Here is a 223660-nt window from a genome sequence, read left to right on the forward strand (position 1 = left end):
TGGCCGTGGAGATCAAAGTCGATCCACCGGTCCGAACTGCGTCCCTCCGGACAGCCGAGCAGCTCCCCGTAGAAGCGGCGCGCGGCGGCGAGGTCGTCGACGGGGAAGGCGAGGTGGAAGGGTGGCGGGGTCATGGCAGGAGTATAGGCGGTCGGGGGACGGACGGAAGGGTTCTTGCGGGCCGGGGGAGCGGGAAGAAGCTGGATCCCCGCTTTCGCGGGGATGACGGCTGCTGGGTTGGAGCGGGCGTATCAGCCGTCATCCCCGCGCACGCGGGGATCCCGCTTCTTGGTTACACCTGCATGAGGTCCCACAGGTCGCGCCAGTCCGGGTTGTTGCGCTCGATCGCCTCGATCTTCCACGCGCGCCGCCACTTCTTCATCGCCTTCTCCGCCCCGATCGCCTCGTCGATGGTGGGGAACTCCTCGGCATGGACGAGGCGGCTGCAGCGGTAGCGGCGGCAGAAGGCCGAGCCTCGGCCGCTGCGATGGGCGTGGATCCTGGCTTCGAGGTCGGCGGTGACGCCGATGTAGAGGGTGCCGCGGTAGCGATTGGCCATGATGTAGACCCAGCCCGACAGGTGAACCTCCCGCGTTCTCCCCCGAGCAACGGCGAATGCAGCCCGTTTCACCCCGTCTCGTCAAGGGAGCTGGACCCCCGCTTTCGCGGGGGTGACGGTTGTCCGGACGATCGGGCAGCTTTCTGCCGTCATCCCCGCGCAAGCGGGGATCCCGCTTCTTCCCTTTGCCCGACGAAGGCAGCTGGACCCTCGCTTTCGCGGGGGTGACGCGACTGGGGTGGGGCGGGCATACCGGCCGTCATTCCCGCGCAAGCGGGGATCCCGCTTCTTCCTTTGCCCGACGCAGGCAGCTGGACCCGCGCTTCCGCAGGAGGTGACGCGACTGGGGTGGGGCGGGCATACCGGCCGTCATTCCCGCGCAAGCGGGGATCCCGCTTCTTCCTTTGCCCGACGAAGGCAGCTGGACCCCCGCTTTCGCGGGGGTGACGGGTGAGAGTGCTGCGTTCGAGCGCTCCCCCGTGCCAAAGCGCGCTGCTGCTGCCATAGGCGCGGCCCATGATCGATTCTTCGTGGCGCCGGGGATGGCGCGGGGCTTTGGTGGCGGTTGGGGCGGGCGCGGGGTCGGCGTTCGCCTTCCAGCCGTTCGGGATCGAGCCGCTGATGCCGCTCGCCTTCGCGCTGCTGTTCTGGCTGATCGCCGACACCGCCAGCCTGTGGCGCGCGCTGCTGGTCGGCTGGCTGTTCGGGCTCGGCCAGTTCTGCATCGGGCTGAACTGGATCGCCACCGCCTTCACCTTCCAGGCGGCGATGCCGGCGTGGCTCGGATGGCTCGCGGTGTTCCTGCTGTCGCTCTATCTCGCGGTCTATCCGATGCTGGCGGTCGCGCTCGGCTGGACCTTCGGGCGGCGGTCGGAGATCGCCCGTATGCTGGCGCTCGCGGGCGCCTGGGCGCTGTGCGAATATCTGCGCGCGACGATGTTCACCGGCTTTGCCTGGAACCCGGTCGCCGCGGCGAGCGTGCCGGTCGCGGCGCATGTCGTCCCGCTGGTCGGCACTTATGGTGCATCGGCGCTGATGGTGCTGCTCGGCGGCGCGCTGTTCCTGCTCGGGCGGTGGGAGGTCCGGCCGCTGCTGGCGGTGGCGGCGAGCGGTCTCCTGCTCGCGGTGGTCGCGCCGCTCACCACCCGGCTCCTGCCGCCGCGCCCCGAGACGCTGCGCATCGTTCAGTCGAACATCGGCCAGGAACAACGCTGGAGCCCCGCCGCCGCCGGCCAGTCCGAGCGGCGATTGACCGCGCTGTCGATGGCGCCCGACCTACCCTCCCCCTTCCTCCTCTTCTGGCCCGAGTCCGCGATCACCGAGCCGCTCGAAGACCAGCGCCGCGGCGCCGAGCCGTTCGTGCTGGCCCAGCGGCAGACCGCGGCCGCGCTGCTCGGACCGCGCGACCTGCTGATGGCGGGCGGGATCGGGCTGCTGTCGACCGACGGGCGGCAGGTCAGCGGCGGGGTCAACAGCATCTTCGTCCTCGGCCAGGGCGGGCGCGAGATCGGGCGCTACGACAAGGCGCACCTCGTTCCCTATGGCGAGTATCTGCCGATGCGCCCGCTGCTGTCGGCGATCGGCCTGTCGCGCCTTGCGCCCGGCGACCTCGACTATGCCTCGGGGCCCGGCCCGGCGACCATCGCCATGCCCGACGGCCTGCGGGTCGGCTTCCAGCTCTGCTACGAGATGATCTTCTCGGGCGAGGTGGTCGACCGACGGCACCGGCCCGAGGTGATCTTCAACCCTTCCAACGATGCCTGGTTCGGGCGCTGGGGGCCGCCGCAGCACCTCGCCCAGGCCCGGCTCCGCGCCGCCGAGGAAGGCTTGCCGGTGATCCGCTCGACGCCCACCGGGATCAGCGCGCTGGTCGACGCAGACGGGCGCCTGCTCCGCCAGATCGGCTGGAAGCAGGCCGGCGTCATCACCGCCCCGCTGCCTCCCGCCCGCACGCCCACCCTGTTCGCCATGACCGGCAACCTGCTGCCGATCCTGCTCGGCTTTGCGCTCCTCATCGGGGCCATTGTGATCGACCGCGGCCGCCGCTACAGGGCATGACATAAAGATTTCCTTATATCCTTATATCGAGGGTTTCGCAGCGCAATGCGTCACAACTATCTCTTCACCTCCGAGAGCGTTTCCGAAGGCCATCCCGACAAGGTCGCCGACCAGATCAGCGACGCGATCGTCGACCTCTTCCTGTCCAAGGACCCCGAGGCGCGGGTCGCGTGCGAAACCCTGACGACCACCCAGAAGGTGGTGCTGGCGGGCGAGATCCGCGGCCAGGGGATCATGGACACGCAAGGCAACTGGGCGCCCGGCGTGCCGGAGGAGATCGAGCAGGCGGTGCGCGAGACCGTGAAGCGGATCGGCTACGAGCAGGACGGTTTCCACTGGGAGAGCCTCGACTTCTCCAACAACCTCCACCCCCAGTCGGCGCACATCGCGCAGGGCGTCGATGCCAGCGGCAACAAGGACGAAGGCGCGGGCGACCAGGGCATCATGTTCGGCTTCGCCTGCGACGAGACCCCGGACCTGATGCCGGCGACGCTCTACTACAGCCACAAGATCCTCGAGCGGATGGCCGCGGACCGCCATTCGGGCGCCGCCGCCTTCCTCGAGCCCGACGCCAAGAGCCAGGTCACGCTGCGCTTCGAGGACGGCAAGCCGGTGCGCGCCACCGCGATCGTCGTCTCGACCCAGCACGCCAAGGGCTATGACGAGGGCGACCGCGAGGCCGAGCTCCACAGCTATGTGAAGAAGGTCGTCGCCGACGTCATCCCGCACGAGCTGCTCAACGGCGAGACGGTCTACCACATCAACCCGACCGGCAGCTTCGAGATCGGCGGCCCGGACGGCGACGCCGGGCTGACCGGGCGCAAGATCATCGTCGACACCTATGGCGGCGCGGCCCCGCACGGCGGCGGCGCGTTCAGCGGCAAGGACCCGACCAAGGTCGACCGCTCGGCCGCCTATGCGGCGCGCTACCTCGCCAAGAACATCGTCGCGGCCGGGCTCGCCCGCCGCTGCACCATCCAGCTCGCCTACGCGATCGGCGTGTCGGAGCCGCTCTCGCTCTACGTCGACACCCACGGCACCGGGACGGTCGACGACAGCGCGATCGAGCTGGCGATCGGGCGGGTCGAGAAGCTGGGTGGGCTGACCCCGCGCGGGATCCGCATCGCGCTCGACCTCAACAAGCCGATCTATTCGAAGACGGCGGCCTACGGCCACTTCGGGCGCAAGGCCGAGGGCGACCTGTTCCCGTGGGAACGGACCGACCTGGTCGAGGAGCTCAAGGCCGCGCTGGCCTGATGCGAAAAGGGCGGGGCCTCGCAGCCCCGCCCTTCCGCTTGAAGGTCGTCCGGCCGGTTACCAGCGGCGATCCTTCATGTTGTGCTTCTTGTTGTACACCCGCGCCGACAGCTGGTCGTAGCGGCGCTGGAGGTCGGCCACCTCGTAGCGGCTGTAGCCGCCGCGCGCGTAGCGATCGTCCATCCGCTCGAGATTGACGAACTGGCGACGCAGGCTGTTCGCCTCGCCCCGGGTCAGCGAGCCGTTGGCGACGCCCTGCTCGATCCGGTTGTAGAGATTGGCCTGACGCTGGCCGATCGGCTGCCAGTTCTGGGCGGCAGCGGGGACGGCGACGGCGACGGCCGAGGCGGCGGTCAGGGCAAGAACGAGCTTGTTCACGATCGTGACTCCTTCGACTGGGCTCCCTCGAAAAGGGGAGTTACCGCCGACCAACGCTCGTTTTCCGAGGTGTATCCCTCGTTCATCCGCCGTTGTTTTCGGGTCACACGAGGTTCAGCTTCCGGGTACTCCGGTGCCATCCGGTGCCGCGGGGATGAGCGAGCAAGCGAGCGCTGCCGAGGCGGCGCCGATCGCCGCGCCGGCCACCACGTCGGACAGGAAATGGTTCTTGCTGGGGAGTTGCGCCGCGCAGATCGACAGCGCGCCGGCGGCAATCACCGGCGCCGCGCCGGGATAGTCGAGCATCGCCGCTCCCGCCGCGGCGATCGTCCCCGCACTGTGACCCGACGGCATCGAGCGGAGATCCTTCTCCTTGCTCTGGCCGGGCTCCAGCGCGTAGCCGCGCCCTTCCAGCGTGGCGTTCGGGCGGGTCCGGTCGACGACGTTCTTCACCAGTCCCTTGGCGACCGTCGACAGCCCGTGCGCGCACAGCATCCGCAGCCCGGCCTGGCGCAGCCGCGGGTTGTGGGTGACGAGCGCACCGACGACGATTCCCGCCGACAGCAATTGCATCGGTGGCTGGTCGCCGAGCCCCGCGAACGCCTTGACCGAACGCCCCGGCTGTCGCTTGTCGTCGAGCTCGACCGCGCGCGCGACCGCCAGATCGACGCGTTCGATGGTCGTGAGCGGGCGGTCCTGCTGCTTGATCGGCTTGGTCATGACCCCTGAACGCCCGCCCTGGCCCGCTTGTGCCGCGCCGCGCTTGACGCTAGCCGCCCCACCCCATGACCGCGTTCAAGCCGGGCGATCCCACCACCCTCAACCGTCTCTACGGCCGCTCGAGCGGACACAAGCTGCGCGCCGGGCAGCAGGAGCTCGTCGACCGGCTGCTGCCGCAGATCAGCGTCCCCGCCGACGGGCCGATCACCGCCGAGCGGCTGTTCGGCGAGCCGCGCCCGCTCCATTTCGAGATCGGCTTCGGCGGTGGCGAGCATCTCGCCAGCCGCGCCGACATGCTGCCCGACCATGGCTTCGTCGGGGCCGAGCCCTTCCTGAACGGCGTCGCGCAGGCGCTCGGCCACATCCGTGACCAGCGACTCGCCAATGTCCGGCTGCACATGGGCGATGCGCTCGAGGTGCTCCGGAGGGTGCCCGACGGCGCCCTGTCCTTCCTTTACCTGCTCCACCCCGACCCATGGCCCAAGGCGCGCCATGCCAAGCGGCGGATGGTCAACGACGGCCCGCTGGCGCTGTTCGCCGAGAAGCTCAAGCCCGGCGGCGAACTCCGCATCGCCACCGACCATCCCGTCTATCTCGACTGGGCGCTGATGATCATGCAGCGCCACGTCGCCACGTTCGAGTGGACGGCCGAGAGCCCGAGCGATTTCCTCGAGCCCAGCGGCGGCTGGATCCAGACCCGCTACGGCGCGAAGAGCCGGCGCGAGGGGCGGCGGCCTTATTATCTCCGCTACCGGCGGAGATAGAAACGCCGGGCAACCTTTGCGAAAGCTCAAGCCTCTATGCTGCCGGCGTTGTTCCGGGGGGAAAGGTGGGCAAGCAACGCTTCGTGACGCTTGATGGCCTGCGGGGCTTGGCCGCCCTGGCGGTTCTGCTTCATCATGCGGTCCCCAAGCTGATGCCCGGGCATGTCCTGCTTCCAGCCGGCTACCTGTCGGTAGACTTCTTCTTCCTTCTCAGCGGCTTCGTGATCTCCGCCGTTTACGAGATGCGTTTCCCGAAAGGGCTTGGAAGCTTCGTCCGGACCCGTCTTGTTCGGCTGGTGCCAACCATGTGGTGCGGCATCTTGCTGGGCGCACTCCTGGCCTCCTGGCGAGGAATGGATCTCGTCGAGCTGAGGCTCTCCGCCGCGCTGCTCTTTATCCCCCTGGTTTTCGGCAATTTCGGCCTGTTCGCTCTGAACGGGGTCCAATGGTCGCTCTATTTCGAGTTGGTCGCCAACTACGTCCATGGTCTGCTGATCTGGCGCATGCCGACCTACTGGATCGCAGTGATCGCACTCTGCGCCTATGCCAGCCTCGGCCTGCTGAGCGATCACTTCGGATCGATGGCCTTCGGCGATCGAGATGCGAACTTCGCCGCAGGCTATGCCAGGGTTGCGGCAAGCTACCTCGGCGGCGTTCTCGTCTTCCGCTCCTGGCAACAGGGAAGGCTTCTTGACCTGTCCGGTCTCAACCCGTTCCTCCTGTTCGCCCTCGTCATGGCGATTTCCTGCTGGTTCGGACCGAAGTTCGATTTCGCCGCCGTGCTGGTCTGGCCGCTGGTGTTGATCGCCGGCATCCAGCACCAGACCAGGTTCGAGGCGCTCTGCGCGTTCGGTGGCGCCGTCTCCTTTCCCCTGTACGCCGTTCATCTGCCCATCGTGGACGGCACGCTTCTCGCGCTTGGGACCGGCGCGAGCCAAGCCGCCTTCGCCTGCGTCTGCGCACTGGGCGTCGCCATGCTGCCGATGCAGCTGAAACGGCTCCGGAGCAGGCTGGCGGCAGCAGGGCCTGTTACCAGTGCGGCCGCCGGACAACCGCTCACGCGATGAAGGTCACCCGCCCCTCGTCGAGGTCGTAGCGCGCCCCGACGATCATCAGCCTGCCCTTTTCCAGCGGCTCTTCGAGCAACGAACCGGGGGCGTGGCGGAGCTGGTCGACGACGCGGCGGACGTTGGCCTGGACCGCGGCCTCGGTGGCTTCCGCACCGCTGATCCCGTGCACCGCCTCACGCGCCGTGGGAACGATCGGGGCGACCATCGCGCCGAGGCTGGCGGGGAGCGCGGTGCCCTTGGTCGCGACCTCGACCGCGGCGTTCACGGCACCGCACCGCTCGTGCCCGAGCACGACGATCAGCGGCGCGCCGAGATGCTCGACCGCATATTCGATCCCGCCCATCTCGAGCGGGGTCACGCTGTGGCCGGCGTTTCGGACCACGAACAGCTCGCCCAGCCCGGTCGAGAAGAGCAGCTCTGGCGCGACCCGGCTGTCGGCGCAGCTGACGATGACGGCATAGGGGTGCTGCGCCTTGGCGAGGCCGCCGACCATGCTCGCCGGGTGAAGCGCCGCGCCGCCAGCGAGAAAGCGCGCGTTGCCGGCCTTGAGCCGGGCCAGCGCCTCCGCCGGGCTGGGACCCGCGGGCGCCTCGGCTGGGTTTGCGAGCGCCAGCGCAGGCGGGAAGCAGAGCGCGGCGGCGCCGGCGATCGTGGCGGTGAGCAGGGAACGGCGATTGAAATCGGCTGATGGCATGAGAGGTCCTTTCTCCCTCCGCCTTAGGTGGCCGGCAGGAGTGGCCGGGCCGCTCGCCGCGGGATCTGCTCCGTTTCGAACCGTTCGCGCCACTCCTTGCGGACCGCGTCGGCGGGCGTAGGATGGGCTGGCGCGTTCTTGGCGGAGGCTCCATGCTGAGGTTCGTCCTGTTGCTCCCGCTCGCCGGGCTTACCGCCTGCACCTACGCCCGCACCACCATGCTCGGTCCCGACACGGCGCTCGTTGCGGTCTCCGATTCGGAGGGATCGACCGTCGCCGTCCAGCGCAAGGCGATGACCACCGCCGCGCGGGAGGGCCGCCGCCGCGGCTTCGACTATTTCGGCGTCCTCGCGAGCGACGAGGGCCGGGAAGCCTCGACCGGTCTCGACCGCGGGCAGATCCCCACCCCGGACGACTCGCGCGCGCAGAGCGTCGGGAGCGCGACCTATGTCAGCGCCGCCGCCGCGCTCCGGGTCCGCTACTATCGCCGCGGCGAGCTTCCGCCGGCCGCGACGGGCCTCTACAGCACCGCCGTGCTGCGGCCCCGCTGAGCGCCGGTCCCCGACGCCCTCAGCGCGCCGGGTCGAGCCGGAGCAGCCGGCCTTCGTCCTCGAGCAGGTAGACGCTGCCGTCGGGGCCCTGCTCCACCTCGCGGATCCGGGCGCCCATGTCCCACTGGTCGGCCTTCTCCGCCCGGTCGCCGTCGAGGTGAACCCGGATCAGCGCCTGCCCCGACAGCGCGCCGAGCAGTAGGTCGTTCTTCCACCCGGGGAACTTCGCCCCGGTGTAGACGATCAGCCCGGCCGGCGACACTGACGGGTTCCAGAAGACCTTGGGCGGCTCGAACCCGTCGCCCGCCTTGTGGTCGGGGATGTCGACTCCATCGTAATTGCTGCCGTTCGAGGCCCGCGGCCAGCCATAGTTGCGGCCAGGCAGGATGAGGTTGACCTCGTCGCCGCCCTTCGGCCCCATCTCGATCTCCCACAGCTTGCCGTCTGGCGCGAAGGCGAGCCCGAGCGGGTTGCGGTGCCCGCTCGACCAGGTCTCGGCCGGGGTCAGGTTGGGTCCGGGCCAGCGGAAGCTCCGCCCGCTCGCCTTGCCGGCCGCGACGGTGTCCTTGGGCGGCGCGGTGATGCTGACGCTCGCCGCGCCAATCTTGCCCGCCAGCGGGTTGCCCGGGGCCGGCTGCCCGTCGAGGGTCAGGTGAAGGATCTTGCCGAGCGGCTGGCTCGGATCCTGCGCCGGCGTGAAGCGCTGCCGCTCGCCCGAGGAGAGGAATAGCGAGCGGCCGTCGGGCGCGAAAGCGATGCGGGCGCCGAACTGGCCGCCCTCGCCGCCCGCCGGGTCATGCCAGATGACCTTGAGGCCGGTCAGCCGCCAAGTGCCGCCCCCGGCCAGCGTCGCCCGGGCGAGCGCCAGTCCGCTGCCGCCCGCCGCCGACGGCTCGGAATAGGTGAGATAGACCGCCTTGCTGCTGGTGAAGTCGGGCGCGGGAACGACGTCGAGCAGGCCGCCCTGCCCCGAGAAGAGCACGTCGGGTCCGCCGCTCACCGGCTTCTTGGTTTTGGCCACCACGTCGACCAGCCAGATCCGGCCTTCCTTCTCGGTGACCAGCGCCTGATTTCCCATTCCGGGCAGGAACGCCATGGCCCATGCGGAACTGAAACTGGTTAGGGGCGTAACGGTGAAGGGACGGCCGCCGCCCGAGGGCGCGGCGCTGTCGGCCTTGGAGGAGTTTGCTGAACAGGCTGCGAGCGCACAACAGGCAAGCAGCCACTGGGACGCCTTCGATTTCATCATTTTCTCCTGCGCGCCGCCCCCGCGGACCGCTTCATGTAGAAAGCCTCCGCCCCTGCGACCGGTTCCCCTGCTATCCCTCGCCACCGCGACCCCGCCCTTCCGCCTGCCGCAAGCGGAAGCCAAGGCGCTCAGCCGAGACCTGTTCGAAGGCCGCAAGGGCCTGTTCGAACGCCTGTCCGGCGTGTTCGACAATGCCGGCATCGAGGGTCGCGACCTGGTCGCGCCGGTCGACTGGTACCGCGAGCCGCACGGCTATGAATCGCGCAACCGGCTCTATCTCGAGAGTTCGGAAGCGCTGTTCGAAACGGCCGCGGCCGCGGCGCTCGAGCGTGCCGGGCTGAAGGCCAGCGACATCGACGGCATCGTCACCGTCTCGACCACCGGCATCGCCACCCCCAGCCTCGAGGCGCGGGTCGCGCCGCGAATGGGGTTCCGCGACAATGTCCGGCGCGTCCCCCTGTTCGGGCTCGGCTGCGCCGGCGGGGTCGGCGGGCTCGCCACCGCGGCGCGGCTGGCGGGCAGCGAGCCGGGCAGCCGCTGGCTGTTCGTCACCATCGAGACCTGCTCCATCTCGATCCGGCTCGACAGCGACGATCCGGCCTCGCTGGTGGCGACCGCCCTGTTCGGCGACGGCGCCGCGGCCTGCGTGGTCGGCGGCGCGGAAGGAACCGGGCTGGCGACCATCACCAGGGCCGGCGAGCGGCTGTGGCCCGACACGCTCGGGATCATGGGCTGGCGGGTCGAGGATCCGGGCTTCGCGGTGGTGTTCGACCGCGCGATCCCGCCCTTTATCACCGCCGAGCTCAACGGCGCGGTCGCCGGTCTGCTCGCCGACTTCGGCCGCGAGTGGAGCGACATCGACCGGCTTTGCTGCCATCCCGGCGGCGCCAAGGTCATCCAGGCGATCGAAGAGGCGATGACGCTCGAGCCCGGCACGCTCGACCTCGAGCGCGAGGTGCTTCGAGACCATGGCAACATGAGCGCCCCGACCGTGCTGTTCGTGCTCGACCGGCTGCTGGGCCGGGGCTTGCCCAACACGGTGCTGATGACCGCCTTCGGGCCGGGCTTCACCTGCGCCGGAATGCTGCTGCAGCGATGACCCACCCGCTCTGGCCGGCGATCGCCATTCTCGCCTTCGTGACGCTGCAGCGGCTGCTCGAGCTGCCGCTCGCCCGCGCCAACACCCAGCGGCTGCTCGCGGCGGGGGCGAAGGAATTTGCGCCCGGCCACTACCCGCTGATCGTCGCGGTGCATGCCAGCTGGCTGGCCACCCTGTGGTGGCTGACGCCCGGCCGTCCGATCAGCGTCCCGCTCCTGCTGCTGTTCGGCCTGCTGCAGGTGGCGCGCATCTGGGTGCTACGGACGCTCGGCCCGCGCTGGACGACTCGGATCATCGTGCTGCCGGGCAAGCCGCTGGTGCTCGGCGGTCCCTATCGCTTCGTGAAGCACCCCAACTATATCGTCGTCGCGGGCGAGCTGGCGGTGCTTCCGCTGGTGTTCGGATTGCCGGTCGTGGCGCTCGTCTTCACCGTGTTGAACGGGCTGGTGCTGGCGATCCGGATCCGCGCCGAGGACCGCGCGCTCGCCGAGTCCGCTTCCCCGTTGCAGAGCCTGCAGCCTTAGCCTATATCGCTTCTCGTCTCCTCGACATCGTCAGATGCCTGAGGCTGGGCCCTCCCGGGTCCGGTCCGACGAACGCTTGCACCTAGACCAAGGACTTGAATGGCCGATCTCGCCGCCCTGACCCAGCTGATCGAGCCGGAGGTGAAGAGCCTCGGCTTCGCGCTGGTGCGCGTCGCGATGATCGGCGGCACGTCCGACCCGACGCTGCAGGTGATGGCCGAGCGGCCCGACACGCGCCAGCTCGACCTCGCCGACTGCGAGGCGATCTCGCGCCGCCTCTCCGACCGGCTCGACGCGGAAGAAGCCGCCGGGCGCGACCCGATCGACGAGGCCTACCGGCTCGAGGTCAGCTCGCCCGGGATCGACCGGCCGCTGACCCGCCGCGCCGACTATCGCGACTGGGCCGGGCACGAGGCCCGGCTTAAGCTCGCCGAGGTGGTCGACGGCGCCAAGCAGGTGTCGGGCGAGATCGAGGGCATCGACGGCGACACCGTCCGCATCGGCTCGCCCAAGGGCACCCGCGAGATCCCGTTCGACAAGATCCAGTCGGCCAAGCTGCTGCTCACCGACAAGCTCATCAACGCCACCGCGCCGCTCAGCACCGAGGGCGCCGATTCCATCCAGACCATAGAAGGTTAAGACCGCATGGCCACCGCCGCCCCCGCTTCGGTTTCCGCCAACAAGGCCGAGCTGCTCGCGATCGCCGACAGCGTCGCGCGCGAGAAGCTGATCGACCGGACGATCGTCATCGAGGCGATGGAAGACGCGATCCAGCGCGCGGCCCGCGCCCGCTACGGCGCCGAGAACGACATCCGCGCCAAGCTCGACCCGCAGTCGGGCGACCTTCGCCTGTGGCGCGTGCTCGAGGTGGTCGAGGAGGTCGAGGACTATTTCAAGCAGGTCGATCTGAAGGGCGCGCAGAAGCTCAAGAAGGACGCCGGCCTCGGCGACTTCATCGTCGATCCCCTGCCCCCGATCGAATTCGGGCGGATCGCCGCGCAGGCCGCCAAGCAGGTCATCTTCCAGAAGGTCCGCGACGCCGAGCGCGAGCGCCAGTACGAGGAGTTCAAGGACCGCGCCAACGAGGTCATCACCGGCGTCGTCAAGCGGGTCGAGTTCGGCCACGTCGTCGTCGACCTCGGCCGGGCCGAGGGTGTGATCCGCCGCGACCAGCAGATCCCGCGCGAGATGGTCCGCGTCGGCGACCGCATCCGCTCGCTGATCATGCGCGTCGCCCGCGAGGCGCGCGGCCCGCAGATTTTCCTCAGCCGCGCGCATCCCGAGTTCATGAAGAAGCTGTTCGCGCAGGAAGTGCCCGAGATCTACGACGGCATCATCGAGATCAAGGCCGCCGCGCGCGACCCGGGCTCGCGCGCCAAGATCGGCGTGATCAGCTACGACAGCTCGATCGACCCGGTCGGCGCCTGCGTCGGCATGAAGGGCAGCCGAGTCCAAGCGGTGGTCCAAGAGCTGCAGGGCGAGAAGATCGACATCATCCCGTGGAGCGAGGACACCGCGACCTTCGTCGTCAACGCGCTCCAGCCGGCGACCGTCAGCCGCGTCGTCATCGACGAGGAAGAGAGCCGGATCGAGGTGGTGGTCCCCGACGACCAACTCAGCCTGGCGATCGGCCGCCGCGGGCAGAACGTCCGCCTGGCGAGCCAGCTGACCGCCTCGCAGATCGACATCCTGACCGAGCAGGACGCGAGCGAGAAGCGCCAGAAGGAGTTCGTCGAGCGCTCCGAGATGTTCCAGAACGAGCTGGACGTCGACGAGACGCTCGCCCAGCTGCTGGTCGCCGAAGGCTTCACCAGCCTCGAGGAAGTCGCCTATGTCGAGGCGGACGAGATCGCCTCGATCGAGGGGCTCGACGACGACATTGCCTCCGAGCTGCAGAGCCGCGCAAACGAGGCGCTGGAGCGGCGCGAGGCGGCGGCGCGCGAGCAGCGCCGCTCGCTCGGCGTCGACGATGCGCTGGCCGAGCTTCCGCACCTCACCGAGGCGATGCTGGTGACGCTCGGCAAGGCCAATATCCGCACGCTGGACGACCTCGCCGACCTCGCCACCGACGAGCTGGTGCAGAAGAAGCGGCCGGAGCCGCGCCGCCGCGCCGAAAACGCCCGCGAGAACCGCCCGGAGGACAAGGGCGGTGTGCTCGCCGAGTACGGCCTGTCGGAAGAGCAGGGCAACGAGATCATCATGGCCGCCCGCGCCCACTGGTTCGAGGACGAGGATCAGCCCGCAGTCGAGGAGGCCGCCGATGCGGACTCCCCGCAATGATCGCGTAGGCGACCTCCCCTCCCCACAGGGGGAGGGACCGGGGGCTGGGGTGTCGAGAGATGCTCCGGCTGCCGGTGACTCCCCTGCCCCCGCCCTTTCCCTGAAGGGGAAGGAAAAGGGCAGCGATCCCGAGCGCAGCTGCATCCTGACGCGCCGGACGGCGCCGAAGGACAGCCTCATCCGCCTCGCCCTCTCCCCCGATGGCGAGGTCGCTCCCGATGTCCGCGCGCGGGCGCCGGGGCGCGGCGCGTGGATCGGGGTCGGCAAGGCCGAACTCGATGCCGCGCAGGCCAAGGGCAAGCTCAGGGGCGCGCTGCAGCGGGCGTTCAAGACGCAGCAGGTCAGCGTCCCCGCCGACCTTGGCGAGCGGATCGCCGCGGCGCTTCGCCAGGCCGCGCTCGACCGGCTCGGAATGGAAGCCAAGAGCGGCAACCTCATCAACGGTGCCGACCGGGTCGAGATCGCCGCCCGCTCCGGCCAGGTCCGCCTGCTGATCCACGCCGCCGACGCCGGGAGCGACGGGCGGCGCCGCATGGACCAGGCCTGGCGGGTGGGCGGAGGCGAGCCGCGGGGGCTGGAATTTCCCGAGGGACGCACCATCTTGTCATTGGCACTAGGGCGCGAGAATGTGGTACATGTCGCGCTGACCGATCCTGCCGCCGCCTCGCGTGTCCGAGACGCGATCCTGCGGTGGCGCGCTTTCATTGACCCGAACCCTCAGCTAGACGGCGGCGAGCCCGCTGGACTGGCGACCGGCACGGCTGACGCAAGAGACGAAGGAACAGAATGACCGACCAGACCGACAAGCCGAAGCTGGGCACCCGGCCGCCGCTGGGGATCAAGCGCACGGTCGAGACAGGCAAGGTCAAGCAGAGCTTCAGCCACGGGCGGTCGAACACGGTCGTCGTCGAGGTCAAGAAGCGGCGCATTCTCGGCAAGCCGGGCGAGGCGCCGGCCGCGGCCGAGCCGCAGGCGGCTGCGCCCGCCCCCGCACCGGAGGCGCCCAAGCCGGCTGCCCCGCGCCCGGCCGCGCCTGCCCCGACCCCGCGCCGCTCGCCGGTCGACGACATCACCGCCCGCAAGGAGCTCCAGGCGCGGCTGCTGCGCGAGGCCGAGGAGGCCCGCATGGCCTCGCTCGAGGAAGCCCGCCGACGCGACGAGCAGGCCCGCAACAACGCCAGCGAGGACGAGAAACGTCGCGCCGAGGAGAACCGCAAGGCGGAGGAAGACGCCCAGCGCCAGGCCGAGGTCGACGCCCGTCGCCGCGCCGAGGAAGAGGCGGCTGCCGCCGCTGCTCCGGCTCCGGCCCCGGCCGCGGAGGAGCCGCGTGCGGCTGCCCCCGCCGCGCCGGCCGGCCAGCAGTTCACGCCCGTCCGCCGTCCGCCGCCGCCGGCGCCCCCCGCGCCCAAGCGGCCCGAGCCCGCGCGCCCGAGCCGTGGCCGCGGCGACGACCAGCGCCAGCGCGGCAAGCTGACCGTCACCCGCGCGCTGTCGGGCGACGACGGCCGCGCCCGCAGCCTCGCCGCGCTCCGCCGCGCCCGCGAGAAGGAGAAGCGCTCGCACATGGGCTCCGGCCCGCGCGAGAAGCAGGTCCGCGACGTGGTCGTGCCGGACAGCATCACCGTCGGCGAGCTCGCCAACCGCATGGCCGAGAAGAGCGCCGATCTGGTGAAGTCGCTGTTCAAGATGGGCATGATGGTCACCGTCAACCAGACGATCGACCAGGACACGGCCGAGCTGCTGGTCACCGAGTTCGGGCACAACATCAAGCGGGTCAGCGAGAGCGATATCGACATCGACACCGCCGCGGACGTCGATGCCGACGAGACGATGATCGCGCGCCCGCCGGTCGTCACCATCATGGGCCACGTCGACCACGGCAAGACCTCGCTGCTCGACGCGATCCGCGGCGCCAACGTGGTCAAGGGCGAGGCCGGCGGCATCACCCAGCACATCGGCGCCTATCAGGTGAAGCTGCCGAGCGGTGACAAGGTCACCTTCCTCGACACGCCGGGCCACGAGGCCTTCACCGAGATGCGTGCCCGCGGCGCCGACGTCACCGACATCGTCATCCTGGTGGTGGCGGCGGACGACGGCCTGCGCCCGCAGACGATCGAGGCGATCAATCACACCAAGGCGGCCGGCGTGCCGATGATCGTGGCGATCAACAAGATCGACAAGCCCGACGCCCGCGCCCAGCGCGTTCGCGAAGAGCTGCTGCAGCACGAGATCGTGGTCGAGCAGCTGGGCGGCGACGTCCAGGATGTCGAGGTGTCGGCGCTGCAGAAGACCAACCTTGACGGGCTGCTCGACGCCATCGCGCTGCAGGCCGAGATCCTCGAGCTGCGCGCCAATCCCGCCCGCGCCGCCGAGGGCACGGTGATCGAGGCCAAGCTCGACAAGGGCCGCGGCCCGCTTGCCACCGTGCTGGTCCAGCGCGGCACGCTTAGGGTCGGCGACATCTTCGTCGTCGGCGCCTCCTCGGGTCGCGTCCGCGCGATGATCGACGATCATGGCCGCCAGGTGAAGGAAGCCGGGCCGTCGATGCCGGTCGAGGTGCTCGGCCTCGGCTCGGTCCCGTCGGCGGGCGACCAGCTGACGGTCGTCGAGAACGAGGCGCGTGCCCGCGAGGTCGCCGCCTATCGCCAGGGCGTGCTCGACCGCAAGCGGACCACCGCGGCGCCGATGAGCCTCGAGAACATGTTCGCCAACCGGGCCTCGACGACCATCGAGTTCCCGCTGGTGGTCAAGGCCGACGTCCAGGGCTCGACCGAGGCGATCGTCAATGCGCTTAACCGCCTGTCGACCGACGAGATCAAGGTCCGCATCCTCCACTCGGGGGTCGGCGCGATCACCGAGAGCGACGTGACCCTCGCCGCCTCGACCGGAGCGCCGATCATCGGCTTCAACGTCCGTCCCAACGCCAAGGCGCGCGAGGTGGCGGAGCGCAACAAGGTCGAGCTCCGCTACTACGACGTCATCTACCACCTGACCGACTGGGCCAAGGGCGCGATGGCGGGCGAGCTGGGTCCGGAGATCATCGAGACGGTCGTCGGACGTGCCCGGGTGCAGGAGGTGTTCCCGGCCGGCAAGCGCGACAAGGCCGCCGGCCTGCTGGTGCTTGAGGGCGTCATCCGAAAGGGTCTCAACGCCCGCCTCACCCGCGAGGACGTCATCGTCTCCAAGACCACCATTTCCTCGCTCCGCCGGTTCAAGGACGACGTGGCGCAGGTTGTGGCGGGTCTCGAGTGCGGCGTACTGCTGGCCGACACCAACGACATCAAGCCGGGCGACAGCCTGGAGGTGTTCGAGGTCGAGGAACGCGCGCGGACGCTGTAAGCGACGCAGGAAGGCTGAAGTCGACGGCCGGGCGGCCAGGAGCGGAAGCGCTCCGGGCGGGCTCGGCCGGAGATCGTGGAGGAGAGCTGCCAGATGCTGGGTGCCCCGACGCCGATCCTGCGCAGTTTCGACGAGACGAAGACCCGTCGCTTCTACCTCGATTTCCTCGGGTTCGAGCTGGTCTTCGAGCATCGCTTCGCGCCGGACCTGCCGCTCTACCTTGGGCTGCGCAGCGGCGACTGCCAGCTTCACCTCAGCGAGCATTTCGGCGATTGCTCGCCGGGCGCGCGGGTGCGGATCCCGGTCGACGACGTCCGGGCCTTTGCCGCGGCGCTGCGCGCGAAGAATTACGAGAACGCCCGGCCGGGCGAGCCGGAGCGAATGGACTGGGGCTCGTGGGAGCTCACCATCCACGATCCCTCCGGCAACCGCCTGACCTTCTACAGCGAGGCTGACGACTGATGCGCCGCAACGAGACCATTGAAGGCCGCTCCGTCCGCCTGCTCCGCGTCGGCGAGCAGGTCCGCCACGTGCTGAGCGAGATCCTGCAGCGCGGCGACGTCCACGATTCCACGCTGCAGAGCCATCTCGTCAGCGTGACCGAGGTTCGCATGTCGCCCGACCTGCGCCACGCCACCGTGTTCGTGAAGCCGCTGCTCGGCCAGGACGAGGAAGCGGTGCTGAAGGCGCTCAGGACCAACACCGCCTATCTCCAGCGCGAGGTCGCCCACCGGGTGCGGACCAAATATGCGGCCAAGCTCAAGTTTCTGGCCGACGAGAGCTTCGATGAAGGCAGCCACATCGACCGGATCCTGCGGTCCGAGCATGTGGCGCAGGACCTTGATGAGCAGTGACGATTGCTCCGTGAGCGGGTCCGATGACCAATGACCGCCACCCTCGCGAACGCGAGGGTCCAGCTTCCTCGACGGCCGGCGAAAGGCAGCTGGATCCCCGCATTCGCGGGGATGACGAACTGGGGGCGGCGATGGCTGGCGAGGGGTGCCGCGCCGAACCTTTCCGCGAGGAGTTTCGCGCGGCGCTCAAGGCGGCCTGCGCGGAGGATCGCGCGGTTTGGGCGTTCTACGCCAATGACTTCGGACCGGACGGGTTCGACTCCAGCCTCGGCCCCTATCTCGCCAGGACCGACGCGCGGACCTTCGTCCTGTTCGACGGCGAGGAACTGGTCGGCATGTCGAGCTATCTCGGCATCGATCCCGCCCGGCAGGTGCTGGAGATCGGCGGGACCTACTACCGCCCCCGCTTTCGCGGCACCGGCTTCAACCGCCGTGCCAAGGCGATGATGCTGGAGCGCGCGTTCGACAGCGGCATCCGCCGGGTCGAGTTCCGCGTCGACCGCCGCAACGCGCGCAGCCAGGCGGCGATGGCGAAGCTCGGCGCAGTCCGCGAAGGCGTGCTTCGCGCCGACCGCATCACCTGGACCGGCCACGTCCGCGACACGGTGCTGTTCGCCATTCTCAAGGACGAGTGGCCGGTCTAGTCGGCACCCCATGGCCAAGCTCTATTTCTACTATGCCGCGATGAATGCGGGGAAGTCGACGACGCTGCTGCAGGCGGACTTCAACTATCGCGAGCGGGGCATGGAGACGATGCTGTGGACTGCGGCGCACGACGACCGCGCCGGCGTCGGGCGGATCGCCTCGCGGCTCGACATCGGGGCGGCGGCGCGGGTTTATCGTCCCAAGACCAGGCTGATGGACGCGGTGCTCGATGAGCTGAAGAGCCGCCAGCTCCACTGTGTACTGGTCGACGAGGCGCAGTTCCTGACCCGCGAGCAGGTGCTGGAGCTGTGCCGGCTGGCGGACGAGCGCAACATTCCGGTGCTCTGCTACGGCCTCAGGACCGATTTTCTGGGCCAGCTCTTCCCCGGCAGCGCTGCCTTGCTCGCGCTCGCCGACGCGCTGATCGAGCTGAAGGCGGTATGCGAGTGCGGGCGCAAGGCGACGATGAACCTGCGGGTCGACGCGGCGGGTCGCGCGGTCGCCGCCGGGGCGCAGACCGAGATCGGCGGCAACGACCGCTATGTCGCGCTGTGCCGACGCCATTTCTTCGAGCGGCTGCGCGCCGGCGAGGCGGGGAGCATGGGCGGCGACGAGCCGGCCTGACCGCCATGCTGAACGGCTGGATCATCCTCGACAAGCCGCTGGGCCTGGGGTCGACGCAGGCCGTGTCCGCGGTCAAGCGCGCGCTGCGCGAGGCCGGCGAGCCCCGGACCAAGGTCGGGCACGGCGGGACGCTCGACCCGCTCGCGACGGGCGTGCTGCCGGTGGCGCTGGGCGAGGCCACCAAGCTCGCCGGGCGGATGCTGGACGCGACGAAGGGGTATGATTTCACGGTTCGCTTCGGGGTGGAGACGGACACGCTCGACCTGGAGGGAAAAGAGGTCGCTGTTAGCGGCCATCGCCCGACCCTCGCCGAGATCGAAGCGTTGCTGCCTCGGTTCACCGGGCCGATCGAGCAGGTGCCGCCGGCCTATTCGGCGCTGAAGGTGGAGGGCAAGCGGGCCTATGATCTGGCGCGAGCGGGGGAGGAGGTGACGCTGGCGGCGCGGAAGGTGACCATCCACTCCCTAGTTATTCGTCACCCCCGCGAAAGCGGGGGTCCCGCTTCTTGTCCTGGGTCCGGAGGGAAGCTGGATCCCCGCTTTCGCGGGGATGATGGAAGGGGGCTGGGCGGCGATGGCGCAGTGCACGAAATCACCCTCGCCGCCACCGTCTCCAAGGGCACCTACATCCGCAGCCTCGCCCGCGACATCGCGCGGGCGCTTGGCACCGTCGGGCACGTCACCATGCTGCGGCGGACGAAGGCCGGTCCGTTCACCCTCGGCCAAGCCATTTCGCTGGACTTTCTCAGCCAAGCCGCTAAGGCGCGCGACCTGACGAGGACGGTGCTCCCGCTTCAGGCGGGGCTGGACGACATCCCGGCCCTCCCCGTCGACCCCGACCAGGCAAAGCTGCTCCGACAGGGTCAGCGCTTGGCCGGTCTGCCCGTGAAACCGGGCCTCTACCTTGCGACACTGGCCGAAACGCCCGTCGCGCTGGTCCAGGCCTCGGCCCTCGACCTCTGGGTCGTGCGCGGGTTCAACGTCTAGACACAAGGAGTAAAGACGATGTCGATCACCGCCGAGCGCAAGCAGGAGCTCATCGCCGAGCACCGCCGCGCCGACAACGACACGGGTTCGCCCGAGGTGCAGATCGCGATCCTCACCTCGCGCATCCAGACCCTGACCGAGCATTTCAAGACCCACGCCAAGGACAACCACTCGCGGCGCGGGCTGCTGATGCTGGTCAACAAGCGGCGTTCGCTGCTCGACTATCTGAAGCGCGAGGACGCGGAGCGCTACACCGACCTGATCGGCAAGCTCGGCCTTCGCAAGTAACACCAAGGGCGCCTTCGGGCGCCCTTGCTCTTTGGGCTCGCGGCAATCCGGCAACGAGCCCTGACGGGGCATATCAGGCCCTACCCCGCTCGCAGACCGGCTTGTCTGCCACTGCTGCCCCGCCGGGATCCGCCCGCCGGGAGAAGGAAAATACATGTTCGACATCAAGACTGTTGAGATCGAGGTCGGCGGCAAGACGCTGAAGCTCGAGACCGGGCGCGTCGCCCGCCAGGCCGACGGCGCCGTCATGGCCACCATGGGCGAGACCGTCGTCCTGTGCGCCGTCACCGCCGCCAAGAGCGTGAAGCCCGGCCAGGACTTCTTCCCGCTCACCGTCCACTACCAGGAGAAGTTCTCCGCCGCGGGCCGAATCCCGGGTGGCTTCTTCAAGCGCGAGCGCGGCGCGACCGAGAAGGAGACGCTGACCAGCCGTCTCATCGATCGCCCGATCCGCCCGCTGTTTCCCGAGAATTCCTTCAACGAAGTCCTCGTGATCGCCCAGGTCCTCTCCTACGACGGCGAGAACGAGCCGGACATCGTCGCAATGTGCGCCGCCAGCGCCGCGCTGACCATCTCGGGCGTTCCCTTCATGGGTCCGATCGGCGCCGCCCGCGTCGGCTTCCAGAACGGCGAGTATATCCTCAACCCGTCGCCGGAGCAGATCAAGGAGAGCGACCTCGACCTCGTCGTCGCCGCCACCGGCAACGCCGTGATGATGGTCGAGTCCGAAGCCAAGGAACTCAGCGAAGAGCAGATGCTCGGCGCGGTCGTCTTCGCCCATGAGGCGTCGAAGAAGATCGTCGACGGCATCATTCGCCTTGCCGAGCAGGCCGCCAAGGAGCCGTGGGAGCTTCCCGAGGACCACGAGACCGCGACCCTCTACGAGAAGGTCAAGGGCCTCGCCGGTTCGGGCATCGAGGCGGCCTACAAGCTGGTCGGCAAGGCCGAGCGCGTCGCCGCCCTCGCCGCCGCCAAGACCCCGCTAAAGGACGCCTTCGTCGACAGCGAGCCGAATGCCGCGATCAAGGCCGGCAAGCTGACCAAGAAGCTCGAGGCCGCGGTCGTCCGCACCGCGATCCTCAAGGAAGGCCGCCGCATCGACGGCCGCGACACCAAGACCGTCCGTCCGATCGAGGCGATGGTCGGCTTCCTGCCCCGCACCCACGGGTCGGCGCTGTTCACCCGCGGCGAGACCCAGGCGATCGTCACCACCACGCTCGGCACCAAGGACGCCGAGCAGATGATCGACGGTCTGGACGGTCTCTCGTACCAGCGCTTCATGCTGCACTATAACTTCCCGCCCTACTCGGTCGGCGAAGTGGGCCGCTTCGGCGCGCCGGGCCGCCGCGAGGTCGGGCACGGCAAGCTGGCGTGGCGCGCGGTGCACCCGATGCTGCCGACGATGGACGAGTTCCCCTACACGATCCGCGTCCTCTCCGACATCACCGAGAGCAACGGCTCCTCGTCGATGGCCACCGTCTGCGGCGCCTCGCTGTCGATGATGGACGCCGGCGTTCCGTTGAAGCGCCCGGTCGCCGGCATCGCCATGGGCCTTATCCTCGAGGGTGACGACTATGCGGTGATCAGCGACATCCTCGGCGACGAGGACCATCTCGGCGACATGGACTTCAAGGTCGCCGGCACCAGCGAGGGCATCACCTCGCTGCAGATGGACATCAAGGTCGCTGGGATCACCGAGGAGATCATGAAGGTGGCCCTCGCCCAGGCGAAGGACGGCCGCGCGCACATTCTCGGCGAGATGGCCAAGGCGCTCGACCACACCCGCACCGAGCTCTCCGAGCACGCCCCGCGGATCGAGACGATGCAGATCCCCAAGGACAAGATCCGCGAAGTGATCGGCACCGGCGGCAAGGTCATCCGCGAGATCGTCGCGACGACCGGCGCCAAGGTCGACATCGACGACGAGGGCCTGATCAAGATCAGCTCGTCGGACCTCAAGCAGATCGAGGCCGCGCGCCAGTGGATCCAGGGCATCACCCAGGAGCCTGAGGTCGGCACCATCTACACCGGCAAGGTGGCGAGCATCGTCGACTTCGGCGCGTTCGTGACCTTCATGCCCGGCAAGGACGGGCTGGTCCACGTCTCGGAGATCAAGAACGAGCGGGTCGAGAACGTCCGCGACGTCCTGTCCGAGGGGCAGGAGGTCAAGGTCAAGCTGCTCGAGGTCGACCCGCGCGGCAAGGTTCGCCTGTCGATGCGTCTCGTTGACCAGGAGACCGGCGCCGAGTTGGAGGACAGCCGTCCCCCGCGCGAGCCGCGGGGCGACCGTGGCGACCGCGGTGACCGGGGTCCGCGCGGCGATCGTGGGGACCGGGGTGACCGCGGTGACCGCGGCCCGCGCCGTGACCGTGGCGACCGCGGCGACCGGGGTCCGCGCGGCGACCGTGGCGATCGCGGCCCGCGCCGTGACCGCGGCGACCGTCCGGAGCGCGACGAGGGCCCGGCGCCCGAGTTCGCCCCGGCGTTCCTGACCGGCGGCAGCAACGACGGCGAATAAGCCGTTCAGACCGAACGAAGGAGGGCCTCGCGGGCAACCGCGGGGCCCTTCGTCATTTCGAGGCATCTGACGTCGAGCTTACGAGTTGGTCAATCATTCACCCCTGCCCCCGGGCGTTCATCCGGCCGCAAGCTGGCCCGGCCGAACCGTCGGGCGCGACGCGGGAGACAATGACATGCGGCTATTGGTGGTCGAGGATAACCAGGACCTGTCGGAAGCGATCAGCTCGGCCTTCCGGCGACGCCATGTCTCGTGCGACCTCGCCCATCGCGCCAGCGACGCCGAGCAGCTGTGCAGCACGACCCACTACGAGGTCATCATCCTCGACATCGGCCTTCCCGACGAGGACGGCGTGTCGCTGCTGAAGCGGCTGCGCGGCCGCGGCAACAAGACCCCGATCATCCTCCTCACCGCGCGCAGCGAGCCCGAAATGCGGGTCGCCGGGCTGCGCGCCGGGGCCGACGACTATCTGGTCAAGCCTTTCTGGTTCGACGAGCTCCACGCCCGGGTCGAAGCGCTGCTCCGCCGCGCCACCGGCTACACCGATGCCAAGCTCGAGGCCGGCCGACTGTCACTCAACACCGACACCCGCGAGCTGACGATCGGCGACGTCCAGGTCGACGCCTCCACCCGCGAAGTCGAGCTGCTCGAGATCCTGCTCCGCCGCAAGGACCATGTGACCCCGCGCCGGATCGTCGAGGACCAGCTGTTCGGCGCCGGCGAGGCGCTCGGCTCCAACGCGGTCGAGGTATATGTCCACCGCCTCCGCCGCAAGCTCGAGCAGAACCAGGCCGAAGTCTCGATCAAGACGGTGCGCGGGGTCGGCTACATGCTGATGGCGGGGACGTGAGGCTCGTCCCGCGTTCGCTGTTCGGACGGCTCGTCGTCGTCCAGGCAGTGGTCGCGCTCCTGCTCGCCGGCGCGCTTCCGCTGCTCACCTCGCGGCTGCTGAGCTCGACCGTCAACAGCTTCGTCGGGCGCGAGCTCGACCGCAGCGCGGAGCGGATCGCTCCCAATCTCCGGCTCGAGAACGGGCGCTGGTCGTTCCGCCGCGGCTTCGAGCCGCCCAGCTTCTTCGCGCCCAACGGGATCCGCCGCTTCGACGTGATCGACGGGGATCGCCGCATCCTCTTCAGCGGCGGCCCGCGCTATGGCATCGACTTCCGCGAGCTGCCGCTCGAGGCGAGCCACGCCCATCGCCTCGCCAACGGCATCGACATCGCCACCTACCCGTTGCCGCAGGGCGGGTCGGGCGAATGGCTGGTGATCAGTTCCGACCGCCGCCGCCCGGAAGAGCTGGTGGCGCGGCTCGCGACCGCCTTCCTCACCCGCTTCCTGTGGATCGTCCCCGCCTTCGTCATCGCCTCGCTGCTGCTCAGCCTGCTGCTGTTCGCACGGGCGACCCGCTCGATCCGGCGCGCGTCGAGCGACGCCGACCTGGTCGACGCCAACCGGCTCGACGTGCGGCTCGACTGGCAACGCCTCCCGCGCGAGGTCCAACCGCTTGCCGAGGCCGTCAACAGCGCGCTCGATCGGGTTCACGACGCGTTCGAAGCGCAGACCGAGTTCGTCGCCAACGTCGCGCACGAGCTGCGCACCCCGCTCGCCACCATCGCCTGCCGCGCTGAGGAGGTCACCGACCTCGAGCTGCGTGAGCGGCTGCTGGCCAGCGTCAGCCATGCCGCGCACGTCATCGAGCAGGTGATGCGCCTCGCCCGGCTCGCCTCGAGCGACGACGTCAACAGCCGCGTCGACCTCCGCGCGCTGGCGCTTGCCTCGGTCGAGCACAGCGCCGGCCGGGTCTTCACCAACGGCCGCAGCATTGCCTTCCATGACGAGGAGGAGGGCCGCCCGGTGGTCGCCCGCGGCATCGCCGGCCTCGCCCAGCTCTCGCTCGACAACCTCATCGACAATGCCCAGCGCCATACGCCGACCGGCACCAGCATCGTCGTCCACCTCGGCCCCGGTCCCACGCTGCGGGTCGAGGACGACGGACCCGGCATCGCGGTCAGCGACCGCAACCGGGTCCAGCGCCGCCACTGGCGCGCCGACGACCGCCGCTCGGACAGCGCGGGACTCGGGCTCAGCATCGTCGACCGGGCGATGGTCGCTCAAGCGGGGCGGCTCGAGGTCGGCGAAAGCGCGCTCGGCGGGGCCGCCATGACCCTGCGATTCGAAGAGCCAGCCTAAAAAACTGTTGCACGTAAGTCGCACGTAAGAAGAAAAACGTAGATGATCTCCTGCCGACCCCACCCCTGGTCTGGCGATTAAATGGAGACTATCGATGATTAAGGCAGTTCTTGCCTCCCTTTCGTGCACTCTTCTTGCCACTACTCCGGCATTTGCAGAAGACAGCATGACTGGCACCGCTCATGTCGAGGGACAACTCGCGCTCGACCATCTCCGGCTCACCGACCAGACCGGGTCGAGCGCGGCCGGCACCACCACCGGCAATAACCGGCTGCTGGTCGGGATCGGCGCAGGCTACGACCTCCCGGTCGGTGGCGGGCTGCTGGCCGGTGTCGACGCCGGAGTGATGGGGCTCGGCAAGTCGGCCTGCGCATCCTCGGTCACCGCGAGCGGCGACCAGCTCTGCTCCAAAGTGAAGCGCGACATCAGCGCCGGCGCGCGCCTCGGCTACCAGGCCGGCCCGGCGCTGCTGTTCGGCCGGGTCGCCTACGACAATAGCCGGGTCGGCTCGACCTACACCGCCAGCGACGGGACCACGGTGACGACCGCCGCGCACAGCACCGGCTCGCCGCAGGTCGGCGGCGGCGTCGAGCTCGGCCTCGGCGCCGGCCTCTACGGCAAGGCGGAATATCGCTACAATACGCGGAGCGACGGCACTTATCACCAGAGCCAGCTCCTCACCGGCGTCGGCATCAAATTCTGATGCCGGGGGACCGCGCCCTCGCACCCGATCTGCCCGCGTGGGGCGCGGTCCCGTTCGTCCGCAGCCGGGTCGAAGCGACCTTCCGGCCCGTCGGGTCGCCCGATGGCGCCCGGTTTCCTGATACCGTCGGCTTGCCCCCGTCCGGACCCACGGCTAGCAGGCACGGCATGACAGGAGCGGAAGGACCGAGCCTCGCCCGGGCCGACGGGCGCCTGCCGCTGCGGTGGCCGTGGCCCGTCAAGGCCGCGCTGGCGGTCGCCGGCGCCATCGTTGCGCTACTCCTCCGCTTCGCGCTGGACGGGGTGCTGCCGCCCGGTTTCCCTTTCCTCACCTTCTTCCCGATCGTGGTCGGCATTGCCTTCCTGCTCGGCAGCCGCTTCGGCCTGCTCGCCGCGCTGCTCGGCGGCCTGCTGAGCTGGTATTTCTTCATCCAGCCGGTGCGCACCTTCTCGCTCTCTCCCGGCAGCCTGCTCGCGCTCGCCTTCTACGTCTTCTCTTGCGGCGTCCCGATCCTGTTCATCGACCTCCTCCAGCAGAGCAACGCCTCGCTCCGCGCCGAGCGCGAAACCAGCGCCCGCCTCGCCGAGACCCGCGAGCTGCTGTTTCGCGAACTCCAGCACCGCATCTCCAACAATCTGCAGATGGTCGCCGCGCTGCTCACCATTCAGCGCCGCCAAGTCGCGGACCCCGGCGCCAAGGCAGCGCTCGACGAGGCCTCGCAGCGACTGGTGACTGTCGGGCGGATCAGCCGCCAGCTCTACGACCCAAGCGGCGCCGGGCGCGAGCTCGCGCCCTTTCTCGACGAGATCATCCGCGACATCCTCGGCAGCAGCGGGCGCAGCGGGATCGAGCACCGGGTCAGCGGCGGGATCGACTCACCGCTCTCCCCCGACGCCGCCATCCCGGTCGCGCTGGTCGTCGCCGAGAGCATCGCCAACGCCGTCGAGCACGGGTTCGAGGGCCGCGACAGCGGGCAGCTCCACATCCGCATCGCGCCAAGCGCCCGCGACCGGCTCTCGATCGAGATCGAGGACGACGGCAACGGCCTTCCCGACGGCTTCTCGCTCGACGGCAGCAACAGCCTCGGGCTGCGTATCGCGACCATGCTCGCGGGCCAGCTGGGCGGCCGCTTCAGCCTCGGGTCGGCGACGGGCAGCGGCGGCACGATCGCGCGCCTCGACCTGCCGATGGCGGCCTGAGCCACATCGCCCGGCGGGTCAGCCCGCCGACAGTTCGTGCTGCTCGTGGATCAGCTTCCAGCTGTCGAGGTCGGCCAGCATCACCCGCGCCGCCTGCTCGACCAGGTCCGCCGCGCGGCCGAGGTGTGGTTCCTCGCCGAGCGCATCGGCGATCCGCCTGAGCTGGCGGGCGGTACCGAGGCTGCGGATCGCGGTGCCGCCATAATCCCCCTGTACGCGGATCCCGAAGATCGCCGCGCCGATTGCCGGGAAGCCGGTCGAGATGAACCCCCAATACCAGCTGTGCGAACGGACGAAGCCGGGCAGGAAGATGGTCCCGAGCAGCACCGTCAGACAGGCGATGACGGTGCCGAGGAAGAGCAGGGTCGAGACGAGCTCCAGTCGCTCGTCGAAGCGGCGGGACTGGGCGGCGAGCTTGCGATGATAGGCGATCTGCGGCTCGAGTTCGTGGCCGGCGATGATGGTCGCCAGCCGTGCCGAAGCGGCGGTGTCGAGCCGCCCGTGCGGCACGCCGAGCGAGCGCCACACCGCGGCGGCATACCATTCGATCCACCGGCCGGCGACCGGCTCGGCGGGGTCGCCGGGCGGATCTGGGCTGGCGACCCCGAGCAGCTTCAGGCTGCGCATCGGTCGCAGCCGCTCGGCCAGCTGGCGATAGTCGAGCCAGCGCTGGTGCCAGCGCCAGCGGATCCCGGCGCTGGTGTTGGAGAGGATGAGGATGACGATCCCAATCTCCAGCCCCGCCATCGCCAGCTTGCCGCCGGGCAGGGTCAGGCCCGAGATCCCGACCAGGATCGACAGAGCGGCGAAGGCGAAGTTGAAGATGTGCCCGCTGCGATAGGCCTGGGCGAAGTGGCTGGCGAGCGTGTCGACCCAATCGTAGATGGTCTCAAGCGAGCCGAGCCCAACGTGGATCCCGGTCCCGACCTGGCTGGCCGCGCGATAGTCCGACCATTCGCGCGCGTTGAAGCGGCGCTGGCGGTCGGCGCTGATGTCGGCGGGCGAGAGGCGGCGGGTGCCGGTCAGCGCGCGGAGCAGCGGATAGTCGATCCGCCAATGCCAGCGGATGCGCCGCTCGGTCCAGAAGCGGTCGAGGAAGGCGCGCTCTTGCGGGTCGGGCGGGGGCGCCGCCACCGCTCCCAGCATCGCCGCGAGATCCTCGTCGTCGAGCGGAGAGCACATCGCCTCGGGGTCCTGAGACATGGTCGCTGGATCGAGCGGCGACCAGATCAGCCGCGGCGGCAGCGCCGGGTCGAGCGGCAGGTGGAGCACCGGCGTGCCGCGCGCGATCGCCCATTGCACCACGTCGGCGGTGCCGCCCTTGCCCCGCCCCCGCTCGCCGTCCCATAAGGCGATCAGCAGGTCCGAATGGGCCACCAGCGCGCGCCCGGCGAGCCAATAGCCCTCCTCGACATGGCTGGACTCGATCTCGAGCGTTCGCCCGGCCTGCTCCAGCAGCCGGCGGAACGCGCTCGTCCAGCGCTCGCCGTCGAGCGTCTGCTCGTAGGTGTCGGCGGGCATCGGCAGGATCGCCTGCAGCTCGAACCCGCGCTCCAGCCCGGCCTCGGCGACGATCTGGTCGGCCCCGTCGGCCAGCGCCGAGAGGAGCAGGAAGCGCGGCTCGGCGGGCGCGAAATGGGCGGCGTCGACGCGCGCGATCTCGCGGCCGCGCTCGACCAGCCGGTCGAGCAGCCGCCCGACCTCGCCGGCCAGCTGCTCGGCCGCGCCGGGCGCGAAGCGGCCCGAGCGGTGACCGGTCACGCCGACCGCCAGGGTGAAGGGAGGTTTGGGCGGATGGCCGGCGCTCGCCGTCATCCCCCCCGCACCTCGACGATCACCAGCGTGACATTGTCGGGCGCGCCGCGCTCGAGCACCCGGTCGAGCAGCCGGTCGGCGATCGCGCCGAGCGCCGGGCGGCCGAGCTCGGCGGCCAGCTCGGCATCAGGCACGACCCGGGTCAGCCCGTCGCTCGCCAGCAGGAAGCGGTCGCCCGGCTCGACCGCGCCGCCGACCAGCTCGACCTCGATCCGCGGGGCGGCGCCGACCGCGCGGGTGACGACGCTGGCGTTGGGGTGGGTGTCGGCCTCTTCCGCCGCCAGCATCCCGGCATCGACCAGGTCCTGGACCAGGCTGTGGTCGCGGGTGAGCCGCTCGAGCTGCCCCCCGCGCAGCAGGTAGGCGCGGCTGTCGCCGGCCCAGAAGACGCGGAACAGCGCATGGTTGGCGGCGAGGCCGACGATGGTGCTGCCGATGGTGCTGAGCCCGGCCTCCTTCGCCATCGCGACGAGCTCGCGGTTGACCTGCTCGACCGCGTCGATGGCATGGCCGGCGGCCTCGTCGGGGCTTCGCGCGGGCGGCAGCGCGGCGAGCGCCTCGACCAGCCGCCGGCTCGCGACGTCGCCCGCCGAATGGCCGCCCATCCCGTCGGCCACCGCCCACAACCCCTCCCCCGGCCGGGCGAGCAGGCTGTCCTCGTTGATCTTGCGGCGAAGACCCACATGGGTCCGGCTGACGCACTCGAACGCCATCCGCTTCTCCCCCCAACCTCATCCGCGCTCCACCGGGAGGCGGGTTCGCCCGAATAAGGCTGCGCCATCGTTCCGGGCGACGCGAGACTAGCATTTTCCGCAGCTATGTGCGATTTCTCGCGGTTAGAAAACCTTATCGTCGCGGGGGACACCGACGATGAACAAGCCCTACAGCAATCGGGCCCTGCCGTCGGGGACGGTGCTGCGCGAGTGGCGTCTCGAGGAGGTCCTCGGCGTCGGCGGCTTCGGCATCGTGTACAAGGGTCGCGGAATCTATTTCGACGAGCTCGTCGCCATCAAGGAATATTTCCCCGGCGCGATCAGCGAGCGCGACGCCGACGCCACCGTGGTGCCGATCGACAGCAATGCCGAGGAAGTGCACGCGCTCGGGCTGAAGAAGTTCGTGGAGGAAGCCAAGCTCCTCTGGAACCTGTCCACCCCGACGCGCCATCCCAACATCGTCAACGTCCGCAGCCTGTTCGAGATTCACGGCACCGCCTACATGGTGATGGACTTCGAGGACGGGACCTCGCTGTCCCGGCTCCTGAAGGACGGTCAGCGCTTCAACGAGCGCTCGCTGCGGGCGATGGTCGAGCCGATCGCCGAAGGGCTCGAGCGCGCGCACCGGGTCGGCGTGCTCCACCGCGACATCAAGCCGCCGAACATCCTAATGAATTCGGACGGGCGGCCGGTGCTGATCGACTTTGGCTCGGCGCGCTTCGAGACCGCCGATGCGACCAGCACGTCGGTCACCTTCCACACCCCGCCCTACGCGGCGATCGAGCAATATGTGAAGACCTACCCGCAGGGCCCGTGGACCGACATCTACGCGCTCGGCGTGGTGCTGTACGAGTGCATCACCGGCGAGAAGCCGCCGGAGGTGCTCGAGCGACTGCACGGCGGGCTGGGCAAGCCGCTCGCGAGCGAGAAGTGGCCGGGCTACGGCAAGAACTTCCTCGCCGCCGTCGACGCGGCCATGGCGATTCGCCCGGCCGATCGGCCGCAGTCCATCTCGGACTGGCTGGGCCTGGTCCGCGGCAAGGCGGGCAAGCCGGCGAGGCGCGTCCCCGTCGAGGTCGAAGTCGACGGCGAGGCGACGCGGATAGCGACCTTCGGTTCGGCGGCGGACGAGATCCGGCCGGTGGCCCCGCTGCCCGAGTCAGCGCTGGTCCGCGAGAAGATCGAGACCGCCGTTCCTGGCGATGTCGGAGCGGTCGAATTCAAGCGCGCTGGCGAGGAGACCGGGGCGCGGGCCAAGGCCGCTGCGTTGCCGATCGAGGCGGCAGCGCAGGCATCGAAGCGGCGGAAGGCGCTCACTGCCGCAACCCCGGCGCCGGCGGACACCGCGGACAAGGCCACAGGCAAGCTGGCTGCCGAGGAGCCGCTGGCTCCATCCAAGTCTGTCCCGGCCGCCAGGCCTGCGGTCGAGACCCGAAAATTGTCGCCGCTCCTGCTCGGGGCGGTGGCGCTGGCGCTGTTCTCGGCAGGGCTGGCCGCCTGGACGATGCTCGGGCGCGGCAGCAGCGAACCGCAGGCGGCAATCGCCACCCAGCCCACGGGCTCGGGGGTCGCTGCAGCCAGCGGCACCGCGCCGGCCAGCGATCCGCGCGCGCTGCCGCAGGCGGTCATGGCGCTCGCCAACGACGCGCGGACGGCCGGAGTCACCGGAGCTCCGGTCGACCGCCTCCAGGCGGCAAGCGACCGCCTCGGCGCCATGCTGAACCAGGGCGGCGCGCCCGACACGGCCGCGATGACGAAGCTCGCGCTGAGCGCCAATGCCGACTTCGCCGCAGCGCTGCTGAGCGACGCGGACTCCAAGGCGCATTCGATCGCCAGCGAGGTTGGCTGGGCGAACCCGGACCGACCGTCGGTCGCGCTGACGCCGGACCGGCGGGCGGCGGCGGCGACGCTCCGCCAGACGCTGGCGGGCCTCCGCACGGCCGTCCAGGCGACGACCAGCGCGGCCGACCCGTCCGCCTCCTTCACGGCCGCCCGCCAGGCGCTCGAGCAGTCGAAGAGCTTCGCCACCTCGGCGTCGGCGGTCTACAGCCTGGAAGCGGTGCGCATCCAGCAGGCCGCGACCGAGAAGGCGGAGCGGCTGGCGCAGACCGCCGCCCCAGTCCCCGCGCCGCTCGCCACGACGCCGCGCGCGCCGGCGCTCGCGGCCAATCCCCGCGCGCGGCCGGGCGTCGCCGGGTTCAATCCCTACGCCTCGACCACGCCGACGGTCTCCACGCAGAGCGTCTCGCCCGCCAAGCTGAGCGAGTTCAACGCGATCATCGAGCAGGCTCGCGGCCAGGCACGGCAGGTCATGGCGATGGCCGACCGCGGGTCCAATCCGCTGCTCCAGAACAACAAGCGGTCCGCCGCCAACTACGACAAATATCTGCGGACGCTGAAGGATTCGATGCGCGGCGTCCGGAGCGACAGCGATGCCAACCGGCTGATCGCGCAGGCCAAGCAGACCCGCGCCTACATTGTCTATCTGGTCAACAGCTCGAACGCCGCGGCGCGCTGAGGCGGGTCAGACCTCGTCCTGATTACGGACTTCGTGGCGGAAGCAGACGCTGCCGATGCGGAGCACGCTGCCGACCGCCAGCATGGCTTCGCCCTCGATGCGGTAGCCGTCGATATAGGTGCCGTTGGTCGACCCGAGATCGCGCACCCGGAGCCGGTCGTCGGCGAGTTCGATCCGGCAGTGCTGGCGCGAGACGCGATTGTCCTGGAGGATGATGTCGGCCGGCGCCGAGCGGCCGATCCGGAGGCCGAGCGGGCTGACGACGAACCTCTTTTCCATCCGCTCGCCGACCATCATCTCGAGGCAGTGGAATTGCTCATCCTCGAGCTCGGCAAATGTCTCGGGCCGGGTGAACGTCTGCGTGTGCTCGCCCTCGTCGATGTCCGCCAGCGCGTTTCTCGCGCCCCAGGTCGAGCGCGCCGGCTGGGGAGCCGCAGCCCGGACGGGAGCGAAGCGCGCAACCGGTTGCGCGAAGGCGGCCCGGGCCGGTGCCGGATGGCGAAGCGGCACGACGTCCGCCGCGCGCTCGGCCCGGCGAGCCGCTGCCGCACGAAGGCCAACCGGCTCGCTGGCGGCCGGCGCTCCGCCCGCGGGCGCCTGGTCGACCAGCCGGTGGAGGTCGCGCACGAACCCGCGCCAGGTGCGATCGGTCACTTCGCCTTCCCAGTGCGACAGGTCGGTGGTATGGGTGAGCTCGAAGATGATCGGCCGGTCGCACTCCTCGATGATCACCGGCGCGAGGGTGCGGCGGCGATCGGCCAGAGTCGCCTCGGCACGGACCCAGCGCGAGGCGACCGAGCGCGGCGACCACAGCACGACGACCGCCTTGGCCGCCTTGAGCGCGGTCTCGATCACCTCGTCGAACGTCTCGCCGCTGTGCAGGACGGCATCCCACCAGACGCTGAAGCCTTCCTGTTCGAAGCTCTCGGCGAACAGGCGCGCGACGTCCCGGTCCTCGCGCGTATAGGAGATGAAGACATCCGACCCGGGCAAGGGTGAACTCCTGTTCCGACCAGTGGCAAGACGTTGAGCAACACACGCGGCGGGCGGCTCGACTCGGAAGCGCCCGGAGTACGGTTGGTTAACATTCTAGGAATTGCGCCACTCGAGGCAAGCACCCAGCGACGGGATGTGCCATGCCGGACCAGCGACAGTCGCGAGGGCCGGATCGAGAGCCGCGCTCGCCCCCGCCGCCGACCCGGGCTAGGACCGGCGAATGGGCTGGCGAAAGGACATCTGGCGCTGCGCGATCGTCGACCGGCCACTGCAAGCCGTGGTCCGCCAGGGACTGGCGGGCGCGTCGGTCCACTGGCTCGGCGAGGAGCCGCCCCTCACCTTCCTGGCCGACCCGTTCGGCGTGTCGCTGCGCACGGGAGGGACTGCCCTCTTCGCCGAACGCTTCGACTATCGCGACCGCCACGGCTGGATCGAGCGGCTGGACCTGGCCGCCGACGGAAGGCTGCTGGAGCGACGGCTTGCGCTGCGCGAGCCGTGGCACCTGTCCTACCCGGTTCCCCTCGAGGCGGAGGGTGCGCAGTGGCTCCTGCCCGAAGCGCATCGCTCGGGCGCGCTGACGCTGTACCGTGCGCATCAGGACTGGGACGAGTGGCAGCCCGAGTGCCGCATCATGCTGGATGCGGTTCCTGTCGACGCCAGCCCGGTCTGGCACGAGGGGCGCTGGTGGCTCTTCTACGCGCCGGCCGGAAGCAAGGCCGAGAAGATCGGCCGGCTGCATATCGCCCATGCGGAGCGGCTGACGGGTCCATGGACCGCGCACCCGGGCAACCCGGTCCGCCGCGGTGCCGACGGTTCTCGCCCGGGCGGCCTGCCGCAGCGGATCGACGGCCGGCTGCTGCTTCCGGTGCAGGATTGCCGCCGCACCTACGGAGCGGCGATCCGGCCGCTGTGGATCGATCGCCTCGATCCGCGGGAGTTCGCGGCGACCCTCGGCGAGCCGATCGGTTCGCCAGCCGGCGCCGGGGCGTACCGGAACGGACTGCACACGCTCAACCCGCTCGGCGAGCGGACGCTGATCGACTGCAAGCGGATCGACCAGTCGCTGGCGGGACTGGCGATCGAGCTCAGGCGCCGGCTCGGCCGCTGATCCGGCCGACCACCGCCTCTCCGGCGCGGCGGAAGGCGGCGGCGGAGTAGAGCGAACGCACCCGCTCGCGCGCCGCGGCGCCTAGCGGTGCGAGGCTGGCGGGGTCGTCGAGCAGGTGCCGGAGTGCAGCGGCGAGCGCGATCGGATCGCCCGGCGGGACGAGCAGACCCGAACGGCCATCCTCGATCGTCGCGGCGATCTCGCCGACCGCCGATCCGACCACCGGCAGGCCGGCGTTCATGGCCTCGTGGGCGGCGATGCAGAAGCCCTCGGAGCGGGACGGCTGCAGGTAGAGATGAAGGCCGGCCAGGAAGCCGGGCGCATCGGTCACGAAACCCGGCAGCCCCACCCCGGTCAGCCCGGCAGCTGCGAGCTGCGCTTCGAGCCGGGAGCGCTCGCCGCCATCGCCGGCGATCGTCAGCGCCATCGGCGCGGGGGGCACGAACCCGCCGCGGGCTAGGTTCGCGAGCGCCTCGATCAGCACGTCATAGCCTTTGACCGGGTGGAGGCGTCCGAGGCTGCCGAGGCGGAGCGGTTCACCGGCTTGCCAGGGCGTCGCCGGCGGCGCGGACTCGTCGACCGCGACGATCGGCCAGCACGCCAGCCGTGCCGGCTCCACCCCCAGCCGCCGCGCAGTCAGCGCGGTGATCGCGGGCGAATCCCCGATCCACAGCTCGGCGCGGCGCTGAAGCCAGCGGAGCAGCCGCTCGTTCCACGGCTTGAGGAAGGCGGCGTGCTGCCAGCAGACGACCGGCACGCCGAGCCTCGGCCCGACGAGCAGGCCGAGGATGGTGGCATGGGACAGCGAGGTCCACAGCCGCGTCGGTCGCCACTCGCGAAGGGCGCGGGACAACCAGCGCAGCGCCCCGAGGCGATCGTGCTCGGGCTCGTCGCGGACCAGCGGATCGAGCCCAGCGGCGATCATCGCCGGCAGGCCCAGACCGTCGCGCCGCGCCAGCGCGAACACCCGCACGGTGGCGCCCTGGTCCATCAGCAGGCGGGCGATCCCCGGCACCGGCGCCGCCGCCCCGCCGCCCTCGACCGAGTTGATCACATAGGCGATCCGCTCGCCGGCTAGAGGCGGCTGCTGGTCCGCCATACCATCACCAGCAGGAGAGAAGTGGCCAGCGCCGACTGGAGCAGCGCCTGCAGGCCCGCTCCCGCAAACCCGGCGGTGAGCAGGAGGAGCGGCAGGACCGGGAGCATGACGAGGCTAATGAACAGGTTGACGTTCATCGACAGCGCGGGCCGGCCGAGCGCGTTCAGCGCGGCGCTGCTCGGCGGGCCGGCGACGGCAATCGCCCGGGCCAGCACCAGCAGCACCATGACCTCGCCGGCGGCGAGATAGGCGGGGCCGGCGATCAGCCGGACGATCGGCGTCGGGAAGGCGGCTACCAGCAGCACGATCGGCAGCACCGCGGCGAGCGCCCAGCCGATCACCCGGGTCAGTGTCCGGCGCAGCGGCGCGCCGCCGCCGCCCGCCGCGACCAGGCGCGCCAGCTCCGAATAGGCAGTGTTGCCGAGGATCTGGGTCGGCTGCGCCAGGATCACCGTCCCGCGCTGGGCGACCGAGAAGAGTCCGGCGGCGGCCGGGCCGAGGATCCATCCGACCATTAGCGGCGCAGCACGTGGGCCCAGCTCGCTCAGCGTCACGTCGATGTTGCTGGCGGTGAGGAAGCGCCACAGCCCGGGGTTCTCGGCGCCGGCCGGGATCGGCCCCGCCAGCCGCAGCAGGGGACCGAGGTGCGCGCGGGCGACCCACAGGCCCATGCCCCAGAGCACCAGGAACTCGGCGACCCCCGCCGCCAGCCACACGAGCAGGAAGGCGCGCAGCCCGCCGCCAGCGGCGATGACCAGAAGCACGCCGGCAAGGCGGATCAGCGGCTGCACGAGATTGTGCCAGCCGAGCAGGTCGAAGCGCTGGCGGAGCTGGAGATAGCCGGCCGGGGTCGAGCGGATCGACCCCAGCATGGCGAGGCTGTTGAGCTGGGCGTAGCCGACGACCGCCGAGGTCCAGCCGAGGTGCGGTCCCACCAGCGGCGCCAGCAGGACGGCGGTCAGCAACGCCGCGACCCCGCCCCCCAGCTCCAGCCGAGCCCCGAAGCGCAGCAATCGCGCCAGCCGCTCGCCCTGCCCGCCCTCCTGCGCCTCGGCCCCGTAGCGGACGATCGCCTGCCAAGAGGGAAATTCGACGATCCCGCAGACGGTGGTGACATAGGTGTGGACGAGGATCAGGACGCCATAGTCGCGCGGACCCAGGAACCGGGTGCAGAGGAACAGGTAGACGAGGCTGATCACCCCGGCCCCGGCCTTGCCGCCGAGCACCTGCGTCAGACCCGCGAAGATGCGGGCGACGGGCGCATGCTGATCCTTCACTCGGTGTTGCCTACCAGCTCTTCTCGCGGAGTGCTGTAGCGATTGCCCGCCGGCGCGCCAGCCGGGGACCGAGGAAGCGGTGGAAGAACCAGCGGCTCGCCCCGGCCGGAACGAAGCGGTAGGCGAGCCGCTCGAGCGGGGTCCAGTTGACCGATCGGCGGTCGTGGCGGCGCGCCGACGGGAAGCAGACGTGACCGGGCGGGTAGAGCAGCCGGCCGTGGTCGATCAGCCGGGCGACCACCTCATGGTCTTCCAGCACATAGGGCCAGCGTTCACGGCAGAAGCCGCCCGCGGCGAGCAGCGCCGAGCGACGGAACGCCTGCGCATAGCCGCCGGCGTGGCACTTGCGGGGATGGCGGCGCCCCTTGGCGATGATCCGCCGCTCGCGCCGCCGGGAACGCGGATGGGTCACGGGCGCATAGAGATCCACCGCCATGACGGCGACCCCGTCGGGGTGGCGCTCGAACGTTTCGATCACGCGCGCGACATAGTCCGGCGGATAGAGGGTGTCGGCGTCGCAGGTCGCCACGTAGGATGAGGCCGCGTGCGCGAGACCGAAGGCAAGCGCGGCCGTCTTGCCCGGCTCGGTGCAGACGAGATGATGGACGCGCTCGCCCAGCGGGGCGGCGTAGTCGAACGCTTCGCGCGCGCTGTCGTCCGTCGAACCATTGTCGACCAGCAGCAGTTCGAAGCGCTCGTCGCCTTGCGCGACGAGGCTGTCGATGGTCGGTCCGATCCAGCCCTGCTCGTTGAAATAGGGCAGGATGATAGTGAGTGTCGTCAAATCGCGGTTCCGTCAGGCGGCTTGGAGCAGCTTCCGCTCGCCGGCCAGTTCCATCACCGCCGCGGCGGCACGAACCGACGAGGGGCGGCCGTTCAAGTCGAAGCGGTCGGCGAACAGGGCTTCCTGCACGGCGCGGTAATGCTGCGAGTGGAGCCGCTGCGAGCGTTCCAGCGCCGCCGGCAGGTCGGCTGGGTCGTTGATCACCTGCCCCGCCGTCCAGTGCGCGAAATTGGGGTTGTCGCGCCAGCGCTGGCGATGGCTGTCGAGGAAGATGCAGGGACGCGGACGAAGCAGGAACTCGTACACCTGGCTGCTCGCGTCGCCGAGATAGACATCAGCGCCGAGCGTGTAGCTCATGTCGGTCGAGGCGGTGCTGCCAAGATCGATCTTGAGATGGTCGGAGCGGAGATAGTCGGTGGCGATCCGCCCCGGGCGTTTGAGCGACAGCCGGTCGATGGTGACCACGACCCGCCGCTGGAACAGCATGACGTGCGGCGCGAACACGAGATTGTCGCACCCGCCGCCGACGAACTGGTCGAGAACCGCGCGGCCGTCGCGAAACCAGGACGAGAGATGCGGCGAAGGGTGCGGATTGTAGAGGGTGGTCGTTCCGCTCCCGGAGAACAGCGGCGAGCGCGGGCGAGCCGGCTCGACCAGGTCGAACTTCGGATAGCCGACGATCCGGATGCGCGCGGCATCGACGCCCGCGTCGGCGATAAGGCGGCGCCGGATCAGCGGTCCCGAACAGAGCACCAGGTCGAACCCCCGGCTGGCGGGATCGAAGCCGATCGCTCGGTCGCCGGCGCCGTGCCGGGTATGGACGATCTTGAGGTTGTCGAGGCGATAGCGCTTCTTCAGCAGCAGCGAGGTCTTCTCCGACACGACGAGCAGGTCGAGGCTGCGGAAGAAGTCGAGATTGTCGCGGTAGAGGAGGATCTTGCCGGCCGGCACCAGCTCGCCAAGCGCATGGTCGAGCCGCCGGGCCCCCGCGCCGAGTCCGAGCCGGACCAGCTGTACCTGCCGCCCGAGGCGATCGCCGGCGACGCGGCGGACCTCGCGTTCCAGATGGTCGTTCGACACGGCGAGCAGGATCTCGCCGTCGAACCCGCCGTCGATCAGCGCGAACGCGATCGGCAGGCTGTGGGCAATCTGATGCGCCTGGTCGTGGTTGAACAAGAACCCGATGCGCCGCTTCGTCGGACCCGGCATTGTTACCTCCGGGACCGGCTCCTAGCGGCGGGAAATTTCAGCCGAGCCACGCCAAGATTACAACGGCTTCATGGCTGCGGTCAGGTCGTTCCGGCGCCACGACGAATCGTGCGGAATGACCGGTGCTTAGCGGGAACTTGCGGGTCGACCCGCGACTTGAGCGCTCATGGCCAACACCGCCGAGTCCGGCTGCTCACCTGGCGTCAATCGCCGCGATCTCCTCAAGATGGGTGCCGCCGGGACGACTCTCGCCGCCGCCTCGGCCAGCGCCCAGTCGCCGGCCATGAGCGTGCCCCCACCCGCCAACCCGCCGACCGAGCCGCAGACGCTTCCGCTGGAACTGACCGTCAACGGGCAGGTGCATCGGGTCTCGCTCGACAGCCGCACCACCCTGCTCGACGCGCTGCGCAACAAGCTGTTGCTGACCGGGTCGAAGAAGGGCTGCGACCACGGCCAGTGCGGCGCCTGCACCGTGCTGGTCGGCGGCCGGCGTACGCTTTCCTGCCTGACCCTGGCCGCGATGGTGCGCGAGCCGGTGATCACCATCGAGGGGCTCGCCGCGCGCGACGGGACGCTGCACCCGATGCAGCAGGCCTTCATCGACCAGGACGCCTTCCAGTGCGGCTACTGCACGCCGGGGCAGATCATGTCGGCGGTCGCCTGCGTCGAGGAAGGCCATGCGGCCAGTGCCGACGAGATCCGCGAATATATGAGCGGCAACCTGTGCCGCTGCGCCGCCTATCCCCACATCGTCGCGGCCGTCGAGCAGGGCGCGACCGGCATGAGGAAGGGCTGAGCCGATGCGGCCGTTCCACTACGTCCGCGCCGCCGATGCGCCCGGCGCGGTCCGCCTCGCCGCCGGCCAGCCCGACGGTGCCGCCAACCGCGCCCCGACCCAGTTCATCGCTGGGGGCACCACCATGCTCGACCTGATGAAGCTGGGCTCGATGCAGCCGAGCGCGCTGGTCGACATCAACCCGCTCGACGCGCAGCTGGCGCGGATCGAGGCCGGGCCGGACGGCCTCCGGCTCGGCGCGCTGGTCAAGATGAGCCAGGCGGCCGACGACCCGCTGGTCCGCCGCGACTATCCGGTGATCGCCGAGAGCCTGATGCTCGCCGCCTCGGCGCAGCTGCGCAACATGGCGAGCCTCGCCGGCAACGTGCTCCAGCGCACCCGCTGCCAGTATTTCCGCGACCCGAGCTGGAAGGCGTGCAACAAGCGCGACCCGGGCAGCGGCTGTGCGGCGCTCGACGGCGTCAACCGCAAGCATGCGGTGCTCGGGGTCAGCGGCAAGTGCATCGCCGAATATCCCGGCGACTTCGCACAGGCGCTGGTCGCACTCGATGCCTCGGTCGAACTGCTCGGCCCGGGCGGACAGCGGCGCATTCCCTTCGCGCAGCTGCATCGCTCGTCCGACACGCCGGAAACCGAGACGGTCCTGGCACCGGGCGAGCTGATCACCGATTTCCTCGTCCCCGCCGGCGCCTGGACCCGCCGCTCGACCTACCTCAAGGTCCGCGACCGCCAGTCCTACGAATTCGCGGTGGCAAGCGCGGCGGTGGCGCTCGACCTCGACGGTGCGAACGTCCGCCAGGCGCGCATCGGGCTGGGCGGGGTCGCCTATCGACCTTGGCGGGCCGCCGATGCCGAGCGGCTGCTCGCCGGGCGGCTGCTCGACGAGAACAGCGCCGCCGAGGCAGCCCGCGCGGCCTTCGCCGGGGCCGCCCCGCGCGAGCACAACCGATACAAGATCGAGCTGGGACAGCGGACGCTCGTCCGCGCCCTGCTCCAGGCCAGGGACATGAGGATCTGATGGCGTTGCAGGACCAGCCGAGCGCCATGACGCTCGCACCCAAGGACAGCGGCCGGGCGGCGATCGGCGAGCCGACTTCGCGCATCGATGGCCGGCTCAAGGTGACCGGCGCGGCGCGCTACGGCTCCGATCTCCACGGCGGCGCCAACCCCGCCTTCGCCTATCTGCGGACCAGCTCGATCGCGCGCGGGCGGATCAGCCGGATCGACGAGAGCGAGGCGCGGCAGGTGCCGGGCGTGCTGGAGATCCTGACCTACCGCAACGTCGGCGACCGGGTGAAGCCCGGCAAGACCTTCAGCGAGAAGGGCTACATGGGGACGAGCATCGCGCCGCTCGCCTCCGACAAGGTGTGGCACGACGGGCAGATCGTCGCGCTGGTCGTCGCCGACACGTTCGAGGCGGCGCGCGACGCCGCGCACCGGCTGCGGATCGACTATGCCGAGGAGGCGCCGTCGGCGACCTTCGGGAGCGCCGGGCTGACCGAGGGCAAGGCCACCGAGAAGACCGAGGCCCAGCAGCAGGCGGCGAAGCAACAGGCGGGCGGCAAGAGCAAGGAAGGCGAGAACGGCGGCGAGGAGAACCCGAAGGTCGGCGATGCCGAGGGGGCATTCGCGCGGGCTGCCGTCAAGGTCGACCAGCATTATGAGACGCCGACCCAGCACCACAACCCGATCGAGCTGTTCACCACCTCCGCCGTGTGGAACGGCGACCGGCTGACCGTCTTCGAATCCTCGCAGAACATGTGGGGGTTCAAATATGGACTGGCCGAGCAGCTCGGCATCCCGGCCGACAACGTCCACACCGTCTCGCCGCTGGTCGGCGGCGCGTTCGGGTCGCGCGGGTCGCTGACCCAGCGGACGGCACTCGTCGCGCTCGCGGCCAAGATGATCGGGCGGCCCGTGCACCTCGAGGCGACCCGCTCGGACGGCTTCACCATCGCCACCTATCGCGCCGAGACGCGCCATCGGGTACGGCTCGGCGCGGGAGCCGACGGACGGCTGCAGGCGCTGATCCACGAAGGCTGGGAAGTCTCGAGCCGCCCCGACGACTACAAGGTCGCCGGGATCGACGCGTCGACGCGGCTCTATGCCTGCCCGAACGTCGCCTCCAACGTCACGATCGTCCATGCCGATCGGAACACGCCGGGCTTCATGCGGTCGCCGCCGGAGACGCCCTATCTCTTCGCGCTGGAGTCGGCAATCGACGAGCTCGCCTATGCGCTGAAGATGGACCCTGTCGAGCTGCGGCGGATCAACGACACGCAGAAGGAGCCGATCAAGGGCCTGCCTTACACCTCGCGGCACCTGATGCCCTGCTTCGATGCCGCCGCCGCGGCCTTCGGGTGGAGCCGCCGCTCGGCCGCGCCCCGCTCCATGCGCGACGGCGAGTGGCTGATCGGTTGGGGCTGCGCCTCGACCATGTACCCGACCCAGGTCGGATCGGCGGCGGCGCGGGTCAGCCTGCTGCCGTCGGGACGCGCCCGGGTCGAGACCGCCACCCACGAGATCGGCACCGGGGTGATGACCGCGCTGGCGCTGACCGCCGCGGAGGAGCTCGGGCTGCCGCTCGACAAGATCGACGTCATCGTCGGCGACAGCAACCTGCCGCCGGCGCCGGTCGCGGGCGGGTCGAACAGCACCGCGAGCATGTGCAACGTCGTCGCCAAGGCCTGCCGCGAGGTGCGCCTCAAGGCGCAGTCGGCGGGCGGCGGAGCGGTCGAGGCGCTGGCCTCGAACAACCCGCACGGGGCGCCGCCGAACGGGGTCGAGATGCTTTACCGCGGCAAGCCCTCGCTGGCGGGCGGCGCCAAGCTCAAGGACCGCATCCAGTTCGCGTTCGGCGCCCACTTCATCGAGGTCCGGGTCCACGAGCGGACCCGCGAGGTGCGCGCGCCGCGGGTGGTCAGCGCCTTCGCGGCGGGCCGGATCGTCAATCCCAAGACCGCCAAGAGCCAGCTGATGGGCGGCCAGATCTGGGGCATCGGGGCGGCGCTTCACGAGGCGACCGACATCGATCGCCGTGCGGCGCGCTACTACAACAACGACCTCGCCGAGTATCTCATCCCGGTGAACGCCGACATCGGCACAATCGAGACGATCATCCTGCCGGAAGAGGACCGGCAGGTGAACGACCTCGGGATCAAAGGGATCGGCGAACTCGGCAACGTCGGGCTGAATGCAGCGACGGCCAATGCCGTGTTCCATGCGACCGGTGTGCGCATCCGCGAACTGCCGATCCGCATCGAGAAGCTGCTGGTCTGAGGATTGTCGGCGCTGGCCGACGGGAGGCACGCGTCCCGTCGGCACAGCGCCGTGTGGTGCCCCCGGCGTGCTACGCCAGCGCCACCATCTCGCGCAGCTGCTGCTCGACCGCGCGAATTTCCGCCAGCAGGGCCCGCTTGTCGTCGATCTGGGCGGCCAGCATCCGCTTTTCGTCCGCCGTCTTGGCCAGACGATGACGCTTGTTAAGCCGGTAGATGTCCGTTTCGATGATCCAGGCGTGCTGCATGCTTGCCGCTCCCCGCTCTCGCTTGCCGCAATCATGACTCCGGAGGAAATCTGAATCAATAAAGTCAGCTAAGCCACTTTGCTGCCAAGCGCTTCAGCTCGCCGCTACTGAGGCTCGGTTCGTCGACTCAGCAGTTCAAGCATTGGCGGCAAACTCCCGTTTCCCGACGCAACCTGAAGCGGAGCGCCGCCCGAGTCGCGCGCGTGTTGACGATCCGGCGCGGCCCGGCGCATCAGCGCTCGATGGAACAGCATCAGCGGCGGCTCGACCGGCTTCGCTCTCTTCTCTTCGTCCCCGGTGATCGGCCCGAGCGGTTCGACAAGGGCGTCCGCTCCGGCGCGGATGCGCTGATCCTGGATCTCGAGGACAGCGTCGGCACCGCGGCCAAGCCGCAGGCCCGGGCAAACGTCCGGGCCGCGCTCGAGGGTCGGCGGACGGTGCCGTTGCTGGTGCGAGTCAATCCGCTGGGCAGCGAAGGGCTGGCAGCCGACCTGGCGGCCGCCGCCGGGGCGGATGCGATCGTCCTTCCCAAGGCCGAAGGGGCGGCCAGCGTCCGCGCGCTGGCCTCACGGCTGGTCACGCCGGCCCCGATCCTCCCCATCGCCACCGAAACTCCGGCCGCCATCTTCGAGCTGGGCAGCTACCGCGAGGTCGGCGAGCAGCTCGCGGGGCTGAGCTGGGGCGCCGAGGACCTGCCGGCGGCTATCGGCGCCACCACCAGCCGGGACGAGAGCGGGCGCTATCTTCCTCCCTACGAGCTGGCGCGTTCCCTCACCCTGTTCGCCGCCCATGCCGCGGGGGTCCCGGCGATCGATACCGTCTACCCTGCGATCCGCGACGTAGCCGGCGTCGCTGCCTATGCCGCCCGGGCCGCCCGCGACGGATTCACCGCCATGCTCGCCCTTCACCCCGACCAGATCGGCCCGATCAATGCCGCTTTCACGCCGTCCCCCGAGGCGGTGGATCATGCGCGCCGGGTCGTCGCCGCGTTCGCCGCACGGCCCGCCGCCGGCGTGCTCGACCTCGACGGGGCGATGATCGACGCACCGCACCGCAAGCAGGCGGAGCGGATCCTGGCCCGCGCCGCTCGAGCCGACTGAGAAGCGAGCGGGAACCGCGCTTCCTCTTCGCAGTTGCACAATGCGCCCGGGGGGAGCATGGGGCCGCGGCTCGATTCGGATTGGATGCCCATGGACTCCGTCACCGAGGCGCCTGCCGACGCCTCCAGTCATACCGCTTCCCACGGCCGCCAGAAGACGCTGACCCTCGCCCTCGGGGCGATCGGGATCGTCTTCGGCGACATCGGGACCAGCCCGCTCTACGCGTTGAAGGAAAGCTTCGCCGGCCACCATGTGATGGCCGTCACCCCGGACCGGGTGTTCGGGGTCATCTCGATCATCTTCTGGACGATGCTGATCGTCGTCACGCTCAAATATGTGACGATCATGATGCGCGCCGACAACAAGGGCGAAGGCGGGAGCCTGTCGCTGCTGGCGCTCATCTCGCGCAGCACCGACACCGGTCGCTGGTCGGCCGGACTGTCGGTGCTCGGCGTGTTCGCGACCGCGCTGTTCTTCGGCGATGCGATGATCACGCCCGCCATCTCCGTGCTGTCCGCGGTGGAAGGCGTGGGAACGCTGAACGACGCGCTGCTGCGCTTCGCGGCGCCCGTCTCGATCGTGATCCTGTGCGGCCTGTTCGCCTTCCAGCGGTTCGGGACGGCCCGGGTCGGCGCCGTGTTCGGGCCGATCATGTTCTTCTACTTCGTCGTGCTCGCCGTACTCGGCCTGATCGCGATCGCCGGGCAGCCCGCCATCCTCCTGTCGCTGTCACCGACCTACGGGCTGTCCTTCATCCTGCACGAGCCGCGCACCGCCTTCTTCGCGCTGGGCTCGATCGTGCTCGCCGTGACGGGGGCTGAGACGCTCTATGCCGACATGGGGCATTTCGGGAAGAACCCGATTCGCTACGCCTGGCTGCTCGTCGCCTTTCCGACGCTGATGCTGAACTATCTGGGCCAGGGCGCCATCCTGCTCCGCAACCCCCAGGCGATCGCCAATCCCTTCTACCTGCTGGCGCCCGACAGCCTGCGCCTGCCGATGATCATCCTGGCCACCGTCGCCACCGTGATCGCCAGCCAGGCGGTCATCACCGGCGCCTATTCGGTGGTCCGCCAAGCGGTCCAGCTGGGGCTCTTCCCGCGTGTCACCGTCAAGCATACCAGCGAGGAATCGATCGGGCAGATCTACATCCCGCTGATCAACTGGTCGCTGCTGGCCGCCGTCATCGTGCTGGTGCTGATCTTCCGCACCTCGTCCAACCTGGCGTCGGCCTACGGGATCGCGGTGACCGGGACGATGGTGATCACCACCGTGATGGCCGCGGTCGTGCTGCTCAAGATGTGGAACTGGCCCAAGCCGGTCGCGCTCGGGCTGATCGCGCTGTTCGCTCTGGTCGACGGAGTCTACTTCCTGTCCAACCTGACCAAGGTGCTCGACGGCGGCTGGTTCCCGCTGATGATCGCGGCGATCGCCTTTACCATGCTGACCACCTGGTCGCGCGGGCGGCGGCTGATGCAGGACCGCCTGGCCGAGGGCAACATGCCCGTATCGATCTTCGTCAAGTCGATCGAGAAGGGCATCCACCGCGTGCGCGGCACCGCCATCTACCTGACCAGCTCGGCGCAGGGCATTCCGCCGGCGCTGCTCCACAACCTCAAGCACAACCAGGTGCTGCACGAGAATGTGCTGCTGGCGACCGTGTCGGTGCTCGACGTCCCCTTCGTTCCCGATGCCCGGCGCGTCGAGATCGAGCCGCTCGGCTGCGGACTGAGCCGCGTCATCATCCGCTACGGGTTCAGCGAGGATCCCGACATCCCGCAGGCGCTGCGCGACGCCAAGACGCAGATCGGCGATCTCAGCCCGATGACCACCAGCTATTTCCTGTCGCGCCAGACGGTGCTGCCGAGCGCGCGGCCGGGCATGTCGCTGTGGCGCGAGCATATCTTCGCCTGGATGGTCCGCAATTCGGCGACCGCGATGGACTTCTTCAAGCTGCCGGTGAACCGGGTCGTCGAGCTGGGAAGCCAGGTCGAGATCTGACCCGGGCGCGCCGGCTCAGGCGTCGATCTGGGTCATTCCGCGCGCGTGATAGCGGTCGCCCGCGGCGGCGCCTGGCGGGAGGATCTGGTCCAGCCGCTCGAGCTCCTCGCGGCTAAGCTGGACGTCGAGCGCGGCGATGTTCTCGTCGAGCCGCCCAGCATGACGGGTGCCGGGGATCGGCACCACGTCGTCGCCGCGCGACAGCACCCAGGCGAGCGCGAGCTGCGCCGCGCTGCAGCCCTTGTCGGCCGCCATCCGCTCGATCTCGCGGACGAGATCGAGATTGCGCTGGAAATTCTCGCCCTGGAACCGCGGATGGAGGCGGCGAGTATCGTCCGCGGCGAAATCGTCGGGCGAGCGGATCTGCCCGGTGAGGAAGCCGCGGCCGAGCGGCGAATAGGCGACATAGCCGATGCCGAGCTCGCACACCGTCGGCAGCACGTCGGCCTCGGCGTCGCGGCTCCACAACGACAATTCGGTCTGCACCGCGGTGATCGGGTGAACCGCATGGGCGCGGCGGATCGTCTCGGGCGCCGCTTCGCTCAGCCCGAGGAAGCGGACCTTGCCCTGCGCCACCAGCTCGGCCATCGCGCCGACCGTCTCCTCGATCGGAACGCTGCGGTCGACCCGGTGCTGGTAGTAAAGGTCGATGGTATCGACCTTCAGGCGCCGGAGGCTCGCCTCGCAAGCGGAGCGGACATAGGCCGGATCGCCGCGGATGCCGAGCATGTCGCCGTTGGGCGCGCGCTCGTTGCCGAACTTGGTGGCGAGGAACACCTCGTCGCGGCGCGGGGCGATGGCCCGGCCGACCAGCTCCTCGTTGCGGCCGGTGCCGTACATGTCGGCGGTGTCGAGGAAGGTCACGCCGCGGTCGAGCGCGTGGTGGATGACCCCGATCGACTGCTCGTCGTCGTGCGCGCCGTAGAAGTCGCTCATCCCCATGCAGCCGAGCCCGAGAGCGCTGACGGTAGGGCCGCTCGGGCCGAGGGTGCGGGTCTGCATGCGGTTGCTCCTAGTCCATGTGCACGGGCGCTTCGCCGGGCGTGGCGGGGCGCGGCTTGCGCATCAGCACGAGCAGCGGAAGCGCGCAGAAGGTGACGATCATCATCAGCTTGAAGTCATCGAGATAGGCGATGAACAGCGCCTGCCGGGTGACCTCGGCATTGATCACGGCGAGCGCGACATCGCCGCCCGGCGCGACGACCTGGAGCAGGTTCGGGTCGGCCGACGGGATGCTCTGCTCGGTGACGTGCGCCGCGAGGTCGGCGTGGCTGACCTGCGTCATCCGGACGAGCTGCGCCGACACCACCGAGATGCCCGCGGACCCGCCAAGGTTACGCGCCAGGTTCAGCAGCGAGGCGGCGGTGGTGCGGAACGAGGGCGCCAGCGTGCTGAACGCCAGGCTCTGCAGCGGCACGAAGATCAGCCCCAGCCCGAGGCCCTGGACGACGCCGCTGACGATCACCGGGGTCGAGGGCTGATCCAGCGCGAAGCCGGTCATCAGGTAGAGCGAAGCACCCATGAGCACGACCCCGAGCCCGACCAGGATGCGGGCGTCGACCCTGCTCGCCAAGCGACCCGCGAGCAGCATGGAGATCAGCGTCCCCACGCCCCGCGGCGCGGTCAGGAAGCCTGACTGCAGCACCGAGTAACCGTAGAGAGACTGGAGCAAGGGCGGGAGCAGCGCGAGCCCGGCGAGGAGCAGGACGCCGGTCACCACCATGAAGACGATCCCGGTGGAGAAGTTGCGGTCCTTGAACAGCGAGCGGTCGAACAGCGGGTGCTCGGCGGTCGCAAGGTGGACGATGAACATCCAGATCGCGGCGATCGCCAGCCCGAACTCGATGATGATCTCCCAGCTGTCGAGCCAGTCCTTCTGCTGGCCGCGATCGAGGCCGAGCTGGAGCGCGGCGACGGCGATCGCGAGCAGCCCGAAGCCGAACATGTCGAAGCGGCGGTTCTGGGTCTCGGTCTTGGGCATGTAGCGCAGCAGCATCAGCGTGCAGATGATGCCGACCGGAAGGTTGACCAGGAACACCCAACGCCAGTTGTAATTGTCGGTCAGCCAGCCGCCGAGCACCGGCCCGAGGATCGGCCCGATCATCAGCCCGCCGCCGAACAGCGCCATCGCCTGCGCATGCTTCTCGCGCGGGTTGATGTCGAACATCGTCGCCTGAGCGAGCGGGACGATGAAGGCGCCGCCGATGCCCTGCAGGGCGCGAAAGGCGACCATCTCGGTCAGCGAGGTGGCGATCGCGCAGAGCACCGAGGCGGTGGTGAACAGGACCACGGAAACGATCAGCAGCCGCTTGCGGCCGAAGCGGTCGGCCATCCAGCCGCTGATCGGAAGCGCGATCGCCGACGCCACGATGTAGCTGGTGAGCACCCAGTTGATGCTCTCCTGGGTGGCGCTGAGCGCCGCCTGCATGTGCGGCAGCGCGACGTTCGCGATCGTCGTGTCGAGCACTTGGAGCAGCACGCCCATCATCAGCGCGATGGTCGTGATCAGTCGCTCGGTCGGGGGCAGCACATGGCTGATCACCCCGACCTTGTCATCCGCCTTGCTGGCCATGGTTACTTCTTGCTGTCGAGGTCCACGGTGACGTCGGCCGACAGACCGGCGATCATCGGACGATCCGGGTTGCCGTCGAAGAAGATGCGGACGGGAACCCGCTGGGTGACCTTCACCCAGTTGCCGTTCGCATTCTGCGCCGGAAGGACGGAGAACTCGCTCCCGGTACCCGCGCCGACGCTCTGCACATGGCCCGTATATTTATGGCCCGGATAGGCGTCGATCTTGATGTCGACGTGCTGGCCCGGGACCATGCGGCCGAGGTCCTTCTCCTTGAAGTTCGCCTCGATCCACGCCGCGTTGCTGCGGACCAGCGACAACATGCCGAGCCCCTGCACCGCCATCTGGCCGATCTGCAGCCGGTCGGCATTCGCGACCGTCCCGTTCATCGGTGCGCGGATCGAGGTGCGGGTGAGGTCGAGCCGGGCCTTGTCGACGGCGGCGCGCGCCTGGGCGATGCTCGGCTGTTCGCCCGGGGCGATGGCCGAAGCCGCGTTGGCGGAGCGGGCCCGCGCGTCGGCCAGCGCGGTCTCGGCCTTGCGGACATCGTCCAGCGCGTTGTCGTAGTTGACGCGGGTGGTGAAGCCCTGGCGCAGGAGCTCGGTCTGGCGCGACAGCGAGCGCTGCGAGATGGCGAGGCTGGCCTGCGCCCCGGTGATGTCGGCGCCGGTACCCGCGGCCTGCGTGCGCAGCTGGGTCGTCGCGAGCTGCGCGGCGGCGAGCTGGGCCTGGGCCTGTTCGAGCGCAACCTGGTAGGGGGCCGGATCGATGCGGAACATCAGCTGGCCCGCCCGCACCCGGTCGCCGTTCTTCACCGCCACCTGGATGATCGGCCCGTTCACCTGCGCGCTCACCGAAACGATGTCCTGCTTGATCGAGGCATTGTCGGTCGACACCGAATTGCCGCTCGCGAAATAATAATAGGCGCCGCCGGCCAGCAGCAGCAGCGGAACGATCAGCATCAGGATGGTGCGCAGCGGACGGCGCTTGCTCTTTTCCGGAGCGATCGTCTGGTCGACGTCGGCCGGTGCATTGACCGGCGTTCCGCTCAGCTGCTCGTTCTTCATCTCGGTCATGCGCCCAGCGCCTTCCTGTTCCTGCCGCCCTCGGCGACATTGTCGCGCACCGTCGCCAGCGCGCTCCGCATCTGTTCGATCTGGGATGGGGTCATCCCTGCAAACGCCTCAGCCGCCAATTCGGCCGCAACCGCGTGCAGCTCCTCGATCACCGGGGCCGCCTTGGCGGTCAGTACCAGCCGCCAGGCGCGCCGGTCGGCCGGGTCGCGCTGCCGCTCGACGAAACCCGATTCCTCGAGCTTGTCGACGATCCGGCAGAGCACGATCGGCTCCATGTCGAGCCGTTCGGCGAGGTCCACCTGCCGCAGGCCCGGCTCCTTCGAGATCCGCGCCAGCACCCGCCACTGCGACCGGGTCACGCCATGCGCGGTGACGCGCCGGGCGACCGCCCGGCGGAGCGCATCCGCAGTCTCGACGATTTCCCAGGTCTCATTCGGCATATCTCGCATATAATAAGCTTGCTTATTGATGACAAGGCTTTGTTGCGACGCAGCAGAGCAGCGCGGGTTGCATGGGGGTTGAGTTGCGCCGGAAAGCAGGACAATCCGCCAGGCGTGACCCAAGACATCGCCAAGATCATCGATCAGCTCTGCGCCATCTACGATCAGTCCGTCGGCAATTTGCGAAGCGCCATCAACGCCTATGTCCGCGAAGGCGTCCGCCCGCCCCGTGACGCCCGAGCCGAGGGGTGCTTCGCCTACCCGGAGCTGCGGATCGACTATAATCCCGACGTTGCGCCGCCCTCCCCGGCGCGCGCCTTCGCCCGGCTCAACCAGCCCGGCGTCTACACCGCCAGCATCGCCCGCCCGCAGCTGTTCCGGCCCTATCTGACCGCCCAGCTCGAACATCTCATCCGCGACTATGACGTGGAGATCAGCGTCGGCCGCTCGGCCAGCGAAATCCCCTACCCTTATGTCCTCGACGCGAGCGACGACCTCAAGCTCGGCGGGATCGCTTCGGCCGAGCTGTCGCGCTGGTTTCCCGCCACCGAGCTCGTCCACATCGGCGACGAGATCGCCGACGGCGGATGGGACCTGAGCTCGGGCCCGACCCGCCCGCTCGCGCTGTTCGACGCGCCGCGAACCGACTTCAGCCTCGCCCGGCTGCGGCACTATACGGGAACCCCGCCGGCGCACTTCCAGCGCTTCGTGCTGTTCACCAACTATGTCCGCTATGTCGACGAGTTCGTCCGCTTCGCCGCCGATGCGCTGCGCACGCCCGGCGGGCGGTTCACCGGCCTGTCGGTGCCCGGCGGCGAATATGAGCGCGGCGACCTCCACAACGTCGAGGCGGAGATCGCGGCCGGTTCGTGGCGCCGCTTCCAGATGCCCGCCTATCACATGATGGCCGAGGGCGGTTCGGGCATCACGCTGGTCAACATCGGCGTCGGGCCGTCCAACGCCAAGACCATCTGCGACCATATCGCCGTGCTCCGCCCCGAGGCGTGGCTGATGATCGGGCACTGCGGCGGCCTGAGGCCGAGCCAGACGATCGGCGACTATGTCCTGGCCCACGCCTATCTGCGCGACGACCATGTGCTCGACGACCATCTGCCGGTCGAGATCCCGCTGCCGGCCATCGCCGAGGTCCAGAACGCGCTGTTCAACGCCGCGGTGACCGTCGCCGGCGAGGGGGAGGACAGCCTCAAGAAGCGGCTCCGCACCGGCACCGTCGTCACCACCGACGACCGCAACTGGGAGCTTCGCTACACGCTCTCGGCGCTACGCTTCAATCAAAGCCGGGCGGTGGCGATCGACATGGAGTCCGCGACCGTCGCCGCGCAGGGCTACCGCTTCCGCGTGCCCTACGGCACCCTGCTGTGCGTGTCCGACAAGCCACTCCACGGCGAGCTCAAGCTGCCCGGACAGGCCAACGCCTTTTACGAGCGGGCGATCAGCCAGCACCTCAGGATCGGGATCGAGACGATCAACCTGCTCCGCCAGGAAGGCGACGCGCTGCACAGCCGCAAGCTCAGGAGCTTCGACGAGCCCCCCTTCCGCTAAAGCGGGCTACTTCGTCCGGCCGAGGGTGGGCAGTGCGGGGTTGGTGCGCAGCCAGGCTTCCATCGCATCGAGGTCGACGCCGCTGTCGGCCGGATCGGTGCCCGCCGCGCACGCCGAGAAGCCGTCCCCGCCGGACGCGAGGAAGTTGTTGACGGTCACCCGGTAGCGGGCGGCCGGGTCGACCGGCCGCCCGCCCAGCTCCATCAGCGTGATGCGCTGCCCGGCCGGCCGCGTCAGATCGTAGCGGAAGCGGAAACCCTGGCTCGGCACCAGCAGCGAGTTGACCTTGGCGGCGCTCCCGCTGCCCGAGAACTGCTGTTCCAAGACCGCCTTGAGCTGAGCGCCGGTCAACGTCCGGGTGACCAACGTGTTGCCGAACGGCTGCATCTGGAAGATGTCGCCGTAACGCACGCTTCCGCCGGCGCGCGGCTTGAGGCTGGTGCGCACCCCGGGCCCGTTGATGAAGGCGACCTGCGCCCCCGCCTTGCGCGATGCGGCGAGCTGCGAATCGGCAATCAGCGCCGCCGCGGTTCCTTCCCCGTCGTCCTCCGCCTTGAGCGCGGGGCCGGGTAGCCGGCCCACCACCCGGTCGGCGACCGGTGCGGCGGCCGCGACGTAGCGCGCGGTGAGCGCGGCGACCGCCGGGTCGGCGGGGCCGGCGGCATCGATCGGCACGTTCTGCGCGGTGGCGGAGAGCAGGGCCCGGGTCCGCGGATCGAAGCTGAGCAGGATGTCCGACACGAGATAGGCATATTTGCCCGCGCTGGTCAGCAGCCGGTCGGCGCCGCCGCGGTTGAGCGTGCAGTTGTAGGCGTAGTGGGTATGCCCCGATACGACGACCCGGATCGCCGGATCGAGCTGGTCCATGATGCCCAGGATCGGCCCGGCGAACTGGTCGCAGCTCTGTACCTCGTAGACCTTGGGTGCCTTGCCGCCCTGGTGGATGAGGAGGACGATCGTGTCCGCGCCCTGCGCCTTCAAGCGCGGGACCAGCGCATTGGCGGTCGCAGCCTCGTCGGCGAAGTGGAGGCCCGCCACCCCCGCCGGGCTGGCGAGGATGCCGGTGTCCCTCAGCGTCATGCCGATGAAGCCGACCCTGATCCGGCCGAACCGGCGGATCGCCGTTGCCGGGAACAGCGTCGAGCCGTCCGCGCGCTGAACGTTCGCGGCGAGATAGGTGAAGGCGGCGCCCTTGAACGGTTCGACGGCGCAGGGCTTGCGGCTGGTGAAGACCTGGCACCCGCCCTTCTGCATCCGCAGCAGTTCGCCGCTGCCCCGATCGAACTCGTGGTTGCCGACCGAGGCGAGCGAGAGCCCGGCCATCCCGAGCGCCGTCACGGACGGCTCGTCGAGGAAGTAAGAGGAGGCGATCGGCGAGGCGCCGATCAGGTCGCCGGCCGCCACGGTGATGCTGTTCGGGTGACCCTTGCGCAGCTCCTGCAGCTTGGCCGCCATCTGCGCCGCGCCGCCGGCATGGAGCGGCGTGTCCTTCCCCGCCGCGCCGGTGATCGAGATCGTCCCGTCCGGCGCCTCGAGATTGCCGTGGAAATCGTTGAGGCCAAGGATCTGCACCTCAACCGGGCCGGCGGCCTGCCGCGGCGTGGTGGCGAGCGGGCCGGCGCAGCCGGCGAGGCCAAGCAGCAGGACAGGAATCAGACGCTTCGACATGGCCCGTCCTTGCGGGGAGCGAAGCGGCGACGCAATCCATCTTTGCCGGGAGCGCGGCGCGATTGCGTCGCTGCGCCCGCGATGACACAGGAACGCGGATGACCGACGATGAACTCATCGCCGCCGCCCGCGCGGCTGCCCTCAAGGCCTACGCACCCTATTCCCGCTTCTCGGTCGGCTGCGCGATCGAGAGCGTCGACGGCGAGGTCGTGACCGGCGCGAACATGGAGAACGCCTGCTACCGCCTCGGCCTGTGCGCCGAGCAGAGCGCGCTGACCGCAGCGCAGCACGCCTTCGGGCTCGACAGGGTCGCGCGGATGGCGGTGGCCGGCGGCGATGGCTCGCGCGAAGCGCTGGCGGGTGAGGGCGTCTGCACCCCGTGCGGCGGCTGCCGGCAGGCGATCTTCGAGGCGGCGCAACTCGGCGGGCGCGACATCGAGATCCTCTGCGCGAGCGGCGACGGGACCAGCAGCGAGCGGCTGCACATCAACGCGCTGCTGCCCCACGGCTTCGGCCCCGCCAACCTTTCGGACGCGGGCTGATGGCGACGCTTGGCGCCGTAGTCGGCGGCCTCCACGCCGACGGCGAGATCTATCGCGCGCACGTCACGCCCAACTGGATGCAGGGCCGCACCACATATGGCGGCGCCTCGTCCGCGCTGGCGGTGGCGGCCGCTCTCAAGGCCTTCCCCGACCTCCCGCCGCTGCGCTCGGCGCAGATCGCCTGGACCGCCCCGCTCGGCGGCGAGATCGAGGCTCGCCCTACCCTCCTCCGCCAGGGCCGGAGCGCGAGCTTCGTCCGGGTCGAGCTGAGCGCCGGCGAGCAGGTCGGGCTCGCCGCGCTGCTGCTGTTCGCGGCGCCGCGCGAGTCCGAGATCGCGGTCGCGCCGCCCCTCCTCGCCCCGCTGCCACCCCGGCTAGACCCCATCCCGGCGCCCGACCGGGTCGAGTTCGGCAAGAATTTCGAGATCGGTTCGACCGGCCACGATCGTCGCGGCATTCCCTCGATCATGCACTGGGTGCGGCTGAAAGATCGCTCGCATCTTCATCCACTGGTCGAGCTGTTCGCGCTGGCCGACGGGCCACCGCCGGCGACGATCACCCTCTTCCCGCGACCGGCGCCGCTCAGCAGCATGACCTGGCAGGTCAACCTTCTCACCCCCGAGCCCCACAGCGAGGACGGCTGGTGGCTGATCCGCGCCGACGCCGACTCGGCCGACGGGGGGTTCTCCAGCCAGTCGATGAAGATGTGGAACTCGGCCGGGCAGCTGGTTGCCGTCGCGACCCAGACGGTCGCTCTGTTTGTCTAGGCCTCGCCGAACAGCTCGCGCTGGCTCTTCTCCAGCTCCTCGGCATAGCGGCGGCGGACGAAGGTCTCGCTGATCAGCCCGAGCACCTTGCGGCCACTGTCGAGCACCGCCAACTCGTCCGACTGGGCAGCATCGAACCGCCGCATCACCGTCGCGATGTCGAGGTCGGCGCTCAGCGCCTTGTCCTGCGCAACCGCCAGCGACTGCACCGGAGCGGCCGGGTCGCAGCGCTCTCCGTAGGCGACGGCGGTCGGCACGATCCCGGCGTAGGTGCCATCGGGCTCGATCAGCACGACCCGGGTCGTCGAGCCGAGCGGGAAGCGGCGGCGGAACTCGCCGATGCTGCTGCTCGCCAGCATGACCTTGGTGTCCCGCCGCATCATCTGGCGCGCGGTCAGGCTGCGCACCCAACCCACGTCGCGCGCGCTGCGCACGCTTTCGCCCCTGAGGTGCAGCCGCCAGGTCGAGAAACTATAGCCGAACGTCTCGCGGACGATCGTGCCGGCGATCAGCGCGGCGGCGATTACGGCGCCGGTCAGCCCGAAGTCGTGCGTCGCCTCGAGCACCAGCATGGCCATGGTCATGGGTCCGCCGACCACCGCGACGGCGAGCCCCGCCATGCCGACCAGCGCGGCGTTTACCGGACTGACGACCGGGTGGCCGACGATCGCGGCGAGTCCGAGCGCGAACAGCTGGCCGATCAGAGTCCCGAGGAACAGCGAGGCGAAGAACAGCCCGCCGCGAAAGGAGCAGGCGAGGCTGATGATCGACGCCGCGCTCTTGGCGAGCAGGATGGTGAGGATGAAGCCGGCGGTCACCCCGACCGCGAGGTCGGCGTGGAGCGCGCCATGGCCGGCCGACAGCACCTGCGGCGAGACGAGCGCGATCGGCATCAGCAGCGCGCCGCCGAGGACCGGCCGTGCGGCGTCGGGCACCCGCGCCAGCCGGACCAGCCGCTCCGCTCCCGCGACCCCGAGCATCAGGAGGATGCCGAGCAGCGCGCAGATCGCCCCCAGCAGCCCGTAGAGCAGATAGTGGTGGGTCTCGACCGGCTGCCCGGCGGTGGCGTTGAGGAGATAGGGCTGCACGCCAAGCCCCTGCGCGACCAGCGCGCCTGCCAGCGACGCCGCCGCAACCGGCGCGATCGCAGAGGGCGTGTAGGCGCCGATCACGATCTCGAAGGCGTAGAAGGCGCCGGCGAGCGGCGCTCCAAAGGCAGCGGCGATCGCGGCGCCGGCGCCCGCGCCGACCAGCACGCGCCGGTCCGCGCGGCGCGGGTTGAACAGCCGGCTCGCCACCGAGGCGGCCGCGCCGCCGAGCTGGGCATAGGCGGCTTCCAGACCGACCGAGGCGCCGAACCCGTTGCTGATCGCGGTCTGGCCCGAGATGACCAGGCTGTCCGGGACGGACATGATCCCGCCGTGGAGGGCGTTGGCCTCGACCGCGTCGACCATCGGCCGCCGCCGGGCGCGGGTCAGCCGGTTGAACAGGATCAGCGCCGCGCCGCCGAGCGGGAGCACCAGCAGCACCGGTCCGCCGATCGCCGGAAGCTCGCTCAGCCGGGCGGTCGGCGGCAGCCGGTAGAACCAGTGCTGGAGCGTCCGGGCGGCGGCGCCGATCAGGATCGTCGCGACCGCCGCCGCCGCGCCGACCGCGGTCGCCAGCGCGATGAAGACATATTCGCTGGTTCGGGCGCGCCGGCGGATCCAGCGGATCAGGGCGCCCGGCCGGGCCATTGCAGCGAGCCCGCCCTCAGGCGAGCTTGATCTCGCGCAGGCGCTCCAGGAGATAGTCGTGGCTGCTGATCGGCGGCCACTTCGGCTGCTCGCCCGCCGGCACCGTGCCGGACAGCGCCTCGATCACGAAGTCGGGGCGGAAATGGAGGAAGAAGGGCATCGAATAGCGCGCGTTGGAGGCACGGTCGGGCGCCGGGTTGATGACCCGGTGCGAGGTCGAGCGGAGCTTCCCGTTGGTCAGTCGCTGCAGCATGTCGCCGATGTTGATGACCAGCTCGCCCGGCTTGGGGCTGACGTCGAGCCAGCGGCCGTCGCGGGTCTGGAGCTGGAGCCCCGCCTCCTCGGCGCCGAGCAGCAGGGTGATGGTGTTGATGTCCTCGTGCGCGCCGGCGCGGATATGCTCGCCGGTCGGCTCCGCCTGCGGCGGATAGTGGAGGAGGCGCATCACCGAATTGCCGTCACGCACCGTGTCGGTGAAATAATCCTCGTCGACCCCGAGGTAGCGGGCGATGGCGGCGAGCACCTTCAGCCCGGCGGCATCGAACGCGTCGTAGAGCGCGAGGAACGTGTCCCTGAAGCCGGGCACCTCGTCCGGCCAGACATTGTCAGCCATCACTTCGCGGAACTGATGTCCGGCGGGAAGCTCGCGCCCGACGTGCCAGAATTCCTTGAGGTCGAACGCCTTATGGCCCTTGGCGGTCTCGATCCCGAAGGGCGTGTAGCCGCGCGCGCCGCCCTGACCGAGCGCGTAATGCTTCTTCACCGCGTCCGGCAGCGCGAAAAAGGCTTTCGCCTTGGCCTCGGCGTCGTAGATCAGCGCGGCCGGGATGCCGTGGTCGCGCAGGATCGCGAAGCCATATTCCTCGAAGCTGCGGCCGAGTTCGTTCGCGAAGCCGGTGGGATCGCGGTCGGCGTCGGTCAGCGAGACGGATGCGACGCTGTCGCTGGTGATGGTGTCGGTGGTCATGTTCCTGTCCCTACGCCCCGCAGGGGCGCGACAAAAGTCAGATCAGCAGACCCGCCAGCGCGGCGCTCATCAGGTTGGCGAGGCTCCCCGCGAGCAGCGCTCGGAGGCCGAGCCGGGCGATCACCGGCCGTTGCTCGGGCGCGAGGCCGCCGGTCACCGCGAGCTGGATCGCGATCGAGCTGAAGTTGGAGAAGCCGCACAGCGCGAAGGTGATGATCGCGCGGCTCCGGTCGCTGAGCGCGGCCGAGGGTCCGGCTGAATTGCCGAGGTCGATGAAGGCGACGAATTCGTTGAGGACGAGCTTGGTCCCGAACAGGCCGCCGGCGACCCCGCTCTCGGTCCACGGGATGCCGATCAGGAACATGATCGGGCGAAAGACGAGGCCGATGATGCCCTGGAAGCTCAATTCGGGATGGCCGAACCAGCCGCCGATCCCGCCGAGAATGCCGTTGGCGAGCGCGACCAGCGCGACGAAGGCGAGAACCATCGCGCCGACCGCGACGGCGAGGCGGACGCCGGTCAGCGCGCCCTGGCTGGCGGCCTGGATGACGTTGGCCGGCTGCACGCCCTCTTCGAAGGTCTCGGCGACGTCGACCTGGTCTTCGGCGGTGCCGCCCTCGAGCGGAAGCTCGTCGGCCTTCGCCTCGCCGGCCCCGTCGGGCATCATCATCTTGGCCATCAGCACGCCGCCCGGCGCCGACATGAAGGCCGCGGCGAGAAGATAGGGAAGATAAGCCGCGCCGAGCAGGCTGGCGTAGGCGGCGAGGATCGTCCCAGCGACCCCGGCCATGCCGACCGTCATGACGGTGAACAGCTGCGGCGGGGTCAGCGCGGCGAGATAGGGGCGGATCACCAGCGGCGATTCGGACTGGCCGACGAAGATGTTGGCGGCGGCCGAGAGCGATTCGACCCGGCTGATCCCGGTGACCCAGCCGATCGCTCCGCCGACCCAGCGCACCACCCGCTGCATGATCCCGAGATAGTAAAGGATCGCGACCAGCGCGGCGAAGAAGATGATCACCGGCAGCGCGGCGATGGCGAAGGTGTTGGCGAGCGGGTTCTTCTCGGTCGGGCCGAACAGGAACTCAGTGCCCTTGCCGGCATAGCCGAGCAGGTCGGCGACCCCGTTGGACATGCCCTTGATCGCCGCGATCCCCCACGGCGTGTAGAGGACGAGGACGGCGATCCCCGCCTGCAGCGCGAAGGCGGCGCCGACGATCCGCAGGCTGATGCGCCGGCGGTCGGCCGAGAACAGCCACGCGACGGCAAGGATCGCGGCAACGCCGACGAGCCCGAACAGATGATTCATTCTTGGCTGCCCTCCCCCGGCGCCGCTTACCAGACCATGCCCTTGCTAGCGCTCGCCGCGGCGGAGTCGAGCCTGTCGAGCGCTTCCGCCGGTGACGAGGCGCTCAGCAGCTGGGCGCGGCGCGGCTGCGACAGGAAGCCGCTGTCGCTGACATGGTCCATGAAGGTCTCGAGCCCGGACCAGAAACCGTTGACGCTGAGGAGGCAGAACGGCTTGGCGTGATAGCCGAGCGCGTTCCACGTCCAGGCCTCGAACATCTCGTCGAGCGTGCCGATCCCGCCCGGAAGGCAGACGAAGGCGTCGCACAGCTCGGTCATCTTGGCCTTGCGCTCGTGCATGCCCGACACGCGGTGGAGCTCGGTGCACCCGAGATGCGCCACTTCGGCATCGACCAGCGCGGCCGGGATCACCCCGAAGACCTTGCCGCCCTCCGCCAGCACGGTGTCAGCGACCACGCCCATCAGCCCGAGGCGCCCTCCGCCGTAGACGAGGTCGATGCCGCGCCGGACCATCTCGCGCGCGAGTTCGCGCGCCACATCAGCGAAGGCGGGGTCGGCGCCCATGGCGCTCCCGCAATAAACGGCGACACGGCCGAGGCTGCTCACAGCTTCACCAGCTCCTGGAGGTCGGCGACCGGCCGGGCGCCGAAATGCGAGATGATCTCGCTCGCCGCGAGCGCGCCGGTGAACAGGCAGCGTTCGACGTCATGCCCCTTGCAGCGCGCGGCGAGGAAGCCGGCCGCGAACAGGTCTCCCGCGCCGGTGGTGTCGACCACGCTGGCGACGGGCACCGCCGGCACCTCGGCGCGGCGGCCCTCGTCCACGGCTAGTGCGCCCGCCGGGCCCCGGGTGATCACCAGCGTCGGCACCCGCGCCGACAAGGACTCGATCGCCGCATCGAGGTCGCTCCGTCCGGCAAGCTGCAGCGCTTCGTCCTCGTTGGCGAAGAGAAGGTCGACCCCGCGCGTGTCGAGCATGGCGTTGAACGCTTCCTTGCGGCCGGCCATGCAGACGCTCTCGCTCAGGGTGAAGGCGACCTTGTTGCCTGCGTCGTGCGCGATCTCGACCGCGCGCCGCATCGCCGCCCGCGGCTTCTCCGGTCCCCACAGATAGCCTTCGAGGAAGAGGATCGCCGAGCCGCGGATCAGCGCTTCGTCGAGCGCGGCGGGGGCGAGCTCGTGGCTCGCCCCGGGACAGGTGTTCATCGTGCGCTGCGCGTCAGGGGTGACGAGGATCAGGCAGCGTCCGGTCGGCAGCCCGTCGGCCGGGATCGGCGGCGTGTCGAACGCGACACCCAGGGCGCGCATGTCGTGGGTGAAGATGGCGCCGAGCTGGTCGTCGGCGATCTGGCCGATGAAGGCGGCGCGTGCGCCCATCGCCGCCACCCCCGCCATGCTATTCGCCGCGGAGCCGCCGCTCGATTCGCGGGCCGAGCCCATCGCGGCGTAGAGCCGGTCCGCGTCGACCGGCGACAGCAGCTGCATCTGCCCCTTGGGCAGCCCGTGCTCGGCGATGAAGGCGTCGTCGCAGGTCGCGATCACGTCGACGATCGCGTCGCCCATCGCGACCACATCAAATTGGCGGGAAGTCATGAGGCGCGGGCCCTAGCGGCGAGTCGGGCGGGCAACAAGAGGCTGAGCAAACGCCGGATTTCCGCTCTCTTGCAAAGCGCGAACGAGCCGCTACCCCTCCGCGCCCATGACGACCGACACGAGCATCGACGCCCGCCACGGGCTGCCGCGTTCCCTCTTCGCGCTTGCCATCTTCTACGGCGGAATGGTGTGCATCGCCGGTGTGCTCGGCAACAAGCAGATCGCGCTGGGACCGCTGGCGGTGGAGGCCGGGATTCTCGCCTTCCTGCTGCTGGTGGTGACCTCGAGCTCGATCGCCGAGCTTCACGGGCGGGAGACCGCCAACCGGCTGGTCCTGATCGGCTTCGTCCCGCTGATCGCCTCGCTGCTGCTGACACTGCTGGTGCTCGCGGTCCCGCCAGCGCCCGCCATGGATCCGCAGCGGCTCGACGCCTTCAACCTGATGATGTCCGGCACGCCGCGGATCTGGATCGGCGGGATCATCGCCTACGGCACCTCGACCCTCCTCAACGTCACCATCTTCAGCCGCCTGAAGGGCAGCGAGGGCAACCGGCTGCTGTGGCTCCGCTCGGCGATCGCCTCCGCGCTCAGCCAGGTGGTCGACACGCTGATCTTCATCGGCATCGCCTTCTACGGCGTCTTCCCGATCGGCGAGCTGCTGCTCGGGCAGATGCTCGCGAAGGTTGTCCTTTCGGTCATCCTCGTGCCCCCGCTCGTGTACGCCTTCGTCGCGCTCGGCCGCCGGCTCGACCGCGCGCGCGCCTAAGCGCGGCAAACACCAACCCGCGTTGTGTTTTTTACGCAACGCTTACAAGTTATCGCGCCGCAACATGGATGGCCTGTCACAAATCTGACGCCAGCCGGCTATAGGCGCAGCGGGGAGTCGGGCAGGGGTGCCCGATCTACAAGCATATCCAATCACTTGTACCGGGGAATCCTGTGAAGAAACTCGTCCTTCTCAGCAGCACCGCTGCCATGTTCGTCGCGCCGTCGATGGCCTTCGCCCAGTCGACCGGCACCACCGCGACCGAGAACAGCACCATCGTCATCACCGGTACGCGGACGCGCAGCGTCAACGGCGTCGTCGTTCCCGACGTGCCCAAGACCCGCTCGGTGCTGACCCAGGAGATCCTCAACCGCCAGTCGGCCGGTCAGTCGATCCTGCAGTCGATCAACCTCATCCCGGGCGTCAACTACACCAACACCGATCCCTACGGCTCGGCCGGCGGCAACCTGCGTATCCGCGGTTTCCCGGGCAACCGGGTCGCCTTCCTGTGGGACGGCCTGCCGCTCAACGACACCGGCAACTACGCCATCTTCGGCAACCAGCAGATGGACCAGGAGCTGATCGACCAGGTCTCGGTCAACCTCGGCACCACCGACGTCGACTCGCCGACCCCGTCGGCCGCCGGCGGCGTCGTCAGCTATCGCACCCGCGTTCCCAGCACCAACCCGGGCGGCATGATCCGCGCCTCGCTTGGCGACTTCGCCTATCGCCGGATCTTCGGCCTGCTCGACACCGGTTCGCTGACCAGCTGGGGGACCCGCGCGTTCATCTCCGGATCGGCCCAGAAGTATGACAAGTTCAAGGGCCCGGGCGTCATCGACAAGAAGCAGGTCAATGCCCGCGTCTACCAGCCGCTCGGCGGCAACGGCGACTTCGTCTCGCTCGCCGGCCACTACAACCGCAACCGCAACAACAGCTACAACAGCGGTGCAGTCGCTGACTATCTGACCAACCGCTACTTCGACAACATCGGCCTGTGCGTCCGCGACGCGCCGACCACCGGCGTGCGCGACAACGACAACAGCGGTACGTCGAGCAACAACAGCCAGCCGGCCAGCTGCACCAACTACTACAACCTGCGCATCAATCCGTCGGACACGTGGAACCTGCGCGGGTCGATGAAGATCAGCCTGACCGACAACCTCACCTTCACGGCCGACCCGGGCTACCAGCACACGTTGGCCAACGGCGGCGGCACCACCGTGATCGCGGAGAACGACAGCCGCCTGCGCGACGTGACCGGCGGCGCTGCCGGCGTCGACCTCAACGGCGACGGCGACATCCTCGACATCAACAACACGACCAGCCGCACGACGCTGGGTGGCATCCGTGTTTACAGCCCGAACAACACCCGCACGCGCCGCTACACCTTCCTCAGCTCGCTGATCTGGCAGGTCGCGCCGCAGCACCGGTTCCGGCTTGCCTACACGTTCGATCGCGGCGACCACCGCCAGACCGGCGAATATGGCAACGTCGACCTGGCCGGCAATCCGCTGAACCCGTTCAGCGGCAAGGTCGACCGCGCGTCGCAGATCCTGACCCAGTCGGGCGCGATCCTCCAGGTCCGCAACCGCAAGTCGATCGCGCAGCTGCAGCAGGTCTCGGGCGAATATTTCGGCCGTTTCTTCGACAACCGCGTGACCGTCACCGCCGGCATCCGCGCGCCGTTCTTCCGGCGTGAGCTGAACCAGTATTGCTACACGTCGAACGGCGACTTCGTGTTCGGCGGCACGGCGATCACCCAGACCGACGCGCAGAAGATCACTGCCGGCGGCCTGCGCGTCACCGCGGGCAACCCCTACTGCACGGCGCAGGCCAACCCGATCCTGCCTGGCGCCACGCTCGCCAACCCGACCGCGGGCAACGGCGTCGCCTACTTCGCGCCCTTCTCGCGCACGGTGAAGTACAGCCCGATCCTGCCGTCGGCGGGTGCCTCGTTCAACATCACCAAGTCGCAGAGCGTCTACGTCAGCTTCGGCAAGAACTTCTCCTCGCCGAGCACCGACAACCTCTACCGCTCGGTCGTGCTGAACCCGAGCCCGGAAACGACCAACAACTACGAGGCGGGCTATCGCTTCACCTCCGGCGTGGTGCAGGCGCAGCTCGCGACCTACTATGTCAACTACAAGAACCGTATCGTCAGCGCGCAGGATCTCGATCCGGCGAGCCCGACGTTCGGCAGCTCGATCGACCGCAACGTCGGCAACGCGACCGCCTACGGCTTCGACGGCCAGCTGGCGATCCGTCCGCTGCGCAGCCTGAGCCTCTACGGCTACGCCTCGTACATTCACTCGGAGCTGAAGCAGAACATCACCCGGGTGGCGACGCAGAACGTCGCGCTCACCACCTGCCCGTCGACCGTTCCGGCTGGCCAGACCTGCCAAGTCGTCGACGTGTTCACCAAGGGTGCGCAGTTCGTCGAGACCCCGAAGTGGCAGTTCGGCGGCCGCGTCCAGAAGGACTTCGGCCCGCTCTCGATCGGCGGCCAGTTCAAGCATGTCGGAAGCCGCTATGCGACCGACGACAATGGCGCGGTCGGGACGATTGCCAACGTCGGCACGCTGCCGATCGACAACAACGGCAAGCTCCACTCGTACAACCTGGTCGATCTCGACGCCGTGCTGCACGTGCCGCTGGGCGGCTCGGACAAGCCGAACGCCGACTTCCGGGTCGGGGTGACCAACCTTTTCAACAAGTATTACTTCGGCAACATCTCGACGGCGACCTCGCTCGCTGGCGGCACGCCGCGCTTCTCGGTCGGTGCTCCACGCACCTTCCAGGTGAGCGGCACCTTCAGCTTCTAGGTCGGGCTCGACGGCAAGGATCAGGGCGTCGCTCCTTCGGGAGCGGCGCCCTTTTCTTTTTTTCTGGAGCTGGAGCGCGAGAGACAGAGCTCGCTAGTGGCGCTTCAGGCCGCTGATGCGGACCGGGCGGGCGCGGTGTCGAGCAGCCGGATGATCTCCGCTGCCTGCATCGGCTTGGAAAAGAGGAAGCCTTGGACCGACGAGCAGCCCTGGTTGCGCAGTTCGGCCAGTTGGCCGCGTTCCTCCACCCCTTCCGCCGTCGTCTCCATGCCAAGTGCGTGGGCGAGATCCGTGATGGCGCGCACGACCGCACTCGCTCCGGGGCGGGTCAGCAGGTTCTGGATGAAGCTGCGATCAATCTTGAGCTTGTCGAACGGAAAGCTCTGCAGGTAACTCAGTGACGAATAGCCGGTGCCGAAATCGTCGAGCGCGATGCGGATGCCGAGTGTGCGCAACGTGTGGAGCAGCTTGAGCGTCGCCTCGCTACCCTCCAGGAAGATGCTCTCGGTAATCTCGATCTCGAGCCGCTCGGGCGCGAGACCACTCTGTCCGAGTGCCTGGACGATGATCTCCTGCAGCCCCGGACGGTGGAACTGGACGGAAGACACGTTCACCGCGACCCGGACGTGGTCGGGCCAGCGGGTCGCCTCGTGGCACGCCTGCCGGAGCGCCCAGGCACCGAGCGGCACGATCAGCCCGGTCTCCTCGGCGATCGGGATGAACTCGACCGGGGAAACCAGCCCGCGCCGGGGATGGTTCCAGCGCAGCAGCGCCTCGAACGAGCCGATGCGATCTTTCTCGAGATCGAACAGCGGCTGGTAGAAGAGCTCGAACTCGCCGCGCTCGAGCGCGATGCGGAGGTCGTTTTCCATCTGCCGCCGCTGCTGCGCCCGCTCGTTCAGCGATTCCTCGAAGAAGGCGAAGGTCCCGCGCCCGGCTTCCTTGGCGCGGTAGAGGGCGAGATCGGCGCTCTTGAGCAGGTTGCCCGCGTTGCTTCCGTCGGTCGGGGCGAGCGCGATTCCGATGCTGGTCGACGGAACGATCATCTGCCCGTCGAGCTGGATCGGCTCCGAGATGCCCCGGATCAGCGCCTCGGCGAGCCGGTCGGCGCCCCCGCGCTCATTCTCGCCGATGTCCTGCACGACCACGAACTCGTCTCCGCCGAGCCGGGCGACGAACTGTCCTGCGCAGATCGCGGCGATGCGCTCGCCGACCGCGACCAGCAAGGCGTCGCCCGCCGGGTGCCCCATCGTGTCGTTGACGTTCTTGAACTGGTCGAGGTCGAGACAATGCAGCGCCACCGGCTTGCCGGCCCGCAGCCGAAGACCGAGATGCTCATGGAACATCGTCCGGTTCGGCAGCCCGGTCAGTACATCGTTGAACGCGAGATGGGCGATCCGCCGCTCGCGCTCCTCGATCTTGACCACCATGTCGTTGAACCCGGCGGCGAGCCGCGACAGCTCGTCCTCCCCCTCGACCTTCAGCTCGGCATGCTCGCCGCGCGCCAGCCGGCCCGCCGCCTCGTCGAGCCGTGCCAGCGGCCGCGTAATCGAACCCGCCGCCCGCCAGGTCGCGAAGGCGACGAGGCTCAGGCCGAGCAAGGTCATCAGTGCCAGCGCCCACTGCAGCCGCCGCGCGGAGGCGAGCGCCAGCCGCTTGGGATAGGCCAGCATCAGCACCGACCCGTCACGCTGCTCGCCGAGGCTGGGCAGCGGCTTGGTCAGCACGATCGCATCCGCCCGCCTCGGATCGCTCGTTCCGGCGACGCTCTGCCAGACGCTGCCGCGGCGAACGAGAACGTCGGCATGCAGGGGAATGGCGGACAGTCGCTCGAGCGAGGTCATCTCGCGCTGGTCGAGGTCGGCCGCGAAGACCACCCAACCGATGAGGTTAGGCGCCATGACCGGCGCCGCCGCCAGTTGCCGGACCCTGCCCCCGACCACCGCCACCCCGGCCAGCCGGCCGCCGTCGAAGGCGTTCCACAGGCCCGGTCCTTCCCGCTGGATCGACGGGTCGGCGCTGCCCTCGACGCGGCCGTCGAGGGCGACGATGAAGGCGCTTCCGACGTTCAGCCGGGCGCGCGCATTGTCGAGCGCGGAGCGCATCGTCGCCTCGTCGCGGGTCGCGACCGCGGCGCGGAAGCCGAAGTCACGGGCAAGCAGGTCGGCGCCGTCGCGCAACTTGCCGCTGCGCAGCTGCCACAGCCGCTCGTAGACCGCGCCGCTCGACTGCAGCTGCCGCTCGACCTGCTGCGACGCGTTGTTCGCGATCAGGCTCGACAGCGCCAGCGAGACCGCCAGCATCGCGCCGGCGAACAGCAGCGCGAACTGAACGGTGAGCCGGGTGCTGAGCGAGCGGAAGCGGAGCATCAATAATCGGCCATCGCGTGCATCGGCGGCGGCCGCAGCCGCACCATCACCTTCACCGCCGGCACGTTCGGTCCGAGCGCCTGGTCGACCTGATTGCCGGGCGCCCGCAGATAGGGATGCCACACGCTGAGCCGGGCGGGTCCGCCGGGGAGGTCGGCGAAGCGGATCGTGCCGTCGGGGCCGGTCACCGCGGTCCAATTGCTCGCGGCGACCGCGATGAACGCGCTCATCCGGTCGTGAATGTTGCAGCCCAGCGCGACCACCCCAGGGCGGTCGAAGCGCACGGTCCGGCTCTGGTCGCGGGCGAACAGCTTGAGCTCGAAGCTGCGCGCCTGCGAGAAGCTGTAGACGTGGTGCTTGGTCGGGTCGAAATTGGGAAAGCTGACCTCCGCCCCGGCCGGAACGACGCTGACGAAGGGATGGAACTGCAGCCCGCGCTGCGACACCTGGTAGCGCTGCGTGATCCGCATCGGCCGGGCGCCGCTTGCCGGGAGCACGCTGACAACCGCATCGCGGACCGGATGCCCGGCGGGATCGACGACCCGGATCAGCAGCGGCGCAGCCTGGGCCGATGCGCTACTCAGCATCGATAAGCACAGGATCGGTTTGAAGATACGCATCGGAATGGATTTAAACAGGTTGCGTAAACAGGGTGTTACGCTCACCAGCGAAATCGAAGGCTCGCCTGAAGCTGGTCCTGACTCTGGCTCGGCTCGAGTCCGATGTCCTCCCGCTGCTCGCGCCGGCTGGCGATATGAATGGCCTCCAGCCAGAGGCTGGTCGCCGGCGTGAGCTCGCGGTGGCCCGCGAGCGTGGCGGCCCATCCGCGCTCGTCATATTCATCGTCGATGTAACGGCCGCGGTTGCGGGTGCCGAACGCTTCCACCCTCGCCGCCACGCCGCCCCGCGGAAGATCGTGGACGAGCAGCGCGAACGCCGAGCGAAAACGATTGTCGATCCAGATCCGGCCGTCCTCGACCAGGCCCATCCGGGTCCGCCCGGTCAGCGCTTGGACCTTGAGCCGGGTGGCGGGCGCGAGGTCGACGACCGCACCCAGGTTGGTGAAGCGGGTTCGCCAGCCCCATTCGAGGTCTGCATTGACCGCTTCGGGGTCGCCGCGATTGTCGTAGTGGAACAGCTCGAGGTGGAACGGCAGCGGTGGGGACCAGCCGAGCCGGCCGTAGTAGCCGGGGCGCCGGGCGAAACCTGGCTTTACGTCGAGCAGCGGATGCGTGAAATGAGGCTGGGCCGCCTCGATCTCCTCCGACAGGATGGCGAGCGGCTGCGCCCTTCCGGCGAGCGTCACCCGGTCGTGCAGCGCCCAGCCGCGATAGGTCAGAAGCGCACCCGCCGTGTCGTTCGCCGCGATCGCCGCGCCGCTGACGACGAGGCGGTGCTCGCCCAGAGTCGCGGTGAGGCTCGCCTCGACCGCCGCCGGACGCACTTCCTCGCCGATCCAGCTGTTGATCGCACTGGGCGTGATCGTGTCGGTGACGTGCCAATCCGCGCCGCCATGCTCCAGGCTGACCGGTGGCCACAGCAGGCCGAGCCGGCCCGACCAGCGCAGCCGCCCGCCCTGCAGCGGCTTGATCGCCAGATAGGCCTGGCTGATCCCCCCGGTGATCCGGCCCGGACCGCCCTGCAGCGTTCCGACCACCACGCCCGACAGGTCCCAGCCGAACCGCGGCTGCCAGCTGAGGTCCGCCCGACCCAGCGTGGCGTTGACCCCCCGCTCCGAACCCAGCTTGCCGAGCCCGCCATCGAGCCAGCTGCGCTCCCCGTCGGCAGCGGTCAACCGCACGTCGCCGCCGGCGGACCAGGTGCCGGTCGCGACCGTCGACTGCGCCGCCGCCGGGGAGGCGACAAGCGCGGCGAGGCCGGCCAGGAAGCTGTACGCACGCAACGACATGGGCGCGCCTTGTAGCGCCACATGGTTAAGAGCTGCTCAACGAGCGAGCCGTTGACCACCGGAGCGGAGTGACTGAGCGTCCGCCGCGGGCTGTCGCAAATAGCGCCTTATCTTGGCGGCGATGTTGACGTGGCGGCGGTCGTCGTGGCAATCGGCCGGCGGCTCTCGACAGCCAGGCAAGCGCGTCGGCCCAGCAAGTCGGCCGCGTCTGCCTCGGTGGTCGGCGTGCGGGTATGATGTAATGGTAGCCTGTCAGCTTCCCAAGCTGAACGCGCGGGTTCGATTCCCGCTACCCGCTCCAGCCCTTCGTCCAGTCCCCGCTTCTCAGCCGACCGCCTCGCTGCGGCCGGGGTGACTGCCGGCCCGCTGCGGAAGCACGACGATGAGCAGGACGATCAGCCCGGCGAGCACGGCTGAGGCGAGCGGGCGGCTGATGTCGAGGCCGCCCTTGTCGAGCGGCTTGTCGAACAGGTCGCCCACCGTGGCGCCGAGCGGCCGGGTGAGGATGAAGGCCGCCCAGAACAGGGCGACGCGGCTGACCCGCGTCCCGAGATAGAGCAGGGCCAGCACCGCCAGCCCGGCCCCGAACACCATCGCACCGCCCGCATAGTCCGAGATGAGTCCGCCGGACCAGCCTTCGATTCCGTCGGCGAACCAGTCGCCCAGCGCGGTGCCGAGGGTCTGCGAGAAGGTGATCGTCAGCCAGTAGAAGAGCTCGGCCCGGGGCGTGACGATCTTGTTGACGTCGACCGTGCCGACGCTCGCCTTCCACCACGCGAGCGAGCCGAGGACCAGCGCGAGCAGCAGCAGCGACCCCCCGGGATAGCCGATGCCGAGGCTGCGGTCGGCGAAGTCGGCCAGGGTCGTGCCGGCGGTCGTCGAGGCGATGATGGTCGCCCAGTATAGCCAGGGATGGAACCGGCGGGCCCGCACCTGGACGGCGACCAGCACGGCAAGGAGCGCACCGAAGATCAAAGTCCCGACCAGATAGCCGTTGAGGCCGGACGCGCCGGCTTCCGGCGTCGTCTCGCCCAGCCAGCTCATCGACACGGTGTCGCCGCCCGTCTCGCCCAAGGTGGTGGCGAGGATTTTCACGATCCAGAAGCCCAGCGTCACCGCCGGGACCTTGGACGACCGGGCTCCGTCGTTGGGGGGGTCCAGCGGACCGGGACCGTCGTGTTCGTTACGCATCAGCATCAAGTCACCTGCCTGAAGCGCGACAAGGCGGTTCGGGCGCCGGCTTGTCAAGCGGCGCGTCCGATGCGTTGATCGATCGTGCGAGACGGTCGTTCAACCCGCATGACCGCAGCCGACCGCTTTCCCGTCAGCCCGGACGGCCGCTACTTCGTCGTGCGCGGGCGCCTGTGGCGGCGGACCAACCCGCATCTGCCCGAGGGCCGGCGCCGCTGCTGGGTCCGTGCGCTGATGAAGGCACGGCGCGCTCGGGACCGAGCCGGGGTCGAGCGGGCCAAGCGCGCGCTGGGCGAACGCGGACCGGTGTGGTGGACCGACGGCGCCCGCGACTGGAACCGGCATCTCGCCAAGAACACTCCCTATGCCGGCTGGTTTGCTTCGCTTCGTCCCGGCGGGGATGGCTGAGAAGCACAACCGATGGAACCGGGCAGCCGCGGCCGGTTTTCCCCTGCAACCTGTAGGAGACTGAACCATGGAAGACGCCCGGATCTGGAGCATGGAAGAGAAGCTCTGGCGCGGGGGCGCCGACGTCTATGACGAGCTGGTCGACGAGAATGTCGTCATGGCCCTTCCCGCCGAACCCCACGTCTTCTCCCGCGAAAGGGCCAAGGAAGCGGTCAAGAGCACGCCGCACTGGGACGAGGTGCGCTTCTCCGACCAGCGGGTCGAGCGTCCCGAGGAGGGGCTGATCGTCATCGGCTACCGGGTCGAGGCAAGCGGCGGCGGACAGAGTTACGAGGCGTTCTGCACCAGCACCATCCGGCGGCTCGGCCATGAGGACTGGAAGGTCATCCAGCACAGCCAGCTGGTCCCGCTGACGATGGAATAGGCTACTGGATCCCGCCGGCGACCGGTTCGCGGCCGAGCTCGCGGAGCCGGTCGCCGAGCGTGCCGGCCGCCGCCGATGCCAGGCCGGGATCCTCGGAGCGGATGACGAAATTGGCGCCGATCCGCCCCTCACGGAAGAAGGGATAGCTGCCGATGCTGATCCCGGGCGTCGCCTTTTCCAGCGCGGCCAGCGTCTCGGCCACTTCGCTTTCGGGAACATAGGCGCCGACCGTCTCGGACACGAGTGGACGGCCGCCTTCCAGTGCCCCGGTCAGCGCGTCGAGCATGCCGGCCGCGATGTGCGGGACTCCAGCGAGAATGAAGAGATTGCCGATACGGATGCCGGGCGCGCCGGACATGCGGTTCGGGATGAGGTCGGCGCCCTTGGGCACCCGTGCCATTCGCAGCCGCGCGTCGGTGAGGCCGCCGCGCGTCTCATAGTGGCGCTCGAGGATCGCACGCGCCTCGGGGTGGACGATCACGCCGACGCCGAGCGCGGCGGCGATCGCGTCGACCGTGATGTCGTCGTGGGTTGGCCCGATCCCGCCGGTGGTGAAGAGATAGTCGTTGGCGGAACGCAGCGCGTTCACCGCGGCAACGATTTTCTCCTCGACATCCGGCACCACCCGGACCTCGGCCAGCCGGATGCCCTGCACGTTCAGCCAGGAGGCGAGCTGGGCGACATTCTTGTCCTGCGTCCGCCCCGACAGGATCTCGTCGCCGATCACGACGAGAGCGGCAGTCCAGATTCGGGAGCTCGTCATCCTGTCCTCCTAGCGGACCCCGCCTGCTTGCGCGAGATGGCCAAGGTGTATTACGGTACTATGTCACCTTGAGGGAATGTCGATCCATGCGCCGGCGCCTGCTCCTGCTGTTCACCGCCCTGCTCGCCGGGCCGGCCGTCGCCGCGCCGTCAGCCCCGCCGCTCGGCTGGCACCCGCCGGTCGCCGGCGACAGGACCCGGATCATGACGCTCGGCAGCGCGCACCTGTCGGGGATCAGGTCGGTGACCCCGGCGATGCTGGAGCCGCTGCTCGCCCGGCTGGCCGGCTTCCGGCCGACCATCATCACCCACGAGGGCGTCCCGGGCGAGCAGTGCGACATGATGCGCCGCTCGCCTCGCTACGCCGACGCGGTCGCGAACTATTGCTGGGACCCGGCGCCCGCGCAGAAGCTCGCCGGCAAGACGCAGCAGGAAGCAGAGGAGGCGGCCGAAACCTTGCTCGAACGTGGCGGCCCGCGAACGCCGGCGGAGCGGCGCCGGCTCGCGCTGCTGTTCCTCGCCGCCAACGAGCGGGCCTCGGCCTGGGTGCAGTGGCTGCGACTGGTGCCCGGCGAGCGGATCGCCGCCGACGGGCTCGACCCGGCGATGATCGACGTGCTCGAGCGCAAGGGCAAGGCTCGCAACGAGAGCTACGACGTCGCGGCAATGCTCGCCGCGCGGCTCGGGCTCGAGCGCGTCTATTCGGTCGACGACCATTCGAGCGACGGGGCGATGCGGCACACCGACGGGCCGTTCGAGGCCACGATGACCCGCCACTTCGCGCGCGGCCGTGCTTCCCCCCTCGTCGCCGAGGAGCAGAAGTTCGAGGCTTCGCTCAAGGACGGCGCTTCGATGCTCGCCTTCTATCGCTGGCTCAACGACCCCACGATCGCCGCGAAGCAGGGCCGGATGGATTTCGGCGGCGCCCAGTCCGCCGCCGATCTCGCGCCCTACGGCCGCCACTATGCCGCCTGGTGGGACGTCCGCAACCTGCGCATGGCCGCCAACATCCGCGCCACCACCGTCGAGCATCCGGGCGGCCGGGTGCTCAACATCGTTGGCTCGTCGCACAAGCCATATTACGATTGGCTGCTGAGCCAGATGGGCGATGTGGAGGTCGTGCCGGTCCAGCCCTTCCTGCGCTAAGCCGGATCGCCTATCTAGCGGGCATGACCCAGTACATGACCGTCGAGGCCGACGACCTCACCGAAGCCCGCAACGGCGTCATCAAGCTGCACGGATCCGAGGGCTTCGCGGGAATGCGCAAGGCGGGGCGGCTCGCGGCCGAGATCCTCGACGCGCTGGTCCCGCACGTCCAGCCAGGCGTCACCACGCAGGACCTCGACGACATCGTCAGCGCGATGACCCGCGACGCCGGAGCGATCCCGGCGACGATGAACTACCGCGGCTACACGCATAATTGCTGCATTTCGATCAATCATGTCGTCTGCCACGGGATCCCGTCGGACCGGCCCTTGAAGGACGGCGACATCCTCAACATCGACGTCACGCCGATCGTTGACGGGTGGCACGGCGATTCCAGCCGCATGTACCTCGTCGGCGACGTGCCGCTGAAGGCGCGCAAGCTGGTCGACGTGACCTACGAGTGCCTGATGCTGGGGCTGGAGCAGGCCCGGCCGGGCAACCGGCTGGGCGATGTCGCCAGCGCGATCCAGCGCCATGCCGAGGCGCATCGCTACGGTGTCGTCCGCGACTTCTGCGGACACGGGGTCGGCCGGCTGTTCCACGACAGCCCGGAAGTCGTCCACGCCGGCCGCCCCGGCACCGGCCCAGAGCTTCGGCCGGGCATGATCTTCACGGTCGAGCCGATGATCAATATCGGCAAGCCCGACTGCAAGCTGCTCGACGACGGCTGGACCGCGGTGACCCGCGACCGCTCGCTCTCCGCGCAGTTCGAGCATTCGATCGGCATCACCGAGGACGGTTGCGAGATCTTTACGAAGAGCCCGGCCGGGTTCGACAAGCCCCCCTACTAATTGCCGCTTCCCCGTGGCTTCGCGGGCAGGCTAGACAGGCAACCTGCCCGGGGGAGGGGCATGCGCGTGAAGAAGATCGAAGCGATCATCAAGCCGTTCAAGCTCGACGACGTGAAGGACGCGCTCCACGACGTCGGCGTGTCCGGCCTTACCGTCACCGAGGTCAAGGGATTCGGCCGCCAGAAGGGCCACACGGAGCTCTACCGCGGCGCCGAATATGTCATCGACTTTCTCCCCAAGGTGAAGATCGAGGTGGTGGTCGAGGACAGCCAGGTCGACAATGTGGTCGAGGGCATCATGAACGCAGCCCGCACCGGCCGCATCGGCGACGGCAAGATCTTCATCCTCGACGTTGCCGAAGCGATCCGTATCCGCACCGGGGACCGGGGCCACGATGCCATTTAGGCACAGCGCGGTCTTGGGATCCCGTTGCGCCTTGTCCCTCTGCGACTGAACGCTAGAAGGCCGCTGATGGACCTGCCGCCACCTTCGTCGATGCCTCCGGAAGAGCTGCGCGCCGCGATGCGCGCGCTCGGCTACCGGACGCAGGCGGATCTCGCCCAGGCGATCGGCGTCAGCCGTTCGGCCGTCAGTCTGTGGCTGGAAGGGAAGATCGGCGTGCCGCGGCCGGTCGCCATGCTGCTGCGGATGCTGATCGCCGCCCAGCGCCGCGCCTACTAGGCCGACATGGCTGGCCGGATCCGGATCGGGATCGGCGGCTGGACCTACGAGCCGTGGCGCGGGCTCTTCTATCCGGAGGGATTGCCGCACAGGCGCGAGCTCGAGTTCGCCTCGGAGCGGATGGGCGCGATCGAGATCAACTCGACCTTCTACAGCCGCCAGTCGCCGGCGAGCTGGCAGAAGTGGGCGGACAGCACGCCCGATGATTTCCGCTTCTCGCTCAAGGCCTCGCGCTTCTGCGTCACCCGCCCCAGGCTGGCCGACGCCGGCGACGGAATCGCCACCTACCTGGCGCAGGGCATGGACCGGCTGGACGAGAAGCTCGGGCCGATCCTGTGGATGCTGGCTGCCCGCCGCCAGTTCGACGCGGACGACATCGCCGCCTTCCTGAAGCTCCTTCCGGCGAAGCTCGGTCCCCTTCCGCTCCGCCACGTGATCGAGCCTCGGCATGAAAGCTTCCGCGACGAGCGCTTCTATCGGCTTTGCCGGGACCGGAACGTGGCGATCGTGTTCGGCGACGACGACGAGTTCCCCTGCATCGACGCGGATACCGCCAACTTCCGCTACGCGCGGCTGCAGCGCATGCGGGAAGAGGTTACGACCGGCTACGACAGACCTTCGCTCGACCGGTTCGCGGCGATGGCCACGGGCTGGCAACGCGGGGAGGATTGCTTTCTCTTCCTCATCAACGGCGCCAAGCTGAGGGCGCCGGCGGCGGCCCTGGCGCTGCAGCAGCGGCTCGGCATTGCACCCGCCTGAACGCTCCGCCACAAGCGCGGGCATGCCCACCGAGACCCCACCGATCCGCATCGGCCTGATCGCTCCCGACGGCCGCATGGGCCGCGCCATCGCCGCGGCGGCCGAGGCCGACGGCGGGTTCATGTTCGACGCCGACCGGCCCGAGGTGCTGGTCGACTTCTCGGCCCCCGCCGCCCTCCCCGCCACGCTCGAGCGGGCACGCGCCACCCGCCTCCCGCTGCTGATCGGAACCACCGGGCTCGCGCCCGATGCGGACGCGCCGATTGAAGAGGCGGCGCGCGAAATCGCGGTGCTGCGCGCCGCCAACACCTCGCTCGGCGTGGCGCTGCTGGCCGAACTGGTCGAGCGCGCCGCGCGGGTGCTCGATCCCGCCTGGGACATCGAGATCGTCGAGGCGCACCACCGGATGAAGGCCGACGCGCCGTCGGGAACCGCGCTGGCGCTGGGCGAGGCGGCGGCGCGCGGGCGCGGCACGCCGCTCGCCGCCGAGCGCGGGCGCGACGGGGTCGGATTGTCGCGCGAGGCCGGAGCGATCGGCTTCGCGGCGGTGCGCGGCGGGACGGTCGCGGGCGATCATGACGTGATGTTCCTCGGCGCGCAGGAGCGGCTGATCCTTTCGCACCGGGCGGAGGACCGCTCGATCTTCGCGCGCGGGGCGCTTGCCGGGGCGCGGTTCCTGAAAGGCCGCGCACCCGGCCTCTACACGATGCGCGACGTGGTCGGCGCGCTGTGAAGAAGGCGGACGTCTTCGAGTTCTACCGGCGGCTGGCCGAGCTCAACCCCGAGCCCGAGACCGAGCTGGAGTTCACGAACCCGTACACGCTGCTGGTCGCGGTGGCGCTGTCGGCGCAGGCGACCGACGTCAGCGTCAATCTCGCCACCCGCAAGCTGTTCAGGGTCGCGGACACCCCGGCGAAGATGCTCGCGCTGGGCGAGGAGGGCGTCCGCGAGCACATCAAGACCATCGGCCTGTTCAACACCAAGGCCAAGAACGTCATCGCCATGGCACACAAGCTGATCGACGAGTTCGGCGGCGAGGTGCCGGCCGAGCGCGACAAGCTCGAGACTCTGCCCGGGGTCGGGCGCAAGACCGCGAACGTGGTGCTCAACAGCGCCTTCGGCCAGCCGACGATCGCCGTCGACACCCACATCTTCCGGGTCTCCAACCGCACCGGCCTCGCGCCCGGCAAGAACCCGTTGGCGGTCGAGCTCAAGCTGGAGAAGGTGACGCCCGGCCTGTTCCGGACCCACGCGCACCACTGGCTGATCCTGCACGGCCGCTACATCTGCAAGGCGCGCAAGCCGGAATGCTGGCGCTGCCCGGTGGTCGACCTGTGCGCCTACCAGCCCAAGACCCCGGCGCCGAAGGGGTGGGTGGCGGAGGCCGCCGCTCCCGCCGGCTAGGACCAGCGCCGATCGAAGCGCGAGCCGAGCCCGGTCAGCAGCTCATATTGCGACATGCCGGACCGCTCGGCAGCCTGCGGCAGGTCGAAGTCGATCGTCAGCCAGTCGCCCTCGCCCACGTCCGCGCCCGCCGTGGCGAAGATCAGCAGGTCCATCGAGACGCGCCCGAGCAGCGGCAGCACCGTGTCGCCGGCGCGCGCGGTGCCGACCGAAGAGAAGCCGCGGAAATAGCCGTCGGCATAGCCGATGTTGACCACCGCCGCCTTGAGGTCGCGATCGGCGACGAAGGTCGCGCCATAGCCGCAGCTCTCGCCCGCGCGCACCGAGCGGCGCTGGACGACCTGCGCCTGCAGCCGGGCGACCGGCCGGATCGCTCCCGCCGCTTCTTCGCGCGGAAGACCGCCGTAGAGCGCAAGCCCCGGGCGAACGAGGTCGAAGCTGTAGTCGCGGCCGAGACAGGTGCCGGCCGAGTTGGCGAGCGCGTGACGCTTCGCCGGGGTGCTCGCCGCCGCGTCGCGGAAGCGGGCGAGCTGCGCGGCGTTGAGCGGATGGTCCTCGTCGGCGCAGGCGAGATGGCTGTGCAGCGTGTCGATGATCAGGCCGTCCAGCAGCCCGGCCTCTTCCTGGCGCAGCCCGAGCCTGTTCATCCCGGTGTCGATCATCACGTCGCAGGGTCGCCCCGGCGCCGCCTGCTTCCACCGCGCGACCTGCTCTGGCGTGTTGAGGCACGGCCGCGCCGGGCTCGCCAGCGCCGCGGCGAGATCGTCCGGGCCAATCCCGTGGAGCACGACCAGCGAGGCGCCGTCCGGCAATGTCCCGAGCTGTTCCGCCTCCCACCAGGTCGAGACGAAGAAGTCGCGGCAGCCCGCCGCGCCCAGCCGCTCGACAACCGCGCGCGCGCCGAGCCCGTAGCCGTCGGCCTTGACCGCCGCGCCCGCCGGGACGCCCGCCCGTTCCGCGAGCCAGCGCCAGTTGGCGACCAGTGCGGTGCTGTCGAGATCGAGGCGGAGCGGGCGGTGCATGGCGGCCCGGTTAGCCGCCCTCCCCCGCCCCGTCGAGGCTCGCCTTGGCCTGTTCCCAGTGACGGCCGTCGAACCGGGTGATGGCGAGGTCGGGCCGCTCCTCGAGGCAGTTAGCGTTGACGCTCCACGCCTCGGGATGGCTTCGCGGCTGGTAGAAGCTCTTCACGCCGCAGGTCGAGCAGAACAGATGCTCCGCCGCGCCCGTGCCGAAGCGGTAGCTGGTGAGCCGCTCCGCCCCGCGCTCGAGCACGAAGTCGGCATGCGGCACAATGATGTGGAGGAAGCCGGTCGCCGAGCAGATCGAGCAGTTGCAGTCGAGCGCGGCGACCGGCGGGCCCGCGACCGTGCCATGGAAGCGAACCGCGCCGCAGTGGCAACCGCCGCTGAACTTGACCGTCATTCCGCCTCCATCAGGCGGCGCACCGCCTCACGCCCGCTCTGCCATGCGCCATGGACCGTCGCATAGTCGCTGGTCGACAGCGCCTCGCCGGCGAACGCGAGCCGCTCATCGACCGGCTCGGCGAGGCGGCGCCGCTGCTCCTGCGCTCCGGGGCGGGCGAAGCTGTAGCTACCGCGGATGAAGGCGTGGCCGCGCCAGTCGGAGGCGGCGACCGGCTCCATCGCGCGAGCGAAACCGCTGCCCAGCAACGCGCCGAGCTGCTCCCGAGCCAGCGCATCCAGCCCGGCTGCGTCGGGCAGCCAGTCGCCTCCGAAAAAGCACTCGATGACTGGCATGCCGAGCGGGCGGAGCATGTAGCTGCCGGTCTCGGAATGGTGCGGGTTGCCCAGCAGGTGCGCGTCCTTCGGAAAGGTCGCTGGATCGGGGAGCGTGAAGAAGTGCTTCTCGACATGACCCAGCGGGAGCTGGGCCGCGGCATGGCGATGGGCGTCGACGTCGGGGGCGAACCGGATCGCTTCGCTCGCCAGCATGGTGGTCGGCACGGCGACGACCGCCCGCGCCGCCGCCACCGCACCCGTGTCGGTCAGCAGGTTGACCGCCGTGCCGCTGCGATCGACCGCGCGCACCGCGACGCCGGTGCGGACGTCCAGATCCTCGGCAAGCGTCTCGACCAGCGTGCCGTAACCGCGCGTCAGCCGCCAGTTGTTGTCGGACGCCGCCTCTTCCCACGCCGCATAGTCGCGGGCGCTGACCTGCTTGAGCGCGGCGCCGTTGAGATAGCCGCTGAGCGCGTCGAGGAAGCCGTTCCAGGGGCCACCCGGTTCGAGCGCGTCGGCAGCGACGTCGCTGGCCGGCGGAACGGCGGCGATCCGCGCCTCGAACGCCGCCGCCGCCGCGTTGGCAGCGGCCTGCTCGTCCTTGCCGAAGCCGAGGTCGCGGAACTGCTCCCGCCATGGCGAGGGCGAGCGGTCGACCGGCTGGCCGATCCGCTCCGCAGCCACGCGCATCGGGTTGCGCTCGGCCGAGTGGAGCCAGCCAGCGCCGAGGTCGAGCGCATGGCCGCGCCACCGGGTCGTCTCGGCCCGCCCGCCGACCCGCGGCGAGGCTTCCAGCACCACGCAGCTGAGCCCTCGCGCGCGGGCCTCGGTCGCGGCCGCGATGCCCGCGGCGCCGGCACCGACGATGGCGAGGTCGAACATGGCGCCGGCTGTAGGGACCGGCGCCGGCCCACGCTAGGGTCGACGGGCGTTCGTCTCGGCAAGTCGGACGGGTTCGGCGCGCTTGGCCTGCGCAACCGGCGGCTCGCGCCGCATGATGGCGGCCCGGCAGGCGCGGGCGAGCCGCTTGCCAATGAGGTCAGTGTCCGACACCGCGCACTGCTGCTCGGCAAGGTCGCGGACATTGGTGCGCGGCTCAGCGTTCGCGGGGGCGGCGAGGAGCAGCAGCAACGGCAAGCTCAGGGTCAGTCTGTTCATCGTCGGTCTCCTGACAAAGGCCCGACGCCGGCGTCTTGCTGTCCATGTAGCCCTGCCAGGGCGCGGGAGTGAGCCGCGATCTTGCATAGCCGCTCTGCAATAATGCAGAATGCGCGCGAGGCAGGACGGGAGCATGGTGGCGCCATGAACGGTCACTCGGTCGACTGGAACGACTGGCGCGCCTTCCTTGCCGTGGCCCGGAACGGCAGTACGCTGAGCGCCGGCCGCGAGCTTCGGGTCAGCCAGACCACGGTCGCCCGGCGAGTCGCGGCGCTGGAGCAGGCGCTTGGTCTTGCGCTGTTCGAGCGGCGCTCCGCCGGCTATGCGCTGACCGGCGCCGGGACCGCCCTGGTCCCTGCCGCCGAGGCGGTCGAGCAGGCGACCGGCAGCGCCGAGGAACAGGCCCGGGCCCAGGCCCGCGACCTGTCCGGAACCGTCCGGCTGACCACCCAAGACCTCTACGCGCAGCAGCTCGTCTCGCCGCTCCTCGGCGCGCTTCGCGAGCGCTTCCCGGCCATCCGGATCGAGCTGGAGACCTCGTCGCGGCTGCTCGATCTGGGCGGCGGCGAGGCGGATATCGGACTGCGCGAGATTCGGGCGGAGACCCGGCAGCCGGCCGGCGTGGTCGGCCGCGTGGTCTGCCCCGACGAATGGACGCTCTACTGCAGCCAAGCCTATGCCGGTCGGCACGGAGTTCCGAGCCGGATCACCGAGCTTCGCGAGCACACCATTCTCGGCGGCGGGTGCGACGACGTGGAGGCGATGTACGACGCCTGGCTTGCCCGCGTCGGGCTGCTTGACCGGGTCGGCATGCGGTTCGGCAGTTCGACCGCGATGCTGTCGGCGATCCGCTCCAGCCTCGGGATTGCGGTGCTGCCCTGCATCGTCGGCGACTCGGATCCCGAGCTGATCCGCTGCGTGCCGCCGCTCGACTATGGCTCGAAGCTGTGGCTGGTCACGCACGAGCGGGTCCGGCGAAGCCCTGCGGTACGCGCGGTGATCGACTTCCTCTACGAGCGGCTGCTCGCGCACGTCCGGTCGCTGGAAGCGCGGGACGCCGCCTAGCGGCCGGACCCCTGGCGGTGTAGATGGCAGCCATGGCCACGCTGCACGCCGTACCCGACGCCGCGGACCCGCTCGAGGGCGTCAGCCTTCCCGGCTGGCTCTACCATGACGAGGGCTTCTTTGCCGCCGAGCGGCGCGCCTTCCTCCGTGCCGCCCCGCAAATCGTCTGCCACGAAAGCGAGATCCCGAACGCCGGCGACTGGCGCAGCCTCGAGTATCTGGGCGAAAGCGTGATCGTCATTCGCGGCGACGACGGCGCGGTGCGCGCCTTCGCCAACGTCTGCCGGCATCGCGGCTCGCGGCTGGTGGACGGGAACAGCGGCTGCGCGAGGCGGCTGACCTGCCCCTATCACGCCTGGAGCTACGCCACCGACGGGCGGCTGGTCGGCGTTCCTGACCGGGCGCAATATCCGGGGCTGGACCCGAACCGGTTCGGGCTGGTCCCCGTTGCGCTGGAGCGCTGGCTGGGGTTCCTGTTCGTCACGCTGGAACCAGGCGCGCCATCGATCATCGGGATGATGGCGCCCTACGCCGACGAGGTGGCGCCCTACCGGTTCGAGGAGCTGCGGGCGATCGGCCGGGTTACGCTTCGGCCCCGGGTGCTCAACTGGAAGACGATCGCGGACAATTATTCGGACGGGCTGCACATCCCGGTCGGCCATCCCGGGCTGACCCGCCTGTTCGGCCGAAGCTACGCCATCGAGGCTAGCGAGCATGTCGACCGGATGGAGGGCGAGCTGCGCGACACGCCTTCGCGCAACCCTTCCGAGCGCGCCTATCAGCAGCTGCTGCCCGAAGCGCGGCACCTGCCGCCGAGCCACCGCCGCAAGTGGCTATACTACAAGCTGTTTCCCAACGTTGCCTTCGACATCTACCCCGACCAGGTCGACTTCATGCAGTTCCTGCCGGTGAGCGCGACCGAGACGGTGATCCGCGAGATCAGCTATGCGCTGCCCGACGAGCGGCGCGAGATGCGCGCGGCGCGCTACCTCAACTGGCGGATCAACCGGCGGGTGAACGCCGAGGACACGACGCTGATCGCGCGCGTGCAGGAGGGCATGCGCAGCCCGAGCTATGTGCCCGGGCCGCTCGGCACCAGCGAGGTCTGCCTGCGCAGCTTCGCGACGAAGCTGCGGCGGCTGGTCCCGGAAGCCCGGCTCGACCAGCCGCCGGAGCGCTACGCCAACTAGAGGCTGCGGGCCATCTGCAGGTGGCGCTGGAGCGTCGGGAGCGTGTTGCGGGCAAGCTGCGCCGTCATCGGCTCGCGTCCGGCCGCCTGCTCGCGGTTGTCGGCGATGTCCTTCTGGTGGTCGTCGATCATGTACCGGCGGACTTCCATGTCGAAGGCGCGGCCGCGCATCCCCTGGAGCTTGGCATATTCGCTGCGCGCCTCGGGCACCGGCTGGTGCATGACCTGGACGTGCATGCGCGCCGCCAGGGCATCGACCTTGGCCCGATGGGCGCTGTGGTCGCGGACCAGCATCGCGCCGAAGCGCCGGGTCTGGGCCGAAGCGCCGCGGCTCGCGATCAGCGTCCCGAGGCGGGCCTCCGACGTATCGCCCATGGCTGCCTTCTTGAGAAACTGCGGGGCCGGCGCGGCAACGGCGGCGGTCGAAGCAGCCAGCAGGACGCCGGCGCTCAGGATACGGAACATGTCACTCTCCTCTTACTCGAAGATAAGTGACGAACCGGTCTAACCGGTTGATGTTCCAGCCGTTCGCTTGGCGTTCCAAGCGCGCGAGGCGAGCCGGACCGGCCAGCCGGCGGCGAGCAGGACGAGGCTCCACCGGCCCGCCTCCGCTCCCGCGCCCCAGAAGGTGAACAGCGAATAGAAGATCCCGACCGCCAGCGCCGCCCGCGCCACCCACCCCGACCGGAGCCGAAGTGCCGCCGCGGCGCAGGCCGCGTAGAGGATCAGCGTCGAATCGCTCGACACCAGGGTGACGAAGCCGAACAGGTCGGCGAACAGCGGCTGCGACGAGGACGCCGCGAGGATCAGCAGCCCCGCCGCCACCGAACTGATCGTCAGCGCAAGCCGCGCCGCCCCGCCCGCGCTCCGCTCGAGGAAGCGGGTCGGCAGATCCCCCTGCTCAGCCATCGCATGGCTGATCTCGCCGCACATCAGCATCAGGCTGTTCCCCGCCCCGAACGCCGACACCACGCTGAACCCGGCGATCAGCAGCGAGGCGTCGGTGCCCCACAGCGGCGCCGCGGCATCGGCGAACGGCGCCTTGCTCGCGGCCAGCGTCGCATAGGGCACCAGCATCATCACCGCGGTCACCACCAGCAGGTATATCAGCCCGGCCCCGCCGGTCCCGAAAATGGTGGTGAGCGGCACGGTCCGGGTCGGGTCGCGGGTCCGCTCGGCCGCCACCGCCGCCGCTTCGAAGCCGGTCAGCGAAAAGAACATCAGCGCCGAGGCCGCCGCCAGCGACGAGATCGTCAGCGGCACTGTCCGAAGCGGCTCGAGCGGCGCGCCCCGTCCCCACTGCCAGGCGATCAGCCCGAGCACCACGACCAGCGGCACCAGCTTCAGCCCGACCGTCAGCAGCTGGACCCAGCCGACCGAGCGGGTGCCGGCCAGATTGATCGCCAGAATGAGCCCGAGCCCCAGCAGCGCGAAGCCGGTCACGCCGAGCCCCGCCCCCGGCAGCATGTAGCTCAGCCCTCCGCCCATCGCGATCGCCACCGCGGCGAGCGCGCTCCAGTTGCTGACGAGATAGGACCAGCTGGTGAGGAAGGCCGCCCGCTCGCCGAAGGCCGCGGCGACATAGGCGTTGGGCCCGCCATCGTTGCCGGCCGCGAGCCGCGCCATCGCGAAGGCGAGGCACATCGTGCCCGCGACGGTCGCCACCCACGCGACCGGCGCGACCGAGCCGAACGGGGCCAGCGTGGCCGGCAGCACATAGACGCCGGAGCCGATCACATTGCCGATGACCATCGCCAGGCTCATCCAGAAGCCCAGCTTGCCGTCTCCGCCCCGCGTCATCGTCCGAGCGTCGGCGAAAAGCGCGCGCTTGGCAATCGCGGCGCCCGCGCCTAGTCCGCGGCGCGAACCAACGAGGGACAGTTGATGCGGGCTTTTCTTTTCCCCGGGCAGGGCAGCCAGTCGGTCGGCATGGGCGCAGCGCTGAGCGACGCCAGCCGAACCGCTCGAGACACGTTCGAGGAAGTGGACGAAGCGCTCCAGCAGAACCTCTCGCGGCTGATGCGCGACGGGCCGGAAGCCGAGCTGACGCTGACCGAAAATGCCCAGCCCGCGATCATGGCTCATGCGCTGGCGGTCTTCCGCGCGCTGACCCGCGACGGCGGCGTCGACCTCGCCAAGGCCGCACAGTTCGTCGCCGGGCACAGCCTGGGCGAATATTCGGCGCTGTGCGCCGCCGGGGCCTTCGACCTGCCGACGACGGCGCGGCTGCTCAAGCTGCGCGGACAGGCGATGCAGCAGGCGGTGCCGGTCGGCGAGGGCGCGATGGCCGCGCTGCTCGGGGCCGATGTCGACAAGGCCCGCGCCATTGCAGAGGCCGCGGCGCAGGGCGAGGTGTGCACCGTCGCCAACGACAATGATCCCTCGCAGGTGGTGATCTCGGGCCATCGCGGCGCGATCGAGCGCGCGATCGGGCTGGCCAAGGAGATGGGCGCCAAGCGTGCGGTGCTGCTGCCCGTGTCGGCGCCGTTTCACTGCCCGCTGATGCAGCCCGCCGCGGACCGCATGGCCGAGGCGCTCGGCGCGACCCTGATCGATGCGCCGGCGGTGCCGGTCTATGCCAACGTCACCGCCGGGCCGGAGAGCGAGCCGGGGCAGATCCGCGAACTTCTCGTCAGCCAGGTGACCGGCATGGTCCGCTGGCGCGAGAGCATCGCCAACCTGTGGGGCGCGGGCGTGGAAGAATTCGTCGAGCTGGGCGGCAAGGTGCTCGGGCCGATGGTCAAGCGGATCGCCCCCGAGGCGAAGGTCACCAGCGTGGTGGCGATCGACGATATCGAGGCGCTCGCCAAGGAGATTGCATGATGTTCGATCTGAGCGGGATGACCGCCCTCGTGACCGGCGCCTCGGGTGGCCTCGGCAGCGCGATCGCAAAGGCGCTCGCGAGGCAGGGCGCGCGGCTGGCGGTGAGCGGGTCCAACGCCGAGAAGCTGGAGAGCTTCCGCGCCGGGCTCGGCGGCGATCATGTCGCGCTCGCCTGCAACCTGGCAGACGGCGCCGCGGTCGACAGCCTTGTGCCGCAGGCGGTCGAAGCGCTCGGCGGCAAGCTCGACATCCTCGTCAACAACGCCGGGGTGACCCGCGACAATCTGCTGATGCGGATGAAGGACGAGGAATTCAAGCAGGTCGTCTCCGTCAACCTCGAAGCCGCCTTCCGCCTGATGCGCGCCGCCGCCAAGCCGATGATGAAGGCGCGGTTCGGGCGGATCATCTCGATCACCTCGGTGGTCGGCGCGACCGGCAACCCGGGCCAGGCCAACTATGTCGCCTCCAAGGCGGGGCTGGTCGGGATGAGCAAGGCGGTGGCGCAGGAACTCGCGACCCGCAACATCACCGTCAACTGCGTCGCGCCCGGCTTCATGACCTCGGCGATGACCGATGCGCTGAACGATCAGCAAAAGGCGTCCATTCTGGCGCGGATTCCGGCAGGTGCGATGGGCAGCGGCGAGGACATCGGTGCGGCCTGTGTCTATCTGGCCAGCCGCGAGGCCGGCTACGTCACCGGGCAGACGCTTCACGTGAACGGCGGCATGGCGATGCTGTGAGGCGTCGCCGCCCCGACAACTGATGCACGTGCGCAACGACTCGCCAAGTTTCAGGCGTTTAGCTGATATTAACCTTTTGCGCCCATTTCCCGAATGGTTAATGATCGTTTCAGCGAGGTGAAGGGGGCTTAACCTTCATTCTCCGGGAAACGGGGGAGTTGCGACGAGATGCGGGTTCTGCTGATCGAAGACGAGCCGACGACGGCCAAGAGCATCGAGCTGATGCTCGGCACCGAGGGCTTCAACGTCTACACCACCGATCTCGGGGAGGAGGGCCTCGATCTCGGGAAGCTCTACGACTACGACATCATCCTCCTCGATCTCAACCTGCCGGACATGCACGGCTACGACGTGCTCAAGAAGCTGCGCACGGCCAAGGTCGCGACCCCGGTTCTTATCCTTTCCGGCATCGGCGAGATGGACAGCAAGGTCCGCGCGCTCGGCTTCGGCGCCGACGACTATGTCACCAAGCCGTTTCATCGCGACGAACTGGTCGCCCGCATCCACGCGATCGTCCGCCGGTCAAAGGGCCATTCGCAGTCGGTCATTCGCACCGGCAAGCTGGCGGTGAACCTCGACGCCAAGACGGTCGAGGTCGACGGCTCGCGCGTGCACCTGACCGGCAAGGAATATGCGATGCTGGAGCTGCTCTCGCTCCGCAAGGGCACGACGCTGACCAAGGAAATGTTCCTCAACCATCTCTATGGCGGGATGGACGAGCCCGAGCTCAAGATCATCGACGTCTTCATCTGCAAGCTGCGCAAGAAGCTCAGCCTCGCCTGCGGGGGCGACAATTATATCGAAACCGTTTGGGGCCGCGGCTATGTGCTGCGCGACAGCAACGATGTCGAATTGGCGGACGTGGCCGTCGCCTGACCTCGACTTTTCAACTAAAAGCGTGAGAGGGCGTTCAGCTGGTCTGAGCGCCCTTCTTGCCATCGAGGACGAGTGACCCCCCGGGACATTGACCATCCCCACCGCCTGACTCCGCTCGGGTCGACGCACAACAGCGTGGCGATCCCGGACGAATCGGCGTCGGCCTGGCGCAAGTTCGCCGCCTTTACCGGCCCCGGCTTCCTTGTCGCGGTCGGCTACATGGATCCCGGCAACTGGGCGACCGACCTCGCCGGCGGGTCGGCGTTCGGCTATGCGCTGCTCAGCGTCATCCTGCTCGCGAGCCTGATGGCGATGCTGCTCCAGGCGCTGGCGGCGCGGCTCGGGATCGCCACCGGGATGGACCTCGCGCAGGCCTGCCGGGCCGAGTATCCCCTCCCCGTCCGGATTTTTCTGTGGCTGGTGTGCGAGGCGGCGATCATCGCCTGCGATCTCGCCGAGGTGATCGGGACCGCCATCGCGCTGCAGCTCCTGTTCGGCCTTCCGCTGCTGTGGGGCGTGCTGGCGACCGCGCTCGACGTGCTGTTGATCCTCTACCTCCAGCAGAAGGGCTTCCGCCGCCTGGAGGCCTTCATCGCCGCGTTGCTGATGGTCATCGCCGTCTGCTTCGTGGCCGAACTGCTATTGGCCAAGCCAAGCCTTGGCGGGATCGTCGGCGGGCTGGTGCCGACCCCGTCGATCCTGACCGACGCGGCGATGCTGACCATCGCGGTCGGGATCCTCGGCGCGACCGTGATGCCGCACAATCTCTACCTCCACAGCTCGATCGTCCAGACCCGGCGCTTCACCCGCGACCCCGCCGGCCGGCGCGAGGCGATCCGCTTCGCGACGCTCGACAGCAGCGTGGCGCTCAGCTTCGCCTTCTTCATCAACGCGGCGATCCTGATCCTCGCCGCGGCCGCTTTCCACACCGCGGGGCATACCGCGATCGCCGAGATCGGCGACGCTCATCGCCTCCTCGCCCCCACCCTCGGCGTCGCCGCGGCGAGCACCATCTTCGCGGTGGCGCTGCTCGCCTCGGGGCAGAACAGTACCGTGACGGCGACCCTTGCAGGGCAGATCGTCATGGAAGGCTTCCTTGATCTCCGGCTGAAGCCATGGGCCCGTCAGCTCGTCACCCGAGGACTCGCGATTGCCCCGGCCGCCTTTGTCGCCGCTCGCTACGGGGAGAGCGGGACGGCGCGGCTGCTGATCCTCAGCCAGATCGTGCTCAGCTTTCAGCTGCCCTTCGCGGTCTTCCCGCTGGTGATGTTCACCGGCAACCGGCGGCTGATGGGCGAATTCGTCGTGTCGCGAGGCGTCCGGATCGCGGCCTGGACGGTCGCGTTCGCCATCCTCGCGCTCAATCTCGTGCTGATCGGCGAACTGATCGCCTAGGCGTCGACGAACAGTCGGCTGCGTTCGCGGCGGCTGGGCAGCTTGCTGAGGTCCACCGCCTGCTCGATCCGGGGCGCGTCGAAGCGGCGCCAGCCGTCACGGTCCAACCGCTCGAGCGGCCTGAAACCCGCCTTGTAGTTCATGCGGTCGGATCCCTCGACCCAGTAGCCCAGATAGACGTATGGCAACCCGGCGCGGGCGGCGCGAATGATGTGATCGAGGATGATGAACGTCCCAAGCCCCTGCCGATCGCCATCCGGATCGTAGAAGCTGTAGATCATGCTTAGGCCGTCGCCCTGCTGATCCGAGAGGCAGGCGCCGACCAGCTTGCCGGGACGACCATCGACCGAGGGTTCGCGATACTCCACGACGTAGGTCCGCACCGGCGACTGCTCGACCATGTCGGCAAAGTCGTTCTCGTCCATCTCCGCCATGCCGCCGCCCGGATGACGAGCGGATAGATAGCGGCGGAGCAACGCATATTGCTCCTCGGTCGTCCAAGGCTTGCAGGCGGTGACCTCGAGGTCCGCATGCTTGCGGAGCAGCTTGCGCTGGGTGCGGGTCGGCTCGAATTCCTGCGCCAGGACACGAACCGATACGCAGGCCGAGCAATCGATACAGCTCGGACGGTAGGCGACGGACTGAGAACGGCGGAAGCCGATCCGCCCCAGCGCCTCGTTGAGTTCGGTTGGATGATGGCCGCCCAGTTCCGTGAACACCTTCCGTTCCACCTTGCCCGGCAGATAGGGACAGGGGCTCGGGCTGGTGACGAAGAACTTGGGAAAACGGAACGGTGCGCTCACCGGGTCACCCTTGGCGGAATGGTTACAGTCCTCTTTATGCGACTGGTAAACGTCCTTGGAAAGGGTTCGGCTCCCTGGAAGATGGTTAAAGAAAGGTATGTCCCGTGCCGGGTCGCAGCATGGTTAAGAAAATCATTGATACAGATCAATCTATGCGATGCTGATCGACCCGGAAGCCGGCTGATTCCAGCCGCTTGATCAGTACCACCATGGCCTGCGCATCTTTCGCTTCGCATTCCACTTCGATGACCGTGTCCTTGGCCGGAAGGTGCGTGTAGATGCGGTGGTGAAATACCTCGACGATATTCACTCCTGCATCGACGAACACCCGGGTGATCGCTGCCAGCGAGCCGGGCTGGTCCGGGGCCGCGATTCGCAGCCGCGCGAGCCGACCGTTGCGGACCAGCTCGCGGACGAGGACATTGGCGAGAAGGTGGGTGTCGATATTGCCGCCGCACAGCACGGTGCCGATCTTGCGACCGGCGAACTTCTCCTTGTTGGCAATCAGCGCCGCCAGCCCGGCAGCCCCGGCTCCCTCGACCACCGTCTTCTCGATCGACACGAGTACCGCGACAGCGTGCTCGATGTCGCGCTCGGCGACCAGCTCGATGCCGTCGAGCAGCTCTCCGAGGATCCGTGAGGTGAGCTCGCCGGGCTTCTTGACGGCAATGCCTTCCGCCAGCGTGTCGCCGCCGATCGCCATCTCGCAATCGTCGATGGCGCACTTCATCGACGGGTAGAGCTCGGCCTCGACCCCGACCAGCCGGATGTCCGGCTTGATCGACCGCGCGGCGATCGCGCAGCCGCTCATCAGCCCACCGCCGCCGATAGGGACAACCAGCGTGTCGATCTCCGGTGCGTCCTCCAGCAGTTCGACCGCAACCGTTCCCGCCCCGGCGATGATCTGCGGATCGTCGAAGGGATGGACGAACACCAGATTCTCCGCCTGCTCCATCTCGCGGGCATGCGCATAGGCGTCGTCGAAGCGCGCCCCGGTCAGGATCACCCGCGCACCATGTTCCTCGGTCTGCGTGACCTTCATCAGCGGCGTGTTGGTCGGCATGACGATGGTGACTGGAATGCCGAGCCGTTTGCCGTGATAGGCGACCGCCTGCGCATGGTTGCCGGCCGACGCGGCGATCACGCCGCGGCGTCGCTCGTCTTCGGACAGCTGGGACAATTTGTTGAGCGCACCGCGCTCCTTGTAGGCCGCGGTGAACTGGAGGTTCTCGAACTTGAGCCAGACCTCGGCGCCGATCAGCGCCGACAGCGTCTGGCTCTTGAGCGTCGGGGTGCGAATAACCGCGCCGCGGATGCGCTCGGCGGCGGCCTGGATGTCGGCGAAACTGGGTGGCTGAACCTGCATCAGCGGCTGCTAGCCCTTCCCGCCCGCTGGAACAATGCTAGGGCCGGCGCATGACCAAGGCCCTGCTGCTCCTCGCCTCCGCGCTCATCCTTCCGAAGGCGGCGAGTGCCGACACGCTCGTCACCCACGCCAACGGCCTGCAGGTCGGGGCCGACGAGCGGTTGCAACGCTTCACCGCCATGCTTGTCGGCACCGACGGCAAGGTAAAGGCGCTTTATCGCGACGGGCAGCCGACCCCGCGCGCCGAGCAGCTCGTCGACGCCGGCGGCATGACCCTGCTGCCCGGCCTCATTGACGCGCACGGCCACATCATGGAACTCGGATTGGCGGCCCTGCAGCTTGACCTCACCGGCACCCGCTCCCTGGCCGAGTTCCAGCGCCGCCTGAAGGACTATGCCGCGGCGCATCCGGGCGAACGCTGGATCATCGGGCGGGGCTGGAATCAGGAGTTGTGGGCAGACAAGCGCTTCCCCACCGTGGCCGACCTTGACGCCGTGGTGCCCGACCGGCCGGTGGTGCTCGGCCGGGTCGACGGCCATGCGCTGGTCGCCAACGGCGCGGCGATGCGCGCAGCAGGCGTGACAAGCGCAACGACGGCTCCGAGCGGCGGGCGGATCGAGAACGGCTTGTTCGTCGACAATGCCAAGCCGTTGATCGAAAGCCATGTTCCCGCCCCCACTCCTATCCAACGCGATGCGGCGCTGGCCAAGGCCCAGGAGATCCTGCTCGGCTATGGGGTGACCGCGAGCGGCGACATGGGCACCGAGTTCGCCGACTGGCAGGCGATGCAGCGCGCCGGCACAGCGGGGCGGCTGAACGTCCGAATCATGAGCTACGGCCTGGGCCTCGAGAATGCGACCTGCATCTCGCCGCGCGGGCCGAGCCCATGGCTCTTCGGCGATCGGCTGCGGATGGAGGGAGTCAAGTTCTACGACGATGGCGCGCTCGGCTCACGCGGGGCGTGGCTTAAGGCGCCGTACCATGACATGCCGAACACCCGCGGGCTGCCGTTCCACAGCGACGCTGAATACCGGATGCTGGTGGCCGGTGCGAAGGCGCGCGGCTACCAGATCGCCACCCACGCGATCGGCGACGCGGCCAACGCACAGGTTATCAACACCTATGTCGCGGCGGGCAGCGCGCAAGGCAACCGGCGCTGGCGGATCGAGCATGCGCAGATCGTCGACCCGGCCGACCTGCCGAAGATCGGCGCGAACCGGATCATCGCTTCGATGCAGCCGACGCACGAGACCAGCGACCGGCTGATGGCCGAGGCGCGGCTCGGGACAAAGCGGCTCAAGGGCGCCTATGCCTGGGCCTCGATGCTGAGGACGGGTGCACGGCTCGCGTTCGGATCCGATTATCCGGTCGAGAGCCCCAACCCGTTCCCGGGGATCGCGGCCGGGGTCAGCCGGCAGGGCATGGACGGGCAGCCACCCGGCGGCTGGCGGCCGGAAGAGAAGCTCAGCCTGGCGCAGACGCTGGCGGCGTTCACCCGCGGCGGCGCCTGGGCCGGGTTCGCCGAGCAAAGGTTCGGCGCGCTGGAGCCGGGCATGTGGGCCGACTTCATCCTGGTCGATCGAGATCCGACCAAGGTCGATGCGCAGGAACTCGCGCGGACGCAGGTGCGCGAGACGTTCGTCGCGGGGCGGAAGGTCTGGTCTAGCGAGAGCGCGCCCGCTCGATGAGCATGGCCGGGGTGAGAATCTGCGGCAGGACCTCGGCCGGCTTGCCAGGGGCATACCAGAGGTAAAGCGGGACGCCCGCCCGCTCCTGCGTTTCGAGAAAGCGGGTGATGGCTGGATCGCCGTTGGTCCAGTCGCCGGCAAGCACGTTCACCCCCGCGGCCTTGAACGCGTCCCGAACCTCGGCGCGGTCGATCGCCGCGGCCTCGTTGACCTTGCAGCTGAGGCACCAGTCGGCGGTGAAATAGACGAAGGCGGGCTTCCGCGTGGCTGCAAGCTCGGCCACCCGCGCCTCGCTCCAGCGCTCGGTGCCGAGCGGCACGGCGGTGCTGGTCGACGCGCTGGGAAGGACCAGCGTAGCCCCGGCCGCGGCGACGATCGCGATGAAACCAGCTCCGGCGAGCAGCGGGGCGCCCCCGGATTGGCGCCGACCGAGCGCGACCAGCCCGGCCGACAGCAACGCCAGCGCGGCGAGGCCGATCAGCAGCGCAGGCTGACCGGCCTGACGCCACAGCAGCCAGAGGCAGGCGAGCGCGGTCAGCGCCATCGGGAACGCGAGAACGCGCTGCAGGGTCAGCATCCATTTCCCGGGCTTTGGCAACAGCGCGCGAAGGCGCGGGACGAAGCCGATCAGAAGGAACGGGAGGGCGAGCCCCAACCCGAGCGCGGCGAAGACCAGGACCGAGCTCCAGGTGGGCAGCAGCAGTGCGATTCCGAGCGCCGAGCCGAGGAAGGGCCCTGCGCAGGGCGTCGCGACGAAGGCGGCAAGCGCGCCGGTCGCGAAACTGCCGCCGGGCTTCGCCTCGCCGCCGAGTACCGGCAGCTTGAACAGACCGGCGAGGTTGAGCGCGATCGCGGCGGCGAGCAGCATCAGGAGGAGGATGGTGCGCGGGTCCTGCAGCTGGAAGGCCCAGCCGGCGGCACTCCCGGCGGCGCGGATCGCCAGTAGCGCCACCCCGAGCGCCCCGGTCCCGGCCACGGCGCCGGCGGTGTAGGCGAGCGCGTCGCTGCGGGCATGCGCCTGTTCCGCCGCTCCGCTGCGCGCGATGTGCAGAGTCTTAAGCGCCAGGATCGGGAAGACGCACGGCATGAGGTTTAGGATGATCCCGCCCGCCAGTGCGCCGAGCAGCGCCCACCACAGGGCGTGGCTCGGCACCGCCTCGTCCCCGACGGGCGTTCCGTCCTCCGGCACGGCACCGGGCACCGCGGAGAAGGTCAGGCCCTGGCTGTCCCCGTAGGAGAGGACTCCCTCGAAACGCCCCCTAGCGTCGCCCTTGCGCTGGAGCTCGGCGACCAGCGTGTCGCCACTGCGCGAGAAATGCTGCGGGGCGGCATAGTCGACGACCCCGTCGGAGAGCGGATAGACATAGGGCGTCCCGACCGGGACCGAGGCTGGAAGCGCGATCGCGAGCCGGAGCTTGTCGCCGGCAACCGCGACATGCGCCGGCGCGGCAAGCGGCCTTGGCAGGGCTTGCCGGAACCCGTCGAAGCGGGCGCGATCGACTGGCGGCCTGTCACCGACCGGGACGTCGACCGCGAGTTCGCCCTGCTGGGGAACGCAGACCTGCTCGGTGCAGGCGAGCCAGGTCGCATGGGCGCGGAGCGGCAAGGTCCCGCTGGCGTTCGGCGGCGCCTTAAAGCGGACCAGCACCGCATAGTCTCGCTCGAAGACATAGTTCATCAGCCCGGCGACGGTGAGCCGGGTTGGGACCGGGTAGCGCAGCAGCCCCACGGTCGCGCCCGCGGGAAGCTGCCAGTCGACGCTCATCGGCTGCCCAGCATCCCCGGGGTTCTGCCAATAGCCGTGCCAGCCGGCGTCGGGCTGCATGTGGATCGCCAGCTCGACCTCGCCGCCGGGGCGAACCGGCCCTTCCGCGATCAGGCTCGCGCGGATGTGGAGCGGCCCGAGTTGCGCGGCCGCGGGGGTGCCGAGCAGGAGGGCGAGAGCGATGATCAGGAAGCGAAGCACCGCTCCCCTTAACGTCATGCCGAACTTGTTTCAGCACCCATCTTGTGATGGAAGCGCTCGCCGCTGGACGGGTCCTGAACCAAGTTCAGGTTGACGCTCAATCGAGGTTCGGCCGCAGCCACCTTGTGGCGGTATCGAGGTCTACCCCGCGCCGCTCCGCATAGTTCGCAAGCTGGTCCTGTCCGACCTTGGCCACGCCGAAATAGGCGCTGTCGCGGTGGGCGAAGTAGAAGCCGCTGACCGCCGAGGTCGGGAGCATCGCGAAATTCTCGGTCAGCGTCACGCCCGAGGGCTCGTCCCCGAGCAGATCGAACAGCACCGGCTTGAGGCTGTGGTCGGGACAGGCGGGATAGCCCGGCGCGGGGCGGATGCCGGTGTACTTCTCCCGGATCAGCTGCTGGTTCGAGAGATGCTCGGTCCCCGCATAGCCCCACAGCGACTCGCGGACATGCTGATGGAGTCGCTCGGCGAAGGCTTCGGCGAGCCGGTCGGCGAGCGCTTTCAGCATGATGTCGCTATAGTCGTCGGTGTCGGCCTTGAACCGCTCGAGGTGCGGCTCGATGCCGTGGATGCCGACCGCGAAGCCGCCCATCCAGTCCTCGCCCGCGGGATCGATGAAGTCGGCGAGGCACATGTTGGCGCGCCCTTCGCGCTTCTTCACCTGCTGGCGGAGCATGGGAAGGACGGTCTCTTCGTTATGGGCGAGCACGTGGATGTCATCGCCCTCGCGGCGGCACCGCCACAGCCCGACCGTGCCGCGAGCGGTCAGCCAATGCTCGGCGACGATCCGGTCGAGCATTGCGTTGGCGTCGGCGAACAGGCTCCGAGCACTCTCCCCCACAACCGGATCCTCCAATATCGCGGGATAGTTGCCGTGCAGTTCCCAGGCGCGGAAGAAGGGCGTCCAGTCGATGTGCGCGCGAAGATCACGGAGCGGCCATTCGCCGTAGCTGTGCCGCCCCGGGTGGAGCGGCGCGGGCGCCTTGCCTTCCGAATCATAGGCGAGACCGTTGCCGCGCGCATCGGCGAGGCTGGCGAGGTCGGCGCCCTTGGCCGAGCGCTGCTCACGGATCCTAGCATAATCGTCGGCGGTCTTCTCGATGAGCTCGCCGCGCTGCGGACCGTCGCTGACCAGCGCGGAAGCGACACCGACCGCGCGGCTAGCGTCGAGCACGTGCAGCACCGGTCCTTCGTAGGCGGGTGCGATCCGCAAGGCGGTATGCGCCCGGCTGGTCGTCGCGCCGCCGATCAGCAGCGGCATGGTCATGCCCTGCCGCTGCATCTCGCTTGCCACCGTGACCATCTCGTCCAGCGACGGAGTGATCAGCCCTGACAGCCCGACCATGTCCGCCTTGTTCTCGTTCGCAGCCTCGAGGATCTTGGTCCACGGGGTCATCACCCCGAGGTCGACCACCTCGTAGCCGTTGCACTGCAGGACCACGCCGACGATGTTCTTGCCGATGTCGTGGACGTCGCCCTTGACGGTGGCCATGACGATCCGGCCCTTGCCCTTGGCGTTTTCGTCCTTTTCCTCCTCGATGAAGGGGAGGAGGTGGGCGACGGCCTTTTTCATCACCCGGGCCGACTTCACCACTTGGGGCAGGAACATCTTTCCCGAGCCGAACAGGTCGCCGACGATGTTCATCCCGTCCATCAGCGGGCCTTCGATCACCTCGATCGGCCGCGCGGCGGTCTGCCGGGCTTCCTCGGTATCATCGACGATATGCGCGTCGAGGCCCTTGACCAGCGCATGGGCGAGCCGCTCGCGGACCGGCCAGCCGCGCCACTCGGCGGCAGCCTTCTCGGCCGCGACGTCCTTGCCCTTGAACCGCTCGGCGAGCGCGATTAGCCGGTCGGTCGCGTCGTCGCGGCGGTCGAGGATGACGTCCTCGCACGCGTCGCGAAGCTCGGGGTCGATTGCGTCGTAGACGTCGAGTTGGCCGGCGTTGACGATCGCCATGTCGAGCCCGGCTGGAATCGCATGGTAGAGGAAGACCGAGTGCATGGCGCGGCGCACAGGCTCGTTGCCGCGGAATGAGAAGCTGAGATTCGACAGGCCGCCCGAGACATGGACGCCCGGGCAAAGAGCACGGATCTCGCGGGTCGCGGCGATGAAGTCGAGCGCGTAGCGACGATGCTCGTCGATCCCCGTCGCGACCGCGAACACGTTTGGATCGAAGATGATGTCCTCGGGCGGGAAGCCGTTTGCGACGAGCAGCTTGTAGGCCCGCTCGCAGATCTCGACCTTGCGCTGCTCGGTATCGGCCTGGCCAGTTTCGTCGAACGCCATGACAACCACGGCGGCGCCGTAGCGGCGCACCTTGGCGGCCTGAGCCAGGAACAGGTCCTCGCCTTCCTTGAGACTGATCGAATTCACGATCGGCTTGCCCGACACGCACTTGAGGCCGGCCTCGATCACGCTCCATTTGGAGCTGTCGATCATAACCGGCACCCGGGCGATGTCGGGCTCGGCGGCGATGCGCTTCAGGAAGGTGGTCATGGCGAGTTCGCTGTCGAGCAGCGCCTCGTCCATGTTGACGTCGACCACCTGCGCGCCATTGTCGACCTGCTCGCGAGCGACCTCGACCGCGGCATCATAGTCGCCGGCGAGGATGAGCTTCTTGAACTTGGCCGAGCCGGTGACATTGGTGCGCTCGCCGATGTTAAGGAAGCGGGCGCTCGTGGCGGGCTGGGCTGCGGGCTCGGGAAGCTCGCGCAGCTTGATCGCGGCGGCGCCGCTCACGCGGCCAGCTCCATCGGCTCGAGGCCGGCGAGCAGGGTGTGCTTATTGGCGGAAGGACGCGAGCGCGGAATGGCGTCGGCCACGACGCGGCCGATCGCCGCGATATGCTGCGCAGTCGTTCCGCAGCAGCCGCCGACGATGTTGATCAGCCCCTCTGCGACCCACTCGGCGACCTGCGCCGCGGTCTGCTCGGCCGCCTCGTCATATTCTCCGAGGTCGTTGGGCAGCCCGGCGTTGGGATAGGCCATGACCAGCGCATCCGCCTCTGAGGCGAGGGCGGCGAGATGCGGCCGGAGCTGCGCCGCGCCGAAGCTGCAGTTGAGACCGATCGTCAGTGGCCGGGCATGACGGACGCTGGCCCAGAAGGCCTCGACCGTATGGCCCGACAGGTTGCGCCCGCTAAGGTCGGTCAGCGTCATCGAGACCATGATTGGCAGCTCGCGGCCAAGATCGGCCTCGGCCTCGAGCGCGGCCATGATCGCCGCCTTGCAGTTCAGCGTATCGAACACCGTCTCGATCAGGACGAAATCGACGCCGCCCTCGACAAGTGCGTCGATCTGCTCGCGATAGACCGACTTCACCTCGTCATAATCGACCTCTCGAAAAGCGGGGTCGTTGACGTCCGGCGACAGCGACAGCGTCTTGTTGGTCGGCCCGAGCGCGCCGGCAACGAAGATCGGGCGCTCGGCCGTCTTATGGCGGTCCGCCACCTCGCGAATGATCCGTGCGGCGGCGACGTTCATCTCGCGAACCAGATGTTCGGCGCCGTAGTCGGCCTGGCTGATCCGGTTGGCGTTGAACGTGTTGGTAGCCAGCAGGTCAGCGCCCGCCAGCGCATATTCCTCGGCGATCCGATTGATCACCGAGGAATTGGTGAGGTTCAGGAGATCGTTGTTGCCCTTCTGATCCTTCGGCAAGTCGAGCGAACCGCGATACTCCACCTCGTCCAGTCTGGCGCGCTGGATGGCGGTCCCGAACGCCCCGTCCTTGACGAGGATGCGCTGCGCGGCGGCGGCGCGGAAATCACTGGCGATACTCATGCGGAAACAGACGCCTTCTTCGCGCGCACCCCAAGCAAGTGGCAAATGGCGTAGGCCAGCTCGGCGCGGTTGAGAGTGTAGAAGTGGAAGTGGCGGACGCCGCCGGCGTAAAGCTGGCCGCACAGCTCGGCCGCGATCGTCGCGGCGATGAGCTGACGCGCGGCCGGAAGCTCGTCCAGACCGTCGAACATGGCATCCATCCAAGCCGGAATCTCGGCGCCGCACTGGCCTGCGAACTTGCGAGTCTGGGAGACGTTGCTGACCGGGAGAATGCCGGGGACGATCTCCACGTCGATGCGGCGGGCGGCAACCCGATCGCGGAAGCGGAAGAAGGCGTCGGCGGAAAAGAAGAACTGGCTGATCGCCCGATCAGCCCCCGCGTCGACCTTGCGCGCGAGATTGTCGAGGTCGCTGTCGGGACAGTTCGCCTGCGGGTGGGTCTCGGGATAGCAGGCGACGCTGATCTCGAAGGGGGCCACCTGCTTGAGGCCAGCTACCAGCGCGGCAGCATCGGCATAGCCGTCCTCCCGTGCGGCATAGGTGGCGCCTTCCTCGGGCGGATCGCCGCGCAGCGCAACGATGTGGCGCACGCCGATATTCCAATAGTCGCGCGCGATGGCGTCGAGCTCGTCGCGACTGGCATTGACGCAGGTAAGATGCGCGGCGGCCGGAAGGGTCGTCTCGCGGGCGATCCGTTCGACGGTGGCGTGGGTCCGCTCGCGGGTCGAGCCGCCCGCACCGTAAGTCACCGACACGAAGCGCGGCTGGAGCGGCTGCAAGGTCTCGATCGACTGCCAAAGCGTCTCGGCCATGCGGTCAGTCTTGGGCGGGAAGAATTCGAAGCTGACGTCGATGTCTCCACTCGCACCCGCGAACAGCGGCGGACGTTCTTCGACGAGCCGATGGGCGAGCGCCGCGCTCATGCCGCCACCCGCAGCCGCTTGGCCGGCTTGCATGCGCTCCACAGCATAACCGTCAACTCTCCACCTTCCAGCTTCCTCGTATCATCGCCGCGCAGCCCTGCGCTCTTGAGCCAGCCCCGGATCGCGTCGGTCGCAAAGCCGAGCCGGACATGGGCATCGCGAGACCGCAGATCCTCCCGCTCGTGCAGGGCGAAGTCGATGACCAGCAGCCTTCCACCGGGCGCCAGCACGCGTCCTGCCTCCGCAATCGCGGCGGCCGGGTTCTGCGCGTAATGGAGCACCTGGTGAAGAATCACGATGTCGGCCGCCGCGTCGGGCAACGGCAGCGCGTACATGTCCCCCTGCCGGAAGCTTGCGCCCGGGACGGCGGCCTGATCGAGTTTCGCACGCGCCAGACGCAGCATCTCCGACGAACGATCGATTCCGATCGCGCTGGTCGCGCGCGGGCCGAACAGCTCGATCATGCGCCCGGTGCCGGTGCCGATGTCGACGAGCCGACCGAGCGCCCCCTGCCCGAGCAGCTCGGCAATGGCCGCCTCGACCTCGGTCTCAGCCACATGGAGCGAGCGGATATCGTCCCAGTCGGACGCGCGGGCGGCGAAGAAGCGCTGGGCGGCCTCGGCACGGTCCTGGCGCACGGCGGTCAGGCGGGCCCCGTCGGCAACGAAGGCAGAGCGGCTCGCCTCGTCGGACCAACCGTCGAGGAGCGCGAAGAGCTGGTCGGGTTCCGCCTCGGGCACGAGGTTGAGAAAAACCCAACTGCCTTCCTTGCGGCGCTCGACCAGCCCGGCGTCGCCAAGAATCTTGATGTGCCGCGACACGCGCGGCTGACTTTGCGCCAGCACCTGAGCCAGCTCACCGACCGACAGTTCCATCGCCCGAAGAAGCGCAACGATGCGCAGGCGGGTCGGGTCGGCCAGCGCCTGGAAGCGATCGGCAAGAGGAAGGTCAGTGGTCACGTCAAATAAGGATATAAAGATATCTTTATATGTCAATCGAAAGAACTGCGTCACTTCTGTGTAAGCCGTGCCTTCGGTTCGTCGCAAAAGGGAATTGCCTAGCCGATCACTAGCCTTTACATGGCGTGCTGGCCTGACGTTTTCGTGCGACGGGCCGAGCTTGGTGCCCCTTCGGGGTCATAATGCAAGGAATGGAACGATCATGAAGAAGGTTGCCCTGACCGCTCTCGTCCTGTCGCTGGGCTTGGCCGCGTGCCATAACAATGCTCCGGACAACAACGCCAGCGCCGTGAACAGCGCCGAGATGGAGGCGAACGCCGACGCGACCGCCGCCGTCAACGACAGCGCAAACGCCGCTAACGTAGCCGACAACGCGCTAGACAATGCCGCGAACTCGGTTTCGGATGCCGGCAATGCGGCGTCGAACGTTGCCGACAACACCGCGAACGCGGTGAGCAACGCCGGCAACATCCAGTAAGCTCAGGCTTATCGGTTCAGAAGAGGGCCGTCCGGGCGACCGGGCGGCCCTTTTTCTTTGTGCCCTGCCGCTGGTAGCCTGAGCCGGTGCGACATCTTGTCCTCTTCGCGCTGTTGCTGGCCGGCCCAGCCTGCCGCCGGGACGCGCGTCCGCCTGCCCCGTCGGCCGAGGAGAGCCTCCGCCTCAACCAGACCGAGCGGGAGTTGGACCAAGAAAAAGGGCCGGACGCCTCGGCGCCCGACCCGCTTTTAAACAACTCGGCAGGTGTGCCGAGCGGCTGAGGATTTCGCTTAGAAGTCCATGCCGCCCATGCCACCCATGCCGCCGCCGCCGCCCATCGGCATCGCCGGCTTGTCCTCGGGCACTTCGGCGATGGTCGCCTCGGTGGTGATGAGGAGACCGGCGACCGAGGCCGCGTCCTGGAGCGCGGTGCGGACGACCTTGGTCGGGTCGATCACGCCGGCCTGAACCAGGTTCTCGTAGGTATCGGTCGCGGCATTGAAGCCCTGCGTCTGGTCACCCTCGCGGAGCAGATTGCCCGCGACGACGGCGCCGTCGACGCCCGCGTTCTGGGCGATCTGGCGCAGCGGGGTCTCGATCGCCTTGCGGATGATGTCGATCCCGCGGGTCTGGTCGTCGTTCTGGCCCTTGAGGTTGTCGAGCGCCTTGGTGGCGTAGAGCAGCGCGGTGCCGCCGCCCGGGACGATCCCTTCCTCGACCGCGGCGCGGGTCGCGTGGAGCGCGTCGTCGACGCGGTCCTTGCGCTCCTTCACCTCGACCTCGGTGGCGCCGCCGACCTTGATCACGGCCACGCCGCCGGCGAGCTTGGCGAGACGTTCCTGGAGCTTCTCGCGGTCATAGTCGCTGGTGGTGACTTCGATCTGCTGACGGATCGCGCCAACCCGGCCCTCGATCCCGGACTTCTCACCCGCGCCATCGACGAGGGTGGTGTTGTCCTTGTCGATGGTGACGCGCTTGGCGGTGCCGAGCATTGCCGGGGTGACGTTCTCGAGCTTGATCCCGAGATCCTCGGAGATCATCTCGCCGCCGGTCAGGATCGCGATGTCCTCGAGCATCGCCTTGCGGCGATCGCCGAAGCCCGGGGCCTTGACCGCCGCGACCTTGAGGCCGCCGCGCAGCTTGTTGACGACCAGGGTCGCCAGCGCTTCGCCCTCGATGTCCTCAGCGATGATCAGCAGCGGACGACCCGACTGGACGACCGCTTCCAGGATCGGGAGCATCGCCTGCAGGTTCGACAGCTTCTTCTCGTGGATGAGGATGTAGGGATCGGTGAGCTCGACCTGCATCTTTTCCGGGTTGGTGATGAAGTAGGGCGAGAGGTAGCCGCGGTCGAACTGCATGCCCTCGACGACGTCGAGCTCGAAATCGAGACCCTTCGCTTCCTCGACGGTGATCACGCCTTCCTTGCCGACCTTGTCCATCGCCTCGGCGATCTTCTCGCCGACTTCACGGTCGCCGTTGGCCGAGATGATGCCGACCTGAGCGATGTCCTGCGAGCCGGCGACCGGCTTGGAACGGCCCTTGAGGTCCTCGACGACCTTCGTGACGGCCTGGTCGATGCCACGCTTCAGATCCATCGGGTTCATGCCGGCCGCGACCGACTTCATGCCCTCGCGGACGATCGCCTGGGCGAGCACGGTGGCGGTGGTGGTGCCGTCGCCGGCGAGGTCGTTGGTCTTCGAGGCCACTTCGCGCACCATTTGGGCGCCCATGTTCTCGAACTTGTCCTTGAGCTCGATCTCCTTGGCGACGGTGACGCCATCCTTGGTGATGCGCGGCGCGCCGAAGCTCTTGTCGATGACGACGTTGCGGCCCTTGGGGCCGAGCGTCACCTTGACCGCGTCGGCGAGGATATCGACGCCGCGGAGAATGCGCTCGCGGGCGTCACGGCTGAATTTCACGTCCTTGGCTGCCATCTGGCTACCCTTTCAGGTTCGAATGTTCACAATGTTCACGGTCACCACGCGCGCGGGCGCGCGAGGGAATGAGGTCAGGCGACGATCCCGAGGATGTCGCTTTCCTTCATGATCAGCAGGTCCTTGCCGTCGACCTTGACCTCGGTGCCCGACCACTTGCCGAACAGGATCCGATCGCCTTCCTTGACGTCGAGCGGCGTGACCTTGCCGTCCTCGCTGCGTGCGCCGGTGCCGACGGCAACGACCTTGCCCTCCTGGGGCTTTTCCTTGGCGGTGTCGGGGATGATGATCCCGCCCGCAGTCTTTTCCTCAGCTTCGATGCGCTCGACAAGAACGCGGTCGTGAAGCGGCCTGAAACCCATGATTGAAGCCCCTCTTCGTGGTTGCTCTCAAGATGAACGAACGGCTGGCACTCACGAGATGGGAGTGCCAGCGACGCCGCGCATTTGGGGAGCGGAAACCAACTAGTCAACACCCCGCGGGAACTCGTTTTCATGGCTGATTGCGAAGCCACTCGAGCGGGGCTGTCAATCTGCAGTTCAGGCAGCGGGCGGAATCGCAGCAACCATGCGCAAGACCATGATCATCGCGGCGCTGTGCGCCACGCTCTCCGCCGGCTGCAGTATGAGCCCGCCCAAGGTCGCCCAGGCGCCCGCCCGGGTCGATTGGGGCTACACGGCCAAGGCGCGGCAGGCGATGACCGCCAAGTGGGGCGTCCTTGGGCTGCGCAACGGCGAGTGGAAATGGACGCCAAGCAAGTCGACCGGGCCGACTGACGTCGTCGTCAACCTGTCGCAGCAGATGGCGTGGGTCTATCGCGGAGGCTCCCTGATTGGGGCGACTACGATCTCGAGCGGCATGGTCGGGCGCGAGAGCCCGGCCGGCTACTTCCCGATCCTGGAAAAGGATCGCTTCCACAAGTCGAACAAGTATAGCGCCGCGCCGATGCCCTTCATGCAGCGGCTGAACTGGTACGGGGTTGCGATGCACGGCGGCGAACTGCCCGGCTATCCGGCTAGCCATGGCTGCATCCGCTTGCCAATGAAGTTCGCCGAGAAGCTGTTCGCGACGACAAAGGTCGGCGACCGGGTCTTCGTCGAAAGCTGAGCGACCCGATCGGTCCTGCGAGCGTCAGAGCTCGTCGATCGAATTAACGATCCGCGCGATCCGGCCGCCATCAAGCGCAATGATCCGGTCACAATTGGCAAGGGTCGACAGGCGGTGGGCGATCAGCACCACGGTGATGTCACCCGGCAGGTTGTCGATCGCTTCCATGACCGACCGCTCGGTGGCGGTGTCGAGCGCGCTGGTCGCTTCATCGAAGATCAAGAGCGAGGCGCGCTTATATAGAGCCCGCGCGATGCCGATGCGCTGGCGCTGGCCGCCGGAGAGCCGGGCGCCGCCCTCCCCCACCGCGGTCTGAGCACCCTGCGGTAAGGTGGCGACGAAGTCGGCCAAGCCGGCGGCCCGGAGCGAAGAAGTGACCAGCGCGTCGTCCACCGCCGCCTCCGGCACCGCGAACGCCACGTTGGCGCGGATGCTCGCGTCGAGCAGGAAGATCTGCTGCGGCACGTGCGCGACCTGGGTCTGCCACCAGGCTCGGCGTGCCTCGTCGAGGACCTTGCCATCGACGGAAACCGTCCCCTGCTGCGGCTGGAGCAGCCCGAGCAGCAGGTCCATGAGCGTACTCTTGCCGGATCCGGTCGGCCCGACAATTCCGATCCGCTCGCCGCGGCGAATAGACAGATCCAGGTTCCGGAGCACGGGCCGATCGTCGAAGCCGAACTCGAGGCCGTGGAGTTCCAGACGATCGGCGAACAGTCCGCTGCGCTCCGGCGTCACCTGCGCGTGATCCGGCAGCCGCAGCAGGTCGGCGACGTCCCTGATGGTCTGCTGGTTGCCGGCAAACGAGGACCAGCCCTGGAACGCGGTCTGGACCTGCGGCAGCAGGCGCATGGCACCCAGGGCCATGACCCCTAGCGACGGCAACGAGCCGGCGAAGCCGCCCGGCTGCTGGCTAAGATAGTAACCGAAGCCCGCGACGAAGAGCATGAGCACGGTCTCAACGACGATGCGCGGGGCAAAGTTGATGAAGCTGTTGCGGACCATGGCATAGCGGGCCTGGTCCGCGGCCCGCGCCATCCGCTGTTCGAACACGGCTTGGCTGCGGTCGAGCAGGATGTCGCGGATGCCGCCGAGGGCCTCTTGAAGCGCCCTCACCCGGTCTCCCCAAGCCTCGGCAACAGATACTGCGTTCAACTGCAGGGAGCGCCTCACCAGAAGGCTGACAAGGAGGTATGCCGACACCAGCAGGCCGCCTCCGATGAGCGCGGTCCTTGGGTCGACGATCAGAAGCAGCGCCAAGAGCGCGACGCAGAGCACGAGCGCGGCGCTGCCCTGCATGGCATTGAGGATCACGTTATAAGCGAGGCTGTAAATCTTCTCGAACCGCCCGATAAGGTCGGCGCTGTGTGCCCGATTGTAGAAGGGATAGGGCTGACGAACGACCTTTGCGAAGGCGACGGTCGTTATATCGCGGCTTGCGCCAAAGGCAGTCGCCTGGACGGCGTAGGTCAGCCAAAGGCGAACCGCACCGCTCACGACGAAGGTGAGTGCGAAGAGACCGACAACCATCCTGTCGCCGCCGGGCTGGTGCGACATCCGCAGCAGCGCAGCGCCGACAAACGGAACCCGGCCGAGTTGGTCGGAGTTGGTCAGGAGCGCGAGCAGCGGCAGGAGCGACCCGACCGTCAGCACCTCGGCCAGTGCGCCGGCCAGCACGAGTAACGCCGTCCCGAGCGTCTGAAACTTGCGGGCAGACGGAAGCCCGCGCCAGAGCACCTGCAGGTCGTGCCCCCGACGCTCTGCGGTTTGGGATTCAATCATGCGACCTGCCAGGTCCGGGTAAACCACTCACCAGCGCAGCGGTTTTGAAGCTGTACCTGCGCCGACGAGCGCCGCAGTTTCTTGCCAGCGGGCAAGAAGTCGAGGCGAAGATTGAGGGTCAAGCGGCCTGGGCTGCGGAGCGAAGCAGCGTCGGCCTCAACCCAAGACTGCCGGTGCTGGTGTTTGACATCGCGGAATGTGGCCCCAAACGCCGGCAGGACGGTTAATGGATCATCGCGCGATACCATTGTTCGCCTTAGACGCCAGCAATAGTTCGGTAAGTCACATGGCACGTCCGCACCTCGCGCCGTGTAGCGAATTGTCCGCTTGAAATCCGCCACCTCCCCCACGAGGTGACCTCACCGCACCTTCTACCCTTGCTGCTCAAGAGATACCCCGCCCATGGCCTCCACCGACATCCTGTTCCGCCCGCTAACCATCGGTTCGCTCACCGTCCAGAACCGCATCGTCATGGCGCCCATGACCCGCGTTTTCGCGCCTGAAGGGGTGCCGGGACCGGCGAACGCAGCTTACTACCGCCGGCGTGCCGAGGGTGGGGTCGGGCTGATCCTGTCGGAGGGCACGGTGATCGATCGGCCGGCCTCGCGCAACGAGACCGGCATTCCCTTCTTCCACGGCGATCAGGCGCTGGCTGGGTGGAAGGGCGTGATCGACGCGGTGCATGCGGCCGGCAGCCGGATGGGCCCGCAGATCTGGCATACCGGTTCGACCCGCGGACCGAGCCGGTGGGAGCCGGAGCAGCCGGTCGAGAGCCCGTCGGGGCTGCTCGCCCCCGGCAAGCCGCGCGGCGGCGCAATGAGCGAGGAGGATATCGCCGACACCGTGGCGGCGTTCGCGAGCGCCGCGGCCGACGCGCAGCGGCTCGGCTTCGACATGGTCGAGCTGCACGGCGCGCACGGCTACCTTATCGACCAGTTCTTCTGGGGCGGGACCAACGAGCGCGACGACCGCTACGGAGGCGCCTCGATCCGCGAGCGGTCGCGCTTCGCCGCGGAGGTGATCGCCGCGGTCCGCGCCGCCGTCGGTCCCGACTATCCGCTCGCGCTGCGGGTCAGCCAATGGAAGCAGCAGGACTATGGCGCGCGTCTGGCCGAGACTCCGACCTTGATGGAGGATTGGCTCGGTCCGCTGGTCGAGGCCGGAGCCAACATTCTTCACTGCTCGCAGCGCCGCTTCTGGGAGCCGGAATTCGCCGACATCGACGGCGAGCACGGGCTCAACTTCGCCGGCTGGGCGAAGAAGCTCACCGGCGCGACGACGATCAGCGTCGGCTCGGTCGGCCTGTCGGGCGAGTTCGTCTCCGCGTTCCGCGGCGAGACATCAACCAGTACCGGCCTCGACCAACTGATCGAGCGCATGGAGCACGATGAGTTCGACCTCATTGCGGTCGGACGCGCGCTGATCAGCGACCCTGCCTGGGTGGAGAAGGTCCGCCGCGAGGCATTCGACCAGCTTCGGGGCTTCCACCCCAGCCTGCTGTCCGAGCTGGTCTGAGCTCAGGCGGCAGTTGGCGTCAGGCCGAGCCGTTCGCGCCAGCTCCACCGCGCGATCATCAGCACGGCGACGACCGCCAAACCGAGCGCCAGACCGGCCCAGATCCCCTCCCCGCGCCAGCCAGCGTTGAAGGCGAGCGCATAGCCGCCGCCCAGGCCGACGAGCCAGTAGCCCACCAGTGCGAAGAGCATCGGCACACGCGTGTCATGCAGCCCCCGCAGCATGGCGGCGCCGACCACCTGCGCCCCGTCGGCGAGCTGGAACAGCGCGGCGATCGTGAGGAACCGGACGGCAAGGTCGAGGACCGCCGTGCTGCCGCTCAGCTGGCGATCGAGAAAGAGCGCGGCCAGCGGGCGCGGAATCGCCCAGATCGTGCCCGCGGCAATGGTCATGAATAACATTGCCAGCAGCAGCGACGCCCAGCCGGCGCGGCCGATCGCCACGCAGTCGCGGGCGCCAAAGGCAAGCCCGACCCGGACCACCGTGGCCTGGCTCAGCCCGAGTGGGACCATGAAGGTCACCGAGGCGATTTGCAGTGCGATCGCGTGCGCCGCGACACTGACCGTGTCGATCCACCCCATGAAGTAGATGGCGGCGCTGAAGATGCTGACCTCGAACGCCAGTGTCACCGCGATTGGGACCCCGAGCCGCGCAATGGCGGCCATCCGCGCCGGCTCGAAGCGAAGCACGCCGTGCCATAGCCGGAAGTCGCGCGTTAGGCCGGAGCGCGCGACATAGAGGCCGAGCAGGAGCACCATCGCGCTCGCCGAGATCACGCTCGCCAGGGCCGACCCGGGCAGGCCGAGCGCCGGGAGCCCGAAATGACCGAAGATCAGCCCATAGTTGCCGAGCGCGTTGAGAAGCAGCCCGCCGATCATAACCCATAGCGCCGGTCCTGGCCGGCCGAGCGTCGCCAGCGTGGCGCGGAGCAGGACCAGCAGCAGGTTGGGGAGCATGGTCCACATCAGCAGGCGCAGGAAAGCGCCGCCGGTTGCGGCGAGCGCGGGCGCCTGCCCGAACAGCAGCATCAGCCGTTCGCCGTTCCACAGCAGCAGCCACAGCGCGGCCGAGTAGAGCAGCGCCAGCTGGACGCCGCCGTGGAACGTCGCGCGGAGCGTCTCCCCGGCCCCGGCCCGATCGCGGCCGAGCGCAGCGGCCATGATCGGCGCCGCGGCGCTCATCAGGCCGGTGCCGCAGAAGAAGAAGCCGGACAACAGGCTGACCGCCAGCGCCGAGGCAGCCAGCGGAAGCGAGCCCAGCCGCCCGATCATGATCACGTCCGTAGTATAGATACCGGTCTGGACGAGCTGGGTCAGGACCAGCGGACCGGCCAGCCGCAAAGTTGCCTGGAGTTCGGCTCCGAAACTGTCGACCTTGCCAGCATCCCCCATGGCGGTCGCCTTTGGAAGCCGGGCGGAGGCAAGGCAATGGTCATTCGTCGAAGCGACCGGCTTACCGGCGCTCTCCGCTCGCCTTGCGTCGCAGCATCGTTTAACGCGAGCGACAGAAGGAGACACGCATGGGGTTCGTTCGCGGCCTGTGGAAGCTGCTCGTCGGGATCAAGGACGGTTTGGTCCTCCTTTTCATGCTGCTCTTTTTCGGCCTCCTCTATGTCGCTCTGACGCTCCATCCCACGCCCAAGGTCGGCGACGGCGTGCTGCTGCTCGCGCTCAACGGGCCAATCGTCGAGCAGCCGTCGGCTACGGATCCGATTGCACTGGCGTCCGGAAGCGCGGACCCGCGCCGCGAATATCGCCTGCGCGACGTCCGCGCCGCCCTTCTCGCCGCCGCTCGCGATGACCGGGTGAAGGCGGTCGCGCTCGATCTCGACCGGTTCGGCGGCGGTGGCCAGGCGGCGCTGGGCGAGGTCGGCAGCGCGCTCGACACGATCAGGCGCGCCGGCAAGCCGGTGCTCGCCTATGCGACCAGCTATGACGACGACGGCTACCAGCTCGCCGCCCACGCGTCGGAAGTGTGGATGAACCCGCTCGGCCAGGTGCTGATCCCCGGCCCGGGCGGCAGCCAGCTTTACTACAAGGGACTGCTCGACAAGCTGGGGGTCACCGCCAACGTCTACCGCGTCGGGACCTACAAGGCGGCGGTGGAGCCCTACATCCGCAGCGATGCATCGCCGGAAGCCAAGCAGAATTCGCAGGCGCTCGGCGACTCGTTGCTCGAAAGCTGGCGCGACGAGGTCCGGCGCGTGCGGCCGGCGGCCCAAGTCGTCCAGTATCAGTCGCAGCTCCCGCAACTCGTCGCCGGCTCGGGCGGCGACTTCGGGCGCGCGGCACTCGGGCTCAAGCTCGTCGACAAACTCGGCGAGCGCTCCGGCTTTGAGGCTCGCCTGGCGCAGCTCGGCGGCGAGGATCTGAAGCAACCGGGCGGCTACAAGCGGGTGCGGCTGGACTCCTACGTCGCCGACAAGGTCAAGGACGACGGGAAGGCTCCGATCGGGGTGGTTACCGTTGCGGGTACCATCGTCGACGGCCGCGCCCCGCTCGGTACGGCGGGCGGCGAGAGCATCGCCGGCGCGATTGAGCGCGGCTTGCGCAAGGGCGGGTTGAAGGCCTTGGTGGTCCGGGTAGACAGTCCCGGCGGCTCGGTCACGGGTTCAGAGCGAATCCGCGAAGCGCTGTTCGAGGCCCGCGCGCGCAGGATCCCGGTCGTTGTTTCGATGGGCAATGTCGCGGCATCGGGCGGCTACTGGGTCTCAACCGCGGGGAATTACGTCTTCGCCGAACCGTCGACGATCACCGGCTCGATCGGGGTGTTCGGGATTCTGCCGAGCTTCCAGGGCAGCCTGCAGAAGCTTGGGCTCGGTGCCGACGGGATCAAGACGACTCCATTGTCGGGCGAGCCCAACCTGCTGACCGGTCCCTCGCCGGAGGCTGGGCAGCTGGTCCAGGCGGGCGTCAACAACATCTACGCCCATTTCCTCCGCATCGTCGCTGACGCCCGGCGCAAGTCGCCGCAGCAGGTGAACGCCATTGCGCAAGGTCGTGTCTGGCCCGGCGGCGCGGCTCGGCAGCTTGGGCTCATCGACCAGTTCGGCGGGATGGATGCGGCGATCGCCAAAGCTGGCGACCTTGCTGGACTCGCCGCCGACGACCGCGACGTGACCTATCTCGAACGCCCCGCTACCTTCCGCGAGCGGATCTCGCAGCTGTTCCGCGGCGAGGGCGACGACGACGGCGGTAGCAGCACCGACGCTTTTGCCGTGCTCCGCGCCGATCCACAGCGGATCATGGTTCAGGCGCTGGCCGACACGCACGCGATCCTGACTGGCCCGACCGTGCAGGTACGCTGCCTCGATTGCGGACCCATGTCCGTCGCGCCGGCACCGGGCGGAACGCCAAAGGGGATGGCCGAGATGCTGCTCGCATGGCTGCTGCGCTGATCCGGCTAGCAACGGCCGGCGACGCCGCCGCCATTGCCGAAATCTACGCGCCCTATGTCAGGGCCACGCGGATCACCTTCGAGGAAATCGCTCCCGGCACGGCCGAGATGCGGGCGCGGATGGGGTCGCCGCACCATCCCTGGCTGATCGCGGAGGAGTCGGGAGCGGCGCTCGGCTACGCATGCGCGACCCCCTATCACCTGCGCAGCGCCTATCGCTGGACCTGCGAGGTCGGCATCTATCTGGCGGCGGCGGCGCAGGGTCGGGGGCTCGGAACCGAGCTGCTCGGGACCTTGCTCGAGCTGCTCCGGCTGCAGGGCTACAGCGCGGCGATCGGAACCATCGCGCTGCCCAATCCCTCCAGCATCCGGCTGCACGAGAAGCTCGGATTCCGCCCTGCCGGCCATTATCGGGCGATCGGGTTCAAGCAGGGCGAATGGGTCGACGTCGGCCGCTGGCAGTGCGACCTCGGCGAGCGGGCGGAAGCTCCCGCCGAGATCCGGCCCTTCGCCGAACTGGGATGACGCCGTCGACGGCCGGTCAGCGAGCCCGGATCTCGATCACCACGGCAACATCGTCATCAAGTCCGACCCGGGCCTCCCTCTGCACCGCCATCTTCACCGGAAGCAAATAGGTGTCGCCTCGCGGGAACAATGACGTGGTGAACGCCACGGCGTTGAGGGTCGCCTCGACCGGAATGACGCCCCAGCCATAGCTCACGATCCTCGCCGCGTAGCGGATCTCGCCTGCGAATTCGTCGGGAACAGGCACGAACAAGTAGGGCGCCGGGCCACGCCATTTGATGATCGTCGCGTCAAATCGAAATCGGGCCAGCATCGCTGCCGTTGTGACCACCTTCAGAAGCCTCCGCAACGAACCGGTTACGGAGGCCTTGGTAGCTGCCGACTAGATGTGGATCGGCTTGCCCTGAACCGCCATCGCCGCTTCCTTGAGCGCCTCCGAATGGGTCGGGTGGGCGTGGCAGGTGTAGGCGATGTCCTCGCTGGTGGCGCCAAATTCCATCGCCTGCGCGGCTTGGGCGATCATCGTGCCGGCGAGCGAGGAGATGATCCAGACCCCGAGCACGCGGTCGGACTTGGCGTCGGCGATCACCTTCACGAAGCCGTCGGTGTCGCGATTGGTCTTTGCGCGACTGTTGGCCATGAAGGGGAACTTGCCGACCTTGACCTCGCCCTCCTTGCGGGCGTCCTCCTCGGTCAGTCCAACGCCGGCGATCTCCGGGTGGGTGTAGACGACCGACGGGATCACCGCATGGTTCACGATGCCGGTCTGGCCCGCGATGTTCTCCGCGACGGCGACGCCTTCGTCTTCCGCCTTGTGGGCGAGCATCGGGCCGGGGATCACGTCGCCGATTGCCCACACGCCGTCGACTCTGGTGCGGAAGTCGTGGTCGGTCTCGACCTGACCGCGATTGTTCTGCTGGAGACCGATCTTGTCGAGCCCGAGGCCCTCAACGTTCGGGCGGCGCCCGATGGCGACGAGGACATAGTCGGCGTCGAGCGTCTCGGCAGCGCCGCCCTTCGACGGCTCGACGGTCAGCCGGACACCCGTATCGCTTGCCTCGGCGCCGGTGACCTTTGTCCCGGTTCGCAGCTCGAAGCCTTGCTTCTTGAAGATCTTGGCGCTTTCCTTGCGGACCTCGGCATCCATCCCGGGGAGGATCTCGTCGAGGAACTCGACCACGATGACCTCGGCGCCCAACCGGCGCCAGACCGAGCCGAGTTCGAGCCCAATCACGCCGCCGCCGATGACGACCAGCTTCTTCGGCACCTCGGGTAGCGCCAGCGCGCCGGTGGAATCCACGATCCGCCGGTTGTCGATCGTCACGCCAGGCAGCGGGGTGACCGACGAGCCGGTGGCGATCACGATGTTCTTGGCGGTGACGGTACGGTCGCCGACGGTGAGGCTGTGCGCGTCGTTGAAGCGGGCTTGGCCCTTGAGCCATTCGACCTTGTTCTTCTTGAACAGAAACTCGATGCCGCCGGTCAGTTCCTTGACCGCCTTGGCCTTCTCAGCATGCATCTGGTCGAGGTTGAGCGACGCGCCTTGGATCTCGATCCCGAACTTGGCGAGCGCACCGGCATGCGCCTCCTCAAACAGCTCGGAGGCGTGGAGCAACGCCTTGGAGGGAATGCAGCCGACATTGAGGCAGGTCCCGCCCAAGGTCTCGCGGCTCTCCGCGCAGGCGGTCTTGAGGCCGAGCTGCGCGGCACGGATCGCCGCTACGTAGCCCCCAGGGCCAGCGCCGATCACGATTACGTCAAAGTCAAAGCCCTCGGCCATCAACCGCTCCGATGAAAGAATTCGAGGGCGACTTAGGATCCTCCCTCTTGGGCCGCAACCCGCACGCATCGATCAACCACACCTTAACCGATGTGGTGTTAGCGCTATCAGCCTGAGAGAGGGTAGTTGTCATGCGTCCTGTCATGGAAGGCGAGCGGCCTTGGCTGCTGATCGAGGCTTCGCACGAAGGGGCGGTGAGGCTCGCAACGGTGTCGCCTTCGGCCCAGCCTCACCTCGGCGTCGTTCACGAAATCGGCATTGCCGGCATACCTACCTTCACCGACGTGCTGCAGCGCTTCGAGCGAGAGAAGAACGTGCCGCTGAGCGGGCTGCGCTGCGGGATCGCGATTGCCGGAGCGGCGAGCGGTGAGACGATCTCGCTTGTCCGCTCCCGGTGGACGATTAGCCGGGCTGGGTTGGAGGCGGTGCTCGGCCACCCGCCGGTCATTCTCAACGATGTCGCCGCCCGAGCATGGGCGACCCGCTCCGGAACAGCCAACATCGTGCCCGTCCGCGGGATCGGCACGCCGAGCTTCGGCCGGCCGGGGCGCTACGGCATGATCATGGTCGAGGAAGGTCTGGGCGCCGCCATCGTCGACGTCGACCGGGACTCGGGTGCTCGCGTGCTGGAGACCGAGGGCGGGCACATGGAGTTTGCCCCCGCCAATGAGCGGGAGGAGCGGCTCGCCAAGGCCGTGCGGGGAACCGCCGCCATGGTCAGCTGGGAAATGATGCTGATGCTTGACCGGTTCGACCCGCTGTGGAGCAAGGCGCTGCCCGAACTGCCGGAGCCCGACAGGGCGCGGCTGCAGACCGGGCTGCTCGGCCGCTTCGCCATCAACCTGATGCATAGCTTCGGCGCCTGGCAGGGGATGATGATCACCGGGTCCCGGGCCGCCCGCATGCTGGAGCCCGGCAACCGCATGGCGTTTGACCAGGAGTTCAGCGCCCGGCGCCGGTTCAGCCGGCTGGTGGGCGCGGCGCCGGTGTGGCGGGTCGACCAGCACGAGGCGGTGCTGGCCGGGATTGCCCAGCGGCTGGCGCAGGACCGGCCGTCGGGATTGCGCGCCGCCGCCTAGAGGTCGATCAGCAGCCGGGTCGGATCCTCGATCGCTTCCTTCATCCGAACGAGGAAGGTCACCGCCTCGCGACCGTCGATCAGCCGATGGTCGTAGCTCAGCGCGAGGTACATCATCGGCCGGGCGACGATCTGCCCGTCCTTGACCACCGGCCGCTCCTCGATCCGGTGCATGCCGAGCACCGCCGACTGCGGCGGGTTGATGATCGGGGTCGACAGCAGCGAGCCGAAAACGCCGCCATTGGAGATGGTGAAGGTGCCCCCGGTCATGTCGGCCTGGGTCAGCGTGCCGTCCTTGGCCTTCTTGCCGAAGCCGGCGATTGCCTTCTCGATCTCAGCGAAGCCCATCCGGTCGGCGGAGCGGATCACCGGAACGACGAGGCCTTTGGGCGCGGAGACCGCTACCGAGACGTCGAGATAGTCGCGGTAGACGATCTCGTCGCCCTCGATGCTGGCGTTGACCGCCGGCACGTCGCGCGCGGCGAGCGCCGCCGCCTTCACGAAGAAGCCCATGAAGCCAAGCCGGATGCCGTGCTTCTTCTCGAACAGGTCCTTGTAGCGGGCCCGGGCGGCGATCACCTCGGTCATGTCGACGTCGTTGAACGTCGTTAGCAGGGCGGCGGTGTTCTGCGCTTCCTTGAGGCGGCGGGCGACCGTCTGGCGAAGGCGGGTCATCTTGACCCGCTCCTCGTTGCGGCCCGGTGTCGGAACCGCCGCGGCGGGCGCCGACGAATTGGTCGGCGCGGCCCCCTGCGACTCTGCCGGCGAAGGAGACTTCTTCGCCTGCGCCGCCTGAAGCACGTCATCCTTGGTCAGCCGGCCGTCCTTGCCGCTGCCTCTAATGCTGCTCGGGTCGATATGTGCTTCAAGCACCGCACGACGAACGGCGGGCGACAGGCGGAGGTCGGCCGCCTGCGCATCCGTCAGCTCGCCGTTGCTCGGCGCGACAGCAGGCTGGGCCGGGGTTGGTGCGGACGTGGGAGACGAGGCCGGCTGGGTGGCGACATTTGCGGCCGGAGCAGCGCCGGCGCTCCCTTCGTTCACGGTCGCGATCACGGCACCGACGCCGACCGTGTCACCTTCCTTGACCAGCGGATCGCCGAACACGCCGGCGACCGGCGAGGGAACGTCGACACTGACCTTGTCAGTCTCCAAGCTGGCGATCGGCTCGTCGGCGGCAACCGCATCGCCCGGCTTCTTGAGCCACTGGCCGAGCGTCGCCTCGGTGATGGATTCGCCCAGCGTCGGGACTTTGACCTCGATACCCATTTCGGTCCTTCTCAGGCAGTCGCGGTTTGGGCCGGCGGCTGATTGCGCTCGACGGCCTTGTTGGTGATGGGCGGCGTGCCAAGCGCGTCGCCGATGAGGCGCGCCTGCTCGGCAAGGTGGCGCCGGGCGAGACCGGTCGCCGGCGAGGCCGAAGCGGCCCGCCCGGCGTAGCGCGGGCGAAAGCTCTTACCGGCTGCCTTCAGGCATTCTTCAAGGTAGGACTCGACGAAGAACCAGCTGCCGTTGTTCTTCGGCTCCTCCTGGCACCACACCAGCTCTTCCAGCTTCGGCATGACCTGAAGGCGCCGGATCAGCGGCTCCGACGGGAAAGGATACAGCTGCTCGATGCGAACCACCTCGGTGTCGGTCGATCCGGCCGCGTCGCGCGCCTCGATCAGTTCGTAACCGATCTTCCCCGAGCAGAGCACGAGTCGCTTCGCTTCCCCCGCTGCAGGCGGGTTTAGGTCGGAGACGATGCGCCGGAAATGGCTGTCGCCGACAAAGTCCGCGCGGGTCGAGACCGCCAGCTTGTGCCGGAGCAGCGATTTCGGCGTCATCATGATCAGCGGCTTGCGGAAGTCGCGGCGGAGCTGGCGGCGGAGAATGTGGAAATAGTTCGCCGGCGTGGTGCAGTTGGCGACCTGGAGATTGTCGTCGGCGCAGAGTTGGAGATAGCGCTCGAGCCGGGCCGAACTGTGCTCGGGCCCCTGCCCTTCAAAGCCATGAGGCAGAAGCATCACAAGGCCGCTCGCGCGCAGCCATTTGCTCTCGGCCGACGCGATGAACTGGTCGACGATGACCTGCGCGCCATTGGCAAAGTCGCCAAACTGCGCCTCCCACAAGACGAGGGTCTGCGGGTCGGCAAGCGAATAACCATATTCGAAGCCGAGCACGCCGAATTCGCTGAGCGGCGAATCGCGCACCTCGAACCGACCGCCGTCGATCGTGGTCAGCGGGACGAACTTGTGGCCGTCGGTCTGGTCGACCCACACAGCGTGCCGCTGCGAGAAGGTCCCTCGGCCGCTGTCCTGGCCGGACAGGCGGACGTTCTGGCCCTCGGCGACCAGCGACCCGTAGGCGAGCGCCTCGGCGGTCGCCCAGTCGAACCCCTCGCCGCTGTCGAACATCGCACGCTTCGCATCGAGCACGCGGCCAAGCGTCTTGTGGATGGTGAGGCCTTCGGGAACGATCGTCAGCGCCTTGCCGATGCGGTCGAACTCCGCATCGTCGATCGCGGTCGCGGTATTGCGGCGCTCCTCGATCTTGGCCTTCGGTCGCCCAAGACCGGCCCAGCGGCCCTCGAACCAGTCCGCCTTGTTGGGGATGTAACTGGCGCCCGCGTCGAACTCGCCTTCAAGCAGCGCGATGAACTGCTTGGTATGCTCGTCGATCCACGCCTGGTCGACAACGCCTTGCTCGATCAGCTTGCGCCCGTAGAGCTCGCTCACCGGCGGGTGGCTCTTGATTGCCGCATACATCAGCGGCTGGGTGAAGCTCGGCTCGTCGCCCTCGTTGTGCCCGAAGCGGCGATAGCACCACATGTCGATGACGATGTCGCGGTTGAACTTCTGCCGGAATTCGATCGCGAGCTTGCAGCAGAAGGTCACCGCCTCCGGATCGTCGCCGTTGACGTGGAGGATCGGCGCCTGGACCGACTTGGCTATATCGCTCGGGTAGGGCGAGGAGCGCGCGAACTGCGGGCTGGTGGTGAAGCCCACCTGGTTGTTGATGACGTAATGAATGGTCCCGCCGGTCCCATAGCCGGGGAGGCCGGAGAAGCCGAAGCATTCCGCGACGATCCCCTGGCCGGCAAAGGCAGCGTCGCCGTGAAGCAGGATTGGCAGCACCTTGTCGCCGTCCGGGTCCTGCTTGATCACCTGCACCGCGCGAACCTTGCCGAGCACGACCGGATCGACCGCTTCGAGATGCGAGGGGTTGGCGAGCAGCGAAAGGTGGACCTTGATCCCGTCGAATTCGCGGTCCGATGAGGTGCCAAGGTGGTACTTGACGTCGCCCGATCCGCCGACGTCGTCGGGATTGGCGCTGCCCCCGGCAAATTCGTTGAAGATGGCGCGGTACGGCTTGCCCATGACGTTGGCGAGGACGTTGAGCCGTCCGCGATGCGCCATGCCGACGGCAATCTCTTCGACGCCGTACTGGCCGCCATATTTGATGATCGCCTCGAGCGCCGGGATCATCGACTCGCCGCCGTCGAGGCCGAACCGCTTGGTCCCGACATATTTGCGGGCGAGGAATTTCTCCCACTGCTCGCCCTGCATGACTTTCTCGAAAATCGCCTGCTTGCCTTCCGGCGTAAAGACGATCTCCTTGTCCTTGCCCTCCATCCGATCCTGGAGGAAGCGACGCTCCTCCGTGTCGTTGATGTGCATATATTCAAGGCCGACATGGCCGCAGTAATTGGCCTGGAGGATCCCGACAATGTCGCGGACCGTTGCCGTCTCGAGCCCGAGCGCGCCGCCGATGTAGATCGGCCGGTCGAGATCGGCACCGGTAAAGCCGTGCCACTCGGGCGTGAGATCGGCGGGCAGCTCGCGCTTGGTGAGCCCGAGCGGATCGAGCTGTGCGGCAAGATGGCCGCGAACCCGATAGGTGCGGATCAGCATCAGGGCGCGGATGCTGTCTTCCGCGGCCTTGCGGACGCTCTCGGGATCAGCAGCGCCGGTGGCGGCCGCGGCCTTGGGCGCCACCTTCTCGATCACCGCCTCGGTCGGATCCAGCCCGAGATTGATCTCGTCCAGCTCCGACAGCGGCCAGTTGGCCCGCTCCCAGCTCGGTCCCTGCTCGATCTCGAAAAGCTCGTCCATGTCCGTCCTCGTCGCCCCAGATACGCCGGGGTCTCAAGCTACTATAGCGCAATCGCGCAATCGCAGACCCAGCTCCTGGCGGCTAACTAGCCCTTGAGCAGCTCGGTCAGCGTGCTGCCCAGCTCAGATGGGCTCGGCGACACGCGAATTCCAGCGGCTTCCATCGCCGCGATCTTCGACTCCGCATCGCCCTTGCCGCCCGACACAATCGCGCCGGCGTGGCCCATGCGGCGTCCCGGCGGGGCGGTGCGGCCGGCGATGAAGCCGACGGTCGGCTTGGAGCGCCCGCGCTTCGCCTCGTCGGCGAGGAATTGCGCCGCGTCCTCCTCGGCCGAGCCGCCGATCTCGCCGATCATGATGATCGACTTGGTTTCGTCGTCGGCCAGGAACATCTCGAGCATGTCGATGAATTCGGTGCCCTTGACCGGATCGCCGCCGATCCCGACCGCGGTGGTCTGGCCGAGGCCCTCGTTCGTAGTCTGGAACACCGCCTCGTAGGTCAGCGTGCCAGAGCGCGAGACGACCCCGACGCTGCCCTTCTTGAAGATGTTGCCGGGCATGATCCCGATCTTGCACTCGTCGGGCGTCAGCACGCCCGGGCAGTTGGGACCGATCAGCCGCGACTTCGACCCCGACAGCGCGCGCTTGACGCGGACCATGTCGAGCACCGGGATGCCTTCGGTGATGCAGACGATGAGCGGCACCTCGGCGTCGACCGCCTCGAGGATCGAGTCCGCGGCGAAGGGCGGCGGGACGTAGATGACGCTTGCGTCGGCCCCGGTCTTCTCGACCGCCTCATGGACGGTGTCGAACACGGGCAGGTCGAGGTGGGTCGTGCCGCCCTTCCCCGGGGTGACGCCGCCGACCATCTGGGTCCCGTAGGCGAGTGCCTGCTGGGTGTGGAAAGTGCCTGTCTCGCCGGTCATGCCCTGGGTGATGACGCGGGTGTTCCTGTTGACGAGAATGCTCATTCAATGACTTTCCATATTTGTAACATCGATGCGGACCGCTGCAGGTGCCTTTACGCTTGGCGATCCAACGAAGAACAAGAGATTATGAGAACCCTTTTGAAATAGAATTCCCCGGTCCACTTTTTTGAAGCGATCCGGGTGAACTGCATCATCGACGCCCGATAGCGTGGCCTTAACATCATCGAAGCTAGCCACGGGGGCCACTAAACTACATACGGGTCCGACTGCAGCGATCTCGGCGCTAATGTTGGGCTTTCGGAAGAGATGGCCACCGCGAGTTACCGGTCTACCCGCACTGTCGAGAGCTTCGACCCAGCCAGCGGCCGCGAGGCGCGACACTTCCGGACCCTTCGAAGTCGTGGCGTCAAGGCAAGTCATCGCCGCCGCGACCACGTCTTCAACGCTCGCCGGCTTTAGCTGCGATGCACCTGCCGCCGAACTGGCAAGGCTCGTAACGAGTAAGGCGGTCAGGAACATCAAGCCAGCGAGCTGTCGATCTGCTTGCACGCATCGAGAAGCTCCTTGACCGCGTCGACGCTGACCTCGAGATTCTTCTTCGCTTCCGCGTCGAGCTCGATCTCGATGATCTTCTCGACGCCGCCCGCGCCGATCATCACCGGCACGCCGACGTAGAGGCCGTCGACGCCATACTGGCCGTCGACGAAGGCGGCGCAGGGCAGGATCCGCTTCTGGTCGCCGAGATAGGCCTCGGCCATTGCGATGCCGCTGGTCGCCGGGGCGTAATAGGCCGAGCCGGTCTTCAGCAGCGCGACGATCTCGCCGCCGCCGCCACGGGTGCGCTTGACGATGGCGTCGATCCGCTCCTGCGTCGACAGGCCCATCTTGATGAGATCGGGCACGGGGATGCCGTTGACCGTCGAATAGGCCGCGACCGGAACCATCGTGTCGCCATGGCCGCCAAGCACGAAGCTGTTCACGTCGCGGACCGACACGCCGAACTCCTCGGCGAGGAAGTGGCTGAAGCGCGCGCTGTCGAGGACGCCGGCCATGCCGACGACCTTGTTGTGCGGAAGGCCGGAGAATTCTCGGAGCGCCCACACCATCGCGTCGAGCGGGTTGGTGATGCAGATGACGAAGGCGTCGGGAGCGTTGGCCTTGATCCCCTCGCCGACCGCCTTCATCACCTTCAAGTTGATGCCGAGCAGGTCGTCGCGGCTCATCCCCGGCTTGCGGGCGACGCCGGCGGTGACGATGATGACGTCAGCGCCCGCGATGTCGGCATAGTCGTTGGAGCCGGTGATCATCGCATCGAAGCCCTCGACCGGACCGCACTGGCTGAGATCGAGCGCCTTGCCCTGCGGCACGCCCTCGACGACGTCGAACAGGACGATGTCGCCGAGTTCCTTTATCGCGGCGAGGTGAGCGAGGGTACCGCCGATGTTGCCGGCGCCGATGAGGGCGATCTTCTTGCGAGCCATGGGGGCGTCCTGTCCCTTTGTCTGTCTAGCGAAAGGCCGCACCGGGCGGGCGGCATGCAGGCGGCGCCTTAACCCCATGCCGCGGGAGGGGCAACCGGCAGGGCCGGAAACACTCCGCCATTTATGACGTTGAATGTTCACTGGGCGGAACAATCCCGCCTGCAGGGCCCATGAACGCGGCGCCAAGCGCCGGTTCACCACCGCCCGAGTAGAAAGGCTAAATGATGAACAAACTTCTGATGCTCGCCGGTGCCTCGGCACTCCTGGCCGGAACCCCGGCGCTCGCCGACCCCGACCACGGCCATGGTCATGGCCGCGGTGGCGATCGCGACCATGGCTGGAACGACGATCGCGGCTGCCCGCCCGGTCTCGCCAAGAAGCACAACGGTTGCATGCCGCCGGGCCAGTACAAGAAGCGGTGGAGCCGCGGCGACCGCTGGCAGTCGGGCTACGGCAATTACTACAGCTACAACCGGATCCCGCGCGACTGGCGGGATCGCTACGACCTCAACCAGAACTACCGCTATTACTACAATGACGGCTACCTGTACGGCGTCGATCCCCGGACCTCGGTGATCCAGCAGGTGATCCAGGGCTTGCTGCGCTAAGCCCGATCTCCTTCCCCGGACTGGCGTCCGGGGGAGGACCGCCGCTCAGCTCGCCAGGGCGCGCAGCAGATTTTCCCAATGGAGAACATTGTCGTAGAAGGCGCTGACCGGCAGGCGCTCGTCGAGTCCGTGCGCGCGCTCGTCCTCGGGCGAGATGATCCAGCTGCCGTTTACGTCGTAAACGGGGATGCCCTTGGCGCGGAAGAAGCTTCCGTCGCTGGCCCCGGTCGACATGCTGGGGATGATCATCAGGCTGGCACCATGCAGCCTGTGCACGGAGTCGCTGAACGCCTTGAGCACGTCGGGGCGCAGCGGCGATGCGGGCGTCGGCACGCCGATGAAATTGGGATCGGGGACAATCTCGACATTGGGCCCGACCGTTTGCTGAAGTTCAGCCTGTACCGCACTGGGCTGAACGCCCGGGAAGATGCGGCAGTTGACCGTCGCCTGCGCCATCTGCGGCAACGCATTGTCGGCATGGCCGCCCTTCAGCATCGTGGCGACGCAGCGGGTGCGGGTCAGGCCGACTTCCGTGTCACTCGCCTCGATGACATCAGCCGCCTGGCCATCGTTGGGGTTGGCGACCCAGCGCCGCATCGCGTCGCCCAGCGCGCCCTTCTCCTGCGTCGAACGAGCGGTGAAATACGCCTTGGTCGTGTCGTTCATCATCGGCGTGAAGCGATGGTTTTGCAGCTTCTTGAGCGCGTCGGCGAGTTCGTAAATCGCATTGTCCGGGCGCGGCCGGCTGGAATGACCGCCGCGATTGCGGACGGTGAGGAAATAGGTCTGGAACGTCTTTTCCGACGTGGTGAGACTGAAGCCAAGCGGCGTGCCGTCGCGGCGGAAGGCGCCGGACGAGCCGTCCGCATTGAGCCCGAACTCCGCGTCCGTGTATTTGCGCCATTGGGTCGCGCCCAGTTCGGCGCCCTTGCCCTGGGTCTCTTCGTCGCCCGAATAGAAGAGGATGATGTCACGGTCGGGCACGAAGCCGGACTGCTTAAGCTTGAGCACCGCCATGGTGGTGCCGACCACCCCGTCCTTCATGTCGGACGCGCCACGGCCGTAGAAGTAGCCGTCGCGCTCGGCGAAGACGAACGGGTCCTGCTTCCAATCCTCGCGCTTCGCCTCGACCACGTCCATGTGCCCCAGAACGAGGATCGGTTTCTTGGTTGGATGGGGCGATCGCCAGCGGGCCACCACGACCTGCGTCTGATCGCCGGCCACACCCTTGTATGGCAATCGCACGATGTCGCTCGCGGGAATGCCGCCGGCGGTGAGTTCCTTGACCAGCAGGTCGCCGACCTTCGGCACCAGCCCCCGCCCCGAGACCGAAGGCACCTCGATCACCGCCTTGTAGAGCGCGCGGGCACGAGCCTGCCATGCCGGGTCCAGCTTGGTTGGCACTGCGACCGGGTTCGGCGCGGCGAGTGCCGGAGCGGACAGCCCCGCGCACAGGAGGGCAGGAAGCGAGCGGCGAAGGATCATGCGAAGCTCCGGTTCGAGTTAATGGCAAAGGCTAGGCTCCGCCACGCCCTCGTCAACCAGGCCGTGAACATGACAAAGTCGTAAGTTGTCGCCTGCAACGTTCGGGCGCTGACGTGTTGCATGCGCATCATTCCGTTCATCACCGCTGCGACCATCGTCGCTGCGAGCAGCCCCGCCGCCGCGGCGAGCCATCACGCGTGGGACCAGGCCAGCTCCATCGGTCGCGACGCCCTCGTCGTCGTGGCTCTCGGTTTCCCGGCGGTGCAGGGCGACTGGAACGGCGATGCCCAGGCAGCCCTGTCGATGGGCGCGGCGTTCGGCGCGACCCAGATCCTCAAGCACACGATCCACGAAGAGCGGCCGGACAACAGCGACAACCAGAGCTTCCCGTCCGGGCACACGTCGGTGAGCTTCGCTGCAGCCGCGAGCCTGGAGAAGCGCTACGGCTGGCAGGTCGGCCTTCCGGCGCACCTGGTCGCGGCATTCGTTGGTGTCGCACGCGTCGGGGCGAAGAAGCACTTCGTTCACGACGTGGTCGCCGGCGCGGTAATCGGTGAAGCGTCGGGCTGGCTCCTGACTCGCCGCAAGGATGACCGCGTCCGCTGGCTGCCCTGGGGCGATGCCCATGGCGGCGGAGCGACGTTCGCAATGCGCTTCTAGGAGGGGCTAGGCGGCCGAGCGGAACGCTCCAGCCTCGGGCTGCAACGCCTCGTTTGTTCGACCCGAGCCTGCCGGCGCGCGGCGATCCACCGTGACGGGCAGCTGCTCGTGCCGCCGCTCCCATTGGAACTTGTCGGCGTGGCCGACCAGCGTCCGGGCGTCGTCGAGCAAGCTGGACGCCGCCGCGGAGGTCTGTTCGACCATGGCAGCATTCTGCTGGGTTGCCGTGTCCATCTGCCGCAACGCGACGCCGATCTCGCCGATGGCGATCGTCTGGGCACGACTGTCCTCGGCGAGTTGCCCGATCAGCTCCGCCACGGTGGCGACATCACCGACAATGCTGCCGAACTCCTGCTCGACCTCGGCGACACTGGTCACCGCCTCGTCGATACGCGCGGTGGTGGCTGTCAGCTGCTCGCGCGCTTCGCGGGCTTCCGCCTCGGCGCGGACCGCTAGCTGCGAGACCAGATCCGCGACCACCGCGAAGCCCTTCCCGGCCTCGGCCGCGTGACCCGCCTCGACCGCCGCGTTCATCGCCAGCACGCGGGTCTGGAAGGCGATCTTGTCGAGCGCTTCCATGACCCCGTCGACGCTCGCCGCCGATCCGCGGACCTGCTCCATCACTTGTGCGGCGCGTCTGGCCCTAGCGAGACCCTGGTCGACCGCCGTGCGGGCCCGGGACGCCGACATCGCCGTGCTCTCCGCAGCATCGCGCGACGAGGCCAGCCGGGTATCGACTTGGGATAGGGCAGCATTGGTTTCCTCCAGCGCTGCGGCGGTCGACTGCGTGCGCGTCGACAGGTCGGCCGAGGCGGCGCTGATCTCCGCCGCCGACCCGCTAATTGATGTCGCGTTCGAGACGACGTTCTGCACCATGGTCCGGAGCGTGTTGACGGCGAGGTTGAGGTTCTCGCCAATCGAGCGGTATTCGCCCGAGAAATCGAAGTTCAGCGACTTGCGGAGATCACCATCCGCCATGCGCATCAGCACGTCGGCGAGGGCGTCGATCATCTTTCTCTTCTCGGCGCTGTCGCGGGCATCGGTCGCCGCCCTTTCCAGCGCGCTCCGATGGAAATGCTCCACGGCGCGGGCCATCCGGCCGAGTTCCTGGTCACCGGCGGTATGCGGAACCGGTAGGTCCTGCCCGGCGGCAAGTTGGGACGTGACCTCGCTGAGTTCCGCCAGCGGTTGAACGAGGCGCCTAATCATCAGCCACGATCCGACACCCAGCCCGACCAGCAGCAGGCAGGCGAGCGTCCCGAGCACCGCCGCGATCCAGCGCATCCGGGCGCGGGCGGCGTCGATCAGTTCGTCCTGGTAGACGTCGATCTCCTCAAGATAGGGGAGAACCGCCGCCTGGTGCTCGGCGAACAGCTTGCGGGCATCGGCCAGAGCTGAGGCGGCGGCGGCGCGGTCACCCTGCTTGATCGCCGGCAGCAATCGCGTCTCGATGACCGTCCAGAACTGCTGCGCCGGTACATAGGTGGTCGATCCGATCATTATCTTCAGCTTCGCCGTCAGCGGCAGGGCCATCCATTCGCGATGCTCGTCATCGAAAAGCTTGTGCAGCTCGCCTAATTTTCTGGCGTGAGCCTGCTCATGCCCAGGGTCTGACAGGAGCTCGTTGGCTTCGAGGAACGGCTCGACGAGGTAGAGGGCGGGCGACCGGCTGTTCGCCTCCAGATGGTAGCTGTCGCGAAGCTCGTCGTACCGCGACCCGCCTATCCGAATCGCGTTTACGTCCAGCGTAAAGACGATGATGGCGATCAGCAGTGTGCCGAACAGGGTGACGGCGGCGATCTGAACGGAGCGCTGGATCGACATGCCCGGGCTCGTCTAGGCGGCGTCGGAGAGGCGCTGCTCGAGCGAAGCCTGCTCGGCGTGCACCGCATTGATACTGGCGACCTCTTGCGCGGTGCGGCCGCGACGCTCGAACGGCACCGCCTTCTGGCGCATGCGGCGATCCCATTTGAATGTCTCAGCCTGATCGACCAACTTCTGCGCGTCGGCGAGGAGGCTCCCGGCGGCGGCGCTGGTCTGCTCGACCATGGCAGCATTCTGCTGCGTCGAGACGTCCATCTGGCGCATCGCGGCGCTGATTTCGGTAACCGCACTGGCCTGGGCGCGGGCGTCCTCGGTCAGCCGCTCGACCAGCTCGGTGACGCTGGCGACATCGTCGACGATGCCCGCAAACTCCTGCTCGACCTCGCCCACGCTGGTCACCGCCTGGCCGATCTTGGCCGAGGTGGCGGTCAGCTGCTCGCGGGCCTTGCGGGCTTCCTCCTCCGCGCGGGCGGCGAGCTGCGAAACGAGGTCGGCGACCACTGCGAACCCCTTGCCGGCCTCTCCGGCGTGCCCGGCCTCGACCGCGGCGTTCATCGCGAGAACGCGGGTCTGAAAGGCGATCTTGTCGAGCGCTTCCATGACCCCGTCAACGCTGGCGGCGGACTCGCGCACCTCCTCCATCGTCGCGGCGGCGAACTGGGCCTTGGAACGACCCTGGTCGACTGCGCTCTTGGCGCGCGAGGCGGACTGGGCGGTGCTTTCCGCGGCATCGCGGGTGGAAGCGATGCGGCTGTCGACATTCGCGAGCGCGGCGGTGGTCTCCTCGATCGCGGCGGCGTTGGACTGGGTGCGCTCGGACAGATCCTGCGAGGCGGCCGAGATCTCGCCCGCGGCGGAGCGGATCGAGGTGGCGTTGAGCACCACTTGCTGGACCATCGAGCGGAGCGCTCCGATCGCCTTGTTGAGGCTCTCGCCGATCTCCTTGTAGCTGCCGGGGAAGACGACGTTGAGCTGCTTGCGCAGGTCGCCGTCGGCCATCACCGCCAACATCTCGCCAAGCGCGTCGGCCACACCCTTCTTCTCGGCGGAGTCCTTGGCGTCGCGTTCGGCGCGGATGTTCGCGCTTTCGCGGAAATGGTCCACGGCGCGGGCCATGGCGCCGAGCTCGTCATGACGATCGGTGAAGGGTACCGGGACGTTGCGACCATCGGCCAGTTCGGTCGTCACATCGGCCACGCGCCCGAGCGGATCGATCACGCGACGCATCAGCAGAACCGCGCAGAAGATGAGCCCGGCAAACAGGAGCAGACCCAGCCCGATCAGCAGCGACGCCGTCCAGGTCAGCGCCGACTTGGAGGAGTCGAGGGTCTCGGTCTTGAACTTGGCGACTGACTGCAGCGACTCGTCCAATTGGCCTTTCTGGTTGTGGTAAGCCGCAGACATGGCATTGAGCACAGGCCCGGTCGAAGCCGGATCATTGCGCCGGAGCGCTGGGATCGTCCTGTCGTTGATCACCGCCCAGAAGGCGTCGCCGGCTTTCATCGATGATCCCTCGATCGTTGCGCGAATGGTGTCGCTGACGTCGGCCGTCTTCCAGTATGATTTTCGATCCTCATACTGCTTATGCATTGCCTCGAGCCGACTGATCGTCTCCGCCGCCCGTTCGGGATGATTCAGGCCTTCCATCGCGACCGCGTAGGGCTCGACGACGAATAAAGGCGGCGGGAGCAGGTCGGCTTCGAGCGCACTGGCGCGCTCGATCTGCCGCTCGTGACTTCCCCCGATGCGGATCGAGTTGATCCCCATGGTGAAGACGACCGCGCAGACGAGCATGGTGCCGAGCAGGGCGGCGGCGGCGATTTGAACCAGGCGCTTGATGTTCATGGAGGGGCCTTCGCTGGAGAGCTTCTCTCCCGCACTTATAGGAAGGCTGACTGGCGGCGCGGTCGCGAGCGGCGCCTTTCCCTAGTCGGCCGTGCCGTGACCCTCGGCAAGATAGGCAGCGCTCTGCATCTCCTCGAGACGGCTCACAGTCCGTTCGAACTCGAAGCGTCCATCGCCAGCGGGGTACAGGTCGGCGGGCTCCGCATCGGCCGCCGCGAGCAGCTTGACCTTATGCTCGTAAAGCGAGTCGATCAGCGTCACGAAGCGGGCCGCCTCGTTCCGGCTTTCCGGTCCCATTACCGGAATGCCGACGATGATCACCGTATGGAAGCGGCGCGCAATGGCGAGATAATCGGCCGCACCACGGGCTTCGCCGCACAATCTCCTGAAGGAGAAGACCGCGACACCCTTGAGGCTCTTGGGGACGTGCAGCGTCCGGCCGCCGCCAACGTCCAGCTCCTCGGTGGGGACGTTAGCGCGGTCCTCGACTGGATAGTCGGTGAGCTGGAAGAAGGCCTGCGAGAGCGCCGCGGTTGCCGCCGGTCCGTTGGGGACATGCCAGGTGTCGACCCCCTGCATGCGGTCGAGGCGATAGTCGGTCGGGCCGTTGAGCGGCACCACCTGCATTCGCCGCCCGATCAGATCGATGAACGGGAGGAACAGCTCGCGGTTCAGGCCATCCTTGTAGAGGTCCTGCGGCGGGCGGTTGGATGTCGTCACCACCGTGGTGCCCTCGTCGAGCATGGCGGTGAACAGCCGCGACATGATCATCGCGTCGGCGCTGTTGTTCACCACCATCTCGTCGAAGCAGAGCAGCCGTGCCTCGGCTGCGAGGTCGGCGGCGACGCGCAGGACGGGGTCGCCCTCCTCGCTCCTGCGAGCTTCGTGGAGCCGCTGGTGAACGTCGAGCATGAACGCGTGGAAATGTGCACGGCGCTTCGGCTCGACCGGGATCCGCTCGTAGGCGAGATCCATCAGCATCGACTTGCCGCGCCCCACCCCGCCCCACAGATAGACGCCGCACACCGGGGCCTCGGCCTTGCCGAAGAGCCGACCGAAGAAGCCGCTGCGGGGCCGGGCGAGATCGTTCGCGAGCCGGTCGAGCGCCGCCACCGCGCACGCCTGGTCGGAATCGGGCTTCAGCTCGCCCGCCGCGACGAGCTGCCGGTAGGCGGGATCGACCGGCCCGGTCACGAGCGCTCGCGTACCCGCTTCAGCGTGCCGGCGAAGCTGTAGCAGGGCTGGTCGGACTGGCGCACCACGCCTTGAAGGAAGGAGAAGCTGCGCGTCTCCTTGATCAGCTCAACATGCGCGTCGAGCGGCTCACCGGGTCGGCCGCGACCCAGGAAATGGGTGGTGAGGTCGAGTGTCACGAAATGGCCGCGCTTCATCCCGGCACAGTGGCCGCCGATGAAGAGGCTCATGTCGATGAAGCTCATCACCGCGCCGCCGTGCAGCGACCCGCCCATGTTGAGGTGGCCCTCGGTCGGGAACATGCGGACGATGCCCCGCCCCGGACCGTCGGGCCGGTAGATCATCGGACCGGTCGCTGCGGCGAAGCTGCTGCGTGGAAGCGGGCCATTCCAGTACCAGCCCGGATGATCGGGATGTTCTACCGCGCGCTGAGGCAGCGGCGGGCTCGCGTCGTCCATCGCCAACCCTCGCCGCCCTCGATCAGGCCGCGCGCTCGGCGATCAGCTTCTTGGTCTCGGCAATCGCCTTGGCCGGGTTCAGCCCCTTGGGACAGACGTTCGCGCAGTTCATGATCGTGTGGCAGCGATACAGGCGGAACGGGTCCTCGAGCTGGTCGAGCCGCTCGCCGGTCATCTCGTCGCGGCTGTCGGCGAGCCAGCGATACGCTTGGAGCAGGATCGCCGGGCCGAGAAAGCGGTCGCTGTTCCACCAGTAGCTCGGGCAGCTCGTCTGGCAGCAGAAGCAGAGAATGCACTCGTAGAGGCCGTTGAGCTTCTCGCGGTCGTTGGGCGACTGGAGCCGCTCCTTGCCCGAAGGCGCCGGCGTAATCGTCTTCAGCCAAGGCTGGATCGAGCTGTACTGCGCATAGGCGTGGGTGAGGTCGGGAACGAGGTCCTTTACCACGTCCATGTGCGGCAGCGGGGTGATAGTGATCTCGCCCTTGATGTCCTCAAGCGCCGTCGTGCAGGCGAGACCATTGCGCCCCCCCATGTTCATCGAGCAGCTGCCGCAGATCCCCTCGCGGCAGGAGCGGCGGAAGGTCAGGGTCGGATCGACCTCGTTCTTGATCTTGATCAGCGCGTCGAGGACCATCGGCCCAGTCTGGTCGAGGTCGAGCTCGTAGCGGTCATACCGCGGATTGGCGCCGGTGTCGGGATCGTAGCGGTAGACCTTGAGCTTCTTGACCCGCTTGGCACCGGCCGGCGCGCGGAACTCGCGACCCTTGCCGCTGATCTTGCTGTTCTGGGGAAGGCTGAACTCGGCCAAGGCCATGCTCCTTAAGACTTGGCCCGGCCGCTAGCATGCGGCGGTAGGCGTTTCAAATCCCGCCTGACCGCACCCGGTTAATTCCTGTCGGTCGTCAGCCCAAGCCCGATGCCGAGCTGGCTAAGACGCTGATCAGCCCCGCGCGGCGGCCAGCACCTCGGCCGCATGACCCGGCACCTTCACCTTGCGCCAGGCTTCGAGAACCGTGCCGTCCGCATCGATCAGGAAGGTCGAACGTTCCATGCCCATATATTTGCGGCCGTACATGGACTTTTCTATCCAGGTCCCGAACGCCTCGCTCACCGCGCCCGGATCCGTCGCCAGCGGCACCTTCAGCTCATATTTGTCGATGAACTTGGCATGCTTCTTCATGTCGTCGCGCGATACGCCGACGACCTTCGTACCGGCGGCGGCGAAATCGCCGGCGAGCGCGGTGAAGTCCTGCGCCTCGCGGGTGCAGCCGGACGTATCGTCCTTGGGGTAGAAATAGAGCACGAGCTTGCCACCCGGCGCAGCGAGGTCGAGTTCGTTGCCATCGCTCAGCGGCAGGCGCAGCGCCGGCGCCTTCTGTCCTTGGTCGATCATCATCCCTCCTTCACTCGAGCCCAGCGCTCCGCGACCCTCTGCCGCGCCGCGCCGAGCGCTTCAAGCAAGCCGTTCCAGCTTTCGTGCCCGCACAAAGTCGCGACCAGCAACCGCGATTGCGGCGCCGGCTCACCCTCCGGTGCGACGAGGCGGAGCACGACGAGGAGCCGGGTCAGCAGCTTGCCGTCAGCCTCCGCGGTCTCGTCGAGCAGCCCGGCCGCGGTCAGCGCCGCCAATACCGCCCCGACCCGGGGATAGAGCGCCTGTCCGGTCGTCAGCTGAAGCGTGTGAACGGCGAACTCCAGATCAACCAGGCCTCCCGGACCCAGCTTGATGTCGAGCGGACCGGCCGGTGGCTTGTGGCGGGCCATTTCGCTGCGCATCCGGCCGGCGTCGCTCCGCACCTTCGCAGCATCGTGAGGCGTCGTCAGCAGCGTCTGGATCGCAGCCTCCAACCGCTCGCGTCCGACGACGGAGCCGAAGACCGGCCGAGCCCGGCACAACGCCATGTGCTCCCAGGTCCAGGCCTCTCTCGCCTGGTAGTCCAGGAAGCCATCGAGGCTGACCGCCAGCATCCCCTTGCTGCCCTGCGGGCGAAGGCGGGTATCGACATCGTAGAGCGGACCCGCCGCCGTGCCGACGCTGAGCGCGGCGACGATCCGCGGCGCCAGTCGGTTGTAATAGTCGGTGGCGCTGAGCTGCCGTTCGCCCGCTGAGCGGGCACCGGCGGGAGCGTCGTAGAGGAAGATGAGATCGAGGTCGGAAGCATGGGTGAGCCGGCGACCCCCGAGCCGCCCGAGCCCCAGGATCAGCAACTCGCCTTGCTCGACCCGGCCGTGGCGCTCGGCGAACTCAGCCGAAGTCCGTTCCGACAGGATGATGATCGCCGCCTCGGCAAGATCGGCATATTGCTCCGCTACCGCGAGCGGGTCGCGCTCCCCGGAAACAAGCTGAACGCCGAGCGCGAAGCGGCGCTCGTTAACGAACCGACGGGCACGATCGAGCGCCGCGTCGAACGGTTCGGCAGCGATCCTGCGCCGCAGGGCGGCGACAAGGTCGTCCAGCGCCGGGAGCGGATCGAGGCTGCTCTGGTCGATCAGGCCGTCCAGCAGCTCCGGCCGGCGTGCAAGCTGGTCGGACAGGACGGGCGCATGAGCCAGAACCAGCGCGAAGATGCGGGCAAGGTTCGGCCGTGCTTCGAGCAAGCGGAAGAAGTTCACGCCGCTCGACAGCCGCTCGACCAGATCGCTGAGGCGATTAAGTGCGTGATTGGGGTCCGGACCTCCCGCGATTTCGCCGAGCAGCAGCGGCAGCATGGCCTCGAACGCCGAGCGCGCTGGTCCCGAGCGAAGAGAGCGGGCCCGCCCGGACCGCCAGTCCTGCACCCGGCGGGCCGCCGCCTCGGCGTCGGCGAAACCGAGACGGGCCAGCTCCATCCGCAGCGTTGCGCCGGTTTCGGATAGCCTCTCGCTTCGCTCGGGAAGCAGTTCGCCGAATTCGGCGGCGACCCGCTCGACGTGCGGCCGCAGGGACCCAAGCAGCGCTTCGCTGCCTTTCAATCCATCGAGCGCGGCGACATTGTCGAGCGCCTCGGCATCGAGCGGCAGGCGGTGGGTCTGCTGGTCCTCGACCATCTGCAGCCGGTGCTCGACGGTACGAAGGCGCCGGTAGGCGCTGCCCATCGCGGCCGCCGTGTCGAACGAGAGGTGGCCCGCGGCGGCTAGCGACTGTAGCGCCGGGATCGTGGCTGGCGAGCGGAGCGCAGGATCGCGCCCTCCATGGATGAGCTGCTGGACCTGCGCGAAGAACTCGACCTCGCGAATACCCCCCTGCCCGCGCTTGAGGTCGAAGCCGGGCCCGAGCTTCTGACCTTCCTCATAACGGTCGCGGATGCGACCGGTGATCGAGCGGATTTCCTCGATTGCGCCGAAGTCGAGTGCGCGCCGCCAGACGAACGGCCGGATCTCGCTCAGGAACCGCTCGCCCAGTGCGATGTCCCCGGCGCAGGCGCGCGCACGGATGAAGGCCGCGCGTTCCCACGGCAGGGCGCTCGATTCGTAATAGGAGATGGCCGCATCTACCGGGAGAGCCGCCGGGGTGACCTCTGAGGATGGGCGGAGCCGCAGGTCGACGCGCAGGACGTAACCATGTTCGTCACGGCGCTGCAGCAGCTCCGCCATCCGCCGCGCCACTCGCACCGCCGCCTCGCCCGGTTCGTCCCGAGCGCGCCGCGGCAGCACGTCGGGATCAAACAGGAGGATGAGATCGACGTCGGAGGAATAGTTGAGCTCGCGGCTGCCAAGCTTTCCCAGCGCAAGCACCGCAAAGCCGTTCGGGTCGGCGTCGGGGAGACGTTCGTGAATTGCCGTGCGCACGGCTGCATCGATCGCGAAATCAGCGAAATCGGACAGGGCACCAGTTGCTGTCTCAAGATCGAACTCGCCGGCGAGATCGCCTAGTGCCACGGCGAACGCGAGGGCGCGACGCTGGCGCCGGAGGCTGATCCCGACAGGGAGGTCGGGCTCGCTCCGCGCAAGTGCAAGCGCGGCGGTAGCACCCTCGGAGCAAAAGGTATCCTTCACTGCCGGAAGCGCATTCAGCGCCTCCCGCAGGAAAGGGGAATGACGGCGTGCCCGTTCGAGCGCCGCGATGCGATCAAGCGTTGCCGCCATGCATCAGGCCCATGCCAGACGAGTCACTTTTGCGAAACCTCGGTTGGCCTCGGTCGTTTGTCATTCAAATGACGACCGAATTTCCCAAGAACCCGGGAAGGGGAGCAACGACCATGGATCGAAGGATCATCCGTGTCGAACTTCCGCCCGCTCATGCCGGAGTGACTGCTGCACTCCGGCGGGCGTTCAGTACGTCGCCCTACGCGACCGACCACCAGTTCGACGACCTGCTTGATCGGATCCGCTAAGGCGGTGAATGGAATGGCGAAAGTTCAAGAGCCGCGCAGGGTTACCTGTGCGGCTCAATCGATTTGGGTCAGCTAGGAATGAGGTTCAGCGGCCGCCGCTGAGCTCGTCGACCTCGCCCATGATTTCCTGGAGCGCCGACTTGTCGGGATCGCTCTTGTGCTGGCGGCGAGATGGCAGCTTGCCGCCAGAGAGAAGCTGCTCGAGCGCTACGCGGCCGCGGGCGACCCGGCTCTTGATCGTGCCGACCGCGCAGCCGCATATCTCGGCGGCCTCTTCATAGGCAAAGCCGCCGGCCCCGACCAGGATCAGCGCCTCGCGCTGCGGCTGCGGCAGGTGCAGCAGAGCGCGCTGCATGTCGCCGAGTTCGACATGGCGATCCTGGCTGGCCGGGGCAGCGAGCAGCTTCGAGGCGGTCACATCGTCCCACTCGCCCTTGAAGCGCGCCCGGCGCATCTGGCTTAGGAATAGGTTGCGCAGGATAATGAAGGTCCAGGCCCGCATGTTGGTGCCGGCCTGGAAGCGCTTGCGCGCCGCCCAAGCCTTCAGCAGCGTTTCCTGAACAAGGTCGTCGGCGAGGTCGCGGCTGCCCGACAGCGAGCGCCCGAAGGCGCGCAGGTGAGGGATGACCTGAGCCAGTTCGGCCTTGAACTCCGGGTCCGACAGCGGAACCGGTTCGGCCCGAGGAGCCGTGTCGTCATGATCGTCGCTGTCGCTCAACTTATCCCGCCCGGTCTCGGCGCAGCTCTCGTCACGAGCCGCCGCCCCACTATGGATCATTCCACCACCTAGGAAATATACGGTGTTAGCGGGCGATGAACAATATCAGGACGAACGCAACCACCACGAGCACCAATCCACCGACCAGAACATAGCGTGTCATGTGCGGCGTGGTGCCCGCGCGAGCCTCCGTGCCCGTCTTGTGCTGAGTGGGTTCAGCCATGAAGAAAACATCCCCGAAACTGCTGTTTGCCTTGGCCAACGCGCGGCCTCGGGGGCTGTTCCACCGTTAGGCAGCCGGAACGGTTGCGGCGTCGAAGAAGAGCGCCTGGGCGATCGCCGCCTTCACGGTCGAGCGCTGAAACGGCTTGGTGATGAGGAAGGTCGGCTCTGGCCGGGTGCCGGTCAGCAGCCGTTCCGGGAAGGCGGTGATGAAGATCACCGGGACCGAGAATTCGGCGAGGATATCGCGGACCGCGTCTATGCCCGAGCTGTCGTCGGCGAGCTGGATGTCGGCGAGCACCAGACCCGGCGGGTTGGCACGGGCCTGAGCCACGGCCTCGTCCCGAGTCACGGCGACACCGGTGACGTTGTGGCCGAGGTCACGGACGATCGTCTCAATGTCCATCGCGATGATCGGCTCGTCCTCGATGATGAGGACATCCGCCAGGGTTTGCCGCTCAATTTCGCCAAGCGCTTCGGAAACGAGGTTCTCGACTTCCTGCGGCTGCGCACCGATCAGGTAGCCGGCCTCGCTCGACGAGAAACCCTCGAGCGCGGTGAGCAGCAGCGCCTGGCGCGACAGCGGAGTAATGCGCGACAGGCGCGCCCGTGCGATCCCTTCGGCGCCGTCGACGGTGGCCGCCGGCTCGCTCTGCTCCTCAATGTTGGCGGTTGACCAGATCGCGTGGAAGGTGCGGTAGAGGCCGAGCCGCGGCTCGACATCGCGCGGGAAATTGTCCGGAGCGGCGACGATCGCCTCGAGAGTGGCACGAACGAAGGCGTCTCCGTGGGCTTGGCTGCCCGTCAGGGCACGCGCATAACGGCGCAAGAATGGCAGATGCGGCGCAAGTTCCTGGCCCAGCGACATAACGATAGTTGCTCCTGTGTAACTATTGATCTTCCTTTTGGGAGGCGGACGGGCTTTGTGCAACCCTGCAGGCCACGGCCCATTGTACCCCCGAGCGAAAGACCGCTTTTTGGCTGACGGGGGAACAAAGGATCGACCGTTTGGTTTCGTCGGCCAAGCAAGGCTGATTGACGAGTCGGCTGAGCGACATCTAGGGGGCCAAATCGGTTGCTTAGTAGAGTCATGGCGGCGCGCTATTCACGTGTTCAAGACAAGCCGATGGGGGGCGAGAGGTTGAGTGCCAACAAGAAGGCCAAGCCAGATCGTCCGGATGCCGCAAACGACGCGCCCATCTCCGAGGATACGAAACGAAAGAAGCGAGGTTCGACGCCGAACGACGTCGGCAAGGCGCTGCGTACTGTTTATGATGAGACGCTTCAGGAATCCGTGCCTAACGATTTTCTCGACCTGCTCGGCAAGCTCAGCTGATTTTCGGCGCCAGGCGCACCGCGAATGAGCGGTTCGCTACGCGGACGCTTCGACCGTCTCTCGACGGGTTCGAAGCTGTTTCTTATTTTGACGCTGGCGCTGCTGCCGTTCGGGCTTGTTCTGGCATGGACCGCGGCGGGCAATGTCGCGCAAGCCAACCGCGCGCTGGAGCAGCGCGCCGAGGCGCAGACCGGGAGCGCGATCCAGTCGGTCGAAAGCGTCGTCGCGCGTAACGCCCTGGCACTCCGGATTGCCGCAAACGGCGCGCTTCGCCAAGCCAACTCCGATCCCTGCCAAACCACGGCACAGACCCTCGCGCTGACGCCAGCCGTCGGGCGGAACTTCACGCTGCGCGACACCAACGGGCTCCAGCTCTGTACGGCCGGGATCTTCCAGCCGCAGCGTGACAACCTGCTCGTCGCGCCGGGCGACATCCGCACCTGGGTAAGCAACGATGGTCACCAGCTATTCTTTAAAGTCGGAGTGATTAACGGAACCGCGACTGGGGCGCTGCCCGACACCGAGCTTCGCCAGGCCGCGCTGGCCAGCGGTGCGCATTTCCTGACCTTCGGGCTGAACGACAGCCTCCACGACATGGTGCTGATCGACTCTCCGGTCGCATCGGGCGCCGAACTGCTGCCGACCATCACCCGGAGCCGGCGGATCGCGAACAACCAGCTGTCCGTGTCGAGCGTCACCCGGCTGCCGCGGATCGCCGAAGCGGATCGGGTGCTCATCTTCCTGCCGCTGCTGATGTGGGCGCTGGCGTCGCTGCTGAGCTGGTGGCTGGTGCAGCGGCTGCTGATCCGACCGCTGCGCCATCTCCAGCGCTCGGTCGCCAACTTCCAGCCGGGCGATGGTCCCCTCGCGCTGCCCGACCGGCGCGGCCCGGCGAAGGAGATCGACGAGCTCGGCCAAGCGTTCGAGCGAGCCGTCGAGCGCGTCGAACACAGCGAGCGCGAAATGGGCGTCGCGCTCGAGGGCCAGCGGCGGCTGGTCCGCGAGGTCCACCACCGGGTGAAGAACAATCTCCAGGTGGTCGCCAGCCTGCTCAACATCCATGGGCGCAACGCCGGGACGCCGGACGCCAAGGATGCCTACTCGGCGATCGGGCGCCGCGTGGACGCGTTGTCGGTGGTCCACCGCAATCACTATGCCGAGCTCGAGGAGAATCGCGGCATCGCGCTTCGCCCGCTAGTCACCGAGCTCGCCGCCGGTCTTCGCGGCAGTGCGCCGGACAGCGCGCGCGCCATCTCCATCCAGCTTGACGTCGAGAGCCTCAACACGACCCAGGATGCGGCCGTGGCGGCGGCGTTCCTGATCACCGAAATCGTCGAGTTCGCCATGCTCCACGAGCCGGAGGAGCCGATCGAGGTCGTGCTCCGCCGCACTGGTGACCTCACCGCTGCGCTCAGCCTGACCAGCCCGGTACTGGTGCCCGGGCAGGAGCAGGTGAACCCGGAGCGCAAGCAGTTCGAGCGGATCGTCGATGGTCTCGCGCGCCAGCTCCGCTCCCCGCTCGAGCGCAAACTGGGGCGCTACAGTGTCGACCTGCCGGTGTTTCCGGCATCCTGAATAATTTCGTAAATTTTCTCGAGGACAGCGGAACCCCGGACGGCCAACACCGTTTTACTCTTCGGATAGTGACCTTTTGCCCCCCCGCTCTCGCTATCCGCTTACATGGGCCCGGAAACGTCAACCCTCCCCCCCCCGGTGACGTTTTCGGGCCCAAATTCTATCCGGGGTTCATTGGCATCAGAGGCGCCCGAACACTGTCGGGCTCCAACGGCTAAGTGGCGCTACCCTGTCCTTCGCCGGCCTTTTTCCGCGCGGCTCGCCAGTGGGTCAGTCGGATCGCCAGAATGGCGAACTCGTAAAGGCCGTAGAGCGGCACCAGCAGCAGCAGCATTGAGACCACGTCGGGCGGGGTCAGCACGGCGGCGGCGGCTCCCGCGATGACGACGGCATAGCGCCGGCTCTTCTGCAGCTGCTCGACGGTGATGATCCCGGCACGCTCAAGGATCATCAGCAGCACGGGCGTCAGGAACGCCGCGCCGAACCCGAACAGGAAGCGGGTGACGAAGTTGAGGTAATTGCCGACGCCCGGCAGCGCCTCCTGCTGGACCCCACCGATGTTGCCGCTGTAGCCAAGCAGGAACTTCAGCGCCCACGGCATCGCGACGAAATAGGCGAAGCTCGCTCCGGCAATGAAGAAGAAGGGCGTCATGAGGAGGAAGGGCAAAAAGGCCCGCTTCTCCTTGGCGTAGAGGCCGGGCGCGACGAACCGCCAAAGCTGGGTCGAGATGACCGGGAAGCTCAGCATCAGCGCCGCCCAGGCCGCCACCTTCACCTCCACGAAGAAGGCCTCGAAGATGTCGGTGTAGATGAGCTTGCCCTGCCCCGCGCGGAGCAGCGGCTGGACCAGCACCGCGAAGATCGGCTTGGCGAAATACATGCAAACGAAGAAGGTCAGCGTCAGCGCCGCCAAACAGATGAACAGGCGGCGGCGGAGCTCGACCAGATGCTCGAATAGCGGCTGCTTGCTGTCGTCGATGTCCTTCATGGCAGCGGCCGGGCGGGCGGGCGCGGCAGCGGAAGCTGCGGCTCTTCGTCACTGCCGTTGGACGGAGCGGGGGCGGCGAGACGGCCCGGATCGACTACCGGGGGCATGGTGTCGGTAAGGCCGATTGGGCCGGCATCCGCGCCCGGCGGCGGGCCTAGCTCGCCTGCCTGCGGCATCATGGTCGTGGCCGGATCGAGCCCTGCGGCACCCGGCTCGGGATAAGGGGCATTGGCCGGATGCAGATTCATGATCCGCTCATTCTCCTCCCGCCAGCGCTTCTCCATCTCCTCCAGCTCGGCTTCGCGCATCATGTTCTCGATGCCGGCTGTGAAGTGGCGTGCCATGCCCCGTGCCCGGCCGTAAAAGCGGCCGACCGTGTGGAGCACCCGCGGTAGGTCCTTGGGCCCGATGAAGACGAGCGCCAGGACGGCGAGGACGAGCAGCTCGCTGCTGTCGATCCCGAACACCTAGGGATCAGCCGCGGCGGGTGTCTTCCGGCGGCGGTGCCACCGGCTGCGCCGGCGGCGGAGGCGGCGCGACCGGGTCGGGCGCGCGGGTCGAGCTCACCTCGATCGGACGATCGGGAGTCTGGCCGAGCCGCTGCTGCTGCTCCCACCGCTGCCGCTCATAATCGCGGCGCTTCTCTTCCTCGTCGTCGGCCATGCCGGCCTTGAACTGCTTCATGCCCTTGGCGAGGTCGCCCATCATGTTGCTGAAGCGATTTCCGCCGAACAGCAGGAGGACGAGGATGGCGAGGATCAGGATATGCCAGAGGCTGAACGAGCCCATTGTCGAAAACTCCTTTGGTCGAGCTATCTAGTCGTCCTCGCCCGCGCTTTCCAGCTGCAGTTGTATAAGCCCGTCGTCGAGCGGATCGAGCAGCCCCGCCGCCTTCAGATCGTCGATCCCGGGCAGGTCACGGCGCGAGCCAAGTCCGAAATGGCGCAGAAATTCGGCCGTCGTTGCGTAGAGCAGCGGCCGCCCCGGCGCCTCGCGCCGCCCGGCCGGTCGGACCCATCCCGCCTCCATCAGCACGTCCAGCGTCCCCTTGGCGGTCTGGACTCCCCGAATCGCCTCGATCTCGGCGCGGCTAACCGGCTCGTGATAGGCGATGATCGCCAGCGTCTCGATTGCTGCGCGCGAGAGGCGACGCGGCTCCTCGCGAGTTCGGCGAAGCAGGTGTGCGAGGTCGGGCGCCGTCTGGAAGTGCCAGCGACCGCCGCGCTCGACCAGCTGAATGCCGTGCGAAGCATAGGTTTCCGCCAGCACGACGAGCGCGGCGGGTACATCTCCCTCCCCGACGTGCAGCGCGATCTCGTCGAGGGTGACCGGCTCGGTCGCAGCGAACACCGTCGCCTCCACGGCGCGGACGAACTCGTCCATCACGCGGCCCTCACCTCGAGCGGCTCGAACGGCCCACCCTGACGAAGGTCGAGCCGTCCCTGCCGGGCGAGCTCGAGTGCGGCGACGAACGAGCTGGCCAGCGCTGAGCGGCGATAGGCCGGGTCCTGGGTCGCCGGAAGAAAGCTTTCGATGCGCGACCAGTCCATACGGCTGCCGACGAGCCGCCCGACCCGCTCGATTGCTTCTTCGAGCGTCATCACGGCGCGGTCGGCGACGACGTGCATGGCCGGCGCGGTGCGGGCCTTCACAGCCCCGAATGCCGCGTAGAGGTCGAACGAGGCGACCTGCCAGGCGGCGCGGCGCGCGAGCTTCAGCCCTTCGGGCGCGCCGCGGAGGAAGACGTCGCGGCCGACCCGGTCGCCGCCCATCAGCCGCGCCGCCGCCTCGCGCATCGCGTCGAGCCGCTGCAGCCGCAGCTGAAGGCGAAGTGCCAGCTCCTCAGGGCTGGGGTCCTGCTCGGGATCCTTGGGCAGCAGGAGACAGGATTTCAGATAAGCGAGCCATGCCGCCATCACGAGATAATCGGCGGCGATCTCCAGCTTCAGCGCACGAGCGCCCTCGAGATAGGCGAGATATTGCTCGACCAGCGAGAGGATCGAGATCTGCTGCAGGTCGACCTTCTGCGCCCGCGCGAGATTGAGCAGCAGGTCGAGCGGCCCCTCCCACGAGCCGAGGCTGAGCGTCAGCGGCTCATCGGCGTCGTGAAGCGGAAGGGCCTCGGTCACCGCCGCAGGTTAGCGCATCGGCCGCAGCGAACAAGCTGATCAAAGTTGTTGCGGACCAGTCACAATCCATCGCTCAACATTGCCTTCCTGTCACTTTCCACTCCCGTGCACGGCGGAAAACCCCTAAATTTGGCGGCGGGGAACAAGCTTGAGGGGGAAAATCATGCGTCGGACCACGTCTCTTGTCTGCCATCTTCTGGTCGGAAGCGCCGCGCTGGCCTTCGTCACGCCTGCCGCGGCGCAGACGAGCCAGGAGGGCGCCGCGCAGGCGACCAACCCGACCGCGACGACGCCGGCACGGGAAGTCACTAACGACGGGGAAATTATCGTCACCGCCACCAAGCGCGCGACGACGGTCCAGGACGTCCCCTTCTCGGTCAACGCCCAGTCGCAGCAGGACTTGCAGCGGGCCAATGCGCAGACGGTCGAGGACATCAGCCGCAACGTCGCCGGCCTTACCGTCCAGAATCTCGGGCCGGGTCAGAGCCAGGTGTCGGTCCGCGGCGTCTCGGCGGGGCAGATCGTCCGCGACCAACCGGGCGTTAAGGAGCAGGTCGGCGTCTATCTCGACGAGAGCGTGATCTCGCTGTCGCTGTTCACGCCCGACTTCGACCTGTTTGACCTCAATCGGGTGGAGACGCTGCGCGGCCCGCAGGGCACGCTGTTCGGCTCGGGCAGCGTCGGTGGCACGCTCCGCTACATCACCAATCAGCCCAAGCTCGGGAAGGTCGAGGGGCTGGTCGAGGCCAATGCCAACACGGTCGACGAGAGCGACGTCGGCGGTCACGTCAAGGCGGCCGTCAACGTGCCGCTCGGCGCGACCGCGGCGATCCGCGCGGTGGGTTATGCCACGCACTACGCCGGCTTCATTGACGCGGTCGGCCCGGCAGCCGGCAAGAACATTAACGACGGCCATCGGATCGGCGGCAGGCTCTCGCTGCTGTGGGAAGCCGCCCCCGGCATCCGGCTGACCCCGCGCATCGTCTACCAGGATGTCAAGGCGAACGGCTTTAACCGCCGAGAGGAATACCATCTATACTGCAACCAGTTCCTCACCCCGGCCTGCAGCTTGGGGGGTGCCGACCAGTATCTGAAGCTGCGCGAGCAGTTTCGCGATAAGACGACACTCGCCGACCTTACCGCGAGCGCCGACTTCGGCGGTGCGGAGCTGACTTCGGTGACTAGCTACATCCACCGCAACATCCTCGTCAGCCGCGACGCGTCGGCCTTGACCGGCTCGGTTTCCGTTTCGCCGTTCATCATCGCGCTAGGCGCCGCGCCGGCACTGGCCAACCTGCCGTCGAACCTCCGCGACACGACCCGGCTCAACCAATGGAGCCAGGAGCTTCGTGTCGCCTCGACTGGCAGCGGACCGTTCCAGTGGGTGTTCGGCGGCTTCTACAGCCACGTGAACCGCAAATATGCGCAGCGGCTGCCAACCCCCGGTTACGACGCCTTCGTCGACGCGGCGCTCGGCGCCGGCGTCTCGGCCGCCGTCGCTAACGGCTTCCCTCTCAACTCGCCCTACAACGCCGACCTGCCCTACATCATCAAGCAAGCCGCGGTGTTCGGCGAGGCGAGCTACAAATTCGGACAGTTCAAGCTGACCGGCGGGGGTCGCTACTACGACTTCAAAGAGAAGCGCGACTTCATCTCAGGCGGCATCTTCTCGAACAGCGACACCCGGATCGGCGACAAGACCAAGTCGAACGGGTTCAGCCCGCGCGCGATCCTCAGCTGGGAGCCGCAGCGGCGGACCGCGGTCAATCTCCAGATTGCCAAGGGGTTCCGGCTCGGCGGCGTCAACGATCCGCTCAACATCCCGCTGTGCAGCGGCGGCGCGACCGGCGTCGATGCGCAGACCTACGGCGGGCGTCCGACCTATAAGGACGAGACGCTGTGGAACTATGAGGCGAACTTCAAGCTGGGCGGCCGCGGGCTGAGCATGACGGCCGCGGCCTTCTACAACGACATCAAGAACCTGCAGGTGACGGCGGACGCCGGCAGCTGCTCCTCACGCGTGGTCTTCAACGTGCCCAAGGCGCACAGCAGCGGCGTCGAGCTGGAGATCAACGCCACGCCGATGCCGGGACTCGATCTCAGCCTCGCCACCAACGTCCAGTCGGCGAAGTTCGACTCGAGCGTGGTGACCGCCGGTGCCAGCCCGACGGTGATCGCCGGCATCCGCGACGGCAACCGTCTCCCTACCGTTCCCAAGTTCCAGCTCGCCGCCACCGCGACCTACGGGCAGCGGTTCAGCAGCACGGGCGAATGGTATGTGACCGGCAGCTTCCAGCATGTCGGCAACCGCTTCACCCAGCCATCCGATCAGGAGACCGGCGCGGGTAACTTCAACTTCATCTTTTTCAACCCGGCCACTGCCGCCTTCGGGACGCGCAACGGCAGCTTCGGCTCGCTCAAGCTGCCGAGCTACGACCTCGTCAACGCCTCGGTCGGGTTGAAGTGGGACAATGGGCTTGAGGCGGTGCTCTACGCCAACAACCTGTTCAACAAGACCCCGCTCCTCTCGCTCGACCGCGAGCGCGGCGGGCGGGCACGGCTCGGCTACAATGTCGGGCAGCCGCGGACGATCGGGCTGACCGTTCGCAAGGCGTTCTGAGCAACGGCACCGGGGCGTCGCGCGCGGCGCCCCGGTATATTCGGGAAGAAGTCAGGTCAGACCAGCGCGAGCAGCCTGTCACGCTTGTCCAGTGCTGCGGCGAAGTCGAGTCCCTCCTCGGGCGCAATGGCCGCCATGGCTTGTTCCAGCCGCTCCGCGCTACGGGGGGTCATTGCTCCCACCCGCCCCGCCACGTCGATCATCTCATCGAGGCGCCCCGAACAATGGAGTGCGACGTCGCAGCCGGCGGCGAGGCAACGCTCCGCGCGTTCGCCGGGTGATCCGGCCAACGCCTCCATGCCCAGATCGTCGGTCATCAGCCAGCCGTCGAAACCGATGCGGCCGCGGATGATATCACGGATCACCACTTGGCTCTGGCTCGCCGGGTGCAGGGGATCCCAGACGGAATAGACGATGTGCGCAACCATCGCCATCGGACAGCGGCTGCTGAGCCGCTCGAACGGCTCCAGATCGATCGCCAGTTCCTCCTCCAACGCGGAGACCAGCGGCAGTTCCTTGTGGCTGTCGACCAGTGCGCGGCCGTGCCCGGGAATGTGCTTCAAGGTGCCGAGCACCCCGGCCGACGCCATCCCGTCGAGGACCGCGCGGCCCAGCGCCGACACCTGCATCGGCACGCTTCCCAGCGAGCGATCTCCGACGATGTCGCTGGCGCCGGGCTGAAGCACGTCGAGGACGGGGAGACAGTCGACGTTGATCCCGCACTCGACCAGCATCAGCGCAAGTGCGCGGGCGTTGACCCGGGCGGCTTCGATCGCGCTGGAGGGTGCAATATCGTATAGTTTGTCGAAAACGCCCATGGGCGGGAAGGCAGTCCACTCTGGCGGCTTCATGCGCGCGACGCGGCCGCCCTCCTGGTCGATGAGGATCGGAACGTCGGCCCGCCCCGAAAGCGATCGAAGCTCGTCCGTCAGCGCCCGCAACTGTTCCCGGTTCGAACAGTTGCGGGCGAAGATGATGAATCCTGCCGGATCGGCGTCTCGGAAGAAATCCCTTTCGTCGGCCGCCAGCTGAAGGCCGGCAAGACCGTAGATTGCCGCCTGCATCAGTTGACCGGCAGGCAGTTCTCGCCCGCCACCTTGAGCGTCTGGCACGCGGCCCGCGCATCGGCCGAGGAGGCGGCGCCCGCGCGAAGACGGTAAACCGTCCCGCCGTTCACGGTGGCGGGGATGACGATCTTGGTCATCGCCGCGATCGTCGGGAAGCGCGAGCTCAGCGCCTTCCAAGCGGCTTCCGCCTGGGCGGGACGAGCATAGGCGCCGAGCTGGATCACGCTGCCCGCGCCCCCCGCCGGCGGCGTGGCGACGACCTTCTCCGGCGCGTCGGTCGCGGGCGCCTTGGTCTCGTTCGGAGGCGTGGTCTGAGGCGTTGGCTGCGGTCGGGCGATCGGCGCCTCGGGAACAGCATTCAGGTCAAGCTGGCTGTCCTGGTCCTCACCCGCGCTGGTCGAGAAGGCGGTCACGCTGTCGCCAGCCACGTCGAGGCTGCCCTTGTCGTTCGAGGCGACCTTGTAGGGTCCGGGCTGCGCGCGGATCAGCTCGGGCGGGCCGCTGCCGTCGCGGTCGCGTGCGAGCCAGAACAGCGTCCCGGCGACGAGGCCGGCGCCGAGCAGCACGACCAGGATCGCCGCGAACATCTTGCGCGCCGAGAGGCCGCGAGGCTCGTCCTCGTCATCGACCGCCGCCAGCCAGGGCAGTTCGCGTTCCTCGACGTTCATTCCATCTCCCTCCCGGCCGGGCTCAATAGACGACCATGCAGGTTTGGCCAGCGGCCCTCAAGCGCTGGCAGATGACCAGCGACTGGGCTTGACTGTCCGTCCGCAGCTGGAGCCGCCAGAGAATGCGCTTCCCGACCTCGGGCGTGTTGGGGAGCACGATCTTGGGCTTGCTTCCCAGATAGGGCCAGCGGGCGAGGATCGAGCGCCAGCTCTGGTCCGCCTGTTCCGCCGTCAGGTAGACGCCGAACTGGATCGCACGGCCGGACGGACCGGCGCGCAGCGGGATGGGATAGAGCGGGACCGAGGCCGAGGGCGGCGGGACCTGCTGCTGTTCCTCGACCGCATCGTCAAACGCGGGACGGCTCGTGTCCGGCCGGGTCAGGGTCGCGGCGTGAGCCGGGCTGCGGCTGGGGCGCTGCGTCGCCGGGTGGGTGGCAGCCGGCGGCTGCGCCAATGGCGGCGACCCCTGGGTAACCGGCGCGGGGTTGAGCGGCGCGGGCACCAGCTCGGGCGCGGGGGCGATCGAGACCGGCTCCAGCGGGATGGTGGCTGAGGGTGGCGTTTGCCTCTCGGCGGATCGAGGCGCCACGCCGGCGGGCACGGCTTCGTCCCGCCGCGTGCCGAGCCAGTAGCCGGCGGCGGCGAAGGCCAGCAGGAGGACGAGAACAATGGCGATCCAGCCCGCCCGGCCACCCCGCTGCGCGGAACTGTCCCGTGCGGCAGCTCGCGGCGCTCCGCGCGCCGGCGCCGCCGACGCCTTCGTCGGCGTGTCGTCCAGCCAGGGCAGTCGGTCGGCCCGGCTGTCCGTCATCAACGCATCTCCTGTGCGGCCTCCACGCCCATGATCGCGAGACCGGAGCGGATGATCTGCCCGATTCCACGCGCGAGTTCCAGCCGGGCTCGCGTTAAATCCCGGTTGTTTTCAAGCAGAAAACGCCTTTCCGGATCATCGTTGCCGCGATTCCACAGCGCGTGGAACTCGGCAGCCAGATCGTAGAGGTAAAAGGCGACGCGGTGCGGCTCGTGCGCCAGCGCGGCGGCCTCGATTACCCGGGGGAACTGTGCTGCCGTGCGGACCAGCGCCAGCTCCTCGGCGTCGAGCAGCGACAGGTCGGCGGCCTCGTCGAGCGACACGCCCGCCTCGGCCGCCTTGCGCTGGAGGGAGCAAATCCGGGCATGGGCGTACTGGACGTAGAAGACCGGATTGTCCTTCGACGCCTCGACCACTTTGGCAAAGTCGAAGTCGAGCATCGAATCGGTACGCTTGGTCAGCATCATGAAGCGGACCACATCCTTTCCGACCTCGCCGACCACGTCGGCCAGGGTGACGAAGGAGCCGGAGCGCTTCGACATCTTGACCGGCTCGCCGGCGCGGAACAGGCGGACCATCTGGACCAGCTTGACGTCGAGATCGACCTTGCCGTCGGTTAGCGCGGTGACCGCCGCCTGGACCCGCTTGACCGTCCCGGCATGATCGGCGCCCCAGATGTTGACGAGATGGTCGGCGACCTCCGCCTTCTGCAGGTGATAGGCGGCGTCGGCGCCGAAATAGGTCCAGCTGCCGTCCGACTTCTTCATCGGCCGATCCTGGTCGTCGCCGAACCGCGAGGAGCGGAACAGGGTCAGCTCGACCGGCTCCCACTCGTCATGCTCGTCGAGGCTCTTGGGCCGCTCGAGCGCGCCCTCGTAGACCAGCTCCTTGGCGCGCAGCGTATCGAGTGCGCGGGCCGGCGCGCCCGACGCCTGGAGCTCGGCCTCCGACGCGAAGATGTCGTGGTGGATGCCGAGCAGCGACAGGTCATGGCGGATGAGGTGGAGCATCGCCGCCACGGTGCGCTGCTTGAACAAGGGCAGCCATTCGGCTTCCGGGGCCTCGGCGTAGCGACCGCCGAACTCAGCGGCGAGCGCCACCCCTACCGGCCTCAGGTAGTCGCCGGGGTAGAGCCCTTCGGGGATTTCGCCGATCGTGTCTCCGAGCGCCTCGCGGTAGCGCAGGTGCGCGGAGCGGGCGAGCGTGTCGACCTGGCCGCCCGCGTCGTTGACATAATATTCCTTGATGACACGGAAGCCGGCCGCCTCGAGCAGCTTGGCAAGGCTGTCTCCGACCACCGCGCCGCGGCAATGGCCCATGTGCATCGGGCCGGTCGGGTTGGCCGAGACATATTCGACGTTGACCCGCTCGTTGTTGCCGATCGTCGACAGGCCGTAGCGCTCGCCTTCCCGGACGATCGCCTCCAACTCCGACCGCCAGATCGCCGGGTCGAGGCGAAGATTGATGAAGCCGGGGCCGGCTATGTCGACGCCGACGACCCCGGGAAGAGCGGCGAGCTTCGGCTGGAGCAGCGCGGCGAGCGCGCGCGGGTTGGTCCCGGCGCCCTTGGCCAGCACCATCGCCGCGTTGGTCGCCAGGTCGCCATGCGAGGGGTCCCTCGGCGGCTCGACCGCGACTGCGCGGCGCGCCAGCCCGGCGGGCAGCGCGCCCTCGGCTTCGAGGCTGTCGAGCACTTCGGCAAGAAGCGCGGAATAACAGGCGTAGAGGCTCACTTCGGCTCACCAGGGTTGCGGGAAAGCGGCGCCCTTAGCCGATCTTCCCGCTCCTGCGAAGGCGGGCGTGCCGCGTCAGGCGATCATCCGCGCGGTGAGCGGTTTTGGCGACGTCTCCGGGAACAGCGTCGCGCCGAGCCGCGTGCCGTCCTGCCTGTAGTGCTGGGCAAGCACGGTCGCGATCAGCGCGTCGAGGTCGGTCGTCGGCCGGACGTCGCGGTTCTCGTAGAGCGCCGCCGGGGCGAGGCCCGGCCAGTCGCCATAGACCCGCCCGCCGGCCAGCGCACCGCCCATCAGCAGCGCCGCCGAGCCGGTCCCATGATCGGTCCCGTTGGTGCCGTTGATGCGCGCGGTTCGGCCGAACTCGGTGGCGACGATCACCAGCGTGCTGCCCCAGTCGGCGCCGAGCCCGTCGCGATAGGCGGCGAGCAGCGCGTCGAGGTTCTTGAGCTGGTTGTTGAGCCGCGCGTTCTGCGCGCTGTGGGTGTCCCAGCCGTCGGTCTCGATCATCCCGATCCGCGAGCCGCCCGGGCCGGCCATCATCTTCGCCGCCAGCATTCCGGCCGCGCCGGCGCCCTTGACGTCGGTCAGGCTGCCCGCCTCGTGGCGAGCCTCGAGCGCCGCGTTCCACAGCGGCCCCAGCTGGTGGTCCGCCGCATAGAGCTCGCCGACCCGCATCATCAGGTCCTGCGCCGGCGCCGGCAGCCCGGACGGGGCGAAACTGCTCACCCGCGCCGACCCGCGGAGCGCGGCGGGAACGGTCGGCGAGAAGGCGATCGCGCGAGGATCGGCGGCCATCGTTTTGACCAGCCGGTTCATCCAGCCGTCGCTCAGCCGGTAGGGCAGCGAGCCCCCGGTCTCGAGCACGTTCTGGCCGTCGAAATGCGAGCGGTCGCGATAGGGCGAGGCGACGGCGGTGACGAAGGCCGCCTGGCGAGCCGCGAACATCCTGCCGGTCTCGACCAGCGCCGGGTGGAGCGTGAAGGTCGAGTCAAGCTTGATCCCGCTGGCGAGCGGCTGCGCCAGCTCGCCGCGGGTGGCGGCGAACGCCGGGTCGCCGGTCGGCGCGACGATCGACAGGCCGTCGGCGGCGCCGCGCTGGATGATGAAGAGGAAGCGCCGGTCGGTGGCGGCCTGGGCGAAGGCGAGCTTGGGCGCGAACAGGGCCGAGGCGCCGACCGCGCCGCCGAGCTGGAGGAAGGAACGACGGTCCATGACTTGCTACCTCCGGAGGAATTCGGGGCTGACCAGCATCAGCGCGAGACCGGTCTGCGGGCTTTCGGCCCGCGAAATGGCGGTGGCGGTCGCCGGCGTCAGGCTGGCGCCGAGGATATGTGGCGCAAGCGCTCGGGCGTCGATGCCGGTGTTCGCCTGCGCGATCCGCTGCGCCGCCTCGACCCGGCGGACCAGCGCGTCGGGGGCCGCCCAGCTCGCCGCGATGTCGTCGTAGCCGGCGGGCGAGCCCGGCCGCCAGACCGGCTGGCCGAGCTGCTGGAGGAGCGAGACGACCATCTCGGGCTTGACCTGGTCGGTCGACACCGCGCGGAGCGAGGCGACGGTCCAGTCCCACGGCGTCCGGAACTTGCGGTTCTCAGGGCTCCACGCCTCGGGCGACGCGATCAGCGCGCGGTAGACGGTGGGGAGGTCGCCACGGCTCTTCAGAAAGGCCTTCTCGATCCGGGCGACCATCGCCGGCGGCGGATTGTCGGCGGCGAAATGGCGCGCGAGCTTGGTCGCGATATGGTGCGCGGTCGCGGGGTGGACCGACACGTCCTCGAGCACCGCAAGCGTCTGCGCCTCGCCGTCCTCGGGATAGGTCTTCCCCATGATCGTCCGCGCGCCCGGCTCGTGGAATGCCTCGGCGAAGACGAAGGAGCCCGGCGGCCCCTGTAGAAAGCGCTGGTTGGGATTGAGTCCGGCCACGCTCCACCCGGTGAGCGCCCGGGCGAATTCGGTGACGTCGGCCTGGGTGTAGCCGCTGCGCACCCCGAGCGTGTGGAGCTCGAGGATTTCGCGCGCGAGATTTTCGTTGAGGCCGCGGGTCTTACCGTTGCGCCCGACGCGCCCGCCGACCTGGCTGTTGGGCCCGATCGAGCCCGCCTGGTCGAGATAGAAGAGCATCGCGGGATGCTGTTCGACCGCCAGCACCATGTCGGCGAAGCGCTTGTCGAGATTGGGGCGGATCGCCTCGAACTCGAGCAGCCCGGCAAAGCCGAGGTTCTTTTCGCCCTGCGCCGAAACCGCGAAGTGGTTGGCCCAGAAATGCGCCATCCGCTCCATGAAGGGCGAATTGCTGTTGAGCGCGGCATCGGTACGGGCGCCGACCAGGCGCAGGTAGATCTCGCGTTCTTCCGAGCGGGCGGCCTTGAGCGCTTCCGGCTGCTTCGGCCTGGCAGCGTCCATCTGCGCCGGGCCTGGAGCTGCCGGCTGTGATCCAGCAGGAAGCGAGGACATGATGTCGGCGCCGGTCGCCATGGACGCGGGCATGACCTTGGCGGGGCCCAGCAGCCCTTCGCTCTTCAGTTCGCGCCGTTCCTGGCGATAATCGAGGATGGCCTGGACCACGCCCGCCCGGCTCGGCAGATCGGCGGCCGGCTGCGGCACCGCGCCGATCTGCGCCTCGACCCAGCCGCGGGGATCGTTCCCCCCGCCCCGGCCGTCTCCCCGCGCACCCATTCCGAACCGGTTTTCGGCGAAGCTGAGGTCGGCCACTTGATCATCCTTCCCGGCGAGAAAGACCAAGGCTGCGCCTCACCGGGTGAACCTCGGATTACCCTACGTAATCGTCATCTTTCGACCAGCTAGAAGCGGTCGGGCAGGCATACCGGGCCTACCAGTTCCTCGTGCCGGGCAATGGCGAAGGGATCCGTCATACCCGCGACATAGTCGCCGACCTGCCTCGCCGCGGCGAGCGGATCGTCGATCTCGCGATGCCAGCTTTCGGGGAGCAGCCGGGGATTATCCAGATAGGCGGCGGCGAGGTTGCCAACGACGCGCTGCGCCTCGAACCGGACCGGCTGCAGCGGCGGCGCATTGTAGAGGTTGGCGTAGAGAAAGCGCTTCAGTTCGCGCTCTTCCTCCGCCAGCGCGGCCGAGAAGCCCGCGAGCGCCCGGCCTGCGGCGCGGACCTCGGCGAGCGTCGCGACCCCGGCGTCGGAGACCCGGCGGCGGGTCTCGTCGATAAGGTCGCCGACCATCGTCCCGATCTGGTCGCGGACGAGCGCGCGCAGCTTGCGTTCGGTCGACAGGCCGGGATGGCGCTGCTCGATCGTGGTCCAGTGCCGCGCCACCAAGGGCACCGCCAGCAGCGCGTCGAGCGACAGCACGCCGGAGCGCAGCCCATCGTCGATGTCGTGATTGTCATAGGCGATGTCGTCGGCGAGCGCGGCGACCTGCGCCTCGAGGCTGGCATAGCTGGCGAGCTCGAGACCGATCTCCCGGTCGGCCTCGGCCAGCGCCCAGCCGGGTTCGAGCACCGGCCCGTTGTGCTTGGCGAGGCCCTCGAGCGTTTCCCAGCTGAGATTGAGGCCGTCGAACGCCGGATAGGTCTGCTCGAGCCGGGTCAGCAGACGAAGTGTATGGCCGTTGTGGTCGAACCCGCCGACTGACGCGATTGCCGCGCTCAGCGCGTCCTCCCCGGCATGGCCGAACGGCGGGTGGCCGAGGTCGTGCGCGAGGCAGAGCGCTTCGGTCAGGTCCTCGTTGAGTCCGAGCACGCGGGCGATCGTCCTCCCGATCTGCGCCACCTCGATCGAGTGGGTCAGCCGGACCCGAAAATGGTCGCCGTCGGGCGCTACGAACACCTGGGTCTTGTGGCGGAGCCGGCGGAACGCAACCGAGTGGACGATCCGGTCGCGGTCGCGCTGGAACAGGTCGCGTGGGCCGCGGGGGCCGGACTGTGGTTCGGGATGAACCCGCCCGCGCGATCGCGACGGCAACGCCGCGAGGGCGGAAAGGCTGGTCATGGATTGAGCTTGCGAACCATCTGTCCCTGATCGTTGCTCCAGCTAAAGCCGGGGATGCGAGACGCTTCAAGCTCCTCGGTGAAAATCTGCACGTCCTCGCGGCTCTTGAAGGGACCAATCAGCAGCCGGCTGCGGGGGCCGTCGGTGCTAACCCAGGGGGAAATGCCCTTGAACAAATCCGGATCCTGGCGGGTGATCCGATCAAACTGAACGCCGAGCGCCTGCTCGTTCGGCCCGCTGGCCAGCTGAATCCATAGCTTGCGCTGGAGTTGCGCAGCGACACCGGACGAGGCCGGCGGAGACGTTAAAGCCGGCGGAGACCGGACCGGCGAGGGCAGCGGGGTCACGGTTGCCACCTGCGTCGGGCCGAACGCTGGGGCGGGCGGCGGACCTGCGGCCGGCGGAGCAGCCGACGCGGTCGCATTCAGCCAGCTGTCGATCCCGGCCAGTCGATCGCTGTCCGACTGCGTGGAACGGGGAACGGGCGGCACACTGGCCAGCGCGGTGCCGCTCGAAGCCTGGTCACTACCCGGGAAATCCCCCAGCAGGACCGCGGCCGCCTTGGCCCCGGGGGTCAAACCGGCGAGCCGTCCCATGAACGGCGCCAGGCTCCCCGCCATGCCCGGCATCGCGCTGTTGACCGCCGCGGCAGCCCCGGCGGGATCACCAGTCAGCGCCAGCACGAACGCGCGCGCGCGAAGGGCGGCCGGGTCGCGGCGCCCCAGCAGCGGATCGAGCGCGGCGAGCGCCTCGGCGCGGCGGCCACTGATCGCCAGGCTGAGGGCCAGCCGGCGCCGCGCTTCGTTGGGATTGCTGCCGGTCAGCGCGATCCGATAGTCGTTCTGGGCCGCGGGCTGGCGCCCGAGAAGGTCGTAGGCTTCTCCGCGGTCGAGGGCGAAGCTTTGGACGGCGGCTCCCAGCTGTTGTGCCCGGGTGAAGTAGGACAGCGCGCGATCCGCCTCGCCAAGCGCGCAGAGCGCGGCGCCCATACCGATCTTGGGGACGGGGCTGGTCGGGTAGACTTCCTCGGCACGGCCGAAGAAGCCGAGCGCCGCCTGGGCGTCGCCAACGTCGAGCGAGGCGCGCCCGGCACCGACCAGCGCGTCGAAGTTGCGCGGATTGATGGCGAGCAGCCGCACCTCGCGGGCCAGCTTCGCCTCCGGAGACTCATATTGCCCCGGCAGGGGCGCAGATGGCGGCGGCGGCGTGTCGCCGCCGATATATTGCGCCGCAGCCGCGCCGGGCACCAACAGCACCGTGGCGGCAGACGCCAAGCATTTCCGGAACATCGTCCTCCCCTTGCTTCTCGCTAGCTGACTGGAAGCTTGCTGGAAGCCGATAGCGAGGAAGTTCACGGCGGCGCGTTGTCACGGCACGGCGAACCGTTCGCCCGTCCGAAGAGGCTTGCGCACCCGCGCCAAGGCTTTAAGGACGCTGCGACTGCCAAGCGGCGGGCCCCTGCCCGCGGCTTCAGCCGATCAGGCCCGATGGCGGAGTGGTTACGCAGAGGACTGCAAATCCTTGCACGCCGGTTCGATTCCGGCTCGGGCCTCCACTCCCGGCAAGCTCATACCTGGCCCCGACGGCATGCCGCGTATTCTGTAGGCGACAGGAGCGTGGCCTGACGAAGCGCAGAAACGTTCAAAACAGAATTTTGCAGGGCGAGTCAGCGGAGCCTTAACCAAAGCGACGGCAGGGTCAGGATCGAACCTATTTGAGCCAAGGTAATTGCCTCCCATGCCTGTTCGTACGCGTATCGCAATCGTCGGCGCGCTTCTCCTCGTCGGCCTGCTCTTTTTCGTTCACCTCCGTTCCCAACCTGCCGTCAGCGTGATTCCCGGCCTGGCCGGACCCGCGGGCAAGACCGTGGTTGCGCCGCCGCCGCCGCCGCGGGTGGAGGATTATGGCGGTGGCGGCGCCACCCGCCTCGCGGTCCTGGTGACCGATGTCGACTCGGACTGGATCGGGCTGGTGCGCGCGCTGCGCGCGCGAGGCATTCCCGCGACATTCACCCGCGACCCGGCCGAGGCGATGCGGCATCGTGCCATGCTCGCTTATCCGCTGATCTCAGGGAAGGTGCTGAGCGGCGACCATATCCGCGCGCTGGCGGCGTTCGTCCACGGCGGCGGCGGGCTGATGACTTTTGACCTGGCGGGTGGTGGCCTTGAACCCCTGTTCGGGATTCGCGGCGAGATCCCGGGCCGGGCGCGCTCGGCCCTACGATGGCCGGCGACAGCCGGCGCCACCGCGATCACTCCGCTCAACGCCGCGGGCATGGAAGCGACATTGGGAAGCCAGGGCTTGGATGTAACAACGGCGACGACGTTGGCGCGGTTCGACGACGGCGCCGCGGCGCTGACCTGCCAGTCGGCCGTGGGGCGAGCCTGCATCCTTGGCGTCGACGTCGGTTCCTACGCGAACCGCGCCTTCAACCTGCGCGCCGAGCCGCTTGCCGGCGGCTATGTCAACGGGGACGCCGACGGGCTCGATCGACTGATGAACGCGGTGCGCGACTTCTACGTCGCCAGCGAGCCGAACGCCTACCTGATCGGGACAGCGCCAGCGCCCTTCGGCGGCAGCTTGATCCTCACGCATGATCTGGACGCCGGCAAGGCGCTTGCCGACTCGCTTGCGCTGGCTGAGGCAATGCGAAAGCGGGACGTCGACGCGACGTTCTTCATGCAGACCAAATATGTCCGCGACTGGAACGACGACGTCTTCTTTCGCGCAGACACGCTGCCGCAGCTGCGGCGATTGAAGGCGCTGGGGATGGAGGTCGGGAGCCACAGCGTGGCGCACGCGCGGGCGTTCAATCAGTTCGAACTGGGCGACGGAACCGAAGCCTATCCGGATTACCGCCCGTTCGTCACCAGCCAGACGACCGCCCGCGGCGGAACCATCCTCGGCGAACTGCGGGTTTCGAAATATCTCCTCGATAGCGCGATTGGCCAGCAAACCCTCGCCTTCCGACCCGGGCACCTGCGTAACCCGGCGATGCTGCCCCAGGCACTGGCGGCCACCGGCTATCGGTTCACGTCGGACCTGACTGCCGAGAACGCCCTGACCAATTATCCCTTCCAGCTCGCCTATGGCCGCAGCGGACCGGGCCTGATGCCCGTCTGGGAGTTTCCGGTCACGATCGAGGACGAAGCGGCGCCCCCTTTCGCGGCTCGCCTCGACGCCTCGGTTGCGCTGGTCGAGCGGATCGCGTCCAGAGGCGGGGTCGCGACGCTGTTGGTGCATCCCGACCATGGGTCCAAGCGCGACGCCGAGCTGGCGCTGATCGACCGGCTTCGCGGCCGCTATTGGATCGGCGGGCTCAGCCGGTTCGGCGAGTGGTGGCGCGCGCGCGACCTGGCGGCCATCGACTATGATGGCAAGCAAGTCACCGCGCGCGGTCCGCTGCCCGTGCATGGCGTTACCGTCAGTTTCCCGAGATCAGGCCGAACTCACGTCATCCCTTGAGTGCGCATCCCCAACTCAGATGAAGCTGAGCCAGCGTTCGCGCCGGGTTCGTTTCACGCCGGCAAACCAGTGCGACAGCGGGACGAGCAGGAGCAGCACGATCAGCCAGGCAAGATAGACGCCGCCGAGGCCATAGCCCCAGGCAATCGGCTCCTGCGCCCCGGACGTCTGGCGCGCGACGAGGTCGATGGCCGCCTGTGGCACTCCCATGGAGGACGCCAGCAGGAGCATTGCGCCATGGGCGATGTAGATGTGGGCGATGTAGGTGAAGAGCGGCGTTCGACCGAAGTCGAGCAGCACGCGCGCCAGCGGACCGCGCAAGCGCTCCAAAAGCAGGAAGAGCAGCAGCGACACGCCAAGCGTCGCCATCACATAGTCGGGCGACGGCGGGTATTTGGAAAGGTTGAGGTAGGATAGGGTGGTTCTGAGGGGGTTGCCGTCGCGGACCCAGGGGGACGGGTCGCCGTAGCCGTTCGCCCAGCGCAGGAGGAGGACGCCGGCGAGCAGCGCCAGCGCGAGGCGGAGCAGCGCTCGGGCGCGGGCCGGCTCGGGAGTGGCGAACAGCGGCCCCATCCCGAACCCGACCGCCATGATCCCGAGCCACGGCAGGGCCGGATACATGACGAGGCTGGGCACTCCGGGCAGCGCGCCCGGTGACAGCAGCAGCGTGCGAAGGACCCCTGCCCCGCCCTGCCATCGCGCGGTCGCCGCGACCGCCAGCGGCCCGAGTGCGACGAGCGCGATCCCCACCCCCAGCACCAGCTCGGGGCGCAGCCGCGACAAGAGGCTCATCGCCATCATCCCGAACCCGATCGCCCAGATGACCTGGAGAAAGACGAAGGGCTCGCCGAAGTTGAAGCCGAAGCCGACGAGCGTGAGCTCGAGCAGGATCAGCCAAGCGCCGCGGGCGAGCAGGAAGCGGCCGAGCGCCCCCGGCTCCTTGTGCAGCGACTGGAGGTAGATGGAGGTGCCCGCCAGCAGGACGAAGGTCGGGGCGCACAGGTGAGTCACCCACCGGGTCGCGAACAGCAAGGGCCAGGAGGTCGCGGGATCGGTCGGGTTGTGGAGCGCCGGGCCGCCGAAGAAGTCGCGAACATGGTCGAGCACCATCAGTGCGATCATCAGCCCGCGCAGCAGGTCGATCGCGTCCAGCCGCCGCACGCCGGCGCGGGTCAGCCCGACCGAGCGGGGCTCGACCAGCGGATCGTCGACCGCGGAATCGACAGCGGCGGCTCTCGTCGACATGCCCCGTCTCCTCTCTCGAGCGGAACGGCCTTAGCCAAGCTGCCGCCGTCCCGAGCGCGACCAGTGTGCACCTTCGGCGGATCGCTGCAATCCCCGCGGAAGAGCCGGAAGCCGCTCCGGCTGCGGCGGACACCGCGTCCGCGATGTGACCGCCCGCCAGTCCCGCGCGTTGAAAGCCCTGTCGCGTGAGGAGCCAGCCAGAATGAATGTTGCCGACCAGATCGTCGAGACCCTGCAGGCGAGCGGGGTCGAGCGCATCTATGGCGTCGTCGGGGACAGCCTGAACGGCATCACCGAGGCGCTTCGCCGGCGCGGGACGATCGACTGGGTGCACATGCGGCACGAGGAATCCGGCGCCTTCGCGGCCGGCGCCGAAGCCCAGCTCACCGGCCGGCTGGCGGTCTGCGCGGGCTCGTGCGGGCCGGGCAACCTCCACCTGATCAACGGGCTCTACGACTGCCACCGGTCGGGCGCGCCGGTGCTGGCAATCGCCGCGCAGATCCCGCTGGCGGAGATCGGCAGCGGCTATTTCCAAGAGACCAAGCCGGAACGGCTGTTCGCCGACTGCAGCCATTATTGCGAGCTGGTCTCGAGCCCCGAGCAGATGCCGCGGATCCTCGAGCAGGCGATCCGCGCCGCGGTCGGCAAGGGCGGGGTGGCGGTGATCGTCATCCCCGGCAATGTCGCGCTGCTCGACGCCACCGAGCGCAAGGTCCCGCCGGCGGCCAGCCTGCTGCCGGCGCCCCCGGTGGTCGTGCCACGGGACGCCGAGACCGACGCGCTGGCGGAGCTGCTCAACGGATCGCGGCGGATCACCCTGCTATGCGGGCGCGGCTGCGCCCACGCGCATTCCCAGCTGCTCCGGCTGGCCGAACGGCTCAAGGCGCCGATCGTCCATGCGCTCGGCGGGAAGGAGTTCGTCGAGCCCGACAATCCCTTCGACGTCGGAATGACCGGGCTGATCGGCTTCGCTTCGGGCTATCGCGCGATGCTGCAGTGCGACGCCCTGCTGATGCTCGGAACCGACTTCCCCTACCAGCAATTCTACCCGACCGAGGCGCGGATCGCGCAGGTCGACCTGAAGCCCGACCATCTCGGGCGGCGCTGCCGCCTCGACCTCGGGCTGGTCGGTGATGTCGCCGCGACGATCGACGCGCTTCTGCCCAAGCTGGAGGTCAAGGCGGACCGGGCGCACCTCGACGACAGCGTCGCCCATTACCGGCGCTCGCGCGCGGACCTCGACGAGCTGGCCACCGGCGAGCCCGGCCGCAAGCCGATCCACCCCCAGTTTCTCGCGCGGACGCTGAACGAGGTGGCCGCCGACGACGCCATCTTCACCGCCGATGTCGGCACGCCGACTATCTGGGCCGCGCGCTACCTGAAGATGAACGGCCGCCGCCGACTGATCGGATCCTGGGTCCATGGCTCGATGGCGGGGGCGATGACCCAGGGCATCGGCGCGCAGGCGGCCTTCCCGGAGCGGCAGGTGATCTCGCTGTCGGGCGACGGCGGCTTCGCCATGCTGATGGGCGACTTCCTGACACTCAACCAGCAGAAGCTGCCGCTCAAGGTCGTCATCTTCAACAATGGCTCGCTCGGCTTCGTCGAGCTGGAGATGAAGAGCGCGGGGCTGATCGAGACCGGGGTCGCCCTCGACAATCCCGATTTCGCCGCGGTGGCGCGCGCGGCTGGGGTCCACGCGATCCGAGTCGAGGATCCCGGCGACCTGCGCGCCGCTGCCGAGGACATGCTTGCCCACCCGGGCCCGGCCCTGCTCGACGTCGTCGTCAACCGGCAGGAACTGTCGATGCCCCCCAAGGTCACGCTGGAGCAGATGAAGGGGTTCAGCCTCTACGCGCTGCGGGCGATCATGAACGGCCGCGGCACCGAAATCGTCGACCTGGCGCGAAGCAACCTGCTGCGCTGACCCTTCACCCTTGCCCGACCCTTCCTGCGGGGCGATGACCGGCTGTGGACAAAGCGAAACGGACGACCCTCAAGCAGCTGGCGGGCGCGACCTGCATCGTCGGGCTTCCCGCCGGCGAGCTCGACGCGGCTGCTCCAGTGCCCCCCGGCGGCCACGACGGCGCGGATTGGCTCGCCGCTTACAATCCCGTATGGACCAGCCCCAGCAAGAACGCGGGCGAGTCCATGCCCTGCGGTGCCGGCGACATCGGCCTGAACGCCTGGGTCGAAGGCGGGGAACTCCTCTTCTACATCGCGCGCAGCGGCGCGTTCGACGAGACGAACAGCTATCTCAAGCTCGGCCGGGTCCGGGTCCGGCTGGACCCCTCCCCCTTCGTCGCCGGCGCTTCGTTCCGGCAGGAACTGCGGCTGGCCGACGGCGAGCTGGTTATCTCGGCCGGGGACGTCGCCATCAGCCTGTGGGCCGACGTCGAGCAGCCGGTGGTGCACGTCGCCGTCGAGAGCGGCGCCCCGCGGCGGGCGACGGCGACGCTGGAGAGCTGGCGCCTGGTCGACCGAGATTATCTGCCGGACGAGATGTCGATGCACCGCGCCTACGACGGGGCGCCGGTGGTGCCCCGCCAGCGCGCCGACACGGTCGGCTTCGCGGAAGGCGGGGTGCTGAGCGCACGGCGCAACCACGATGAGGACACGGTGTTCGACCTGCTGGTGGCGCAGCAGGAGCTGACCGCGGTCAAGGACCAGCTGTGGAACCCGTTGCGCGGGCTCGGCTTCGGCGCGCTGATGCTGGGGCCGGGGTTCGCTCCGGCCGGCGAGACCGTCGGCCGCTACGCCAGCACGCCGTTCCGGGGCTGGTCGCTGCGAAGCGCACGACCGCAGCGGCGGCATTCGCTCAAGATCGTCTGCCACGTCGCCCGGACCGATAGCCAGGACGAATGGCTCGCCGGGCTGCGCCGCCTGACCCGGACCGCGGCTGCGCCGGCCGCGTCGCGGGCGCGCTCACGGCGGTGGTGGCGTGGCTACTGGGAGCGCAGCTACATCCTGATCCAGCCCGGCCCGGCGCGGCCGGACAGTCAGCCGTGGCGGCTCGGACGAAACTACCAGCTGTTCCGCCACATGCTCGGCGCCAATGCGCGGGGCGACTGGCCGACCAAGTTCAACGGCGGCAACTCCACCGTCGATCCGGAATATACCGACCCCAAGCTGCGGCTTTCTCCCGACTACCGGGCCTGGGGCGGCGGCGAGTTCACCGCGCAGAACCAGCGGCTGGTCCACTGGCCGATGCTCAAGAGCGGCGACTTCGACCTGCTGCAGCCGCAGTTCGACTTCTACCGCCGGCTGCGGCGCAACGCCGAGCTGCGCACCCAGACCTACTGGGGCCACCGGGGCGCCTGCTTTGTCGAGCAGATCGAGAATTCCGGCCTGTGCTGCGGGCAGGAATGGGGCTGGCAGCGCGGCTGGAACAAGCCGGCGATCCACATGCCCGGGGTCGAGGACAGCGCGTTCGTCGACCATCTGTGGGACACGGTGCTCGAGTTCTGCCTGATGATGCTGGAGGTCGGGCGGTTCACCGGGACGATCGCCGAGGGCGATCTCGGCTTCATCGACAGCTGCCTGACCTTCTTCGACGAGCATTACCGGCGCGAACATGCCCGCCAGTCCGGGCGCGAGCTGGACGCCGACGGGCACCTCGTGCTGTTCCCCGGGACCGCCTGCGAGACCTACAAGAACGCCCTCAACTCGACGGTCACGATTGCCGGGCTGGACGCCGTGCTGGGCGCACTGCTGGCCTTGCCGGCGACGCGGGTCGGGCCGGCGCTGAGAGCACGCTACGCCGCCATGCGCGCCACCCTTCCGCCCTTCTCGTTCCGGGTGATGGAGGGACGGCGGACGATCGCCCCGGCGCGGCTGTGGGACCGGATCCAGAACGTCGAGATCCCCCAGCTCTACCCGGTCTTCCCCTACGGGCAGTACGGGATCGGGCGGCCCGACCTCCAGGTCGCGATCGACACCTGGCGGGTCGGCGTGGACACGGCGGCGCAGAAGGACATCAAGAGCTGGCACCAGGACGCGATCTTCTGCGCCCGGCTCGGGCTGACCGAGGAGGCGGCTCGGCTGACCGCGCGCAAGCTGGACGATTCCGGGCGACGCTACCCGGCTTTCTGGGGACCCGGCCACGACTGGGCACCCGACCATAACTGGGGCGGGTCGGGGATGATCGGGCTGCAGGAGATGCTGATGCAGACTCCGGGCGACGCGATCCACCTCTTCCCGCGTGGCCGCGGGACTGGGACGTCGATTTCCGGCTCCACGCGCCCGGGCGCACGCGCGTCGAGGCGTCGCTGAGATCCGGGGCGCTGCAGCGGCTGGCGGTCGACCCGCCGGCCGCTCGGGCGCGGGTGGTGCTGCCGGGATGGACCGACGCATGACCGGGAGCGGCCTGCGTCGGTCCTGACCTGACTTACCGAGCCGGGTTTCCGGCAGACGCCGCCACGGGCGCCGCGGGAGCGGTTGCCGCTGGCGGCGGTGATGGCGGGGGTGGGGTGTCGCCGGGGAGGGGCGCGCCGGGGCCGTGGTCGGGCCCGCCGTGCGGACCGGGGCGGCCGTGCGGCGGGCCGGCGAGCGGGCCGAGGGCGGTGACCTTGCTGTCGGGCCCGACGAGGAAGGCGGCGTGGACGAAGCCGCGCTCGAACCGGCCCTGCACCAGGACCGGCTCGCCCGCGGTGACGAGCTGGCGCTCGTCGCCTTCGCGGCCGGTGTCGACCAGCGCGCGTCCGCTGGCGTCGGCCATGATGAACTTGTTGCCGTAGATCTCGGCGACCCGGCCGCGGATGGTGACAATCCCGTTCGCCGAGAGCGAGCGGATCGGCACCGCGCTGGCGGGCGCCATGGTGACCGTCGGTCGGGCCTCCGCCATCAGGGCGGCACCGGCCGCGCCGCCCAGCGCCAGCAGCGCCGCGGCGGCCAGCCCCAGCTTGCCGCCGGTTCCCAGGTGAAGCGGTCGGCGGGCGGATCGTTCGGAAATGTCGGACATGGTTTTGGCTCCTTTCGAGTTGCGAGGCCCGGTCTACTCGCCGCCCCCCGCCGGTGCGCTGAACCGCGCCGTTCAGATTGAGTTTGGCTTGCAGGCGTAGCGAGGACGCGAAGGGAGGGACGCTTGCGGATTTTGCTGGTCGAGGACGACGCGGACCTGGCCGAGGGAATCGCGCGTGCGCTTCGTGCCGAGAAGTTCGCGGTCGATATCGCGGTGAACGGCGAGGACGGCGCGCACCTGGGCGCGACCGAGCTGTACGACGCGGCGGTGCTCGACCTCGGGCTGCCCCGGAAGGACGGGGTGACGGTGCTCCGCGAGTGGCGCGCCGAGGAGCGGACGATGCCCGTCCTGATCCTCACCGCCCGTGACGCATGGTCGGAGAAGGTGGCCGGGTTCAAGGCCGGCGCCGACGACTATCTGACCAAGCCGTTCCGGGTCGACGAGGTGATCATGCGGCTGCGCGCGCTGGTGCGGCGGGCCGCCGGCCATGCGGGCGCGCGGGTGACCTGCGGGCCGCTGACCCTCGACGCGCAGCTCGGCGTGTTCGAGCTCGACGGACTGCCGCTCCGGCTGACCGCGCTGGAATGGCGGGTGCTGTCCGCGCTGATGCTGCGGAAGGAAGCCGTGATCGAGCGGGGCGAGCTGATGGAGCGGGTATACGAGGGCGACGCGGAGGTCGACTCCAACTCGCTCGAGGTGATCATCGGGCGGCTCCGCAAGAAGATCGGCGCGGCGATGATCCAAACGGTTCGCGGTCGCGGTTATCGGCTGACCGCGGACGACGCATGAGGCTGATCCCCCGCTCGCTGTCCGGCCGGCTGCTCGCCGTCTCCGCGCTGACCAGCATCGCCGCGCTCGCCTTCGCCGCCTTCAGCATCGGCAGCGTGCTCGAGCGGTTCGTCATCCGCGGCCTCGACCAGCAGCTCGACGCCGAGGTCGCCATGCTGACCCGCGCGGTGCGGCCCGACGGCGTGCTCGACCAGCGCCTAATCGTGAACCTGCCGGCGTTCGAGGCCGGCCGCCGCGGCTGGGGGTGGCGGGTCGAGGGGACGCGGGGGCGTTGGAGCGGCGGCGACCCCATCGTCGAACGGCCGCCGCCGGAGCCTGACCGGTTCGAGCCTCCCGACATGGACATGGCGGATCGCGAGCCGCGTCCCGGGGACGGGATCGCGTCGTCGGGCGAGCGAGTCCATGTCCGCCAGCTCAGCGTGCCGACCGGCGCCGGGCCGGTGATCGTGACGGCGGGCGGCCCGCGGCGGGTGGCGATGGCCCCGATGCGCGAGGCGATGGTCCCCCTGCTCGCCTCGCTCGCGCTGCTCGGCGGGGCACTCGCGTTGGCAACCGCGGCGCAGCTCCGCTTCGGGCTGCGCCCGCTGCGCCGGCTTCGCGGCGCGGTCGCGGACGTGCGGATGGGCCGGGCGCGCCACGTGCCGACCAATCAGCCGGACGAGTTGGCGCCGCTCGCGACCGAGCTCAACAGCCTGCTCGACCAGAATGCGGCGCAGCTCGATCATGCGCGCCGTCATGTCTCGAACCTGGCGCATGGCCTGAAGACGCCGCTCGCCGCGCTGGCCCTGCGGCTGGCGGAAGGCGGCCGCGATCCGGACGGCAGCCTGGCGGCGATGGTCGCCGACATCGACGGGCGGGTGCGGCATCATCTCGGCCGGGCCCGCGCCGCGGCGCCGGGAGGCGGCCAGCGGGCGAGCACCCGGCTGGCGGCCGCTGTCGACGACCTGGTCGGGGCCATGCGGGGGATCCATGCCGGCCGCGCCGTGGATGCCGCAATCTCGGTCGCGCCGGAGCTGGCGGTGCTGGTCGACCCGCAGGACCTCGACGAGTTGCTCGGCAACCTGCTCGACAACGCCTGGCGCCACGCGCGATCCCGGGTGAGCGTCACCGCTTGCCGGAAGGAAGGCGAGGTCGAGATCATCGTTGCGGACGACGGCCCAGGGCTCTCCCCCGACGAGATCGCACTGGCGCTGATGCCGGGGCGCCGGCTGGACGAGCGCGGGGGCGGTCACGGCTTCGGCCTGCCGATCGCGCAGGAACTGGCGGAACTGAACGGCGGTCAGCTGACGCTCTCGCGGGCCGAGTCCGGTGGGCTGCAGGCGGGGCTGCTCCTACCCGCGGCCAGAAAATAGCCCGGGCTCGCGCCCCGAGTCACCCTGGGCAGCGAGCGGGCGAACCCCGACGCGAGCCGACGCGATGCCGTTCAGGCGGCGTGCGGGTTGCTGCAGAGCATTCTCTGGTTGTTCGACAGCGATGCCTCGTTCTTCATCGCCTGGTCGCTCCGCTCGCGCACGGTCACCGTCTGGCTGGTGCGGATCGTGATCGGTCCGAACCAGCGGTTGGAAAAGAGCGGCTGATAGGCATAGACGACCTCGGCCAGCATCACCGCGGTGTTCCTCGCCGCCGTGATCTTCGGCCCCCCGGAGAGGCCGTAGCCGGACGCCTGGGCGGTGCCGCTCGCGCCGTCGCCTTCCGCGCCGTGGGTCGAGTTGGCGGCATTCGCCCCGGTGCAGCGCTGCCACCGAATATACTGGTTGACCACGGTCGGCGTCGAACCGCTGCTCATCACCGGTTCGATGCTCGACAGGATGATCCGGCCGTTGCGCGCAAAGTCGATCTTCTGGCCCATCAGCTTGGCGCCGAAGAAGATGTCGTTGATGTCGGTCTCGTCGATCGACGTCCGCACCCGGGCAGCATTGTCGGCGGTCTTGATGGCGATCGAATTCACCGTGAGATAGGCGATCGAGAGGTTGGCGATCTCGAGCCCGGCGAGGCAAAGCAGGCAGAGCAGCGGCAGCGCCAGCGCGAACTCGGTCATCGCGACGCCAGACCGGCTTCGGAACAGCCGGCGCGGAAGGGTCCTGAGGTTCATGCGCATCGGCCTAGCACCGGATCGCTGGGGTGGCCTGGGCGGCATAGGGCTGCCGCTTGACGATCGTGGTGACGGTGGTGCTGTGGTTGCCCGCCAGATTGGTCAGGAAGCCGCCGATGTCCGCGAAGGGCGGAAACGAGACGGTCAGCTGATAGTAGATGATGTCGTCCGCGCCGCCGACGCCGGCGCGACCGGGCGTGGTGTCGTAGGCGCCGTTTGGGATGAGATCTTCCCAGCAGTCGCCGGGATCATACTTCCCGTTGCCGTTGACGTCGGTGATCAGCTTCTCGGGCTTCCCGATGCCGGCGAACTCGTAGTAGTTGCGGACGCTCCAGGCGAAGCTCGCCAGCGGCGCGATCCGCTTCACCTGGTTCTCGACCCCCGTCTGCAGCGCGGCCGCATCGACCGCCGCCCCTCCGACGCCGGCGCCGCGGGCGGCGGACTCCAGCGCTCCGATCGAGGTCGACCGGACGTAGATCCAGTAGCCGAAATCGAGGAAGCCGAGGATGAAGAGGACGAGTACCGGCAGCACCAGCGCCATCTCGATCACGGCGGCGCCGGCCCGGTCGCCGAGCAGGCGGCGAACCAAGCGGCTCACTGCGACAGCCTCAGCGCGCCGATCGCCTGACCGATCTGCGTGAACTTGTCGACCAGCGCCGCCTGATCGTCGGCCTTGAACGCCTGGGCCGGGGTGTTCGCGCAGTTGACGAGATCGGTCGACAGGCCCGTCCCGCTGCTCGTCCCGAAGGCGATCACCCAGATGTTGACGTTCATGCCCTTCACCGCGTTGCACATCATGCGGAAGCGCTGGAGATGGCTGTTGTACTGGCTGGTCGAACTGCCGTTGCCGGTCACGCGCTTGTCGAACTTCTCGACGCCGTAGGCGGAATAGGCGCTGAGGTCCGGCTCGAGAGCCCCGTCGGTCATGAAGATGAGGTGCCGATTGACCGGGAAACTATTGTAGCTGCTCGGGTTGTTGCTTGCCCACAGCCCGGTCGGCGAGAGCAGCCGGGCACCCCAGAGCATGCCGAGATCATGGTAGGTGTAGCCGCCGGCCGCCAGCCCGGCGGTGTAGCTGTTCATGTCGCTGACGCTCGACATGGTGCCGAGCGACTGGACGGACTTGGGACAGGCATAGCCGAGCCCGGCGACATTATACTTCGCGGTCTCTGAATCCGGGTCGTAGGCGTTCCAGGCGGTTGCGCTGCTCGTCGGCGCGGTGTCGACGTCGAGGTCATAGGCGTTGGCCGGCGGCGTGTAGCCGGACGAGGAGCCGATGGAGGAGACGGTCTGGCGTTCCTCGATGCAGCCGGCCCAGCTCGACCAGAAGCTGGAGTCGTGGGTCACCGAGCTCGCCGGTCCCACCCCGTTGCAGGTCTGCCCGCTCGGGGTCACGCACTTGCGATAGCTGGAGGTCGTGTTGACCCAGCTCGGGTTGGTCGATCGCAGCAGATTGCCCGCGTTCACCGTCAGCGAATAGGGCACGATGCCGTAGCGGAGCCGGAGGCCCTGGCCGGCAAGCTGATCCTGCGCCGGTTTCAGGGCATTGTAGAAGGACGTCACCGCGGCCCGAAGCGCCTGGATCTTCGATCCGCTCTTTTCGGAGGGACAGTAGGTCGTGGCGGACTCGGCCGGCAGGCAGTTCATCGACAGCGTCGTATCGAGAACCAGCATCACGTCCGTGTTCACGAAGTCCTGCCGCGCGGTGCAGGAGACGCTGATCGGGATCGTGGAGATGCCGAAGATGGTCATCAGCGTCGTCGGCACGCTCGTGGCGAGCGTCAGGTCGACGGCACTGTTCGCACCCGCGGTCGGAACCACGGTGAAGGCCGAGCTGCCGAACGTACCCTGCGGGAAGTCATAGTCGACGAACTTCCTCACCTCGGCGGTGACGGTTGAGTCGAGGCCCGCCGCTCCCATCACCTTGCGGCCGCCGAGCACGCCGGCGTCGCAAGCCTGCTGAAGCCGGGTCTTGGTGAGATAGGCGCGGCTGATGTCGACGCCCGAGCCGACGATTCCGGCGATCGGGATCATCGCCACGGCGGTCAGGACCAGCGCGTTCCCGCGCTTGTCCTCCCGCAGCCGGCGCATGAACGTCCGGTCGTCACCCGCCGAGCGGCGGGCGAACAGGCGACGCAACATTCCGACAAGCCTTTTCATCAGCATTGTCCCACCAGAACATGCGCCGGTTTGAACCTATTTTTCTAACGCTTGCTTAGATGCGAAGGTTAACGGGATGGCTGCCATACAATCCCGTCAGGCCCTTAGCGGCCAGCGCACGGCGGCATGGTTGCGGGATCACCAACAAAGGCTTCAATTGGGACCGATATGCGTCGACCTCAATTTGGCAGGACGCGCACCCGGTCGTTGCTGAAGCTTGCCGAGCGGCCCGGTGCCCCGGTTCCAGGCTGGCCGCCCCCGACGCTGACGGTGAAGCGGCCCGCCATGACTTCCCGCACGCCGTCGGCGGTGACCGCGCTAAGATCCCGCGGCGCGAGATCGAAGCTCAGGGCACGCCGTTCGCCGCGCTGGAGGTGGACGCGCTGGAGCCCGCGGAGCGCCAGCCGCGGCGCGCCGGCGACCGCCGGGAAGGAGAGGTAGAGCTGGGCCACCTCGTCGCCATCGCGGGCGCCGCTGTTGCGCACCTCGGTGGTCACGCGCAGCCCGTTGCCGACGCCCCCCGAAGCGGGGCGCAGGCCGATCGGCGCATAGTCGAAGCTGGTGTAGCTGAGCCCGTACCCGAATGGGTAGACCGGGGTGCCGCGATAATAGCGGTAGGTGCGGTTGTGCATCGCATAGTCGTTAAACGCGGCGAGGTCCTCGACGCCGCGGTAGAAGGTCAGCGGCAACCGCCCCGCGGGGTTGGCCGCGCCCGCCAGCACCTGGGCGACCGCCAGCCCGCCGGACTGGCCGGGGTACCAGGCTTCGAGGATCGCGGCGGCGTTCGCCTTGGCCCAGGCGAGGTTGATCGGGCTGCCGTTCATCGCGATGACGACGAGCGGCTTGCCGAGCGCATGCGCCTTCTCCAGCAGCGCGCGCTGGTCGGCCGGCAGTTCGAGCGAGGTCTTGTCCCCGCCCGAGAAGCCCTCGACATGCACCGGCATCTCCTCGCCCTCGAGGTCGGAGGTGAGGCCGACGACAGCGACGACGACGTCCGCGTTGCGGGCCGCGTCGGCGAGTGCGGCGTTGTCATCGGTCGAGATGCGCTTCCAGAACATGCCGGGCTGGCCGCTGCCGCCGCTCCGCGTTTCGAAGCGCAGCGGGTAGCGCTCGCCCTTGCGCAACTCGACGGTGACGAGCTTGAGCGGGTCGCCCCAGCCCGACTGGCGATCGGAGCGCACCGCTGCCCGGCCACCCACCTGCATGTCGCCGGTCACGCCGGTCACCGCGATCCGGTAGGTTCCCGTTTCGGGCGCGACGAGGGAGCCCGTCCAGACGGTGCGATGCCGCTCGGCGACCTTGCCGAGGGTCGCGGCCGAGCTCGCAAGGCCGGGTTCGACCTGTGAAGCGACGGGAGCGGACTCGAACTGGGCGGGGCCGCCCTTTCCCGCGTCCGGCACCCTTGCGTTGTAGTAGTCGGCGCGCAGGCCGGGCGCTCCGTCGGGCGTGACGAAGGCGCTCGCGGGCACCGGGTCGCCGTCGGTGATCGAGGGCATGAACGGGACGTAGCGGATCGTGGCGCCTGGCAGGGCGCGCCGCAGCCCCTCGAGGACCGAGATCGGCGGGGCGCTCGCGGGCGAGGAGTAGTTGCCGCGCAGCACGCGAGTGGCGTCCGCCAGCGGCCCCACCAGTGCGATTCGGACGCCCGGCGCGAGCGGCAGGGTCCGGTCGTTCTTGAGCAGCACCATGGACTCAATCGCCGCGCGGAGCGCGAGCGCCTGGTGGTCGGGCGTGTTGATGGCCGCCGCGGAGACGGTGGAGGAGTTACGCTGCGGCAGGCCGGGCAGGTCGCCGTTGCGAAAGCGGGCGGAGAAGAGGCGGACCAGCGCGCGATCAATGTCGCGCTGGCCGATCAGCCCCCGGGCGAGCGCCTCGCGGTAGCGCGCCTCGAGGTTGGGCGTGCCGCTCAACGTCGCGGTGTTGCACTCATTGTCGACACCCGCCTTCAGCGCGGCCGCCACGCCCGCCGCGGAGTCCGGCGCATATTTGTGGTGGTCGGAGATATCGACCACGGCGTCGCAGTCGGACACGACATAGCCCTGGAACCCCCACGCGCCGCGCAGATGGTCCTTGAGCAGGAGGTCGCTGGCGCAGGCGGGCTGGCCGTCGATGCGGTTGTAGGCGCACATGACCGAATTGGCCTTCGCCTCGACGATCGCGGCGCGGAACGCCGGGAGATAGGTGTCCTCGAGATCGTGCGGGGAGACGAACACGTCGGCCACGTGGCGCGTCGACTCGGGGCCGCTGTGGACCGCGAAATGCTTCGGGGTGGCGATCACGTCCGGCAGGTCCGGGTCGGGACCCTGCATGCCGGTGATGAAGGCGACGCCGAGCGTGGCGGTGAGGAACGGGTCCTCGCCATAGGTTTCCTGCCCGCGGCCCCAGCGGGGATCGCGGAAGATGTTGATGTTGGGCGACCAGGTATCGAGCCCGGTCCCGATCGTGCCGAGATGCCCGGTCGAGCGGCCGAGCGTGTGGAGCGCACGCACCTCCCGGCTGATCGCCGCGGCGACGCTGTGGACCAGCGACGGGTCGAAGGTGGCGCCGAGCCCGATCGGCTCGGGGAAGTTGGTCGTCGGCACCGGACCGAGCGCCCCATGCAGCGACTCCGTCCACCAGTTGTAGGCGGGGACCTGCAGCCGCGGGATGGCCGGAGCGACGTTGAGCAGCTGCGATAGCTTCTCGTCGGGGGTCATGCGGCTAACGAGCGCGGCAGCGAGGGCAACCGCCTGCGAGCGAACGGCGGACGCTGCGGGCGCCGTCTGGGCGCTCGCCGGGGCTGTCGAGGAGGCGGCCGCCACCAGCAGCGCGAGGGTAAGCGAAGCAAAGCGAACCACGGCAATCTCCCTTTTACCGGTGCGTTGATAGCGCTAACAATCTCGTTGCCCAAGTGGTGAATCGACAGGCAAGGAGAGCGGAGATGAGGGGCACGACGGACAATTGGCCGCGGCTTTGGAACCTGACGCTTCAACTCGGCCTGCTGACGTGCGCGATGCTGTTCGCCGCGCCAGCTCAGGCCCAGGACGACCGGATGACACCCATCCCCGTCCCGGCCCAGCCCGGCGCCATCGAGCTGGATACCGGCAAGCTTCCGGGCGCCGCCGCCCCAGAGGCGTGGCACATGCAATATGGCAGCCGCTTTGCTCGCAACGTCAGCGTGGCCACGCTCACGCCCTATCTGCCCGATCCGGCAAGGGCCACGGGAGCGGCCGTCATCGTGGCACCGGGCGGCGGGTTCCGGACCCTGTCGATGGAGAATGAGGGTTCCGAGGTGGCACAGGCGCTGGCGGCGCAAGGCGTGGCGGCGTTCGTCCTCAAGTATCGGCTCAACCAGACCCCGCAGGACATGGACGCTTTCGCCCGGGCGATGAACGCGATGTTCTCCGGCGCGGCGCGACGGCCCCCGCCAGGGCGCCAGGCGGTCGGTGAGGGAATTGCTCCCCAGCTTGCGGATTCGAGGGCGGCCTTCGCGCTCGTTCGTCGCCGCGCCGCCGAGTGGCACGTGGACCCGAGCAAGGTCGGCATGGTCGGCTTTTCCGCCGGGGCGATGCTGACGCTGGCGACGGAGCTGACGGGCAGCGATGCCCGGCCGGCCTTCATCGGCATCATCTATGGTCCGCTGTCGACCGTCACCGTCCCGGCCAACGCGCCACCGATGTTCGTCGCGCTCGCCGCGGACGATCCCTTTTTCGGGGCCGGCGGGTTCGGGCTGATCGAGAGCTGGCGCGCGGCGAAACGGCCGGTCGAGTTCCACCTGTTCGAGCAGGGCGGCCACGGCTTCGGCATGTACCCGAAGCCGGCCACCAGCACCGGCTGGTTCGACGAGTTCCGGCGCTGGATGGCGATGCACGGCTGGAGCCGGTGAGCAGCGGACGGCGGGCCGGAGCGTCGCAGCACCGGCTTTAGGCGCGCGGTTCCAGCCGAACGAGCGGCTCGTCGAGCAGTCTGCCGAAGCCGGCTTGAGATTTTGGTCGAGACAAACGGTCGGAGGCATGCTGAGGAGAGCCGGATGACGTGCGCCTCGCTTCTTCCTTCGACTGGCGGTCTCCCGCGGGTCCGACGCCGGCCGATGCCGACGATCCGCCGGACCCTGCCCGCGCTGCTCGCCGCGCTGCTGGCCGCCGGGTGCGGGCCGAAGCCGGGCACGGTGGCGGTCGAGCAGGCCTGGACCCGCGAGACGGCGCCGGGTCAGTCGATGGCCGCGGTCTATTTCACCATCAGCAACGACGGCGCCGAGGACCGGCTGCTCGCCCCGACCGTGGTCGCGCCGGCGGGTGCGCGGGCAAGCCTGCACACCGGCAGCATGGCCGGCGGGGTGATGCGGATGCGGCCGGCCGCCGACGGGATCGCGGTGCCGGAAGGCACGACCCGCCTCGCCCCCGGCGGTGCGCATGTGATGATTGAGGGGCTGCCCGGACCCCTGAAGGCGGGCGGGCAGCTTCGGCTGCAGCTGCGCTTCCGGGTTGCCGGCACGCGGGCGGTGAGCGTGCCGGTGCTCCCCGCGGGAAGCGCGGGTCCGGCGGCGTGAAGCGGCTGCGGATCCTGCTGTGGGCGCTGGTCGCCGTTGCGGCCGCCGGCGCGGCCTTCCTCGCGACCCGGCCCAAGGCCCCGCCGACGACGGCCCCGCCGATGGTCACCAGTACCAGCTTCGGGGGCCCCTTCACCCTGACCGGCGCCGACGGCCAGCCCTTCCCGAGTAGCCGGCTGAACGGCAAGCCCTACGCCATCTTCTTCGGCTTCACCCATTGTCCGGACGTCTGCCCGACCACGCTGGCGCGGTTGACCCGGCTGCGCAAGGCGATCGGGACCGGTGACGAGCCGTTCCGGATCGTTTTCGTCAGCGTCGATCCGGAGCGCGACACGCCGGCCGAGGTCGGCCGCTACGCCGGGCTGTTCGGAACGCCGGTGATTGGGCTGACGGGAACGCCCGCCAGTGTCGAGCGGGTCAAAAAGCTGTTCGGCATCTATTCGCAGAAGGTTGGAAGCGGGCCGGACTATTCGGTCGACCATACCGCGACGGTGCTGCTATTCGACCGCGCCGGCGGGTTCGCGGGGACGATCTCGCCCGACGAGCCGGAGGCCTCCGCGCTGGGCAAGTTGAAGCGGTTGGTCGCCTAGGCGGAAGCGCTGCGCACCCGCGCCAGCAGCCGCTCCATGGCCGCGACCGCTTCGGGTTCGTCGAGCGCTGGCGCGTGGCCGACGTCCTTCACCGTCACCAGCTCCGCGCTGCCGATCGTCTCGGCCATCCGCTCCGCCGTTTCGGCGGTGAAGAGATCGCTGCGGTCGCCGCGCAGGACCAGCACGGGCTTGCCCTTCAGCCCGTAGAGCAGCGGCCAGAGGTCGGGCTGCGGCGCGTCGTTGGCGAGCTTGAACGGCTCGGAGATGCCGGGATCATAGTCGAAGCTGATGCGCCCCGACTTGTCCTCGCGGCAGAGGCGGCGCGCGTGGCGGTCCCAGCCCGACAGGTCGTAGTTGGGGAAGACGTCGGCATGGCGTCCGGCGAGGTCGCGGGTCGCTTCCTCCCAGCTCGGCCAGCTCGCCGCTTCCCCGACATAGGAGCGGATGCGATCGAGGCCGGGCAGGCTCAGCTCGGGCCCGACATCGTTGATCAGCGCCCCGGCGATCCGCTCCTCGTCGGTGGCGGCGAGCAGCATGGTGACGAGGCCGCCAAGCGAGGTCCCGAAGAAGACCGCCTCGGCGATGCCGAGCTGGTCGAGCAGCTTCAAGATGTCCTTGGCGTAGACCGGCGGCAGGTAGCGCTCGGGCCGCGGATCATGTTCGGATTCGCCGCGGCCGCGGAAGTCCAGCGCGATGATCCGCCACTCACCGGCGAACCGCTCGGCGACCGGCTCGAAGTCACGCGCGTTACGCGTCAATCCGGGCAGGCAGATGATCGGCGGACCGTCGGCCGGTCCCGCATAATCGCGATAGTGGAGGCGCAGCCCGTCGGGGCTGTTGAAGTAGCGGTCTTCGAAGGCGGCCATGGTTCAAGCCAGTGGCCGTCACTCGCCCTCGGCGTCAAGCATCTTGACCAGACGGCGCGGCGCCTGCGCCCGGTAGCTCTCCTCCATCCATTCGCACAGCTGCTCGAAGCTGGGCATCGCATCGGCCGACGGGCGGATGGTCACCCAACCGGCCCGGCCCAGCCCATATCCAGGCAGCTCCGAGTCCGGCCGGTCCAGCACCTCGCTGCCGGTGTAGGGAAGCTTGAAGATGAAGCGGAACGGGCCGTCGCGCGCAGGGAGATAGGCAAAGGTCTTGCCGTTGACCGCGAGGTCGTCGTGGCCGGGCCAGGGCGACTTGCGGGTGACCGCCGGCCAGGTGAGCCCCAAGGCGAACAACCGGTCGACCGCTTCGAACATGCGCAAGGGACTAGCGGAACCGGCGCGCCCGCTCCAGCTTTGGCGTTGCGATGACCGATTACCGTCCCGACCCGCAGATTTCGTCCCTGGGCGATGAGTTCTACGACGCGGTGGAGCCGGCCGCCTTCCCCGCCGCGATCCCCCGCTTCCTCAACCGGCGGTGGGCGGAGCGGATCGGGCTGGGCGGCGACGAGGCCTGGTGGGAAGCCCATTTCTGCCGCTTCGAACCCCTTCCGGGCAACCTGCCGCGACCGCTGGCGCTCCGCTACCACGGGCACCAGTTCCGCGTGTACAACCCGGACATCGGCGACGGCCGCGGCTTCCTGTTCGCGCAGACCCGCGACTCCGAGGGCCGGCTGCTCGACCTCGGCACCAAGGGCTCCGGCCAGACGCCCTGGTCGCGGTTCGGCGACGGTCGGCTGACGCTCAAGGGCGGGGTGCGCGAGGTGCTGGCGACCGAGATGCTGGAGGCGCTCGGGGTCAACACGTCGAAGAGCTTCGCCCTGTTCGAGACCGGCGAAAGCCTCGTCCGCGGCGACGAGCCCTCCCCGACCCGCTCCGCGGTGCTGACGCGGTTGGGCCATGGCCATGTCCGGATCGGCTCCTTCCAGCGCCTCGCCTACCATTCCGACGCGGACAGCATCGCCCGTCTCACCCGCTACTGCCTGAAGCAGCTGTATGGCGAGGAGCCGGTCGCGGACGATGCGGAGAACGTTGCCCGGCTGTTCCAGAAGGTCGCCATCGCGACCGCCAAGCTCGCTGCTTCCTACCTGGCGGCAGGGTTCGTCCATGGCGTTCTCAACAGCGACAATATCGCGATCTCCGGCGAGAGCTTCGACTATGGGCCGTGGCGGTTCACGCCGCGCTGGGAGCCGGGGTTCACCGCCGCCTATTTCGACGAGACCGGGCTTTATGCGTTCGGGCGGCAGCCGGAAGCCATCCACTGGGACCTGGCGCAGCTGGCTGGCTGTCTCGCGCTGGTCGGCGAGGCCCAGCCGCTGGCGGCCGAGCTTCAGGAATGGGGCGGCGACTTCGGCGATGCGCTGATCGACGCGCTCGTCGCGCGGCTGGGGGTCGTCCCACGCGACGATGCCCACGGCCAGCAGATCGCCGCGGCCGTGCTCGCCTGCCTGGAAGGCCAGCCGGTGGCGATCGACCGCTTCTTCTTCGACTGGCGCGGCGGCCGCGATCCCGGGGCGGAGCGCTATCCGGGCGAGCCGTTCCGCCATCTCGCCGCGCTGACCGGCGAAGTCGCCCGGGCGCCGGCGGACCCCTACTGGGCCGAGGAGCAGCCCTGCTCGCTGGGAATCGAGGAAGTGGAAGCGATTTGGGCGCCGATCGCCGAGCATGACGACTGGTCGCGCTTCGAGGCGAAGATCGCCGCCATCCGCCGGATGGGCGACGCGATGCGCTCGCCGGAACCGGAGGCGAGCGCGGGCGGCTGACGCCTGGCCGTCAGACCGCGCTGACGGAAAGGAAGCTCGGCAGCGGGCCATTCCAGCTCGCGACCGCGTCGTCGGCGGGCGCGGCGGTGCCTTCCGGTTCCGCCTCGACCGGCCTCGCCGGCTCGCGCGAGCGCTCGGGACGATCGCGCCGCTCGGAACGGTCGCGCCGCTCGGGGCGGCGGCTTGCCGGGCGTTCCGGCGCGGCACGGGGTTCCGGCTCGGCGGCCGTCGGCTCCGGCTCGGCGCGCGGGATCTTCATGCCCGTCAGCTTCTCGATTGCCGCGACCTGCTCGGCCTCGTCGGGCGCGGCCAGCGTGATCGCGATACCGGTCGCCCCCGCCCGGCCGGTGCGGCCGATCCGGTGGACATAGTCATCGGGCTGCCACGGCACGTCGACGTTGAAGACGTGGCTGACGCCCTTGATGTCGAGACCGCGCGCGGCGACGTCGCTGGCGACGAGGATGTTGATCTCGTCCTGCTTGAACCGGTCGAGCTCGGCGAGCCGGTCCGACTGCTCCATGTCGCCATGGATCTGGCCGACGCGGAAGCCGTGCCGCTTCAGGCTGGAGGCAAGATCGCGCACGGTCGTCTTCCGGTTGCAGAAGATGATCGCGGTCCGGACGTCCTCGCCACGCAGCAGTTCGCGCAGCCGGTCGCGCTTCTTGTCAGCGCGGACCGGGACGAGGCGCTGCTCGATGTTGGTGTTGGCGGTGGCCGGGCGCGCGACCTCGACCCGCTTGGGATCCGAGAGGAACTTGGCGGCGAGCTTCTGGATCGGCGGCGGCATGGTCGCCGAGAAGAGCAGGGTCTGCCGGTTCTTCGGGAGCTTGGAGGCGATTTCCTCGATGTCGGGGATGAACCCCATGTCGAGCATGCGGTCGGCCTCGTCGATCACCAGCAGGTCGCAGCCGGTGAGCAGGATCTTGCCGCGCTGGAACAGGTCCATCAGCCGGCCGGGCGTGGCAATGAGGACGTCGACGCCCTTCTCCAGCGCCTTGACCTGGTCACCCATCTGCACGCCGCCGATCAGCAGGGCCATGGAGAGCTTGTGGTATTTGCCGTATTTCTCGAAATTTTCGGCCACCTGCGCGGCGAGCTCGCGGGTCGGCTCGAGAATCAATGAGCGCGGCATCCGGGCGCGGCTGCGCCCATGGCCGAGGATGTCGATCATCGGCAGCACGAAGGCGGCGGTCTTGCCGGTCCCGGTCTGGGCGATGCCGACCAGGTCCTTCCCCATCAGGACCGAGGGGATCGCCGCCCGCTGAATCGGCGTGGGATCGTTGTAGCCGCTGTCAGTAACGGCGCGAAGCAACTCGTCGGAAAGGCCGAGATCGGCAAAGCTCATGAAAAATCCGGAAAAAAGGCGCGGGCACCGGTGCTCCGCGGCCGGGTTCCGGCCCTGCCGCGCGCGCCCGCAAAAGTCAAGAAACGGGATCCCCTAGCGGACGAGGCGGGGGACGATCTGGTGGAACGCCTCGATCCGGCAGGATCCGCCCATGCGGCTGCGGATCTCGTCCACCCCGGCGCAGATGCGGCCGCCCTCCGGCTGGACATAGAAGCCGCCGTAGAAATCGAGCCCGTCGCAATCCTCGTCGACCTCGGCGCGCATCCGCCGCCGCCCGCGAAGGAGGAAGTCGACGCTGTTGGCACCCCCGAGCGCGGCCCCGACGATATCGTTGGGCTGAATGCAGCGGGGGCCGGGCCGTTCGACGAACTGGACCAGGGGCCCCATCGGCCGCGGCTGCACCGGGATCCTGAGCGTGATCTCGTCGTGCTCGATGATCCGAGTGACGGCCACCGCCTGCGGCTCGGCGCCGCCAATGCCGACCAGCATCGCGAGCGCGTGAAGAAAAGAGGAAAAGCTCAAGAAGGTTTCGCCGCCAGCACGAGATCGATGATGCCCTATCCTGACCGTCCGTTGAACTCCCCATGAACTGGGCACGCTTGCACTCGCGCCTGCCAGCGAATAGAGGCGCGCGTTCGCAAGATTCCGGCTGCTCGCTGCCGCCCACGGGCACGCTCGAGCGCCGTCCCAGGAGACGATGTTCATGGCGACTGCGCCCAATCCCGGCCTGCCCCTGTTCTACCAAGAGCTCGAGCCGCTCAACACCGAGGTCCACGGCAAGGCGCATGTCCGCACGATCGACTCTGCCCCGCAGATCGGCCAGGCGCACGCGATCCCGGTGACCACCGACGAGTTCGCGCTGGTCCAGCGCTTCTACCCGATCATCTTCTCGGCCGGCGACGATCCGGTGCCGCTGGCGCTGATGGGGCTGAACGAGGGGATCAACACGTTCCTCGACCAGCAGGGTCGCCTGCGCGATCCCAGCGCCAGCATCTACCTGCCGGCCTACATCCGCCGCTATCCCTTCATGCTGGCCCGCCTGCGGCCGGACAGCGACGAGCTGTCGCTCTGCTTCGACCCGTCGTCGGGCGCGGTCGGCGACTTCGAGGACGGCGAGGCGCTGTTCGACAATGGCGCGCCGAGCAACGCGACGCAGGCGATCCTGCAGTTCTGCGAGCAGTTCGAGGCGGCCGGCCAGCGCACCCAGCTGTTCATGGACGAGCTGCGCAAGTCGGGGCTGCTGATGGACGGCGAGGTGGCGATCCAGCCGGAGGGCTCCGACCAGCCGTTCATCTATCGCGGCTTCCAGATGGTCGACGAGGAGAAGCTGCGCGAGCTTCGCGGCGACGAGCTGCGCAAGATGAACCAGAGCGGCAGCCTGGCGCTGATCTTCGCCCACCTGTTCAGCCTGGCCCAGATCCGCGAGGTGTTCGCGCGCCAGGTCCAGCAGGGGACTGGCCCCGCCCCCACCCCGGCGCCAGCGGGGCAGTTCCAGTCGCAATTCTGAGGCCGTTGGAGCCTCGCGAAAAAAGACCTTGAAGTCTTCGCGAGGCTCCCCATCTCATTCCAGCACCGGTGATCGCGTCCCCCCCTTCGCGATGTGCCGGTAACGTGCCCACGGGTGCGTTCCTCCCTGACCTTGGCCACCCTCGAACTCGAGGGTGGCCTCTTTTTTGCGTTGAATTTGGCATTTGGCGGTGCTAGATACGACAAATGGCAACGAGTCTCTCGCTGGAGGACCTGCCCCAGGCAGCCACGCCGGCCCGCGCCCGAGCGATCGAGCAGGGACTGCCGGTGAAGATGCTGCGCGTCCTCATGCGTACCTACGAGCTCGGGCCCGCCGAACTGTCGCGGATGATCGCGCCCCGCCGGACGCTGGAGCGTCGGCTCCAGTCGAACGAGCGGCTGACCGCCGAGGAAAGCGACCGGCTGGCGCGGCTGATGCGGGTCCTCGACCTCGCCGAATCGATCTTCGACGACCGCGCCTCGGCGGTCGGCTGGCTGTCCGCCCCCAAGCGCGCGTTCGACGAGGCGGCGGCGTTCGACCTGCTGAAGACGGAGGCGGGCGGCCGCGTGGTCGAAGACCAGCTGCTGCGGCTCAAGCACGGTTTCTTCGCCTGAGCGCGTGATCGTCTGGCGGATCAGCGAGTTCACGGCGCTCGACGGCGCCGGCGGGTTGCTGAGCGCGGGTCGCTGGCACCGGCGCGGGCGGCCAGTCATCTATACCGCCGAGGCCCCGGCGCTGGCCCTGCTGGAGGCACTGGTCCGGTTCGAGACGGGCGGACTGCCGACCCGCTTCCAGCTGCTCGAGATCGAGGTGCCGGAGGGTGCCGGCCAGACCGAATGGAGCGGCGAGCTGCCCGACGATTCCGAGAGTCAGCGCTGGGGCAGCGCCTGGCTGGAGGAAGCGGGCACGCTGCTCGCCAAGGTCCCGGCGGCGGTTGCGCCGCGCAGCTTCAACTGGCTGATCAACCCGGCGCACCCGGACGCCCGCGGGCTCCGGCTGGTCGAGGCGCGCCGCTGGAACTGGGACTCGCGGCTCGCCCGCTAGGCGATCAGGACGATCTTGCCGACATGATCGCCCGCTTCCATCCGGGCATGGGCGGCCGCCGCCTCGGCGAGGGGAAAGCTGCGGTCCATCACCGGCTTCAGCCGCCCCTCGGTGACCAGCGGCCAGACGGTCTGGCGGATCTCCTCCGCGACCATCGACTTGAACTCGAGCGAGCGCGGTCGAAGGGTCGAGCCGGTCAGGGTCAGGCGCCGGCGCATCAGTTCGACGATCGGGACCTCCGCCCGCGGGCCGCGCTGGACGGCGATCGAGACGTGCCGGCCATCGTCGGCCATGCATTGCATGTTGCGGGGGAGATAGTCGCCGCCGACCATGTCGAGGACGATCTCGACCCCCCGCCCCTCGGTGAGCTGCTTGACCTCGGAAACGAAGTCGGTGGCCTTGTAGTCGATCGCGTGGTCGGCCCCGATCTCCTCGGCGCGGCGGCACTTCTCCGCCCCGCCGCAGGTGACGATGACGCGCAGCCCGAACAGCTTGCCGAGGAGGATGGCTGTGGTGCCGATCCCGCTGGTGCCGCCGTGGACGAGGATGGTCTCGCCCTCGCTTGCGTAGGCGCGCTCGAAGACGTTGCTCCACACGGTGAACAGCGTCTCGGGCAGCGCCGCGGCTTCCTCGAGGCTGAGGCCGGACGGTACCGGCAGGCAGGTTCCCGCCGGAGCGACGCAATATTGCGCGTAGCCGCCACCGCCGACCAGGGCGCAGACCTTGGTGCCGGGGAGCATGGTGACGCCCGCGCCGCAGGAGACGACGCTGCCGGCAATCTCCAGCCCGGGGATCGACGGCGCACCGGCCGGCGGCGGGTAGGCGCCCTGGCGCTGCAGCACGTCGGGGCGATTGACCCCCGCGGCGGCGACGCGGACCAGCAATTCGCCAGGCCCTGGGGTGGGAACCGGCCGCTCGACGGCAACGAGGACGTCAGGTCCGCCGGGCCCGGCGGGATCGATAGCGACCATCGTCGCAGGAGTCGGTCCGTTCACGGCCGCGCTTATTGACAGCAGCGGGGCGAGGGTCAACGTTGTCGGACATGGACCTCGACGATCTGTTCCCGGGGAAACCGGAGGAGCCGCTGGCGGCACTGGCGCGGCAGGATCTAGACCCGCTCTCGCTCGACGAGCTGGACGCGCGGGTCGCCGCGCTGCAGGCCGAGATCGCCCGGGTGGAGGCTCACCGGAACAAGGCGGCGACGTATCGCGCCAACGCCGATGCGCTGTTCTCCAAGCGATAGTTCGCCGCGAATTATTGACCGCTCCAGCCTTGCGCGGGAGCCGGACCCCTACAACATTCATTGTAAGTTCCGCGGGCGTTCCCCGCCGCGGACGAGGAGTAAGCAATGCCCAGTTTCGCTCGCGAACTAGAACAGACGCTGCACAATGCCCTGAGCGAGGCAGGCCGGCGGCGACATGAATATGCCACCCTCGAACACCTGCTAATGGCGCTCATCGACGATGCCCACGCGGCCAAGGTGATGACCGCCTGCGGGGTCAACCGCGACGAGCTAAAGGCGACCGTCAAGCAGTACCTCGACGGCGAGCTCGGCGCGCTGGTCGCCGACAGCGGCACCGACCCGACCCCGACGAGCGGCTTCCAGCGCGTGGTCCAGCGCGCCATCCTCCACGTCCAGTCCTCGGGCCGGGACGAGGTGACCGGCGCCAACGTGCTGGTCGCGCTCTTCTCCGAGCGCGAGAGCTATGCCGTCTACTTCCTCCAGCAGCAGGACATGAGCCGGCTGGATGCGGTGACCTACATCAGCCACGGCGTCGGCAAGGGCGAGACCCCGACCGAAGCGCGGGCCGAGGGTGCCAGCGAGGAGAAGGCCGAGAAGGCGTCGAGCAGCGACAAGTCGAAGGAGAGCGCGCTCAAGCAGTTCACCGTCGACCTCAACGAGAAGGCCAAGGCCGGCAAGGTCGACCCGCTGATCGGGCGGATGGCCGAGGTCGACCGGACCATCCAGATTCTCTGCCGCCGGTCCAAGAACAACCCGCTCTACGTGGGCGATCCGGGCGTCGGCAAGACGGCGATCGCCGAAGGGCTCGCGCGCAAGATCATCGAGGGCGACGTGCCCGAAGTGCTCAAGGAAGCGGTCATTTACGCGCTCGACATGGGCGCGCTGCTGGCCGGCACCCGCTACCGCGGCGACTTCGAGGAGCGGCTGAAGAGCGTCGTCTCCGAGCTGGAGAAGATGCCGCACGCGATCCTCTTCATCGACGAGATCCACACGGTGATCGGCGCCGGCGCGACCAGCGGCGGGGCGATGGACGCGTCCAACCTCCTGAAGCCTGCGCTGTCGAGCGGGGCGATCCGCTGCGTCGGGTCGACCACCTACAAGGAGTTCCGCAACCACTTCGAGAAGGACCGGGCGCTGCTCCGGCGCTTCCAGAAGATCGACGTCAACGAGCCGACGATCGAGGACACGATCAAGATCATCTCGGGGCTGCGCTCCTCGTTCGAGCAGCACCACTCGGTCCGCTACACCCCCGACGCGATCAAGTCGGCGGTGGAGCTGAGCGCGCGCTACATCCATGACCGCAAGCTACCGGACAAGGCGATCGACGTGATCGACGAGGTCGGCGCGATGCAGATGCTGGTGCCGCCGAACAAGCGAAAGAAGGTGATCACGACCAAGGAGGTCGAGGCCGTGGTCGCGACCATGGCGCGGATCCCGCCGAAGAGCGTCAGCAGCGACGACAAGAAGGTGCTCGAGCATCTCGAGTCCGACCTGAAGCGCGTCGTCTTCGGGCAGGACCTCGCGATCGAGAAGCTGGCCTCGGCCATCAAGCTCAGCCGGGCTGGCCTGCGCGATCCCGACAAGCCGATCGGCAACTACCTCTTCTCGGGCCCGACTGGCGTCGGCAAGACCGAGGTGGCCCGCCAGCTAGCGAGCGTCATGGGCATCCCGCTGCAGCGCTTCGACATGTCGGAATATATGGAGCGCCATTCGGTCAGCCGGCTGATCGGCGCGCCTCCGGGCTATGTCGGCTACGACCAGGGCGGCCTGCTGACCGACGCGGTCGACCAGCAGCCGCACAGCGTGCTCCTGCTCGACGAGATCGAGAAGGCGCATCCCGATCTGTTCAACATCCTGCTGCAGGTGATGGACAACGGGAAGCTCACCGACCATCACGGCAAGACCGTGGACTTCCGCAACACGATCCTGATCATGACCACCAATGCCGGCGCGTCCGACATGGCGCGGGAGAGCATCGGGTTTGGCGCGATGAGCCGGGAGGACGTCCAAGAGGACGCCATCCGCAAGATGTTCACGCCGGAGTTCCGCAACCGGCTCGATGCGGTGGTGCCGTTCGGCTACCTGCCTCCGGCGGTGGTCGCGCGGGTGGTCGACAAGTTCATCCTGCAGCTCGAGCTTCAGCTCGCGGACCGCGGGGTGCACATCGATCTCGACGACGAGGCGCGCGAGTGGCTGACCGCCCGCGGCTACGACAAGCTCTACGGCGCTCGGCCGATGGGCCGGCTCGTCCAAGAGAAGATCAAGCAGCCGCTGGCCGAGGAACTGCTGTTCGGCAAGCTGGTCAACGGCGGCGAGGTCAAGGTGCGGATCAAGGAGAACCAGCCGGTCTTCGAGATCGTCCCCGCCCCGCCCAAGGCGACCAAGCCCAAGGGCAAGGCGGTGCGCAAGAAGGCCGACGGCGAGGCCCCGGCGGCGGAATAGGTCGCTCGTCGAAGCGGGCTTGCGCCGCCTCGACCGTCCGGGAAACAACGGCTCCTCTGTTTCAGGGGAGCCGTTTTTCCGTGAGAGCCATCGCCCGCGTCCTTCTGTCGACCGTCATCCTCGCCGCTGCCCCGCTCCAGGCGGAGCCGGCGAGCGGACCGTCCCGCTACCTGACCGGGGCGGACCTGTTCGGGCTGGAGTGGGCAAGCGACCCGCAGATCAGCCCGGACGGGCGGACGATCGCCTATGTCCGCCGCTCCAACGACATCATGACCGACCGGACCCGCTCGACCATCTGGCTGGTCGACACCGCGTCCGGCCAGCAGCGGCCGATGAGCGCCGGGGCGAGCCCGCGCTGGTCGCCCGACGGCACCCGTATCGCCTATGTCGCGCCGAGCGACGGCGGCGCGCAGATGTTCGTCCGCTGGGTGGCGAGCAGTGCCGACGCGCGGATCACCGGCCTCCCCAACTCGCCCGGCGCGCTGGCCTGGTCGCCTGACGGGAAGCGCATCGCCTACACCATGTTCGTGCCCGACGACGGGCCGAAGCTCGGCAGCGCGCCGGCCAAGCCCGAGGGGGCGAGATGGGCCGACCCGCTGCAGGTGATCACCGCGGTCACCTATCGCACCGATGACGAAGGCTATCTGAAGGCCGGCTATTCGCAGCTGTTCTGGGTGCCGGCGGACGGCGGGGCGCCGCGCCAGCTGACCTATGGCGCGACCGACGCGGGCGGGCCGGTGAGCTGGACCGCCGACGGTCGCTCGATTGTCTTTGCCGCCAACCTCGGAAAGGACTGGGCGCACCAGCCGCTCGAGAGCGAGATCTACCGCATCTCGATCGACGGCGGCGCGCCGGCCGCGCTGACCGACCGGCGCGGGCCCGATACCGCGCCGGTGGTCTCGCCGGACGGGCGCAAGGTGGCGTGGATCGGCTTCGACGACCGCCAGCTCGGCTACCAGAATGCGCGGCTGTCGGTGATGAACCTCGACGGGTCGGGCAAGCAGCTGCTGACCGGAAGCCTCGACCGCTCGGTCGAGAACCCGCGCTGGGCGGCCGACGGGCGCAGCCTTTACGTCAGCTACGACGACCATGGCAGCAAGCGCGTGGCGCGGGTCGGGCTGGACGGGCGAATGCAGACGGTCGCCACCGGGCTGACCGGCGGTGGGCTCGACCGGCCCTACTCGGGCGGCGAGTTCAGCGTGTCGCGGGGCGGCGCGGTGGCGGTGACCGTAGGCGACCCGCTCCACCCGTCCGACCTCGGGCTTGCCCGCGGCGACGGCGCGGTACGGCGGCTGACCAGCCTTAACTCGAGCTCGCTCGGGTTGAAGCAGCTCGGCGCGGTGACCAAGCTGCCGGTTTCCTCCAGCTTCGACCGGCGGCCGATCGACGCCTGGCTGGTGATGCCGCCCGACGCCCAGCCGGGGCGGCGCTACCCGATGATCCTGGAGATCCACGGCGGGCCGTTCAGCGCCTATGGGCCGAGCTTCTCGACCGACGACCAGCTCTACGCGGCGGCCGGCTACGCGGTGCTCTACACCAACCCGCGCGGCTCAACCTCCTACGGGGAGGATTTCGCCAACCTCATCGACAAGGCCTATCCCGGCCACGACTATGACGACCTGATGAGCGCGGTCGACGCGGCGATCGCGGGCGGCAACGTCGACCCCGACAATCTGTTCGTGACCGGCGGGTCGGGCGGCGGCGTGCTGACCGCGTGGATCGTCGGCAAGACCGATCGCTTCAAGGCGGCGGTGACCCAGAAGCCGGTGATCAACTGGTCGAGCTTCGCGCTGACCTCGGACGGGGCAAACTTCTACTCGCCCTACTGGTTCGCCAAGAAGCCGTGGGAGGATCCGCAGGGCTATTGGGCGCGCTCGCCGCTGAGCCTGGTCGGGAATGTGAAGACACCGACCGCGGTGGTGGTCGGAAGCGAGGATTATCGCACCCCCGACAGCGAGGCCGAACAATATTACGAAGCGCTGCAGCTGCGCGGCGTGCCGACGGCCTTCATCAAGGTGCCGGGCGCGAGCCATGGCGGGATCGCGGCGCGGCCCAGTCAGGCGGCGGCCAAGGCAAGCGCGATCATCGCCTGGTTCGACCGCTATCGGAACGGCTCGGCGGCGACTCGGACGGCGGCGAAATAGCGCGGAGGATCAGGCGCTTCCGTCAGGAGTGTGAGAGCGGTAGGGATACGCCTCCAGTCGCTGCATGAAGGCCGTCACGACCCGTGAACAAGTCCCTGCTCCTCGCCTCCGCCCTGCTCCTCCCGCTCTCCGCCGCGTCGGCCCAGACCGCCGGCCTGTTCGACCCGGCGCGCCTGTCCCGGCACGTGCAGACGCTCGGCTCCGATGCCTTCGAGGGTCGCGGCGTCGCGACACCGGCCGAAACCAAGACCGTCAACTATATCGTCGAGCAGTTCCGCGCCGCGGGACTCCAGCCGGGTGGCGACCCGGTGAACGGGCAGCGCGGCTGGGTCCAGAAGGTCCCGCTGCTCCAGTCCGACCTGACCGGCACGCCGACGGTGACGGTGCGGGCGGCGCGGGGCTCGCTGGCGCTGGCGCAGGGAACCGACATCGCGGTGCGCTCGCCGATGAACGGGCAGCAGCAGATCCGCCTCGCCAACGCGCCGCTCGTCTTCGTCGGCTACGGAGTCTCCGCGCCCGAGCGGCAGTGGGACGACTTCAAGGGCCAGAACGTCCGCGGCAAGATCCTCGTCGTGCTGGTCAACGACCCCGACTTCGAGGGCGGCGACGGACAGTTCGGCGGCAAGGCGATGACCTACTACGGCCGCTGGACCTACAAATATGAGGAAGCCGCCCGGCGCGGCGCGGCCGGGGTGATGATCGTCCACGAAACGGCGCCCGCAAGCTATGGCTGGAACACGGTCAAGAATTCGAACACCAACACGATGTTCGACATCGTCCGCGACAATCCGGCGGCGAGCCACACGCCGTTCGAGAGCTGGATCCAGCTCGACACCGCGCGCCGCATCTTCGCCGACGCCGGGCTGAACTTCGACCAGCTCAAGGCGACGGCGAAGCTGCGCAGCTTTCAGCCGGTCGACCTCAAGGCGGCCGCGACCGTCAGCGCCGATGCGACCGCCAAGGTGATCGCCTCGCAGAACGCCGTCGGGCTGCTGCCCGGCAAGCGCCGGCCGGACGAGACGGTGATCTATTCGGGACACTGGGACCATCTCGGCATCGGCCTGCCGGATGCGCGCGGCGACCGGATCTACAATGGCGCAGTCGACAACGCGACCGGGATCAGCCAGCTGATCGAGCAGGCCCGTGCCTTCGCGCGCGAACCGCGGCCCGACCGCAGCCTCGTCTTCCTCGCCGTCACCGCCGAGGAGAAGGGACTGCTCGGCTCCGAATATTACGCCCAGCACCCGCTCTACGACCCCGCCAAGACGGTTGGCGTGATCAACACCGACTCGATGGGGGTGAACGGGCCGGCGCGTGACTTCTCCATCTCGGGCACCGCCAAGCTCGGGCTGCTCGACGACCTGGTGGCGGAAGGCGCACGGCTGAACCGCCGCTTCACCCCCGACCCGCACCCGGAAAGCGGCGGCTTCTACCGCTCGGACCATTTCTCGATGGCGAAGGTCGGCATCCCGGCAATCTCCTTCCGCTCCGGACTCGACCTGGTGAACGGCGGGACGGCGCGGGGCGAAGCGCTGGCGAAGGAATATACGACCCTGCGCTACCACCAGCCGGCGGACGAGTTCTCGCCCAGCTGGGACTTCAGCGGGATGGTCGCCGACGCGACGCTGCTGCACCGGGTCGGGCTTCGGCTCGCCAATTCGACCGAGTGGCCGAACTGGAGCGCCGACAGCGAGTTCCGCGCCGCCCGCGACCGCAGCGCGGCGGCGCGTGGCCAAGGCGGAAATGCGGTGCCGGCGCCGTCTGCGATGCCGGCTTCCGCGCCTGCGCCGACCCGCGGCGAGCGCGGCTAGGAAGCAGCGGGTGGTCGCGGGCACCTGCCCCGGCGACCCGGCTTGCCTTCGGGCACGGACAGGCGGACAGATGGATCGTCACAAGGGGAGACGATCATGGCCGAGCTCATCTTCTACACCAATCCGCAGTCGCGCGGGCAGACCGTGCGGTGGATGCTCGAAGAGGTCGGCGCGCCCTACGACGTTCAATATCTCGACTATGCGACATCGCTGAAGGCGGAGCCGTACCTGTCGGTCAATCCGATGGGCAAGATCCCGGCGATCCGCCACGGCGACAAGGTGGTGACGGAAGTGGCGGCGATCTGCTGCTACCTCGCCGACGCCTTCCCGGCGGCGAACCTCGCGCCGGCGCCCGAGAACCGCGCCGCCTATTACCGCTACATCTTCTTCGCTTCGGGGCCGATCGAGGCTGCGTTCAGTAACAAGGCCGCGGGTTGGGCGCCGAGCGAGCAGCTCCAGCGCATGTTCGGCTACGGCAACTTCGACCTCGCGACCGGCGTGCTGGAGAAGCTGCTGACCGGCCGCGACTATATCAGCGAAAACCGCTTCACCGCCGCCGACCTGTTCGTCGGGGCGATGGTCAACTTCATGCTCCGTTTCAAGCTGCTGGAGCCGACGCCGGTGTTCACGGATTATATCGCTCGGGTGACCGATCGTGAAGCCTACCGCCGGGCCGTGGCGCTCGACGAGCAGGCAGGGCACGAGCTCGCCCCGACAGGCTGAAGGGAGCGAGACGATGAACGACGACATCCGCCAGCAGGCGATCCGCCTCTATGATCGCTTCACCCACGAAGGGCTCGAGCGGCGGGACTTCATGGCGCAGATGGTTCGCCTGACCGGGAGCGCGGCGGCGGCCAACCTGCTGGTCGGCAGCATCGCCGCGAGCGCTCAGGCCAAGCCGCTCAGCGACCCGGCCGACAAGCGGCTGCGCACCGCGACGATGAAGCTTTCCCTCCCGGGCGGGCTTCCGGCCTACACGACCTATGTCGCCGAGCCGGTCCGCGGGGCGCGCGGGACGGTGATGGTGATCCACGAGAACCGCGGGCTCAACGATCATATCCGCGATGTCGCGCGCCGCCTCGCGCTCGCCGGCTTCCATGTCGTCGCGCCCGACTTCCTCACCCCGTCGGGCGGTACCCCTGCCAACGAGGATCAGGCGCGCGACCTGATCGGCAAGCTCGACATGGCGTCCGCGACCCGCGATGCGGTGGCGATCGTCACCCAACTGCAGAAGCGGCCTGGCGGGAACGGCAAGGTCGGCGCGGTCGGTTTCTGCTGGGGCGGCGGCTTCGTCGACCGGCTGGCGGTGAATGCCGGCCAGCACCTGGCGGCCGGAGTGGCCTATTACGGCCCCGCCCCCGCACCGGCCGAGGCGGCCAGGGTCGAGGCGCCGCTGCTGCTCCACTATGCCGGGCTGGACGAGCGGGTTGACGCGACGGGCAAGCCGTGGGTCGCCGCGCTCCAGGCCGCGCACAAGCCGGTCGAGAGCTACACCTACCCGGGGGTCAACCACGCCTTCAACAACGACACCTCAGCGGACCGCTACAACAAGCCGGCGGCCGACCTCGCCTGGGGGCGCACCCTCGCCTTCCTGAAGCGGCACCTGGCCTGACGGAACCGGCCTCGGGCGCAAGTAGACCCATTGCAGATCGATACCGCTTGCACCTATGCCGGCCCGATGCTTGACCAAGGCACTTCTCGGAACGACGAGGCGGAGGGCCTTTCCGCCCTCCCGCTCGGCAGCGGCGACTGGTCGCTGGAGATGCTGTCGGCGGTGCTCGACCAGAGCAGCGACTGCATCAAGGTCATCGGCCCTACCGGAACGCTCGACTTCATGAACCGCAACGGCCGTTGCGCGATGCACATCGATGATTTCAACAGCGTCGCCGGGCTACCGTGGTGGGAGCTGTGGCCGCCAGAGTCCCAGTCGTTGGTCAAGGATGCGGTCGAGCGGGTCCGGCGCGGTGAGAACCATCGCTTCGAGGCTTATTGCCCGACCGCCAAAGGTGCGCCGAGATGGTGGGAGGTCTCCGCCTCGCCGCTCCGTGACGGCAACGGCGACTTGCGCGGGATCATCTCCGTTTCCCGCAACATCACCGAGCGCGTCCGGGCGCACGAGATCCGCGACGCCGCGGTGGAGGAGATACGGCACCGGCTCCAGAATGCTTACACGCTGATCGGCGCGCTGGTGACCGCCACCGCGCGGGGTTCGGACGAGCGCGAGGCGTTTGCGCGCGAAACGCTCGAGCGGCTCCAGCGGCTCGGCGCGGCGCAACAGATGCTTCTCGATCCCGGGCGCGACGGGCCCGTCCCACTGAGGACGCTGGTGGAGCGGCTGACGCGGCCCTTTGCTCCCCCCGGATGCGACTTCACGATCGCCACCATGCCCGACTGCTTGCTGACCGAAGATAGCGTCCGGGCCCTGGCGCTTGCCCTGGGCGAACTGGGGACAAACAGCAGCAAATATGGCGCTTTCGGGCGGGGCGGTTCGGTGACGCTCAGCGCAACGCTGACGGGGAGCGAACTGGTCCTGATCTGGTCGGAGCGCGCGGCAAGCGACCGTTCCGCCGTTGCTCCTCCGGGAAGCGGAAAGGGCTTGCGGCTGATCGAGCGTGCTCTTCAGGCCAGGGGAGGTCGGTGCGAGATGACCTGGATCGACGACCGGCTCGAGGCAAGGATCACCCTGCCGAACGATTGAGCCTGACAGGACTCCAGCAAGGCTGACAAAAGGAAGGCCCGGCGGATTTCTCCGCCGAGCCTCTGTCCCTTTCAAGCGATGGACGGCGCCTAGCGGCGGTCGCCCATGAAGCGAAGGAGGAACAGGAACATGTTGATGAAGTCGAGGTAGAGCTGAAGCGCGCCGATCACCGCGCTCTTCGTCATCGCCGCGCCCTGGCCAGCGACGGCGAAGTAGGTGCTCTTGATCCGCTGCGTGTCATAGGCAGTGAGGCCCGCGAAGAGCAGCACGCCGATGGCGCTGATCGCCAGGTTGAGCGCCGGCGACTTCAGGAACATGTTGAGCAGCATCGCGACGAACAGGCCGACGACGCCCATGATCAGGAAGGTGCCGAAGCCCGACAGGTCCTTCTTGGTCGTGTAGCCGAACAGGCTGAGGCCGAGGAAGGCGGCGGCGGTGGCGAAGAAGGTCTGCGCGATCGAGGTCCCGGTGTAGACCAGGAACAGGGTCGACAGCGACACGCCGAGCAGGCCGGCATAGGCCCAGAACAGGCCCTGCGCCGTGCCGGACGAGATGCGGTTGATCCCGATCTGCAGCCACATCACGACGCCGAGCGGCGCGAACAGCGCGACCCAGTAGAGCAGCGAGGGACCGCCGGTCGCGGGATTGAACAGCGAGTTGACCATGCCGCTCTGCACGAACAGCAGCGCGACAATGCCGGTCAGCAGCACGCCCGAGGCCATGTAGTTGTAGACGGACAGCATGTAGGACCGCAGGCCCGCGTCGCGGGCGGCGCGCGGCACGCCGACGGTGGCGGCGTTCACACCGGCATTGCGCGGGTCAGACCAGTTCGGCATTGCACACTCCTTGACCGGAGCCGAAGAGCGGCCCCGAAACCGCTCTTATATCGTCCAATCACCTCTGTGCTTCAAGAGAGGGCGGGAGCGTTGCGCTGTCCGCCGGGTTAAGCTCGCGACATGCACCGCCTGTTCGTCGCTCTCGTGCCCCCGGAGCCGGTCCGCGACCACTTGCTCGACATCGCCGAGGAGAGCGAGGGATTGCGCTGGGTGGGCGAGGACAATCTCCATCTCACGCTGCGGTTCATCGGGGAGGTGGAGCGTCCTCTTGCCGAGGATCTAGCCGCGGCACTCGCAACGGTGCGCAGCCCCGCCTTCGCGCTCCGGCTAGCGGGCGTCGGGACCTTCGATCGGCGCGGCGGTGGCGCGCTGTGGGCCGCGGTTCAGCCACGAGAGGCGGTGGCGCAGCTCGCCGCCAAGATCGACCGGGCCTGCTCGCAGGCGGGGCTGGAGCCCGAGCATCGCGCCTTCCATCCCCATCTCACGCTGGCCCGTTGGAACGGCCGCCGCCCGGGCTCCGTTCCGGCGCTGCTCGAGCAATGGCGCGGCCTCCCTTCCGATCCCTTCGAGGTGGCAGAGTTCACCCTGTTCGAGAGCCGTCTTTCGCGTCACGGAGCCCATTATGAAGCCATTGCATCTCAACCGCTTGTTTGAACCGAGCGGCCGGCTTCCCATATGGTTCGCGGGCTGCCGTTGACCCCGGGGCACGGCTCTTCTAGCAACAAGAACAAAATTGGAACGAAGTAGCGCCGATGCTGACCCATATCTCTGTTCGTGGAGCCCGTGAGCATAATCTGAAGGGCGTGTCGGTCGACATCCCGCGCGAGAGCCTGACGGTGATCACCGGCCTGTCCGGGTCGGGCAAGTCGAGCCTCGCCTTCGACACCATCTACGCCGAAGGGCAGCGCCGCTACGTCGAATCGCTGAGCGCCTATGCGCGCCAGTTCCTCGAGATGATGCAGAAGCCGGACGTCGAGCATATCGACGGCCTCTCGCCGGCCATCTCGATCGAGCAGAAGACCACCAGCCGGAACCCCCGCTCGACGGTCGCGACCGTGACCGAGATCTACGACTATATGCGCCTGCTGTGGGCGCGGGTCGGAATCCCCTACTCGCCCGCGACCGGCGAGCCGATCTCCGCGCAGACCGTCAGCCAGATGGTCGACCGGACCATGGGGCTGCCGGAAGGAAGCCGCCACTATCTGCTCGCGCCGGTCGTGCGGGGCCGCAAGGGCGAGTACCGCAAGGAGCTCGCCGAATGGCAGAAGGCGGGCTTCACCCGGGTCCGCATCGACGGCAGCTTCTACGAGATCGACGAGGCGCCCTCGCTCGACAAGAAGTACAAGCACGACATCGAGGTGGTGGTCGACCGGATCGTCGTTCGCGAGGGGGTGGAGAGCCGTCTCGCCGACAGTTTCGAGACCGCGCTCAAGCTGGCGGAGGGCCTCGCCTATCTCGACCTGGCCGACCCGGCACCCAAAGTGTCCGACGAGGTGGGCCTTGCCGAAGGACCGAACAGCGGGGCGGTCGAAGGCGGCGACACGGAGAGCGGATCGCGACGGACCGGGGTTGCCGCCACGCTGCAGGCGGCGCACGAGCGCGCGGCGCTGGCCGACAACGCTCCTGTCGGGCGGATCGTCTTTTCGGAGAAGTTCGCCTGCCCGGTATCCGGCTTCACCATCGCCGAAATCGAGCCGCGACTGTTCAGCTTCAATGCCCCGCAGGGCGCCTGCCCGGGGTGCGACGGGCTGGGCGAGAAGATGGAGTTCGACGAGGACCTCGTCGTTCCCAATCACGCGCTCAGCCTCGCCAAGGGTGCGGTCGTGCCCTGGGCCAAGTCGCAGCCACCCTCGCCCTACTACATGCAGGTGCTTTCCAGCCTGGCGCGCGCCTTCGGCTTCTCGCTCGACACGGCGTGGGGCGAGCTGCCGGAGGAAGCGCAGCGGGTGGTGCTTCGCGGCACCGGCGGCAAGGCGGTTCCGCTCCGCTTCGTCGACGGGCGCAAGAGCTACGAGGTCAAGAAGCCGTTCGAGGGCGTGCTCGGCAACCTCCAGCGGCGGATGAGTTCGACCGAGAGCGCGTGGATGCGGGAGGAGCTCAGCCGCTATCAGGCCAGCCGGCCATGCGAGGTCTGCCAGGGCGCCCGGCTCAAGCCGGAAGCATTGTCGGTGAAGATCGCGGGGGAGCACATTTCCGGCGCAGCGCAGCGCTCGGTCGCCGATGCGCTTGCCTGGTTCACCACGCTGGAAGAAAAGCTCACGCCCACGCAGCGCGAGATCGCCAAGGCGATCCTCAAGGAGATCAACGAGCGGCTCGGCTTCCTCGACAATGTCGGGCTGGACTATCTCAACCTGAACCGAACCAGCGGCACGCTGTCGGGCGGTGAGAGCCAGCGTATCCGGCTGGCTTCGCAGATCGGGTCGGGACTGTCCGGAGTGCTCTATGTTCTCGACGAGCCGTCGATCGGGCTCCACCAGAAGGACAACGACCGGCTACTTGAAACGCTGAAGCGGCTGAAGAGCCTCGGCAACACCGTGCTGGTGGTCGAGCATGACGAGGATGCGATCCGGACGGCCGACCACATCATCGACATGGGTCCGGGCGCCGGTGTTCACGGTGGCGACGTGGTCTTCTCGGGAACGCTGCCGCAGCTGCTGGGCTGCGAGGGCAGCGTCACCGCCGATTACCTCACCGGCCGCCGCTCGGTCCCGCTCCCGGCCAAGCGCCGCAAGGGCAGCGGCAAGAAGCTGACCGTGCACGGCGCGCGCGAGAACAATCTGCGCAACGTCACCGCGTCGATCCCGCTCGGCACCTTCACCTGCGTCACCGGCGTGTCCGGCTCGGGCAAGTCGAGCTTCACCATCGACACGCTCTACGCGGCGGCCGCGCGTGGGCTGAACGGCGCCCGGATCCTCGCCGGCAAACACGACAAGGTCACCGGGCTCGAGAACCTCGACAAGGTGATCGACATCGACCAGTCGCCGATCGGCCGCACGCCCCGATCCAACCCCGCCACCTACACCGGCGCCTTCACCAACATTCGTGACTGGTTCGCCGGGCTGCCCGAGGCACAGGCGCGCGGCTACAAGTCCGGACGCTTCTCGTTCAACGTGAAGGGCGGTCGCTGCGAAGCCTGCCAGGGCGACGGCGTTCTCAAGATCGAGATGCACTTTCTCCCCGACGTCTATGTCACCTGCGACGTCTGCCACGGCCAGCGCTACAATCGCGAGACGCTCGAGGTGAAGTTCAAGGGACAGTCGATCGCCGACGTCCTCGACATGACCGTCGAGGACGCCGCGGAGTTCTTCAAGGCTGTCCCGTCGATCCGCGACAAGATGGCGATGCTGGTGGAAGTGGGGCTGGGCTATGTGAAGGTCGGCCAGCAGGCGACCACGCTGTCGGGCGGCGAGGCGCAGCGCGTCAAGCTTGCGAAGGAGCTGTCGCGCCGGGCGACGGGCAACACCCTCTACATCCTCGACGAGCCGACGACGGGGCTTCACTTCGAGGACGTCCGCAAGCTGCTCGAGGTGCTCCACGCGCTCGTCGAGCAGGGCAACACCGTGGTGGTGATCGAGCACAACCTCGACGTCATCAAGACGGCGGACTGGGTGCTGGATCTCGGGCCGGAGGGCGGCGTCAAGGGCGGGGAGATCGTCGCCACGGGCACGCCCGAAGCGATCGCGGCCGAGCCTCGCAGCGCGACCGGCCATTACCTCCGGCCGCTCTTGGCGAAGAGCGAGCCGCCGGTCGAAGCCGCGGTCATGCCGCTCAAGCGGAAGAGCGGAGCCCGGGCGCGCGCTACGGCGTAAGGCGCAGCTCGACCCGCCGGTTCTGGACCTCGCGGACACCGTCCTCGGTCGGCACCGGCGCGTCCTGCTCGCCATGCGGGCGCGGTATGATCGACGTGCGTGGAACGCCGCGAGCGACCAGGGCGGCGGTGATTCCGCTCAAGCGCCTGACGGTGATCCTTCGGTTGGTCGCGGCTGACCCCGACCGATCCGAGTAGCCGTCGATCGCCAGGCGTCCGCCCTCGCTTGTCCAGCGTGCCGCAACCGCATCGAGCAGCGGCAAGGTTTCCGGCCTGAGCTCGGTCCGGCCCCAATCGAAGAACAGCATGTCGATGGGCGGCTGGGCTGTCGCGAGATCGGCGGCCATTGCGACCGCGAGAAGGGAGCTGAGCACCCGTTACTCCTGGCAACGATCCGGCGCGGCCAGTTTAGGCCGCCATCTTCGACACGCAACAAAAAACCGGTCCCAGCTGCGAGGCTGGGACCGGTCCTTTGTTCGTCCGAAGCTTAGCCGCGCTCGGGTGCCGGCGGCGGCGGCGGCGGCGGCGGCGGCGGCGGCGGGGTCGGGCACACCGCGGTCACCGGGATCACCGAACCGTCATAGCAGGTCTGGGTCTGGACCGGCGGGGGCGGAGGCGGCGGGGGCGGCGGCGGAGGCGGCGGGGGCGGCGGCGGCGTGAAGAAGTTGTACGTCAGGCTCAGCAGGAGCGAGTGCGTGACAAGCTTCGTCCGCAGGTCGATGGGGACATTGTTCCCGTTGACACCCGTCAGATTGTAGCGGGCCGTCCGGAAGTAGCGATACTTCAGGCCGAGATCGACGTTCGGGGTCAGCGCGCGGCGGATGCCGGCGATACCCTGATAGGCGAAGACAGAGTCGCTGCCGCTGAACGACTGGGTCGTCGTGGCCAGGCCGACGGCGACGCGGTTCTTGACGCGAGCGACACCGACACCCGGACCGACAAAGCCGCTCCAGCCTTCACCGTTACCGAAGTCGATCAGGGCGTTGCCCATGGCCGACCAGGCCGAAGTGCGACCATCGATGGTGTAGGTCGAGTTGATCGGCAGGAAGGTCGGCTGGGCGCGGATACCATCGAGCGACGCCCGCTTGTAGCCAACCTCACCCTCGACCCGGACGAAGCCGAAGTCGTATCCGGCGACTGCGTCGACATCATAGCCGACCTTGTGATTCAGCTTGAAAGCCTGATCGGTCGTGACACCATTCACGGTGGACCGGAAATACTGGTCCTGAATCAGCATGCCGCCGCCTTCAAGACCCACGTACAGGCTACCGTCGCGGGCGAATGCCGGTGATGCAATCACCGTCGAAGCGAGTGCCATGGCTATGGCAAGCGTTCGCATAGAAATCCCCTTTCGAATACGTCTTGGACCAACAACGCGCTTTGCTTATGGGAGGCGCTGTCACGACGCAAGAACGCCCACGGGCAAACTGTGGCGGGCACGACACAGTTTGCGTGCGAACCGCAGCGAATTGGTGTGTTGTCAGGCCGCAATCAATCCATGCTGGCGGAGTGCCGCAAGGACGCTGGCCAGCGCGGCCCGGCACGGCAGGTCCTGCACGCTGCCACCGGCGGGATCGGCGATGGCTGCAGCCTGCCCCGCCAGAACCTGCTTGCCGTCGATATGGACAGCCTTGGCGTTGATGCGTCCAAGGAGCCACTGGCCACCCGCAAACAGGGCAACGCAATTGTCCGCGCGGACAAACAGCTGCATTCCCTCTGTCGGCTGCAGGAAGCGCCACCCGCCGGCCGTGTAGCCGGCGATCTGGTGGGTCCGCCCCGCGAACGCACCGGTTGGTGCGGAGCCCACGACATAGGCCTCCCCCGCCGAGGGACTGGCCGGAGGCGACTGTGCTCCCAGCGCCATGACGGCCGGGGCGACGAGAAAATCCAGCGATTGAAGGGCTTCGTTGTGGGTGACCTCCTTCTGGGCCTGGCTCGCAATTCGAGAGCGTTCCTTGCATGTACCCAATCAGCGTGACGATGTCAAGCGGTTTTGTACCGCTCCGGTTAGTAGCCCATCAGCGCCAGCACTTCCCGGCGGCTCCTCTCGTCCTCGCGGAAGACCCCCATCATCCGGCTCGTCGTCATCATCACGCCCGGCGTGTTCACCCCGCGCGCGGTCATGCAGGCATGGCTCGCCTCGATCACCACCGCCACGCCGCGCGGCTGGAGATGCTCCCAGATGCAGTCGGCGACCTGCGCGGTCAGCCGCTCCTGAACCTGCAGCCGCCGGGCGAAGCCGTGCAGCACGCGCGCGAGCTTGGAGATGCCGACCACCCGGTCCCCGGGCAGATAGGCGATCGCGGCCTTGCCGATGATCGGCGCCATGTGGTGCTCGCAATGCGATTGGAACGGGATGTCGCGCAGCAGCACGATCTCGTCATAGCCGCCGACCTCCTCGAAGGTCCGCGACAGGTGAAGCGCCGGGTCCTCGCCATAGCCGCGCGCATATTCCTTCCACGCACGGGCAACCCGCTTGGGCGTGTCGGTCAGTCCCTCCCGCGCGGGATCGTCTCCGGCCCAGCGGATAAGGGTGCGGACCGCCTCGGCCACTTCGTCCGGGATGGGGATCTTCTTGACGTCCTGGACCAGGTCGCCGTCGTCAGGACTCGCGTTCATTCACCCATTCTCCCGCAATGTCGTCGGCGACTGCCTTCACCTGGTGTCGGATATCGGGAACGGCGACCATTTCCCAGAACTGCGCCTTGGCCATCGGGCCCAGCGCCCAGATCCCCCTGCCGGCCCGGCTCCGAGCGTCGGTGGCGAGGCTCAGCCGGAGCGGATCGGGCGCGACGTCCCCGGCGTCGAGCAGGCCGCGCAGCAGCGCGTCGCGGGTCCGGTCGATGCGGCCGAGCGGCCCCGTGCAGTTGATCACCAGCGCATGCTCTCCGACGAGCTCGCCGCCGCCCCGCCGAGCGATCGTCGCCGTGATCACGTTGCCGCTGTCCGCCAGCGAGCGGATCCGCCCCGCCTCGACCACCAGCCGTCCCTCGTAGCGCAGCGCGGCGAGCGTCGCGCCGATCTGCGGGCGATGCGGTGGCGGTGGATGTCCCACCATGGCCGCGCGTGGCGCAGGAAGCGGCGGCGGTCGGCTTCGCTCAGCGACTGCCACAGCGCGTGGCTGTGCGGGCGGAGCGCGTCGACGCAGCTGCGCCAGTCGCGCAGCCGGGTCTCGCAGCGGACGTGCCGCCACAGGCGCATAAGGCTGCCGAACGGCGGCGGCGCGATCTCCTCGGGGATGGCGCGGCGGTCGAAGCGGTGGGACTGCGGGACGAGGCCGCGGCGCGAGACGGCGGTGATCGTCCCGCGGTGGCCATGGGCCTCGAGCGAGAGGACGCTGTCGATCATGGTGAGGCCGGTGCCGATCAGCAGCACCGGCCGGTCCTCGCGCGCGGCCCTGGCGAGGTCGGCCTCGGCCGCCGCCGTCCACGGATTGTTGTGGTAGCGCGGCGGCTGCAGCGCCTCGGTTCCGGGCAGCGGCTCGGGCGGCTGGTTGCCCTGCGCGAGCACCAGCAGGTCGGCGCGAAGCGCGCTGCCGTCGTCGAGCCGCACCGTCCAGCCGCCGTCCGCGTCCCGCTCGGCGCCGACGGCGCGGGCCGGGGCGACGGTCACCCGCTCGGGCGACAGGCCGGCGCGGATGTGCTGCAGATAGGCGCGATAGTCGCGGCGCGGGGCGAAGGCGTCGGCGGTCCCGAACCAGCTAGCGAAATGGTCGGGCTCGTCCGCCCACGCGCTCATCTGCCCCGCCGCGACGTTCAGCAGGTGCCGCGGCTCGTCGGTCGCGTAGGCGACCCCCACGGCAACCCTCTCTTCCACCACCACACACCCGATCCCGCGCCGGTCGAGGTGGGCAGCCAGCATGAACCCGCTGAAACCGCCCCCGATGATCGCAACGACGACGCGCCGGTCGTCAGATCTCATATTCAGGCCAGGCTTGCGGATCGGAGGCGCCGGCGCGGCGCTGGGTCATGTGCCGGTGAAGCGACATGACCGTGCGGCCCGCCGTTTCGGTGAACCACCCCGGCACCACCGCGTGGACGAGACACGCCGCCCCCGCGCCGATCATCCGGCAACCGATGGCGACCGCCCCTGCGCCGTGGCCGGCCCAGCTCATCCCCAGCGTGCGTGGATGAGCGACGAACAGCTTGTCCCAAGAGGACGCCTTGCGACTCACGATCCCTCCGTCCTTGGTGGCCCCGGCAGGACTCGAACCTGCGACCTGCGGTTTAGGAAACCGTCGCTCTATCCTGCTGAGCTACGGAGCCACCCGTCCCGGATAAGAGGCGGCGCCCGGAAGATCAATCGACCACGACGGGCGAAGGAATGACTCGCCGGTGGTTCAGCGCGGGGACCCGCGACCGTGTCGCCGCGATCTGTTCCAGCTGCACGTCGACGAACGCCAGTCCGGGCTGATCCTCCATCTCGAGCAGCACTTCGCCCCACGGTCCGGTCACCAGAGAATGCCCATAGGTCTCCCTCCCATCCTCGTGGCGACCAGCCTGAGCGGCGGCGACGACGAACACACCCGCCTCGATCGCACGCGCCCGCAGGAGGATTTGCCAGTGCGCCTGACCGGTCGGGACCGTGAAGGCCGCGGGCACGGCGATCGTGTCCGCGCCGGCCTCAGCCAGCGAGGCGAACAAGGCGGGGAAACGCAGGTCGTAGCAGATCGTCAGGCCCAGGGCGCCCACGGGCGTGTTGCGCACCACGGTCGTCGCGTCGCCCGCTTCGTAGGACGCCGACTCCCGCCAGCTTTCGCCGGTCGGAAGGTCGACGTCGAACAGGTGCATCTTGTCGTACCGCGCCCTGATCGCGCCCGTGTCGTCGATCAGGAAGGAGCGGTTCGCGAGCTTTCCAGCGGCCGTGCGGACGGCCAGCGAGCCGAGATGTACCCAGATCCCGTGCCGCGCCGCCGCCTCGCGCGCATCGGCAAGAACCCGATCCTCCCCTTCGCTCCGCAGCCGGGTTGCCGAACGCGCGCGGTCACGATCGAGGAGGTTGCTCATCTCGGGCGTGAACAGCATCGCCGCGCCGCCCGCCGTAGCGCGCGACACGGCATCCGTCAGGGCATCGGCGTTGCGGTCCGGATCGATCCCGGTCTGCGCTTGGTAGAGAGCGATGAGGGCCATCAGGCCGCCAGCAGTTCGTCGAGACGCCCCTGGCGCTCGAGGGCGAACAGATCGTCGCAGCCGCCGACATGCTGGTCGTCGATGAAGATCTGCGGAACCGTCATTCGGCCCGCCCGCTGGATCATCTCCTCGCGCTTCGGGCCGCCTGCATCGATGTTGTACGCGACCAGGTCTACGCCCTTGTGGGCAAGAAGCTGCTGCGCCCGCACGCAGTAGGGACAGGTGGTTTTCAGATACATTTCGACTTTGGCCACAATCAAACTCCAGGGTTGATGATGTCCCTAACGCGCGAACGGCGCGGGGCGAAGCACGCGCGCCCAACCGATCAGCTCGACCCGGGCAGCGCCGGCCTTCTTGAGCGCCCGTGCACAGGATGAGCACGTGCTGCCAGTGGTATAGACATCGTCGACCAGAACGATGGTTCGGCCCGCAATGTCGTGCTCAGGCCTGACGGCGAAGGCACCGGCGACCGCCTTTCGCCGCTGCAGCGCGGTCAAGCCTCGCAGCGACGGGGTCGGCCGGGTGCGGCGGAGCAGCTGCTTCTCGACCCGGGCGCCGGTCCCGCGGGCAAGCGCCTCGGCGATCAGCACCGCCTGATTGAACCCCCGCTTCCACAAACGTCCGCGGTGCAGCGGCACGGGCACGAGGACGATGTCATCGCCCGTCAGCAATGGGCGCATGTAGCGGGCCATCGCTCGCGCCACCGCGATCTTGCGGCCGTATTTCAGCTTCATTGCCACCTGCCGGCTGATGTCGCCATATTCCACGGCAGCCCTTATCCGGTCGATCCGGGGCGGCCTCGCCAGGCAAGCGCCGCACGTGTCGACTTCCGTTCCCTCGAGCGGCAGGCCGCAGATGGTACAACCCTCGGCCGGAAGAAAGTTGAGCGCGGTCCAGCAGGTCGCGCAGAAGACGCCGACCTCTGCCACGATCTCGCCGCACGCGACGCAGCGTGCCGGCAGGCTGAAGTCCAGCACCCGACGCCCGGCTTCTCGCAAGAATGCGCGCATGAATGCCTTGTCGCCGAGTGCGGACATGCGCACAAGCCCGGGCCATGGCTTCCCCTCTCTTCGACCGCGAGGCGCTGGAACTTCGCCGACGCCGCGCCGCCGGACGTCCCGGGCGCTTCTTCGCGGACCGCGTGATCGATGACCTGCGCGAGCGAGCCGAGCTCGAGCCCCGCCGGCTTGATCGAGTGCTGGTGCTCGGCATCGCCCCGGGCAGTGGGCTCGACCATGTGGCGGCGCAGGTCGATCGACTTGAGCTCGGCCAGGAACTCGAACTCGCGCAACGGCTGTCGACTTACGATGCCATCTTCTGCCTCGGCCTGCTCGATACCAGCGACCAGGTCGAATTGCTGGTGACGATGATGCGTCAGGCGCTCCGGCCGGATGGGGTTTTCCTGGCAGCCTTTCCGGGGAACGACACCTTGCCCGTCCTGCGCCAGGCGACAATCCTCGCCGATCAGGCCTGCGGCAGGGGCACTGCAGCTCGCACCCATCCGCGGATCGCAGCGGCGTCGATCCCGGCCCTGCTCGGCTCGGCGGGGTTCGGGAGCGTGGTCGTCGACGTGGACCGCATGAGGCTTCGCTACCGCAGTTTCGCGGCGCTGGTGGCCGATCTCAGGGATGCCGCGGCCACCAACGTCCTGGCCGAGCGTCCGAAGCACCCCAATCCCTGTTTCGCACCAGCACTGGCGGCCGCTTACGCTGCACTCGGCGACGAGCAGGGCACGCTCGAAACGATCGAGATCGTCCACGTCTTTGCCCGCGCCGGACAAGGCTGATGAGCCGTTAATCCTTCACTGAAGGGAAGTTGTTAACCCCCTCTATTTAGTTGGCGCACAGTGGACGTGGACCAGAGGAGGGTGGCGTGAGCGCTATCCCAAGAATGTTGCGCAGCTTCTGCGCGGACGATCGTGGTGCAACCGCGATCGAATACGGGCTCATTGCCTCGCTGATCGTCATCGCGATCATGGGGGGCATGGCAAATCTCGGGGGCGGGTCCAATGGCATGTGGACCCGCATTCAGAACGCCGTCCTGAACAGCAATTGAGGCAGAAACGCCGGCGCGCGTGACCGCAGCCGGGTTCAGCCGATGGCGAGGAACTTGGAGCGACGCTGAGCGAGCAGGTCGGCGGGGCTGAGGTCGGTCAGCTGCGCAAGCTCCTCGAGCAACGCGGTCTTGAGGAGGTGGATGGCTTCGTTCGGCTCGCGGTGAGCCCCGCCGACCGGCTCGGGCACGATCCGGTCGACGACGCCGAGCTGGCGCAGGTCGGACGAGGTAACCCGCATCGCTTCCGCCGCGTCCGCCGCCTTGTCCGCGGTCCGCCACAGGATCGACGCGCAGCCTTCGGGCGAAATCACCGAATAGACGGCGTGCTCCATCATCAGCACCCGGTTGGCCGCGGCGATGGCGACCGCGCCGCCCGAGCCGCCCTCCCCGACCACGACCGCCAGCAGCGGTACCTTCAGCTTCAGGCACTGCTCGGTCGATCGGGCGATCGCCTCCGCCTGCCCGCGCTCCTCCGCCTGCACTCCGGGAAAGGCACCGGGCGTATCGACCAGCGTGATGATCGGCAGCCCGAAACGGTCGGCAAGGTCCATCAGCCGGATCGCCTTGCGATAGCCTTCCGGCTTGGCCATCCCGAAATTGTGGCGCAGCCGGGTCGCGGTATCGTCGCCCTTCTCGTGGCCGAGGATCAAAACCCGCTGCCCGTCGATCCGGGCGAGACCGCCGACCAGCGCCGGATCGTCGGCGAACGCCCGGTCGCCGCCGAGCGGAAGGAAGTCGTCGGCGAGGCCCGCGACATAATCCTTGAAGTGCGGCCGGTCCGGATGGCGGGCCACCAGCGTCTTTTGCCACGGCGTCAGCCGCGCGTAGGTGTCCTTGAGCAGTCGGTTCGACTTGGCCTCGAGCCGCTCGACCTCGGCGTCGATGTCGATTGAACCGGAGCTCGCCGTTTCGCGGAGTTCCCGGACCCTGCTTTCCAGTTCGGCGATGGGCTTCTCGAAGTCGAGGTAATTCAGCATGGTGGGCGGGCCTAGGCTCGGCTCGCCGCAAGGTCAACGCGTTCGGTCGCTCAGCGGATGACGGCTGTTCACCAGCTGCACCAGCCGTCCGCTGTCGACGTGCGTGTAGATCTGGGTGGTGGCGATGTCGGCATGCCCGAGCAGCGCCTGGAGGACGCGCAGGTCCGCGCCGCCGCCGAGCAGATGCGTGGCGAACGCATGGCGAAGCACGTGCGGGCTGACTCGGTCCGTCGCGATCCCGGCCAGACCCGCCATCTGCCGGATGATCTGGAACAGCCGGACCCGGCTGAGGTGCGACTTGCCCGACGGGAACAGCCATGGGCTGTCAGTCGGGACGAACGTCAGCCAGCGACGGACGCTGTCCTGGGCGCGCGAGGAGATTGGCACCAGCCGCTCCTTGCCGCCCTTGCCCTTGATGATCATGAACGGCTGTTCCCGCCGCATCGCTTGGCGGGGAAGACTGACCAGCTCGGTGGCGCGCAGACCCGACCCGTAGAGCAGCTCGAGTAGAGCAAGATTGCGGACTGCGAGGAACTCATCCGACTGGGCGCGCAGTTCCGCCTCGCGGAACAGTCGCTCGACCTCACCTTCGTCGAGGATGCGCGGGAGCGGTCGCTGCGTGATCGGCCGCGGCAGCGCGGCGGAAGGATCGTCCGGACGAAGCCCGTCGTCGAGCAGGAAGCCATAGAAGCGGCGCAGCGCCGCGGCCCGGCGCGCGACCGTGGCCGGCGCCAACTCCGCCCATGCTGCGCCGAGGCGGCCGAGGTCCTCGGGTGACGCAGTGCCGATATCGCTCAGCGCATCACCGGCCGCCTCGAGGTCGCGCCGGTACGCCAGCAGCGTATTCCTCGCGGCGCCAGCTTCCGCTGCCAGCATCTCGCAGAACCGGTCGACCAGGGCCCGGTCCGCCGGGCTCACGAACGGGCGAGCGCCTCGGCCGCGAGCATCCGCGCCTCGAAGTCGAGCCCGACGGCACTCAGCGCAGTGACCGCGTGAAGAAGGTTCGCCGCCGGCACCCGCGCGAAGCTGTTGGTCTGCATGCCGCTCGCCGCAAGCAGCAGGACGGTCGCCGTCTGGCCGCGGCGCGCGGCGCCATCGATGAGGCGCGACCATGACCCGGTCTCGCCCAGACCTAGGTCGTTGCGCGACGACAGCCGGTTGGCTTCCCCGACGTCGATCCGCCCCAGCCCCGCCAGGCCGGCGACCAGCAAGGCGCTACGCTGGTGATAGCGGCTGTCGTCGCGGCCGATGAAGTCGTTGGCGCGCCCGGCGCTGACGTCGACCCCGCTGCCCTCCGTGCCGAGCGCCAGCAACGCCCAGGCGCGATCGCCCTTCTCGCCATCCATCTGGCGAACCGCGGAGGCCCACCGCCCGGCCTGCTGGTCGAGCCCGCCCGCCAGCATGGAGGCGATGAGGTTGACCGCATCGTCCTGCAGGCCCGGGTCGGGCCGGATCGCCGCGGCCGCGCGCGCGAGGAGCGACCAGGACGCGGCGAGCTGCAGCGGCTCCTTGTCGCGCTGGCCCCACAGCTTGCGCATCGCGCCGAGGCGCGTTTTCTCGTCCCGCCCGGCGAAGGCCATCCGCACCTGCCAGGCATCGGTGTCGCCGAGATCGGACGGATCGGTGGCGTCGTAGATGCTGGAATAGGTGTCGACCAGCGCGTTGGACGAGAAGACGCCCAGCCCGGTCGCGACCCGCGCCGCCGGCAGCCGCTGCTCCGCCGACAGCATCGGCGCGCGGGCCTGCCAGGCCATCATTCGTGCCGGCGCCGCGTTCATCAGCCGCTCGGGCGGCAGCAGGCCGGTGGCGGTCGCCATTCCAAAGCGCCAGTTGCTGAGGTCCGACACCGGATCCCAGTCGATGCTGATCGCCTTGGCGGTATTGGTGCCCGCCCCGACCACCTTGCCGGCCAGTTGCAGGTCGATCCCGCCGACCCGCCCGCGGCGCCGCAGCGCGTCGATCTGGGAAGAGGCGGTGTCGGCCGACCCTGACAGCGCGGCGCAGATCGCCTGGACGACCGGCTGGACATTGTCCTCGACGCCCTTGAGGTGCGGCTGCAGCGGGCAGAGCGCGGCGGCGTCCCCGTTCGCCAGCGCGGCCTGCACCGCGACCTGGGTCATCTTGGGCGTGAAATTGTCGGTGTCGACGCTGCTGACGAGCAGCCGGGCCGCGTCCGCCTCGCCGAGGCGAAGGAGCAGCCAGGCGCGCTCCGCCGCCCAATCGACCGGGTTGACGTTGCGCGGGGCCGGGACGCGCGCGATCAGCGCATTGCGCAACCCGATGTGCAGCCAGCGAGAGGGCAGCGGCGTGTCCAGGCGGCGCATCAGGGTCGATAGGAAGGCGCCGCTCGCGGCCCCCCACGGCTGCGCGCCGAGCCCAAAGCTGTGCGGATCGGCGATTCCGGCGATGCGCGGGGCGCGGCGCGCGAACTCCGGGATCTCGACCGGCGGCGGTGGCGGCGGGAGGTTCAGCTCCTCGACGTCGCTGTCGCTCGACACCAGCAGCTGGTCGCCCTCATCCGCCTCGCTGGCCGCAGGCGCGGCGGAGGTCGTCGTCGTGGCCGGCGGCGGAGAGGTCGAAGCCGCGCTGTTGTTGGCGGGCTGCTGCTCGTTCGCCTCGAATCCGGGCGGCAGGATCGAGGCCGGCCGGTCCTGCGCTACCGCCAGCACCGGCAGCGCGCCGGCACCGAGCAGCGTGGCGACCAGCAGTCCCTTAGCGAGTCGGCGCACTGGAGACGTCAACCTCGATCGGGCGGGTCGGGACCTCATGGGCGCGCCTCGAGAGGAAGAAGGCTCCACCGATGATCACCAGGAGAAGAATGACGAGGGTCAGGGCGCCGCGCGGCATGATTGGTCCTGCAGGTGAACGAAGAGCGGCCTTTTGCCGAGCCGGGAGCGCTGTGTATAGCCCCTGTCGGGATGAACCGCGCCGTGCCCCGCCTTGACCGATCGATCGTGCTGGTCGGGATGATGGGCGCCGGCAAGTCGACCATCGGCCGTCGCCTCGCCAGGCGGCTCGCGGTCGAGTTCGTCGACAGCGACGTCGAGATTGAGAAGACCACCGGCCTCAAAACCAGCGAGCTGTTCGAGCTGTACGGCGAGGACGCGTTCCGCGACGGCGAGCGGCGGGTAGTCGCGCGGCTGGTCCAAGGACGTCCGCGGGTGATCGCGACCGGCGGCGGCGCCTTCAACCACCCCGACACGCGCAGCCTGCTCAACCGGCAGGCGATCACCGTCTGGCTCGACGCGCCGATCGAGGTGCTCGCCGAACGGACCCGCCGCCGCGACAACCGTCCGCTTCTCCGCAGCGGCAACCGGGTCGAGATCCTCCAGCAGCTGATGACCCAGCGCGCGGCCTTCTACGCGCAGGCGCATGTCCGAGTACCGACCAGCGACTCGCCGCACCAGGAGGTGGTCGAGGCGGTGGTCACCGCGGTGTCGGCGCATCTGAACGGCTGAGCTCCGCCGCCTCGAGCGCGGCGATCAGCGCGTCGAATGGCAGCAGCACCGCGGCGTGGCGAGCCGGCTTGCCGACGACGGGAGCGAGCAGCTCGAACTCGGGCCAGCCCGCCTCCCCGCGCCCGGCGAGCCAATCGGCCACCCGGGACCGGGCGCCGCGGATCTCGGCGCCGCTGCGTCCCGCCGCATGCCGTGCGACCAGCGTCGCCGAGGCCTGCCCGAAGGCGCACGCCTGCACCTCCTGCGAGAGCGCCTCCACCGTTCCATCGGCGGCCAGCCGGACAGCGGCGACGATCCGGCTGCCGCAGGTCGGCGATCGCCGCTCGCCACGGCCGTGCGGATCGGCGACCGACGGCTGCGGCGCGCTGGTCGCCAGCCGGAGAATGTCGATCGTGTAAAGCGGCGAGCTCACGCCCGGCGCCAGCTGGTGCCCTGCGGCCCGTCCTCGAGCAATATGCCGTCAGCCGCCAGTTCCGCCCGGATGCGGTCGGCCTCGGCGAAGTCGCGCGCCTTCTTGGCGGCGGCACGGGCGGCAATCCGTTCATCGATGGCGCTGCTGTCGCCCTCGCCGCGGAACCAGTCGTCGGCGCTGCCGGTCAGCAGGCCGAGCAGGGCCGCGCTGGCCCGGAGCGTGGCGGCATCGTCGATCGCCGCCAGCCGCGACAGCGCCAGCGGGGTGTTGAGGTCGTCCGACAAAGCCTCGACCACGCCCGCGTCGACCTGCCCGTTCTCGGCGCTGCCGGCGGCCCGATAGAGCCGGTCGAGGGTTGCCCGGCTCTGCGCCACCAGCGCCTCGGTCCACGGCAGCGGCTGGCGATAGTGGGCGGACAGCAGGGCCAGCCGCAGCGTCTCGCCCTTGTGCCCCCGCGCCAGCAGCTCGTTGGGCGTGACCACGTTGCCCAGGCTCTTCGACATCTTCTCCGCGCCGAAATCGACGAAGCCGTTGTGCACCCAGTAGCGGGCGAGCGGCGCGCCACCATGGGCACAGCGGCTCTGCGCGATTTCGTTCTCGTGGTGCGGAAAGATGAGGTCGAGCCCGCCGCCGTGAATGTCGATCGTCTCGCCGAGGTGCGCGCGGATCATCGCAGAGCACTCGATGTGCCAGCCCGGGCGTCCGCGGCCCCATGGGCTGTCCCAGCCGATCACCCCCTCTGCGCTCGGCTTCCACAGCACGAAGTCGGCGGGGTCGCGCTTGTAGGGCGCGACCTCGACCCGCGCCCCGGCGACCATCGCCTCGCGGTCGCGGCGGCTGAGCGCGCCATAGCTGGGGTCGCTCGGCACCGAGAAGAGGACATGGCCTTCCGCCGCATAGGCATGGCCGCGCCCGACCAGCTCGGCGATCATCGCCACCATCGGCGCGATCTCGGCGGTCGCGTGGGGCGCGATGGTCGGGGGAGCGACGCCGAGCGCGCCCATGTCCTCGAGATAGCGGCGCTCGAACCGCTCGGTGATCACCGCCGGCTCGACCCCTTCCGCCTCCGCGGCCGCGATGATCTTGTCGTCGACGTCGGTGACGTTGCGGGCATAGACGAGGCTGTCCGCGCCATAGGTGTGGCGGATCAGCCGGGCGAGCGTGTCGAACACCACCGCCGGCCGGGCATTGCCGATGTGGGCGCGGCCGTAGACCGTCGGGCCGCACACATACATGGTGATCCGGCTAGGATCGGCGGGCTCAAACGGGCGCTTGGCCCGGGCCATCGTGTCGTGAAGCTGGATCATGCTTTCTTCTGGGCGAGGCGGCGCGTCTCGATCCAGTTGACCGTGGCGCGCCCGGTGGCGTTCAGCAAAGGATAGGTGCGGCTGGTCCGCATCCAGTCGGGCCGGTCGGCATTGCCGCCGTAGACGATGTCGGTCGCGAAATTGGCCAGCAGGAAGAAGAGGGTCGCCCCGACCAGCCCCTTGAGCATCCCGAACCCGCCGCCGAGCACCCGGTCGACCGGCCCGAGCACCGACTTGCGCGCGGTCCGCCCGGCCAGCCGGGCGAGCAGCCGGACCGCGACATAGACCGGCAGGAACAGCAGCGCGAAGGCCAGCAGCGACGCGCCGCCGGGGCTCGCCCGATGCGACAACCAGACCGCGAGGTCGGCATGAAACAGCTTCAGCGCGACAATCCCGGCGATCCACGCGGCGAGCGCGAGCGCTTCCTGCACGAAGCCGCGCACGAACCCGATCAGGGTCCCGCCGCCCAGCAGCAGGAGGACAAAGACGTCGAGCGCGGTCACGGGTGGGTCGCTAGCAAAGCTCGATGCGGGTGGCGAGGGTGGGCGGCCTGTTCAGCATTCACGCAGAAACCCAATGGACAGGTCCCCCGGCCAAAGCCGGGACCTAGGCGCGCTGGCGCAAGCGGAGGCGCGATGCTGCCCAGCAAGGCTCTTAGCGCCGATCGGCGAGAACGGCGGTAGGCTGGTCGATCAGGGCGGATTCACCCGGCGCAGCCATGCCGCCACTCTTTTTCTTCGTCATCCCCGCGAACGCGGGGATCCAGCTTCTTTTCCGACGTGCGCCCGAATGGGGGCCCCCCCGCCGTCGCGTGGGGTGAAGGTCAGGTAGTTTCCTAGCATCCGATTAGCGTCATCGCCGCGTCCGCTTGCGACCCATAGCGGCCTGTCCGCTCTCGACGAAAAGCAGACACTAAGAGCTTTCAAACCCCCAACCGTCCGAGTGACCATCGAACTTTTGAACGAGTCCGCCCAGCACCTCTTCGTGCAGAGTAAGATCTTCCACGACGGGCACCATCTCTAACGAGGCGGTCACGTCCCAAACGCCGCCGCCGTCGCTTAAATCCGACGACGGAAGGACTTCAACCCGCACGGTGTAGCCAGCTTTCTCAGCAGCATGTTTGAACCCAGATGCGTTCGCCTCCGAGTAGAGCCGGTGGGCAAAGTCGACTTTTCGCCGAATGGTAAGGTCCGTTCCTCGTGCTGCAATGTCAGCAAGAGCTTCAGCGTTCTCTTCGGTAAGTGACATGTCATTGACTATACTGCGCTCGTGTCCGCTTTTCACCCCTAATGGCCGTTCCTTTACCGCTTCTCCTTCGCAGTATTGTACGACGCCGCTTCCCGCACGAGCGCCTTGAGTGCTGCCTCGTCGACTTCCTCACCCTCCCTGATGTCGATCGCCCGGCGGACATTCCCTTCCAGGCTGCTGTTGAACAGCCCCGTCGGGTCCGCCAGCGCCGCGCCATGGGCGAAGGTGAGCTTAACCACCGCCTTGTAGCTCTCGCCGGTGCAAATGATCCCGGCCTTCTCCCACACCGGCACCCCGCGCCACTTCCACATCTCCTCGACGTCCGGTACGGCCTCGTGGATCAGCTGGCGCACCCTGGCGAGCGTCTCCCCGCGCCAGTCGGCAAGGTCGGAGATGCGCTGGTCGATGAGGGCGGACGGACTGGCTTCAGTCATTCTTCTCTCCTCCGGGCCGTCATGCCCGCTTCGTCAACAAGCGAAGGCAGCTGGACCCCCGCGTGCGCGGGGGCGACGCAGGGGTTTATAGCGCAAGGTGGGGGCCGATGGTCCATCGCAACGGAGGAACTCGGCCCGGTCACTCCCCTCTCCTTCCCTCGTCGTCATTCCCGCGAAAGCGGGGATCCAGCTTTTCTCTTCACCGTTGAAGGCAGCTGGACCCCCGCCTGCGCGGGGGTGACGGTTCATTCATCCTGACGTCGAGCGGCTTCACCGTCCGAGCAGTTGGTCGACCAGCTGGCGCAAATTGCCGAAGCGGGCGAGCTCGATGCCCTTGCCGTCGAGACCGGCCGGGACCCACGCCCGCGAGAAGCCGAGCTTGGCCGCCTCCTTGAGGCGGAGCGCGCCGTGGGCGACCGGGCGGACCTCGCCGGACAGCGCGATCTCGCCGAACGCGACGGTCTCGGGGGGAACCGGCCGCTCCGACAGCGAGGAGATGAGCGCCGCCGCCACCGCGATGTCCGCTGCGGGGTCGCTCAGGCGGTAGCCGCCAGCAACATTGAGATAGACCTCCGCGGACGCGAAGCTGAGCCCGCAGCGCGCCTCGAGCACCGCGAGGATCATCGCCAGCCGGCCGCTGTCCCAGCCGACCGCCGAGCGCCGCGGCGTGGCCCCGCTCGCCAATCGGACGGTCAGCGCCTGGATCTCGACCAGCACGGGCCGCGTGCCCTCGAGCGCGGGGAACACCGCAGTGCCGCTGACCGGCTCGCCGCGCTGGGTGAGGAACAGCGCCGACGGGTTGGGCACTTCGCTCAGCCCCTCGCTCTCCATCGCGAAAACGCCGATCTCGTCGGTGCCCCCGAAGCGGTTCTTGACCGCGCGGAGAATGCGATACTGGTGCGACCGCTCGCCTTCGAAGTTGAGCACCGCGTCGACCATATGCTCGAGCACGCGCGGCCCCGCGATCGAGCCGTCCTTGGTGACATGGCCGACGAGGATCAGCGCAGTGCCATGGTCCTTGGCGAAGCGGACCAGCTCCTGCGCCGAGGCGCGGACCTGGCTGACGGTGCCGGGCGCACCCTCGATCAGGTCGGAATGCATCGTCTGGATGGAATCGATGACGAGCAGCGCAGGCGGCTCGCCCGACCCCAGCGTGGTCAAGATGTCGCGGACCGAGGTGACGCTCGCCAGCCGGACCGGCGCGCCGCCCAGCCCGAGGCGGAGCGCGCGGAGCCGGACCTGGTCGACCGCCTCCTCGCCCGAGACATAGACGACCCCGCCGCCCGCCGCCGCGACGCGGGCGGAGACCTGGAGCAGGAGCGTCGACTTGCCGATCCCCGGATCGCCCGCGAGCAGCATGACCGAGCCGGGCACGATCCCGCCGCCGACCGCCCGGTCGAACTCGGCGACCCCGGACGAGATCCGCCTGGGCAGCGCGACGACCGCGTCGAGCCCGACCAGCTCGACCGCCCGCCCGCCGCTCTGAAGGTCATGTTTCTGGGCGAAGGGCGTGCCGATGACGTTCGCCTCCTGCGCCAGCGTGTTCCACTCGGCACAGTCGGGGCACTGGCCCTGCCAGCGCGACGACACCCCGCCGCACGCCTGGCAGACATATCGGGACTTGAGCTTGGCCATCATGCGAGCCTAGCCGGTCCCCTTCTGTTCTCCTAGCCCCTTCGTCCGGCGCATGCCGGCGGCGGCTGGTCCTGCCGCCCCGACGATGGCGCAACGGAGCTCCAGGATGCTCGTTAACCCCGCTTAACTCCGGACAGAAAGGAACGGCCATGCCCTACGCCAAGGCAAAAGACGGCACGATGCTCTACTACAAGGACTGGGGCCGCGGTGATCCGGTCGTCCTGCTGCACGGCTGGCCGCTGAGTGGCGATTCCTTCGATGACGCCGCCGTTCGCCTGGTCGAAGCCGGCCACCGCGCGATCATTCCCGACCGGCGCGGCTTCGGGCGCTCGGATCAGCCGTGGGACGGGCATGATTACGACACCTATGCCGACGATGTCGCGGCGGTGCTCGAGGATGCCGGGGTCAACGAGCCGGTCAGCCTCGTCGGCTTCTCGATGGGCGGCGGCGAAGTCGCGCGCTTTCTGACGAAGCAGGGCCAGCGGCGGGTCAAGAAAGCCGTGCTGATCAGCTCGGTCGTGCCCTACATGGCGCAGACCGACGACAATCCCAACGGGGTCCCGCAGTCGACCTTCGACCAGATGACCGAAGGCATGAAGAAGGACCGTGCGCACTTCTTCAAGGGCTTCTTCAAGGACTTCTTCGGGTCGGGGCTGCTCAGCAATCCGGTCAGCGACGAGGTCGAGATGAACGCCTGGCGGCAGGCGATGATGGCCGGGCTGCGGCCGACGCTGGCGGCGGCGCAGGCCTTCGCCACCACCGACTTCCGCCCCGACCTCAAGAGCTTCACCGTTCCGACCTTGGTCATCCACGGGACCAGCGATCAGACCGTGCCGATCGACGCCACCGGCCGGGTGGTCGCCAACGAGGTGCCCGGTGCGCAGCTGATCGAATATGACGGCAGCGCGCACGGCGTGACCGAGACCGACAAGGAGCGGCTGATCAACGACCTGCTCACCTTCCTCGGCGACGGCCGGGGCGCACAGGCGAGCGGGCAGGATGACCAGCGGAGCGCCATCCCGCTCACGCTGACCGAGCGCTACTGACGATCGGGACGACCCGGGCCGGAGCGCTCCGGCCCGGGTCAATATTGCACGCGGCCGCTCCCTTGCCGCCCCGCCCCCCGGCCCCTACGGCCGCGGCGTGAGCCTTCTTCCCCCGCCGCTCCGGATCCCCGCCTTCCGCGCTTTCTGGATCAGCCGTCTCGCCTCGACGCTGGGCGGCCTCTCGATGGTCATCGTCATCGGGTGGCAGGTCTACGACCTGGCACGCGGGACGATGGGGGTGGAGGCGGCCTCGCTCCGGCTCGGCCTGGTCGGGCTGGTCCAGTTCGTGCCGCTGTTCCTGCTCAGTATGGTCGCGGGCTGGGCATCGGACCGGTTCGACCGGCGCTGGATCGCCCGCGGGGCGGTCGGGGTCGACCTGTTCTGCGCGGCGGTGCTCGGCTGGACGACCTTCAGCGGGACGATCAACCTCCCCATCCTGTTCGGGATCGCGGCGCTGCTGGGCGTCGGGCGCGCCTTCGCCGGACCGTCGCTCGGCGCGCTCGCCCCCAACCTCGTCCCGCGCGACATCCTTCCCAACGCGATCGCCTTGTCGTCGATGGCGTGGCAGAGCGGCGCGATCTTCGGGCCGGCGCTCGGCGGCTACCTCTACGCGATCCACGCGCACGTCCCCTACACCGTCGCGGTTGGCCTGTTCGTGCTGTCGCTGGCTTGCCTGTTCCTGATCCCGCCGCTCCCGCCGCGGCCGGCCGAGGAGCGCCGCCACCCGCTGATCGAGGCACGCGAAGGCCTTCGCTACGTCCGCCACAACCGCTTCGTGCTCGGCGCGATCAGCCTCGATCTGTTCGCAGTCCTGCTCGGCGGAGCGACCGCCATGCTCCCGGTGTTCGCGCGTGACATCCTCCACGCCGGCCCGACCGGACTGGGGCACCTCCGCGCGGCGCCGGCGCTCGGCGCCACGCTCACCGCCGCCTGGTTCGCCTTTCGCCCGCTGAAGACCAACGTCGGGGTGAAGATGCTGCTCGCGGTCGGCGTGTTCGGGGTCGCGACGATCGCGTTCGGCCTGTCGCGCTCGATGCCGCTGTCGCTCGCCTGCCTGGCGCTGCTCGGCGCGGCGGACATGGTCAGCGTCTATGTCCGCCAGTCGCTGGTCCAGCTCTACACGCCCGACAACATGCGCGGGCGGGTCGGGGCCGTGTCGTCGCTGTTCATCTCGGCCTCGAACGAGCTGGGCGAGGCGGAGAGCGGCTTCCTGGCATCGGCGATCGGACCGGTGCTGGGGGTTGTCGGCGGCGGGATCGGCGCCATCTTGATCGTCATCCTGTGGTCCCGGCTGTTTCCGGAACTGGCCCAGGCCAGCAGTTTCGACGCGCCGCTCGGCGCCAAGGAGGCAAAGGCATGAAGGCGAATAGCATCCTCGACACGATCGGAAGGACTCCGCACATCCGGCTGAACAAGCTGTTCGGCGACCGTGCCGAGGTGTGGGTCAAGTCGGAGCGGGCCAATCCGGGCGGGTCGATCAAGGATCGCATCGCGCTGGCGATGATAGAGGACGCGGAGCGGTCCGGCCAACTCAAGCCCGGCGGCGTCATCATCGAGCCGACCAGCGGGAACACCGGGATCGGCCTTGCCATGGTCGCCGCTGTCAAGGGCTACCGGCTGATCCTCGTCATGCCCGAGAGCATGAGTCTCGAGCGGCGGCGGCTGATGCTGGCCTATGGCGCCGAGTTCGATCTCTCGCCGCGCGAGAAGGGCATGCAGGGCGCGGTCGACCGGGCTCGCGAACTGGTCGAGCAGACCCCCGGCGCGTGGATGCCGCAGCAGTTCGACAATCCCGCCAACCTCGAGGTGCACCGCCGCACGACGGCGCAGGAGATCCTCGAGGATTTCCGCGATGCGCCGTTCGACGCGCTGATCACCGGGGTCGGGACCGGCGGGCACATCACCGCGGTCGCCGAGATCCTCAAGCAGGAGTGGCCGGGCCTCAAGGTCTTTGCGGTGGAGCCGGCCCTCTCGCCGATCCTCACCGGCGGCAAGCCGGGCCCGCACCCGATCCAGGGCATCGGTGCAAACTTCGTGCCCTCGATCCTCGACCGTGACGTGCTCGACGGCGTGGTCGATGTCGACGCCAACGACGCCAAGGAGATGGCGCGTCGCGTCGCCCGCGAGGAAGGCATCCTCGTCGGCATCTCGTCGGGCGCAAGCCTGGCGGCGGTCGAGATGAAGATCGCCGAGCTCGGCGGACGGCCGAAGATCCTGACGTTCAACTACGACACGGGCGAGCGCTACCTGTCGGTTCCGGATTTCCTTCCCGAGCAGAGCTAAGAGCGCGTTATTAAACCCAGTTAGAGTTTATATTAACCCGTTTCGGCGCATGCTACCTCGCCAAGAGGTTGGGGAAGCATGCGTCACGCCATTTTCGGGAACAGGGTTGCAGCCGAGCCGATGCTCGACGCCAAGGCGACGATCGGCGAGGCGCTGACCTTCGACATCGTCGCTCCGCCGACCTCGGACGACGAGGTGGTGGCCGAGAAACGTTCGGAAAACTTCACCCTCGCCCCGCTGCTGCTGTTCGTCAGCCACTGCATCATCGGCGCGGCCCTGCTGCTGATCGACGGTTCGGCGACCCTGGCCGGCAACGCCTCGGCCCTCGCCCCGCTGATCCTCGCCATTCTGCTCGACGGCGGCGTGGCGATGCTGTTCCGATTCAAGGACGAACCAGGCCTCCGCCCCTTCACCATTATGCGCACGCTGATGCTCTACGTCGCCTCGTCGAGCACCCTGTTCATCTTCTTCGCCGGCGTGCTGACGGACTTCGGCGGGCGCGGGGACGCGGGCCTGCTCGGCCTGTCGCTGGGCGCAGGGCTGTGCATGCAGGCGATCATCGCGGTGGGTTCGCCGCCGGTCGCGATCGTCAATGCGCTGATGGCGACGACCGGGGCGGCGCTGTTCGCCCGCTCGCCGGCCGCGACGGGCGCGGTGGCCGCGCTGAGCCTCGCGGCTGTCGGCTACAGCGTCAGCCAGACCCAGCAGATGATCGCCGCGGCGCGGCGCCGGCTGCGTCTCGACTGGCAGGCCAAGAAGGCGCTCCAGTTCGTCGCCGAGTTCGAGAGCAGCGGGCGCGGCTGGTTCTGGGAAACCAACAGCGCGGGTACCCTGTCCTACGTGTCGCAGCAGCTGGCCGACGACTTCGAGACGACTCCGGAGGCGCTGCTGGGGCGGCAGTTCACCGACCTTCTCTCGGTCGACAACGGCAGCGGCGACGCGCTGCGCGAGGAGCGGACGCTCGGCTTCCACCTGTCGGCGCGCTTCCCCTTCTCCGAGGTGGTGGTCCGCGCCGCGACCAACGAGGACATCCACTGGTCGCTGTCGGGCAACCCGATCTTCGACGAGAACGGCCGCTTCCTGGGTTTCCGCGGGATCGGCGCCGACCTTACCGAGCAGCGCCGCAACGAGCAGGAGATCAGCCGGCTCGCGCGGTTCGATTCGCTGACCGGCCTGCCCAACCGGGCGATGATGCGGCAGACGCTCGACGAGGCCCTCCGCAACGCTGCACGGCGGCAGCGGGGCTGCTCGCTGTTCCTGATCGACCTCGACCGCTTCAAGAACGTCAACGACACGCTCGGCCATCCGGTCGGCGACGCGCTGCTCAAGCAGGTCGCCGAGCGGCTGAAGTCGGTGATGGGGGACCATGGCCAGGTCGGCCGCTTGGGCGGCGACGAGTTCAAGGCGGTGCTCCCCGGAACAGTGGATATCGGGCTGCTCGAGTCGCTTGCCCGGACGCTGATCGACCAGGTGTCGCAGCCCTACCGGATCGAGGGGCACCGGGTGACCATCGGCGCGTCCGTCGGCGTGGCGATCGGCGACCCCGGCCGCACCTGCGCCGACGCGCTGGTCCGCAACGCCGACCTCGCGCTCTACGCGGCCAAGGGCGCCGGGCGCGGCAAGCACTGCTTCTACGAGCCGGCGATGCACAGCGAGGCGTCCGACCGCCAGCTGCTCGAGAACGACCTTCGCCAGGCGCTCGAGCGGGGCGAGCTGTCGGTCTGCTACCAGCCCATCGTTCGCGCGGTGGGCGAGGACGTCGCCGGGTTCGAGGCGCTGGTCCGCTGGACCCACGCCAGCCGCGGTGCGATCTCGCCCGCCAAGTTCATCCCGCTCGCCGAGGAATGCGGGATGATCGGGAAGATTGGCGAGTGGGTCCTCAAGACCGCGCTGGCGGAAGCGGCGCGCTGGCCGGACCGGGTCCGAATCGCGGTCAACCTGTCGCCGATCCAGTTCAACAATCCGGGGATCGTGGGGGTTATCGACCGGCTGCTGGGGGAGAGCGGCGTTCGCCCGGGGCGGCTGGAGCTGGAGATCACCGAGGGCGTCTTCCTCGCCGAGGGCGACGCCACCGACGAGACCTTCGCCCGGCTGAAGAACCTCGGCGTCCGGCTCGCGCTCGACGATTTCGGGACCGGCTATTCGTCGCTCGGCTATCTGAAGAAGGCGCCGTTCGACAAGATCAAGATCGACCAGAGTTTCGTGCGCGGCGCGGCCTCGCCGAGCAGCCGCAACAGCGCCATCATCCGCGCCATCGTGACGCTGGCGGAAAGCCTCAACATGGACACGGTGGCGGAGGGCGTGGAGACCCACGACGACCTGCAGCTGATCCGCGACCTCGGGTGCAGCCAGATTCAGGGCTACATCTTCGGCAAGCCGGGCGATGCCGAGATCGCCGGGCAACTGGCGCGGGCCAAGTCGGTCGAGGCCGAGGGATTCCAGTGCATCCGCGAGCCGCGGCAGCGGCTGATGCGGCGCGCGATCGCGGGGGTGAACGGGGTCAAGGTCGAGGTCCGGCTGCGCAACATCTCGGCGATGGGCGCGCTGATCGAGTGCGACGAGCCGGTCGCGCCCGGCCAGACGATCGTGCTCGACATCGTCGGCGTCGGCCCGGTCACCGGCGCGGTGCGCTGGTCGGCGGCGGGCCGCTTCGGCGTCCAGTTCGCCGACAATTTCGAGCTGACGCGGCTGGCCCCGGTCAAGCCGAGCGGCCAGGCGACCCCAGTGGTACGCCCGGCCTATCTCAACCGGGCCGCCGGCTAGAAGGCCTCGACCGGGAGCGCCATCAGGCTCGCCGCGCCCGCTTCGATCTTGCGGCGAAGCGACGCCGCGGCGGGCAGTTCGCGCTCGGCGAAGAAGCGGGCGGTGATCAGCTTGGCGTCGTGGAACTCGCCGTCCTCGCCCGGCTCTATCTTCAGCCGCGCCGAGATCCCCGCCATCTTCAGCCACATCCAGCCGAAGCTGACGAGCCCGAGCAGGTCCATGTAGGCATAGGCCCCGGCCCCGGCATTGTCGGGATCGGCCATGCCGTTCTGCGCCAGCCACATGGTGGCCGCCTGCAGTTCGCCCAGCGCGGACGCGAGCGGTGCGGCGACTCCGGCCGGATCACCGGCGCCCTGCGCCTCGGCGATGTCCTGCCGGACCAGCTCGAAGAAGGCGCGGATGCCGCGGCCGCCGTTCTGCGCGAGCTTGCGGCCGACCAGGTCCATCGCCTGGACGCCGTTGGTGCCCTCGTAGATCTGGGCGATGCGGGCGTCGCGGACGAACTGCTCCATGCCCCATTCGCGGATGTAGCCGTGGCCGCCGTAGACCTGCTGCGCGTCCACCGCGACGTCGAAGCCCTTGTCGGTGAGATAGCCCTTGATGACCGGGGTCAGCAGCGAGATGAGATCGTCCGCGCGCTGGCGATCCTCTTCGCCCACCGCCTTGTGGCTGAGGTCGACCTGGAGGGCGCCCCACAGCACCAGCGCCCGCGCCGCCTGGTTGTAGGCACGCGCCTCCATCAGCATGCGGCGGACGTCGGGGTGGACGAACAGCGGGTCGGCCTTCGCCTCGGAGTCGCGCTGGTCGGCCTTGAGCGCGCGGCCCTGGCGGCGGTCCTTCGCGTATTGGACGGCATTCTGGTACGCGATCTCGCCCTGCGCGAGGCCCTGCAGCCCGACCCCGAGCCGAGCGGCGTTCATCATGATGAACATGGCGGCGAGCCCCTTCTCGGCCTCGCCGACCAGCCAGCCGGTCGCCCCGTCATAGTTCATGACGCAGGTCGAGTTGCCGTGGATGCCCATCTTCTCCTCGATCGAGCCGCACGACAGCGCATTGCGCTCGCCTAGCGACCCGTCCGCGTTGACGAGGAACTTGGGGACGACGAACAGCGAGATGCCCTTCACATTGTCCGGCGCGCCCGCGATCTTGGCGAGCACCAGGTGGACGATGTTCTCGGCAAGGTCGTGCTCGCCCGACGAAATGAAGATCTTGGTCCCGGTGATCCGGTAGCTGCCGTCCGCCTGCGGCTCGGCGCGCGTCTTGAGCAGCCCGAGATCGGTCCCGCAATGCGGCTCGGTGAGGTTCATCGTCCCGGTCCAGGTGCCGGCGATCATGTTCGGCAGATAGGTCTGCTTCTGCTCGTCCGACCCCTTCACCAGCAGTGCGGCAATCGCCCCGGCGGTGAGGCCGTGGTACATTTCGAAGCTCTGGTTGGCGGACAGGACATATTCGCTGAGCGCGGTCGCGAGGACCTGCGGCAAGCCCTGTCCGCCGAACTCCTGCGGGGCCGAGAGCGTCGTCCAGCCACCCTCGCAATATTGGCGATAGGCATCCTTGAAGCCCTTCGGCGTGGTCACCGAGCCGTCGGAGTGACGGGTGCAGCCTTCCTCGTCGCCGGTGCGGTTGAGCGGCGCCAGCACTTCCTCGGCGAAACGCGCGCCCTCGGCCAGGATCGCCTCGACCATGTCGGGCGTGGCGTCGGCGAAGCCGGGCACGTTCGAATAGCGGCCGAGCTCGACGACATGGTCGAGCACGTAGCGGGTGTCGCGGACGGGGGCGTTGTAGATCGGCATGGCTCAGTCCCTGTCGAGAAGGCGGATGAAGTCGTCGAGCTCGGCGATGGTCGCGTCGATGTCGCGGCGTTGCCGCTCGAGCGAGGCGATCTGGACTCGGCAGCGCTCGACGGTGCGCAGCCGCTGGGTCTCGCGGTTGTCGCCGAGATCGTAGAGGTCGAGCAGTTCCTTGATGTCGGCGAGGCTGAAGCCGACGCGCTTGCCGCGCAGGATCCAGGCGAGACGGGCACGGTCGCGTTCGGTGTAGAGCCGCTGGGTGCCGCGGCGGAGCGGGGCGATGAGCTGCTCGTCCTCGTAGAAGCGGAGCGCCCGGCCGGTCACCCCGAATTCCTCGCACAGCTCGCCGATCGAGAAATGATGCTCGCGGTCGGTCGCTACGGTCGCCATGCCGCGGCCTTACTTTACCTTTCCGTAAAGGTCAACAGAGCGGATCGCCGGCGAGGTCGCGCGCCTCGGCCGGCTGGCCGGGGGAGCGGATGAAGCGCTTGCCGGCCCAGTCCGCCCCCGGCGCGCAGTAGAAGGAGCAGGAGGGCGAACGCGCTCCGAGCGTCAGTGTCGATCCCGCGACGCTGGCCTCGATCCGGCAGGCGGGATCGCCGGTCGGCACCAGCACCAGCCGGTCTCCTTGCCGCGATGCGGTCCCGCTCACCGAGCAGTTGAGATCGCCGGCACCATAGGTGATGAGGCCGGCCCGCTCCCCCGACAGGCACAGCCGGTCGCGGCCCTGACCGGCGTAGAGCGCCTGCTCCGCCTTCGGTGCGGCCGCCTCCTTGGCCGAGCAGGACGGGAGCAGCAGGGCGAGCAGCAGGGCAAGGCGACGCATCGCTCCTCGGTGCGGGAAGTCTGCCGCCGCTTCAACCCCGGTTCAGGCTGAGCGCGACAAAGGCGACGCGCTGCGCTAGAGGCGCGACTCTCATCACATCTGACAGGTTCGGGCGGGCGATCATGCTGACGACCAATCCCTTCGACGACGACAAGCTGCGCGAAGAGTGCGGAATCTTCGGGATCTGGGGAGCCGATGGCGCCGCCAGCTTCGTCGCGCTCGGGCTGCACGCGCTGCAGCACCGCGGGCAGGAAGCCGCCGGGATCACCAGCTTCGACGGTCACGGCTTCCACACCCACCGCGCCATGGGCCATGTCGCCGGCAATTTCGACCGCGAGGAGGTCATCCGCAGCCTGACGGGGCGCACCTCGATCGGCCACGTCCGCTATTCGACCACCGGCGAGACCGCGCTGCGCAACGTCCAGCCGCTGTTTGCAGAGCTCAGCGAGGGCGGGTTCGCGGTCGCCCACAACGGCAATCTGTCCAACGCGATGAAGCTGCGGCGGACGCTCAACCGGCGCGGCTCGATCTTTCAGTCGACCAGCGACACCGAGGTCATCATCCACCTCGTCGCGACCTCCGGCTACATCACGCCGCTCGACCGGCTGACCGACGCGCTGAAGCAGGTCGAGGGCGCCTATTCGCTGCTGGTCCTGACGCCGAACGGGCTGGTCGCCACCCGTGATCCGCTCGGCATCCGCCCGCTGGTCATGGGCAAGCTCGGCGAGGCGACCATTTTCGCCAGCGAGACGGTGGCGCTGGACGTGATCGGCGCGACCTACCTGCGCGACGTCGAGCCGGGCGAGCTGGTGCTGGTCAACGACAGCGGCATCCGCAGCTTCCGGCCGTTCCAGAAGGTCCAGGCGCGTCCCTGCATCTTCGAGCATGTCTATTTCAGCCGGCCCGACTCGGTCGCCGAGGGCAAGTCGGTCTACGAGGTGCGCAAGAACATCGGCGCCGAGCTTGCCCGCGAGGCGCCGGTCGAGGCCGACTATGTCGTCCCCGTCCCCGACAGCGGAGTCCCGGCGGCGATCGGCTACAGCCAGGCGAGCGGCATTCCGTTCGAGCTGGGGATCATCCGCTCGCACTATGTCGGGCGGACCTTCATCCAGCCGACCGACGGGGTCCGCCACCTGGGCGTCAAGCTCAAGCACAACGCCAATTCGGCGCTGATCCATGGCAAGCGGATCGTGCTGATCGACGACTCGATCGTCCGCGGCACTACCAGCGTGAAGATCGTCCAGATGATGCGCGACGCGGGCGCGCGCGAGGTCCACATGCGGATCGCCTCGCCCCCGACCCGGCACAGCTGCTTTTACGGTGTCGACACGCCGGAGCGCGCCAAGCTCCTCGCCGCGCAGATGGGGATCGAGGCGATGGAGGATTACATCAACGCCGACAGCCTCGCCTTCGTCTCCCTGGACGGGCTCTACCGGGCGATGGGCGACGCGCGCGACGCCGCGGCGCCGCAGCGCTGCGACGCATGCTTTAGCGGCGACTATCCGACCCGGTTGACCGACCTCATCGACAAGGAAGCCGCGGACGAGAAGGCGCTCGCGCTGGTCGCTTCCCGCTAGCGACGCGAGCGTCTAAGGGCGCTCGAATGACCGACAGCAACAAGCCACTGGAGGGCCGCCTCGCCCTCGTCACCGGCGCGAGCCGCGGGATCGGGGCGGCGATCGCCGAAGCCTTCGGTCGCGCCGGCGCGCACGTCATCCTCGTCGCGCGGACCGCGGCCGGGCTGGAGGAGGTGGAAGAACGGATCCACCAGGCCGGCGGCAGCGCCACCATCGCGCCCCTCGACCTGCTCGACGGCGACAGCATCGGCAAGCTGGCGGCGGCGATCGAGGATCGCTGGGGCCAGCTCGACCTCCTGGTGCTGAACGCCGCCATGCTGGGCTCGCTGACGCCGGTCGAGCATATCGAAGCGAAGGAGTTCAGCCGCCTGCTCTCGCTCAACGTCGGGTCGAGCCAGGCGCTCATCGCCGCGTTCGACCGGCTGCTCCGGCGCAGCGACAGGGCGGAGGTGATCGGCGTGACATCGTCGGTCGGGCGCACCCCGCGCGCCTTCTGGGGAGCCTATGGCGCGTCGAAGGCGGCGCTCGAGACCCTGCTCGGCAGCTATGCGGAAGAGACGAGCCATGCCGGCCGCCTGCGCGTTCACATCGTCGACCCCGGCGCGACCCGCACCCGGATGCGCGCACTGGCCTTTCCCGGCGAGGAACCGGAAACGCTGAAGGGACCGGAAGTGGTCGGAAGCGCCGTGCTCGACCTCGTCACCGGCGACGGGCCGACCGGCCAGCGGGTGCGCGTCGAGGGCTGAGCCCCGACGCGCCCGCCGTTTTTACTGGTTGCCGCTGCCGGGCTCGGCCTGCTGGCGGTGCAGCTCGGCGGTCTGGGATTCGCCGAGGACTCCGGAAGCAAGCACCTGAAGCTTGTTCTTGAGCCCGTAGACGACCGACTCCTTGCCGTCCTTCATCGCTTCCCAGCCGGTCTTGGCGACCTCGGCCGGGTCGTCCTTCTTGGCCTGCCCGACCTTGGTATCGTCGAGGTCGGCGCGGTGGAAGAACTCGGTTTCGGTCGCCCCCGGCTTGAGGCAGGTGACGGTGACGCCCGTGTCCTTGAGCTCGTTGTTGAGCGCCGCCGCGAAGCTGTCCACGAACGCCTTGGAGCCGTTGTAGACCGCCTGGAAGCTGCCGGCGAGATGCCCGGCGATCGAGCCGGTGATGAGGATTTTTCCGTCGCCGCGCTGGACCATTGCCCGCGCCACGGGCTGGATCAGCAGCAGCGTGCCGGTGATGTTGGTCTCGATCACGTGCCGCCAGTCCTGCGGGTCCTGGTCGAGGAAGGCGTGGCCGAGGCCGTGGCCGGCGTTGGCGACCAGCACGTCGACCTGGCGTCCGCCGACCCGGTCGAGCAGCTGCTTGACGCCCTGGTCGGTCGACAGGTCGGCCTCGAGCGATTCGACGTTGACGCCGAGGTCCTGCAGCCCCGCGCCGGCATCGACGAACGGCGTGTCGGCGGCGACGATCAGGTCGTAGCCGTCCTGGGCGGCGAGCTTGGCGAGTTCGAGACCGATGCCGCTCGAGGCACCGGTCACAATGGCGAGCTTGTTGGCCATGGTCTTACTCCTTACGCGTCCTGGCGCTGAATGAGCTTGTTGAAGCGGCTCTCGCCGCCGCCGTGCAGCAGCGCGAGATCGCTGTCGTCGAAGGTCTTGAACCACTCGTCCCAGCCGATCTCCTCGAGCCGGTCGTCATCGTCGCCGCCGGGCTCGTCGAAGTTGATCCGGAGGACGCCGCCTGTCCCGCCCTTGGCGGTCGAGGCGACGCGCGCCGGCTTGCCGCCGTGGCTCTCCGCCCACTTGCGGATCTCGTCATGGTTGGTGGTGGGTTTCGCCGAAGACATGTCGGGCCTCCCTAGGCGATTGCCGCGGCCGACTGCCGCTGCTCGGCCTTCGGCAGCGCCATGTCGGGCTTGAGGACGATCTTGGTGTAGTCGTTCTGCTCGTCGTGCCAGTGCCGGTACATCTCCGACGCCTGCTCGAGCGGGGCCCGGTGCGAGATGAAGAAGGTGGTGTCGAGCTTGCCCTCCTCGATCATCTTGAGCAGCGGCTTCATCCACTTCTGCATGTGGGTCTGGCCGCTCTTCACCTGCAGCCCCTTCTCCATCAGAGCGCCGAGCGGGAACTTGTCGACGAACCCGCCATAGACGCCCGGGATCGAGACCCGCCCGCCCTTGCGGCAGGCGATGATCATCTGCCGCAGCGCGTGGGGCCGGTCGGTGCCGAGGAAGCTATGCGCCTTCACCGTGTCGACGATATTGTCGATAGCGAGCCCGTGGCTTTCCATACCGACGCAATCGATCACCGCGTCGGGGCCGATGCCGCCGGTCAGCTCGTTGAGCGCCTCGAGCACGTTGACCTCGCGATAGTCGAGGATCTCGGCGCCCATCTGCTTTGCGAGCTCGAGCCGGCGCGGGTAATGGTCGATCGCGATGACTCGGTGCGCGCCCAGCGCGAAGGCCGACTGGATCGCGAACAGGCCGACCGGGCCGCAGCCCCAGACGGCGATCGTGTCGCCCTCCTCGATGTCGGCGTTGACCGCGCCCTGCCAGCCGGTCGGAAGGATGTCCGACAGGAATAGGACCTTGTCGTCCTCCAGATGATCCGGAACGACCAGCGGCCCAACGTCCGAATAGGGCACGCGGACATATTCCGCCTGGCCGCCCGCGTAGCCGCCGGTCAGGTGCGCATAGCCGAACGCCGCGCCCATCGGGTGGCCCATCAGAGTCTCGGACATGTCGGCCGTCTCGGCCGGGTTCGAGTTGTCGCAGGCGCTGAACTGCTGCTTCTCGCAGAAGAAGCAGCTGCCGCAGCTGATGGTGAAGGGGACGACGACGCGCTGGCCCTTCTTGAGCGTCGACTTGGCGCCAACCTCGACCACCTCGCCCATGAACTCGTGGCCGAGCACGTCGCCGGCGCGCAGCGTCGGGATGTAGGCGTCGTAGAGGTGGAGGTCCGAGCCGCAGATCGCGGTCGAGGTCACCTTGATGATGGCGTCGCGCGGGTTGACGATCTCGGGATCAGGAACGGTGTCGACGCGAACGTCGTGGCGACCGTGCCAGGTGAGTGCACGCATGGGGATCTTCTCCTAAACTCGGGGCTCGGTCGGGGACTCGGACTTGCGGCCGGACGGCGAGGCGTTGGTCGAGACCTCGCCCGTCTCCATCAGCGACTTGAAGCGGCGCAGGTCGCGGCGCGCCTGCACGTTGGGCTCGCGCTGCATCAGCTTGGCAACCAGCCGGCCGATCTCGCCGGCGGGCGGCTCATAGTTCATCAGCAGCCGGACGAAGGTCCCGCGGCCCGGCGCCGCGTCGGCGAACTCGACCTGCCCCCGGGTCTCGATCTGTGAATCCGGCTCGGACTGCCAGACGATCCGCTCGCCCGGCTTGTCCTCGACGATCCGGGCGATCACCTCGACCGTCGCGCCGGCTGGCGCCTCGATCGTCCAGCGCGAGCGCTGCTCGTCGAGCTTCTCGATCGTCCGGACATTGTCCATGAATTGCGGGAAGCGGGTGAAGTCCCGCCAGAACTCGTACAGCTCCTGCCGCGGCTTGCCGATCGTCACGGTGCGGCCGACCAGCGGCTTGTCCTCGTTCTTCGCCGCCTTGCCCCGCAGGACATGGTCGGGAGCGTCCGAGATGGTCACGCCATCATCGTCCTGATCGCGCGCCAGCTTCGAGAAGAACAGCGCGGCACCGGCAGCGGCCGCGGCGATCCCGGCGCCGATCAGCGCCGTCGAAGTGGTTGAACTACTGTCGTTTCGATTATTCCTGTCGCGAGGTCCGCGGTGCGCTTCGGCCATGGCCAACCCTCTCTTTCCAGGTTGGTCAACCGATCGTCGGTAAGCGCGTTCCTACCGTTCGCCGCCCGGAACGGAACTCCGCGACGTCGATACGACGAGCCGCCGTGGCAGCGCGTCGGTCCGCTTCAGGCCCGACCCGCGAGCACGGTCGAGACGGCGGAGACGAAGCGGTCCACCGCCGCGTCCGACATGCCGACGACGTTGAAGCGCCCGCTGTCGGCCATGTAGATGGCGTGCTTCTCGCGCAGCTCGAGCACCTGATCCTTCGACAGCGGCAGCATCGAGAACATGCCGTACTGGTCGGCGATGAAGGCGAGCCGCGGGTCCGCTGCCGCGAACCGCGCGCGGAGGCTGTTGATGCGGTCGCGCATGCCGGCCAGCTCCTCGCGCCAGGCAGCGGCGGTGGCGGGATCGTCGAGGACGATCCGGACCGCGGCGGCGCCATGGTCCGGCGGCATCGACCACATCTCGCGCGCGAGCTGCATCACCGTCTTCATCGCGGTGGTGCTGCTCTCCTCCGCCGCGGTCTTGATCCACAGCGATCCGACGCGGTCGCGATAGACGCCGAAATTCTTGTCGCAGCTCTGCGCCGCCAGCACCTCGTCGCAGTTGGCGATGAGCTTGCGGAGGCCATAGGCGTCCTCGTCGAGCCCGCGGCCGAGACCCTGGTAGGCGATGTCGACCATCGGCAGCAGCCCGCGCTCGACCACCGCGTCGACGACCTGGTCCCACTGCTGCTCGCTGAGGTCCGCACCGGTCGGATTGTGGCAGCAGGCATGAAGGAGCGCCACGTCGCCCGATCGCGCCGAGCGCAAAGCGGCGAGCATCGCGTCGAACTGGATCGCGCAGCCGTCGCGGTCATAGTAGGGATATTCGACGATCTCGAGCCCGACCCCGCGAATGATCGGAATATGGTTGGGCCAGGTCGGGGTGCCGACCAGCACCCGCGCGTCCGGGTTGGCCGCCTTGATCAGCTTGAACGCGAGCACCAGCGCGCCGCAGCCGCCCGGCGTCTGCAGCCCTTGGATCGCCCTGTCGCCCGCATGCTCGCCAAGCAGGATCGGGCGCAGCAGCTCGGTGAAGCGCGCGTCGCCGTTCATGCCGAGATAGGACTTGGTCTCCTGCGTCTCGAACAGCTTGCGCTCGGCGTCCTTGACCACGTTGAGGATCGGCGTGCTTCCCTCCCCGTCGCGGTAGACACCGACGCCGACGTCGATCTTGTCCGTGCGCGGATCGGCGTTGCACAGCGCGATCAGCGCCAGCAGCGAATCGGTGGTGACGGGCGCCAGGTCGGCCAGGCGGCGATGCGTGGTCGTTTGGGTCAGCATGATGCGGCGCGTCTAGCCGGTTCAGGCGTCGTAGTCGACCGCGACCCCTTCCCCTTTCGGGACCGACTGGCAGGTCAGCACATAGCCCGCCGCAACCTCCTCGTCGGTAAGGCCGTAGTGTACCGCCATCTCGACCTCGCCGGCGGTCACCCGCGCCCGGCAGGTGGCGCAGACTCCGGCCTTGCAGGCGAACGGCGCGGGCAGCCCCGCCTCGCGCGCGGAGTCGAGGATGTTGCCTGCCGCGAAGGGCACGCGGCGGGTGCGGCCGTCGAGCGTGACGCTCATCGTCACTCCGCTCGCCTGGCTCTGCAGCTCGGCCATCTGCGCGGCGAGCGCGGCGGACGGGCGACCGGCGGTGAAGCGCTCGATATGGATCCGCTCGGGCGCCACCGCTTTCGCCAGCAGCGCCGCCTCGGCCGCGTCCATCATCGGGCCGGGGCCGCAGATGAACCAGGCGGCAACATCGTGCGGATCGTCGACCAGGGCCTCGATCGCGCCCGAACAGGCGGCCTCGTCGAGCATGCCGTTGAACAGCGCGACGTCGCCCTCTTCCTCGGCAAGGAAATGGTAGAGCTCGAAGCGGCCGAGATAGCGGTCCTTCAAGGCCGCCAGCTGCTCGAGGAAGATGATGCTGTTGCTGTCGCGGTTGCCGTAGAAGAGCGTGAAGCGGCTCTCCGGCTCGGTGCCCAGCGCGGTACGGATCAGCGACAATATGGGGGTGATCCCCGATCCGCCGGCGATCCCGACATAGCGCTTGGCCTGGCACGCCTCGAACGGAACGGTGAAGCTGCCGTGCGGCGGCATGACGTCGAGCGTGTCCCCGGCCCGAAGGCTCGCCGCGACCCAGTTCGAGAAGGCCCCGCCGGCGATCTGCTTAACCGTGACTTTGAGCTCGCGGTCGAACGGCGCGACGCACAGCGAATAGTTGCGGCGCACTTCCTCGCCGCCAATCAGCGTCCTCAGCGTAAGGTGCTGGCCCGCGCGGAAGTTGAACGTGTCGACCAGCTCGGGCGGCACGGCGAAGCGGATCGAGCGCGCCTCGTCGGTCTCCTCGACGATCTCGGCAACGGTGAGCGGGTAGAAGTCCTTGGTCACCATTGTGCGTCGGGGTAAGTCCGGGGAAGATATTGCATGACGGCGAGTAGGTGGCCGAGATGCTCGCTGTGGTGGCCCCGGCGCCCGCCGAGGATCGGCCGCTGGTCGCGCGGCTGTTCGAGCTGCGCCTCCGCCAGCGTAGCGGCGATCGCCGCGCGATAGTCGGCCTCGATGGCGCGCGGGTCGGCGGCGATGCCCCGCCCGATCAGCCGGTCGAGCGCTTCGTCGACCTCGAACAGCTCGGGCACGAAGCGCCAGCACCAGTCGAACCCGTCCGCCATCCGCCGCGCGCTCTCTTCGGTCCCGTCGCCCAGCCGGACGACCCAGTCGGCGGCAAGCTCGCGGTGGTAGGCGACTTCCTTGACCGCCTTTGCGGCGACCGCGGCGATCGCCTCGTCTTCGCTCTGGGTCAGTCGCTGATAGAGGAGGTGCTGGAAGGTCGAGAAGAGCAGCTGCCGCGCCATCGTCCGGGCGAAGTCGCCGTTGGGTTGCTCGACCAGCCAGCAGTTGCGAAAATCGAGCACGTCCCGGCGAAACGCGAGCGCATCGGCATCCCCCGCCGCGCCGAGCAGCAAGGTCGCCTGTCCGATGAGGTCGAGCGCAATATTGGCGAGGCTGAGGTCGACCTCGACCGACGGCGCGTGGCCGCACCATTCGCTGAGCCGCTGGCCGAGCACCAGCGCGTCGTCGCCCAGCCGCATCAGATAGTCGCGGCGGTCGGACACATGCGCCTCCTCGCCGGGCGCGTCGAACGCGCCGGTCGGCTTGATGCGCGCGGCGATGGCCTCGTCCTCGGGTCGGATCGGCGGAAGCGACGGCATCAGATATGCTTCACCACGTCGGGGATGTCGTAGAAGGTCGGGTGGCGGTAAACCTTGTCGGCGGCGGGCTCGAACAATTCGCCAGCCTGGTCGGGGTCGCTCGCGACGATGTCCGCCGAGCGCACCACCCACAGGCTCACCCCTTCCTGTCGCCGGGTGTAGGTGTCGCGGGCATGGGCGAGCGCGAGCTCCTGGTCAGGAGCATGAACGCTGCCAACGTGACGATGCGCCAGGCCACCCTTGGCCCGGACGAAGACTTCCCACAGCGGCCAGTCCCCTGATC

At 68.7% G+C, this 223660-nt stretch carries 212 protein-coding genes and 3 tRNA genes (2 of these 215 cut by a window edge); 94 read left to right on the forward strand and 121 right to left on the reverse strand.

Going from position 1 to position 223660, the window contains the following annotated elements; genetic code table 11:
- Together HMF7854_RS13280 and HMF7854_RS13285 are read right to left on the reverse strand one after the other, a co-directional pair.
- Positions 1-134 carry the start of a VOC family protein gene (locus HMF7854_RS13280; protein WP_126719638.1) on the reverse strand. The gene continues 289 nt to the left of window position 1, outside the view, so only the first 134 of its 423 coding nucleotides appear in the window; its start codon is at positions 132-134; the stop codon falls past the left edge of the window.
- Between the two features lie 158 nt (positions 135-292).
- A complete protein-coding gene (locus HMF7854_RS13285) occupies positions 293-580 on the reverse strand; it encodes a GIY-YIG nuclease family protein (protein WP_275402022.1) in 288 nt (95 codons plus the stop codon).
- A 495-nt stretch (positions 581-1075) separates the two neighbouring features.
- Here HMF7854_RS13285 and lnt point away from each other — a divergent pair, with 495 nt between their 5' ends.
- Positions 1076-2617: an apolipoprotein N-acyltransferase gene (gene lnt, locus HMF7854_RS13290; protein WP_126719640.1), complete on the forward strand. Its 1542-nt coding sequence runs from the start codon at positions 1076-1078 to the stop codon at positions 2615-2617.
- A 45-nt stretch (positions 2618-2662) separates the two neighbouring features.
- Positions 2663-3874, forward strand: a complete 1212-nt coding sequence (gene metK / locus HMF7854_RS13295; protein ID WP_126719641.1) for a methionine adenosyltransferase — start codon at positions 2663-2665, stop codon at positions 3872-3874.
- Positions 3875-3931: 57 nt separating this feature from the next.
- Here metK and HMF7854_RS13300 read toward each other — a convergent pair whose 3' ends face one another.
- Both HMF7854_RS13300 and HMF7854_RS13305 read right to left on the reverse strand, forming a co-directional pair.
- Complete coding sequence (locus tag HMF7854_RS13300) at positions 3932-4252, reverse strand: hypothetical protein (protein ID WP_126719642.1); 321 nt, start codon at positions 4250-4252, stop codon at positions 3932-3934.
- Positions 4253-4366: 114 nt separating this feature from the next.
- Positions 4367-4972: a phosphatase PAP2 family protein gene (locus tag HMF7854_RS13305; RefSeq protein WP_126719643.1), complete on the reverse strand. Its 606-nt coding sequence runs from the start codon at positions 4970-4972 to the stop codon at positions 4367-4369.
- Positions 4973-5037: 65 nt separating this feature from the next.
- Here HMF7854_RS13305 and trmB point away from each other — a divergent pair, with 65 nt between their 5' ends.
- Together trmB and HMF7854_RS13315 are read left to right on the forward strand one after the other, a co-directional pair.
- On the forward strand, positions 5038-5736 hold the full coding sequence (trmB, locus tag HMF7854_RS13310) for a tRNA (guanine(46)-N(7))-methyltransferase TrmB (protein ID WP_126719644.1): 699 nt from the start codon (positions 5038-5040) through the stop codon (positions 5734-5736).
- Between the two features lie 65 nt (positions 5737-5801).
- Positions 5802-6803, forward strand: a complete 1002-nt coding sequence (locus tag HMF7854_RS13315; RefSeq protein WP_185829286.1) for an acyltransferase family protein — start codon at positions 5802-5804, stop codon at positions 6801-6803.
- On the opposite strand, the gene HMF7854_RS13320 is transcribed toward HMF7854_RS13315, so the two are convergent.
- Positions 6793-7500 carry a carbonic anhydrase gene (locus HMF7854_RS13320; protein ID WP_185829287.1) on the reverse strand — a complete coding sequence of 236 codons (708 nt, stop codon included), beginning with the start codon at positions 7498-7500 and terminating at the stop codon, positions 6793-6795. The genes HMF7854_RS13315 and HMF7854_RS13320 overlap by 11 nt on opposite strands.
- A gap of 152 nt (positions 7501-7652) precedes the next feature.
- Between HMF7854_RS13320 and HMF7854_RS13325 the strand changes: the two genes are divergently transcribed.
- Positions 7653-8051 carry a hypothetical protein gene (locus HMF7854_RS13325; RefSeq protein ID WP_126719647.1) on the forward strand — a complete coding sequence of 133 codons (399 nt, stop codon included), beginning with the start codon at positions 7653-7655 and terminating at the stop codon, positions 8049-8051.
- A 19-nt stretch (positions 8052-8070) separates the two neighbouring features.
- Here the strand turns inward: HMF7854_RS13325 and HMF7854_RS13330 are convergent, their stop codons facing one another.
- Positions 8071-9297, reverse strand: coding sequence for a PQQ-dependent sugar dehydrogenase (locus tag HMF7854_RS13330; RefSeq protein WP_126720231.1), 1227 nt, complete (start codon positions 9295-9297; stop codon positions 8071-8073).
- Between HMF7854_RS13330 and HMF7854_RS13335 the strand changes: the two genes are divergently transcribed.
- From HMF7854_RS13335 to HMF7854_RS13415, 17 genes are all read left to right on the forward strand, one after another.
- Positions 9185-10399 carry a type III polyketide synthase gene (locus HMF7854_RS13335; protein ID WP_185829344.1) on the forward strand — a complete coding sequence of 405 codons (1215 nt, stop codon included), beginning with the start codon at positions 9185-9187 and terminating at the stop codon, positions 10397-10399. The genes HMF7854_RS13330 and HMF7854_RS13335 overlap by 113 nt on opposite strands.
- Positions 10396-10923, forward strand: coding sequence for an isoprenylcysteine carboxyl methyltransferase family protein (locus HMF7854_RS13340; RefSeq protein ID WP_126719649.1), 528 nt, complete (start codon positions 10396-10398; stop codon positions 10921-10923). The genes HMF7854_RS13335 and HMF7854_RS13340 overlap by 4 nt, the downstream gene beginning before the upstream one ends.
- A 99-nt stretch (positions 10924-11022) precedes the next feature.
- A complete protein-coding gene (gene rimP / locus HMF7854_RS13345; RefSeq protein ID WP_126719650.1) occupies positions 11023-11562 on the forward strand; it encodes a ribosome maturation protein RimP in 540 nt (179 codons plus the stop codon).
- Positions 11563-11568: 6 nt separating this feature from the next.
- A complete protein-coding gene (nusA, locus tag HMF7854_RS13350; RefSeq protein WP_126719651.1) occupies positions 11569-13203 on the forward strand; it encodes a transcription termination factor NusA in 1635 nt (544 codons plus the stop codon).
- Positions 13204-13252: 49 nt separating this feature from the next.
- Positions 13253-13993 (forward strand): DUF448 domain-containing protein, encoded by a 741-nt coding sequence (locus HMF7854_RS13355; protein WP_420822366.1) that lies wholly within the window; start codon positions 13253-13255, stop codon positions 13991-13993.
- Positions 13990-16542, forward strand: a complete 2553-nt coding sequence (gene infB / locus HMF7854_RS13360) for a translation initiation factor IF-2 (protein ID WP_126719653.1) — start codon at positions 13990-13992, stop codon at positions 16540-16542. The genes HMF7854_RS13355 and infB overlap by 4 nt, the downstream gene beginning before the upstream one ends.
- A 93-nt stretch (positions 16543-16635) precedes the next feature.
- Positions 16636-17004: a glyoxalase superfamily protein gene (locus tag HMF7854_RS13365; protein WP_126719654.1), complete on the forward strand. Its 369-nt coding sequence runs from the start codon at positions 16636-16638 to the stop codon at positions 17002-17004.
- Positions 17004-17396: a 30S ribosome-binding factor RbfA gene (rbfA, locus tag HMF7854_RS13370; protein ID WP_126719655.1), complete on the forward strand. Its 393-nt coding sequence runs from the start codon at positions 17004-17006 to the stop codon at positions 17394-17396. Before HMF7854_RS13365 ends, rbfA begins: the two co-directional genes overlap by 1 nt.
- A 131-nt stretch (positions 17397-17527) precedes the next feature.
- On the forward strand, positions 17528-18040 hold the full coding sequence (locus tag HMF7854_RS13375; protein WP_126719656.1) for a GNAT family N-acetyltransferase: 513 nt from the start codon (positions 17528-17530) through the stop codon (positions 18038-18040).
- A 10-nt stretch (positions 18041-18050) separates the two neighbouring features.
- Complete coding sequence (locus HMF7854_RS13380) at positions 18051-18665, forward strand: thymidine kinase (RefSeq protein ID WP_126719657.1); 615 nt, start codon at positions 18051-18053, stop codon at positions 18663-18665.
- Positions 18666-18670: 5 nt separating this feature from the next.
- Positions 18671-19651 carry a tRNA pseudouridine(55) synthase TruB gene (truB, locus tag HMF7854_RS13385; protein ID WP_126719658.1) on the forward strand — a complete coding sequence of 327 codons (981 nt, stop codon included), beginning with the start codon at positions 18671-18673 and terminating at the stop codon, positions 19649-19651.
- 18 nt (positions 19652-19669) lie between these two features.
- Complete coding sequence (gene rpsO / locus HMF7854_RS13390) at positions 19670-19939, forward strand: 30S ribosomal protein S15 (protein ID WP_126719659.1); 270 nt, start codon at positions 19670-19672, stop codon at positions 19937-19939.
- A 154-nt stretch (positions 19940-20093) separates the two neighbouring features.
- Positions 20094-22457 carry a polyribonucleotide nucleotidyltransferase gene (gene pnp, locus HMF7854_RS13395; protein ID WP_126719660.1) on the forward strand — a complete coding sequence of 788 codons (2364 nt, stop codon included), beginning with the start codon at positions 20094-20096 and terminating at the stop codon, positions 22455-22457.
- 175 nt (positions 22458-22632) lie between these two features.
- Complete coding sequence (locus HMF7854_RS13400; protein ID WP_126719661.1) at positions 22633-23307, forward strand: response regulator; 675 nt, start codon at positions 22633-22635, stop codon at positions 23305-23307.
- A complete protein-coding gene (locus HMF7854_RS13405) occupies positions 23304-24647 on the forward strand; it encodes a sensor histidine kinase (RefSeq protein WP_126719662.1) in 1344 nt (447 codons plus the stop codon). Before HMF7854_RS13400 ends, HMF7854_RS13405 begins: the two co-directional genes overlap by 4 nt.
- 94 nt (positions 24648-24741) lie before the next feature.
- Positions 24742-25350, forward strand: coding sequence for an outer membrane beta-barrel protein (locus HMF7854_RS13410; protein WP_126719663.1), 609 nt, complete (start codon positions 24742-24744; stop codon positions 25348-25350).
- Between the two features lie 167 nt (positions 25351-25517).
- Positions 25518-26549, forward strand: coding sequence for a sensor histidine kinase (locus HMF7854_RS13415; protein ID WP_126719664.1), 1032 nt, complete (start codon positions 25518-25520; stop codon positions 26547-26549).
- Between the two features lie 18 nt (positions 26550-26567).
- Here HMF7854_RS13415 and HMF7854_RS13420 read toward each other — a convergent pair whose 3' ends face one another.
- Together HMF7854_RS13420 and HMF7854_RS13425 are read right to left on the reverse strand one after the other, a co-directional pair.
- The gene (locus HMF7854_RS13420; RefSeq protein ID WP_126719665.1) at positions 26568-28364 is read right to left on the reverse strand and encodes a hypothetical protein; all 1797 of its coding nucleotides are present in this window, start codon (positions 28362-28364) and stop codon (positions 26568-26570) included.
- Positions 28361-29077 carry a PP2C family protein-serine/threonine phosphatase gene (locus HMF7854_RS13425; protein WP_126719666.1) on the reverse strand — a complete coding sequence of 239 codons (717 nt, stop codon included), beginning with the start codon at positions 29075-29077 and terminating at the stop codon, positions 28361-28363. Before HMF7854_RS13425 ends, HMF7854_RS13420 begins: the two co-directional genes overlap by 4 nt.
- Positions 29078-29234: 157 nt before the next feature.
- On the opposite strand from HMF7854_RS13425, the gene HMF7854_RS13430 reads away from it, so the two are divergent.
- Positions 29235-31595 (forward strand): serine/threonine-protein kinase, encoded by a 2361-nt coding sequence (locus tag HMF7854_RS13430; RefSeq protein WP_126719667.1) that lies wholly within the window; start codon positions 29235-29237, stop codon positions 31593-31595.
- A gap of 6 nt (positions 31596-31601) precedes the next feature.
- Here HMF7854_RS13430 and HMF7854_RS13435 read toward each other — a convergent pair whose 3' ends face one another.
- The gene (locus HMF7854_RS13435) at positions 31602-32588 is read right to left on the reverse strand and encodes a TIR domain-containing protein (protein ID WP_126719668.1); all 987 of its coding nucleotides are present in this window, start codon (positions 32586-32588) and stop codon (positions 31602-31604) included.
- 223 nt (positions 32589-32811) lie between these two features.
- On the opposite strand from HMF7854_RS13435, the gene HMF7854_RS13440 reads away from it, so the two are divergent.
- Positions 32812-33699 carry a glucosamine inositolphosphorylceramide transferase family protein gene (locus HMF7854_RS13440; protein WP_185829288.1) on the forward strand — a complete coding sequence of 296 codons (888 nt, stop codon included), beginning with the start codon at positions 32812-32814 and terminating at the stop codon, positions 33697-33699.
- On the opposite strand, the gene HMF7854_RS13445 is transcribed toward HMF7854_RS13440, so the two are convergent.
- From HMF7854_RS13445 to HMF7854_RS13460, 4 genes are read right to left on the reverse strand one after another with little or no spacing between them, the layout of a single operon-like run.
- Positions 33677-34798, reverse strand: coding sequence for a glycosyltransferase (locus HMF7854_RS13445; protein ID WP_126719669.1), 1122 nt, complete (start codon positions 34796-34798; stop codon positions 33677-33679). The genes HMF7854_RS13440 and HMF7854_RS13445 overlap by 23 nt on opposite strands.
- Complete coding sequence (locus tag HMF7854_RS13450; RefSeq protein WP_239016986.1) at positions 34774-36075, reverse strand: lipopolysaccharide biosynthesis protein; 1302 nt, start codon at positions 36073-36075, stop codon at positions 34774-34776. The genes HMF7854_RS13445 and HMF7854_RS13450 overlap by 25 nt, the downstream gene beginning before the upstream one ends.
- 10 nt (positions 36076-36085) lie before the next feature.
- Complete coding sequence (locus HMF7854_RS13455) at positions 36086-36859, reverse strand: glycosyltransferase family 2 protein (protein WP_126719670.1); 774 nt, start codon at positions 36857-36859, stop codon at positions 36086-36088.
- A 12-nt stretch (positions 36860-36871) separates the two neighbouring features.
- The gene (locus HMF7854_RS13460) at positions 36872-38068 is read right to left on the reverse strand and encodes a hypothetical protein (RefSeq protein ID WP_126719671.1); all 1197 of its coding nucleotides are present in this window, start codon (positions 38066-38068) and stop codon (positions 36872-36874) included.
- A 166-nt stretch (positions 38069-38234) separates the two neighbouring features.
- On the opposite strand from HMF7854_RS13460, the gene HMF7854_RS13465 reads away from it, so the two are divergent.
- Genes HMF7854_RS13465 through HMF7854_RS13475 form a run of 3 tightly spaced genes read left to right on the forward strand, consistent with a single transcriptional unit; the run spans position 38235 to position 42143 of the window.
- On the forward strand, positions 38235-38864 hold the full coding sequence (locus tag HMF7854_RS13465; RefSeq protein WP_126719672.1) for a (2Fe-2S)-binding protein: 630 nt from the start codon (positions 38235-38237) through the stop codon (positions 38862-38864).
- A 4-nt stretch (positions 38865-38868) separates the two neighbouring features.
- On the forward strand, positions 38869-39882 hold the full coding sequence (locus HMF7854_RS13470; protein WP_126719673.1) for an FAD binding domain-containing protein: 1014 nt from the start codon (positions 38869-38871) through the stop codon (positions 39880-39882).
- Positions 39882-42143: a xanthine dehydrogenase family protein molybdopterin-binding subunit gene (locus HMF7854_RS13475; protein WP_239016987.1), complete on the forward strand. Its 2262-nt coding sequence runs from the start codon at positions 39882-39884 to the stop codon at positions 42141-42143. Before HMF7854_RS13470 ends, HMF7854_RS13475 begins: the two co-directional genes overlap by 1 nt.
- Before the next feature lie 70 nt (positions 42144-42213).
- Here the strand turns inward: HMF7854_RS13475 and HMF7854_RS15860 are convergent, their stop codons facing one another.
- Positions 42214-42390, reverse strand: a complete 177-nt coding sequence (locus tag HMF7854_RS15860) for a hypothetical protein (protein WP_185829289.1) — start codon at positions 42388-42390, stop codon at positions 42214-42216.
- 242 nt (positions 42391-42632) lie between these two features.
- Between HMF7854_RS15860 and HMF7854_RS13480 the strand changes: the two genes are divergently transcribed.
- Together HMF7854_RS13480 and HMF7854_RS13485 are read left to right on the forward strand one after the other, a co-directional pair.
- Positions 42633-43490, forward strand: a complete 858-nt coding sequence (locus HMF7854_RS13480; RefSeq protein WP_126719674.1) for an HpcH/HpaI aldolase/citrate lyase family protein — start codon at positions 42633-42635, stop codon at positions 43488-43490.
- Between the two features lie 90 nt (positions 43491-43580).
- The gene (locus tag HMF7854_RS13485; protein ID WP_420822377.1) at positions 43581-45491 is read left to right on the forward strand and encodes a potassium transporter Kup; all 1911 of its coding nucleotides are present in this window, start codon (positions 43581-43583) and stop codon (positions 45489-45491) included.
- 15 nt (positions 45492-45506) lie between these two features.
- On the opposite strand, the gene HMF7854_RS13490 is transcribed toward HMF7854_RS13485, so the two are convergent.
- Genes HMF7854_RS13490 through HMF7854_RS13505 form a run of 4 tightly spaced genes read right to left on the reverse strand, consistent with a single transcriptional unit; the run spans position 45507 to position 49579 of the window.
- On the reverse strand, positions 45507-46493 hold the full coding sequence (locus HMF7854_RS13490; protein WP_126719676.1) for an aldo/keto reductase: 987 nt from the start codon (positions 46491-46493) through the stop codon (positions 45507-45509).
- 10 nt (positions 46494-46503) lie between these two features.
- Positions 46504-48063 carry a DHA2 family efflux MFS transporter permease subunit gene (locus HMF7854_RS13495; RefSeq protein WP_126719677.1) on the reverse strand — a complete coding sequence of 520 codons (1560 nt, stop codon included), beginning with the start codon at positions 48061-48063 and terminating at the stop codon, positions 46504-46506.
- A gap of 2 nt (positions 48064-48065) precedes the next feature.
- Positions 48066-49139: an HlyD family secretion protein gene (locus tag HMF7854_RS13500; RefSeq protein ID WP_239016988.1), complete on the reverse strand. Its 1074-nt coding sequence runs from the start codon at positions 49137-49139 to the stop codon at positions 48066-48068.
- The gene (locus tag HMF7854_RS13505; protein WP_126719678.1) at positions 49136-49579 is read right to left on the reverse strand and encodes a MarR family winged helix-turn-helix transcriptional regulator; all 444 of its coding nucleotides are present in this window, start codon (positions 49577-49579) and stop codon (positions 49136-49138) included. Before HMF7854_RS13505 ends, HMF7854_RS13500 begins: the two co-directional genes overlap by 4 nt.
- A gap of 114 nt (positions 49580-49693) precedes the next feature.
- Here HMF7854_RS13505 and HMF7854_RS13510 point away from each other — a divergent pair, with 114 nt between their 5' ends.
- Positions 49694-51142 carry an AMP nucleosidase gene (locus HMF7854_RS13510; protein ID WP_221766453.1) on the forward strand — a complete coding sequence of 483 codons (1449 nt, stop codon included), beginning with the start codon at positions 49694-49696 and terminating at the stop codon, positions 51140-51142.
- Between the two features lie 6 nt (positions 51143-51148).
- Here HMF7854_RS13510 and HMF7854_RS13515 read toward each other — a convergent pair whose 3' ends face one another.
- Positions 51149-52810, reverse strand: a complete 1662-nt coding sequence (locus HMF7854_RS13515) for a bifunctional metallophosphatase/5'-nucleotidase (RefSeq protein WP_126719680.1) — start codon at positions 52808-52810, stop codon at positions 51149-51151.
- A gap of 62 nt (positions 52811-52872) precedes the next feature.
- On the opposite strand from HMF7854_RS13515, the gene HMF7854_RS13520 reads away from it, so the two are divergent.
- Both HMF7854_RS13520 and HMF7854_RS13525 read left to right on the forward strand, forming a co-directional pair.
- The gene (locus HMF7854_RS13520; protein WP_275402011.1) at positions 52873-53352 is read left to right on the forward strand and encodes a cytidine deaminase; all 480 of its coding nucleotides are present in this window, start codon (positions 52873-52875) and stop codon (positions 53350-53352) included.
- Entirely contained in the window at positions 53352-54119 is a 768-nt protein-coding gene (locus tag HMF7854_RS13525; RefSeq protein ID WP_126719682.1) for a thioesterase family protein, read from the forward strand. The genes HMF7854_RS13520 and HMF7854_RS13525 overlap by 1 nt, the downstream gene beginning before the upstream one ends.
- Here HMF7854_RS13525 and HMF7854_RS13530 read toward each other — a convergent pair.
- Genes HMF7854_RS13530 through HMF7854_RS13550 form a run of 5 tightly spaced genes read right to left on the reverse strand, consistent with a single transcriptional unit; the run spans position 54116 to position 59722 of the window.
- Positions 54116-55855, reverse strand: a complete 1740-nt coding sequence (locus tag HMF7854_RS13530) for a chloride channel protein (protein ID WP_126719683.1) — start codon at positions 55853-55855, stop codon at positions 54116-54118. The two genes, HMF7854_RS13525 and HMF7854_RS13530, sit on opposite strands and share 4 nt — an antisense overlap.
- A 16-nt stretch (positions 55856-55871) precedes the next feature.
- Positions 55872-56822: an isopenicillin N synthase family dioxygenase gene (locus HMF7854_RS13535; protein WP_126719684.1), complete on the reverse strand. Its 951-nt coding sequence runs from the start codon at positions 56820-56822 to the stop codon at positions 55872-55874.
- A gap of 37 nt (positions 56823-56859) precedes the next feature.
- Positions 56860-58131 (reverse strand): NupC/NupG family nucleoside CNT transporter, encoded by a 1272-nt coding sequence (locus tag HMF7854_RS13540; protein WP_126719685.1) that lies wholly within the window; start codon positions 58129-58131, stop codon positions 56860-56862.
- Between the two features lie 26 nt (positions 58132-58157).
- Positions 58158-58736, reverse strand: a complete 579-nt coding sequence (locus tag HMF7854_RS13545; protein ID WP_239016989.1) for an LOG family protein — start codon at positions 58734-58736, stop codon at positions 58158-58160.
- The gene (locus HMF7854_RS13550; RefSeq protein ID WP_126719686.1) at positions 58733-59722 is read right to left on the reverse strand and encodes an adenosine kinase; all 990 of its coding nucleotides are present in this window, start codon (positions 59720-59722) and stop codon (positions 58733-58735) included. The genes HMF7854_RS13545 and HMF7854_RS13550 overlap by 4 nt, the downstream gene beginning before the upstream one ends.
- 106 nt (positions 59723-59828) lie before the next feature.
- On the opposite strand from HMF7854_RS13550, the gene HMF7854_RS13555 reads away from it, so the two are divergent.
- Together HMF7854_RS13555 and HMF7854_RS13560 are read left to right on the forward strand one after the other, a co-directional pair.
- Positions 59829-60488 carry a queuosine precursor transporter gene (locus HMF7854_RS13555; RefSeq protein WP_126719687.1) on the forward strand — a complete coding sequence of 220 codons (660 nt, stop codon included), beginning with the start codon at positions 59829-59831 and terminating at the stop codon, positions 60486-60488.
- Positions 60489-60661: 173 nt separating this feature from the next.
- On the forward strand, positions 60662-63313 hold the full coding sequence (locus HMF7854_RS13560) for a TonB-dependent receptor (RefSeq protein ID WP_126719688.1): 2652 nt from the start codon (positions 60662-60664) through the stop codon (positions 63311-63313).
- Between the two features lie 104 nt (positions 63314-63417).
- Here HMF7854_RS13560 and HMF7854_RS13565 read toward each other — a convergent pair whose 3' ends face one another.
- The 3 genes from HMF7854_RS13565 to HMF7854_RS13575 all read right to left on the reverse strand — a co-directional run bounded on the left by HMF7854_RS13565 (position 63418) and on the right by HMF7854_RS13575 (position 67591).
- Positions 63418-65682 (reverse strand): putative bifunctional diguanylate cyclase/phosphodiesterase, encoded by a 2265-nt coding sequence (locus tag HMF7854_RS13565; RefSeq protein WP_239016990.1) that lies wholly within the window; start codon positions 65680-65682, stop codon positions 63418-63420.
- Positions 65682-66269 carry a cupredoxin domain-containing protein gene (locus HMF7854_RS13570; protein ID WP_126719689.1) on the reverse strand — a complete coding sequence of 196 codons (588 nt, stop codon included), beginning with the start codon at positions 66267-66269 and terminating at the stop codon, positions 65682-65684. The genes HMF7854_RS13565 and HMF7854_RS13570 overlap by 1 nt, the downstream gene beginning before the upstream one ends.
- A 74-nt stretch (positions 66270-66343) precedes the next feature.
- Positions 66344-67591 (reverse strand): hypothetical protein, encoded by a 1248-nt coding sequence (locus tag HMF7854_RS13575; protein WP_126719690.1) that lies wholly within the window; start codon positions 67589-67591, stop codon positions 66344-66346.
- Positions 67592-67818: 227 nt separating this feature from the next.
- Here HMF7854_RS13575 and HMF7854_RS13580 point away from each other — a divergent pair.
- Positions 67819-67892: transfer RNA gene (locus HMF7854_RS13580), tRNA-Gly, on the forward strand.
- A gap of 23 nt (positions 67893-67915) precedes the next feature.
- Here the strand turns inward: HMF7854_RS13580 and HMF7854_RS13585 are convergent.
- Positions 67916-68782 (reverse strand): COG4705 family protein, encoded by an 867-nt coding sequence (locus HMF7854_RS13585; protein ID WP_126719691.1) that lies wholly within the window; start codon positions 68780-68782, stop codon positions 67916-67918.
- Positions 68783-68890: 108 nt separating this feature from the next.
- Here HMF7854_RS13585 and HMF7854_RS13590 point away from each other — a divergent pair, with 108 nt between their 5' ends.
- Positions 68891-69190: a hypothetical protein gene (locus tag HMF7854_RS13590; RefSeq protein WP_126719692.1), complete on the forward strand. Its 300-nt coding sequence runs from the start codon at positions 68891-68893 to the stop codon at positions 69188-69190.
- A gap of 67 nt (positions 69191-69257) precedes the next feature.
- On the forward strand, positions 69258-69614 hold the full coding sequence (locus tag HMF7854_RS13595) for a DUF4440 domain-containing protein (protein WP_126719693.1): 357 nt from the start codon (positions 69258-69260) through the stop codon (positions 69612-69614).
- Between the two features lies 1 nt (position 69615).
- On the opposite strand, the gene HMF7854_RS13600 is transcribed toward HMF7854_RS13595, so the two are convergent.
- Positions 69616-70377 (reverse strand): competence/damage-inducible protein A, encoded by a 762-nt coding sequence (locus tag HMF7854_RS13600; protein WP_126719694.1) that lies wholly within the window; start codon positions 70375-70377, stop codon positions 69616-69618.
- Positions 70378-70463: 86 nt separating this feature from the next.
- On the opposite strand from HMF7854_RS13600, the gene HMF7854_RS13605 reads away from it, so the two are divergent.
- From HMF7854_RS13605 to nth, 7 genes are all read left to right on the forward strand, one after another.
- Positions 70464-71522, forward strand: a complete 1059-nt coding sequence (locus HMF7854_RS13605) for a DUF5694 domain-containing protein (protein WP_126719695.1) — start codon at positions 70464-70466, stop codon at positions 71520-71522.
- A gap of 23 nt (positions 71523-71545) precedes the next feature.
- A complete protein-coding gene (gene map / locus HMF7854_RS13610) occupies positions 71546-72373 on the forward strand; it encodes a type I methionyl aminopeptidase (protein WP_126719696.1) in 828 nt (275 codons plus the stop codon).
- A gap of 66 nt (positions 72374-72439) precedes the next feature.
- A complete protein-coding gene (locus HMF7854_RS13615) occupies positions 72440-72778 on the forward strand; it encodes a P-II family nitrogen regulator (RefSeq protein ID WP_126719697.1) in 339 nt (112 codons plus the stop codon).
- A 66-nt stretch (positions 72779-72844) separates the two neighbouring features.
- Entirely contained in the window at positions 72845-73054 is a 210-nt protein-coding gene (locus tag HMF7854_RS13620; RefSeq protein WP_126719698.1) for a helix-turn-helix domain-containing protein, read from the forward strand.
- Positions 73055-73060: 6 nt separating this feature from the next.
- A complete protein-coding gene (locus tag HMF7854_RS13625; protein WP_126719699.1) occupies positions 73061-73813 on the forward strand; it encodes a DUF72 domain-containing protein in 753 nt (250 codons plus the stop codon).
- A 22-nt stretch (positions 73814-73835) separates the two neighbouring features.
- The gene (gene dapB / locus HMF7854_RS13630; RefSeq protein WP_126719700.1) at positions 73836-74546 is read left to right on the forward strand and encodes a 4-hydroxy-tetrahydrodipicolinate reductase; all 711 of its coding nucleotides are present in this window, start codon (positions 73836-73838) and stop codon (positions 74544-74546) included.
- Positions 74543-75217, forward strand: a complete 675-nt coding sequence (nth, locus tag HMF7854_RS13635) for an endonuclease III (RefSeq protein ID WP_126719701.1) — start codon at positions 74543-74545, stop codon at positions 75215-75217. The genes dapB and nth overlap by 4 nt, the downstream gene beginning before the upstream one ends.
- On the opposite strand, the gene HMF7854_RS13640 is transcribed toward nth, so the two are convergent.
- Genes HMF7854_RS13640 through HMF7854_RS13655 form a run of 4 tightly spaced genes read right to left on the reverse strand, consistent with a single transcriptional unit; the run spans position 75214 to position 78114 of the window.
- Positions 75214-76239 carry an alanine racemase gene (locus HMF7854_RS13640; protein WP_126719702.1) on the reverse strand — a complete coding sequence of 342 codons (1026 nt, stop codon included), beginning with the start codon at positions 76237-76239 and terminating at the stop codon, positions 75214-75216. The two genes, nth and HMF7854_RS13640, sit on opposite strands and share 4 nt — an antisense overlap.
- Before the next feature lie 10 nt (positions 76240-76249).
- On the reverse strand, positions 76250-76639 hold the full coding sequence (locus HMF7854_RS13645) for a GFA family protein (RefSeq protein ID WP_126719703.1): 390 nt from the start codon (positions 76637-76639) through the stop codon (positions 76250-76252).
- A complete protein-coding gene (locus HMF7854_RS13650) occupies positions 76636-77838 on the reverse strand; it encodes a flavin monoamine oxidase family protein (RefSeq protein WP_126719704.1) in 1203 nt (400 codons plus the stop codon). The genes HMF7854_RS13645 and HMF7854_RS13650 overlap by 4 nt, the downstream gene beginning before the upstream one ends.
- Positions 77839-77871: 33 nt before the next feature.
- A complete protein-coding gene (locus tag HMF7854_RS13655) occupies positions 77872-78114 on the reverse strand; it encodes a hypothetical protein (RefSeq protein WP_126719705.1) in 243 nt (80 codons plus the stop codon).
- Positions 78115-78216: 102 nt separating this feature from the next.
- Between HMF7854_RS13655 and HMF7854_RS13660 the strand changes: the two genes are divergently transcribed.
- Positions 78217-79179, forward strand: a complete 963-nt coding sequence (locus HMF7854_RS13660) for a LysR family transcriptional regulator (RefSeq protein ID WP_239016991.1) — start codon at positions 78217-78219, stop codon at positions 79177-79179.
- Between the two features lie 32 nt (positions 79180-79211).
- Positions 79212-80369, forward strand: a complete 1158-nt coding sequence (locus tag HMF7854_RS13665) for an aromatic ring-hydroxylating oxygenase subunit alpha (RefSeq protein WP_126719706.1) — start codon at positions 79212-79214, stop codon at positions 80367-80369.
- Here the strand turns inward: HMF7854_RS13665 and HMF7854_RS13670 are convergent.
- Both HMF7854_RS13670 and HMF7854_RS13675 read right to left on the reverse strand, forming a co-directional pair.
- Positions 80366-80833 (reverse strand): DUF4142 domain-containing protein, encoded by a 468-nt coding sequence (locus tag HMF7854_RS13670; RefSeq protein WP_126719707.1) that lies wholly within the window; start codon positions 80831-80833, stop codon positions 80366-80368. The two genes, HMF7854_RS13665 and HMF7854_RS13670, sit on opposite strands and share 4 nt — an antisense overlap.
- Positions 80834-80872: 39 nt before the next feature.
- Complete coding sequence (locus tag HMF7854_RS13675; RefSeq protein ID WP_126719708.1) at positions 80873-82168, reverse strand: APC family permease; 1296 nt, start codon at positions 82166-82168, stop codon at positions 80873-80875.
- An 84-nt stretch (positions 82169-82252) separates the two neighbouring features.
- Between HMF7854_RS13675 and fabD the strand changes: the two genes are divergently transcribed.
- The 4 genes from fabD to HMF7854_RS13695 all read left to right on the forward strand — a co-directional run bounded on the left by fabD (position 82253) and on the right by HMF7854_RS13695 (position 86202).
- Entirely contained in the window at positions 82253-83191 is a 939-nt protein-coding gene (gene fabD, locus HMF7854_RS13680) for an ACP S-malonyltransferase (RefSeq protein WP_126719709.1), read from the forward strand.
- Entirely contained in the window at positions 83191-83931 is a 741-nt protein-coding gene (gene fabG, locus HMF7854_RS13685; RefSeq protein ID WP_126720239.1) for a 3-oxoacyl-[acyl-carrier-protein] reductase, read from the forward strand. The genes fabD and fabG overlap by 1 nt, the downstream gene beginning before the upstream one ends.
- Before the next feature lie 168 nt (positions 83932-84099).
- On the forward strand, positions 84100-84807 hold the full coding sequence (ctrA, locus tag HMF7854_RS13690) for a response regulator transcription factor CtrA (protein WP_126719710.1): 708 nt from the start codon (positions 84100-84102) through the stop codon (positions 84805-84807).
- Between the two features lie 72 nt (positions 84808-84879).
- Positions 84880-86202, forward strand: coding sequence for an Nramp family divalent metal transporter (locus HMF7854_RS13695; RefSeq protein ID WP_239016992.1), 1323 nt, complete (start codon positions 84880-84882; stop codon positions 86200-86202).
- On the opposite strand, the gene HMF7854_RS13700 is transcribed toward HMF7854_RS13695, so the two are convergent.
- A complete protein-coding gene (locus HMF7854_RS13700) occupies positions 86199-87005 on the reverse strand; it encodes an arginyltransferase (RefSeq protein WP_126719711.1) in 807 nt (268 codons plus the stop codon). The two genes, HMF7854_RS13695 and HMF7854_RS13700, sit on opposite strands and share 4 nt — an antisense overlap.
- Before the next feature lie 145 nt (positions 87006-87150).
- Positions 87151-88371, reverse strand: coding sequence for a threonine ammonia-lyase (locus HMF7854_RS13705; RefSeq protein ID WP_126719712.1), 1221 nt, complete (start codon positions 88369-88371; stop codon positions 87151-87153).
- A 50-nt stretch (positions 88372-88421) separates the two neighbouring features.
- On the opposite strand from HMF7854_RS13705, the gene HMF7854_RS13710 reads away from it, so the two are divergent.
- Positions 88422-90059 carry an amidohydrolase gene (locus HMF7854_RS13710; RefSeq protein ID WP_126719713.1) on the forward strand — a complete coding sequence of 546 codons (1638 nt, stop codon included), beginning with the start codon at positions 88422-88424 and terminating at the stop codon, positions 90057-90059.
- On the opposite strand, the gene HMF7854_RS13715 is transcribed toward HMF7854_RS13710, so the two are convergent.
- The 5 genes from HMF7854_RS13715 to HMF7854_RS13735 form a co-directional block, all read right to left on the reverse strand.
- A complete protein-coding gene (locus HMF7854_RS13715; protein WP_338056342.1) occupies positions 90034-92025 on the reverse strand; it encodes a protein-disulfide reductase DsbD family protein in 1992 nt (663 codons plus the stop codon). The two genes, HMF7854_RS13710 and HMF7854_RS13715, sit on opposite strands and share 26 nt — an antisense overlap.
- A 97-nt stretch (positions 92026-92122) precedes the next feature.
- On the reverse strand, positions 92123-94750 hold the full coding sequence (gene metH, locus HMF7854_RS13720; RefSeq protein ID WP_420822378.1) for a methionine synthase: 2628 nt from the start codon (positions 94748-94750) through the stop codon (positions 92123-92125).
- A gap of 14 nt (positions 94751-94764) precedes the next feature.
- Entirely contained in the window at positions 94765-95808 is a 1044-nt protein-coding gene (locus tag HMF7854_RS13725) for a homocysteine S-methyltransferase family protein (RefSeq protein WP_126719715.1), read from the reverse strand.
- Complete coding sequence (gene metF / locus HMF7854_RS13730; RefSeq protein WP_126719716.1) at positions 95805-96731, reverse strand: methylenetetrahydrofolate reductase [NAD(P)H]; 927 nt, start codon at positions 96729-96731, stop codon at positions 95805-95807. Before metF ends, HMF7854_RS13725 begins: the two co-directional genes overlap by 4 nt.
- Positions 96728-97690, reverse strand: coding sequence for an ArsR/SmtB family transcription factor (locus HMF7854_RS13735; RefSeq protein ID WP_239017048.1), 963 nt, complete (start codon positions 97688-97690; stop codon positions 96728-96730). The genes metF and HMF7854_RS13735 overlap by 4 nt, the downstream gene beginning before the upstream one ends.
- A gap of 202 nt (positions 97691-97892) precedes the next feature.
- On the opposite strand from HMF7854_RS13735, the gene HMF7854_RS13740 reads away from it, so the two are divergent.
- A complete protein-coding gene (locus HMF7854_RS13740; RefSeq protein ID WP_239016993.1) occupies positions 97893-98168 on the forward strand; it encodes a circumsporozoite protein in 276 nt (91 codons plus the stop codon).
- Between the two features lie 290 nt (positions 98169-98458).
- Here HMF7854_RS13740 and groL read toward each other — a convergent pair whose 3' ends face one another.
- Both groL and groES read right to left on the reverse strand, forming a co-directional pair.
- On the reverse strand, positions 98459-100105 hold the full coding sequence (gene groL / locus HMF7854_RS13745; protein ID WP_126719717.1) for a chaperonin GroEL: 1647 nt from the start codon (positions 100103-100105) through the stop codon (positions 98459-98461).
- Between the two features lie 74 nt (positions 100106-100179).
- A complete protein-coding gene (gene groES / locus HMF7854_RS13750) occupies positions 100180-100467 on the reverse strand; it encodes a co-chaperone GroES (protein ID WP_126719718.1) in 288 nt (95 codons plus the stop codon).
- A 205-nt stretch (positions 100468-100672) separates the two neighbouring features.
- Between groES and HMF7854_RS13755 the strand changes: the two genes are divergently transcribed.
- Positions 100673-101212 (forward strand): L,D-transpeptidase family protein, encoded by a 540-nt coding sequence (locus tag HMF7854_RS13755; RefSeq protein WP_239016994.1) that lies wholly within the window; start codon positions 100673-100675, stop codon positions 101210-101212.
- 24 nt (positions 101213-101236) lie between these two features.
- On the opposite strand, the gene HMF7854_RS13760 is transcribed toward HMF7854_RS13755, so the two are convergent.
- Positions 101237-102991 (reverse strand): ABC transporter ATP-binding protein, encoded by a 1755-nt coding sequence (locus tag HMF7854_RS13760; RefSeq protein ID WP_126719719.1) that lies wholly within the window; start codon positions 102989-102991, stop codon positions 101237-101239.
- 402 nt (positions 102992-103393) lie between these two features.
- Between HMF7854_RS13760 and HMF7854_RS13765 the strand changes: the two genes are divergently transcribed.
- Complete coding sequence (locus HMF7854_RS13765) at positions 103394-104506, forward strand: NADH:flavin oxidoreductase (RefSeq protein WP_126719720.1); 1113 nt, start codon at positions 103394-103396, stop codon at positions 104504-104506.
- A gap of 2 nt (positions 104507-104508) precedes the next feature.
- Here the strand turns inward: HMF7854_RS13765 and HMF7854_RS13770 are convergent, their stop codons facing one another.
- The gene (locus tag HMF7854_RS13770; RefSeq protein ID WP_126719721.1) at positions 104509-105897 is read right to left on the reverse strand and encodes an MATE family efflux transporter; all 1389 of its coding nucleotides are present in this window, start codon (positions 105895-105897) and stop codon (positions 104509-104511) included.
- A gap of 128 nt (positions 105898-106025) precedes the next feature.
- On the opposite strand from HMF7854_RS13770, the gene sppA reads away from it, so the two are divergent.
- Both sppA and HMF7854_RS13780 read left to right on the forward strand, forming a co-directional pair.
- The gene (sppA, locus tag HMF7854_RS13775; protein ID WP_126719722.1) at positions 106026-107903 is read left to right on the forward strand and encodes a signal peptide peptidase SppA; all 1878 of its coding nucleotides are present in this window, start codon (positions 106026-106028) and stop codon (positions 107901-107903) included.
- Positions 107888-108427 (forward strand): GNAT family N-acetyltransferase, encoded by a 540-nt coding sequence (locus HMF7854_RS13780; protein ID WP_126719723.1) that lies wholly within the window; start codon positions 107888-107890, stop codon positions 108425-108427. The genes sppA and HMF7854_RS13780 overlap by 16 nt, the downstream gene beginning before the upstream one ends.
- Positions 108428-108443: 16 nt before the next feature.
- On the opposite strand, the gene HMF7854_RS13785 is transcribed toward HMF7854_RS13780, so the two are convergent.
- Together HMF7854_RS13785 and lpdA are read right to left on the reverse strand one after the other, a co-directional pair.
- A complete protein-coding gene (locus HMF7854_RS13785; RefSeq protein WP_126719724.1) occupies positions 108444-108740 on the reverse strand; it encodes a DUF1905 domain-containing protein in 297 nt (98 codons plus the stop codon).
- A gap of 69 nt (positions 108741-108809) precedes the next feature.
- Positions 108810-110207 carry a dihydrolipoyl dehydrogenase gene (lpdA, locus tag HMF7854_RS13790; RefSeq protein WP_126719725.1) on the reverse strand — a complete coding sequence of 466 codons (1398 nt, stop codon included), beginning with the start codon at positions 110205-110207 and terminating at the stop codon, positions 108810-108812.
- Between the two features lie 131 nt (positions 110208-110338).
- On the opposite strand from lpdA, the gene HMF7854_RS13795 reads away from it, so the two are divergent.
- Positions 110339-111286 carry a glucokinase gene (locus HMF7854_RS13795; RefSeq protein ID WP_126719726.1) on the forward strand — a complete coding sequence of 316 codons (948 nt, stop codon included), beginning with the start codon at positions 110339-110341 and terminating at the stop codon, positions 111284-111286.
- Here HMF7854_RS13795 and odhB read toward each other — a convergent pair.
- The 5 genes from odhB to mdh form a co-directional block, all read right to left on the reverse strand.
- On the reverse strand, positions 111283-112554 hold the full coding sequence (gene odhB, locus HMF7854_RS13800) for a 2-oxoglutarate dehydrogenase complex dihydrolipoyllysine-residue succinyltransferase (RefSeq protein ID WP_126719727.1): 1272 nt from the start codon (positions 112552-112554) through the stop codon (positions 111283-111285). The genes HMF7854_RS13795 and odhB overlap by 4 nt on opposite strands.
- An 11-nt stretch (positions 112555-112565) precedes the next feature.
- The gene (locus tag HMF7854_RS13805) at positions 112566-115379 is read right to left on the reverse strand and encodes a 2-oxoglutarate dehydrogenase E1 component (protein WP_126719728.1); all 2814 of its coding nucleotides are present in this window, start codon (positions 115377-115379) and stop codon (positions 112566-112568) included.
- Positions 115380-115465: 86 nt separating this feature from the next.
- On the reverse strand, positions 115466-116350 hold the full coding sequence (gene sucD, locus HMF7854_RS13810; RefSeq protein WP_126719729.1) for a succinate--CoA ligase subunit alpha: 885 nt from the start codon (positions 116348-116350) through the stop codon (positions 115466-115468).
- Entirely contained in the window at positions 116351-116827 is a 477-nt protein-coding gene (locus tag HMF7854_RS13815) for a hypothetical protein (RefSeq protein ID WP_126719730.1), read from the reverse strand.
- Entirely contained in the window at positions 116827-117789 is a 963-nt protein-coding gene (mdh, locus tag HMF7854_RS13820) for a malate dehydrogenase (RefSeq protein WP_126719731.1), read from the reverse strand. The genes HMF7854_RS13815 and mdh overlap by 1 nt, the downstream gene beginning before the upstream one ends.
- 224 nt (positions 117790-118013) lie before the next feature.
- Here mdh and HMF7854_RS13825 point away from each other — a divergent pair, with 224 nt between their 5' ends.
- Positions 118014-118397: a hypothetical protein gene (locus HMF7854_RS13825; protein WP_148104708.1), complete on the forward strand. Its 384-nt coding sequence runs from the start codon at positions 118014-118016 to the stop codon at positions 118395-118397.
- Between the two features lie 45 nt (positions 118398-118442).
- Here HMF7854_RS13825 and HMF7854_RS13830 read toward each other — a convergent pair whose 3' ends face one another.
- The gene (locus HMF7854_RS13830; protein ID WP_126719733.1) at positions 118443-119882 is read right to left on the reverse strand and encodes a M20/M25/M40 family metallo-hydrolase; all 1440 of its coding nucleotides are present in this window, start codon (positions 119880-119882) and stop codon (positions 118443-118445) included.
- A 120-nt stretch (positions 119883-120002) separates the two neighbouring features.
- Here HMF7854_RS13830 and HMF7854_RS13835 point away from each other — a divergent pair, with 120 nt between their 5' ends.
- Entirely contained in the window at positions 120003-120542 is a 540-nt protein-coding gene (locus HMF7854_RS13835; RefSeq protein WP_126719734.1) for a phosphatase PAP2 family protein, read from the forward strand.
- 6 nt (positions 120543-120548) lie between these two features.
- Here HMF7854_RS13835 and HMF7854_RS13840 read toward each other — a convergent pair whose 3' ends face one another.
- The 7 genes from HMF7854_RS13840 to HMF7854_RS13870 form a co-directional block, all read right to left on the reverse strand.
- On the reverse strand, positions 120549-122366 hold the full coding sequence (locus tag HMF7854_RS13840; RefSeq protein WP_126719735.1) for a methyl-accepting chemotaxis protein: 1818 nt from the start codon (positions 122364-122366) through the stop codon (positions 120549-120551).
- A gap of 12 nt (positions 122367-122378) precedes the next feature.
- On the reverse strand, positions 122379-124211 hold the full coding sequence (locus tag HMF7854_RS13845) for a methyl-accepting chemotaxis protein (protein ID WP_126719736.1): 1833 nt from the start codon (positions 124209-124211) through the stop codon (positions 122379-122381).
- Between the two features lie 81 nt (positions 124212-124292).
- Complete coding sequence (gene zapE / locus HMF7854_RS13850; protein WP_126719737.1) at positions 124293-125405, reverse strand: cell division protein ZapE; 1113 nt, start codon at positions 125403-125405, stop codon at positions 124293-124295.
- Positions 125402-125863 carry a PaaI family thioesterase gene (locus HMF7854_RS13855; protein ID WP_126719738.1) on the reverse strand — a complete coding sequence of 154 codons (462 nt, stop codon included), beginning with the start codon at positions 125861-125863 and terminating at the stop codon, positions 125402-125404. The genes zapE and HMF7854_RS13855 overlap by 4 nt, the downstream gene beginning before the upstream one ends.
- A 22-nt stretch (positions 125864-125885) precedes the next feature.
- The gene (locus HMF7854_RS13860; RefSeq protein ID WP_126719739.1) at positions 125886-126671 is read right to left on the reverse strand and encodes a succinate dehydrogenase iron-sulfur subunit; all 786 of its coding nucleotides are present in this window, start codon (positions 126669-126671) and stop codon (positions 125886-125888) included.
- 132 nt (positions 126672-126803) lie between these two features.
- Positions 126804-127256, reverse strand: coding sequence for a peroxiredoxin (locus HMF7854_RS13865; protein ID WP_126720245.1), 453 nt, complete (start codon positions 127254-127256; stop codon positions 126804-126806).
- Entirely contained in the window at positions 127256-129928 is a 2673-nt protein-coding gene (locus tag HMF7854_RS13870) for a bifunctional [glutamine synthetase] adenylyltransferase/[glutamine synthetase]-adenylyl-L-tyrosine phosphorylase (protein ID WP_126719740.1), read from the reverse strand. The genes HMF7854_RS13865 and HMF7854_RS13870 overlap by 1 nt, the downstream gene beginning before the upstream one ends.
- A gap of 113 nt (positions 129929-130041) precedes the next feature.
- On the opposite strand from HMF7854_RS13870, the gene HMF7854_RS16195 reads away from it, so the two are divergent.
- On the forward strand, positions 130042-130176 hold the full coding sequence (locus tag HMF7854_RS16195) for a hypothetical protein (protein ID WP_275402012.1): 135 nt from the start codon (positions 130042-130044) through the stop codon (positions 130174-130176).
- An 85-nt stretch (positions 130177-130261) separates the two neighbouring features.
- On the opposite strand, the gene HMF7854_RS13875 is transcribed toward HMF7854_RS16195, so the two are convergent.
- The 3 genes from HMF7854_RS13875 to HMF7854_RS13880 are packed head-to-tail and all read right to left on the reverse strand — an operon-like array spanning position 130262 to position 131984.
- A complete protein-coding gene (locus HMF7854_RS13875; protein WP_239016995.1) occupies positions 130262-130954 on the reverse strand; it encodes a sigma-70 family RNA polymerase sigma factor in 693 nt (230 codons plus the stop codon).
- Between the two features lie 25 nt (positions 130955-130979).
- Positions 130980-131156, reverse strand: coding sequence for a hypothetical protein (locus HMF7854_RS15865; RefSeq protein ID WP_185829345.1), 177 nt, complete (start codon positions 131154-131156; stop codon positions 130980-130982).
- 27 nt (positions 131157-131183) lie between these two features.
- A complete protein-coding gene (locus HMF7854_RS13880) occupies positions 131184-131984 on the reverse strand; it encodes a response regulator (RefSeq protein ID WP_126719741.1) in 801 nt (266 codons plus the stop codon).
- Between the two features lie 222 nt (positions 131985-132206).
- Here HMF7854_RS13880 and HMF7854_RS13885 point away from each other — a divergent pair, with 222 nt between their 5' ends.
- Positions 132207-132452: a NepR family anti-sigma factor gene (locus HMF7854_RS13885; protein WP_126719742.1), complete on the forward strand. Its 246-nt coding sequence runs from the start codon at positions 132207-132209 to the stop codon at positions 132450-132452.
- A gap of 24 nt (positions 132453-132476) precedes the next feature.
- Positions 132477-134027 carry a sensor histidine kinase gene (locus HMF7854_RS13890; protein WP_126719743.1) on the forward strand — a complete coding sequence of 517 codons (1551 nt, stop codon included), beginning with the start codon at positions 132477-132479 and terminating at the stop codon, positions 134025-134027.
- Positions 134028-134241: 214 nt separating this feature from the next.
- Here the strand turns inward: HMF7854_RS13890 and tatC are convergent, their stop codons facing one another.
- From tatC to HMF7854_RS13915, 5 genes are read right to left on the reverse strand one after another with little or no spacing between them, the layout of a single operon-like run.
- A complete protein-coding gene (gene tatC / locus HMF7854_RS13895) occupies positions 134242-135015 on the reverse strand; it encodes a twin-arginine translocase subunit TatC (protein ID WP_126719744.1) in 774 nt (257 codons plus the stop codon).
- On the reverse strand, positions 135012-135482 hold the full coding sequence (gene tatB / locus HMF7854_RS13900; protein WP_126719745.1) for a Sec-independent protein translocase protein TatB: 471 nt from the start codon (positions 135480-135482) through the stop codon (positions 135012-135014). Before tatB ends, tatC begins: the two co-directional genes overlap by 4 nt.
- A gap of 7 nt (positions 135483-135489) precedes the next feature.
- Positions 135490-135804, reverse strand: a complete 315-nt coding sequence (locus tag HMF7854_RS13905; RefSeq protein WP_126719746.1) for a twin-arginine translocase TatA/TatE family subunit — start codon at positions 135802-135804, stop codon at positions 135490-135492.
- A 27-nt stretch (positions 135805-135831) separates the two neighbouring features.
- Positions 135832-136398, reverse strand: a complete 567-nt coding sequence (gene scpB, locus HMF7854_RS13910; protein WP_126719747.1) for an SMC-Scp complex subunit ScpB — start codon at positions 136396-136398, stop codon at positions 135832-135834.
- Complete coding sequence (locus HMF7854_RS13915; RefSeq protein ID WP_126719748.1) at positions 136398-137144, reverse strand: segregation and condensation protein A; 747 nt, start codon at positions 137142-137144, stop codon at positions 136398-136400. Before HMF7854_RS13915 ends, scpB begins: the two co-directional genes overlap by 1 nt.
- Before the next feature lie 163 nt (positions 137145-137307).
- Between HMF7854_RS13915 and HMF7854_RS13920 the strand changes: the two genes are divergently transcribed.
- The gene (locus tag HMF7854_RS13920) at positions 137308-139764 is read left to right on the forward strand and encodes a TonB-dependent receptor (RefSeq protein WP_126719749.1); all 2457 of its coding nucleotides are present in this window, start codon (positions 137308-137310) and stop codon (positions 139762-139764) included.
- Positions 139765-139820: 56 nt separating this feature from the next.
- Here the strand turns inward: HMF7854_RS13920 and nagZ are convergent, their stop codons facing one another.
- From nagZ to HMF7854_RS13960, 8 genes are all read right to left on the reverse strand, one after another.
- Entirely contained in the window at positions 139821-140828 is a 1008-nt protein-coding gene (gene nagZ, locus HMF7854_RS13925) for a beta-N-acetylhexosaminidase (RefSeq protein WP_126719750.1), read from the reverse strand.
- Entirely contained in the window at positions 140828-141499 is a 672-nt protein-coding gene (locus HMF7854_RS13930) for an SPOR domain-containing protein (protein ID WP_126719751.1), read from the reverse strand. The genes nagZ and HMF7854_RS13930 overlap by 1 nt, the downstream gene beginning before the upstream one ends.
- A 22-nt stretch (positions 141500-141521) precedes the next feature.
- Entirely contained in the window at positions 141522-142310 is a 789-nt protein-coding gene (locus HMF7854_RS13935) for a hypothetical protein (RefSeq protein ID WP_126719752.1), read from the reverse strand.
- Positions 142310-144043, reverse strand: a complete 1734-nt coding sequence (gene argS, locus HMF7854_RS13940; protein WP_126719753.1) for an arginine--tRNA ligase — start codon at positions 144041-144043, stop codon at positions 142310-142312. The genes HMF7854_RS13935 and argS overlap by 1 nt, the downstream gene beginning before the upstream one ends.
- A gap of 75 nt (positions 144044-144118) precedes the next feature.
- On the reverse strand, positions 144119-145258 hold the full coding sequence (locus tag HMF7854_RS13945) for a DUF1501 domain-containing protein (protein WP_126719754.1): 1140 nt from the start codon (positions 145256-145258) through the stop codon (positions 144119-144121).
- A gap of 6 nt (positions 145259-145264) precedes the next feature.
- Entirely contained in the window at positions 145265-146755 is a 1491-nt protein-coding gene (locus HMF7854_RS13950) for a DUF1800 domain-containing protein (RefSeq protein WP_185829290.1), read from the reverse strand.
- Between the two features lie 89 nt (positions 146756-146844).
- A complete protein-coding gene (locus HMF7854_RS13955; protein WP_126719755.1) occupies positions 146845-148008 on the reverse strand; it encodes a deoxyguanosinetriphosphate triphosphohydrolase in 1164 nt (387 codons plus the stop codon).
- Entirely contained in the window at positions 148005-149297 is a 1293-nt protein-coding gene (locus HMF7854_RS13960; RefSeq protein WP_126719756.1) for a tetratricopeptide repeat protein, read from the reverse strand. The genes HMF7854_RS13955 and HMF7854_RS13960 overlap by 4 nt, the downstream gene beginning before the upstream one ends.
- 192 nt (positions 149298-149489) lie before the next feature.
- On the opposite strand from HMF7854_RS13960, the gene HMF7854_RS13965 reads away from it, so the two are divergent.
- Both HMF7854_RS13965 and HMF7854_RS13970 read left to right on the forward strand, forming a co-directional pair.
- Positions 149490-149563: transfer RNA gene (locus HMF7854_RS13965), tRNA-Cys, on the forward strand.
- 182 nt (positions 149564-149745) lie between these two features.
- Entirely contained in the window at positions 149746-151473 is a 1728-nt protein-coding gene (locus HMF7854_RS13970; RefSeq protein ID WP_126719757.1) for a polysaccharide deacetylase family protein, read from the forward strand.
- 15 nt (positions 151474-151488) lie between these two features.
- On the opposite strand, the gene HMF7854_RS13975 is transcribed toward HMF7854_RS13970, so the two are convergent.
- Complete coding sequence (locus HMF7854_RS13975) at positions 151489-152718, reverse strand: acetyltransferase domain-containing protein (protein WP_126719758.1); 1230 nt, start codon at positions 152716-152718, stop codon at positions 151489-151491.
- Between the two features lie 202 nt (positions 152719-152920).
- On the opposite strand from HMF7854_RS13975, the gene poxB reads away from it, so the two are divergent.
- Positions 152921-154645 carry a ubiquinone-dependent pyruvate dehydrogenase gene (gene poxB, locus HMF7854_RS13980; RefSeq protein WP_126719759.1) on the forward strand — a complete coding sequence of 575 codons (1725 nt, stop codon included), beginning with the start codon at positions 152921-152923 and terminating at the stop codon, positions 154643-154645.
- A gap of 44 nt (positions 154646-154689) precedes the next feature.
- Positions 154690-156990 (forward strand): DUF5703 domain-containing protein, encoded by a 2301-nt coding sequence (locus tag HMF7854_RS13985; protein WP_126719760.1) that lies wholly within the window; start codon positions 154690-154692, stop codon positions 156988-156990.
- A 115-nt stretch (positions 156991-157105) separates the two neighbouring features.
- On the opposite strand, the gene HMF7854_RS13990 is transcribed toward HMF7854_RS13985, so the two are convergent.
- A complete protein-coding gene (locus HMF7854_RS13990) occupies positions 157106-157678 on the reverse strand; it encodes a hypothetical protein (protein ID WP_126719761.1) in 573 nt (190 codons plus the stop codon).
- A gap of 123 nt (positions 157679-157801) precedes the next feature.
- Between HMF7854_RS13990 and HMF7854_RS13995 the strand changes: the two genes are divergently transcribed.
- Positions 157802-158467 (forward strand): response regulator, encoded by a 666-nt coding sequence (locus HMF7854_RS13995; RefSeq protein ID WP_126719762.1) that lies wholly within the window; start codon positions 157802-157804, stop codon positions 158465-158467.
- A complete protein-coding gene (locus tag HMF7854_RS14000; RefSeq protein ID WP_126719763.1) occupies positions 158464-159819 on the forward strand; it encodes a sensor histidine kinase in 1356 nt (451 codons plus the stop codon). Before HMF7854_RS13995 ends, HMF7854_RS14000 begins: the two co-directional genes overlap by 4 nt.
- A gap of 71 nt (positions 159820-159890) precedes the next feature.
- Here HMF7854_RS14000 and HMF7854_RS14005 read toward each other — a convergent pair whose 3' ends face one another.
- The 4 genes from HMF7854_RS14005 to HMF7854_RS14020 form a co-directional block, all read right to left on the reverse strand.
- A complete protein-coding gene (locus HMF7854_RS14005; RefSeq protein ID WP_239016996.1) occupies positions 159891-160559 on the reverse strand; it encodes a TadE/TadG family type IV pilus assembly protein in 669 nt (222 codons plus the stop codon).
- Between the two features lie 10 nt (positions 160560-160569).
- Entirely contained in the window at positions 160570-161157 is a 588-nt protein-coding gene (locus tag HMF7854_RS14010) for a TadE/TadG family type IV pilus assembly protein (RefSeq protein ID WP_126719764.1), read from the reverse strand.
- Positions 161154-162701, reverse strand: coding sequence for a TadE/TadG family type IV pilus assembly protein (locus HMF7854_RS14015; protein ID WP_185829291.1), 1548 nt, complete (start codon positions 162699-162701; stop codon positions 161154-161156). Before HMF7854_RS14015 ends, HMF7854_RS14010 begins: the two co-directional genes overlap by 4 nt.
- A gap of 197 nt (positions 162702-162898) precedes the next feature.
- On the reverse strand, positions 162899-165556 hold the full coding sequence (locus HMF7854_RS14020; protein ID WP_239016997.1) for a glycoside hydrolase family 3 C-terminal domain-containing protein: 2658 nt from the start codon (positions 165554-165556) through the stop codon (positions 162899-162901).
- Positions 165557-165711: 155 nt separating this feature from the next.
- Between HMF7854_RS14020 and HMF7854_RS14025 the strand changes: the two genes are divergently transcribed.
- From HMF7854_RS14025 to HMF7854_RS14035, 3 genes are all read left to right on the forward strand, one after another.
- Positions 165712-166584 (forward strand): alpha/beta hydrolase, encoded by an 873-nt coding sequence (locus tag HMF7854_RS14025; RefSeq protein WP_420822379.1) that lies wholly within the window; start codon positions 165712-165714, stop codon positions 166582-166584.
- A gap of 204 nt (positions 166585-166788) precedes the next feature.
- Positions 166789-167247 carry a copper chaperone PCu(A)C gene (locus HMF7854_RS14030; RefSeq protein WP_185829292.1) on the forward strand — a complete coding sequence of 153 codons (459 nt, stop codon included), beginning with the start codon at positions 166789-166791 and terminating at the stop codon, positions 167245-167247.
- Positions 167244-167837 (forward strand): SCO family protein, encoded by a 594-nt coding sequence (locus HMF7854_RS14035; RefSeq protein WP_126719768.1) that lies wholly within the window; start codon positions 167244-167246, stop codon positions 167835-167837. Before HMF7854_RS14030 ends, HMF7854_RS14035 begins: the two co-directional genes overlap by 4 nt.
- Here HMF7854_RS14035 and HMF7854_RS14040 read toward each other — a convergent pair.
- Both HMF7854_RS14040 and HMF7854_RS14045 read right to left on the reverse strand, forming a co-directional pair.
- Positions 167834-168703 (reverse strand): alpha/beta fold hydrolase, encoded by an 870-nt coding sequence (locus HMF7854_RS14040; protein ID WP_126719769.1) that lies wholly within the window; start codon positions 168701-168703, stop codon positions 167834-167836. The two genes, HMF7854_RS14035 and HMF7854_RS14040, sit on opposite strands and share 4 nt — an antisense overlap.
- A gap of 18 nt (positions 168704-168721) precedes the next feature.
- The gene (locus HMF7854_RS14045) at positions 168722-169081 is read right to left on the reverse strand and encodes an MmcQ/YjbR family DNA-binding protein (RefSeq protein ID WP_126719770.1); all 360 of its coding nucleotides are present in this window, start codon (positions 169079-169081) and stop codon (positions 168722-168724) included.
- Between the two features lie 50 nt (positions 169082-169131).
- Between HMF7854_RS14045 and HMF7854_RS14050 the strand changes: the two genes are divergently transcribed.
- Complete coding sequence (locus HMF7854_RS14050) at positions 169132-170526, forward strand: protein adenylyltransferase SelO family protein (protein WP_126719771.1); 1395 nt, start codon at positions 169132-169134, stop codon at positions 170524-170526.
- A gap of 10 nt (positions 170527-170536) precedes the next feature.
- Here HMF7854_RS14050 and HMF7854_RS14055 read toward each other — a convergent pair whose 3' ends face one another.
- Positions 170537-171871, reverse strand: coding sequence for a DEAD/DEAH box helicase (locus HMF7854_RS14055; protein WP_126719772.1), 1335 nt, complete (start codon positions 171869-171871; stop codon positions 170537-170539).
- Between the two features lie 93 nt (positions 171872-171964).
- On the reverse strand, positions 171965-172360 hold the full coding sequence (locus HMF7854_RS14060) for a hypothetical protein (RefSeq protein WP_126719773.1): 396 nt from the start codon (positions 172358-172360) through the stop codon (positions 171965-171967).
- A gap of 214 nt (positions 172361-172574) precedes the next feature.
- Here HMF7854_RS14060 and HMF7854_RS14065 point away from each other — a divergent pair, with 214 nt between their 5' ends.
- The 3 genes from HMF7854_RS14065 (at position 172575) to HMF7854_RS14075 (ending at position 174422) form a co-directional block, all read left to right on the forward strand.
- Positions 172575-173378, forward strand: a complete 804-nt coding sequence (locus HMF7854_RS14065; protein ID WP_126719774.1) for a SapC family protein — start codon at positions 172575-172577, stop codon at positions 173376-173378.
- A 206-nt stretch (positions 173379-173584) separates the two neighbouring features.
- Positions 173585-173992 carry a type II RES/Xre toxin-antitoxin system antitoxin gene (gene parS, locus HMF7854_RS14070; protein WP_126719775.1) on the forward strand — a complete coding sequence of 136 codons (408 nt, stop codon included), beginning with the start codon at positions 173585-173587 and terminating at the stop codon, positions 173990-173992.
- 4 nt (positions 173993-173996) lie between these two features.
- Positions 173997-174422, forward strand: coding sequence for an RES family NAD+ phosphorylase (locus HMF7854_RS14075; RefSeq protein WP_126719776.1), 426 nt, complete (start codon positions 173997-173999; stop codon positions 174420-174422).
- Here the strand turns inward: HMF7854_RS14075 and HMF7854_RS14080 are convergent.
- Positions 174419-175393 (reverse strand): NAD(P)H-quinone oxidoreductase, encoded by a 975-nt coding sequence (locus tag HMF7854_RS14080; RefSeq protein ID WP_126720250.1) that lies wholly within the window; start codon positions 175391-175393, stop codon positions 174419-174421. The genes HMF7854_RS14075 and HMF7854_RS14080 overlap by 4 nt on opposite strands.
- 71 nt (positions 175394-175464) lie before the next feature.
- On the opposite strand from HMF7854_RS14080, the gene HMF7854_RS14085 reads away from it, so the two are divergent.
- From HMF7854_RS14085 to HMF7854_RS14115, 7 genes are all read left to right on the forward strand, one after another.
- Positions 175465-175665: a DUF1192 domain-containing protein gene (locus HMF7854_RS14085; protein WP_126719777.1), complete on the forward strand. Its 201-nt coding sequence runs from the start codon at positions 175465-175467 to the stop codon at positions 175663-175665.
- Positions 175666-175770: 105 nt separating this feature from the next.
- Positions 175771-178107 carry an ATP-dependent Clp protease ATP-binding subunit ClpA gene (gene clpA, locus HMF7854_RS14090; protein WP_126719778.1) on the forward strand — a complete coding sequence of 779 codons (2337 nt, stop codon included), beginning with the start codon at positions 175771-175773 and terminating at the stop codon, positions 178105-178107.
- A gap of 80 nt (positions 178108-178187) precedes the next feature.
- A complete protein-coding gene (locus HMF7854_RS14095; protein ID WP_420822367.1) occupies positions 178188-180251 on the forward strand; it encodes a prolyl oligopeptidase family serine peptidase in 2064 nt (687 codons plus the stop codon).
- 83 nt (positions 180252-180334) lie between these two features.
- Positions 180335-182062, forward strand: coding sequence for a M28 family metallopeptidase (locus HMF7854_RS14100; RefSeq protein WP_126719779.1), 1728 nt, complete (start codon positions 180335-180337; stop codon positions 182060-182062).
- A gap of 96 nt (positions 182063-182158) precedes the next feature.
- Complete coding sequence (locus tag HMF7854_RS14105) at positions 182159-182785, forward strand: glutathione S-transferase family protein (protein ID WP_126719780.1); 627 nt, start codon at positions 182159-182161, stop codon at positions 182783-182785.
- A gap of 13 nt (positions 182786-182798) precedes the next feature.
- Positions 182799-183674, forward strand: a complete 876-nt coding sequence (locus HMF7854_RS14110) for a dienelactone hydrolase family protein (protein ID WP_126719781.1) — start codon at positions 182799-182801, stop codon at positions 183672-183674.
- Positions 183675-183740: 66 nt separating this feature from the next.
- Positions 183741-184760: a sensor histidine kinase gene (locus tag HMF7854_RS14115; RefSeq protein ID WP_126719782.1), complete on the forward strand. Its 1020-nt coding sequence runs from the start codon at positions 183741-183743 to the stop codon at positions 184758-184760.
- An 89-nt stretch (positions 184761-184849) separates the two neighbouring features.
- Here HMF7854_RS14115 and HMF7854_RS14120 read toward each other — a convergent pair whose 3' ends face one another.
- Positions 184850-185596, reverse strand: a complete 747-nt coding sequence (locus HMF7854_RS14120) for a Bax inhibitor-1/YccA family protein (RefSeq protein ID WP_126719783.1) — start codon at positions 185594-185596, stop codon at positions 184850-184852.
- Positions 185597-185716: 120 nt separating this feature from the next.
- Here HMF7854_RS14120 and thpR point away from each other — a divergent pair, with 120 nt between their 5' ends.
- Together thpR and uvrA are read left to right on the forward strand one after the other, a co-directional pair.
- Positions 185717-186250 (forward strand): RNA 2',3'-cyclic phosphodiesterase, encoded by a 534-nt coding sequence (gene thpR / locus HMF7854_RS14125; RefSeq protein ID WP_126719784.1) that lies wholly within the window; start codon positions 185717-185719, stop codon positions 186248-186250.
- Positions 186251-186348: 98 nt separating this feature from the next.
- A complete protein-coding gene (gene uvrA / locus HMF7854_RS14130) occupies positions 186349-189405 on the forward strand; it encodes an excinuclease ABC subunit UvrA (RefSeq protein ID WP_126719785.1) in 3057 nt (1018 codons plus the stop codon).
- Here the strand turns inward: uvrA and HMF7854_RS14135 are convergent.
- The 11 genes from HMF7854_RS14135 to HMF7854_RS14180 form a co-directional block, all read right to left on the reverse strand.
- Positions 189395-189751 (reverse strand): OmpA family protein, encoded by a 357-nt coding sequence (locus HMF7854_RS14135; protein WP_126719786.1) that lies wholly within the window; start codon positions 189749-189751, stop codon positions 189395-189397. The two genes, uvrA and HMF7854_RS14135, sit on opposite strands and share 11 nt — an antisense overlap.
- Before the next feature lie 140 nt (positions 189752-189891).
- Positions 189892-190722 carry an outer membrane protein gene (locus HMF7854_RS14140; protein WP_185829293.1) on the reverse strand — a complete coding sequence of 277 codons (831 nt, stop codon included), beginning with the start codon at positions 190720-190722 and terminating at the stop codon, positions 189892-189894.
- Positions 190723-190884: 162 nt separating this feature from the next.
- Positions 190885-191373 carry a DUF2793 domain-containing protein gene (locus tag HMF7854_RS14145; RefSeq protein ID WP_126719788.1) on the reverse strand — a complete coding sequence of 163 codons (489 nt, stop codon included), beginning with the start codon at positions 191371-191373 and terminating at the stop codon, positions 190885-190887.
- 38 nt (positions 191374-191411) lie between these two features.
- The gene (gene folE, locus HMF7854_RS14150) at positions 191412-192023 is read right to left on the reverse strand and encodes a GTP cyclohydrolase I FolE (RefSeq protein ID WP_126719789.1); all 612 of its coding nucleotides are present in this window, start codon (positions 192021-192023) and stop codon (positions 191412-191414) included.
- Positions 192007-192384, reverse strand: a complete 378-nt coding sequence (locus HMF7854_RS15870) for an FAD/NAD(P)-binding protein (RefSeq protein WP_185829294.1) — start codon at positions 192382-192384, stop codon at positions 192007-192009. Before HMF7854_RS15870 ends, folE begins: the two co-directional genes overlap by 17 nt.
- Entirely contained in the window at positions 192336-193325 is a 990-nt protein-coding gene (locus HMF7854_RS14155) for an FAD/NAD(P)-binding protein (RefSeq protein WP_126719790.1), read from the reverse strand. The genes HMF7854_RS15870 and HMF7854_RS14155 overlap by 49 nt, the downstream gene beginning before the upstream one ends.
- The gene (locus tag HMF7854_RS14160; protein ID WP_126719791.1) at positions 193315-193578 is read right to left on the reverse strand and encodes a DUF6356 family protein; all 264 of its coding nucleotides are present in this window, start codon (positions 193576-193578) and stop codon (positions 193315-193317) included. The genes HMF7854_RS14155 and HMF7854_RS14160 overlap by 11 nt, the downstream gene beginning before the upstream one ends.
- A 14-nt stretch (positions 193579-193592) precedes the next feature.
- A tRNA-Arg gene (locus HMF7854_RS14165) sits at positions 193593-193669 on the reverse strand.
- Positions 193670-193702: 33 nt separating this feature from the next.
- Positions 193703-194533, reverse strand: a complete 831-nt coding sequence (locus HMF7854_RS14170; RefSeq protein ID WP_126719792.1) for a carbon-nitrogen hydrolase family protein — start codon at positions 194531-194533, stop codon at positions 193703-193705.
- Positions 194533-194787: a glutaredoxin 3 gene (gene grxC, locus HMF7854_RS14175; RefSeq protein WP_126719793.1), complete on the reverse strand. Its 255-nt coding sequence runs from the start codon at positions 194785-194787 to the stop codon at positions 194533-194535. The genes HMF7854_RS14170 and grxC overlap by 1 nt, the downstream gene beginning before the upstream one ends.
- Before the next feature lie 27 nt (positions 194788-194814).
- Positions 194815-195543: a ComF family protein gene (locus HMF7854_RS14180; RefSeq protein ID WP_185829295.1), complete on the reverse strand. Its 729-nt coding sequence runs from the start codon at positions 195541-195543 to the stop codon at positions 194815-194817.
- Positions 195544-195674: 131 nt separating this feature from the next.
- On the opposite strand from HMF7854_RS14180, the gene HMF7854_RS14185 reads away from it, so the two are divergent.
- Positions 195675-196319, forward strand: coding sequence for a class I SAM-dependent methyltransferase (locus HMF7854_RS14185; protein WP_126719795.1), 645 nt, complete (start codon positions 195675-195677; stop codon positions 196317-196319).
- A gap of 86 nt (positions 196320-196405) precedes the next feature.
- Entirely contained in the window at positions 196406-196588 is a 183-nt protein-coding gene (locus HMF7854_RS14190) for a Flp family type IVb pilin (protein WP_239016998.1), read from the forward strand.
- A 35-nt stretch (positions 196589-196623) separates the two neighbouring features.
- On the opposite strand, the gene HMF7854_RS14195 is transcribed toward HMF7854_RS14190, so the two are convergent.
- Genes HMF7854_RS14195 through HMF7854_RS16200 form a run of 4 tightly spaced genes read right to left on the reverse strand, consistent with a single transcriptional unit; the run spans position 196624 to position 200412 of the window.
- Positions 196624-197565, reverse strand: a complete 942-nt coding sequence (locus tag HMF7854_RS14195; protein ID WP_126719796.1) for an acetyl-CoA carboxylase carboxyltransferase subunit alpha — start codon at positions 197563-197565, stop codon at positions 196624-196626.
- 33 nt (positions 197566-197598) lie between these two features.
- The gene (locus HMF7854_RS14200) at positions 197599-198483 is read right to left on the reverse strand and encodes a tyrosine recombinase (protein ID WP_275402013.1); all 885 of its coding nucleotides are present in this window, start codon (positions 198481-198483) and stop codon (positions 197599-197601) included.
- On the reverse strand, positions 198480-200294 hold the full coding sequence (locus HMF7854_RS16125; protein ID WP_239016999.1) for a hypothetical protein: 1815 nt from the start codon (positions 200292-200294) through the stop codon (positions 198480-198482). The genes HMF7854_RS14200 and HMF7854_RS16125 overlap by 4 nt, the downstream gene beginning before the upstream one ends.
- The gene (locus HMF7854_RS16200; RefSeq protein ID WP_275402014.1) at positions 200278-200412 is read right to left on the reverse strand and encodes a hypothetical protein; all 135 of its coding nucleotides are present in this window, start codon (positions 200410-200412) and stop codon (positions 200278-200280) included. Before HMF7854_RS16200 ends, HMF7854_RS16125 begins: the two co-directional genes overlap by 17 nt.
- 83 nt (positions 200413-200495) lie before the next feature.
- Here HMF7854_RS16200 and HMF7854_RS14205 point away from each other — a divergent pair, with 83 nt between their 5' ends.
- Positions 200496-201023 (forward strand): shikimate kinase, encoded by a 528-nt coding sequence (locus HMF7854_RS14205; RefSeq protein WP_239017000.1) that lies wholly within the window; start codon positions 200496-200498, stop codon positions 201021-201023.
- On the opposite strand, the gene HMF7854_RS14210 is transcribed toward HMF7854_RS14205, so the two are convergent.
- The 6 genes from HMF7854_RS14210 to radA all read right to left on the reverse strand — a co-directional run bounded on the left by HMF7854_RS14210 (position 200992) and on the right by radA (position 206059).
- Positions 200992-201435: an iron-sulfur cluster assembly scaffold protein gene (locus HMF7854_RS14210; RefSeq protein ID WP_126719799.1), complete on the reverse strand. Its 444-nt coding sequence runs from the start codon at positions 201433-201435 to the stop codon at positions 200992-200994. The two genes, HMF7854_RS14205 and HMF7854_RS14210, sit on opposite strands and share 32 nt — an antisense overlap.
- Complete coding sequence (gene cysS, locus HMF7854_RS14215; protein WP_126719800.1) at positions 201432-202742, reverse strand: cysteine--tRNA ligase; 1311 nt, start codon at positions 202740-202742, stop codon at positions 201432-201434. The genes HMF7854_RS14210 and cysS overlap by 4 nt, the downstream gene beginning before the upstream one ends.
- Positions 202739-203245 carry a CvpA family protein gene (locus HMF7854_RS14220; RefSeq protein ID WP_126719801.1) on the reverse strand — a complete coding sequence of 169 codons (507 nt, stop codon included), beginning with the start codon at positions 203243-203245 and terminating at the stop codon, positions 202739-202741. The genes cysS and HMF7854_RS14220 overlap by 4 nt, the downstream gene beginning before the upstream one ends.
- Before the next feature lie 409 nt (positions 203246-203654).
- Positions 203655-203990, reverse strand: coding sequence for a ribonuclease E inhibitor RraB (locus HMF7854_RS14225; protein WP_126719802.1), 336 nt, complete (start codon positions 203988-203990; stop codon positions 203655-203657).
- Positions 203991-204043: 53 nt separating this feature from the next.
- Positions 204044-204424, reverse strand: a complete 381-nt coding sequence (locus HMF7854_RS14230) for a DUF1801 domain-containing protein (RefSeq protein ID WP_126719803.1) — start codon at positions 204422-204424, stop codon at positions 204044-204046.
- A 270-nt stretch (positions 204425-204694) separates the two neighbouring features.
- On the reverse strand, positions 204695-206059 hold the full coding sequence (radA, locus tag HMF7854_RS14235) for a DNA repair protein RadA (RefSeq protein WP_126720253.1): 1365 nt from the start codon (positions 206057-206059) through the stop codon (positions 204695-204697).
- 149 nt (positions 206060-206208) lie between these two features.
- On the opposite strand from radA, the gene HMF7854_RS14240 reads away from it, so the two are divergent.
- The 4 genes from HMF7854_RS14240 to HMF7854_RS14255 all read left to right on the forward strand — a co-directional run bounded on the left by HMF7854_RS14240 (position 206209) and on the right by HMF7854_RS14255 (position 212151).
- A complete protein-coding gene (locus tag HMF7854_RS14240; RefSeq protein WP_126719804.1) occupies positions 206209-207105 on the forward strand; it encodes an alpha/beta fold hydrolase in 897 nt (298 codons plus the stop codon).
- A gap of 97 nt (positions 207106-207202) precedes the next feature.
- Positions 207203-208465 (forward strand): MFS transporter, encoded by a 1263-nt coding sequence (locus tag HMF7854_RS14245; RefSeq protein WP_126719805.1) that lies wholly within the window; start codon positions 207203-207205, stop codon positions 208463-208465.
- Positions 208462-209388, forward strand: coding sequence for a cysteine synthase A (gene cysK / locus HMF7854_RS14250; protein WP_126719806.1), 927 nt, complete (start codon positions 208462-208464; stop codon positions 209386-209388). The genes HMF7854_RS14245 and cysK overlap by 4 nt, the downstream gene beginning before the upstream one ends.
- Positions 209389-209466: 78 nt before the next feature.
- On the forward strand, positions 209467-212151 hold the full coding sequence (locus HMF7854_RS14255; protein ID WP_126719807.1) for an EAL domain-containing protein: 2685 nt from the start codon (positions 209467-209469) through the stop codon (positions 212149-212151).
- On the opposite strand, the gene HMF7854_RS14260 is transcribed toward HMF7854_RS14255, so the two are convergent.
- The 3 genes from HMF7854_RS14260 to HMF7854_RS14270 are packed head-to-tail and all read right to left on the reverse strand — an operon-like array spanning position 212148 to position 214767.
- Positions 212148-213944 (reverse strand): acyl-CoA dehydrogenase C-terminal domain-containing protein, encoded by a 1797-nt coding sequence (locus tag HMF7854_RS14260; protein ID WP_126719808.1) that lies wholly within the window; start codon positions 213942-213944, stop codon positions 212148-212150. The two genes, HMF7854_RS14255 and HMF7854_RS14260, sit on opposite strands and share 4 nt — an antisense overlap.
- Before the next feature lie 3 nt (positions 213945-213947).
- The gene (locus tag HMF7854_RS14265; RefSeq protein ID WP_126719809.1) at positions 213948-214331 is read right to left on the reverse strand and encodes a MerR family transcriptional regulator; all 384 of its coding nucleotides are present in this window, start codon (positions 214329-214331) and stop codon (positions 213948-213950) included.
- Between the two features lie 31 nt (positions 214332-214362).
- Positions 214363-214767: a hypothetical protein gene (locus HMF7854_RS14270; protein ID WP_126719810.1), complete on the reverse strand. Its 405-nt coding sequence runs from the start codon at positions 214765-214767 to the stop codon at positions 214363-214365.
- Between the two features lie 122 nt (positions 214768-214889).
- Here HMF7854_RS14270 and purF point away from each other — a divergent pair, with 122 nt between their 5' ends.
- Together purF and HMF7854_RS14280 are read left to right on the forward strand one after the other, a co-directional pair.
- Entirely contained in the window at positions 214890-216344 is a 1455-nt protein-coding gene (purF, locus tag HMF7854_RS14275) for an amidophosphoribosyltransferase (RefSeq protein WP_126719811.1), read from the forward strand.
- A gap of 26 nt (positions 216345-216370) precedes the next feature.
- Complete coding sequence (locus HMF7854_RS14280) at positions 216371-217090, forward strand: SDR family NAD(P)-dependent oxidoreductase (protein WP_126719812.1); 720 nt, start codon at positions 216371-216373, stop codon at positions 217088-217090.
- A gap of 21 nt (positions 217091-217111) precedes the next feature.
- Here HMF7854_RS14280 and HMF7854_RS14285 read toward each other — a convergent pair whose 3' ends face one another.
- The 8 genes from HMF7854_RS14285 to paaB form a co-directional block, all read right to left on the reverse strand.
- Complete coding sequence (locus tag HMF7854_RS14285) at positions 217112-217888, reverse strand: SDR family NAD(P)-dependent oxidoreductase (RefSeq protein WP_126719813.1); 777 nt, start codon at positions 217886-217888, stop codon at positions 217112-217114.
- Between the two features lie 11 nt (positions 217889-217899).
- Positions 217900-218175, reverse strand: a complete 276-nt coding sequence (locus tag HMF7854_RS14290) for a hypothetical protein (protein WP_126719814.1) — start codon at positions 218173-218175, stop codon at positions 217900-217902.
- Between the two features lie 11 nt (positions 218176-218186).
- Positions 218187-219407, reverse strand: coding sequence for a zinc-dependent alcohol dehydrogenase (locus HMF7854_RS14295; protein WP_126719815.1), 1221 nt, complete (start codon positions 219405-219407; stop codon positions 218187-218189).
- 12 nt (positions 219408-219419) lie between these two features.
- On the reverse strand, positions 219420-220133 hold the full coding sequence (locus HMF7854_RS14300) for an SRPBCC family protein (protein WP_126719816.1): 714 nt from the start codon (positions 220131-220133) through the stop codon (positions 219420-219422).
- 125 nt (positions 220134-220258) lie between these two features.
- Entirely contained in the window at positions 220259-221461 is a 1203-nt protein-coding gene (locus HMF7854_RS14305) for an amino acid aminotransferase (RefSeq protein WP_126719817.1), read from the reverse strand.
- Positions 221462-221482: 21 nt separating this feature from the next.
- The gene (locus tag HMF7854_RS14310) at positions 221483-222559 is read right to left on the reverse strand and encodes a 2Fe-2S iron-sulfur cluster-binding protein (RefSeq protein ID WP_239017001.1); all 1077 of its coding nucleotides are present in this window, start codon (positions 222557-222559) and stop codon (positions 221483-221485) included.
- Complete coding sequence (gene paaC, locus HMF7854_RS14315) at positions 222553-223377, reverse strand: 1,2-phenylacetyl-CoA epoxidase subunit PaaC (protein ID WP_126719818.1); 825 nt, start codon at positions 223375-223377, stop codon at positions 222553-222555. Before paaC ends, HMF7854_RS14310 begins: the two co-directional genes overlap by 7 nt.
- Positions 223377-223660, reverse strand: partial view of a 1,2-phenylacetyl-CoA epoxidase subunit PaaB gene (gene paaB, locus HMF7854_RS14320; RefSeq protein WP_126719819.1) — the 3' portion only. It continues 19 nt past the right edge of the window; 284 of the gene's 303 nt are visible here — the last part of the coding sequence; the start codon falls outside the window, past its right edge; it ends in the stop codon at positions 223377-223379. The genes paaC and paaB overlap by 1 nt, the downstream gene beginning before the upstream one ends.

This window comes from Sphingomonas ginkgonis, from assembly GCF_003970925.1.
Taxonomy (GTDB): Bacteria; Pseudomonadota; Alphaproteobacteria; order Sphingomonadales; family Sphingomonadaceae; genus Sphingomicrobium; species Sphingomicrobium ginkgonis.

What these genes read in the sequence shown, in the direction of transcription:
- lnt (WP_126719640.1), top strand. Translation starts at nt 1,076, where the DNA reads ATGATCGATTCTTCGTGGCGCCGGGGATGGCGCGGGGCTTTGGTGGCG.
- metK (WP_126719641.1), top strand. Translation starts at nt 2,663, where the DNA reads ATGCGTCACAACTATCTCTTCACCTCCGAGAGCGTTTCCGAAGGCCAT.
- HMF7854_RS13305 (WP_126719643.1), bottom strand. Translation starts at nt 4,972, where the DNA reads ATGACCAAGCCGATCAAGCAGCAGGACCGCCCGCTCACGACCATCGAA.
- trmB (WP_126719644.1), top strand. Translation starts at nt 5,038, where the DNA reads ATGACCGCGTTCAAGCCGGGCGATCCCACCACCCTCAACCGTCTCTAC.
- HMF7854_RS13320 (WP_185829287.1), bottom strand. Translation starts at nt 7,500, where the DNA reads ATGCCATCAGCCGATTTCAATCGCCGTTCCCTGCTCACCGCCACGATC.
- HMF7854_RS13325 (WP_126719647.1), top strand. Translation starts at nt 7,653, where the DNA reads ATGCTGAGGTTCGTCCTGTTGCTCCCGCTCGCCGGGCTTACCGCCTGC.
- HMF7854_RS13330 (WP_126720231.1), bottom strand. Translation starts at nt 9,297, where the DNA reads ATGAAATCGAAGGCGTCCCAGTGGCTGCTTGCCTGTTGTGCGCTCGCA.
- HMF7854_RS13340 (WP_126719649.1), top strand. Translation starts at nt 10,396, where the DNA reads ATGACCCACCCGCTCTGGCCGGCGATCGCCATTCTCGCCTTCGTGACG.
- rimP (WP_126719650.1), top strand. Translation starts at nt 11,023, where the DNA reads ATGGCCGATCTCGCCGCCCTGACCCAGCTGATCGAGCCGGAGGTGAAG.
- nusA (WP_126719651.1), top strand. Translation starts at nt 11,569, where the DNA reads ATGGCCACCGCCGCCCCCGCTTCGGTTTCCGCCAACAAGGCCGAGCTG.
- infB (WP_126719653.1), top strand. Translation starts at nt 13,990, where the DNA reads ATGACCGACCAGACCGACAAGCCGAAGCTGGGCACCCGGCCGCCGCTG.
- HMF7854_RS13365 (WP_126719654.1), top strand. Translation starts at nt 16,636, where the DNA reads ATGCTGGGTGCCCCGACGCCGATCCTGCGCAGTTTCGACGAGACGAAG.
- rbfA (WP_126719655.1), top strand. Translation starts at nt 17,004, where the DNA reads ATGCGCCGCAACGAGACCATTGAAGGCCGCTCCGTCCGCCTGCTCCGC.
- HMF7854_RS13375 (WP_126719656.1), top strand. Translation starts at nt 17,528, where the DNA reads ATGGCTGGCGAGGGGTGCCGCGCCGAACCTTTCCGCGAGGAGTTTCGC.
- HMF7854_RS13380 (WP_126719657.1), top strand. Translation starts at nt 18,051, where the DNA reads ATGGCCAAGCTCTATTTCTACTATGCCGCGATGAATGCGGGGAAGTCG.
- truB (WP_126719658.1), top strand. Translation starts at nt 18,671, where the DNA reads ATGCTGAACGGCTGGATCATCCTCGACAAGCCGCTGGGCCTGGGGTCG.
- rpsO (WP_126719659.1), top strand. Translation starts at nt 19,670, where the DNA reads ATGTCGATCACCGCCGAGCGCAAGCAGGAGCTCATCGCCGAGCACCGC.
- pnp (WP_126719660.1), top strand. Translation starts at nt 20,094, where the DNA reads ATGTTCGACATCAAGACTGTTGAGATCGAGGTCGGCGGCAAGACGCTG.
- HMF7854_RS13400 (WP_126719661.1), top strand. Translation starts at nt 22,633, where the DNA reads ATGCGGCTATTGGTGGTCGAGGATAACCAGGACCTGTCGGAAGCGATC.
- HMF7854_RS13410 (WP_126719663.1), top strand. Translation starts at nt 24,742, where the DNA reads ATGATTAAGGCAGTTCTTGCCTCCCTTTCGTGCACTCTTCTTGCCACT.
- HMF7854_RS13415 (WP_126719664.1), top strand. Translation starts at nt 25,518, where the DNA reads ATGACAGGAGCGGAAGGACCGAGCCTCGCCCGGGCCGACGGGCGCCTG.
- HMF7854_RS13420 (WP_126719665.1), bottom strand. Translation starts at nt 28,364, where the DNA reads ATGACGGCGAGCGCCGGCCATCCGCCCAAACCTCCCTTCACCCTGGCG.
- HMF7854_RS13425 (WP_126719666.1), bottom strand. Translation starts at nt 29,077, where the DNA reads ATGGCGTTCGAGTGCGTCAGCCGGACCCATGTGGGTCTTCGCCGCAAG.
- HMF7854_RS13430 (WP_126719667.1), top strand. Translation starts at nt 29,235, where the DNA reads ATGAACAAGCCCTACAGCAATCGGGCCCTGCCGTCGGGGACGGTGCTG.
- HMF7854_RS13440 (WP_185829288.1), top strand. Translation starts at nt 32,812, where the DNA reads ATGGGCTGGCGAAAGGACATCTGGCGCTGCGCGATCGTCGACCGGCCA.
- HMF7854_RS13445 (WP_126719669.1), bottom strand. Translation starts at nt 34,798, where the DNA reads ATGGCGGACCAGCAGCCGCCTCTAGCCGGCGAGCGGATCGCCTATGTG.
- HMF7854_RS13460 (WP_126719671.1), bottom strand. Translation starts at nt 38,068, where the DNA reads ATGCCGGGTCCGACGAAGCGGCGCATCGGGTTCTTGTTCAACCACGAC.
- HMF7854_RS13465 (WP_126719672.1), top strand. Translation starts at nt 38,235, where the DNA reads ATGGCCAACACCGCCGAGTCCGGCTGCTCACCTGGCGTCAATCGCCGC.
- HMF7854_RS13470 (WP_126719673.1), top strand. Translation starts at nt 38,869, where the DNA reads ATGCGGCCGTTCCACTACGTCCGCGCCGCCGATGCGCCCGGCGCGGTC.
- HMF7854_RS13475 (WP_239016987.1), top strand. Translation starts at nt 39,882, where the DNA reads ATGGCGTTGCAGGACCAGCCGAGCGCCATGACGCTCGCACCCAAGGAC.
- HMF7854_RS15860 (WP_185829289.1), bottom strand. Translation starts at nt 42,390, where the DNA reads ATGCAGCACGCCTGGATCATCGAAACGGACATCTACCGGCTTAACAAG.
- HMF7854_RS13480 (WP_126719674.1), top strand. Translation starts at nt 42,633, where the DNA reads ATGGAACAGCATCAGCGGCGGCTCGACCGGCTTCGCTCTCTTCTCTTC.
- HMF7854_RS13485 (WP_420822377.1), top strand. Translation starts at nt 43,581, where the DNA reads ATGGACTCCGTCACCGAGGCGCCTGCCGACGCCTCCAGTCATACCGCT.
- HMF7854_RS13490 (WP_126719676.1), bottom strand. Translation starts at nt 46,493, where the DNA reads ATGCAGACCCGCACCCTCGGCCCGAGCGGCCCTACCGTCAGCGCTCTC.
- HMF7854_RS13495 (WP_126719677.1), bottom strand. Translation starts at nt 48,063, where the DNA reads ATGGCCAGCAAGGCGGATGACAAGGTCGGGGTGATCAGCCATGTGCTG.
- HMF7854_RS13500 (WP_239016988.1), bottom strand. Translation starts at nt 49,139, where the DNA reads ATGACCGAGATGAAGAACGAGCAGCTGAGCGGAACGCCGGTCAATGCA.
- HMF7854_RS13505 (WP_126719678.1), bottom strand. Translation starts at nt 49,579, where the DNA reads ATGCCGAATGAGACCTGGGAAATCGTCGAGACTGCGGATGCGCTCCGC.
- HMF7854_RS13515 (WP_126719680.1), bottom strand. Translation starts at nt 52,810, where the DNA reads ATGTCGAAGCGTCTGATTCCTGTCCTGCTGCTTGGCCTCGCCGGCTGC.
- HMF7854_RS13525 (WP_126719682.1), top strand. Translation starts at nt 53,352, where the DNA reads ATGGCGACGCTTGGCGCCGTAGTCGGCGGCCTCCACGCCGACGGCGAG.
- HMF7854_RS13530 (WP_126719683.1), bottom strand. Translation starts at nt 55,855, where the DNA reads ATGGCCCGGCCGGGCGCCCTGATCCGCTGGATCCGCCGGCGCGCCCGA.
- HMF7854_RS13535 (WP_126719684.1), bottom strand. Translation starts at nt 56,822, where the DNA reads ATGACCACCGACACCATCACCAGCGACAGCGTCGCATCCGTCTCGCTG.
- HMF7854_RS13540 (WP_126719685.1), bottom strand. Translation starts at nt 58,131, where the DNA reads ATGAATCATCTGTTCGGGCTCGTCGGCGTTGCCGCGATCCTTGCCGTC.
- HMF7854_RS13550 (WP_126719686.1), bottom strand. Translation starts at nt 59,722, where the DNA reads ATGACTTCCCGCCAATTTGATGTGGTCGCGATGGGCGACGCGATCGTC.
- HMF7854_RS13555 (WP_126719687.1), top strand. Translation starts at nt 59,829, where the DNA reads ATGACGACCGACACGAGCATCGACGCCCGCCACGGGCTGCCGCGTTCC.
- HMF7854_RS13565 (WP_239016990.1), bottom strand. Translation starts at nt 65,682, where the DNA reads ATGCTCCGCTTCCGCTCGCTCAGCACCCGGCTCACCGTTCAGTTCGCG.
- HMF7854_RS13570 (WP_126719689.1), bottom strand. Translation starts at nt 66,269, where the DNA reads ATGCTGAGTAGCGCATCGGCCCAGGCTGCGCCGCTGCTGATCCGGGTC.
- HMF7854_RS13575 (WP_126719690.1), bottom strand. Translation starts at nt 67,591, where the DNA reads ATGTCGTTGCGTGCGTACAGCTTCCTGGCCGGCCTCGCCGCGCTTGTC.
- HMF7854_RS13585 (WP_126719691.1), bottom strand. Translation starts at nt 68,782, where the DNA reads ATGCGTAACGAACACGACGGTCCCGGTCCGCTGGACCCCCCCAACGAC.
- HMF7854_RS13590 (WP_126719692.1), top strand. Translation starts at nt 68,891, where the DNA reads ATGACCGCAGCCGACCGCTTTCCCGTCAGCCCGGACGGCCGCTACTTC.
- HMF7854_RS13595 (WP_126719693.1), top strand. Translation starts at nt 69,258, where the DNA reads ATGGAAGACGCCCGGATCTGGAGCATGGAAGAGAAGCTCTGGCGCGGG.
- HMF7854_RS13600 (WP_126719694.1), bottom strand. Translation starts at nt 70,377, where the DNA reads ATGACGAGCTCCCGAATCTGGACTGCCGCTCTCGTCGTGATCGGCGAC.
- HMF7854_RS13605 (WP_126719695.1), top strand. Translation starts at nt 70,464, where the DNA reads ATGCGCCGGCGCCTGCTCCTGCTGTTCACCGCCCTGCTCGCCGGGCCG.
- map (WP_126719696.1), top strand. Translation starts at nt 71,546, where the DNA reads ATGACCCAGTACATGACCGTCGAGGCCGACGACCTCACCGAAGCCCGC.
- HMF7854_RS13620 (WP_126719698.1), top strand. Translation starts at nt 72,845, where the DNA reads ATGGACCTGCCGCCACCTTCGTCGATGCCTCCGGAAGAGCTGCGCGCC.
- HMF7854_RS13625 (WP_126719699.1), top strand. Translation starts at nt 73,061, where the DNA reads ATGGCTGGCCGGATCCGGATCGGGATCGGCGGCTGGACCTACGAGCCG.
- dapB (WP_126719700.1), top strand. Translation starts at nt 73,836, where the DNA reads ATGCCCACCGAGACCCCACCGATCCGCATCGGCCTGATCGCTCCCGAC.
- HMF7854_RS13640 (WP_126719702.1), bottom strand. Translation starts at nt 76,239, where the DNA reads ATGCACCGCCCGCTCCGCCTCGATCTCGACAGCACCGCACTGGTCGCC.
- HMF7854_RS13645 (WP_126719703.1), bottom strand. Translation starts at nt 76,639, where the DNA reads ATGACGGTCAAGTTCAGCGGCGGTTGCCACTGCGGCGCGGTTCGCTTC.
- HMF7854_RS13650 (WP_126719704.1), bottom strand. Translation starts at nt 77,838, where the DNA reads ATGTTCGACCTCGCCATCGTCGGTGCCGGCGCCGCGGGCATCGCGGCC.
- HMF7854_RS13655 (WP_126719705.1), bottom strand. Translation starts at nt 78,114, where the DNA reads ATGAACAGACTGACCCTGAGCTTGCCGTTGCTGCTGCTCCTCGCCGCC.
- HMF7854_RS13660 (WP_239016991.1), top strand. Translation starts at nt 78,217, where the DNA reads ATGCAGAATGCGCGCGAGGCAGGACGGGAGCATGGTGGCGCCATGAAC.
- HMF7854_RS13665 (WP_126719706.1), top strand. Translation starts at nt 79,212, where the DNA reads ATGGCCACGCTGCACGCCGTACCCGACGCCGCGGACCCGCTCGAGGGC.
- HMF7854_RS13670 (WP_126719707.1), bottom strand. Translation starts at nt 80,833, where the DNA reads ATGTTCCGTATCCTGAGCGCCGGCGTCCTGCTGGCTGCTTCGACCGCC.
- HMF7854_RS13675 (WP_126719708.1), bottom strand. Translation starts at nt 82,168, where the DNA reads ATGACGCGGGGCGGAGACGGCAAGCTGGGCTTCTGGATGAGCCTGGCG.
- fabD (WP_126719709.1), top strand. Translation starts at nt 82,253, where the DNA reads ATGCGGGCTTTTCTTTTCCCCGGGCAGGGCAGCCAGTCGGTCGGCATG.
- fabG (WP_126720239.1), top strand. Translation starts at nt 83,191, where the DNA reads ATGTTCGATCTGAGCGGGATGACCGCCCTCGTGACCGGCGCCTCGGGT.
- ctrA (WP_126719710.1), top strand. Translation starts at nt 84,100, where the DNA reads ATGCGGGTTCTGCTGATCGAAGACGAGCCGACGACGGCCAAGAGCATC.
- HMF7854_RS13705 (WP_126719712.1), bottom strand. Translation starts at nt 88,371, where the DNA reads ATGCAGGTTCAGCCACCCAGTTTCGCCGACATCCAGGCCGCCGCCGAG.
- HMF7854_RS13710 (WP_126719713.1), top strand. Translation starts at nt 88,422, where the DNA reads ATGACCAAGGCCCTGCTGCTCCTCGCCTCCGCGCTCATCCTTCCGAAG.
- HMF7854_RS13725 (WP_126719715.1), bottom strand. Translation starts at nt 95,808, where the DNA reads ATGAGTATCGCCAGTGATTTCCGCGCCGCCGCCGCGCAGCGCATCCTC.
- metF (WP_126719716.1), bottom strand. Translation starts at nt 96,731, where the DNA reads ATGAGCGCGGCGCTCGCCCATCGGCTCGTCGAAGAACGTCCGCCGCTG.
- HMF7854_RS13740 (WP_239016993.1), top strand. Translation starts at nt 97,893, where the DNA reads ATGAAGAAGGTTGCCCTGACCGCTCTCGTCCTGTCGCTGGGCTTGGCC.
- groL (WP_126719717.1), bottom strand. Translation starts at nt 100,105, where the DNA reads ATGGCAGCCAAGGACGTGAAATTCAGCCGTGACGCCCGCGAGCGCATT.
- groES (WP_126719718.1), bottom strand. Translation starts at nt 100,467, where the DNA reads ATGGGTTTCAGGCCGCTTCACGACCGCGTTCTTGTCGAGCGCATCGAA.
- HMF7854_RS13755 (WP_239016994.1), top strand. Translation starts at nt 100,673, where the DNA reads ATGCGCAAGACCATGATCATCGCGGCGCTGTGCGCCACGCTCTCCGCC.
- HMF7854_RS13760 (WP_126719719.1), bottom strand. Translation starts at nt 102,991, where the DNA reads ATGATTGAATCCCAAACCGCAGAGCGTCGGGGGCACGACCTGCAGGTG.
- HMF7854_RS13765 (WP_126719720.1), top strand. Translation starts at nt 103,394, where the DNA reads ATGGCCTCCACCGACATCCTGTTCCGCCCGCTAACCATCGGTTCGCTC.
- HMF7854_RS13770 (WP_126719721.1), bottom strand. Translation starts at nt 105,897, where the DNA reads ATGGGGGATGCTGGCAAGGTCGACAGTTTCGGAGCCGAACTCCAGGCA.
- sppA (WP_126719722.1), top strand. Translation starts at nt 106,026, where the DNA reads ATGGGGTTCGTTCGCGGCCTGTGGAAGCTGCTCGTCGGGATCAAGGAC.
- HMF7854_RS13780 (WP_126719723.1), top strand. Translation starts at nt 107,888, where the DNA reads ATGGCTGCTGCGCTGATCCGGCTAGCAACGGCCGGCGACGCCGCCGCC.
- HMF7854_RS13785 (WP_126719724.1), bottom strand. Translation starts at nt 108,740, where the DNA reads ATGCTGGCCCGATTTCGATTTGACGCGACGATCATCAAATGGCGTGGC.
- lpdA (WP_126719725.1), bottom strand. Translation starts at nt 110,207, where the DNA reads ATGGCCGAGGGCTTTGACTTTGACGTAATCGTGATCGGCGCTGGCCCT.
- HMF7854_RS13795 (WP_126719726.1), top strand. Translation starts at nt 110,339, where the DNA reads ATGCGTCCTGTCATGGAAGGCGAGCGGCCTTGGCTGCTGATCGAGGCT.
- odhB (WP_126719727.1), bottom strand. Translation starts at nt 112,554, where the DNA reads ATGGGTATCGAGGTCAAAGTCCCGACGCTGGGCGAATCCATCACCGAG.
- HMF7854_RS13805 (WP_126719728.1), bottom strand. Translation starts at nt 115,379, where the DNA reads ATGGACGAGCTTTTCGAGATCGAGCAGGGACCGAGCTGGGAGCGGGCC.
- sucD (WP_126719729.1), bottom strand. Translation starts at nt 116,350, where the DNA reads ATGAGCATTCTCGTCAACAGGAACACCCGCGTCATCACCCAGGGCATG.
- HMF7854_RS13815 (WP_126719730.1), bottom strand. Translation starts at nt 116,827, where the DNA reads ATGTTCCTGACCGCCTTACTCGTTACGAGCCTTGCCAGTTCGGCGGCA.
- mdh (WP_126719731.1), bottom strand. Translation starts at nt 117,789, where the DNA reads ATGGCTCGCAAGAAGATCGCCCTCATCGGCGCCGGCAACATCGGCGGT.
- HMF7854_RS13825 (WP_148104708.1), top strand. Translation starts at nt 118,014, where the DNA reads ATGAACAAACTTCTGATGCTCGCCGGTGCCTCGGCACTCCTGGCCGGA.
- HMF7854_RS13830 (WP_126719733.1), bottom strand. Translation starts at nt 119,882, where the DNA reads ATGATCCTTCGCCGCTCGCTTCCTGCCCTCCTGTGCGCGGGGCTGTCC.
- HMF7854_RS13835 (WP_126719734.1), top strand. Translation starts at nt 120,003, where the DNA reads ATGCGCATCATTCCGTTCATCACCGCTGCGACCATCGTCGCTGCGAGC.
- HMF7854_RS13840 (WP_126719735.1), bottom strand. Translation starts at nt 122,366, where the DNA reads ATGTCGATCCAGCGCTCCGTTCAGATCGCCGCCGTCACCCTGTTCGGC.
- HMF7854_RS13845 (WP_126719736.1), bottom strand. Translation starts at nt 124,211, where the DNA reads ATGAACATCAAGCGCCTGGTTCAAATCGCCGCCGCCGCCCTGCTCGGC.
- HMF7854_RS13855 (WP_126719738.1), bottom strand. Translation starts at nt 125,863, where the DNA reads ATGGACGACGCGAGCCCGCCGCTGCCTCAGCGCGCGGTAGAACATCCC.
- HMF7854_RS13865 (WP_126720245.1), bottom strand. Translation starts at nt 127,256, where the DNA reads ATGATCGACCAAGGACAGAAGGCGCCGGCGCTGCGCCTGCCGCTGAGC.
- HMF7854_RS13870 (WP_126719740.1), bottom strand. Translation starts at nt 129,928, where the DNA reads ATGGCGGCAACGCTTGATCGCATCGCGGCGCTCGAACGGGCACGCCGT.
- HMF7854_RS16195 (WP_275402012.1), top strand. Translation starts at nt 130,042, where the DNA reads ATGGATCGAAGGATCATCCGTGTCGAACTTCCGCCCGCTCATGCCGGA.
- HMF7854_RS13875 (WP_239016995.1), bottom strand. Translation starts at nt 130,954, where the DNA reads ATGATCCATAGTGGGGCGGCGGCTCGTGACGAGAGCTGCGCCGAGACC.
- HMF7854_RS13880 (WP_126719741.1), bottom strand. Translation starts at nt 131,984, where the DNA reads ATGTCGCTGGGCCAGGAACTTGCGCCGCATCTGCCATTCTTGCGCCGT.
- HMF7854_RS13885 (WP_126719742.1), top strand. Translation starts at nt 132,207, where the DNA reads ATGGCGGCGCGCTATTCACGTGTTCAAGACAAGCCGATGGGGGGCGAG.
- HMF7854_RS13890 (WP_126719743.1), top strand. Translation starts at nt 132,477, where the DNA reads ATGAGCGGTTCGCTACGCGGACGCTTCGACCGTCTCTCGACGGGTTCG.
- tatC (WP_126719744.1), bottom strand. Translation starts at nt 135,015, where the DNA reads ATGAAGGACATCGACGACAGCAAGCAGCCGCTATTCGAGCATCTGGTC.
- HMF7854_RS13905 (WP_126719746.1), bottom strand. Translation starts at nt 135,804, where the DNA reads ATGGGCTCGTTCAGCCTCTGGCATATCCTGATCCTCGCCATCCTCGTC.
- scpB (WP_126719747.1), bottom strand. Translation starts at nt 136,398, where the DNA reads ATGGACGAGTTCGTCCGCGCCGTGGAGGCGACGGTGTTCGCTGCGACC.
- HMF7854_RS13920 (WP_126719749.1), top strand. Translation starts at nt 137,308, where the DNA reads ATGCGTCGGACCACGTCTCTTGTCTGCCATCTTCTGGTCGGAAGCGCC.
- nagZ (WP_126719750.1), bottom strand. Translation starts at nt 140,828, where the DNA reads ATGCAGGCGGCAATCTACGGTCTTGCCGGCCTTCAGCTGGCGGCCGAC.
- HMF7854_RS13930 (WP_126719751.1), bottom strand. Translation starts at nt 141,499, where the DNA reads ATGAACGTCGAGGAACGCGAACTGCCCTGGCTGGCGGCGGTCGATGAC.
- HMF7854_RS13935 (WP_126719752.1), bottom strand. Translation starts at nt 142,310, where the DNA reads ATGACGGACAGCCGGGCCGACCGACTGCCCTGGCTGGACGACACGCCG.
- HMF7854_RS13945 (WP_126719754.1), bottom strand. Translation starts at nt 145,258, where the DNA reads ATGGACCGTCGTTCCTTCCTCCAGCTCGGCGGCGCGGTCGGCGCCTCG.
- HMF7854_RS13955 (WP_126719755.1), bottom strand. Translation starts at nt 148,008, where the DNA reads ATGACCAGCCTTTCCGCCCTCGCGGCGTTGCCGTCGCGATCGCGCGGG.
- HMF7854_RS13960 (WP_126719756.1), bottom strand. Translation starts at nt 149,297, where the DNA reads ATGTTCCGGAAATGCTTGGCGTCTGCCGCCACGGTGCTGTTGGTGCCC.
- HMF7854_RS13970 (WP_126719757.1), top strand. Translation starts at nt 149,746, where the DNA reads ATGCCTGTTCGTACGCGTATCGCAATCGTCGGCGCGCTTCTCCTCGTC.
- HMF7854_RS13975 (WP_126719758.1), bottom strand. Translation starts at nt 152,718, where the DNA reads ATGTCGACGAGAGCCGCCGCTGTCGATTCCGCGGTCGACGATCCGCTG.
- poxB (WP_126719759.1), top strand. Translation starts at nt 152,921, where the DNA reads ATGAATGTTGCCGACCAGATCGTCGAGACCCTGCAGGCGAGCGGGGTC.
- HMF7854_RS13990 (WP_126719761.1), bottom strand. Translation starts at nt 157,678, where the DNA reads ATGTCCGACATTTCCGAACGATCCGCCCGCCGACCGCTTCACCTGGGA.
- HMF7854_RS14000 (WP_126719763.1), top strand. Translation starts at nt 158,464, where the DNA reads ATGAGGCTGATCCCCCGCTCGCTGTCCGGCCGGCTGCTCGCCGTCTCC.
- HMF7854_RS14005 (WP_239016996.1), bottom strand. Translation starts at nt 160,559, where the DNA reads ATGAACCTCAGGACCCTTCCGCGCCGGCTGTTCCGAAGCCGGTCTGGC.
- HMF7854_RS14015 (WP_185829291.1), bottom strand. Translation starts at nt 162,701, where the DNA reads ATGTTGCGTCGCCTGTTCGCCCGCCGCTCGGCGGGTGACGACCGGACG.
- HMF7854_RS14025 (WP_420822379.1), top strand. Translation starts at nt 165,712, where the DNA reads ATGCTGTTCGCCGCGCCAGCTCAGGCCCAGGACGACCGGATGACACCC.
- HMF7854_RS14030 (WP_185829292.1), top strand. Translation starts at nt 166,789, where the DNA reads ATGCCGACGATCCGCCGGACCCTGCCCGCGCTGCTCGCCGCGCTGCTG.
- HMF7854_RS14040 (WP_126719769.1), bottom strand. Translation starts at nt 168,703, where the DNA reads ATGGCCGCCTTCGAAGACCGCTACTTCAACAGCCCCGACGGGCTGCGC.
- HMF7854_RS14045 (WP_126719770.1), bottom strand. Translation starts at nt 169,081, where the DNA reads ATGTTCGAAGCGGTCGACCGGTTGTTCGCCTTGGGGCTCACCTGGCCG.
- HMF7854_RS14050 (WP_126719771.1), top strand. Translation starts at nt 169,132, where the DNA reads ATGACCGATTACCGTCCCGACCCGCAGATTTCGTCCCTGGGCGATGAG.
- HMF7854_RS14055 (WP_126719772.1), bottom strand. Translation starts at nt 171,871, where the DNA reads ATGAGCTTTGCCGATCTCGGCCTTTCCGACGAGTTGCTTCGCGCCGTT.
- HMF7854_RS14060 (WP_126719773.1), bottom strand. Translation starts at nt 172,360, where the DNA reads ATGCTGGTCGGCATTGGCGGCGCCGAGCCGCAGGCGGTGGCCGTCACT.
- HMF7854_RS14065 (WP_126719774.1), top strand. Translation starts at nt 172,575, where the DNA reads ATGGCGACTGCGCCCAATCCCGGCCTGCCCCTGTTCTACCAAGAGCTC.
- parS (WP_126719775.1), top strand. Translation starts at nt 173,585, where the DNA reads ATGGCAACGAGTCTCTCGCTGGAGGACCTGCCCCAGGCAGCCACGCCG.
- HMF7854_RS14080 (WP_126720250.1), bottom strand. Translation starts at nt 175,393, where the DNA reads ATGGTCGCTATCGATCCCGCCGGGCCCGGCGGACCTGACGTCCTCGTT.
- HMF7854_RS14085 (WP_126719777.1), top strand. Translation starts at nt 175,465, where the DNA reads ATGGACCTCGACGATCTGTTCCCGGGGAAACCGGAGGAGCCGCTGGCG.
- clpA (WP_126719778.1), top strand. Translation starts at nt 175,771, where the DNA reads ATGCCCAGTTTCGCTCGCGAACTAGAACAGACGCTGCACAATGCCCTG.
- HMF7854_RS14105 (WP_126719780.1), top strand. Translation starts at nt 182,159, where the DNA reads ATGGCCGAGCTCATCTTCTACACCAATCCGCAGTCGCGCGGGCAGACC.
- HMF7854_RS14110 (WP_126719781.1), top strand. Translation starts at nt 182,799, where the DNA reads ATGAACGACGACATCCGCCAGCAGGCGATCCGCCTCTATGATCGCTTC.
- HMF7854_RS14115 (WP_126719782.1), top strand. Translation starts at nt 183,741, where the DNA reads ATGCTTGACCAAGGCACTTCTCGGAACGACGAGGCGGAGGGCCTTTCC.
- HMF7854_RS14120 (WP_126719783.1), bottom strand. Translation starts at nt 185,596, where the DNA reads ATGCCGAACTGGTCTGACCCGCGCAATGCCGGTGTGAACGCCGCCACC.
- thpR (WP_126719784.1), top strand. Translation starts at nt 185,717, where the DNA reads ATGCACCGCCTGTTCGTCGCTCTCGTGCCCCCGGAGCCGGTCCGCGAC.
- uvrA (WP_126719785.1), top strand. Translation starts at nt 186,349, where the DNA reads ATGCTGACCCATATCTCTGTTCGTGGAGCCCGTGAGCATAATCTGAAG.
- HMF7854_RS14135 (WP_126719786.1), bottom strand. Translation starts at nt 189,751, where the DNA reads ATGGCCGCCGATCTCGCGACAGCCCAGCCGCCCATCGACATGCTGTTC.
- HMF7854_RS14140 (WP_185829293.1), bottom strand. Translation starts at nt 190,722, where the DNA reads ATGGCACTCGCTTCGACGGTGATTGCATCACCGGCATTCGCCCGCGAC.
- folE (WP_126719789.1), bottom strand. Translation starts at nt 192,023, where the DNA reads ATGAACGCGAGTCCTGACGACGGCGACCTGGTCCAGGACGTCAAGAAG.
- HMF7854_RS14155 (WP_126719790.1), bottom strand. Translation starts at nt 193,325, where the DNA reads ATGAGATCTGACGACCGGCGCGTCGTCGTTGCGATCATCGGGGGCGGT.
- HMF7854_RS14170 (WP_126719792.1), bottom strand. Translation starts at nt 194,533, where the DNA reads ATGGCCCTCATCGCTCTCTACCAAGCGCAGACCGGGATCGATCCGGAC.
- HMF7854_RS14180 (WP_185829295.1), bottom strand. Translation starts at nt 195,543, where the DNA reads ATGCGCGCATTCTTGCGAGAAGCCGGGCGTCGGGTGCTGGACTTCAGC.
- HMF7854_RS14195 (WP_126719796.1), bottom strand. Translation starts at nt 197,565, where the DNA reads ATGCTGAATTACCTCGACTTCGAGAAGCCCATCGCCGAACTGGAAAGC.
- HMF7854_RS16200 (WP_275402014.1), bottom strand. Translation starts at nt 200,412, where the DNA reads ATGCCGCGCGGCGCCCTGACCCTCGTCATTCTTCTCCTGGTGATCATC.
- cysS (WP_126719800.1), bottom strand. Translation starts at nt 202,742, where the DNA reads ATGATCCAGCTTCACGACACGATGGCCCGGGCCAAGCGCCCGTTTGAG.
- HMF7854_RS14225 (WP_126719802.1), bottom strand. Translation starts at nt 203,990, where the DNA reads ATGTCACTTACCGAAGAGAACGCTGAAGCTCTTGCTGACATTGCAGCA.
- HMF7854_RS14230 (WP_126719803.1), bottom strand. Translation starts at nt 204,424, where the DNA reads ATGACTGAAGCCAGTCCGTCCGCCCTCATCGACCAGCGCATCTCCGAC.
- radA (WP_126720253.1), bottom strand. Translation starts at nt 206,059, where the DNA reads ATGGCCAAGCTCAAGTCCCGATATGTCTGCCAGGCGTGCGGCGGGGTG.
- HMF7854_RS14240 (WP_126719804.1), top strand. Translation starts at nt 206,209, where the DNA reads ATGCCCTACGCCAAGGCAAAAGACGGCACGATGCTCTACTACAAGGAC.
- cysK (WP_126719806.1), top strand. Translation starts at nt 208,462, where the DNA reads ATGAAGGCGAATAGCATCCTCGACACGATCGGAAGGACTCCGCACATC.
- HMF7854_RS14255 (WP_126719807.1), top strand. Translation starts at nt 209,467, where the DNA reads ATGCGTCACGCCATTTTCGGGAACAGGGTTGCAGCCGAGCCGATGCTC.
- HMF7854_RS14260 (WP_126719808.1), bottom strand. Translation starts at nt 213,944, where the DNA reads ATGCCGATCTACAACGCCCCCGTCCGCGACACCCGCTACGTGCTCGAC.
- HMF7854_RS14265 (WP_126719809.1), bottom strand. Translation starts at nt 214,331, where the DNA reads ATGGCGACCGTAGCGACCGACCGCGAGCATCATTTCTCGATCGGCGAG.
- HMF7854_RS14270 (WP_126719810.1), bottom strand. Translation starts at nt 214,767, where the DNA reads ATGCGTCGCCTTGCCCTGCTGCTCGCCCTGCTGCTCCCGTCCTGCTCG.
- purF (WP_126719811.1), top strand. Translation starts at nt 214,890, where the DNA reads ATGCTGACGACCAATCCCTTCGACGACGACAAGCTGCGCGAAGAGTGC.
- HMF7854_RS14280 (WP_126719812.1), top strand. Translation starts at nt 216,371, where the DNA reads ATGACCGACAGCAACAAGCCACTGGAGGGCCGCCTCGCCCTCGTCACC.
- HMF7854_RS14285 (WP_126719813.1), bottom strand. Translation starts at nt 217,888, where the DNA reads ATGGCCAACAAGCTCGCCATTGTGACCGGTGCCTCGAGCGGCATCGGT.
- HMF7854_RS14290 (WP_126719814.1), bottom strand. Translation starts at nt 218,175, where the DNA reads ATGTCTTCGGCGAAACCCACCACCAACCATGACGAGATCCGCAAGTGG.
- HMF7854_RS14295 (WP_126719815.1), bottom strand. Translation starts at nt 219,407, where the DNA reads ATGCGTGCACTCACCTGGCACGGTCGCCACGACGTTCGCGTCGACACC.
- HMF7854_RS14300 (WP_126719816.1), bottom strand. Translation starts at nt 220,133, where the DNA reads ATGGCCGAAGCGCACCGCGGACCTCGCGACAGGAATAATCGAAACGAC.
- HMF7854_RS14305 (WP_126719817.1), bottom strand. Translation starts at nt 221,461, where the DNA reads ATGCTGACCCAAACGACCACGCATCGCCGCCTGGCCGACCTGGCGCCC.
- HMF7854_RS14310 (WP_239017001.1), bottom strand. Translation starts at nt 222,559, where the DNA reads ATGGTGACCAAGGACTTCTACCCGCTCACCGTTGCCGAGATCGTCGAG.
- paaC (WP_126719818.1), bottom strand. Translation starts at nt 223,377, where the DNA reads ATGCCGTCGCTTCCGCCGATCCGACCCGAGGACGAGGCCATCGCCGCG.